Source organism: Psychrobacter sp. FDAARGOS_221 (assembly GCF_002313155.2).
GTDB lineage: Bacteria > Pseudomonadota > Gammaproteobacteria > Pseudomonadales > Moraxellaceae > Psychrobacter.
Map to the genome: position 1 here is coordinate 2,249,188 of NZ_NWFK02000001.1, position 230,686 is coordinate 2,479,873.

The window sequence follows — 230,686 nt, forward strand, 5'->3', positions numbered from 1 at the left end:
AAATCATCTCTGGCGGTACTGAAAACCATCTAATGCTTATTAGCTTAGTTAAGCAAGAAATGACGGGTAAAGAAGCGGACAAATGGTTAGGCGACGCGGGCATCACTGTCAACAAAAACGCTGTACCAAACGATCCTAAATCTCCATTTGTGACTTCTGGTATCCGTATCGGTACACCTGCTATCACTACTCGCGGCTTCAACGAAGCACAATCTGCTGAATTAGCGGGCTGGATCTGTGATGTATTAGACAGCCGTGGCGATGAAAAAGTGATTGCTGACACGCGCGCTAAAGTTGAGAAAATCTGTGCAGAATTGCCAGTATATGAGAGCAATCAGTAAGTCTATTTCAGATTACTGAATTTGTAATATCAAAAACCGCTTAGCCCTTTGGCTAGGCGGTTTTTTTGTGGTCGATAATACATTAAAGGCTAGTCTTTCTTTAATACAGACATGTCTTCCAAAATACCGTTAAACCTATCAAATAACCAAGGCTCGGCGTCTTTAATCGCTTGGTCGTAAATCTTTGGTCCTATCAGATCTACCATAAAATCGAGCAAGAATTGAGCCGGTAGATTGCCTATATCTATATCAAGCTCAACGCTCATATATGTCCGCAATTCATTGAGTAGAACCTCTTCTTCATCACTATTTAGTTGCAAAAGTTTCTTATGTTTCATAATTGACTCAGTCTGCAGTTACAGTGGATTTATTTTTATTTATTTATTTATTGGTCATTGGGTCATTCGGATTAGCTATTTTGAGGTAACTAAACGCCTGATGGGGTATGGTACTATTTATATACTATAAATAACGTTATAAATAGCAAATGATATAAAAAATAAAGGACTAAACATGACCCTCCGCATTCATGCCTTACTACACAATCACATCAATATCTTAGCCTCTGTTGAACATTGGATTCAGCGTAATCACCATCAATTCACCACGACCCAGTTTGCAGAAGCGTTGACAGCGGATAATCATTTGCCAAATATCGACAGCTTCGATTGGCTGATTGTGATGGGCGGACCGATGGGCGTTTATGATGGTGACAAATTTGCTTGGCTTAGCACCGAAAAGCAGTTTATCACTGAGGCCATTAACGCTGGCAAGACAGTGATAGGTATGTGTTTGGGTGCGCAGCTACTTGCTGAATGCTTGGGTGCTAAAGTGGGTAAAATTGATATTAAGGAAATTGGTTGGACACAGCTGACACTGACTAATGAAGGCGCTAACCATTCGCTACTCAAAAGCGTGCCGAAGCAGTTTACTACCTTTCATTGGCATGGCGATGGCTTTGAAATACCTGAGGGTGCTACGTCGCTCGCGACCTCCGAGCATTGGCCAAACCAAGGCTTTATTTATCAAACCGATAAACACAAACAATTAGGCAATTGGCTGATGGGTTGGCAGTGTCATTTTGAAGTGACGCCAGATAGCTTGCAGACCATGATTGAAAAAGGGAAAGGTATCTCAGAGCAGGACATCAAGCAGTATCCGCAAAGCGTGCAATCTCCGGCTCATATTTTAGAAAATACCGCTCAATTTGCCGCTAATAATAATGCCTATTTTGATACGATATTAGATAACTTAGAATCAAGCAGTAAGGATGTAAAATGAAAGTTAGCCATGATTTCAGCGGTGCCTTGAGAACGTTTACCTATTTTATAGCAAGTGGCACTCATTACATGCTTGAAGATATTGAGTATCTGGACTTGTTTGGCAATGAGCCTAGTGCCATAGAAATGGTTTTTGCCATATTTGCTAATGTAATAGAGATGGATGAAGATGGGAATGTTTTAAATTTCACTTATGCACAAAAAAGAGCAACAGACTATCTGAAATCTTATTGTTCAGATTATGTTGTCGAACCACCCTTTGAAGAATGGGAAACATCGTTATACGGGCCTCCTAAGCAAGATGCGTAAATAGGCTTAACCCATATTATATGATTGAGTGATTCCAGCTTCTAAAAATTAGAATGACGATAATTAAAATTAAAAGTTAAAGGACATCCGAATGACTACGCAAGCTCTTCCACATCGCAAAGACGTACCTGTACGTTTAACCTGGGATATGACAGCGCTGTATGCCACGCCAGAAGACTTCTACGCAGATCTAGATAAAGCCGGCAAGCTTGCCGATGAGCTGACCTCAGAGTCGATGCTGAACCTGACCGATGGCGATAGCATCATACGACTACTGCAAACCTATGAAGCTTATTTGACTACTTTATCCAAAGCAGGCACTTATGCTGGCGCGCAAAGTGCAGTCGATATGAGTGACAGCGAGCTACAAATCAGAGCCAGAGATTTTGATTCAAGAGTGGCCAAGTTTAATAGCCAAACCACGATTGTCGAGCAAACGTTAAAGCAAGCTGATGAAGCGCTGATTAAGCAAGCGATGGTCGACAATGACAAGTATCGTGCGTTTTTATCCGATTTATTAGAGCAAAAGCCGTATACCTTAAGTTTAGAGTTAGAAACCGCACTAATGTCGTTATCGCCAGTACTAGACTTGCCGTATCAAAACTATGAGCAGTGCAAGCTGGCTGATATGAGTTTTCCAGACTTTGAAGCCAATGGTCAGACTTGTCCGTTAAGCTTTTCAGCGTTTGAAAATGAGTACGAAACCGCTGTCGATACCGAGTTTCGCCGCAATGCATTTAAGGCATTTTCAAAGCGGTTACGTGAGTCACAGCACACCATTGCCAGTAACTATCTAACCCAAGTTAAAAAAGAGAAAATCATGGCCGATATGCGTGGCTATGACTCGGTGTTTGATTATCTATTGTACGATCAAAAAGTATCGCGCGCCATGTATGACGAGCATATCGATACCATAATGCAGCATCTGGCACCGCCGATGCGCCGCTATGCCAAGTTATTGCAGCAAGTCAATGGTATCGACAAGATGACCTTTGCGGATTTAAAGGTACCTCTCGATGCTAATTTTGTGACCCAAGTCAGCATTGAGGAAGCTAAGCAATATTGCGTGGATGCCTTGGCGCTATTGGGTACAGATTACACCGATATGGTGAAGCGTTCGTTTGAAGAGTGTTGGTACGACTTTGCACAGAATAAAGGTAAGAGCACCGGCGGGTTTTGTGCGTCACCTTATGGCGAGCACTCTTATGTGTTGATGTCGTGGACTCAAAATCTAGGCGATGTGTTTACCTTGATTCACGAAATCGGTCATGCCGGACATTTTTATAATGCCGGTCAGCATCAAAACTACTTAAGCTATGAGCCGTCACTGTACTTTATTGAAGCACCGTCTACTTGTAATGAGCTGCTATTAGGTCATCATTTATTACAGCAAAATACCGACGACAAAGCATTTCAGCGTTATGTGGTGTCCTCACTATTATCGAATACTTATTATCATAACTTTGTGACCCATTATCTTGAGGCGCATTTTCAGCGTGAAGTGTATCGCGCAGTGGATGCCGGCAAGAACTTGAGTACCGAAGATTTGCATCAGCTGATGCAGTCGACATTGCAGCAGTTCTGGGGTGAGGAAGTAGAGATTGATGAGGATGCGGCGCTCACTTGGATGCGTCAGCCACACTATTACCTCGGTTTATACTCTTACACTTATAGCGCCGGCCTAAGTATCGCCACTCAGCTGTTTAAAAAGCTGCGCAAAGGCGAGGATGTCATCGAGGATTGGTTAGAAGTATTGCGTGCAGGCGGGACTAAAACACCGGCTGAATTGGCTCAAATGATCGGCGTGGATATCACAGATAACGCCACGTTAATTGACAGTATCGGCTTTATTGAAGAGCTGATTGATCAGGCTGTTGAGTTAACCAAGCAGCTACAATCTGGAGAATAATCAGTTACTGATGCCAAGGCAGTTTACGCCAAAGCAATTTACACTAGAACAAACTGTACCGAAGCAATCGATGCCAAAGCAACTAGCGCTAAAAAAAGCAACTGGCGCAAAAATAATAAACGGACGTGTCATCTTAAACCAGATTAAGGCTTTAAATTTATGCTTGTTATCAAATCGTTGTGTCGTTATTTGACCGCCACCTTATTTGCTTTGGTGTCGACCTCTGCGTTGGCGTTTAATATCAACTATCCGTCTATTGTTAATGTCGCTTCTGGCTATGGATTTTTGGTCGGTCAAGAAATCTCAGTGCAGCTGATAGCCAATCGTTATCCGGATTTGGCCAAAGAAGCTTATCTGGCACAAGCGAGGTTTAACCTTAAGTTTCCAGATTTAAAGCAAAATCAAATAGCAATAATTCAGTCATCAGGGGTTCCTGAGGTCGATCAGCTATTAGAACAAACCAAAGCAGAGTTGCAAGCGCACTTGTCACGTCAATCTACATCTAGATTAGAGGCTTTACGCTTTATTGATACTGTTAATCAAAGAGCCAAAGGTGAGATTGAGTCGCCATTTTTGGAAAGTTTTTTAATGATTCAATATGATGATAAGCCGTATCAGGAAATTACTGATGGCTTTTACAATCAATTTTCATCATCAGCCTTATCTCAAGCCAAAGCAGTCAACTTAACTATAAAAATTCCAAAGTCTTGGCAGCAACAAGAGGCGTCAAGCCCGGATATTATCAAGAAATGGATCAGTCAAGATGGCACCGGCTTGGACACTATTATGCTGACGGTAAAAGAATTGCCAGAGCCTAAAGTGGATGCTAAGACTGTCGAAGCCTTATATAACAACGATGAAGTCAACGAGCTGCTGCCTGACGAAATGATACTCATTGATAAGGGCTCACCCATCACATTAGATGAGCTGCCGGGATATTGGATTCATATGGGCGCTGAGATGCAGTACCCGGAATTTACCAGCTATGTCGAGCAGACCATGTATGTGATATTTTATGATAATAAGATGATAGGGATACAGTGTGCTACAGCAAATACGCCCGACAATAAATCACAGGTAGAGCTAAGAGCTAGGTCAATACAGCCATTGTGTGCGACTGTTGCTAATACCTTGGTGATATCAGAGTTAACGTCCTAACTAGGCCGTTTCAATTCATATCATTTAAGAAAGGGTATTATTAAAAAAGAATGTGGTTAAAAAGGGTAAATGATTAAAAAAGGCATGCCAGTAATAATACTGACATGCCTTTTGCTATTAGACTTTAAGATAATTACATCGAAAATCTTTATCTGTCGTTAAACCGTTTAGTGAGTAACCAAAGACCAGTCTTCAACAATTTCAGTGCCTGCTTGTGTAAACAAGTTATGTAGCGGACAGTATTTTCGTACTTCCTGTTGCATCTCGGCTAGCTGCTGCTCAGTCATATCAGCATCTAATGTTACCGATAGATTAATGGTCTTAAACGGATTACCGGTTTCGGCGACGAACATTACGCCACGCATATCTAGACCTAAGTCAGCCTTGGTATCAACGGCATTGACGGTAACGCCTTGGCGCTTAGCGACCAGGCTAATCATGATAGAAACACACCCTGATAGCGCGGCAACAGCTGCTTCAACCGGAGAGGCACCTTGGTTGGTACCGCCCAAATCGGCTGGCTCGTCTAACACCATGCTTAGGTCACGCATGTCCAGATCAACACGCATTTTACCTTCAGACTTACTGTTTACTTCAAATTGAGCAAGCTTTGTATTCATGTCTCTTATCCTTTTGATAACGCAATAATTAAAAGCCAATTAAAAGCCAATTAAAAGCCAATTAGAATCTAGTTAAAAGCGTTTGACTACATAAACGGTAACTTGGTGAAGATCTGCAATACCGTGGCGTTGACGATATCGACGAAGAAAGCACCAACCATAGGCACAATTAAGAACGCCTTTGGTGACGGCTGATAGCGATCGGTAACCGCCTGCATATTGGCAATCGCTGTCGGTGTGGCACCCATACCGAAGCCGCAGTGACCGGCTGCTAATACCGATGCATCATAGTCTTTACCCATAATTTTAAAGGTGATGAAGTACGCAAAACCAATCATTAATAGGGTTTGTACCAATAAGATGATTAATACTGGTCCAGCCAAGTCTGTTAATTGCCACAGTTTCAATGACAGCAGCGCCATGGCTAAGAACAAGCTCAGTGAAGCGTTACCAATAACGTCGATGGCACGGTCAAACATGTCAAAATCAAACACCATGGTCAATACGTTACGGATAATCACACCGCCAGCCAATGCCCAGACGAATGTCGGTAGCTCAAACCAAGTGTCTTTACCCACTAACGTCATGAAGTCTGCAAATGCTAAAGCTGCAGCAAACAGGGCAAATGACTCAATAGCAGAAGAAGCAGTAATCAGGCGAATATTATCTGGCTTCTCAAAGATTTCTTTATTACCAAAAGCCTCTTCTTCTTTGTGCTTAGTACTATACAGTGACTGTTTACCAGCTAGCTTTTCAACATCACTCGGATTTGGATCAACCGGACTCGGTTTGACGCCAAGATTTTGGATAAGGCGACGGGCAACAGGACCGCCAATAACACCACCGGCAACCAAGCCATAAGTAGCGACCGCAATACCTAATGTTGTGGCACCAACCACGCCGTACTGCTCCTCAAGGGTGATACCCCATGCACCTGCTGTACCATGACCGCCAGTTAGTGCAATAGAGCCAGTGACCAGACCTAATAATGGGTCTAAGCCAAGTGCGCTTGCCAATGCAACGCCTGCGATATCTTGTACGATAATAAAGCTAGACACAACGACGGTGAAAACCAATAAAGGCGTGCCACCAGCCTTGAGTCGGCCAAAGTCAGCACTCAAACCAATGGAGGCGAAGAACATCAACATACAGGCAGTCTGCAAGTCTTGATGGAAGTTGAAGCTATAACCCCATATTAAATTTAGTGCGTAAACGATAATCGCCGCAACCAAACCACCAGCAACTGGTTCAGGGATATTAAAGTCTTCTAAAAATTTAATTTTCTTAACTAAGAAGCGACCCATTAATAGGACCAGTGTCGCCAAGATGAGGGTGTAATACCCATTTAATGTAACTTCCATAAGCGCCTCCTTGTATCAGCACAAGACTGATAGCACATGATGATTACTATAAGGTTATCGATACAAGAATAGTGTGTGTCATCTTGTATTTTTAAGGTATCAAACTTAACTATTCTACAGGATATTGGAGAGTATCAGAAATAGGATAAGGGTAACTTAAAGTAACCTTAAATGACGATGAAAAATAAGTAATCGGCATAAAAGATGCTGCTAATAATAGTCTGTCAAAACAAAAGCTCCAGAAGAGGACTCTCCTGGAGCTTAGATAATGGCTTAACTAAACGCTTAGATAAAACAGGGCTGTTTTAAATAGATTGACGCTGGTTAAACAAAGCCATTCGCTTGTGAGCCAACACATTAGCTGCGCACTTCACCATGACCGTAAACAATCCATTTTTGTGAAGTCAGACCATTTAAGCCAACTGGGCCACGGGCATGAATTTTGTCAGTAGAGATACCGATTTCTGCACCAAGACCATACTCAAATCCATCGGCAAAACGGCTTGAAGCGTTAATCATCACGCTGGCAGAGTCAACTTCACGAATAAAGCGCTGTGACTTGCTGTAGTTGTCCGTGATAATCACATCAGTGTGCTGACTGCTGTGAGTATTGATGTGTTCGATAGCAGCATCTAGTCCATCGATGATTTTTACCGCTAAGATAGGCGCTAAATACTCAGTATCCCAATCAGCATCGGTTGCGTCATCTAAATGGCCGGCAAGTTTGGCATTGTCTTTTAAAATTGCTTTTGATTCAGCGTCTATACGCAGCTGCATCGCATCATCGGCATCAATAATGGCTTCGGCAATTTTTGGTAACAGCTCATTGGCAACCGCTTTGTCGACCAACAGGGTCTCCATGGTGTTACAAGTACCATAGCGGTGGGTTTTAGCGTTAACGCTGACATTAATCGCAATCTCAGGATCAGCATCGCTGTCGATATAGGTATGACAGTTACCGTCTAAGTGCTTGATAACCGGTACTTTGGCATCATTGCTGATGCGCTCAATCAAGCCTTTACCGCCTCGAGGTACAATCACGTCCACATACTCAGTCATGGTGATAAGCTCACCAACGGCGGCACGGTCAGTGGTTTGTAATATTTGCACCCCATATTCAGGTAGGCCGGCTTGCTTTAAGCCCTCCAAGATGCATTTGGCAATGGCTTGGTTTGACTCAAACGCTTCTGAACCGCCACGTAAGATAATAGCGTTACCCGACTTTAATGCCAGTGATGCCGCCTCTAAAGTCACATTAGGACGAGACTCATAAATCATGCCGACCACACCCAGTGGCACACGCATTTTACCCAGCTGAATACCTGATGGACGGAAGGTCATATCTGTTACTTCACCGATTGGATCGGGCAGGGCAGCCACATCTTTTAGACCTTGCAGCATGGCATCGAAACGATCATAGGTCAGCTCTAAACGGTCAAGTAAGGCAGCATCTAAATCATTTGCATGACCTTTATCCATATCGGTTTTATTGGCCGCTAAAATGTCTGCTTTGGCAGCAGAAAGTTTGTCATGAATGGCCAGTAGCGCATTATTTTTATCATCGGTATTGGCAGCAGCTAGGGCTCTTGAGGCGGCGCGCGCTTGTTTACCCACTTGCTGCATGTACGCTTTAATATCTGAGATATCCTGTGTCACTTTGTTCTCCTGTTCATTTTAATTAATGTGGTACTGATTTTAATTAATGTCGTGCAATTAGTATCAATGTGGTGCTATGAATCATTGCTATGATTAATAAAGTTAAAATAGCTGTAAACGACTGATCAATCATTATCGTGTCGTATATATGGGTCAAATTTATGTTGTCTTTAACATAAAGTAGATGATGCCAATAGTAAAGTCGAATAACTGCTTACTAACAAAATAGCTGATTGTTTTATCACAGTGTTTTATCAAAATAGGGACGATTTCTGCTACAAACACCCAAAACTGACTACAGAGAAGGAACGAGTCACTACAGGACCATGACGTATGTCACAGTTACTCACAAACTGCTACCAAACCTCGATATTTAATCTTTAATTGAGCTATTAAGGTGATAACTAAGTTTAACGAGGCTTTAAGTTTAAGTTCTCGGTCTATAAAGCGGTATAACGATTAAGTCAGCACTTATCATTTATTTATCGCTTATAACTAATCTTATAACCAATAAAGCCTATTTATTAAAACCATTTATGAAAACCAATCTAAGAGGTTTGATTATGCGTAAACGTAATTCGTCAGTGTTAACTCAAGTTCTATTAGCGACAGTCTTGGGTATCGGTGTGACAGCCTGTAGCAGCCCTGAACAGCAGGATGCAGAAGTTGGTGAAGAGCCAGCAGTATCTGCTGATGCTCAAGATGATATGCAAGCGGATGCCATTGGAAATGATACTCAGCAGGCGCCTGAAGTCGACGACGATATCGAGATGAGCGATGATGATCAAGTCGAAGATGACGATATCGATGATGACATGGATGACGACGCTGATGTTGACGATGACGTGGAAGCAGATGAGTCAGAGAGTATTGATGCTGATGAGCCAGTAGAGGCACTTGATGATGACGAAATCGCCGATAGCACCGGTGAAGAAGAGCACTTATCGACCTACTAAGTCATTAACTTATATTAAGTTATTCAAATAAAGGTCGATAATTCACATAAAGCGCACTAAACATTTGCTTATAGGGCGCATTTTAAGCGACAATATAGTCTTATACGAATAGCCTTATACGACCTTATGCTAGCGGACAGCTCATTTAATATCTGTCCAATAACTGCCTAGCTAGAGCGAAACGGTCATTATGATGGCCATTATTTCGCTCTTTTTTCGCTTATTTGGGTCTGCTATTTTAGATTCATTTTCATTATTTGGAACCGTGTCCACGCTTATGTCAAACGCTACTTCAGATCGACCTATTGCCCTTGATTTGCAAAATATTCACAAAAGCTACGGCTCGCTTGAGGTATTAAAAGGGGTGTCACTCACTGCCTATGATGGTGATGTGATCTCAATTTTGGGGTCGTCAGGCTCGGGTAAGTCGACATTACTTCGCTGCATTAACTTGCTTGAAAAGCCAAACCAAGGCACGATCACCCTTGGTGATGAAACCCTTGATTTGGTGCCTACTAAATCGGGTGAGCTGGATGCAAAAAGCCGCTCTCAGCTTGAGAGTCTAAGAGCGCGCGTTGGTTTTGTATTCCAAAACTTTAACTTATGGCCACACAAGACCATTTTAGAGAATATTATTGAAGGTCCTACCCAAGTATTAAAGATCAGCAAAGATCAGGCCATCAGCGAAGCCGAAGCGCTGCTTAACAAAGTGGGCTTGTTAGACAAAAAATCAGCTTATCCAGCCAACCTTTCAGGCGGTCAGAGACAGCGTGTGGCTATTGCTCGTGCACTGGCGATGAATCCACGCGTGTTGTTATTTGATGAGCCAACTTCAGCACTTGACCCTGAGTTGGTGAATGAAGTGCTTGCCGTTATGCGAGATTTGGCTGCTGAAGGTCGCACCATGTTAATTGTGACGCACGAAATGCGTTTTGCCCGTGATGTATCATCGCAAGTGGTATTCTTGCATAAAGGGCGTATTGAGGAATCCGGTACACCACAGCAAGTATTTGATAATCCTACCTCAGTTCGAGTCCGTGAGTTTATGGCGTCGCATCGTGCGGATGCTAATCAATTACCTTAATTGTTATCATTGTTAATCTAAACAATCAGTTACACCCGATAAAACAAAGATAATACCCTCATGACGGGGACGCAAGTGGCGATAATCAAGTGCCACTCAGCGTCCCCTTTGTGTTGTTGCTAATTAATAATGCACGAAAACATTTGTTTTTAACTAAACCGTCATGTATTATTTTTGTTTATAAAGATTACTAAAACCTTATTTTACATAAGACGTTATATTCAGCCAGCTGTTGGCATTGGAGAAAAAAGCATGACATTTATCAAATTAAACAAGCAATTGTCTGGCAAGGTACTGCCTGCATTAGCATTAGCCGGTGTAGTAGGTTTGGCAGGCTGTGTAAAAGATGACGCAGAAACCAGTACTGATGCAGCTGCAACGTCTGCAGCGGGTGAAACCATTCGTGTCGCCACTGAAGGCGCATACCCTCCTTTCAACTATACTAACAGTGATGGTAGCTTGGGCGGCTTTGATGTTGACGTCATCAATGCAGTTTGTGAAGAAATGCAGGCCAACTGTGAAGTGGTTTCTCAAGATTGGGACGGTATTATCCCAGGTCTATTGGCTAACAAATATGATGCAGTAATCGCCGGTATGTCAATCACGCCTGAGCGTGCAGAAACGGTTGACTTCACTGAGCCGTATTTTTCAAACACTATGGTGTGGTTGGCTAAAAAAGACGGTACCTTTAGCCCAGATGATATTACTAACAAAAACTTAGGTAGCCAGCGTTCAACCACTTTGAGTGAATATCTGCTAAATACCTATGCGGACAAAGATGGTAACGAGGTGAAGTTATATGACACCTACGAAAATGCCTATCTTGAACTAAAATCTGGCCGTGTTGATGCCGTATTGGCAGAAAAAGTGTCTGCTGCTGACTGGCTTCCTGAAAACCCAGATTATGTTGTTATCGGTGAAGAAATTGATAATGATGACAACCTAGGTATTGCACTGCGCAAAAATGATCCGTTCAAAGCTGAGTTCAATGCAGCCATCACGACGTTACGTGATAACGGTACGTTAGCTGAGATTGAAGCCAAAAACTTTGGTGACGGCAAATAAGCATCGCTATTGAAGTGAGGTAGGGGTTAATGAGGCAACTTAAATGGTTGCTAATAATCGCTACCGAACCTTGCACAATATTTAATTTCATAGAAAGTTGGAAAAGTAATGAAACAGACAATGAAAGCAAAAAGTAAATGGACGCTGCTATCAGTAGCACTATCTGGACTAATGTTAACCGCTTGTGGTGGTAATGCTGATAGTGCTGCGGACGCTGAAGCAGGCGCAGCCAATGCTGATAGCAGTGCTGAAACCATTCGTATTGCGACTGAGTCAAGCTATAAACCACTAAGCTATACCGATGCTGCAGGCAATATGATTGGCTTTGAGATTGATCTAATCAATGCGCTGTGCGATCAAATGCAAGCCACTTGTGAAGTCAGCTCACAAGAGTGGGATGGTCTAATTCCAGGTCTACAAGCTAAAAAGTTTGATGCTATTTTTGCAGGTATGTCAATCACGCCTGAGCGTCTTGAAAAGGTTGATTTTAGTGATCCATACCTAGAAAACGGCTTGGTATTGGTTGCCAAAAAAGGCGAAGACATCAGTGTTGATGACGACTTCTCAGCCATTCCAGTGGGTGTACAGCGTGCGACTATCGCTGCTCAATATGTCGAAGAAAGTCATCCTGAAGCCGAAGTGAGCTTATATGACACTCAAGAAAACGCTTATTTAGATCTAAGCTCTGGCCGTATTCGTGCATTATTCTCAGATAAAGTAACTGCTGCCAGCTGGTTAAGCAGTGATGAAGGTCAAGCTTTTGAGCAAAAAGGCGATGAGTTTAAGACCGATGACAAAATGGGTATTGCCGTACGTAAAGGCGATGCTTTGGTCGAGAAATTCAATACAGCCCTTGCTGAGATTAGAGAAAACGGTAAGTATAATGAAATTGCTGCGCCTTACTTTGGCACCAGCAGCACAGCCGCTGCACAAGCAGCAGCTAACTAATTGATTTACTTGCTAGCTAGCTAGGTAGTCAATTACCTAAGTAGTGAATTAGTTAAATAATAGCCGCTTACTCAGTACTCATCTTATTCAGTACTCACTCAGTGCAGACCGACGTATCGGTTATCGAAAGATGAGTGCAGGGTCAGTGGTCGGCGAGTCAGCCAAATAAAAGGTGAAGCGCTCTAAATATAAAATAGCGTCACCTTTTACAACATTTTTATGAAGGATACAGGGATGAAATTAGTAACAGCAGGTAGCGAACAGCAGGCTCAGAACACTAAGAGCCGTGGCTTTAAGACAGCTGCATTATTGTCGACACTGGCACTATCAGTGGCGTTAACTGCATGCGGTGGTCAGTCAGAGGCTGAAAAAGCAGAAGGCGCAGAAGGTAATGCCAACTCAGAGGCTCAGACGCTAACCATTGCTACCGAAGGTGCGTATGCGCCATTTAACTATACCGACTCTGACGGCAACTTAGGCGGATTCGATGTCGATATTAGTAATGCACTGTGCGAACAAATGCAAGCGACTTGTGAAATAGTATCACAAGACTGGGAAGGCATTATCCCTGGTCTAAAAGCGAAAAAGTATGATGCCATCGTTGCTGCAATGTCAGTGACGCCAGAGCGTGCACAGCAAGTAGATTTTACTGATCCATACTTCACCAACTCTTTGGTATTTATTGCAACTAAAGACAGTGATTTTGATCCGACTCAGGAACAGATGATCAATGGTCGCAAAATTGCAGCACAGCGTTCAACTATCTCATCGCAGTGGCTAGAGACCACTTATCCGCAAGCAGACATTCAGATGTATGATACGTTAAATAATGCGTTCTTGGATTTGGAGTCTGGACGTGTGGAAGCGATGATCTCTGATAAGCTTCCAGCCATTGATTGGCTAAGTAGTAATAAGGATGAATTTACTATTAAGGGCGATGATATCGAGATCGATGATAACTTTGCCATTGCCGTGCGTAAAGAAGATCCATTGAAGCAGCAGTTAAATGAGGCATTGACTGCAATTAAAGCCGATGGCACTTATGACGCTATTAAAGAAAAGCATTTCCCAGCACCATAGGCTGAGCTTGATTTAATACGGTTATTTAAAAACTCAATGCAGCGGCTCATTCATATCGTTTAATACAGCTACTAAGTATTGTTCAACTATCGATTAAGCGCCATCTAATCTAGTTAGGTGGCGCTTTTGCAATATAGGTATTAAATAGCCAACTCATTGCGATATGTGACTAAACACTGCTTATATTAGGTTATATTAGATGCAGTACTAAGTGCATCCCTCACTTTCAAAATGAGGACATGCCCTAGTATAATGTGCTAAAATTTGTTGTTTGCATATTCTCTTTTTCTTCCTCTTAATCATTAGGTAGCTTCTAACGTGTTTGATTTGCAAGGTTTTGGACATCTCTTACTTAGTGGCTCGTTGATTACCATCAAGCTTGCCGTATCAAGTCTTTTGATAGGGTTGGTATTGGGTTTGCTGGGTGCAACTGCAAAGCTTTCTAAGTTTTGGGTGTTGCGAAAATTAGCGACCGTTTATACCTCAACCATGCGTGGTATTCCAGAGCTGCTATTGGTGCTATTTTTGTACTATGGCGGCTCGATGCTGATCATGGGTATATTGCAGCAATTTGGTTACAACGAATATGTTGAGGTGAGTCCCTTCTTAGCAGGTATCTTGGCATTATCTATTGCGTTTGGTGCCTATGCTACCGAAGTTTTCCGGATGGCGATTCAAGAGATACCTAAAGGACAATGGGAAGCAGCTGAAGCCATTGGTATGAAGCCAATGCAGGTGTATTTTCGCATCATTGTGCCGCAAGTCTGGCGCTTGGCGTTACCTGGATTAGGTAATTTATTTCTGGTGCTATTAAAAGATACTGCTTTGGTATCTGTGGTCGGTCTGAAAGATATCATGTACCATGCTGCTCGTGGTGCACAAGCAACGCAGCAGGCGTTTACTTTTTATATGGCAGCGGCCTTTATTTATTTGGGGCTCACTGTAATAGTAACCGCTATTATGATGTGGCTTGAGTGGCGAGCAAATCCTGCGCAGCGCTATGCGAAAAAAATTGCGAAGCAAAAGGTTTCGCAGCCATTAAATGCAGCTGAAGGGTAGGGGATAGTTATGGATTGGAATTGGCAGGTTATTTTTCAATATCTTCCGGACCTATTAGGCGGAGTGGCGTTAACCGTTCAGTTGGTAGGCATTTCAGGTGTTTTGGGTTTATTCTTTGGCCTGATACTGGCATTACTGCGGTTATCGAATAATAAATTGGTGCAAGTGCTGCCGTTTTTATATATCTTCTTTTTCCGTGGTACGCCGTTATTAGTACAGATGTTCTTGATCTATTATGGCTTATCACAGTTTGATTTCGTTAAAGACTCTGCATTGTGGGAGCCGGTATTAAAGCAGCCATTTTGGTGTGCAATTATCGCATTCACCCTGAATACCAGTGCTTATACTGCTGAGATTATTCGTGGTGCTATTCAGTCTATCCCGCCAGGTGAGCTAGAAGCAGCAGATGCGATTGGTATGTCACGTTGGCAGAAGCTAACCCGTATTACTTTACCTAGAGCGTTTGGCATTATGTTGCCCGCTTACAGTAACGAAGTTATCTTTATGTTAAAAGGCAGTTCGCTAGCGATGACCATTGCCTTAATGGACATCACAGGTATTGCTAAGACCATTAGTGCCCGTACTTATACCATCTTTGAGCTTTATTTTGCGGCGGGTGTTATTTACCTAGTACTATCTTGGGTGGTGTTAATCGCCTTCCGTTTGATCGAAAAGCGCATGAATCGTCACAGCAGCTATGTGCCGCCAGATGTGGGCACCCAAACCGTTCCTTAGCGTAAATTACAATAGCAGTCTATCAAATCAAAACAGCCAGTATATTACTATACTGGCTGTTTTTTTATGCTTATTATTTTTATACAAAATGAGAAAGCCGATTAAAAAACTGATTCACTAGAAAGCTCAATTAACTTTAAACGCCATATTAAAATCACGCAAATAGCAATCCAAAGCAAACAACCAATCATAACTGGTCCATAAATGACGATTATTACGCTAATTTATAACACTGTCATTAAAACGTAAGCGAAATGTCACAAAACTTAAGTAGGCTATGTCGGTATTCAATCAAATGCTGTACCCCCTCTTTTGTTCAAATTTTTCTTACATTGTTTATTTAAAGGTATTAAAGCTATGCGTGATCAAGCATCAGATGATGAAAAAGTAATGGATGTGGCCAATAAATTATTAAGCACCTCGACCAATCGCCGCCGTGTACTAAGCTTTTTAGCAGGGGTACCGATGTTGCCATTGGCAGGGTGTGTGACATCTGGTTCAGTGAATGACGCAGGTTTATATGGTGCATCTCGTCATACCAACGCAAAGTTAGCGCCTCTGACTAAAGCAGTTACAGAGGTGAATTTTATCGGTATGCAAGCGCCGTCACTGGCCAATCCTGAGCAAATGGCAACCATGTTTGTCGATTCAAAAATGCAGGCCAAATTTAGCGATGGCAGTGAGCAAGTATTTGATTTGAGCTATACCCCTTTTTTTATAACGGGCGATATGGTACCAGACGGTAAAGGTGGGACAACACGTGCAGGACAACTTTATAATATCGATAATCAGCCCTTATACGATGCCTCCGCTGGTCAGCCCGTTCCTTTTTATTCTAACTGCCCAGATGGCTCTTCTTTGATACGTGTTAAAGGCGCCAATGTACCCGGTGTGAAAGGCAATCCAGTATTTGCAGTAGTACAGTTTGAGTATGCCAGTATGGACCGTTCTGGCAAAGATACTTGGGGTCGATTACCATCACCGATTGCCGTATTAACCTTGGATCAAAACCCAGACACCGGTGAGTTAAAGCTGGTTAAATATCACAATATTGATACCTCACCTGTGCATGGTTTATGGATTACTTGTGGTGCGTCATTATCTCCCTGGGGTACGCATCTGTCTTCAGAAGAATATGAACCCGATGCTCATAATTTAGCCAAAGAAGATGATGGTAAGTTTTTAGACTTTAGTAAAGCGTTGTATGGTAACCAAAACAAAGCCAATCCTTATCACTATGGTCATATGCCAGAAGTTTTTGTGAATCCAGATGGCACAGGTTTTGTTAAAAAGCACTATAACCTAGGCCGTATCTCGCATGAATTGATTCAGATGATGCCAGATGAACGCACTGCCTTAATGGGTGATGATGCGACTAACGGCGGCTTATTTATGTTCGTGGCAGACAAGCCTCGTGACCTGTCTTCAGGCAACTTATATGTGGCCAAAGTACAGCAAACCTCAGCCAAAGGCGTCGGCACTGGCGAATTTAAAACACAGTGGATTCATCTAGGTCATGCTACCAGCGCTGAGGTTGAAGCGATGGCCAATACCTTCAAGCCAGAAGATATCATGAGCGTGAAGTATGAAGACCCGAAAGATGCCAGCTACACAAAAGTATATTATGGCGGTAAGCCAAACTGGATTAAATTAAATCCTAATAACCGTATGGCTGAAAAAGCCGCTGCGTTCTTAGAAACTCACCGTTATGCGGCACTAAAAGGTGGCTCAATGGCCTTTAGTAAAATGGAAGGCACCACGGTTAATGTCAAAGATAAGATTGCTTACTCTGCTATGGCCAGAATTGAGAAATCAATGGTCGACCCAGTTAAATATGGTGATTATGGCGTACAAGTTGCACAGAACAAATCAGGTGCGGTCTATGCACATCGCTTAAGTGGCGGTCAAAAAACAATCAATACCAATCAAGCGATTGATTCACAATGGGTGCCAGTTAGCATGTCAGTACCGCCTAACTTAGCCGGTGAAGACATCGCTGCAGATAATTTAGGTAATAAGTCGCACCCAGATAAAGTCTCTTGCCCAGATAACATCAAGTTTTCTGAAAAAATGCGCACCTTATTTATCGGTGAGGACTCAGGCACTCATGTGAACAACTTCTTGTGGGCCTATAACGTGGATACACATCAGCTAACCCGTATCTTATCAACGCCAGCGGGTGCTGAGTCGACAGGATTGCATGCGGTCGATGAAATCAATGGTTTTACTTATATTATGAGTAACTTCCAGCATCCTGGTGAAGGCGTAGAAAAGAACAGTAAGATTAACGCTCAAATTATGCCACTGGTTAAGCGCAACTATAAAGATAACTATGGTGCAGCCGTTGGTTATTTAGGCTTAAAAATGGACAGCTAAGACAGTAAATTAGCAGTAATAACAAGTTGCTTCACAAAAAACCTCAAGTTAACACTTGAGGTTTTTACTTTGTGGCTGTGACAGGCTAATATGGAAGCAATATTTTTATTACTGCATTGAATTTTATTTATGTCAATTTTTATGCCTTCTTTTGCAAAATCTATTATTTCTTCGGCAACTGCGCCGTTAAAAAAGTCTTATTCAAGTAAAGAGGCCGCAACATCAAGCGTAAAAAAATCAAAGCCTTCAGACACACCCTTTACCATCCCGCCAAGTGAGTCGATTAGCACAGCAGATCACTTGCGTTACCGCTATTATGAGAAGTGTGACCTGATTACACCGGCCAGCCCTATATATTTAACCAATCTTTATGAAAAATTGGATGATTTGGAAAACTTTGATTTGGATGACAATGATTTGATGTCAGACCTGGTAGGTTGTGAGTCAATGTTTGAGAAGCGACCGCTGTCACTGAGTAATTTCTTTGAAGGCTTAGCTCAGCTCACCACTACTGGCGCGGTGGAGATAACTGAGATTGTAGAGTCGATCCATTCTGAAATTATACTAAGACCGCTCGGACGCTTTAATGAAGATCACTTGCGTCGATGGCAACAAGGACTTATACGTAAGGCATATAACGTGGTGCGTCAGGGCATGAATCATGTCGGTAATAGCATCACCCAAAATGGGGTAAGGCTGTATCGCAAAAGCTTAAAAAAACAAGATCGAAGAATACTGCCTGACAAGCTGAAGATGTTAGCCAATGTCTTGAACGGCATGCTTGGCAATCACTTGGTCACTCGTAATAACCCTTTGGCTGTTCCGATGATGCTCTATGACAGATATGGGCAGCCTTTTGGTACTGAGGTGTGTGGCCGAGTGGTCATTCTGTGTCATGGTCTGTGCTTAAGTTATTTAAGCTGGTATCCGACAGAAAGTGACAGTTTGGGTGAGAAAGTTGCCTTATCGCAGCCGAAAAGTACGGTACTTTATTTAGATTACAATACTGGTAGACGCATCTCTGAGAATGGGCATTGCTTAGATCAACTGCTACATGAGCTGGTCGAAAACAATCCAGATATCACCCAAATTGATCTAGTAGGATATAGCATGGGTGGCTTGGTATCGCGCAGTGCGTTGTTTTATGGTGAGCTGCATGACAGCAGTTGGGTCGACCGTGTCGGCAACTTGATTACGGTTGGCACTCCGCATCAAGGCGCGGGTCTGGAGCGAATTAGCCATCATATTCTAGATATTATTGGTAACGTGCCATTTGCCGGTTCATTGTCAAAAATGGGTAATATTCGTAGTGCCGGCATTATTGATTTACGTCACGGCAGTATCCGTGATGCTGATTGGAAGCATTTGCTGAGTCGAGATGTGTTACCAGAGGAGTTTCGACATCCTGCCAGACTACCGACTCATATTCATACTTTTTTAATTGCAGGATCTATTGCAGAAGGCGTTTATGACTCCAAGGCAAGTAATTGGGTAGGCGATGGTTTGGTTACCATTGAGTCTGCGTTAGGAGAGAGCGAAGGTGAGCACGACTTATTGGTCCCAGATGGGCATAAAGCAGTGTTTTACGGCATTAATCATTTGAACTTGCAAGATGATAGCCGAGTGCATGAGCAAGTGGTATTTTGGTTAAATGATAATGGTAAAACAGACTTTGCCTTAAACAGTCGTATTCAATCTTTTCCAGACAATGATATGGAAGTGATTGTATAGTTAGGCTGAGCGGATTTATTTAAAGAGAGAAAGACACTTGAGAGTAATGCAGTTATGACAATAACCGGTATTGTCATAACTGAAATCAGACATTATTCGTCATGATAAACTGTCATTTAACATGACAAATTGTCGGTGTTGCGGACAAAAGTATGGCGATAGATTAGCTGAATATTTGCTCTACATCTTGTTTGCTAAACTTATAGACTGAGCCGCAAAAACCACAATCCATCTCAAATGTCCCTTGCTGCTCTTCGATAATCTCAAGCGCTTCTGCCTCACCGATTTGAGCAATGGCTGCTTCACATTTTTCACGTGAACAGGTGCAGCCGAACTCTAAAGCAACTGGCTCAGGGACGACCACTTGTTCTTCATTATATAAGCGATAAATAATTTCGCTGGCGTCTAAAGTTGTTAATTCATCAAACTTAATGGTGCGGGTTAACAGGCTTAAACGGGTCCACAAGTCATCATCAATACCTGCTGATTCGTTTTGCTCAACTTCATATATCTCTTCAGCGGTACGCGGTAGCATTTGTACTAAGATACCGCCGGCTTGTAAGCCATCACACGCTAAGTTAATTAAGGTTGGAATCTGCGCCGACTGCAGTTGGTAATGCGCCAAGCACTCTGCCAACGTGTCATAGCTGCGCTCAACGATACCTTGATAAGCTTCGCCGCCTTTAGGCTGAATGTTAATAAACATCACGCCTTTACCAGGAGCACCGAGTTCTGCAAAGGCTTCATCTGCTGTTTTTTTGTTGGCCCAAGCCTGTTGCTGCTCAGTGGTTTCATGCTTCCAGCTTGCTAGTGCGCGGATAATACCGGCTTGGTCACATTCAGCCATCGCCCAGTTGATCAAGCTGTTTTCGTCAGAAGATTGCAGCTGAATAGACAAGGTACCGTCTATCTTTAAGGTACCGATCAATAAGCTGGCGGCGGTTAACATTTCGCCCAGTAAGCGTTTGATGGATTCAGGGTAATCTTTTTGCGCCGTAATGGTCGCGTAGCTGTGCTGTAAGCGTACGACATCGCCGCGAACTGGAGAGTCTTCGATAAAAAAGCGTTGGCGTAAGTCGTGGGTTGCTGTGGTCATGTAATATCCTGATTAGTCGTATGGATTTGATTGATGAGTTTTGGTTGGTTGCTGTCATCATTTGTTTATCAATGGCTATTATATTGGGGATAAGCTGCTATTTATCAATATCGACAGCACAGAGTTTATGCAAATAAAATTTGGGTGAAATCAGCTTGTCTTGTACGATAAGATGTTGATTTTAAAGGTTAATTTCTAATGTGTACTCATTGGTTTTTTACTAATGTTTGACACAGATAAAGCAGACGTTTTACACTGAATTAAGTTAACAGGTGTTTTCTAAGCGTTCAAATGAGGTTAAATGTATCATTATAAGGTATACTGGTTATCACTATATTATACTTAAAAATCACTATTACGCTTAACAGCAATTTATACAAATAATATTTAGTATCAGTAACATAAATGGATTTAGAACACTTTGTGGTGTAGATGGGCAATGGATAGCGCTTATCTTAGTCAGAAAGTTGTGTGTTAATTATCAATTGCAATTAAAACGAAAGGATTCGTTATGGTCAATGCTACCTCTCAATCAAAATCTGCTTCAGCAGAAGATATCAGTCAGGTGCCTAGTGTGAGTATGGGCGCCCAATCTGCAAATGCCCCGCTTAAACTCAGTCATGATTATGGTCCGCAAACAGCGCTGATAGAATCTACTATCGGTGATTTCTTTGATTCAGTGGTTGAAAAATATCCTGATAGAGAAGCGTTAGTCGTCTGTCATCAAAATATCCGCTGGACCTACCGTGAGCTACAACAAAAAGTGAATCAACTTGCCAGCGCCATGATTGAAATGGGGTTAGAGATTGGTGATCGTGTCGGTATCTGGTCGCACAACAATGCTGAATGGCTGCTGATGCAATTGGCTACTGCGAAAGTCGGTGTGATTCTAGTTAATATCAACCCTGCATATCGAAGCTTTGAGCTGCAATATGCCTTAAACAAATTAGGCTGTACAGCGCTGGTATTAATGCGTCACTTCAAGACCAGTGACTATGCCAATATCATCCGAGAGCTGTGCCCTGAGATTTATCACAAGCCTTACTATCAGCTAGATTTAGTCGAGATTCCAACGGTTGAACGTATCATCTGGATTGATGAGCCTGATACTGATGAAGAGTTTGGCTTTATGCAAAAGTTCTCAGAGTGGATGCAAGATGGTGATGCCAATGATCCACGCGTAGCAGAACGTCAAGCCAAGCTCAAAAACACCGATGCCATTAACGTGCAGTTTACCAGTGGTACAACCGGTACGCCTAAAGGCGCGACACTGACGCACCGCAATATCTTAAATAACGGTTACTTTATTGGTGAAGCGATGGACTTAAGCGAGGAAGATCGCTTATGTATTCCTGTACCGCTATATCACTGCTTTGGTATGGTGCTCGGCAATCTAGCCATTCTGACTCATGGCGGTTGTATCGTTTATCCTAATGACGGGTTTGAGCCACTAAGCGTGTTAGAAGCAGTACAAAACGAAAAATGTACCGCATTGCATGGTGTACCGACCATGTTTATTGCAGAGCTTGATCATCCAGATTTTGATAAATACGATTTATCAACCTTACGCACCGGCATTATGGCAGGCTCAAGCTGTCCGATTGAGGTCATGCGCCGCGTTATCGATGAGATGCACATGAGCGAGGTCACCATTGCTTATGGTATGACAGAGACCAGCCCAGTATCGTGCCAGACCAACAAACACACGCCGCTTGAAAAGCAGGTGTCTACGGTTGGCTTAGTACAGCCTAATATTGAGGTGAAGATTGTTGATACCGAAACTGGCGAGATAGTGCCGATTGGTGAAACCGGTGAGCTATTGACCAAAGGCTATTCAGTCATGAAAGGCTATTGGGGTAGTCGCTTTAAGACCCGAGAAGCCATTCAAGATGGTTGGATGCACACCGGTGACTTAGCGACTATGGATGAAGAAGGTTACGTTAAGATTGTCGGTCGTAGTAAAGATATGGTCATCCGTGGCGGTGAAAATATTTATCCGGTTGAGATTGAAAACTACTTATATCGCCATCCAAAAATTCGCGATGTGCAAATTGTCGGTGTTCCAGACAAAAAGTATGGTGAAGTATTGGCCGCCTTTATTATTCCTCGCAAAAATGCAGAGCTGACAGAAGACGAGGTCAAGCAGTTCTGTAAGGATAATATCGCCCATTACAAGGTACCGACATACTATCGTTTCGTGGAAGAGTATCCAATGACGGTAACCGGTAAAGTACAAAAATATAAAATCACCGAAATGATGGTAGCAGAGCTGGGGTTATAGCCCAGCTCGAGGTCACGATTACCAGCTTGTCGCAAGCTAGTTAGTGAAAACCAGTTGCCGTTAATTAAACATAGATTATTAAAAAAAGTTTATTAAAAACAGTTGTTTAAAGCCAAATTATTACAGAAAGGGATGTCATGAGCGCCATTATAAATAGTAAGTTGAGTCCAAACTCCAAAGAGTTTATCGATAATGCAGCGGCTATGCAGGCCGTAGTGGATGACCTACAGCAAAAGCTGAAAAAGATAGCTCAAGGCGGACCAGAACGCTCTCGTGCTAAGCATTTAGCCCGAGGTAAGTTGCTACCTAGAGAGCGTGTCGAACGTCTTTTGGATCCGGGCACTGCATTCTTAGAAGTGGCGCCGATGGCTGCTTATGATATGTATGATGCGGATATTCCTGCGGCTGGCGTGATTGCAGGTATTGGCCGTATTAATGGCATTGAGTGCATGATTGTCTGTAATGATGCGACTGTAAAAGGTGGTACTTATTATCCAATGACCGTCAAAAAGCATCTGCGTGCACAAGAAATCGCGCAAGAGAACAACCTACCTTGTGTGTATCTGGTTGACTCAGGCGGCGCCAACTTACCGAACCAAGATGAGGTATTCCCAGACAAAGAGCACTTTGGACGTATCTTCTTTAACCAAGCCAACATGAGTGCGGCAGGGATTCCGCAAATTGCAGTGGTCATGGGTAGCTGTACCGCAGGCGGCGCGTATGTTCCGGCGATGAGTGATGAGTCTATCATCGTCAAAGACCAAGGCACTATCTTCTTAGGTGGTCCGCCACTGGTCAAAGCAGCAACCGGTGAGGTGGTGAGTGCGGAAGACTTAGGAGGTGGTGATGTGCATACCCGTCTGTCTGGTGTAGTCGATTATCTGGCACAAAACGATTTGCATGCCTTATCGCTGGCACGTGATATTGTCGGCAACCTAAACTGTCCGCCAAAACAAATCCCCAATCAAATCGAACCACGTGAGCCAAAATACGATGCCAAAGAGCTGTATGGTGTGATTCCAACCGATACCCGTAAGCCTTTTGATATTCGTGAAATCATTGCGCGTATTGTCGACGCCAGTGAATTTGATGAATTTAAAGCCCGTTTTGCGATTACTTTAGTCTGTGGTTTTGCTTATATTGAAGGTATGAAAGTGGGTATTATTGCCAACAACGGTATCTTATTTAGTGAGTCGGCTCAAAAAGGTACTCACTTTATTGAGCTGTGCTGTAAGCGCAATATTCCATTGGTGTTTTTGCAAAATATCACCGGCTTTATGGTTGGCCGCAAGTATGAGAACGAAGGTATCGCCCGTCATGGTGCGAAGATGGTGATGGCCGTTGCCAATGCCAAAGTGCCTAAGTTCACAGTTATTGTCGGCGGTTCATTCGGTGCCGGTAACTATGGTATGTGTGGCCGAGCGTATAGCCCAAGGTTCTTGTGGATGTGGCCGAATGCGCGCATCTCAGTGATGGGTGGTGAGCAAGCAGCATCGGTATTGGCCACAGTTAAACGTGACAATATTGAGCGCAAAGGTGAGACATGGAGCGCTGAGGAAGAAGAAGCGTTCAAAGCCCCTTATAAAGAGATGTACGAAAAACAAGGCCATCCTTATTATGCTAGCGCCCGCTTGTGGGATGACGGCGTCATTGATCCTGCTGATACACGCAAAGTATTGGCTTTAGGATTAAGTGCCGCTTATAACGCTGAAATTGAAGAGACTAAGTTTGGTGTGTTTAGAATGTAGGCTTGAGCTTTCATAGACCTTAGCGGTTTATGCCTTAAAGTATTAGTTTACAGGCAAACTCAATCACTTTCATGGATGAAAGAACAAGAAAATAACGGGAATCTTATGACAACCAGCTTACCCTCTCAATTAGCGCCCTTAGCAGAGCTTGATACCTTAAAGGTTAGCATCGAAGATTATATCGCTACCGTCACACTCGCGCGCCCAGACAAGCGCAACGCCTTTAATGATGACGTCATTGAAGAGTTAAACCAAGCCTTTACTCAGTTAGGCAATAGTGAAGATGTACGCGCCATTGTATTAGCAGCGGAAGGCAAGGCGTTTTGTGCCGGTGCTGATTTAAACTGGATGCGAGCAATGGCAGATTACAGCCGCGAAGAGAACCTTGCAGATGCCGATAAATTGGCGCAAATGCTCAAGGTTATTTATAGCTGTCCGAAGCCAACAGTTGCAGCGATTCAAGGTGATGTGTACGCAGGCGGGATCGGCCTTGTCTCTGCGTGTGATATCGCAATAGCAGTTGACTCAGCTAATTTTTGCTTGAGCGAAGTACGTTTGGGCTTGGTGCCGGCGACTATTAGCCCTTATGTGATTCGAGCAATGGGCGCTCGTACTGCTCACCGTTATTTCTTAACCGCAGAAGTATTCGATGCCGTCGAGGCACAGCGTATTGGACTGGTTCATGAGACTGTCGCTGCTGATAAACTGGATGAAACAGTTGCAGTAATTACTAAGAAACTGCGTAACAACAGCCCAAATGCAGTGAAAGAATGTAAACATCTGCTGCAATATGTCGCAGGTGAAACCATTGGTGAGTGGCTGATTGCACAAACCGTCGAAGGCATTGCAGATATTCGTGCCTCTGATGAGGGTAAAGAAGGGGTGCAGTCCTTCTTGCAAAAACGTAAGCCGAATTGGTTAGGCTAACTCTATGCTCACAGGCTATTTCTAAGGTTTTATGATGAAAGGACAGTGTTTGTGTGGTGATACACATTTTTCAATACAGGTGCTAACCACACCTTTTAAAATTTACCAATGTCACTGTTCGCTGTGTAAGAAGCAGTCTGGCTCAAGCTCGAATTCAGCAACTATTATTGAAGAGAGTCAGTTTAAGTGGATAAAAAAAGACAGTATTAAAATCTGGCAAAAACCAACTGGATTTAGCGCACACTTTTGTGGCAACTGCGGTTGCCCTGTACCCAATGCCTTTGCGGATAAGTATTACTGGATACCTGTGGGGCTGTTAGATATTGATGATAATCTTACCAAGGTAGAGGTGGTAGCGAATTTTTGCTTACGCTCAAAGTCTAGTGGGCATCATATAGATTCTACTGCCAATAACTTTGTTGAATTACCTAAGTTTGATCAAATATTGGCTTTTTTATCCTAATGGTTTAGGCCTTTTTATGAGTCACTTTTATGACCACATATTAACAAACCAGTTTTTAAATAGAATAAAAAATATCTGGCTCAATATCAGCTTTTAAGCTCTTAAATCTCAAAGATTACGAATAACAAGATAAGGACCGTCATGTTTACAAAAATTTTAATCGCCAACCGTGGAGAGATTGCATGCCGAGTAGCGGCAACTGCCAAGCGCATGGGCGTTCGCACCGTTGCCGTCTATTCAGATGCTGATCGTCATGCCAAGCATGTTAGCGTGTGCGACGAAGCCGTTTATCTAGGCGGTTCAGCGCCAAAAGACAGCTACTTAAAAGGCGACTTACTGATTCAAATTGCCAAAGAGACAGGGGCTGAGGCCATTCATCCGGGTTATGGTTTTTTGAGTGAGAACGCCTCGTTTGCCAAAGCATGTGAGGATGCAGGCATAGCGTTTATTGGCCCATCTGCGTCAGCGATTACGGCAATGGGCCTTAAGTCTGAATCAAAACAGCTGATGGAAACCGCTGGTGTACCACTGATTCCAGGTTATCATGGCGACAACCAAGATCCAGAGTTTTTGCATAAAGAAGCCGATAGAATTGGTTATCCGTTATTAATCAAAGCCAGCTCAGGTGGCGGCGGAAAAGGCATGCGGTTGGTTGAGCGCAGTGAAGACTTTATCAGCTTGCTCGATTCTTGTCGCCGTGAAGCCATTACCAGCTTTGGTAATGACGCGGTGTTATTGGAAAAATACGCACTAAACCCACGTCATATTGAGATTCAAGTCTTTGGCGACAGTCATGGTAATTATGTGCATTTGTTTGAGCGTGATTGCTCAGTACAGCGCCGTCACCAAAAAGTATTAGAAGAAGCACCTGCGCCAGGTGTTGATGAGGCCATGCGTCAGGCGATGGGTACGGCAGCGATTAATGCCGCTCGTGCAGTCGATTATGTCGGTGCAGGTACGGTTGAGTTTATTGTCGAGCAGCGTCCGAGTGCAGATGGCAAAGTTGAGATGGGCTTTTATTTCATGGAGATGAATACCCGTCTGCAAGTTGAGCATCCAGTGACCGAAGCCATTACCGGTATGGATTTGGTTGAGTGGCAATTAATTGTGGCGGCAGGCGGTGAGATTCCCGTTAAACAACAAGAGTTAGCCATTAATGGTCATGCGATTGAAGCACGTATTTGTGCCGAAAACCCGGACAATGATTTCCTGCCAGCGACAGGCACTTTGCTGACGTATCGTAAGCCTGAGCACAGCACGTTTAGTGTTGGCTCAGTACGTGTGGATGATGGGGTAGAAGAGGGCGATGTAATTAGCCCATTCTATGATTCGATGATTGCCAAGCTGATTGTGCATGCCCCAACGCGTGAGCAGGCACTTGCTAAGCTTGACCAAGCATTGGCGCTGACTCGTATCGTGGGTCTGCCAAATAACGTGGCGTTTTTACGTCATATCCTAGCCACAGAATCATTTAGTCAAGCCAAGCTAGATACGGCACTCATTGAGCGTGAAAAACAAGCCTTGTTTAATCAGCAGCCGCTATCATTAGAAATGTTAGTAACAACGGCTGTGGTCAATAAACTGACCCAAGAGCAAGACGCACTGATGACGAATGGTCATCACTCAAACAGCGCTCAGCAAAATGACCCGTTCGCAAGTCTTGGCGGCTGGCGAGGCTATAGTGACTATCAGCGTCAATTTAGTTTAGTGCTTGAGTCAAAAAATAAAGAAACGGAAAAACAGTATGTTGCGGTGATTAGCGACGTTACTGCTAATAACAAACGCTTAGAGACAGCAAACAGCAGCAGCTTTGACTTAACCATTCGTGAACTTGAAGCGGACGATGATGTACTGACGCCTCAGCCTTTAGATGCCAATGACTCTGAGATAAATGCTGGTGCGGTATATAGCGGTCGAGTTGAGTACAAAGCGACAGACAGCAACAGCTATGTACTGTGGCTAGATGGTCAGCGTCTAACGGCTCAAAGCTGGGTAGAGGGCGATGATGTGCACGTCTTTACGCATACTGGTAGCGGCGTGATTACCCTGATTGATGCGATGGCGCATGTTGAAGGCGATACCCAAGCGGCAGGTAGTTTGAAGTCACCAATGCCAGGTCAAGTCGTGGCGTTTAGAGTGGCGGAGGGTGATAGCGTGAAGCAAGGTCAGCCTCTGGCAGTGATTGAAGCGATGAAAATTGAGCATACGATTAATGCACCAGCTGATGGTGTGGTCGCTGAGCTACTATTTGCACCGGGCGATTTAGTGGCAGATGGTGATGAGCTGTTACGCCTAGATACGGAGTAGCTAAATATAATCAGCCGACTCATATACTTTGCATAAACGCCATAGCCATAACCTTTATAACAAAAGAGTACGCCAATGAATTTTCCAGAAAGTGTTCAAATTATTGAAGTTAGCCCCAGAGATGGGCTCCAAAATGAAAAGCAAACAGTGCCAACTGAGGTTAAATTTGAGCTAATACAAGGTTTGATTGATGCCGGTATTAACAAGCTTGAAGCAACCAGTTTTGTATCGCCAAAGTGGGTGCCGCAAATGGGTGACAACAGCGAGCTGATGCAGCTGATTAATCAGTCACGCAACTCTGACGTTTGCTATTCAGTATTAACCCCCAACATGCGTGGCTTTGAAAATGCGCTGAGTTTTTCACCAGACGAAGTGGTCATCTTTGGTTCAGCCAGTGAGACCTTTAGTCAAAAAAATATCAACTGTAGTATTGATGAGAGTATTGAGCGTTTTGCGCCAGTAGCTGCCGCAGCGAAAGAGGCAGGTATCAAAGTGCGCGGTGTCATCTCTTGTACAGTCGGCTGCCCTTATGAAGGTGAGATTGCACCCAGCCAAGTTGCTTATGTGACCAAGCGTTTGGTTGAGATAGGGGCTGAGCATATTGGTGTTGCCGATACTATTGGGGTAGGCACGCCGATTAAAGTACAAAATGCACTGAAAGCAGCGATGGATTATATTGATATAAAAGATATCTCAGGTCATTTCCATGATACTTATGGGCAAGCACTGGCCAATATTTTGACTTCATTGAGTATGGGTGTCGCCCAGTATGATACCTCTGTTGCAGGCTTAGGCGGTTGCCCTTATGCTAAAGGAGCTACCGGTAATGTTGCGACTGAAGACGTGATTTATATGCTTCATGGCATGGGTATCAAAACCGGTGTCGATTTAGACAAACTGATTCATGTCGGTCAAAAAATCAGTGATTTTTTAGGCAGAGCCAATGGCTCAAGAACGGCAAAAGCCTTATTGGCTAAGCAGTCGTCATAGCAGTAAAACCATATATTTAAAACAGTTCATTGCAGAACACACATTTTATTAACAACAAACATAAAAAGGATATTTATGAGCTTACCAGGGTTAGACTTTCAGTTAGGTGAAGACATTCAGGCGCTTCGTGATACGGTTAGAGCATTTGCGGAAAAAGAAATTATCCCACGCGCGGCCGAGATTGATAGCAGTGATGAGTTTCCAATGGACTTATGGCAAAAGATGGGCGACCTAGGTCTACATGGCATTACCGTGCCAGAAGAGTACGGCGGTGTGGACATGGGTTATGTGGCACATATGATTGCGATGGAAGAGATTAGCCGCGCCTCAGCCTCAGTAGCTTTAAGCTATGGCGCGCACTCGAACCTGTGTGTGAATCAGATTAAACGTAATGGCAGTGAAGCGCAAAAGCATAAATTCTTGCCGAAGCTAATCAGTGGTGAGTTCGTCGGTGCATTGGCTATGAGTGAGCCAGGTGCAGGCTCTGATGTGACCAGTATGAAGCTGCGTGCTGAAGCAAAAGATGGTGGCTACGTGCTAAATGGCAGCAAGATGTGGATCACCAACGGTCCAGATGCAGATGTCATGGTCGTTTATGCCAAGACCAATCCTGAGCTTGGTGCAAAAGGCATTACTGCGTTCTTGGTTGAGAAAGGTATGGAAGGTTTTGGCACGGCGCAGAAGCTAGATAAGCTTGGCATGCGCGGTAGTCATACTGGTGAGATGACCTTTAATAATGTGTTTGTGCCAGAAGAAAATATTATGGGCGGCCTCAATAATGGGGTTAAAGTATTGATGAGTGGTCTCGATTTTGAGCGCGCAGTATTGGCAGCAGGTCCGGTTGGTATCATGCAAGCAGTAATGGACAATGTGATTCCATACATCCATGATCGCAAGCAGTTCGGTCAACCGATTGGTGAGTTTCAGCTGATTCAAGGTAAAGTGGCTGATATGTATACCATTTTGCAGGCAGGTCGCAGTTTCTTATATACCGTCGGTAAAAACTTAGACATGCTAGATGCGCGTGGTGAAGGGCATAGCCGTCAAGTACGTAAAGACTGCGCCAGTGTCATCTTATGGTGTGCCGAAAAAGCAACGTGGATGGCAGGAGAGGGCATTCAAATCTTTGGCGGTAACGGTTACACCAATGAGTATCCACTAGGTCGATTCTGGCGTGACGCTAAGCTGTATGAGATTGGCGCCGGTACCAGCGAGATCCGCCGTATGCTGATTGGTCGTGAGCTATTTAACGAAACTAAATAGGTTATGACAGCTATTGATAACTCATAGTGGCAATTAATGAACTAATGAATAAAAGAACGTCTCACTCTTATGATTGGGGCGTTTTTTCGTTCAATTAATAGTAAGATAGATGTCAATAAGAGAAAGCTAGCAATATAAATAAGAATGTAAAAAGGACGCATAATGACGATGACCCCATATGAATGCCAAGCCTGCGGATGGACGTATCCGCCCCAATCTGATTCACAGCCTGACTCGCAAGCTAATTCGCAAATTGAAACCCAAATCGTGCCTTTTGAGGATTTACCAAGTGACTTTAGTTGTCCGCTATGTGGCGTAGATAAAACAGGGTTTGCTCCAGTTGAAAGCTCGCAAGTACATCATAACTCCAATCAGCAAACACGTACCGATGATGTGGTCATCATTGGTGCAGGTTTAGCGGGCTGGGCAGTAGCGGATGCACTGCGAGCCAAAGACGAGACAGTAGGCATCACCTTAATTACTGCAGACAGTGGCGATCGCTATCACAAGCCGATGTTGTCTGCGGCATTTAGTCAGAATAAAACCGCCAGTGACTTAATCAGAGCTACCGGAGAAGAGGCCAGTGAAAAAGCCAATATCAGCCTATTATCACAGACCAAAGTACAGGCCATTGATGGTGAAAATAAAATAGTAAAAACCGATAAAGGGGAAGTGGCTTACGGTAATCTTGTGCTTGCAATGGGCGCAACTCCAGCTATTCCGCCGTGCTTTAAACAGTTACCTGAGCAAGATATTTGGCATATCAACGACATTGATAGCTTTCATAATATTCAGCAAGCGCTTTCTAAAAGTGATGCGCAAGAAAATGCCAAACATATTGCCGTTATCGGTGCAGGTATGGTCGGTACTGAGATTGCTGAGGATTTGACCAAAGCAGGGCACAAGGTGACCTTGCTGGACATGAATGATGCGCCGTTAGCGATGATGTTGCCATCACTTGCAACCGATAAGATTAAAGACGCACTAGATTCGCAAGGTATTAAGTTTCTAGGTCGCAGTCGAGTCGATGCGGTAGAGCAGAACTCAGAGGGCGGTTATACACTAACCGTGGCTCATTGTGATAATACTGATAAGCAAGAAATTAGCGTCGATCATGTATTAATCAGTACCGGCCTAAAGGTTGACCCAACGCTTCCAACTACAGCAGGTATTAATACGGATGCCGCTTTAGGCATTGCTGTCGATGAAAGTAGCCTGCAAACCCAAGTGGCACATATTTATGCCATAGGTGATTGTATGTCTATCGGTGAGATGGCTTGCCGCTATGTGGCGCCACTTCGTGCTCAAGCGGCGAGTATAGCCGATCATATCTTAGGTCAAAATAATCCTGATTATGAGCATCAAGCCTATCAACACAAACCGCCAATGATACGCCTGAAAAACAAATCTATTTCGGTGAGTGCCACAGGTACGCCTAGAGCAGATGAGTCGCACGGTAAGTGGCGAGTAAAAGATGAGTCTGAAACTGAAACGCTACGCACATTAGAGCTAGAGCAGGTGAGTGAGGCGGGTGAGGTAGTCGCAACTGCCACGCTTAAAATGCCCGTTTAGTGCAGCGTTAAAATATACTTGAGGTCTTAACTATGGATGATGCGAAGACGAGGCAAAACCTATATAGAATCGCAGTACAATGTTTTAGAAACCCTGCTGATCAAGATTATATTCATGCCAGACTGGCTTATCAAAATAACTTAATACAGCAGTTTCTATGGTCTTCTTTACATTGCCTTGAGAAATATACAAAATGCATATTAGTTGCTAATGGGATATCAGCTAAAGACTTTGGTCATGTGATAAACCCTGCAATAGATTTGTTTGAAGAAAAAGAAAGTTTAAGTCTTAATTTATCAGTTGATGTTAGAAAGTTTAACGAAGATTTAGAGCTAGCTAGATATAGATATATAACTGTAAGCAATATATCAAAAGGCAGTGACATCTTACTTTTGGATAAAGCTGTCCATGAAATTAGATGGTATTGCCAGCAATTTAGTTCTAATAAAGAAGATAGAAAGCCACAGATCTTAGAGCTAGCTGATAAAAATGGTGAGGCTGAAATAAAGAATATTGAGAGGATAAGTTTAAACGGTGGTGTTTTAGAAAGCATCTTAAATGATAAGAAACATCCAGCACGTAAGGCTTTAATATACCAAAATGCATTTTTTTCAACGAGAAAAAGATCTACGGTTTCAATAAACAAAAGTATTACAGCTTATAATTCGGTATTCTTTGAAAATCCTGACTTGTTCCAGCTAGCTGAGGGGTATATTCGTATAGAGAAAGAGGTTAAACGGGCTTATAAGGATAAATTTGGTTTACCAAACTAATTTATAATAGTCCAAACAAAAAAACCCAGCAATGAGCTGGGTTTTTTTATTGACCAATGAACTGGCCCAATACTGCTTTAGTACAATACTATTTAGTTTGGAACCAGCTGTCTGCTTGACTGCGTGCAGCAGCAACATCAGAGCTTGATAGGTTTAATGCCAATTGACCAATTTTACCACGTGCTTTGTTACGCACTTGCTCGTTTAGCATGCCATCACGTGCTGATAGGTCATACCATTTGTAGGCGTCAACCAGCTTACGTTGCTTCTCGTCAATTAGAGCTAGTGTATAGCTGGCACGGTTATCACCACGCTTAGCAGCACGTTCTAACCAGTAACGTGCTTGTTGTTCGTTCACAGCAACACCTTCACCGCGGGCATACATGATGCCTAGGTTTAGCTGAGCAGGGGTTACGTTTTGGTTCGCAGCGCGGGTATACCACTCGATTGCTTTTAATGAGTTCTTAGCAACACCGATACCTTTTTGGTAGCGTTTTGCTAGATAAAACTGAGCATGGTCGTTGCCTTGGCTAGCTTGAGCAGTTAGGTTACTGATGCTCATTTGCTCAAAGCGAGAAGAGTCTAACGGAACGTTTGCGACTAATTCAGCTTGCGCGATGCCTGCTGTGCAAAAGAAAGCGGTGAATAACGTGGCTTTTAGTAGTTTCATAACGGGTATATCCAAAAAATTGAAGGTATTTAAATCCAATAACATCTAATTATAGTGCGTAATTTTAGTGCGCATCACTAAGGTGTTAAGCATCTATAATTAGGGTGTAAATCTCTATAAATACAAGTAGTAACGAAGCCTAAAACAAGCCAAATTAACGAGTGGCTTCAACGCTAAAATGGTATAGCTAATAAACAAATTTAATAATTAATTCTTAATAGGGTTTGCACTAGCGGTAACAGACCGCCTACAAGATTTACATAGCTTAACACCCCATATGACGAAATTCAAACAGTCTGACCCATAAATAGGAACAGAAGATTGCCTTTATCAGTCAAAACCGTTAGCCATTTGTAACAAAGTAAGACGGGTAAGTGTTGGGTAACAAATGGCTAACCCTAGCGACACTTTGCTCAGATCTGTCGTCATCAAAGTCAATATCAGATTGACGGGTTATTTACTCTGATTTAACTAACTCATTCAGTTTAATTGAGCAGTCAGTTTAATTCATCCAGCTGGTTTATTTAATTAAGCGTTTGCTTTAGTCACTCGGTAAATAGCAACATCAGCCAATAAGTTGGGTGCTTTTTTAACCACTTTACTGATTAACTGAGAGCGTTTGCTAGAGCCAAAGCCTGGGCCAAACCCTGAATCTGTTACCGCATAACGGTTGATGATTTCAATACCGTTATCAGCGCATAGTTTCTCAAAGTCTTTAAAGGTACACAGATGAATGTTTGGCGTGTTGTACCATTGATAAGGCAGCGCTTCAGAGACAGGCATCAGTCCCTTTAATCCTAAGTGTAATCGGTTTTGCCAATGGGCGAAGTTTGGGAAGGTAATCACTGCCTCTCTAGCAACACGCAGCATATCTAGCAAAAGCGTATCCGGTGATTTGACCGCCTGCAGGGCACGTGCCATCACCACGGTATCAAAGCTATCATCTGCAAATCGAGCTAGACCGTCATTTAAGTCCTGCTCAACAATATTCAGGCCTTTGGCGATCGCCTCATTAATCTTATCTTCATCAAGCTCAAGGCCATAGCCAGTCACGCCAAGGGTTTGCTGCATGTGCTCAAGTAAAGAGCCATCACCACAACCTAAATCGAGCACACGAGAATGCGGTTTGATCCAGCGTTTGGCAAGTTCATGATCTATTCTCATGCTAAGCGCTCCTTAGTATTATTGGCTTTCAGTTGCTGTTTGTTGTCTAAAAACGGGGCGTTTAAGAACCCTTTTACCGCGCCCATATAGCGTGGGATATCAAATAAGAACGAGTCATGACCGTGAGGGGCATCGACATTGACATAGCTAACCGGCTTGTCATTGGCCATCAAAGCATCAACAATCTCTTCTGAGCGCGCCGGAGCAAAGCGCCAATCTGTGGTAAACGACACAATCAGATACTGGCACTGGGTGTGTTTAAGGGTTTGTTTTAATGCGTCTAAGTCTGACAAACTGTCGTCATCGACATAACCACGAGTCGGGTCAAAGTAATCGAGTGCTTTGGTCATCAATAAGTAAGTATTGGCATCAAAGTTTTTACTGAAGCGCTCACCTTGATAACGCAGATAGCTTTCGACCTGAAACTCAACATCATAGCCATACATAAAGCGACCCGACTTTAAGTCACGGCCGAATTTAGACTTCATCGCTTCTTCAGTGAGGTAAGTGATATGCCCAACCATACGCGCCAGAATCAAACCACGGCGAGGGTAAGTACCTGCTTCTAGATAGCGACCTTTATTAAAGTCAGGATCAGATAAGATGGATTGACGAGCGACCTCGTTAAAGGCAATATTTTGCGCCGATAGTTTCGGTGTACTGGCAATAATCACACAACGTTTTAAGCGGTCCGGATAATCGACCGACCACTGTAGTGCTTGCATGCCGCCCATAGAGCCACCAACGATGGCGTGCCAGACATCAATACCCAAGCGATCAGACAGCATGGCCTGGGTTTTCACCCAGTCTTTAATGGTAATCAGCGGAAAGTCGGGGCCGTAAGGTTTGCCAGGTTCACCTTCACTGCTACTATCAGGGATAGGTGTGGTCGGTCCTGTTGAGCCGTGACAGCTGCCAATATTGTTGAGACAAACCACAAAATAACGATTGGTATCAATCGCTTTATTAGGGCCAATCATATTGTCCCACCAGCCTGGCTTTTTATCATCCTCACTGTGCCAGCCTGCGGCATGATGACTACCAGATAAGGCATGGCAAATTAAAACCGCATTGGATTTGTCTGCGTTGAGTGTGCCATAAGTTTCATACACCAAATCAAACTCAGGCAGTACCCGGTTGCATTCTAATGTTAATGGGGTATCAAAATGCATCGTCTGCGGGGTAACAATGCCCACAGAGTTGGCGAATTTTGGATCTGTCGTGGTCGCTTGGATACTCAAAATTACCTCAATAATGATATTAAATTAGAAAAATGATGACAGGCTAGATGTTGGTTGGTACTGATGGTTGTAATAAGTGTCACTGCTTTTGGCAGACAGCTTTCAGTATTGTAGGCTTATGCACGGTTAACTACAACTTGCTTGTTGTTGCATGACGCCACTAACTGCTACACTGAGCAATTACACTGACTTTGACCTATTGATGTCTGTGCTCACAAACAGTGCAGTCAGGTTCGATATTGTTTTTGATATCATTTTCAAAATCATTGAAATCAATAACAGCGGTCAAAAATCATATAATATATTGATTATAAACCTTATTATCAGATGATTAAACTGATAAAGCCAACGCTATTTTTTAGGATAACTCTTTTGCTATGAAACCAAATCATCCCCCTCGTATTGCTGTTTTGTTGGTTAATTTGGGGACACCAGATGAGCCGACAGCGCCTGCGGTTCGCCGTTATTTAAAGCAGTTTTTATCCGACCCCAGAGTGATAGAGATTCCACAGTTTTTGTGGGCCATTATCCTTAATCTTTTTGTGCTACCCAGTCGACCGAAGCGTGTGGCAGAAGCCTATGCCAGTGTTTGGGAAGGTGATTCTCCGATTCGTAGAATTTTAAAAGAGCAAGTGGCTCTATTACAGCAGCGTTTTGATAGTGAGGACACGCCTTTTGACATATCGGTACATCCTGCCATGACCTATGGCAACCCAGGTATTCCGGATGTGATGGATAAGCTGCGCAGTGAGGGGGTCGAGCACTTTGTTATCCTGCCATTATTCCCTCAGTATTCAGCAACCTCTGGCGGTGCGGTTTATGACGCGGTCACTAAGTGGTCGCTACAGCAGCGTAACCTGCCAAATTTAACCATTGTTAAAGACTACTTTGCGCATCCACTTTATATTAAGGCATTGGCTGATTCAATTAGACGCTTTCAATCAGAGCATGGCAAGCCAGATAAGCTGATGTTTAGCTTCCATGGTATTCCACAGCCTTATGCTGATAAAGGCGATCCTTATCCTAAGCGCTGTAAATGTACTGCTGCGCAAGTGGCTCAGGAGTTGGGTCTTAACGATGACGAATGGATAATTAGCTTCCAGTCGCGCTTTGGTAAGCAAGAGTGGGTTAAGCCTTACACCGATGTGACGTTAGAGGAGTGGGGTAAGTCAGGTGTGCGCTCGGTACAGGTAGTGAGCCCTGCATTCTCGGCAGACTGTCTAGAGACGTTAGAAGAGCTGGCGATGGAAAACCGAGACAACTTCTTAAATGCTGGCGGCCAAGAGTATCACTATATCCCAGCCCTCAATACCGATGAGGGGCACATTGATATGATGGAAGCGTTGGCTAAGCCTTTGGTTGCAGGTTGGGCAGGTACACTAGATGGTTGGGTTTAATCTGGTATTACGAACTGTACTACTAAACTGCACTTCTTAAAAGTTAAACAGATAGCGTTATTAATCTTTAAGCCAATAAAAAGCACCGCCAAATTCATTGGCGGTGCTTTTCATATACAGTCTATTATTTAATCTAGCGGGCTAGCTTGGTTGTCTAACTCTAACATCTAAAATCTGACATTTAGCATTTAGCATTTAGCATCAAATTATTCGTCATCGAAGCTTTGATTGACTGCATCTTCATCAGCGATATCGCCGATGCTAGGATAGTCTTTATCATCAAGCGCTTCGTCTACCAATATCTCATCGATACGTGATTCGTCTATATTTTGACGCTGCATAGGGGTCAAGCCCTGTTGCAGACTTTCAGCTTCTTCTTGTTCAAGCATTGAGTCAAGATCAATGGCATTATCTAATGGGTCTTTCATTGTCTACTCCTTGAGACTGAACTTGAGAAAGGGTTAGCTGTCTTCTTAATCGCTAGCTGGCTAGTATTGTTCGCTATTATCGCTAACTTATAGATTTTGCTCACGTGGCAGCTCAGCTTCCTGAGGGGCATTGGCCATATCGCGGTCCAGTGAGTAGAAGTTAGCGTTGTTGTCTTTGCTTTCTGAAGCTAATGCAAACTTATCACGTAGCTCATCAATCAAGGCTTCTTCTTCGATTTGCTCTTTAACGAACCATTGTAGGAAGTTAAATGTTGGCCAATCACGCTCATCTAGCGCTTTATCAACTAACGCATAAATCTTTTTCGAGTTATCCAGCTCATGCTGCCACACATCTTCAATACACGACTTTAAGTCGGTTGGATTGTCTTGTGGTGCAGGGATGGCGCCAATTTTAGCTTCGCCGCCACGAGTTTGGATATATTCTAAGAATTTAAACATGTGCTGACGCTCTTCTTCAGAATGCTTATAGAAGAATTCTGCAATACCAGCATAGTTGTTTGAATCTGCCCAAATACCAAGCGCTAAATAGGCTTGTGCCTGCGCTGCTTCATTGTTCATTTGTTCGTTTAGTGCAGATTCCATACTGTCTGAAAGACGCTTGTCACTCATAATATTATCCTCAATTTATTTAATGATCGTTGTTAACGGTTGATTAAAATGAATGTGGTTAATTTTTTTTATTATAAAAGTACGGGGTTTGAAGCTATCAAAAACAATACTTTTGGTCAGTTAATCAGTTAACTAAATTACTAACTAAATAATTACTGGCTAATTAATAACAACTGAATAATTAAATTATAAACACGGATTTAAAGTTTATCGGTAAGGCTTCAGTTATGTGTTGTGCAGGTTATGTTAGAGACGTTAAGAGTTGTAACTTATATGCGTTTGCTACGACCAATAAAAAAGCCGGCACAGTGCCGACTTATATTGAATATTTTTTTAAATAGCTTGTTGAACGGATGCTAGGCACCGACCATTTTATTAACCCAGCGTACCATAGAAGCACTTGGCGAAATTTGTGCCAGTGCATTAAATACTTTCGCAGGGATACCTACTGAATAGTGAGTTTTGGTCAGCTTTTTATTAGGCGCAACTGATAGTTTGTAAAGCAATTTGCCCACATCGTCAGCGGTTAGGTTTAAGCCCAAGCGATCAATACTGGTCACGCTCACACCTTTAGTCATATCGGTTTGTACCCAAAGTGGCATCACATCGACCACTTTAATGCCTTTTGGTTCAAATTCGATATTCAATGCTTCTGTTAAGCCGCGAACAAAGAATTTACTGGCAGAGTAGGGTGCAATTTCAGGTTGACCATAAATGGCAGAGGCAGATGAGAGGTTGATGATCTTCTCATAACTTTGACCTGTCATTTGGCTACCGACTTTATGACAGCCGGTCAGTACGCCTTTACAGTTGATATCGACCAACTTTAATTGCGCATCTAGGTTGGTATCAGGCAAATCACCGGTCACCAAGATACCCGCGTTGTTGATTAAGACATCAATACTACCAAATTTTTCATTCATTAATTCAATAGCGGCGTCCCAGTCTTCAGGGAGAGTGACGTCCAAATTGCCGTGGGCTATTGAGTTTGATTTAATGGCCTTTTTAAAGGCTTTATCGTTTAGAGCAGTTTCAAGTTGTTCCACATCGATATCGAATAGGCCAACATTATGACCTTTGGCGGCCAGTTTTTTTGCGGTAGTTAAGCCAATGCCACGAGAGGCACCGGTAATTAGAATTGAAAGAGGGGTCATTAAGCGCGTCCTTGTCTTTGTTAATTAAAAAAGTATTGTGAGTGGTCAGCCATTCTGAATGTGAGGCTGTTTATTAATCTAAAGCATATTTATTAATCCAAAATACTGCTTATTCATATAAATGAAAGTTACATAGACTGTATAGCTATAATGCATAACCGGTGTGGTTTTAGCAAAAAAAACAATGTACTCACGGGTTTATGTCAAACTTTTGTTCTGTTTAATTTGTTTTTTGACCATCAACTTTATTTTTAATAACCAATTGCAGCGCTATTTTAGTCAAATAGCTGTGTTGTTCAGAAGAGATTTTTCAGAGGCAGGTTTGGTTAGAATTGTTTACAGAAGCTCTTTAAAGAGCAGGGGCTATTTAAAGAGATAGTTGGAGAATTATTGAGATTAGAAGTTTTTAAAACAAGCTGTTTGCGATGCTATTGGTCACTGAAATAACGACCAATAGCTAGAAACTAACAAGACTTAGGCGACTTGTATTCTAACTCGTCCTCAGAGACTTCAGATTGAGCGTCACTATATGAGCTAGAGTGTACAGCAGGGTTTTTGACATGGTCAGGGCTCAGATTGTATTCAAATTCAGACAATTTAAAGCGCCATAAATACAAGAAGTCAATCAGATAAATAGTGGCTTCAGAAATTTCTTCTACCATTACGCCGGCATCATGACTAAAGCCAATGCCGTTTTCGCCCAAATACTGGGTAAACACTAAGCTAGTGACACTCACGTACAACGCCTTTGGTGTGATTTTTAAGAAACCCCACAGGTAGCGCCATGAGAGCACTAAGAATGCCAATGCAATGAGCGCAATCGAGATTAAAAACACATCTTCCCACCAGTAATAAGAGCGGCCTAGAATCAGATAAGTCTCAGTGATGAATAATTTTGGAATAAAGCTTAACTCTCGGCGAATGGCTGAGATAAAGATCAAAATCGAGGCGACCCAAAACAGCCAGCCTATTTTAAGCTGACTATTGAACGCATATTTTGCAGACGGGATTAAGCATAATAGTAAAGCCAAGGCTTCAAGGATTTCTATGAGGCTATCTTCAGTAATGATAGTGGTCTCCTGAATTTATTACAGCAAGATGCAACGTATAGTTCAATTAATACGTGTTGTATCAATAGAATATGGGATAAAATAGAGGTTGTTTTAAGCGCTATAAAAGTAAGATAAGCAGTAACAGCACAGTAGCCACTGAGCTTATCTTTATAGAAGGAATCATTCAATAAAAGTATTGGGTGAAGACAAGCTTAATATTTAGACTGTATTGTTTATAATTTTTTTATTATACCGTTAAAGCAGGCCATATTACCAGAGCCGTCATAGACTAATGCGTTCATATTACTCATTATCGGTTAGTTAACATTTAGATGTTAGGCTTCGACAGGCTTTAAAAAAGGTGTCTTTAAACTTGGCCATATAAATATGCTAATATGAATCTACTAAGCAAGGATGTCTTAGTCAAACAATAAGTTAAGCAATAAGCCAAACAACATTTTCAATAAATACATACGCTTAACACCTCAATTAATACACAGTCGTATCTATTTCAGAACATTTCAGCATTTATCTCAAATACAAGGAGCGTAATATGAGCGCTAATCTACAGCCTGAACAACATTATCAAATCAGCAAGGCGGTTGCCTATAATCGCCTGTCAGATCCTAAGCGCAAAATGTGGTTACTCAGTCCATTGGCACCCATTATTGGGTGGGCGATGTATCTGGGAGTGAAAGATCAGCAAGGCCCAGACTTAAAAAATACATTAGTAGCTTGGTCGGGCAGTTTGTTCACTTATGGCTTTATTCCAGCGCTGGATGTGCTCATTGGTAAGGATGACGATAACTTAACTGAATCTGCGTTTAAAGCGCTTGAAAATGACGCCTATTATCAAAAGATTGTACATGCCTTTATCCCGCTAAATTATACCGCACTCTTCATTGCCGCTCATCAGTTCACACACCGTAAAATGCCTTGGTATAACAAGCTGGGTGTGGCCATTACTGCCGGTATCGGTAGTGGCATTGCAATTAATGCTGCGCATGAGCTGGGTCACAAACAAGACTCGCTAAACCGTACTTTGGCAAGATTTAGTTTGGCGCCATCGGCCTATGGTCACTTTGCTATTGAGCATAACTTTGGCCATCATCGCTGGGTTGCTACCCCACAAGATCCGGCTACCAGCCGTTACAACGAAAGTTTTTGGCAGTTTTTACCGCGTACGGTCATCGGTGGATTGCGTTCAGCCATTAACATTGAGCGCAAACGCTTGGAGCGTCGTAATAAAGGCTTTTGGCACAAAAACAATGAGCTGCTTCAAGGCTGGGCCATCACCGCTGCCTTATATGCCGCGCTGTATATGCTCAATGGCAAAAAGGTGATTCCGTTTATCGCCATTCAAGCCCTGTATGGTTTTAGTTTATTAGAGTCAGTCAATTACTTAGAGCATTATGGTCTATTGCGCCAAAAAGATGCCAATGGTCGCTATGAGCCGACCCGCCCTGAGCATAGCTGGAACAGTAATAACACAGTGACCAACTTATTCTTATATCAATTGCAGCGTCATTCAGACCATCATGCTCATCCAAGCCGTCCATATCAGGTGTTGCGCCACTTTGATGAGTCGCCACAGCTGCCCAGTGGCTATGCCAGTATGATTGTGCCGGCTTATATTCCGCCATTATGGTTTGCGATGATGAATAAGCGGGTAGTGGCGCATTATAAGGGTGATATGAGTCGCATTAATATGCATGACAAACCACTAAGTCCAAGTATGCAGCGTGCGACCGAATATGTACAAAAAGGCTTAGATTGGCTTGGTAAATTTAAAAAATAGCACGCAGGCTATCAGTTCGTGACTGCCATTTCGTGATTTCCGTCTTGTGATTGTCGCTTCAAGACTGCCACTTCGGGATGGCCGCTTTGTGGTTGCAGCCAAGTGTGACTAAAGGACAAGTAAGGTTCATGTGGTTAAAGGATAAGAGTACTATGGATTCACAAACAACAGCTCGCTCCAAAACAGTCATGACCAACAAACACAAAGCGACATCTATCTATGACTATGGCCGCACGGCACGTCTCGATGAGAATCAAGACCTGCAAGTGCTACAGCGTATGCGCCGGTTTTTATTACCCAGCGACTATACCATTAAGCCTGAGCGATTAGATCAAATAGCCAATGGCTACGAGATTACTGATGCTGTGGTTGACGCGATTATCAAAAAACACGGTAGATTTGCCGATGCGCTGCAGCAATCTATCGTTGATAAAGCTGGGTTTGAGGCATCAGATCGAGCGCATCTGCTCGATGATCCGGACTTTCAACAGTTGCGTGAGCAGTTTGCCACGCACCCTGATTGGTTTGACGCTAAGCTTGCTGAAAAAGGGGCGATTGCCTATCGGCGCTATCCGCTGACCTTAGTCTGGCTGCTGCGCAACGTGGCATTAATGGCCGGCTACAGTATTCCTGCCTTATCATTACCACTGATTAAAACCGGCGCATTGGTACACGATGCGCTGCCACGTCTATACCGTACTTATGGTTATATGATGGCGGTGTCTGAACATCCAAAAATCACCGGTGATGACACCGTGTTAGCGATTGGCGGAGAAGCGTGGCGGCAAACCATAAGAGTGCGTCAACTGCACAGCATGATTCGAAAAGGCTTGGTCAAAGAGGGCTTTGATACCCAGTATTGGGCGCAGCCGATTAACCAGTCGGATATGATAGCGACTCATTTACAGTTTTCACTGCTCATCTCTCAAGGTCTAAAGTGGCTTGGCGCGCGCATTAGCGAGGAAGAAGCCAGAGGCATTATGCATCTGTGGCGGTTAGCAACCTGGTGGATGGGGGTAGACTTAGCGCGTATTCCTAACACTGAACAGGAGTCATGGGGATGGTTTTATCATTATCTATCGGTACAAAAGTTAGACTTTGAGGTCGGTAGGCCGCTTGCCAAAGCGCTGCATGATTTGCCGTCACAGATTATGGGTGAGACCAATTGGCGTGGTCATGCAGTTGAGCTGGTCAATGCCAGCGTCACTCGGACCTTTGTCGGCGATGATGTGGGAGATGGGTTGAAATTGCCCAAGCTGCCATTGCGGCAGGGGGTGCTACTTACTGCGCCTATATTATTTGGCATAGATACCGCGCGTCAGTTGCATCCTAAGCTTGAGAAACGGATTGAGCGATTTAGACGTACTCGCCAAGACAATATGAACTGGTGGCTTAAGAAAAATGATCCTTATTATGCCAATAAAAAAACGCTGTAAATCTGCCCTAATATTTATCGTTGTTGCCACAACTCATTTGCTTCAATCAGTGACAATTCAGGATAACGTTTGCGCAGCGCTTTAATCGCTTTCACTTTATCTAACTCTGCCAAGTGATTTCGTAAATAGAGCAAGCGCTCATCTTCAGAACCATCGCCTGAAGAGCGAGCGCTTAACTGTTTGATTCTTGCCTCTAGATGCTCAATTTTTTTACTTTTCACATATAAAGAAAACAGTAAAAAGATAATGAATAGCAAATAGATGATCTGTTCCAAAGACATGCCAAGCCTCATCAATCCATTTCAGTCCGTCGATTTTATCTCTACTAACTTAAAACTTGTTTTAATATCAACAGCTTTAACCGTTGTTTCGCTATCAATAGCGTCTATAAAGGCGTTTTAAAAGTCATAACTGACGCCCAAGGTGGTTCGGTAGCTCACACGGTCATCGACCATAGGGCTATCATATTGCTCATCCGGCAAATAGCTCACGGCTTGACCTAAGAATAATGACCAGTCTTGGTTTATCTTATAATTGGCACTGACATTAATGTAAGGATTGATGCTTGAGCCAGGCTTATAGTTGCGAACCCCTGTTTGCGCCGACTCTTTCTCAGATACGCCATAATAATATTCGTTGTAATTGTCATTGACCCATTCAACGCCAATACTCGGCATGACCATAACTTTGCCTAACGGTAAGCGGGTGCCGACTGATAACTTGGCGGTAGTTCCTTTACTGTTACTGAGTACATCGGTGGCAAGCTGAGCACTAACGAGGGCGTAGGATACACGGCGCTGATAACCAACCCCAGCCATGCCAGACACTTTGCGTTTGTCTAATCCACGTAAAGCCCCATTGGCATCGTCAGGATCAAACTTGTTTCCGCCCGGTTGGATAAAGGCAGTGACTTTGCTGGTGTCATCATCATATAAGTAGCCGCCCAACTGGATGCCTTTAAGATACACTTGGCCATTATCATAATAGATGCTGGGCAGTACGCGAACTTTATTGTCAGCGTCGTATGCATTATTCACATACATCGCGCTAACCCCAACACTAAGTTGGCTGTTATCTTCAGCATTGCTGGCATTAGGTTGATCTTGAGCAACGGCCTGACTACTAAGCAGTATCATTGTCAACAGTGAAACAGGAGTCAACATAGAGACAGGGCTAATCAGTGCTGGTTTGTGCTGATTTATTGAGTGTAATACGTGTGTTGTTAGAGACGTAAGTTTTTGATTTGATAGGTAGTTCATGCTAGTCCTTAAGCAGGTTATTATCTCTATAATAGCAGTTATCAACCAATGTCGGGTAATAATATCGAATTTTGTTATTGGTGAAATTGGTTAGGAAAAATAGGCTAAATGAAAAAGGACTGGCGCCAAAAGCAACCAGTCCCATTTGTCTATCGAGTGTTAAACAGGGTTTATAGCACTGGCTTAATGCGCCTCATCCCAGTTATTACCAACGCCGGTTTCAACTAATAATGGCACCGCAAAGTCAACCTCCCAGCCCAGCTCTTTCGCCGTGTCACTTAGTACGTTTTGCATTGCCGTTTTAATCAGGGCTGCAATCTCATCTACTTTATCGGCATCGACTTCAAACACCAATTCATCATGCACTTGCAGCAGCATTTTGGCATTGTCTTTTGGCAATACTTTGTCGACGGCAACCATTGCCAGCTTAATCAAGTCCGCGGCACTGCCTTGTAGTGGGGCGTTAATCGCTGCACGCTCTGCACCACGGCGAACCATTTGATTGCTGTGCTCAATATCTGGAGTATAGAGCTTACGACCTAAGATGGTTTCGATATAGCCATGTTGTAGCGCGCTATTGCGGGTATCTTCCATATATTGCTGTACGCCAGGATAACGCTCAAAGTATTGTTTAATATAGCTTTGTGCTTCGTTGCGCGTCATTTCTAACTGTTTGGCCAGACCAAAGGCGCCCATACCGTATAACAGACCAAAGTTAATGGCTTTGGCGTTACGACGTTCAGTCGGGGTCACGTCTGCGACAGGTTTGCCCAGTACTTCAGCGGCTGTGGCACTGTGAATATCCAGACCTTCATTAAACGCACGGGTTAAGTTTTCATCGCCAGAGAAATGTGCCATCAAGCGCAGTTCCACTTGCGAGTAGTCGGCTGCCAAAATCACACGCCCTTCTGGTGCAATAAAGGCCTGGCGAATTAAGCGACCTGTCTTAGTACGAATCGGAATGTTTTGTAAGTTAGGATCGGTTGAAGACAAACGCCCTGTACTGGTCAGTGCTTGATGATAGCTGGTATGCACGCGGTCAGTGTCTTTGTCAGCCACTGCATCAAGCGCATCAGTATAGGTGTTCTTAAGTTTGGCTAAGCTGCGATACTCAAGCGCAATCTCTGCAAGTGGGTGATCTATTTTTGACAAAATAGCTTCACCGGTTGAATACTGGCCAGACTTGGTCTTTTTACCGCCAACCACGCCTAACTTTTCAAATAACATCTCGCCCAACTGCTTGGGTGAACCTAAGTTAAATTCTTCGCCAGCTTCATAGTAGGCTTGCTTTTCAAGCTCACCAATTTCTTCATCGAAGCGCTGAGACAGCTCATTTAAGAAAGAGCGTTTGATTAAAATACCGGTCGCTTCCATCTCACCTAAGATTTGCGATACAGGGATTTCTAACTCATGCAGTAGACGCAGGTTGATGCTGTCGTCTTTGAGCTGACCTTGGAATAGCTCAAACAATTGATAGGTGATGTCGGCATCTTCACACGCATAGTCACTGGCAATATCGATTGCCACTTGATCAAAGGTCACTTGCTTAGCACCCTTACCAGCCACGTCTTCATAAGTAATGGTTTGGGTGTGTAGATAATGGCGGGCCAAGTCGTCCATGCTATGACGGGTTGCGGCAGCGTTTAAAACATAGCTGGCAAGCATGGTGTCCATAGCCCAGTTTTTTGGACTGATATTTAAATTAATGTCATAACGACGCAGTACATGCGCATCATATTTTAAGTTTTGACCAATCTTGCCGATGTCTTGATTTTCTAAAATTGGTTTTAGCTTTGCCAGTACTGTTTGCTGATCTAACTGTTTGGCTGTCAGCGGATCCTCTTCTAATTTATGATTGAGCGGGATGTAATAGGCTTCATGGGCCTGCAATGCAAAAGACAAACCCACGATATCGGCTTCACGCCAGTTGATGCTGGTAGTTTCGGTATCAACTGCGAAGTAGGGCGCAGCTTCTAGTCTTGCCAATAAGCTATCAAATGCTGGCTCATCTAATATGGTATGCCAGGCTTTTTCGTGATCCTTGCTGTCTTTGACTTGCTCGATAATGGCAGCTTGAGTCTGGCTTTGTAGGGTTTTGGCAATCTGCGCTTGTGATTCGGCACTGGCTTTGCTGTCATCGACACTACGGCTTTGCGCGTTGGCAGGATGGTTAGGATGTTCAAGCGATGCCAATTCATTTTTGAATTCAAGTTCGCTGTATAAATCACGCAGCTCATCAATGAACGCTGTGCTGTCAGTATTAATACGTAGGTCTTCCCAGTCCTGTCCGATAGACAAGTTGGTAACGATGGTTGCCAGTTGTTTGTTCATCGGTACATCATCAGCGTGCTCGACTAGGTTTTTTCCAGCGCGGCCTTTGATGTTTTCTGCATTGGCTAAAATTTCGTCCAATGAGCCATATTCGTTGAGCAGCTTTTCAGCGGTCTTTTTACCGATACCAGGCACGCCTTTAATACCGTCTGAGGCATCTCCCATGAGAGTTAAATAGTCAATCATTTGGGCGGGCTTGATACCAAAGCGTTCTTTCACGCCTTGCACGTCAGTGACTTTGCCAGTGAAGCTGTCTTCTAATATCACACAGTCGTTGACCAGCTGCGCCATGTCTTTATCACCGGTTGAAATCACCACATGATGACCTTCTGCAACCGCGCGTTGGGTCAGTGTACCGATAATGTCATCCGCTTCAGCGCCTTCAATGCGAAGTAACGGGATACCAAGTGCGCGTACCAAGCGATGGATATAAGGAATCTGTTCGGCCAGTTCAGGGTCCATTTTTGGACGATTGGCCTTGTATTCTTCAGACATGGTGTGACGAAATGTCGGTGACTTGGTGTCAAAGCAAACCGCCATATGAGTAGGGTTATAACGACGCATCACTTTAAGCAGGGCATTGAGCGTACCGCGAATGGCATTGGTAGTTAGCCCTTGAGTATTCATCATGGTTTTTGGCAACGCATGATAAGTACGGAACAGATAATAGGAGCCGTCGACTAAAATAAATGGCGGCTGTTCTTTATTAATATGACTGATGTCCATGCTGGCGACATTGGGCATGTCATCAAATGTAGGCAGCTCATTTGGATCGAGTGCATCGTGAGAGGTGTCGGTAATATTATTGGTGTTATCAGTCATAATAATCCTAAAAAGCAGTCAAATTTAAATAGTGTTTAGCAAGATATAAATCAATTCAAAATCAAATATAGTCAGCGAACTACTAAACAGTTACAGTGTTAACCTCGCTAAGTCTACAGTTGTAGTACTTGCGCTCGGTTGCCTTGTAACCATTTTAGATTTCTTTGACTATAAGATGAAAAGTCAGCAGCAAGTGGTTGGTTTGTATTTTTATTAATGCGGTTATTATAACCAAAAAATAGACCGGCCATGGGTCGATTGTCAAAAGGGTTTGCTGGTTCCTTAAAACCGGTGCCATAAAAAACGCTCAATCCGTTAATACGAATTGAGCGTTTTACAACAAACAGGCTCGCGTTAAGCGTCACCCTGTTTTGTTGGCAATTTTATATGCTGCTTTATTAAGCTACGAATTTTATAAGTATATAAGTATAAGCAAAAGTACTTATTTTACTTCAGAGCCAACTTCAACATCGATGTTGCCTTTCACAGCTTTTGAGTATGGGCAAACTTTGTGTGCTTCTTCGACCAAGGCTTGAATCTCATCCGCTGATAGGTCAGTATTCTCAACAATCACATGGATTCTAACGCCTAGGTTATAATCATGCATGCCGCCGGCTAATAGCTCAACTTCAACTTCGGTGGTTGAGTCAAATTTAGCGTCTTTTTGTTTTTTTACCACGCCTAATGCGCTGTCAAAGCAAGCACCATAGCCCATAGCAAATAGCTGCTCTGGGTTATTACCATCCGCATCTTCGTCTGTGCTTGGTGGTACCATGTTAATAACTAGGTCGCTGTCATTAACTGTTGCCGAACCCATTCTTCCGTTTTTTACAGTAGCCACTGTTGAATAAATAGTTTTCATAGTGCATTCCTTATTATTTGAATTTATTTGAATTTGTGAGTTTTATAATCTGCTGGATAAATAACGGTTTGGTTAAATATCTTATTAACTAACAGCATTAACTGATAATCATTATAGTAGCAACCACATCACAACTTTACGTGTATGAGTCGTAAGTGTTTACAGCAGCTTTGTGTGTTTTTGATGGTTTATGTGACATGACTTAATAATGACACAGTCTTATAAGGCACTCTGATATGACTATGTTGAGTCAAGTAACAGTCATTGTACGAATGACTTTGGATAAGCGGCTATGGTTGACGATAAGTGGCTATGATTGGACCAATGACTGGATCTGAACACGCAGATTTTTCGCACAGAGAAGCGAAATCAGATACAATAGCGGCATTATTTTCATTGGTTGTGATGGCTCATTATTGAACCTGCTACTATTAAATAGGGCTATTGGTTTAATGCCCCATCGATAGCAACCCTTTTTTAAAATTGAAAATCATCTTTATCAAATATCCTATTTATTGAATCATCATCCTTATTAAATGACACCACAGTTGAACCTAAATTATGAGCGTAGATCCTAAAACCTTAGCCAAAGAAGTCGCCAAACGACGCACATTCGCCATTATCTCTCACCCGGATGCGGGTAAAACCACCATGACCGAAAAGCTGTTGCTTTGGGGTCAGGCCATTCAGGTAGTTGGTGAAGTGAAGAGTCGTAAAACCGATCGCCATGCCACCTCAGATTGGATGAGTATGGAGCAAGAGCGTGGTATCTCGATTACCACCTCAGTGATGCAGTTTCCTTATAAAGATCATATCGTTAACCTACTAGATACTCCAGGTCACGCCGATTTCTCTGAGGATACTTACCGCACATTAACCGCTGTAGATAGCGCGCTAATGATGGTCGATGGCGCGAAAGGTGTTGAGGAACGTACCATTAAATTAATGGAAGTGTGTCGTATGCGTGACACACCGATTATCTCTTTCGTTAACAAGCTAGACCGTCAGATTCGTGACCCACTTGAGCTGTTAGATGAAATTGAAAACGTGCTTAAAATCAAATGTGTGCCCGTGACTTGGCCGATTGGTATGGGGCAAGATTTCGTAGGTGTTTATCACTTAACCGAAGACAAAACCTATTTATATAGCAAAGGTCATGGCGGTGAAATAACTGAGATAGAAACCCGTGACGGCTACGATTATCCAGACATTCGTGAACGTCTAGGACCATTAGCATTCTCTGCCTTTGAAGAATCGCTAGAACTGGTACAGATGGCGCTCGAAGACTTCGATGTCGATATGTTCCTAAAAGGGGAAATGACACCAGTATTATTCGGTACAGCGTTGGGTAACTTTGGGGTAAATATGGTGCTGGATACCTTAATTGAGCATGCGCCACCACCAAAAAATCACCCGACCCAAGAGCGTGAAGTGGCAGCAGACGAGACAGCCTTTAGTGGGTTTGTGTTTAAGATTCAGGCCAATATGGACCCACGTCACCGTGACCGCATTGCGTTCTTGCGTGTGTGCTCAGGCAAGTATGAAAAAGGCATGAAGATGAAGCATGTCAGCTTGGGCAAAGAGGTGCGTATCTCTGATGCATTGACCTTCTTAGCAGGTGACCGTGAGGCGTTAGAGGAAGCGTATCCAGGCGATATTATTGGTCTGCATAACCACGGGACTATTAGTATTGGTGACAGTTTTACCGAAGGTGAAGACTTAAACTTCACTGGTATTCCTCACTTTGCGCCAGAGCTATTCCGCCGCGTGGTGTTAAAAGATCCGCTAAAATCTAAAGCATTGCAAAAAGGTTTGCAGCAGCTGTCTGAAGAGGGCGCAACTCAGGTGTTTATGCCTCAGATTAATAACGATTTAATTTTGGGCGCCGTGGGTGTGTTGCAGTTCGAAGTGGTTGCGCACAGACTAAAAGAAGAATACAAAGTGCAGTGTACTTTTGAGCCGGTGTCTATTGCCACAGTACGCTGGATTCATTGTGATGATGAGGCAGTATTGGCCAAGTTTAAGAAAAAAGCGCATGACCAGCTGTCTATCGATGGCGGTGGTTATTTAACCTATCTAGCACCAAGCCGCGTTAACTTGCAACTGATGCAGGATCGTTATCCTGAAGTTGAGTTTAGTAGTACCCGTGAGCACTAAAGCTTTGAATATCAAGTAAAAGCTATGGACTGACACTTTTGTAATTTATCATTAAGACGCCCTTATCAAAGGGCGTTTTTTTGTAAGTGCTGTTAAACTGCTAAAACACAGTTTAAACATACGTTGTGTTGCAAATAGGGTAGAATTTATTATTATCAACAAAGCGAATAACCTAAATAAGTACACTATAAATAAGTTGTTTTAATCATCAATAAAATCAGAATGGAGATCTCGCATGACAACATCGGCTAATAAGTCTTGGACATTAACTGCAATTAGCGACTCACTAGGCGATCTTGAAGCCAAATTCGACGATCAACTGAGTGTCGGACGCAGATATGATAATGACGTGGTTATCAGCAGCAACCAAGTTGCTCTACAACATGCAAAACTAAGCGTAGAAAATGACCAGCTAATGGTCACCGACTTAGGTACAGTACACGGCACTTTTATTAATAATAAGAAAGTGACACCTAATGAGCCGCATCCTGTCAATTCAGACGATGTGCTTAGCTTTGGTACCTTAAGAGTATTGGTACACCTAGATAATGATGCGCAAGCCACAGAAGAGCTTGTAGCAGCGTCTGAGCAAGCTGACGTTGAAGACACTAATGGTCGTCAAGCAACTGATACTGCTGAAACATCATCACCAGCTGCTCCACTGGCTTCTATCGCAACGGTTGCAGCGGCAGCAGCGGCGGATGCTAAGCCATGGCAGTTTACCGCCATTTCAGATAGCCTGGGCGATATTAGTTTCGGTACCGCTGATCAGTTAACAGTGGGTCGTGCTGATGATAATGATGTGGTTATTGATAGCGATCAGGTTGCTGATCACCATGCTAAGTTAAGCGTCGAAGGTAATCAGCTGTATGTGACAGACTTAGGTAGCAGCACAGGTACTTCTGTACACAGTGTAAAAGCACCTGCTAATGAGCCCGTACTGGTTAATTCTGATGATGTTATTAGCTTTGGTAGCCTAAGAGTATTGGCTGCGCAGCATGAAGGTAGCACCCAACAAGTAGCGGCTCAATTAGTACCAGCGGCCACAGAAACAGCCACAACCGAAGATACCGATGTTGCAAACAGCACAACTGGTACTAGTAAATGGCAATTGTCTGCCCTGACTGACGTCTTGGGTGATTTGACCATACCAGTGACGCAGACGCTGTCTGTTGGCCGTGGCACCGATAATGATGTGGTGCTGGGCAGCAAGGAAGTATCACGCAATCACGCTAAGCTAGACGTGCTTGACGATGGTAGCTTGACTGTGACTGACTTAGGCTCATCGAATGGTACATTTGTTAACGAAAAGCAATTAGCAGCCAATCAAGCAGAATCGTTATCTGTAGAAGATGTGGTTCAGTTTGCAAGCTTTGAGTTTACCGTGTTACCAGCAGCTGACAGCGCAGCAGATGCGCCTGTGGTTGCGTCTGAAGCAGATGAGGGTAGTACGACTACTACAGAAACTATCGCTCCTAACGTAGCGGATGAAGCGTCAGCAGAGCAGGAAGTGGTTGAGCAGCAAGCAGTAGACACTCAGCCAGTTGCTAGTGATGTTGATGCGCAGCCAAAACATGATACAGCAGAAACAAAAACTGAAACTGTTGAGCAAATCAGTGAAGAAAGATTAGAAGAGGCGCTTGAGGCTGAGCTTGAAGAACCTATTCCAGTCGGTGATCCAAATCAAAGCAGCGTACCACCTGCCACTGAACAGCCAGTAGTGGACAATACAGCACAACAGATTGCTGATACGCAGTCATCTGAACAACAGCAACCTGAGCATAAAGAAGCTTTGGTTGAAGATGCAGATCCTGAAGTCGAAAAAGCAAGAGAAGCGGCAACGGGTCAATTATCAGGTATCGAAAATTCGCATCCGAAAGCGGAAAATCCAATATCTGAGCCAAAACCGCATCCTGTTGCTCATGCTAATAGCCAAACGCCTGCAAATAATACTAATCCAAAAGGAAATAGCATGGCGCTTTGGATTGTGTTGATTTTAGTGGGCTTAGCGGTTGCTTTATGGTTATATAACAGCAATTAACAGGCCGGTTTTTTGTGGTAAAAAACAAAAAAATGAAAATAATTTAAAAAAAAGTGCAATTAGGGGTTGTGTTTTAGAAAATATTTGCTAGAATACTCACCACTTTGAAGGAACAAGCCGACTTAGCTCAGTTGGTAGAGCAACTGACTTGTAATCAGTAGGTCGCCAGTTCGATTCCGGCAGTCGGCACCATTCTTCAGAGTACTTTGCTTCTAGCAATTTTAGTAAGACTATTTCACTATTCATAGTTTTACACCTTAGGTGGGGTTGGGGAGCGGTCAAACCCAACAGACTGTAAATCTGTCGCGAAAGCTTCGAAGGTTCGAATCCTTCCCCCACCACCATTTTCTAGCAGTATTTTCAAAAACATGTTCAAGTGTTAATCTACCAAGATCAGCGATGCTATCAACCCTAATTGCCTATTAGCTAAAAAGAATGCTATCAGGCACTTTTAGGTCATTATGCATAAGATGTTTTTTATAAGCATATTGGTAGTGTAAGCAAGCATTGATTTGCGGGTGTGGTTTAATGGTAGAACCTCAGCCTTCCAAGCTGATGGCGCGGGTTCGATTCCCGCCACCCGCTCCAACTTATCAACACAATAGCTTGGCAAAAGATCGCAAAAACTTAGTCGCACCATATAAATAGTTCATTATGCTCATATAGCTCAGCGGTAGAGCACTCCCTTGGTAAGGGAGAGGTCTCGAGTTCAATTCTCGATATGAGCTCCACTATTTAAGTTGCATTAAGTTCGGTCTATATACGGTAGTTGAGTTAAGTAACGTTAAACGAACAAAATTGGTTTTAGCAATTAACTAAAAGCCATTTGCTTTTATTGAACATCTTTTTATATTTTATAAGTTTGGTTTAATTGAGCTGGTCTGACTGAGTTAATTAATAGGTGATTATTTTTAAATCAAAATATCTACAAGGGCTGACAATGACCTTGAACCAAATGACAGCAGTAATGAGATAATTATTTGATAGGCAGCACTTCGTGTTGCCTTTTAGTGTTGTCATAAACTAAATCCTATTATGCTCAGTAGTTAGACATTTAGCACAACCGATCATTATAAATAATAAAGTAATAACAATTGAGAAGACAGCAGTAGCTAGACAATCAGCTTGCCGCTTCTAATAAGCAAACACAGTTTGTGATAACCTGGTAATACTATTTGTTTTAGTAAACCCATAATAAAGAGGATAGACACATGGCAAAGGCCAAGTTCGAACGAAGCAAGCCGCACGTAAACGTCGGTACAATTGGTCACGTTGACCACGGTAAAACTACTTTAACGGCAGCTATCGCAACAGTAGCAGCTAAAACTTCTGGCGGCGAAGCCAAAGACTATGCTGCAATTGACTCAGCACCAGAAGAAAAAGCACGTGGTATTACAATTAACACCTCACACATCGAGTATGACACTGAAGCACGTCACTACGCACACGTAGACTGCCCAGGTCACGCTGACTATGTTAAAAACATGATTACTGGTGCAGCACAGATGGACGGCGCTATCCTAGTAGTATCAGCTACTGATGGCCCAATGCCACAAACTCGTGAGCACATCCTACTATCACGTCAGGTTGGTGTACCATACATCATCGTATTCATGAACAAATGTGACATGGTAGATGACGAAGAGCTACTAGAACTAGTAGAAATGGAAGTACGTGAATTACTATCAGACTACGACTTCCCAGGTGATGACACGCCAATCATCAAAGGTTCAGCTCTAGAAGCCCTAAACGGCAATGACGGCAAATACGGTGAGCCAGCAGTAGTAGAACTACTACAAACTCTAGACACTTACATCCCAGAGCCAGAGCGTGACGTAGATAAGCCATTCCTAATGCCTATCGAAGACGTATTCTCAATCTCTGGTCGTGGTACCGTTGTAACTGGTCGTGTTGAATCAGGTATCATCAAAGTTGGTGACGAGATCGAAATCGTTGGTATCAAAGACACAGTGAAAACCACTTGTACTGGTATCGAGATGTTCCGTAAGTTACTAGACGAAGGTCGTGCTGGTGAGAACTGTGGTGTACTACTACGTGGTACTAAGCGTGAAGACGTACAACGTGGCCAAGTACTAGCTAAGCCAGGTTCAATCACGCCACACACTAACTTCGACGCAGAAGTATACGTACTATCAAAAGAAGAAGGTGGTCGTCACACTCCATTCCTAAATGGTTACCGTCCACAGTTCTACTTCCGTACTACTGACGTAACGGGTGCTATCTCATTACAAGAAGGTACTGAAATGGTAATGCCAGGCGATAACGTTGAGATGAGCGTAGAGCTAATCCACCCAATCGCTATGGACAAAGGTTTACGTTTCGCGATTCGCGAAGGTGGCCGTACTGTAGGTGCTGGTGTTGTTGCTAACGTTAAAGACTAATATTTATTAGTTGTTAGCTACGCATTAAGCGAAAAAGACCGTCTCATTGAGGCGGTCTTTTTTTATGTGCTAAATCGTATTGATAAAGAGTATATTGATAAAAAGACAGTATGAGTAGTTAGCTTATACTTAATATGTCGTTATAAATATAAAGAAGTTATTTTCCCTTAAGCGCAGTTTATTGAGTTATTTAAAATTGAGTCATTAGATCTGCTAGGTGACTTAGCATGACATTTAATTAGCATGTGATTTAAATAATTCATTAAAAAAAGCAACTATTGCATTAAAAAAGTGATGCTTAAGGTTTGAAAATAAAGCGTCAATTGATTACAATAGCGGCGATTATTAGCAATTAACACAATATCAACTTTGTGAGAGCAACAAGGCTTGCATTCCACAAAAAAGATTGTATAATAGTCAACCTTAACTATAGGCGATTGGCTCAATTGGTAGAGCATCGGTTTCCAAAACCGAGGGTTGGGGGTTCGAGTCCCTCATCGCCTGCCATATATTTAACTGTCTTAGCTGCACTAGCAAGCACTCTTCTTTTACCATACAGATAGGCGGTTATTAACTCTATCGTCTAATTCGTAAGGCAATTCAATTATGAGCAACCAACAGGATAACCTAGATAACAAGTTATCTGACGCGAAGCAGAGCGCTCATAAAACGCCAGGTAATAGTGTTACTAGTAGTAATAAAAGCGCAGTAGAAGTTGCAAAAACCCGCTCTCCAAAAGATATGGCGCTGTGGGCTATTGCATTTGCCGCTTTGATTGGCGCAACCTTAGTGAACTATAAATTACCAGGTATTTGGCAGCCAGCCAACGACATCTGGGTTCGCATTGGGATTATCGCCTCATTAGTGGTTCTATCTATTATTTGTTTGGCACTGACCAATCAAGGGCGTAGCTTTAAGGTATTACTTAAAGATGCCAGTATTGAATTACGTCGTGTAACTTGGCCAAGTAAGAATGAAACCATTCAGTACACCTGGCAGTCGTTATTAGTGATTGGTATCGTCGCTGTCATTGTTTGGTTATTAGATAACTTCTTTAATTGGTTGGTCGGTTTATTCATCGGCTAATAACAGATAACAAAAATTGTAAGGGCTGGGCTTTATATATCATTATATTAAGCATCACAGCCTGTTTTTTTAATTAGTAGTCGTTTGATTGACGTCATGGAGAAACATATGCGCTGGTATATCGTGCAAGCATTTTCAGGATATGAAAAGCAAGTCCAACGCTATTTGACGGATCGTATCAATCGCAGTGATTTTGCTGATAAATTCGGTGAGGTTTTGGTACCAACCGAAGAAGTCGTTGAAATGAAAGACGGCAAAAAGCGTAAAAGTGAGCGTAAATTCTTTCCGGGTTATGTATTGATTGAAATGGAAATGAATGATGATACGTGGCACATTGTGAATGATTGCCCACGTATTACTGGTTTTATTGGTGGTACACCAGAAAACCCAGCGCCGATTACAAAAGTTGAAGCGGATCGTATTTTAAATCGTCTGAAACAAACTGAAGAAGCGCCACGTCCTAAAACACTGTTTGAACCAGGTGAAGAAGTTCTGGTTATTGATGGACCGTTTACAGACTTTAAAGGTTTGGTTGAAAAGGTCGATTACGAAAAGTCTAAATTACAGTTAACAGTAAACGTATTTAACAGACCAACTCAGGTCGAATTAGAGTTTAGTAAGGTTGAAAAACTAAGCTAAGCATTTTAACCCCCGGGGAGCGGAGTGCTCTGCTTATTAACTTGCTTTCGTTAAATTAGTAAGTATGAGTAGCAAGCGTTATCACCCGTAAAGGAGAAAATCTCATGGCTAAGAAGATTGATGGTTACATCAAACTGCAAGTGCCTGCTGGCAAAGCAAACCCTTCACCACCAATTGGTCCTGCATTAGGTCAAAAAGGTGTGAACATCATGGCATTCTGTAAAGAGTTCAACGCTGCAACTGCTAGCATGGAACCAGGTCTGCCAATTCCTACTGAAATCACAGTGTACGCTGATAAATCATTTACATTTATCATGAAGTCACCACCTGCTGCCTTCTTGTTGCGTAAAGCAGCTGGTATCGCAAAAGGTTCTGGTGTACCAAACACGACTAAAGTAGGTAAAGTTACTCGTGCCCAGCTTGAAGAAATCGTTCAGACTAAACAAGCTGATTTAACTGCTGCTGATTTGGATGCTGCTGTACGTACCATTGCTGGTACTGCGCGTTCAATGGGCATCGATGTGGAGGGTGTGTAAATGAGTAAACTTACTAAACGTCAAAAATTGATCGCTGAGCGTGTAGAAAACGAAAAATTATACACTCTTGAAGAAGCGGTACAAATTTTAAACGAATTACCACCTCTTAAATTTAAAGAGTCTGTTGATATCTCTATTAACCTAGGTGTTGATCCACGTAAATCGGACCAAGTGGTTCGTGGTGCGACTAACCTACCTGCAGGTACTGGTAAAACTAAACGCGTTGCAGTATTCGCTCAGGGCGCTGCTGCTGAAGCCGCTAAAGAAGCTGGTGCTGACGTTGTTGGTATGGAAGACCTTGCAGAACAAGTTAAAGCTGGTAACTTAGACTTTGATGTTGTTATTGCTGCTCCAGACGCAATGCGCGTTGTTGGTCAACTAGGTACTATCCTAGGTCCACGTGGTTTAATGCCTAACCCTAAAGTGGGTACGGTTACACCAAACGTTGCAGAAGCTGTTGCTAACACTAAAGCGGGTCAAGCAACTTACCGTGTAGATAAAGCAGGTATTATCCACACTACAATCGGTCAAGTTGGTTTCACTGCAGAGCAAATCGCACAAAACGTTAACGCCCTAATCGGTGATATCAAACGTGCTAAGCCAGCAACATCGAAAGGTATTTATATTAAGAAAATTACTTTATCAAGCACTATGGGCCCTGGCATCACATTAGATCCAGTTCCATACCGTACTGCTAAGTAATTTACTGTATACGTTATAAGAAATAACTTGATAAGAATTTAAAATTAGGTCAGCTTAGCCAAAGCTATGCTGTCTAAGACCGTAGGTAGGTATTTTGAGCATTTGCTCTTGCATACTGTTAATTGATGTTAGTGTTGTATTCAGTGAATCATTGCTGATACCAGCCTAACATTGGCCTACGCAGACGGTGACCAAAAAAGTTTGATCATGGGAATTAAATAGAGTTTGTCCGTTTAATTTCTTATTCATTCTGATAAAGGTGCCGTATTCAGCGTTATTGAAACAACCGGTTGATTGCAATTTATTGTATTTAGCAGATTGTTTTAATAATAGAAACGTCAATTCAGCATTGTTTATTCAATGTTGATGAGATCAAGGAGTCAACTCATGGCATTAACGCTAGAACAGAAACAAAAAGTTGTGGCTGAAGTGTCTGAAGTTGCTGCAAATGCTTATTCAGCAGTTGCTGCTGATTATCACGGTCTTGAAGTAGCTCAGTTAACTGCGCTACGCGAACAAGCTCGTGAGAAAGGTGTTGTACTTAAAGTTGTTAAAAACACGCTTGCTAAGCGTGCTTTTGAAGGTACTAGCTTTGAGTGCATGTCAGATAAGATGGTTGGCCCATTGTTATTGGCTTTTTCTACTGAAGATTTAGGTTCTGCAGCTCGTGTAATCCACGAATTCGCTAAAGAGCATAAAGCTTTAGAAACTAAGCTTGTATCAGTTGGTGGCGAGTTGTTTGGTCCTGAGGAACTTGAGCGCGTATCTAAGCTTCCAACACGCGACGAAGCACTATCTATCTTGATGGCAACAATGAAAGCACCAGTAACCAAGCTAGCTCAGACTTTAAACGAAGTTCCAAGCAAGTTTGTACGTACTGTTGCAGCAGTAAAAGACGCAAAAGAAGCTGCTTAATCACTATTAGCTGTTTTCGGTTAATACAGTATGATCATCGCCTAGCGGCATAATATTTAACTGTATTGACCTTAATAATTAACTTTAAATTTATCAGAATATGGAGAAATCCCATGGCACTATCTAGAGAAGATGTGTTAAACGCAATCGCTGAAATGTCAGTAATGGACATCGTTGAACTAATCAGCGAAATGGAAGAAAAATTCGGCGTAACAGCTGCTGCTGCTGTTGCTGCTGCACCTGCTGCTGCTGCTGAAGGTGGCGCTGCTGCTGCTGAAAAAGACGAGTTCGACGTTATTCTTGCTAGCTTCGGCGACAAGAAAGTTGGCGTAATTAAAGCAGTTCGTGAAGCTACTGGCCTAGGTCTAAAAGAAGCTAAAGAACTAGTTGAAGGCGCTCCAGCTCCAATCAAAGAAGGCGCTAACAAAGCTGAAGCTGAAGAGCTTAAAGAGAAGCTTGAAGCTGCAGGCGCAACTGTAGAACTTAAATAATAGGTCTTTTTGACTGATATTAAGTTTGCCAGATAATTATTGAGTTGATCTGATTATTTGCTCAAACATTAATTAAGACGCTCATTGATTATAATGTGCAAAAGCCAACAATGTGATAAACGTTGTTGGCTTTTTTTATTTGACATGACTTATAAGTTTATGCTTTACTAAAAGCAGTGTGATAGAGGTTTCTGTTTTTAGCCCGAACAAAGCGTTTGCTATTTTAATAACAGTATTGTATAATCTCGCACTTGACCTTTTGTATTAGCCTAAATGGTTGGCAAGCGTCACGTTAATAACTTATCACTATCGGCTTAACGAACGTTTAGCGATTAATACAGACCAAGGGGCAGACAATTTGCATGTTTAAAACATCGTTAGCTTCTATCCTATTTATTTGACCTAGGTACGTTCGTGCTTGGGGTTTTTTTGCATCTGTCATTTGGCAACTTTTTTAACCTTTTAACCTAATTCAACCACTGTTTAATTAACTATATTTATATTAATTATTTAATCACCATTAGCTATAAACGTTTGTAATGGGTTTGGCAGCGTCGACACTCAAAAACTAAGTAATAACCAAAGCGCTCAGTGTTTAACGACATTAAGATTAAGTCTTTTACTAAGTTTTCATCTTCGACGTTCTGATAGGTATGTATAACAGGCATTTATCAAAGGTCACGCTCACTGTTTCAATCTGATGATTTTCGTTTAAAACTGAGTTTGTTGTGATTGATGGCCGCTTATGTGCTGGCTATTGCTAACAAACTGCTTTATTTCAAACGAATCATTTTTATTTTACTGTCTACTGTAAGGACTCTCGATGGCATATTCCTATACTGAAAAAAAACGTATTCGCAAAAGTTTTGCCGAGTTGCCACATGTCATGGATATCCCATATCTGTTGGCAATTCAAGTGGATTCCTATGAGCAATTTTTGCAGGAAAATAAAAAGCCTAAAGCGCGTGAGAATACTGGCCTTCAAGCTGCATTTTCATCTATTTTCCCTATCGAAAGTAACTCTAATAACGCCGAGCTACAATTTGTTGAATATTACTTAGGTGCGCCAGAGTTCGATGAGCGTGAGTGTATTTCTCGTGGCTCAACTTACGCAGCACCATTGCGCGTAAAAATCCGTCTGGTTATCAAAGATAAAGATAGCAAAGACAAAAATAGCAAAGCGGCTATTAAAGACATTCGCGAACAGAATGTATATATGGGTGAAATCCCATTAATGACTGACAACGGTACCTTTATTATTAACGGTACTGAGCGTGTCATCGTATCTCAGCTGCACCGTTCACCAGGTGTGTTCTTTGACCACGATAAAGGTAAGTCACACTCAAGTGGTAAAGTCCTTTATAACGCCCGTATTATCCCTTACCGTGGTTCATGGTTAGACTTCGAGTTTGATGCTAAAGATTTAGTATTTGCTCGTATTGACCGTCGCCGTAAGCTACTAGGTACGATTATTCTTCGTGCACTAGGTATGGATACTCAAGAAATCCTAGATACTTTCTTTGAAAAAGTGTCTGTCTATAAAGGTGAAGAGCAATTCGAAATTGACTTAGTTGCTGATCGTTTACGTGGCGAGATGGCTCAGTTCGATATCGTATCACCAGACGGTGAAGTGTTGGTTGAGCAAGGCAAGCGTATTAATGCGCGTCGTATTCGTCAAATCGAACAGTCTGGCATGAAAAAGCTGGCTGTGCCTGATGAATACTTATATGAGCGTATCCTAGCTGAAGACATCGTTGTTAATGACGAAGTTATCGCTAAAGCCAACACCCTTATTGACCATGAACTATTGGTTAAGCTAAGCGCGTTTGAAGCCAGTGATTCTATCAAAGAATTCAAGATTTTATTCACTAACGATATCGATCATGGTACTTACATCGCTGATACCCTACGTGCAGACAGCACTGGTAGCCGCGAAGAAGCACTAATTGAGATCTATAAAGTGATGCGTCCAGGTGAGCCGCCAACGATTGATACTGCTGAAAAATTATTTGAAAGCATGTTCTTCAATGCCGATCGTTACGACCTATCAAACGTTGGTCGTATGAAATTCAACCGTCGTCTAGGTCGTCCTTTTGAAAACACCGATGATCCAGATATCAAACGTGAGCAAAGCGTTCTAACCAAAGAAGACATCATTGATGTGCTTAAAGAGCTTATCAATATCCGTAATGGTATTGGCGAAGTAGACGATATTGACCACTTAGGTAACCGTCGTATTCGTTCTGTAGGCGAAATGGCAGAGAACCAATTCCGCGTGGGTCTAGTACGTGTTGAGCGTGCAGTTAAAGAGCGTTTAAGCTCTGCTGAGTCTGATAACTTGTCACCTCAAGATTTAATTAACTCTAAGCCTGTAGCGGCTGCGGTTAAAGAATTCTTTGGTTCAAGCCAGTTGTCTCAGTTCATGGACCAAAACAACCCGCTATCAGAGATTACGCACAAACGTCGTATCTCAGCATTAGGCCCAGGTGGTCTAACGCGTGAGCGTGCAGGCTTCGAAGTACGTGACGTTCACAACACTCACTATGGTCGTGTATGTCCGATTGAGACACCTGAAGGTCCAAACATTGGTCTAATTAACTCATTAGCCACTTTCGCTAAGACCAACGAATTTGGTTTCTTAGAAACCCCATATCGTAAAGTTGTTGACGGTAAAGTAACCGACGACATCGAATACTTATCTGCCATTGAAGAAGTAGGCACCGTTATCGCTCAGGCTGACTCTGAGTTAGATGAAAACGGCGTACTAGCTGAAGAAATGGTAATGGTACGTAGTGGTGGTGAATCAGTACGTATGCCAAGCGATAAAGTAACGCATATGGACGTATCGCCAAGCCAGGTTGTATCAGTTGCTGCTAGTTTGATTCCATTCCTAGAGCATGATGATGCTAACCGTGCCTTGATGGGTTCGAACATGCAACGTCAGGCGGTTCCGACACTACGTGCTGATAAGCCGCTAGTAGGTACAGGTATGGAACGTCACGTAGCCCGTGACTCAGGTGTGTGTGTTATCGCACGTCGTGGTGGTGTGATCGAAGACGTTGATGCGTCACGTATCGTTGTTCGTGTAAATGAAGATGAGATGCAAGCCGGTGAAGCGGGTATTGATATTTATAACCTAATTAAATACACCCGTTCTAACCAGAACACTTGTATTAACCAGCGCATCATTGTTAACCAAGGCGACGAAATCGCTGGCGGTGACATCCTAGCTGACGGTCCATCAACTGATTTAGGTGAGTTGGCATTGGGTCAGAACATGCGTGTGGCATTCATGCCATGGAACGGTTACAACTTCGAAGACTCGATCTTGTTATCTGAGCGTGTGGTTAAAGAAGACCGTTTCACCACAATCCACATTCAAGAATTAACTTGTGTGGCGCGTGACACGAAACTAGGTACTGAAGAAATCACTGCTGATATTCCAAACGTTGGTGAAGCAGCTCTATCTGCTCTTGATGAGTCAGGTATTGTTTATATCGGTGCTGAAGTAGACGCTGGTGATATTCTAGTTGGTAAAGTAACGCCTAAAGGTGAAACGCAGCTAACGCCAGAAGAAAAACTACTGAGAGCCATCTTTGGTGAGAAAGCAGCAGACGTTAAAGATACTTCTTTACGTGTGCCAACTTCTACTAAAGGTACGGTTATCGACGTTCAAGTCTTTACCCGTGATGGCGTAGAAAAAGACGCTCGTGCTAAAGCAATCGAGAAGTCACAGTTAGACAACTATCGTAAAGACTTAAAAGAAGAGTTACGTATCTTTGAAGAAGCGGCACGTAGTCGTATCAGTCACATCCTTGATGGTCATGCCATCAGTGGCGGTGCTGGCCTTAAGTCAGGTACGGTACTAAGCGAGTCTGAACTACTAGAAATGTCATTAGAAACATTATTAGACATTCAGCCAGTAGAAGAAGAAATCGCTGAGCGTATGACGCAAATCCAAGAGTTCTTGGTTGATAAGCAAAAAGACATCGACACTAAGTTCGCTGAGAAAAAACGTAAGCTAACTGCTGGTGATGATCTACAGCATGGCGTACAAAAAATCGTTAAAGTATATCTAGCAGTGAAACGTCGTATCCAGCCCGGTGATAAGATGGCGGGTCGTCACGGTAACAAAGGTGTTGTGTCACGCATCATGCCTGTAGAAGATATGCCATACGATGAGAACGGTAACCCAGTTGATATCGTATTGAACCCACTAGGTGTACCATCGCGTATGAACATCGGTCAGGTTCTTGAGACTCACTTAGGTATGGCTGCTAAAGGTCTTGGTGACAAGATTAACGGCATGTTAAAAGCACAAGCTGCTGTTGCTGAGCTACGTGAATTCTTAGATAAGATTTACAATAAAGTAGGCGGTGAGCAAGTTGATTTAGACAGCTTGACTGATGATGATATCATGGCATTGGCTCAAAACTTACGCAATGGTGTGCCTATGGGTACCGCTGTATTTGACGGTGCACGCGAAGTTCAAATTGATGAATTGCTAGAGCTTGCTGGATACTCAAGTTCAGGTCAGCAGACCTTATATGATGGTCGTACAGGTGTTAAGTTTGACCGTCCTGTGACTGTCGGTTACATGTACATGCTGAAACTGAACCACTTGGTTGATGACAAAATGCACGCACGTTCAACGGGTTCATATTCATTAGTAACGCAGCAGCCGCTAGGTGGTAAAGCACAGTTCGGTGGTCAGCGCTTCGGTGAGATGGAAGTGTGGGCACTAGAAGCCTATGGTGCGACTTACACCTTGCAAGAAATGCTAACAGTGAAGTCAGATGATGTTGAAGGTCGTACACGTATGTATAAGAACATTGTTGATGGTGAGCAGTATATGGATCCAGGTATGCCTGAGTCATTTAACGTATTGACTAAAGAGATTAAGTCTCTGGGTATTAATATTGAGCTAAAAGAAAGTAATTAGTCTTATCCTTTAACTCAGCCTAATTCATTGCCTTCAACGGTAGATTAGGGTCATTATTGATAGCGTATTTTTATTACTAAGTATTAGATTTATTAAGTATTGAATAGCAGCAATCGTGATGACTCTACTGCCGTGAACACATATAACGGAGAAGCAACTTGAAAGATTTACTCGATATTATGAAAAGCCCTGCCGACAACGGCAAACGTGAGTTTGATAGCATTCAAATTTCATTGGCTGCTCCTGAGACTATTAAGTCATGGTCACATGGTGAAGTAAAAAAACCAGAGACCATTAACTATCGTACCTTTAAACCTGAACGTGATGGTCTATTCTGTGCCAAAATCTTTGGTCCAGTAAAAGACTTTGAATGTTTATGTGGTAAATATAAGCGCCGCAAATTCCAAGGCGTGATTTGTGAAAAATGTGGTGTAGAAGTTACTACTGCTAAAGTTCGTCGTGACCGTATGGGCCACATCGACCTTGCTAGCCCAGTGGCACACATTTGGTTCTTAAAATCATTACCAAGCCGCATCGGTTTATTACTTGATATGACACTACGTGATATCGAGCGCGTATTGTATTTTGAAAGCTATGTGGTAACCGATCCAGGTATGACTTCATTAGAGAAGTATCAACTTCTTGACGATGAAGACTACTACAAAGCACTAGAAGAATTTGGTGATGAATTCATCGCTAAAATGGGTGCTGAAGCCGTTCAGGATCTTCTAAAAGACATCGATATCGATTTAGAAATTGATGAGCTACGTGAAGAGATTCCTAACACAGGCTCAGAGACTAAGCTTAAGAAAATGTCTAAGCGTCTTAAGTTGTTAGAAGCATTCCGTGATTCTAATAATAAGCCTGAGTGGATGGTAATGACCATCTTACCAGTATTACCACCAGATTTACGTCCACTGGTTCCGCTAGAAGGTGGCCGTTTTGCAACGTCTGATCTAAACGACTTATATCGTCGTGTAATCAACCGTAACAACCGTTTGAAGCGTTTATTAGAGCTTAACGCACCTGACATTATCGTACGTAACGAAAAACGTATGCTACAAGAGTCAGTGGATGCGTTACTAGATAACGGTCGTCGTGGTCGTGCTATTACTGGCAGCAACAAGCGTCCATTAAAATCGCTTGCTGACATGATTAAAGGTAAGCAAGGTCGTTTCCGTCAGAACTTACTAGGTAAGCGTGTTGACTATTCTGGTCGTTCGGTAATCGTTGTGGGCCCAACCCTACGTCTACATCAGTGTGGTCTGCCTAAGAAAATGGCACTTGAGTTATTCAAGCCATTTACTTACTCAAAATTATTATCACACGGTATGGCGACAACCATTAAGCAAGCTAAGAAAATGGTTGAGCGTGAAGAGCCACAAGTTTGGGATATGCTGGCCATGGTTATCCGTGAGCATCCAGTACTTCTAAACCGTGCACCAACACTGCACAGATTGGGTCTACAAGCGTTCGAGCCTGTACTAATTGAAGGTAAAGCCATCCAGCTTCACCCACTAGTTTGTACCGCGTTTAACGCTGACTTCGACGGTGACCAAATGGCAGTACACGTGCCATTGACCTTAGAAGCTCAGCTTGAAGCTCGTACCTTAATGATGTCGACCAACAACATCTTGTCACCAGCCAACGGTGATCCGATTATTGTACCGTCACAAGACGTTGTATTGGGTCTGTACTACATCAGCCGCTCGTCAATTAACGCCAAAGGCGAAGGCATGATCTTCGCAACCGTTAACGAAGCGTTGCGTGCGATTGGTTCAAACGACTTACACGTGAATGCAAAAATTAAAGTACGTGTGACTGAGACCACCATTGCTGAAGATGATACAGAAACTAAGAAAACAGAATTAAAAGACACCGTTGCCGGTCGTTTATTAATCTGGAACATCATGCCAAAAGGTATGAAGTTTGAAGAGTGTAACGTAGAGATGACTAAGAAAAACATCTCTAAGCTAATGAACTCTTGTTACCGTACTCGTGGTGTGAAAGAAAGTGTTATCTTCGCTGACCAATTGATGTACCTAGGTTTTGCTCAAGCAACGCTATCTGGTGTGTCTATCGGTATTGAAGACATGGTCATTCCACCAATCAAGAAAGACTTACTAGAAGCGGCTGACGCTGAAGTTCGTGAAATCGAGCAACAGTTCGAACAAGGTTTTGTAACCGCTGGTGAGCGCTATAACAAAGTTGTCGATATTTGGTCACGTACCAACGATAAAGTTGCGAAAGCGATGATGGACAACTTAGCGACTGATATCGTGATTAACGCACAAGGTGAAGAAGAAGAGCAAAAATCATTTAACTCTATCTTCATTATGTCAGACTCTGGTGCTCGTGGTAGTGCGGCCCAGATTCGTCAGTTAGCTGGTATGCGTGGTCTGATGGCTAAGCCGGATGGTTCAATTATTGAAACACCGATTAAAGCGAACTTCCGTGAAGGTCTATCAGTACTTCAGTACTTTATCTCGACTCACGGTGCACGTAAAGGTCTTGCCGATACCGCACTTAAGACAGCGAACTCGGGTTACTTAACGCGTCGTTTGGTTGACGTGGCGCAAGATTTGGTTATCACAGAAAATGATTGTGGTACCGACAAAGGTGTTCGCATGACACCACACATTCAAGGTGGTGAGATCATTGAGAAACTAGGTGACCGCGTATTAGGTCGTGTGGTTGCTCGTGATGTGATTAGCCGTGAAGATGAAGTGTTATTACCTGCTGGTACATTGATCGATGAGCATGGTGTTCAAGTTATCGATAACAACGGTATCGATGAAGTTTGGGTACGCTCAGTGATTACTTGTGATGTACCACATGGTGTTTGTGCCCAGTGTTACGGCCGTGACTTGGCCCGTGGTCACAAAGTGAACATCGGTGAGTCTGTGGGTGTTATGGCCGCTCAATCAATTGGTGAGCCAGGTACTCAGTTAACGATGCGTACATTCCACGTTGGTGGTGCCGCAAGTTCTACGTCAGTAGACAACAGCATTTCAGCACGTAACACAGGTTTCATCCGCTTCCATAACATGAAGACGGTTGAGCACGTGGATGGTCACTTAGTTATCGTGTCACGTTCTGCTGAAATCGGTATTGCTGATGATGTAGGTCGTGAGCGTGAGCGCTATAAAGTACCTTACGGTTCTAGCGTACTTGTGAAAGACGGTGATGAAGTGTCAAGTGGTCAGGCCATTGCAAAATGGGATCCGCACACTCACCCAATTATCACAGAATTCGCTGGTAAAGCCCGCTTTAGCGATATTATCGATGGCTCAACAGCCACTGTTAAGATCGATGAAGCAACGGGTATGAGCTCGTTTGAAATCTTAGGTGCTAAAGACAGACCAAGTAACGCCAAAGACTTACGTCCAGCTATTATTCTAGACACCACTGAAGGTAAAGAAGTGGTTTACTTCTTACCTGCTGAAACTATTATCCGTGTGTCAGATGGTGCAGATGTAACCGCAGGTTCGGTACTAGGCCGTGTACCACAAGCAACGTCAGGTACCAAAGATATTACCGGTGGTCTGCCACGTGTTGCTGACTTGTTCGAAGCACGTCGTCCGAAAGATCACGCTATCATGGCAGAAATGTCAGGTGTGGTTAGCTTCGGTACCTCGACCAAAGGTAAGAACCGCTTCATTATTACCAATGAAGATGGCGAAGTACATGAAGAGTTGATTCCAAAATGGCGTCAAATCAACGTGTTCGAAAACGAAACCGTTGCCCGTGGTGAGGTTATCGCTGATGGTCCATTGAATCCGCATGACATCCTACGTCTACAAGGCGAAACAGCACTTGCTAACTACATCGTTGACGAAGTACAAGACGTTTACCGCTTACAGGGCGTTAAGATCAACGATAAGCACATTGAAGTGATTATCCGTCAGATGTTACGCAAAGTAGAAATCACTGATCCAGGTGATTCAAACTACTTCAAAGGCGACCAAGCAGAATACGCTGATGTGAAAGCATTGAATGAAAAACTACTTGCTGAAGACAAGTTCCCAGTACAGTTTGAGCGTCAGCTGCTAGGTATTACTAAAGCCAGCTTGGCAACAGAAAGCTTCATCTCAGCGGCGTCGTTCCAGGAAACAACGCGTGTTCTAACTGCTGCTGCCGTAACTGGTAAAGTGGATGAGCTACGTGGCCTGAAAGAAAACGTTGTTGTTGGTCGCTTGATCCCAGCAGGTACAGGTCTTGCTTACCATGCGGCACGTAAGAAAGCCAAAGAAGGTAAGCCTGCATATGACGTAGAAAGCGCGTTAGATGCTGCATTTGATCTTGAAGCCAGCAGTTCTGCGCAAGACTTCAGAAGCTTTGACGAAGCCTTTGCTCAAGAGCTAAGCCAAGACAAACCTGCTCAATAAGTGAGCTGAGTCAAAATTTAATATAAAGTTGTTATTAATAAAGAAGCCAGCCTTGATGCTGGCTTTTTTATATCTGTAACTAAAACGGTGATAAGTTTAACTTACCTGTATGATTAGTTGGCTAGAATTAAAAGGTTAATTACAATACACTGGGTAAGTGCTATACGCTTTTTATAGTGATCCCTTAAATTTATGAATCCCTTATATTGACCAAATATAACCTAACTCAGTTTATAATGGGCGCCTAGGGAGGCATAACTGTAACCCCAAAGTTTGACCTTAACGGGTTGTTTAACCTTAGCGAGTTATTTGACATTAGGTTAGTATTTTGTGAAGGAGAAGGTTGTGAAGAAGGCGGTAACCAAAAAAACTATAATAAATAATAAAACCATAGCGAAAGCCGCGACCCTGCTCGCATTCAGCACGCTCACTGTCAGCGCAGCCAATGCTAAGCAAGTGACCCCTGATTGCAAAAGCTTAAATATCATGTTGATGTCACTGCAAAATAGCATGGCGGTTAATGCCAACTGGAAAGCCAGTGCCGACTCTGAAACAGCCAAGGCGGGTAAGACCGTGAGTATGGGCGATTTAATCAAAAACTCTGATCCTGACTTTTCGATTACCTGTCCTAACTTTAGTGCCAACTATGATGGTAAGACGCTAAAGATGAAAGCTGCTAGCTATGAGGATATCATTGATCATTTGTACAAACAGCTCAACCGTGGTGTTGACCTGTACAACTACCGTTGGTACACCGATCCGAAATCAAAAAGTGAGTTTAAGGTTAACAAGTACAGCTTTGATTTAGAAAACTTTACCTTAACCGATGGCTATATCAAGCTGGCTGAAAATAAGAAGCTGGGTGCGAACCAGTCTTTTTTACCAGAGTCAGCGGCAATCAGTTATAAAATCAATGGCGGTGAGTTAAAGCCTCTATTGCAAAAGAAGAAAATATTGGCCTATCATGATGCGTTTAAAAATGCCAAAAGCATTGATATTTACCATAAAAACTCTGATTTAGGTAACAAGGGGTTTGGTGTCGAGCGTATCTTTATTGATAAGGAAAATGGCGTACTAGAAATCTATAAGCAATACGACTTTCCGAAGCAGTAATTAGACTCTAAGCAAGATAACGGTTAAATAACAACACAATAAAATAGAGGTTTCAGCATGGCAGAAAAGGGCAGAGTGGCTCGTTATCAAGCAGACCGTACCAATCAAAAGTTTTATTTTTGTCGATTGGCCTGCAAGCAAGCGGGAGAAACCTCAGACAAGCAGCTGTATCAAGGCTATTGTGAATCAGCGATTTTTCATTTACAGGGCGCGTTATGGGCGTTGTTACAAGAGTTGGCTCATTTCTATAACTTAGACACGACGCAGCCGACGATTGAGTATATTGAAGCTGAATTGGCCAAAAAGACCTTAGTCTCACCAGAGCTGCAACGTATTAAGCAGTCATTAGACACAGGCGTGTTGGCGCATATTCAAAAAGCGTACCAACGCTGTCAGTATGCACCAGCTCCAGATAATAAAGCGCTTGTCACTAGCCAACAACAGGATTTGATTGTGAATGTGGTTACCCTGTCTAATCAATGGCTTCCTGATGAGCAAAGCATCCGTGAGTGGCGTCGTGAGTTTATGAGTTTGGTTGATGAGATGCGTGGTGGTATGGTTGAGTATTAATTCAGCTGCAAACAATCCGCTGCTGATTCGAGCATATATTTTGATAGCGTAATTCATAATAAACCAACTAAAAAACACTACCGACCTGCATTAAAAAAGCACTACCGACTATAAACATCGGCAGTGCTTTTTAACATTTACAGCAAATGGGTTTAGGCTTTGTTTTTGCCTTCACGGCGCTGTTTTAATTCAGCCTTTGGAATCCAAGCCCAGGTCATCTCAACCGTAATCGGTGCGCGCTCACTATCAGACTGACGGTCTTCGATGACACATGGGATTACCATCTCACCCTTAGGAGTGTCTAGAATATACTGACGCTGCTCATCGGTTAATGTTGCGATAGCGGCTATCTGTCCTTTCTTGATTGGGCGATAGAAGTTTATCTCATAAGATTTAACCAATAAGATTCTATCTGAAGGCAGGTTAACGCCCAAAATAAAGCCAGTGGCCGTCTCTGCTAATAAGGTAACCGCAACCGCGTGTACAGAGCCAATATGGTTTTGTACTGACTTTTTGTTATCTAAGCTGACAACCAGTTTGTTGGGAGTGACTTGCTCATAGACAAGACCGGTGGTACCCACGTAAGGCACGATTTTGCTAAAGGTTTTGGTCAATACAAAAGACTGTGCTGATTCAGGCAGTAGCTGCACGGCAGACAATATCTTGGTGAAAGGGTTGCTGACGTTGAGTGATTTACCTTGTTGCCCGTCCGTTTGTTGGGCTGATGGCTGTTGGCCAGTGATGCGTCCTAACGGTAGGTTAAACTGTTCAGCCAAAGTGTTCACTTGTTGACGTAGATTATTTAAGCGGCTCATGATGCATCCTTTCAGTATATAGATGAGGTATCAGTTACAATATAGTCAGCGAACTACTAAACGGTTACGGTGTTAACCTTGCTAAGCCTACATTTGTCGTACTTGCGCTCGGTTGCCTTGTAACCATTTTAGACTTCTTTGACTATATAAAATAGTGCTGGGATTAAGGTTTAGATAAATCCAAGTAATTTTACCTATTATAGCAAAGCCTTTGGTCAGCTGAGATGATGCTGAGTTCATCAAAATAGCTTGCCGATAGGGCGGTTATACTGATAGCAAGTTTGTGATTAGATAAGTACACTATCAGCCATCGAATAAATTTAGTCAGCAAAATGAGACAGTCAACACTGTGAATAACCCGAATAGACACCATACTCAAGCAAACGATACTGATGTTAGTGCTCCTAGTCTGAGAGCTTCTAATATGAAAAAGTCGCAGCCTAACAATCAGGCGCTATTGCCAACACAACCGACTAATATTATTTTTACAGGGGTTGCCGGTACCGGTAAAACGCACCGACTGTTACAGCTACAACAGCTCTATGATGAGCCGATTAATAGCTCATGGGATAACTGGCGTGTGCAGCAAATGAGCCATTATGGCTGGTGTGAAGTGGTGTGTGCCGTATTGCTGTTAGAAGACAGAATGATGACGGTGCCTGAGATGATGCGTCATCCTTTAATCAAAGATAAAGCCATTGCCAATAAGCGTAATGATAATATCAATCAGACACTGTGGGTGCAGCTCAGTAAGCATACGCATCCGGACTCTGTCACCGTTAATAGTACCCAGCGCTCAGCCAATTACTATTTTGATAAGACAGAATCAAGCCATTGGTTTATGTTAGATGAAGTAAAGCCCATGCTTCAACAGCAGTTAGATGAGCTGTTGTCTCTGTATGATAAACGTGCTGAATCTGAACACATTCGGCAGCACACCATCAGTCGCAGCTGCTTGGTTAGCTTTCATCAATCTTATGGCTATGATGAATTTGTGGAGGGGATTCGTCCACACATTCATCCACAAACTGGGCAAATGCAATACGGAATTCAACCAGGTGCTTTTTTGACCCTGTGTGCTCAGGCGGCGAGTGATCCTGAGCATCGTTATGCCATGCTGATTGATGAGATTAATCGTGCCAATACGGCGCAAGTATTCGGCGAGCTGATGAGTGTTATTGAACCCACTAAGCGTGCAGGCGGGTCGACACCGATGAGTGTGCGCTTGGCTTATTCGGGCCGACAGTTTATGGTGCCGAGCAATGTGGATATTTATGCCACTATGAATACGCAAGATCACTCACTGGCTGCGCTAGATATGGCGTTTAGACGCCGCTTTGAGTTTGTTACTTGTTACCCTGACAGTAGCGTGTTATCGGAAGTAATTGATTCTGACGGCAATGCGGTTGATATCGCACGATTGATGCAGGCCATTAATCAGCGTTTAAACAGTCTGTTAGGTCCTGAAGCTCAGTTGGGTCAGTCCTACTTTATGCATATTAGCGATATTCGTGAGTTGGCAGCACGATTGTCGGGTCAAATTATTCCACAAATCATTGAATATATTAATAGTAGAGCATTATCGACTCAGATTGGTGATCTATTAATGCAAGTATTGTATGGCAATTATCCTAATAGCAGTCATGGCGAAGGTAGTTCGGTAATTGAGCATTGTCTGTTAAAGATTGAGATGCCAATGACAGCGCAAATACAGATGGAAGAGGGTAGCTCGTTGGCTATGTCGGAAACTCAACTATTGCATCCAGAGTTTGCAGCTGTTGCTCAGTCAGGAACAGTGCTTTCCGCATTGGCGTTCACTGAGTCTAATCAAGCAGAATCCAAGACCACTAATCGATATTTAACGGCGAAGCCATACCAGCAGTTGTATCAGTACTGATTAAGTTTATCCAGTAGCTAACAAAGAGTTTGTTCGCTTATTTGCGTTACTAGCAGTCATCAACCAGGGAGTTAAAACCAGTGACAAAAGCGATGGCTAATCCAATGACACAGCCAGCGACTAACACGCAGGTGATGACTTGTTTTGAGCATCAATGGTTGACGCGCGCTGATTTTTTTTACCCTCAAGACTTCGATTATCTGATTGAGCAAGAGCTGGCTTGTTTTGAGATTAAAGTAAAGCAAGCACAACTGTGTTTGGTGGTGTCTCACTATTTGGCAAAAGTGGTGTTACCCAGCGGACAAGTGTTAGAGATACTGCCCAAAGTCAGTCATTTGGATATGACAGTTAAGCACAATCAAGCTAATGACATTGAATCGGCCCGAGCATGGGTAGCGACCATGTTGGCTGATGTCGGTATCGATGCAATATCCAAGCCACTGTCTGCCACTAGCCTAGAGTCGACGATGCCTGACTCTAGGACTCACGTCCATTCAGCCAGTGCAAACGCGTCAAGTAACCCGTCATTAAAACAAAATATAATAGCAGCCAGTGTAAACACACCTTGGTATGAGGGTGTATTGGCACTTGCGCAACAGAAGATAGCGCAAGCGGCACAGCTATTGCCAAACCGTTATCAGACTCAAGTAAAAAACCATCCACAAGCGCAAGGCAAGTTAAACTTAAGTGCTCAATTAAAAAATAACTGGCATCGGCCACATTATCTCTATAGCGAGCAGTCAGTATTTGTTATCGATAGTCGTTTACTGGGCTTGCTGGTTACAGGGTGGTCGCAATTACAGCGGTTACTGCCAGGCAAGCTATATATGACGCCTGACAGCTTACAGGGTAACAAGCCATTGTCGATGGCGCAGTGCAGGCAGGCTTATCAGCAGTTTCAACAACAGTCCATACATAGCGGATGGTCATCACAGTTAACCCCTAGGCAAGTTGCCGGCCTAACAGAGGGGCTCAATTGGTGTTGGTGGTTGTTAACCCAAGGCGCAACCCAAGATGGACTAAAGGCTAATCCACAGCAGAACCCGGACTTTAGCTCAACCGGACTTAACGCCTCAGCCACATCTACTCAAGGGTTTGATAGGCAGCTATCATCGACTGCGACACTTAAAGCTCCTGCGCCCGCAGTGATGATTAATATGAACCATGCCTTCGAGCGCTGGGTTACTGGGAAGCTGCTAGGGTGGGTAGAGCAGAACTTACCTGATAGTCGGCTGTTGATACAACCCAGTCTAGACTGGCTAGTTAATAGCAATGTTACCCAAACACAAGTGGTGCAAAAATTAACCCCTGATGTGTGTATTAGCGATGCACAAGGGAAGATCACTCATGTTATTGATATCAAGTACAAGGCTATCACCAGTGCCCAGCAGATCAGTAGTCGTGATTGGCAGCAACTGTTTGTTTATCAACAGTATTTATCTTGCCAAAATGGGTGGTTAATTTATCCTAAAACAGAAAATTTTGCTCAAAGGCTTGACGTGAGACAAAATATAGACGACAATAGCCGCCATCATCAGCATGATGAGTTAACTTTAGACGCTGAGAGGCAACAGATGAGTGCAATAGCATTCGACTTAAGCCAAGCAGCTTTATTGTTATGATATTAAGTTAGCGTGATGTTAATTTGATTCATTCGATGCTGATTTGATAGCTTTATAATAGGTTTTACACTTTTTGAAAATTAATTGAAAAAAAGTGTTGACAATATCAAAGATAAATCCTATTATATGCACCTCGATAGCGATGACGCAGAAACAAAGTTTGATGCAAGTTAATTGGATTGAATAAGTTCTGAAAAATCAAAATCGTATGAAAAGGAAATATCGGAGTGTGGCGCAGTTTGGTAGCGCATCTGGTTTGGGACCAGAGGGTCGTAGGTTCGAATCCTATCACTCCGACCATTTTTTATTAGAGCCTTACAGGCTTTTTTTTATGCTTTAAATATGAGCGCCTGTAGCTCAGTTGGATAGAGCATCTGCCTTCTAAGCAGGTGGTCGCAGGTTCGAATCCTGCCAGGCGCACCACTTTCGCCTGTCACTCAGTAATGCCAAAGACATTCATGTCGATATGGCGGCTGTAGCTCAGTTGGTAGAGCCCCGGGTTGTGATCTCGGTTGTCGTGGGTTCAAGTCCCATCAGTCGCCCCACATTTTTTATCTCATATCTTTTCTATCTAATACCCCTATATATCTGTTTGCACTGGCTATAATTATTTATAAGCTGGTTTTTTTGTGTCTAAAATTTGGTTTAGTCCGCTAATCTACTGTTTAAACAAGCCAACGTCATGCACTAACGTCACACCCCAGTCAGACTTGATTGAACGGGCAAACAATGATGCCTGCTAGACCCAATAATGCTATGATAAGCGGATACATTTATATATACCGTTTGAGTGAACATTATGGCAAAACCTGTAATTACCGTCACCGCTAAAAAAGTTAGCGCCAGCACATCAGCAACCGCGGATGAGCCAGTGAAGACGCAGGCAACACAAGCAGCTGAAGAGCCGGACGTTTTGTCAGAACCTGCGCCAGAGCCAACCACTAAGGCAGAGCTTATCGATTTGTATCGAACCGAGCCTTTGCCATTGAATAACTCTGTGCACAGTAAAGAGCTTGAAAAGGTAGCGGCACAGCGCGTGGCCATGTATCAACGTCAGCTAAGACGTACAGAGCTTTTTTATACTGCCGAGCCAGCACTGCGCCCGACTTACTTGGTGCAAGAGTTAAAATCACAGTTTATTGAACACCAACGCTTTGAGATGGTGCGCGCGCTTGATCAGCGTAGCCTAATTGATTTAGATAAAAATGAGATGATGTGGCAACAGCTGCATATCGTCGATGATTTAATTGCTGATATTTTGCATTATATGCCAGCGCAGCAGCCAGTGGGTTGGCAGTTAACCTCAGTCAATAAGAACCACCTAAAGCTACCAACCGTTGGGCGTTTGCGTGATCAAGAGCGTATCGCCGATCAAGGCAGCTTAACCAGTTATGTACTGGGTCACTTTGGGGTGATGAGTTATACCTATGACCGGGCGTATTTTATTGGTCATGTGGTTGGCTATTTGTTTTGCTGTTATTTCTTGGCGCATTTATCAATCGCTTATGGTGTCACGCCTTTGCCTGAAAAAACCGTTGCTAATTATAAATATGCCTCGCTTGAGACCGCAAAAATGGTGCGCTTGCTGCAAGGGTTAGATGTGCATTGCAAACGCCGAGTTTATCAGTTAGCCATATTGTGCGCGCGTTTGAGCTGCTACCGATTAGACAAACATGTTGAGAAGCTGCTGATTGCAGAGGTCAATGAGTTTGATAAAAAGCAGCAAATCGCTCATTTAGATGCATTGTTAAACAGTGGTATTATGCCTGAAATGCCCGATATGCCAGATATTACAGACTTTATAAATCGATCTGATCAAGATGATGCTTCTTAAGGCCTGTTATAACTACAAACAGATTTAAATACTAGCAGTCCTCAATATAAAGTTATCTAGACATCAAGACAAGACATCCTAGTTATGATGGCTTTTTTTCATATAGTTCTTTATAAAACTGGGTTCAACACAGTTCATACAATTGTATATTGTGTGGTAAGTTTGATGTCTTATAGTTGTTGTTTATTAAGCATACTGTGAATCAAGTTATTCAAACTTGATCCTGATATCCTCGCTCCAGATCCACTTATTTTGTGATGCCAATCCCATGAAAAATGAAACACCTGTACACGATCCGCTCAATACTTCTGATATTAGCTCAGTAGAACCAAATGCAGTCGAGCTAGATACAAAAGAGCATACAAAAAAATTAAGTACAAAGGCGGGAGCGGATCAGCGTGCTGCACCTTATTCAACGACTCAGCAAATTTCTAAGCTCAAGTCTATAGCGAAAGCAGTGACGGGTGCCGGCTTTGCACTGTCTTTGAGCGTAGCAGGGGTTGGCGTCACTGGCATCGGACTGACAGGTGGGGTAGTAGCACCGCAGCAAGCACAAGCAGCCAGCTTAGGTGATTTGTTTGGCGGTAGTGAGTCTGCCTCAGCGCATAAGAAGTTTTTAAAAGTTGAGGATGCGTTTTCGATTAAGCCAGTTCAAAATGGCAAAAATATTGTTGTTCATCTAAATATTACCCCTAAGCATTATTTGTATAAAGATAAGCTGTCTTTGAAATTGCCCGATGGGGTCACTGCATCAGAGTTTAAGTTCTCACATGCCTCAGAGCCAATCGACGACCCAACCTTTGGTAAAGTAGATGTCTTTAGACAGCCTAAAGTGACGGCTACCGCTGTCCTTACTAACGCTAGTGGTAAGCCGATTAACCAAGATATAACGGTGAATTGGCAAGGTTGTGCTGATGCAGGCTTATGTTATCCGCCACAAAAAGAGATTCTAGCAGTCAGTCTGCCTGCAGCAGAGCAAAGCGCAGCCAAAACCAGTACCGCTTCAAGCGACACTGCCAAAAACACGTCTGTGAACAGCGCATCAAAGTCAGCAAATGGTCAGACGCAAGCCAAAGCCGATAACGCTCAATCTACAAAAACGGCCCCTACTAAGACGTCAGCTGGCAGTACTACAACAGCAGCTGGCTCTGAAGCCAATACCAATCAAACAGCCGGCGCCGATTCAGATAATAATAGTCAAGCGGAAGGTGATCAAGCAGACACTGACTTGATATCAACAGCCGACACTGATGTAGATGATAATACTGATATCGATGCAGCAGACATCAATGGCGATAGTAACGGCAATGCTGAGGGCGCTACTGATGGTGATGCTGCTCAATTCAACGAGCTAGGTTTTAGTGGTAATGAAAGTATCCAAAGCAGTGCCCAAAGTAGCGCAGCAGCTGCAAATGACAGCTCAATATTTAACAGTGCTGGCATCATTAACGAGGACCCTTTTGGTCTAGCAGAGCATCCTTGGTTGGCGTTGTTATTGCTATTTTTAGCTGGTCTTGGGTTGGCCTTTACGCCTTGCGTACTACCTATGTTGCCTATTGTCAGTAACATTGTCGCTCGTCAGCACACGCCAACCGCTAAAAGAGGTCTAATGCTCAGTGGCAGCTATGCACTGGGTGTTGCAGTGGCTTATGGTATCTTAGGCGCTGTCATTGCTGTGTTCGGTCAGCAGTTAGGGATTATTGGTTGGTTACAGAATCCGGTTATCTTGATCGGATTTGCCGCTGTGTTTGTGCTGCTTGCGCTGTATATGCTAGATGTTATCCGTATTCCTGTTCCTAATAGCCTACGTCAAAAGACCCACGCATTAAGTGAAACTGGTAATAAATACTTGGGCAGCACTTTTGGTAGCTTTGTTGCAGGCTTATTGTCTGCACTGGTCGTATCTCCTTGTGTGTCAGCACCGTTATTTGGTGCGTTATTGGCAGTGTCTACCATAGGCAATCCATTGTTGGGCTTTGCTGCATTATTCATGCTCGGCTTTGGACTGTCAGCACCGTTAATGCTATTGGGCATTGGTCAAAGCAACCTGATGCCTAAAGCAGGCGAGTGGATGGTGTGGGTGAAGCAAGGCTTTGCGTTACTGCTATTTGCCGTAGCACTGTTATTAATTGAACGTGTGTTACTAAGTCCAGTGATGTTAATGCTATGGTCAGTGTGGTTTATGGTCATTGCGGTTTGGGCTTGGCATTGGAAAGGCCGTGGTCAGCTATTTACCAAACCTATGGCCATTGTATTAGCTATTTGGTCAGGACTGACATTGTTAGGTGCAGCAGCAGGTAGTCAAGATTCATGGCAACCACTGCGTATCTTGACTCAGCAGCAATCTGTGCCAGCGCTTAATAACATGCCAGGGTCAGCATCTGGTACAGCAGCCATTGCAAACGCTCAAGGTTTATCTGCACTACCCGGCGGTAATATTGCGAGCAGTCAGAGTGCCGAAGGCGCATCGGATTTACATCTGGTCACTCTAGACGATCTCATCCCTGTTATTGAGAACAACGATAAAGTGTTGATCGATTTGACCGCTGAGTGGTGTATAGAATGTCGTATCATGGACAAAACATTATTTACTAATCGTCCGGCCGCTTTACAACAATGGCAAATGGTTCGCCTTGATGTGACCGAGACCAATGAAGATTCTGCACGCATATTGTCCGAGCTTCGTTTGTTTGGCCCGCCTGCTTTGCTTTATTTCGTTGATGGTAAATTGGTTGAGCAACAGGTCGGTGAGATTAAGCGTGATGAGTTTGAAAAAACACTGGCACGGCTTTAATACTTAGAAAATATTAATAGTATTATTTATAATATATTTTATGCTGTTGGTGTTATAAGGACTGCTTTTTTAATACTGCTTGATAATTACATTTCTTTACATTATAGTATCTGCTTAGTTTCAGGGTAGGTGCTTCTTGTGAAAAATAATAATAGTCAGCAGGTTGTATTTGCGTCTCGTTCATCGCTTTGGCAGCAACAGCTGAAGTCAAAAGCGATATCAAAAACTGCTAAGGCCGCTTTAGCCACTCCAGTTATATTAGCGGGCCTTTTACTGGTTACTGGTTGTGAAAAGCAGCCGCCTGAAATGGTTGGCGGTACGGAGCTTAGTAACTCAGTGATCAGTCCTATCGAGGTTGATCCCAGTAAGTTAAATACACCTTCTGAACACAGTGAAGACATAGGGACGGTGACCGTTCCCTTATCCTGTCGTAATAGCTTGATTATTGAGTCGTATAAAGCGCAGACATCTGGCGTACAAGTTAAAGGTTGTGGCCAGGTTAAGGTGTTGTTAGACGATGATAATGAGGGTAGTCGCCATCAGCGTTTCATTGTAGAGTTGGAAGGAGTAGAGCCAAGCCATACTGTACTGATTGCCCATAATATTGACTTGGCGCCGCGTATCAATGCTCTGCAGAAAGGGGATGATGTGGTGTTTTATGGTCAGTATGAATATAATTCACGCGGCGGTGTTGTGCATTGGACACATCATGACCCTGCTGCTAGACATCAAGACGGCTGGATAGAGCATAAAGGTCAACGCTTTGAATAGTGTGTATTGATGGCTAAAGTCATACAGTATTAATCTAATTGCTTTACTGTTACGTTCATAATTATTACGTTCATCTTTTAGCCTTAAGTTCACCTTGTAAGTTCTTCTGACTATTAAGAATTTATCTTAATTGTTTCAATTTCGTTAATTCTTTTTTCATAATTGTGTTTGGTTCGCTATTTTTTAATAGTATAATGACATTTTTACAATACATATCAGGAATAGGCATGACAACATTTCAGCCTCTCACGCGATGCGTTCAGACATTAGCATCTAAGCCTAATGTTTTGACAGCTTCACTCTTTGCCGCATGTGTTGCCCCCTTATTAGGTATGGGCAGCGCACAGGCAGCGACCACTTCTAACACGGCAGCAGACAGACAATTTTTAGCTGCTGATGGATTTTATAGATGTTCTCAGTTAAAACTAGATGCGGCTCGATTGGCTTGTTTTGACAAAGTTTTGGCCGGTGAAGAGCTGACACTTGGACGTGAAAAAACACCACTTGATTTAGCTGGTAGTGTTAGAGCAACCCTAAGCGATCGTCGTCCAACTGCTGTTTTTGCTGAGAATGAGAATGACGAAGATCCTGAAGAGTATAAAACGGGTGCAGTTACTGCTGCTGGTGACGAGCGTTTAAGCAAAGCCGGTATTACCGTTGATGACTTTGCGCCTTATACCCCATTAAGCTTAGCCTATGACTTGGATAAAAATAGTGAAAACGGTACCTGGACAGTGAGACCGCATAATGCGATTTATCTGTTGCCAGCATTTGCACACTTCAATCCAAACCGTAATCCAAGTACGCCGACTCAGCCTGTACCTGATGCAGTTGATTATGAAGACCAGTACGATCCGCTTGAGTTAAAAGCGCAAATTTCTTTGAAGACCAAAATTGCAGAAGACGTCTTTGATACCAATGCTGACGTTTGGTTTGGTTATACTCAGCAAATGCATTGGCAGGTTTATAACAAAGAATACTCACGTCCGTTTAGAGCGACTGACTACATGCCGGAAGTGTTTATCACTCAACCGGTTAAAGCCGACTTGCCATTTAATGGTCGCTTACGCATGCTAGGCGCGGGTGCGATTCACCATTCAAATGGTCAATCGGATCCTTTATCACGCTCATGGAACCGCATCTACTTGATGGGCGGTGCTGAGTGGGGTAAGTTCAGTATCGTGCCTAAGGTGTGGTACCACGTAAAGCAGAGCGACAACTCACGTCGTAGTGATAACCCAGATATTACTGACTATTATGGTCATGGTGAAGTTCAAGCTTTATATGACTTCGGTAAGGGTGAGAGCCTAGCGGCGACCGGTCGTTATAACTTAGCGACCAATAAAGGCGCGATTCAAGTAGATTATACCCATCCAATTACCCGTGATTTACATGCCTTTATTCAGCTTTTCCACGGTTATGGTGAGTCTATTATCGATTATAACGAAGACACCACAGCGGTTGGTGTAGGTCTGTCTTTAAATGATTGGAAAGGTCTGTAGGTTGGCTTGACCATCAATGGGTTGACCAAAAAACGTCATACCATACCGGCCATGTATCAGTTAGGCATGTGGCGAGTGCAGTACTTACAAAAAGTGTGCTGTGTTTGCCGTATCTATCCCGTGGCGACGATTTCATTTGCAAAAAAGGGTGCTCAATTAGAGCACCCTTTTTTTTCGTACTTGGTTTGTCATGCCTGTCATCAAGACTTAGACTGGCTGCCTGCCACGTATGAACTGTCTTTATCACTGCTAAAGCCTGAGCAACAAGCACAGAGCGTGTCAGTGTTTGATGCATTGACCATTCAATCGGCAGCACCTCATGTCAATTATTTGCGCACTGCCATTATTAATTTTAAATATAAAGAGCAGCTGAGTGCTTTGCCTATTTTGGTTCATGCCTTACGTCAGCTGCCGCGTCCTCAAGGCTGTCATGGCGGCAATAGTGTGATTTTAGCCACACCCACTACCGAGCACCGACTCGCAGTACGAGGCTTTGAACCAGTGGCAGTATTGGCCCATTATCTATCACAACATTGGCAGATTCCATTATGGCATGGCGTGGTTCGAATCGATGACGCAGGCAGTCAACAAGGGCTCGATCGACACCAGCGTCAATCCAATATGTCGCAAGCCTTTCAGGTGATTGAAAAACCGCCTTGTCGAAACCTGCTACTTTTTGATGATGTAGTGACCACCGGAGCTACCTTGTCAGCCCTAGCATTAACCCTATTAAATCAATATCCGAAGACTAAAATACTGGCTTATAGCCTATCGCATGGGCATTAGACAATCGTAAGCTCAGGGTTATCTGATTTGAAATTTATTTTTGGACTTAAAGCAGTAGTGCATTATCTATTTAACAAATATTAAAATACTGTTGTTATTTATTAAATTATCTAGTTTAATAGATGATGAGTTTAGGCTTGCTGAGTTAGATGTTTTTTAGATTGTAAAAATTGGACTATCAAAATTTAGGTCATCAAAACTATCTGAAAGTCATCTAATTAAAAAGCCATCTACTTAAAAAGCCATTTGCTTAATAAAATGATGTTAGGACTGCTTTTAGGCGTATCAGCTCAAGGAAGAGTTCGTGGAAGAAATACATGGTATGCCTTAATAGCAAATTTGTTCAAACCAAAGCTGTGCAAGGCTACGGCTTAATAGAGCTATTAATGGTGATGGTTGTCGTTGGTATTCTGGTATCGATTGCTTATAGCAGTTACCAGAAATATAGCGTCAATGCCAGACGGGTACAAATGATGGTGGTATTGCAAAATCTAGCCGTGGACATCCATGCGCAGAAATTAACGCAAGCCACTTATTCAAATATTAGCTTGGCGTCTGTATTCAAAGCCGATACTTGGACAGAGAGTAGCGGTGTTCTTCCTCTTAATAACTCAAGCCATGCGCCTGCTTATAAATATCCTAAACTCGGTCCTGCTTTATACCATTTATCGCTGACACCGTTAACCGCTGATTTGCAGCAGATTGGGTCAGCGCATTGGCAACTGATCGCCACGCCAAATCCACAAGCTATGTTGCGAGATGACGGCGTGTTAAGTATTAATTTTAAAGGACTAAAGTGTCATCGTTCTCAATGCGCTTTTGATGATCGTTGGCAGGATTGATGGCCACATGGATGATAATACCCTTGCCTGAGCGTATACCCAAGCCAAAATCAAAACCACAAGCCAATAGTAGAACCCTTGTTGTCAGTAGCTCGCAGCAGGGGTTTGGTCTTATTGAGGTGCTGGTCGCTTTGCTGCTATTGTCAGCTGCGGCATTGGGTTATATCGCATTACAAGCGCAGTCGCTCAGTGCAACCGATGATGCAGTTATGCGGATGCAGGCACTACTTATTTTGACCGAAGCGACCGAAAGAATCCGTGTCAATCAAGACTTGCTTGATATCAGTCTTTATCAACAATTATTGGCATCAAACACAACCCCCAGCCATATTAATTGTTTGCTGACCAATGGCTGTGAGCCGTCTCAAACCGCCAGTAATGATGTGGCCATATTACGCCAGCAGACCTTGGCACAAGGGATGCGGCTGGCGATGGTCACCTGCCCAGGTACCCAAAACCATGCTAAGACCCATTGTTTGGTCGTGGCTTGGAATAGCACCTTAGCAGGATACGCAAGCGCCTCAACTGAGATTACAACCACCGATAATCAGGCAGTGACCGGTTGCTTTGATGATAGTGGCAGTTACTTATTTCAGGCAGATTGTGTCTATAGAGAAGTCTATTGATGCAGCCATTAAAGCGCATCAGCCAACACATGCCACATAATCAACAAGGGTTAACCTTAATTGAGCTAATGCTGTCATTGAGTATTGGGCTGATTGTCAGCGCTTCAGCCTTTGAATTATTCACACACAGTATCCGAAGTCGCCAAATTCAGATGTCGGTGGCTGAAGTACAAGATGCCGCTTTATTTAGCCTTGCCAGTGTCAATCAACAAATTGCACATGCCAATTTGGGCGCTGCAACACCCATGCAGCAGCAAACAGCATGGACCGGTGTGGTATTTACCGGCTCTATTAAAAGTGGATTAAATAATGAATCGGGACAGCCACTGCTGTCTGGTAACTTACGAGGGATTCAAGGTGTAGATGCTCAGCTTTTGACTCGTAGCAGTGTAGGACCGAGTAATGTGACTGACGCTAAGCTTAGTGATCAGCTGACCATTCAATATCAAGCGCCATTTGATGGCTTTGACTGTGAAGGAGATGCGTTAAAGCAGGGTGATATGGTCATTGAACGCTTTTTTACCCGTACTGATCGTCAGAGAGCTGCAAATGAGACCAAAGATTTGGCCATTGTATTGGCTTGTGATGCCGGACGTTATCAGTTGCCCGATGGTTTAGATGCAGATGCACTAACCAGCAATCAGATTTCTTTAGTTGGGTTTGGCGATAATGGGGTGATTGTGATGAACCGAGTCGATTATTTGAATGTTAAGCTGGGTGTGATGCTGGCCAATGGTCTGGCGTATATGCCAATTGACACTTATTTGACTACCGCAGCTTCGAGTAATGCAAGCTTAAGCTATGTGTACCAAGCGCCTATTGTCGCCATTCAGATTGGGGTTGTCAGTCGTGGTAATAGTGCATTAGTGGCCAGTGATAGCAGTCAAAGTCGCTTTGTGATTAATGGTAGCGAGCGCATTATAAAGCAGCAAACACCCAGCTATATACGTCGCAGCTTGAACAGTGTGGTGTACCTTAGAAACAACCAGCTTAGAAGCAGTCAGCTTAAGAGCAGTCAGGTTGTGAACAGTCAGCTTAGTAAGAGTCAGGGTACTCGATGAGTCAGCTTCGGCGAATTCAAAGGCAACCCGTACAGCTGCAACCAACACAGCAGCAAGGAATGGCACTGGTTATTGTATTGTTTATGGTGCTATTACTGTCTGCTGCCAGTGTGATAGCGCTTCGAGACTCACAGACCTCTTTGGATTTGACCACAGCCGCTCAGGTCAATCAACTGTTATTTCATGCCTCAGATGTGCCTTTGGTTCGTATTGAGCAGGTGATACAGTCGCCAGTTTTGTTGTCACAGTGGCTGAGTGATATAGGTCCCATTGGTTATTTGTTACGCTCTGGCGAGCAGTTTGCAACTGCTGAATATGTGCTGTGCTATCAGCCAACCCAACGGGATACGCTTTATGCCGGAGCCAATCAGCATAAAATTATCAGTCAATCTGGATTAACCCAAAATAAAGAAGGCTATTGCCGTATTAATAATAGCCAGAGCAATTACTTTACCAGTGCGCGGCAAGTGGTTGCCACCCAAGTCTCATTAGTCCGACCAGATTCCTTAAGTCCAAGTGTAATTGATGCAACGCAAGATACAACTACAGCATTAGTTAGCCAGCCGGTACGGATACGGACGTATGTGGTGTCAGTGATGCCAATCTTAAGTGATGCCAGTTTAAGTGAAGTAGAGGCGTGCTTAGCATTGTCTATGGTTGATCGTAAACTGCAGCATAGCTTAGCAAGTAATGCATCAGATATAGCATCTTTAAGCCAAGTTGCTTGTCTACAGCAGACCCAGACGCCTTATAACTTGCAGGTACAAGATTATTTGTATCACCCGCAGACAGCTAAGCTCATTCCATTAGAGTGGTTTGATTATGGCAATCATCTAGATACTTCAGGTGGCAGTCTGTGATAACGTCAAATACCTGTGACCTTAGCCAGATCTGGTTTTTTAAAGGTATATATACAAAAAGCTTAGTTTGAGGCACATATTCAGCTTAAGAGAGTCGTTATGACCAAAGCACAGCCCCTAACTCAGGCACAGTTGACGCAGTCAGCAAACCCATCTATACGTGGATTTGGTTTGATTGAGCTGATGATAGTTGTGCTGATAATGGCGCTGATAGCAGCAATTGCGCTGCCGAGTTATCAGCAGATTGAACGCGATAAATGGCAAACTCTAGCACAGCAGCAAGCATTACTGGTGGCAAATCAATTAAGTCGGTGGCAGTCAAAGCGTCTGAGTTATGCTGGCTTTGATGTGACCAAAGCAATGAGTAATGAGCAGGGAAAACTTTTACAACAGCAACCAGGGCTGCTTTACTTACCGATTGGCAGTGATGCCAGTAATTACTATTATTTATTGACCTTAAAAGGGGCGAGGGGCGCATTTGCTTTGAGTCAGCCTCAAACCAGTGGTAATGGTTGGCGTATGTCGCTCACGCCCAATCCACAGCAGCGAATAATGGCTGCGGCAGATACCTATTATCTAGACAGTGTGGGTCAGCGCTGCCGATTTGATAACCAAATGAGCACTATTAAAACTCAGCAAGGTACTGGGCAGATTGAGCAGCAGGCTAATGATCAGGATAGTAGTATCCAACTTGATATCAGTCAGCTGATAACCTGCACAGCCGAGCACAGTTGGTAGCACTCAATACGATTTGTACCCAAATACTTGCAGTGATAACCGTTCGACATAACTATTCTACATCCCTTATCTACATACCTTAAACCTAAATAACTATAAGGAAGTGCGATGAACAAAGGAAGTGCGATGAACACGCAACAAGGATTTACCCTAATTGAGCTAATGATAGTGGTTGCCATTGTCGGTATATTGGCGTTGGTTGCTATGCCGATGTATCAAAACTATGTGCGTCAAGCGGCTGACAGTGCCTGTTTGGCTGAGGCGCGTGGTTACGCTGGCGTGCAACTGATTACAGCGGCGCAAGGAGATAAAATGCCCGCTGTGAATTGGTCCGCTTGTTCACAAACGCCAGTGGGTGTGGTGCCAGCAGGATTGGCTCAAGGTCAAGCGTTAGAAGCCAATGCTTATTTGCCAACTGCAGATAGCCTAGTGGTAGCGCCAAGCTTTACCACTCAATCAGTAAAGCCGGGTAACTTTAAAGTGCAGTGCGTAGAGTCTGGCAGTTGCTATTTGTTAGATACTGAAGGGGCATTGCAAACTTGGATTAAGCCAGCGGCATTATAGAGAGTCTAGAGTAAAACTATTTTATAACTAAAAACAATAAGAGGCGGTTCAGTCGTTAAACTGAACCGCCTCTTACTTAATGGCGAGATATTTAGTGGCCCGTTTTTTATTTTAAACCGATATTTAAAACGGGCTGATATCTAACGCTCTAAATACTGGATCTTGCCTTCGACACCATCCCACTTTTCAGCATCAGGCATTGGACCATCCATTTCTGTAATGTTTGGCCACTCTTCGGCTAACTCAGCGTTCAGCTCAATAAACTCTTCCTGGCCCTTAGGCACTTCATCTTCAGAGAAAATAGCATTGGCTGGACACTCAGGCTCACAAAGAGCACAGTCAATACATTCATCAGGATGAATAACCAAGAAGTTAGGCCCTTCATAAAAGCAGTCCACAGGGCAGACTTCAACACAATCGGTGTATTTGCAGCGGATGCAATTATCAGTGACAACAAATGTCATAGCGAGCTACCTTAATCAAGATAAGTAAGTTGGGAGTAAAGTAAGGGATAAGATTTATTTTAGGGAGATATTTTACCCTGTTAATCATATTTTCACAAATTCGCATCAGTCAATTTTTATACGCTGTTTTAATTGATAAATTAAATCCAGTGCTTGCTTGGGCGTTAACTCATCAGGCTGTAGTTTATTAAGCTGATCAATAATGCGTTGTGCTGCCTGAGCCTTAGCATCTAAAGGCATTGATGCTGCTGACTCTGGTTGTTGGGTCACACTAGGTTCGTCGGCGTACAGGGGTAATTGATAATCCTGTTGCGGTTCTTGTGCCGCAGCTTTCTCAGTTATTGGTTGGCTATCGTCAGCATTAGCATAAGCTTTATCGAATTTAGCATTATTAGCGTTAGAGGTGAGTTGCAAATTGTCGGGCTGATCAATCACCCATTGAGTCAGCTGCTTTTGACGCTGTAAATAATGCTCGGCATTGATCAGTACTTCTTCGGGAATACCTGCCATTTTGGCAACATGAAGTCCAAAGCTTGAGCTGGCAGCGCCTTCTTTAATTTTGTGTAATAGCAGAAGTTGACCATCCACTTGGCTAGCAGCAACATGCACGTTTCTAATAGCAAGTGGCTGTTGATTTAGCGTATCTTCTTTTCCCGAATTTTCCGTATCACTATCTGCTAAAGAGTTTGATATGTGCTGCTCACTGAGTTTAGTAAGCTCAAAATAATGGGTAGCAAATAACGTCAAACTACCAAGATGACAGAGCTGGCGTGCACAAGCGTGGGCAATGGCTAATCCGTCGGTCGTTGAGGTGCCACGTCCTACCTCATCCATCAATACCAAAGAGCGATTGCTGGCGAGGTTTAAGATTTGGGCGGTTTCGATCATCTCGACCATAAAGGTTGATTTACCGCCGGCTAAGTCGTCGGCAGAGCCAATGCGTGTAAAGATACGGTCAATGTCGCCAATGATGGCTTCTGATGCCGGTACAAAGCTGCCACAGCAAGCAAGCAGTACAATTAACGCAGTTTGGCGCATATAGGTCGACTTACCGCCCATGTTGGGGCCGGTAATCAGTAGCAGGCGCTCTGGATTTTGGGCGGTGCCCAACTGGCAGTCGTTGGCAACAAAATGAGAAGCAGTACTGACTGCACTTGCTGAGCTTTGAACATTCGCAGTTGGCTGGCTCATGGCCTCGACCACTAAGTGGCGACCGTCTTTGATATCAAGATAGCTGGCGGTGGCGTCAAGTTGTGGACGTACCCAATTGTTTTCTTTTGCCAACAATGCCCAGTTTAGTAACACATCGATTTGAGCAATGGACGCGCTTAACTGTTGTAAGTAATGAAGCTGCTCACTTAGCTGTACCAGTAGCGCTTGGTATAGGGCTTTTTCACGAGCTAGGGCATTGGTTTGTGCTTCAAGATATTCGACTTCTAAGTTCTTCAGTGGCTCTGTGATAAAGCGCTCGCTATTCTTTAAGGTCTGGCGGCGAATAAACACATCAGGTGCGGTGCTGGCTTGTCCTTTTGGCAACTCAAAATAAAACCCACTGACCTTGTTAAAACCAACTTTAAGGCTGGGTAAACCATAGTCACGGCGGGCTTCTTCTGCCATCGCATCTAGTGTGTCTTGAATGTTGTCATGCAAGTGAACTAAGCGATCGAACTCGGCATCATAACCGGTGGCAATCATACCGCCATCACGAATATGTGCCGGTGGCTCAGCAACAATGGCCTGATCTAACAATGCTGCAATAGACTGCAGCGCCTGCTGTTGCTGCGGCAGACACGTCAGTAGCTGCGCCAATAAAGTTGGCGATCTTGTAGCGACACTATCTGAGCTATTAGGTGTTTCTATGTTTTCTAAAGACTTGCTATCTAATGATTCGCTATCTAATGGCTCGTCCTCATGGGACTCCAGTTGCAATGGTTCAAGCCCCAACTGTTCCAGTGCAGTTGCTAATTGTTGGCTACTATGAATGCTGTCTGCCAAGCGTCTTAAGTCACGTGGTTTAGCACTGTGCAGCCCAATACGGCTACTGATACGTTCTATATCAGCGATGCTTTGCAAGGCTTGAGTTAGTGGCGTTAAGTTAGCAGCAGAGGGCTGCTGCATAAACCATTCAACTGCATCCAAACGTGAGCTGAGTGTGGCCAATGCTGCTGATAGGCGCAGTGGTCGCTTTAGTTGATTGCTCAATAGACGCTTCCCCATAGCAGTCTGGCATTGGTTAACCACGCTTAGCAAGCTGGTACCAGTGGGACTGACTGGCGCAAACAGCTCAAGATTGCGGCTGCTGATATCATCAATAATCAGATAATCTGCGTCACGCTCAACGATGAGTTCAGTCAGTTGAGGCGTGTGTCTCTGCTGGGTTTGCTGAGCATAATGAATCAGCGCTGCAGTGGTAGTTTGCGCCACTGTACTGTCAGCAATACCAAGCCCTTCAAGGGTTTGCACATTAAACTGACGACAAATGGTTGCAACCGCATGAGTTGGATGAAAGTCACTGGCCGCGACACTGATGACAGGGCAGTACAGCGTATCTTGCAGCCAATGTCGCCACTCATCTGAGGTGTTTTCAGAGATAATAACTTCACTTGGCGCAAAGCGTGTCAGAACAGTGCTGATGCGTTGCTTTAACCACTGCTGATAAGTACTATTGGCATCACTAGAGGCTAGTGATTGATGATCTAATAAATCATCGATATCGATGGTTTGGGTACGAATGGTGCCGGCGTTGATGTCCATTTGGCTGACACCGACTTGCCATTTGCGCGCTTGAGCAGCAGTTGCCGTTTGTATATTTTTGCTAACGTTAAAGTCAATGGCAACCACGCTTGGGGTATGGTCTGGTGCAATCAGGGCATCATCGGTCAAAGTACCAGCGGTGAGGGTTTTTACCACTTCACGGCGCATAATACCTTTGCTAGCTGAGGCACTGGGCTTATCTGATGCACTGTCTTTTGATGTCGAATCGCTATCAGCGTCTGCTTCGATTTGCTCACAAATCACCACCGTTTCACCGGCTGCAATAAGGCGTGCCATATAGCTTTCTGCGGCATGAAACGGCACACCTGCCATGGCAATATTATTGCCTGCTTTATCGTTACCGCGGCGGGTTAGGGTGATATCCAAAATTTTGGCGGCCCGATAAGCATCTTCAAAAAATAGCTCGTAAAAGTCGCCCATACGGTATAGTAGTAGCGCGTGAGGGTATTGCGACTTTAGCGTCAGATACTGTACCATCATTGGCGTGTGGTCATTGAGGTCATACACATTGCCAGCAATGGTTATTAGGGTAGAATCATTTTTCAAAATTTGGCTGTTAGACATATTTTAAGGACTAATAAGTGTTAGATGAATATGAGAATGATGCAATCGATGTGGTGTGTTTTTAGTCAGATGTATTGTGTCAGGTCTATTGTATTGTCAATTATGCGCTCATTTTAACATGGCCAGTGAACATGAGCAGCTGTAAACAGGGCATCGTAGCAAATGTTGGTCTTAATAGGGGTTGTTATCTGTTATTTTTAATAAATAGTAAAAAAATTATGCTAGAGAATGTTTTGCCCTTGTATCTATCAATACTGTTACCATATATAATAAATAAAATTTTTTTTGGTCTGCACCTGAATATGCACGACTAAGTCGATAGGTAGGTCTACAAAGTTATGTTGTCAAAAATAATCGGAAGCGTCATTGGAACCAAAAACGATCGTGAGCTAAAGCGAATGCGTCAGATTGTCGCAAAAGTGAATGCTCAAGAAGAGGCGGTATCTGCCTTATCAGATGAACAGCTTCGGGATAAGACGGCAGAATTCAAAAGTCGCTTTGATGAAGGCGCAAGCCTTGACTCTTTATTACCTGAAGCCTTTGCGGTATGTCGTGAAGCCTCAAAGCGTGTGCTTGGCATGCGTCACTATGATGTGCAGATTATCGGTGGTATTACCTTACATGAAGGTAAAATTGCTGAGATGCGCACCGGTGAGGGTAAAACCCTGATGGCAACCCTAGCCATTTATCTAAACGCCATCAGTGGCAAAGGGGTACACGTTGTTACCGTTAACGATTATCTTGCTGCCCGTGATGCCGAGTTAAACCGTCCATTATTCGACTTCTTAGGTCTAACCGTTGGCGTCATTTACTCTCAGCAGCCGCCGCATGAAAAAGTGGAAGCCTATCAAGCCGATATCACTTATGGTACCAACAACGAGTACGGCTTTGATTATCTGCGCGATAACATGGTGTTTAGCTTAGCAGAAAAGAAACAGCGTGCCCTAAACTTTTGTATCATCGATGAAATTGACTCTATCTTAATCGATGAGGCGCGAACGCCGTTGATTATCTCAGGTCAGGCCGATGATTCTTCTGCAACCTATGCGCTGATTAACAACATTATTCCTCGTCTAACACGCTCAACCGATGAAGAAGCCAACAAAGAAAATGAAGACGGTGACTTCTGGATTGACGAAAAAAACCGCTCTATCGAAATTAGCGAAAAAGGCTATGAGAAGATTGAGTCATTCTTAATTGAAGTCGGTGAATTGGGCGAGAATGAAAGCTTATATAGCCCAACCCGTTTGCCCTTATTGGCACACGTGCAAGCAGCCATTCGTGCGCATCATATCTTCGTTAAAAACGTACACTATATCGTCGATAATGGCGAAGTTATCATTGTTGATGAAAACACCGGTCGTACTATGCCAGGTCGCCGCTGGTCAGATGGTCTACATCAGGCAGTAGAAGCCAAAGAGGGTGTTGAGATTCAAGCAGAAAACCAAACGCTTGCTACCACTACTTTCCAGAACTACTTCCGTCTTTATGAAAAGCTGTCGGGTATGACAGGTACGGCGGATACAGAAGCGGCAGAATTTAAATCAACTTATGACATTGATGTAGTGGTTATTCCTACCCACAAGCCGATTGCGCGTATTGATTTAGATGACCAAATCTTCTTAACCAAGCTGGGTAAATACAAAGGTATTATCCGCGAAATTCAAGAGATTCAAGCCAAAGGTGCACCTGTGTTGGTTGGTACCGCGACCATTGAAGCCAGTGAAGAGCTGTCTTATTTATTAGATCAAGCCGGTATCAAGCACAATGTATTGAACGCCAAGCAGCACGAGCGCGAAGCAGAAATCATTGCGCAGGCAGGTAGTCCAAAAGCGGTCACCATCGCCACTAACATGGCGGGTCGTGGTACCGATATTATCTTGGGCGGTAACTGGCAGGCGCAGATTGTTGATCCTGAAAACGTTAGCCCAGAAGAGATGGAACGCCTCAGACAAGCGTGGCAAAAGCGTCACGATGAGGTATTAGCTGCCGGTGGTCTACATATTATTGGTTCTGAGCGTCACGAATCTCGCCGTATTGATAACCAGTTGCGTGGTCGTGCGGGCCGTCAAGGTGACCCTGGTCAATCACGTTTCTTCTTATCACTAGAAGACGACTTAATGCGTATCTTCGCTGGTGATCGTGTGGTCAATATGATGCGCGCGATGGGCCTGAAAGAAGATGAGGCCATTGAGCACAAAATGGTATCTCGCTCTATTGAGAATGCGCAGGGTAAGGTTGAAAGCCGTGACTTTGATGCCCGTAAGAGCTTATTAAAATATGATGATGTCGCTAACGAACAGCGTAAAGTGATTTATGCACAGCGCGATGACTTGTTGGCAGAAGCCGATCTTAAAGAAGCCATCGAAGAGATGCACCGTGATGTGTATGATGCGCTAATCAGTCAGTTCGTACCGCCAGGATCGATTGATGATCAGTGGAATATTGACGGCTTAGAAGATGAGCTTGAAAGCGAATTTAAATACTACATGCCAATTAACGATTGGCTAGACGAAGACCGTCGCCTTGATGAAGATGGTCTGCGTGAGAAGATTATTAACACTGCCATTGAGCGCTATCGTCATCGCCGTGAGCAGATGACACCAGAGAATGCGGCTCAGCTTGAGCGTCATTTCATGCTACAAAGCTTAGACCGTCACTGGAAAGAGCATTTAACTCAAATGGATCAGCTGCGCAAAGGTATTCACTTACGTGGCTATGCTCAGAAGAACCCAGAGCAAGAGTATAAGCGTGAGTCGTTTGACTTGTTCCAGATGATGCTAGGTGCCATTAAGTCTGATACGGTACAAGATTTATCTCGTGTACATATCCCGACTAAAGAAGAGTTAGAGGCGATGGAAGCTGAACGTCAAGCACAGGCTGAGCGTCAGCGCATGATGTTTGAACATGATGAGCTAGACAGCTTGACCGGTGAGCGTCACAGTGACCCTGAAGTGGCTGCTTTAAATCAGCCGCAAGTCAATATGCAGATCAATGCGCAAAATGCCAATGCCGCTGCAGGTCAGGGTGCAGACGAGGGTGACAACCCTTATGCCGAACTGAATATTAGCCGTAACGCCCCATGTCCTTGTGGATCTGGATTGCGTTATAAGCAGTGTCATGGCAAAATTTCTTAGTCTGTGTTAATTAATAGGTCTTGTATATTTTTGATAGAAGACTGATAGCACATGAGCACGTACAACCGTGGTTATGTGCGACCCTTGCGTGATAATACGTAAAAATAAAGGATACTTATTATGATCCAAACCAAATCATTAAAGCTTATGCTGTGGGGCACTTTGTTTTCCGCTGTGATTGGTCTGAGTGCCTGTCAAAAAGAAACATCGGAAGAGACTGAGCCAACAGAAGAGGCTGAAGTAATGATGTCAGCTGAACCAGCTGAAGATAACGCGCCTGTTATTGTGGCAGACGACTTAGATGAAGTTGATGCACAGTCAGAAATGGCTGAAGAAGCCAGATCAGAGTCAGATACAGCCTCAGATATCGGTTTAGAGCAGTCTTCTGCGACGCCACCACCTGCGGCGCCGACTGAGCAGCCACGACCACAGTCTGATGCAGCAGAGCCTGCCGCGCAGCCAGAAGCTGAGTCACAACAGTAATCGTATTATTGTCTGCTGCTTTATTTTTATTACCTTGTCGTAGATCTCAAGCGATAACAGAAAATCGCTAGGCAAGGTTTTGACTGTATGTAGCATGACCAAAATGCACGACACCAAGATTTAAAGTGATTAAAAAAAAGCCCCGCAACCAAGTTGTGGGGCTTTTTTTATGCTTAGCGCATTTATGTATATCAGTATGTTAATTATTTATCCGTTAAATCATTATTGGCTAGGTTATTAACTGTGACATCACCTTGTTCTGCCACATCCAGCTCTTCGTGTTGTAGCTCAACATCAAAGCTTTCTTTATGCGTATGCACTGACTTTTCAATCGCAATATCTTGCACCGCATAGGTTTCTTTTTTAATCATAGCCACTTCACGAGACAACATAACCTCAATTGGGCCTTCATCTAAAGCTATTTGTTCGCCATTGACTGTAATTGAGGTTGTATTATTTAATACTGGTTCGATATGACGCACAATATCCGACTCATCGACATCCTGGCTTAACAGCTGTTTTGAGTCAGTATCATGGTATTGGGTCTCAATAACCAACACCTCTTCGGTGAGCTCTATTGGCACAGTGACCGTTTTAGTGCGGCGCTGCTTGCTGAGTTTGATTTGGCCAATGTTAAGACGTTCTTTATCGACTACCGCTCGTTCTTCTAATAGCTCTAGAGTATTTACCTCACCACTGTGTTGGCCAGTGTGTTGACCGGTTAGATTTGAGCGTGATTTTTGAATATCTGACTGCCGAAGGTTGGCATCATTGCTAACCAGCTTATTAGCTGTGCTGTCGCTATTAATATTTGAAGTGCTACTGCTAGTGCTTGAAGTACTGCTGATATTTGAGGTATGAGTTGAGCTGCTAGAGCCTAAGTTGGTGTCTACATAAGGCGAGGTTTCAACATGGTATCTAATGGTGCTGTTAGGCTGTCTGCTTAAGTTATTTGTGTTGGTATTATTGTCGTTATTGGCCATGGGAATGCCTCCAATATGATGTGTTATTAACGATATTATGCTCAATATTTATGATATTGTGATTTCATCCTATCGTATTAGCGGATGTCTCACTGTATGCTTTACTTATAAATCAAGTTAATAAAGGCTTAATGGTTCAAGTAGCTATATCAATCATCTGTATCAATGTTCCATATCAATCATTCATACCAGTGTAGTTATTTAACAACAGCATATAAAAGTAAAGCGCATAAAAAAGCCAGAGTAAATACCCTGGCTCTTTGCTAATTAAATTAGCGAATTACAATTTAGTTATTAACTGTTCGACTTACTTGCCGCGTGCAGCACGTACGTCATCAGCAGTAATGTCATCACGGTTTACGATATTACCTTCGCGGTCAACAACGTTGCCATCATGGTCAACATCAAGCTCTTCACGCTGGATAGTTTCATGGATGGTTTGAGTGTGATGTTCAGTGGTTTTACCAACGTTGATCTCTTCAGTAACGTAAGTTTCTTTACCAACGCGAGCACGTTCTGCTTCTAGCTCTACTTGAATTGAGTCAGCACCTGCGTCATCACCAATTTTACGATCAGTACGACGGTTAACATCAGTACGCTCAATGTGTGCATGCTCTTCTTCAAGATCCACATCTACTTTACGATCTTCAGTTACCACGTGCTTACCAACGCTTACTAGGCCAGCAACGATACGATCTTTATTTACTGTTAGACGTTCTTCTAGTAGCTCTAGCATATTTGGTGCGTTGTAGTAATCTTCTTTTAGCTCAACACGCTCTTGCTCTGGTACAGTGTCAGCAACGAATGCAGCACGGTCTTTCTTAGTTTGCTCTTCATAGCTGTAGTTATAATCATGATCATACTCTTCCATTGCTTCAACTTGTGCTTTGGTTAAGCTGTCGAAGAACACATCATCACCAACGATACGGGCAAGACCTGCTGGTACTAATACTTCTTTTGATGAAAACCAACCGCCAGCGTCAACGATTAAATAACGAATACGTGCAGTGGCTTCTTCTACTAAAGCGCCTTCTACATTACCGATTTTTTCTTCACCGGCGCCATAAGCATTTTTGCCAGTTGGATCAAAGTAATCATCACCAATTAGATCACGATGGTTTGATTGGATGTCTTTTAAACGAATTAGCTGACTCATTATAATGTTCCTTTTATTAGTGAATGTATTTGTAACTGTTTAACGAACTTTTTATCGGAAATTCTAATATTCAATCGATCATCAAGTTGAATAATCTATTTTCAAAAACCCATCCTCAAATTTAATAACCCTCAAACTTAATAACAAATTGATTGTTATATTTAATATTTATAAATTCTTATTTTAAATTTCAGAAGAACTTTTAAATATCTAAAGTTAAAAATGAGGTTTTTGTTCCTTGCCTCGATGACTTGGTAACTAGACTAACAACTGGATTTGGTCTTTTATATAGTAAGCAGGTATCACTCTATTAAGGCGCGTAAAATCATGTAATAGGGTGTAATTGAGCTAACATACCCCGTTATCAGCTTTACATTTCTTCACTATGATTAAGGCTTTTATTTATTGTATGGCACAAAAAAAAGGAGCCTCTCAATGAGAGACTCCCTTGTGACACTATGATGTCAGTTCGATGAAAGCTTAAATAAACTTAAGCCAGTTCAATGGCAACTGCAACCGCTTCACCGCCGCCGATACATAGTGAGGCAACGCCTTTTTTGCCGCCAGTACGTTTTAGTGAGTTGATTAAAGTCACTAAGATACGAGCGCCAGAACAGCCAACAGGGTGACCTAGTGCACAAGCACCGCCTTCGATGTTTACTTTTTCATGTGGGATGTTTAGCTCGTCCATAGCAGCCATAGTCACCATAGCGAAAGCTTCGTTAATTTCCCATAGATCGACATCGTCTACTGACCAACCGGCTTTATCCAATACTTTTTCGATTGAACCAATTGGTGCAATAGTGAACTCAGAAGGATGACGTGAGTGAGTCGCCGTTGAGATGATGCGTGCTTCAATATTGAAGCCTTTGTCTTTAGCTGTTTGCTCAGAAGTCACAACTACAGCTGCCGCACCATCAGAGATAGAGCTGGCGTTGGCCGCAGTAATGGTACCGTCTTTAGCGAAAGCAGGACGAAGCGTTGGGATACGCTCAGCATTGGCTTTTGGCGGCTGACCATCGGTATCAACAACCACTTCACCTTTACGGGTCTTAACGGTTACTGGTGTGATTTCGTCTTTGAAATGACCTTCTTTAATCGCAGTTAATGCACGGTTTAAAGACTCAATAGCAAAGTCGTCCATCTGCTCACGAGTATAGCCTTTTTCATCCGCCATTTCTTGGGCGAACTGACCCATTAGCTTGCCAGTATCGGCATCTTCAAGACCGTCTAGGAACATGTGGTCTTTCACTTCTTTGTGACCCATGCGGAAGCCTTGACGTGCTTGTGGCAAGATGTAAGGTGCATTGGTCATCGATTCCATACCACCTGCAACAATAATATCAGCGCTGCCAGCTTTAATTGCGTCATGGGCTTGCATCACTGCTTTAAGGCCTGAGCCACAAAGCTTGTTGATGGTCACTGCGCCAGTGCTGTCTGGGATACCTGCGTTACGCATGGCTTGACGGGCAGGGCCTTGGCCGATACCAGCAGTCAGAATACAACCCATGATAACTTCATCAATCTCTTCTGGTTTAACGCCAGCACGCTCTACAGCTGCTTTGATAGCCGTTGCACCTAGAGTTGGTGAGGTTACACCTGCTAGATCACCTTGAAAGCCGCCCATAGGGGTACGAGCGCCACTTACAATAACAATTGAATCTGATGACATAATTTTTATCCTTATCGTTGACAGGGTATTTAGGTTTAATGTATCGCAGTATGCCTTGGGTAAGGGTAACTGCGATTGTTGTGCTTAGAGCCAGTTATAAATCCTTTAATCTAGCTCATTAAGACGAATACGCACCACATCTGTCGTAATAGCATCCAAAGCCTCAATCTTATTAATGGCGACATTCATCTGACTTTCAATAACTGGCAAGGTCAAAATGATAATTGGCACTTGCCCTTTTTGATGCGCAGGCTTTTGTAAGATGGCATCAATATTGATACCAGCATCACTTAGGATGCGGGTCACATCAGCTAACACACCTGGGGTATCAGTGGCTTGCAGGCGCAAATAGTAACCAGTCACCATTTGATCGGCTGGCAAGATAGGCGTGTCAGATAACTGATTTGGTATAAAGGCCAGGTGCGGGACATGATGGCCATCTTCGACTGTCAATACACGTACTAAGTCCATCACGTCTGCCATAACGGCTGAGGCAGTCGCACCAGCACCGGCGCCATCGCCATAATATAGGGTCTGACCCAGAGGATGTGAGTTGACCAGTACCGCATTTCTAACGCCGTTTACATTGGCCAGTAGCTTGTCTTCTGGGATAAGGGTTGGATGGACACGCAGCTCAATGCCAGTTGCTTTTTTGTCCACGCCATTATCTGTAGCGTCAGACTGATCGTCATAACGACGCACCGCAAAGCCCAAATGCTTAATACGATAGCCCAGCTCTTCGGCATAGGTCACATCTTGCAAGGTGATATTGGTAATGCCTTCACAGTAGACTTTGTCAAACTGAAGCGGAATACCAAAAGCAATAGATGCCAGCAGTGTTAATTTATGCGCTGCATCAATGCCTTCCACATCAAAGGTAGGATCCGCTTCTGCATAGCCTAGAGCTTGCGCTTCGGCCAATACATCATCAAAGTCGCGGCCTTTATCACGCATCTCAGACATAATAAAGTTGCCAGTACCGTTAATAATACCGGTGAGCCAATCGACTTTGTTGGCGGCAAGCGCTTCGCGCATCACTTTAATAATAGGGATGCCACCAGCGACCGCGGCTTCATAGGCGACATGGACTTGATGCTCATCGGCTAAGGCAAAGATTTCATTGCCATGCTCAGCAAGTAAGGCTTTGTTGGCGGTGACCACATGTTTGCCATTTTTGATGGCATGGGTAATCACGTCCTTGGCAACGGTCAATCCACCAATCACTTCAACCACAATATCTACATCATCACTTTCGGCAATGGCCATCAAATCACTGCTTTGTTTGATCGCAGGATCAATATCATCACGCTGACGGCGGGTGCCGACTTGGGTGATGACAATATTGTGGCCGCTGCGTCTTTTTAATTCTAATAAGTTATCTTTTAAAAGGTCTAAGACACCTGTGCCCACAGTGCCTAGTCCTAATATAGCCAGTCTAATAGATTTACTCACGGTATCCTCAGTTATGTTATTAAGCTTTATATCGGGTATGAAAGCTATCCAGTATTAAATATAAAGTATTAAAATAGTTAGAAATTCTGATTTAAACAAATCATAGACAGAGCAAACAGCAACCGGTCAAATATTGAACGCCCCCGGTTTTTACATCGTATTTATATTAGCAGTCATTGCAAGATGAATAAAGTATTAACTGACTCGATTAAGCTAACCTATAAAGCCTGATATCAACCCATTTGGGCGGACATCAGGCCAGTTCTTGTCTGTCTCTATATGACTTATGTTTTACTGCTGGTTGGCAATGGCTGCTTTTGCCAATTCCTTGGCAGGTAAATAGCCCCCAATTTGATAGCCAGATTCGGTAAAGATAGCAGGTGTACCAGACACACCCAAGCGTCTACCCAGCTCAATGTGTGATTGCACAGGGCTGTCACAGGTTGGTGCAGACAGTGCTTGACCAGACTTAGCTTTGTCCATCGCGGCAATACGATCTTCGCTACACCAAATGCTGTTCATTTTTGGAATACTGGCTTCGCTACGTGGCCAAGCCAAATAACGTACTTCGATGCCTTGCGCATTAATGTCAGCCATCTCTGAATGCAGCTTGGTGCAATAAGGGCAGTCAGCATCGGTAAAGGCATAGACCACGGCTTTGGTGTCACCTTTGGCAGGATAAATAATCAGCTCGTCTTTATCGACGGCAGCCAACTCCTCTTTGGCAATATCAGCGACCAAGTCAGAGCGTATATCTACCGGTTGTGCTTGACCAATCTCAATAATTTGACCCTGAACAACGTAGCGGCCTTGCTTGTCACTAAAAAAGTCAGGCATGCCATCAGCAGTTACCCAGTACATACCTTCCATTTTGGTTGGAATAGCAGATAAGATTTTTTGCTCGTAACCTGAGGCTTTGAAGTTGGCTTCTAGTGCAGCAACCACTTCAGGATCAGATTGCCCATCTGTGCTAACTGCAGCGGCTTTAGTTGAGCTGGTCGACGCACTGGTGTTGGATTCAGTATTGGGGCTGTTACAGCCAATCAAAACGCTGCTGATAGAAAAGGTTATTAAAAAAGTTTTTAACATTTTGTGTTTGGTGTAACCAGTCATTGTGTGTCCTTTAAGATAAGCTTTCAAAGTATAGATAAGATGATAAGTAAATTAAGATAGTTAACTTCCCAATCTATTAACTAGATATTCAGTTTATACTTGAGATAGTACCTTTTATAGTTATTTAGTTTATTATTGCCAAGTGTAGCATATTCTTTTTCCAGTAGTATTAAGGTCTGAGAAATTCTGATAACACGGTTATATTATTAAGAGTGGCTGATCTAGGGTGAAAAATACAGACTTTAATTGGAACATAAAAAAACAGCTACCAAGAAGGTAGCTGTTAATCAGAGATCATAAGCTAAATATTTTTCTATAGGGATTACAGGAAATTCCAAGTTGTTATAAGTATTTCTATTGTCATCATTATAGCGTACAGTTTGCTGTGTACTGATTACCATCTTCCCATTGAATAGAAAATACAGCATAGTCTGCTTTTGTGTGCCAGCCTATAGTTGCATTTGGATTCAATTCATCTACATATAGTGCACCAGAACCTGAAACTTGACGATATAAGGTCAAGGGTTGGTTGTCTAGTTCTACATCAGGAAAGCTTGCTTTCATACGTACTACAGAGCTATTAGCATAATCAACAACAACATTACCGCTATTATCACAAGTATAATTAATCGGTGTCATAACTTGAGTGCTATGAGGCGATCTTTTCTCATAAGTGTTAGGAATGCTGTCAGCATCATATACTCTACTACTGCCAATACCACCCGATGTACATGAAGTTATTAGTGCGATAGTAGGTAACAGGATTAAAAATTTTGTTGAGAACTTCATTATTTCTGCCTCTTAGAGTCGTAAGTTATGAATAGATTGAAAATTTATACTGCTAACTTGTTATTGGGGCTATCCTAATAACAATTCTAAAATAAGATATTTCAAATATTTTTGAAAGTCTTTGATAATTATATACACAAAAAACATACTGGATATTCAATAAATTTTTTCGTTAAGATTTATATTAGTAGTTATTGAAGTCAATATAAAACCTATATTAGCTGTCCTAGAAACTGATTCCAACTCTGTTTAACCCATTTTTAATGCACTTAAATTCGACTTTGGGACACTGTGATTAAAACGTCACTCAGATTTCTTTAAATAAAAAAGTGAGTGCTTTTTTACAGACAGTTAAAATTACTCAAATGCTGTTTAACCTAACTCGAGAAGCTTTCTATTATATTAATATGATTTTATGATTAACGAAAGTTTCAAAGTGATTAATACGATATTGAGCGGTTTTAGTATATAGAAGTAATAACCACCTTGGAGTCTTATTGATAGCATTCAAACTTGCTGCAATTCTCACTGTAGAACTTTCAATAAGTGATTCAATTAGCTTATTTTGTTTATACTAATTGACTTTTCTCATTATGTTATCCTGAATATTTTCATTTATCTAGGGCGACTTCAAACATCACAAACCTCTAGTCCAGCATAAAGCTTATTTGGTTGCACGTGGCGGCAGGCCGGTATGCTGGGTCTGGAAGTTGCCTTTTTTGACCTGCTTGCCTTGTGAACGCTTGTTGGTTGCCGATTTGCCAGCCGATGCAGATTTGTTTCTACGCTTCGCTGAATCTGAGCCAACACGGCTGTTCTTTTTACGCGCCGATTGATAGGTATCCTGACTGTCTCTACCTTCAAGACGCGCATTAAATGGCGGAATCAAACAGTGACGCGCGGTACCAATTAAGTCTTCACGACCTAAGCGTTTAAGCGCAGCACGTAGCATGGCCCAGTTTTTAGGATCATGATAGCGTAAGAAAGCTTTATGCAATTTACGCTGCTTGCCTGATTTGACAATCTCAACATCACCACCTTCACGCGTCACCTTGTGCAGCGGGTCTTTATGGGTGTGATACATGGTCGTTGCTGTCGCCATTGGGCTTGGGTAGAAAGCCTGTACTTGGTCGGTTCTAAAGTCATTACGCTTTAGCCACAGCGCCAGATTCATCATGTCTTCATCAGTGGTGCCTGGATGCGCGGCGATAAAGTAAGGAATCAAATACTGCTCTTTGCCAGCTTCTTGACTGTACTGCTCAAACATTTGTTTGAACTTGTCATACGAGCCCATGCCGGGTTTCATCATTTTTGATAGCACGTTGGTTTCAGAGTGCTCAGGCGCAATTTTCAGATAGCCACCCACGTGATGGGTGACCAACTCTTTGACATATTCTGGATCTTTTACTGCCAAGTCGTAACGTAGACCGGAGGCAATTAAGATCTTCTTAATGCCTTTGATATCACGTGCTTTACGATACAGTTTGGTCAAATTACTGTGATCGGTAATGAGGTTTTCACAGATATCTGGATAGACGCAAGAGGGCTTACGGCAATGCTTTTCAATCTTCTCATCTTTACAGCTGAGGCGATACATATTAGCGGTCGGACCACCCAAATCTGAAATCACACCGGTAAAGTTTGGCGCGGTATCACGAATGGCTTCCACTTCGCGCAAGATAGACTCTTCTGAGCGGTTTTGAATGATACGGCCTTCATGCTCAGTGATAGAGCAGAAGGTACAGCCGCCAAAACAGCCGCGCATGATATTGACCGAAAACTTGATCATATCAAATGCTGGAATACGCGCATCGCCATAGCTTGGATGCGGCACACGGGCATAAGGCAGGTCAAACACATAATCCATTTCTTCCGTTGATAACGGAATCGGTGGCGGGTTTAACCACACATCAATATCAGTGCGAGAGTTACCGCCACCTGTGCCGTGCCGTTGTACTAAAGCACGCGCATTACCTGGGTTGGTTTCCAAGTGCAAAATACGGTTGGCATGCGCATACAGTACCGGATCTGATTTAACTTGTTCATAATCAGGTAAGCGAATGACGGTTTTTTCACGTGGTGGCAGCTTTAGTTTGTGCTTACGTGCTGATTTGCGCGCTTCAGTTTTTTCATTTTCTTTGGCATCAGCTTGTTGTGAGTCTGTGTCTTCAAGACCGACCATCTTCACCACTTGCACATCGTCGTTGACTTGGTCGGCGTTGATGACTTTGTTGTCCACTTTTTCAGCGACAAAGCCTTTATATTGACGCTCCATGGCTGATAAGCTTTCGGTTACTTTGCTCTCAGTGTTGCCTTTTTCTTTTTCAATGGAGCAGCTGTCTAAGTCTTCGGTCATCACGTAGGGGTTGATAATCGGGTCAACACGTCCAACAGTGTCCACATCGTTACTGGCCACTTCAACCATATCCGCTTTCCAGTGACGACGTGATGGCGTTAATAAGTAAGCCGTCCCACGCAAATCACTCATCTGCTCAAAGGTATACCCCTTTGACAAGCCATGCACCAAGTCCACAATGGCGCGCTCAGCATTACCATAGGTCAGCACATCGGCACGACTGTCGAGCAAAATACTGCGGCGCACTTTATCTGACCAATAATCATAATGGGCGATACGGCGCAGACTGCCTTCGATGCCACCTAGAATAATCGGCACATCGGGATACGCTTCACGGCAACGCTGACTGTACACAATCGCCGCACGATCGGGACGCTTGTCAGGCGCATTATTTGGCGAGTAGGCATCATCACTGCGAATACGGCGATCAGCGGTATAGCGGTTAATCATGCTGTCCATATTACCGGCGGTCACGCCATAGGCGTATACTGGCTTGCCCAGTTCCATGAACGCATCTTTACTGGTCCAATCCGGCTGAGCAATGATACCAACACGGAAGCCTTGAGCTTCTAATAGGCGACCAATAATCGCCATACCAAAGCTTGGATGGTCGACATAGGCGTCGCCTGAGACAATAATCACATCACAAGCATCCCAGCCCAGCTCGTCCATTTCGGCACGGCTCATCGGCAAGAAAGGGGCAGGATCGTAGCAACTTGCCCAGTGCTTATCGTAGTCGTATAAAGGAGTCACGCCTTGTTTAAAGGCAGTGCGGGCGATGGTTTCAGCAGACATGGAAATAACCTAGGTAATAATTGAAATAAACAAAAGAGAGTAATAGAAGTCGAACAGACAAAGAGAAAAGAGAGGTGATATAAAATATCGCTCATTTTACCATGAATCACCCTCAAGTTGGGCGTTATCTGTAACTGTTGATTGCGGAGCTGATCCCGCTTTTCGCTTGTATCTGCTTTGCTCATGGCGTGCGGACTATCGTGGCTAAGTGCATTGCTGTTACCTCGACACTGCCCCTAGCCACAGTCCGCATCGCCATGACCGACGTCAGGATACCACTTCAATCGAGGCTAAACCGCATCTTCAATTCACATTCAATACACAAATCCCGCTAACCGTTATTTGAATCTCCTAATCCCTCTTTGAATCCCCTTTTGAAAAAGGGGGACTTTGGATGGTACAAGATTTTAGCTACGCGGGTTGGCTGTGGCTTTATATGACGTTACTCCCTTCCTTTTTAAAAGGAAGGGCTGGGGATGGATTTGCTAATAGCTATTAACGCGTTTCAGGGAATGGATTAACTAACTTCAATAGTCTCAATTTTTGAGCCAATCACTTAACACCCGATAGCCACAAACCAAAGTCAGTGCAAACAAGGTTGCACCAATGGCACTGACGATGATATTGCCATAGGCATGCCAACTTAAACCATAATAAGCACGTACGCCGAAGATACACAGCGAAATCAGAGCCATGCTTAGCCAAAAGCGCATGCTGGGCGGGTGATAGCGAATCGGATGTACCGGCAGTCGCAAAAAATAAACCGCTATTACCCCTGCGCCAATCACAGTGCTGGCGTGCTGCAATACCTTGTAGATGCCAATGGCGCTGTCATTAACGGGCAGATAAAACAAAGCTCTGTCCAGTGCTAATTGCTGCGTAAAAAAGGCATGTCGATGGGTAAATGCATCCCACAATAAGTGCGAATAAGCGCCGATGATGATCGACAAGCCTACCATTAGCCAATGCCGTTTAAAATACGGCCACCAATCAAACTGTCTCAGTGTAACCAGACGCGCTTGCACCCAATAAGGGCTATTGTCAATCAGCGGACCTTTAATCAGCAGCTGAAATAGTAAACACAGTATTAATCCCAACGGCAAACAAAACCACAAGACGCCCAAAACAGTGTGCCCATACACACTTTGGATTTTCATGGTCAGAAAGTATTCAAAATCTGGGGTTAAGCTACCAACAATTAGTCCCGTCAGTGACAGTGGATAACCAAATAGTTTGGTTTTACGCAACGGCAGTACAATGGCTGGGTGTGAAAAGGTGAAAGGCATAAGATAATAGGTGTGCTGTCAGTTATAGAGTCTTGATATAGGGATAGGAGAGCATCATAGCAATACAAAGTGCTGATGAGTGTGGAAGTAATGTGCAGTTTTGATGGAACTAATAAATAGCAAAGATTGGTCAGCCAATACCACCACCATGACTAAAACTGGATTAAAGTTGCTTTTTTGCCCAGTTTCGACATAAAGTAATGGGTCAGAAAAAAAAGATAGGATTAGCCGTTGAACTTCAGCCATTAAATATTGGCCATTGAATATCAGCTATTGAATTAAAGGCGCTTCATCTCCAATACGTTGACAATGATTGGCAGCGTCAAAACTTTCACCAGGTGACCAAGAGTAATAAAAGATATGTTTAATAAGGCAGTTACATTTTTCTTAACCTTACTGATATCCAGCTCAGTTTATGCGTCATGGCAGTTTGAAAGCGTGAGCCTCAATTACTTTTGGTTGGTGATTGTGCCATTTTTCTTTGTTCACCTGATTACCACTGTGGTGTTATATTTCAAAGGTGAGTATCGATCAGAAAAGGTAGCCTACACTCACTTTTTTATTGCGTTGCTGTTCCCGTTTCTGGGCATCGTGTTTTTATTGTATGAGTTGTTTTTGGACTTTGAAGGCAATCGACCACTGCTCGGTGATTATATCTTTGGATTGGTCGTCTATGGCTTTTTGGAGTTAATCGCTGCGCTGCCGTATGTCATTCACCGTACCCATTCAGACTAGTAGCAGCTTTCAGGCTAGAGTCGTTAAGCTAAAGCCGTTAAGAGAGGTTATGCGGTAGGTTGTGTTGGATATATAGACCATCAGCCCACAGAACGTCGGTGATGGTCTAGCAGTTATTTATTACCTGTTAAACGCTTATATTTAGATAATAAGTCCGCATCAGACTCCACATGATTGGGGTCGTTTGGAATACAGTCGATAGGACAGATTTCGACACATTGTGGTTTATCAAAATGACCAACACACTCGGTGCAAAGGTCAGGATTAATCTCATAGATTTCCTCACCCTCATAAATAGCATCATTCGGGCAAACCGGCTCACACACGTCACAGTTGATACATTCGTCAGTAATCATTAATGCCATTTTACTACTCCCAATTATTGGCGCGCTTGTTGTCAAACGCCTGTTGTACGCAAACGGGCACAAACTTATGCACTTCACCGTTCAGCTTAGCCACTTCACGAATCATGGTAGACGAGATGAAAGAATACTGCGGAGCTGGGGTTAAGAATACCGCTTCAAAGTTGTCATCGAGCTCACGGTTCATGTTGGCTAGCTGAAACTCATATTCAAAGTCAGATGTGGCACGTAAACCACGCAGCACAGCAGTGGCATTTTGCTCGCGCATAAACTCAACCAATAAGCCTTCAAAACCGACCACAGTCACTTGTGGTAAGTCAGCAAAGACGGTCTCAACCAGCTCAACGCGCTCTTCAAAGCTAAACATAGGCTTTTTGTGATGACCGACGGCCACAGCAATGACCACTTCATCAAACAGCTTAACGGCACGCAACACCAAGTCACGATGGCCATTAGTGATAGGGTCAAAGGTACCTGGATAAACAACTTTTGTATGTAGTGTAGAAGATTGTGTCATGATGGTTGGCTTAATATGGATAAGATAAGGAATCAATAGAGCGCCTATCGTATCAAATTTTTGCCCATCAAGTAAGATTATTCGTGTCAGTGAATTGAGGTATTGGCAGCAGGTTATAAAAGGCTAGGGCTGATTCAGGGTATTTGTTATACTAGTTGTTCGACCTGATTGAGCTTAAGTAATGTGATTGAGTATGGATTGTACTTAATCCTACTGCACTTGGCTCAATTCAGGGACACGCACGACAAGCGAACAATGACCCAAGATATCACTATTGATTGTGGCGATAGCTATTCAAAATAAGAAGGCTATTAACACAATATAGTAGGTAAGATAAAACTAGGGTCAGTTGGATTGCTTGCTAATTAAGAGACAATATTATGGCGAAAAAAGCAAAAAAACCGTCTAATCAGATTGCGGTTAACAAAAAAGCACGGCACGAATATTTTATTGAAGAAACATACGAAGCGGGTCTAGAGCTACAGGGCTGGGAAGTAAAAGCCATTCGCGCTGGCAAGATGAGTATCGTCGAGGCTTATGTGGTGTTTCGCAATAATGAGGCCTTTTTATTCGGCGCTCATATTCAACCGTTGATTTCAAGCTCAACACATATTGACCCGGACAGCATTCGTACCCGTAAGCTGCTGCTGCATCGCAAAGAGATTGATACCTTATTTGGTGCGGTCAACCAAAAAGGCTATGCCTGTGTGCCTCTTGAGGTGTATTGGAAAAACTCTTTGGTAAAATGCAAAATCGGCTTAGCCAAAGGTAAAAAGCTACACGATAAGCGCAAAACCATCAAAGACAGAGATTGGGAGCGTGATCAGCAGCGTGGCTTTAAGCAGCATCTATAATTTAGTGATGCGCTTAAGGCGTTGTGCTTAGCCTAAATGCTATTTAAAGTGATAAGAATTTAGCATAAATTAAGCGTAAAAAAGGCAGAACTTAGGTTCTGCCTTTTTTTATGTGTGCCTATTATTAATTAACGCCAATTAACGCATAGTCACGAACTCTTCAGAGCCAGTTGGGTGAATGGCAACCGTGTTGTCAAAGTCTGCTTTGGTTGCGCCCATCTTAATCGCAACTGAGAAGCCTTGGATCATCTCATCAACACCAAAACCGATGCCATGTAAGCCAAGGATTTGTTCTTCTTCGCCCAAGCAAACCAGCTTCATTCTGCATTTTTGACGGTGCTGAGTGACCGCACTATACATAGGCGTAAAGGTTGAGGTGTAGCATTTGATGTTATCCGCACCGTACTCATCAATGGCTTCTTGTTCAGATAGGCCAATGGTACCAATCGGCGGATGGGTGAAGATAACGGTTGGCACTAAGTTATAGTCCAAATGCTCATTAGGCTTATTATTAAATAAACGCTCTGATAAACGGCGGCCAGCAGCGATTGCAACCGGAGTTAAGTCGATGCTGTTTTCGATGATGTCACCGACAGCATAGATACCGTCAACATTAGTGTTTTGGAACTTATCTACTTTGATTTTGCCGTTGTCTGTGGTCTCAACACCGGTCACTTCTAAGTTGATATTATCAGTTTGGGGTGCGCGACCTACGGCCCAGATTAAGCAGTCAACTTCTTTGGTGCTGCCATCATCTAACTGTAGAGTTAGGCTGTCATCAGGGTTTTTATCGACCTGTTGAATGCGGGTATTGGCATGTAAGTTAATGCCTTCTTGCTCAAACACTTCAAGCAATACTTCAACAATGCTGTCATCAAACTGACGCAGTGGGCGATGACGGCGAACATATAAGTCCACTTCTGCACCAAGACCACGTAACACGCCTGCAATTTCTACTGCCACATATCCGGCACCAGCGATGGCCACGCGTTTTGGTAAATGATCTAAAGCAAAGAAGCCATCTGAATCAATACCATACTCAGCGCCTTTCACGTCTGGCAGCGTAGGTCGACCGCCGGTTGCAATTAAGATATGGTCAGCGGTGATGTGCTCGCCATTGACTTCAACTGTATTTTTGTCGACAAACTTGGCAAAGCCATTGATCACTTCAACATTGTTTTTGCCCAGATTGGTCTCATAGGCACGGTGAATATTGCTGATGTATTTTTCGCGGGTTTCTACCAATTTTTTGAAATCAAAGCCTTTGATATCGATGTCAAAACCATAATCGGGTGCGTACTTGTGCATGGCTTCGGCAACTTGTGCGCCGTACCACATCACTTTTTTTGGAACACAGCCTAAGTTGACGCAGGTGCCGCCTAAGTGATTGGCTTCAATAATGGCACATTTTTTGCCATACATGGCTGCGCGATTGATAGAGGCGATACCACCACTACCGCCACCGATTGCGATATAGTCATAATGTTTTGTCATAAATATTTACTGCCTTTTTTATATTGAAATGAATAGTAAGAAAATAAAACCAAAAATAAATTTAAAAATAGAAGTCAAAGACCAAAAGATCTTATGGTTTATTAGGCGTGACTAGTTATGCTGCTAGACACTTATTATTTGTACGCGACTTGTTTGTACATTACCTGTCTGTACACGACATTTATTGTACTAGAGGTTTGAGGTTTATTGTAAAGGATAAGCGGGCAACTGTTTATAGCGATTTGTTTACTATTAACTTAATATTAACCAAAACCATACCGATTGCAGCACCTGTGCTAAACAATCGGGCGGCGACGGTAAAATAACAAACCAGGAATGGATAGGCCCAATACCAGCCCTGAGGTGACAAATAGCGCCTCGAATAAATAGGTCATCATCTGGCTAAATAACGCATCAGAGAAACCAAAATAACCAATTTGCACCATGCTAACCATGGCCTTATAGGCGGGAATACCTGGCATCATACAGATCACACTGGGTGAGATTAACGCTTTTGGCGGTAAGGTATATTTTTTGGAAAAATAAACTCCGATAAAGCTGGCGACCATCGCCCCGCAAAAACTGGCAATGACCAAGTGCACCTCTTGTTGTACCAAAAAGCTTTTTAAACCAAAGCCAAATGCAGTCATTAATAAGCAAGGTAAAATGTAGCGCTGAGGCACAGTGAACATCAGTGTCCAGCCTAGCGTAATGATGCTGGATAACAGCATGGTTTGAAGTAGCCACATATCCCACATATTAAAACCCCCAGTGCTGAATTCGTAACAAGACCAGCGCAATCACAATGCCCACGCAAGCAGATAAAGTTAACATATAGGTGAATACCGCGCGGCCGATACCAATATTGATATAGCCTTTTAATATATCGGATAAAGAGTTAATCAGCGGAAAGCTGGGCACCAACAGCAACACACTGGAGGCCACCGCAATATCTGCATTATTACCAATATCAAAGTAGTAGCTCGTAGCGCCAATCAATGAGGCGATAAAGGCAGTGACAATCACTGTAATAAACGGATTAAAGTGATGCTTGGATAAAAAGATTCGGCTCAACATGGCCACTGCACCAGCGACAAAGGTCACAGCTGCGATAGACAGGCTGCCGCCATTAAGATAAGCAAAGGTAGCACAGGATAAGCCAACAAAGATGCCAACCAGCCAAGCCGGATAGACGGTTTTATCCAAGCTATCAAACGCACAGCTGATGTCTTCGATCAGTGCTTGCCGGCTGCTAAGTTCGGCAGCAACGCTAGTAGGCTCAGAGGCAGACACATCCTCAGTTTTGCTAACGATTTGTTGGATTTGTACCAACAGATTGACATTAATGCTTTGGTTGATGGTATCACGCGTGGTAGTGATGCAGCGCTCATTGACAATAGTGGTTAAGGTCAGCGCATTAAAGCCCAAAGCACATTCGACGCTATTAACGCCCAACGCATTCCCTAAGCGTTTTGATAAGTCGACCACTACCGCAGACTCAGCGCCATACTGCATCAATAATAATCCGCAGCGCACACAAAGACGGGTAATGCGTTGCTGTTGGGCGTAATTAATATAACTCATGGGCGCTCACACCATTGATTGTTTGCTTTGACATGGTTTTAGTTTTAACAGCTTTTAGGCTTAAATAACAGGGCTTTAATAAATAGCGATACAGCGCTAACTAGGCTGCTTAAAAAAGCCATCTTCTGTGATGAAGATGGCTTATTTTATACGTTGTTGATGATTAATTGGTGACTATTAATAGGTTAGGTGACAGTTATTATCTGTCTGGTATTATCTGTCTTGCTGTCGACCCCACCAAGACACCGCAGAAACCAGTACCGCACCCAATATCATTAGGCCTAAAGTCACCGCCCATTGAGCGCCGCCTGGATAGTGCCAAGGTGCGACGTTATGAATGGCCTCACTGTTTAATGTGCCTAGTGCATCTACTTTCCAAGGCCAAACCTTTACCAACGAGCCGGCGATAAAGCCAGTCAATAGCGCCAGTGTGCCTTGGTAATAACGTGATAACAGCCACTTAAGCGCATGGGTAAATAATAATAAGCCTGTGCCCATACCGGCCGCTAAGGTAATGATAACGCTTAAGTTAAAGTCATGCACTGCTTCTAAAACGCTATCATAAACACCCAATAACAATAGAATAAACGATCCTGAGATACCAGGTAATATCATGGCACAAATGGCAATCGCACCAGAAAAGAAGATATAAGGCAGGCTTGGCTCAGTGATCATTAATGGCAGACTACTGATACCCACTGCGGCGATGATACCGACAATAAATAGCACAGCACGTGACAGATTCCAGCGCTTAATCTCAGCCAATAATATCAACACAGTGGCGACTACCAGACCGAAGAAAAACGACCAAATCAGTAACGGTTGGTTGTCTAATAAATGCTTAATTATCCCCGCCAAAGTGGCGAAACTGGTGACAATACCCAACAGTAATGCCAGTAAGAATGTCGCATCAACATAGCGCCAAACCGCAACCAATCCTTTAATACCGCCTTGCTGACGATAGACAGACCATAAGTTGGGTCCAATACTGCCTAAAGCATTAATCAAGCGCTCATATACCCCAGCAATCAGAGCAATCGTACCGCCGGAGACACCGGGCACAATGTCTGCAGCGCCCATTGCCATGCCTTTCACATAGATGGCACCCAGCTGTTTGGGGCTATCTGTGCGACTGGGAACTTGCGGGGCTGATGACTGGGTCTGATCAGGACGAGTAGGTTTTTGGGGTTGTGGTGCCGACATCGACATTCCTTTCAAGATAAATAATCAGGGGCTAAAAAAAGTTGTATTCATAAACAGCGTAACGCTTAATGTAATGCTATAAGCCAGCATTTTAACAGGGGCTTATCGATATCGGCAATCATCGTATGTGTTTTACGCACAAAATTCATTAATATCATTGCTCAGATTTGGTTGCATGTAAGGTTAGCGCTTCACGCTGTGAGAAAAACTCAGGGTTTTGCAGGTCTTTTGAAGCCGCTTGTTTATAGGCTTTTGATTTAAATAGCATACTGGAAGTTAATATCTTTGGCGTAGAGGGATGATAGCGATTAGAGACTTCAACCTTATTGTAATCAGGCGCGACAGGGCGACTAAATGGGTAATCTTGATGGGTATGAATGGCGAAGAAATAATCGTCTCCATCGAGCATATAAATATAATAGTTGGGCTTAACATCGGGTGCGTATTGCGGGTCATAACGTTCTTCAATAGAGTGTCCAAGCCCTGCCTCTAAGTCATTAATGAACTGCTTCATGGTGGCGTATTTCGCGCCCGGCAATTGATAGGTATATTGCTGTTGTTGAGGGGTGGCGATAAATACGGTCAGATTTTTTTGATTGGTATCTTGCAGTGGGTAATGGCCTGTTTTTTTGTGATAGGCTTCAATTAAGTCAACCCAGTATTTGAGTTGTTGCAGTCGCACAATATCGGCATCTGCTTGAAAGCCTTTGTATGCTGCTAGCATCTCGGGTGAGTAGATGTCAGAGAGAGCCGGTCGGTCTTGGTGTTGACTGGCTGTGAGTGAGTGGTTTGTTGAGTTGGCAACACTGGGCGTATGGATGCCGATGATTCCGGCTATTAACAGTGCGAAGGGCTTTGTTACAAATTTCAATCGTTGGCGATTTATTGAGCTGCTCATGGTTGAGTCCTTTCTGATGGTTAGCAGTTAGCTTGGTTAAGTATTAACTTTTGGGGTGTCCTTATTTATTTGGCTTTTGCTCTTTGTGTTGTTTAATTACTTATAAGCTGCTGTTGATTATAAATTACTTATAATCGCTTTGATGCGCTAGTGGCATCTAAATGTTGAAAACAAAGATGGCGCGCTATTAAAGCTATTTTAACCCATCTGGACAATAAAAAAGGCTATCCTATCAAGAATAGCCTTTCTAAAAATAATTAAACGCACTATTGGCAAGCCATCAGCAAAATAAATAACCATTAGCGCATAAATCGCTTGAGCACGCTTAGTATTTAATCACGAACTCTTCAGTAGGATTACGCACTTTCGCCATTGGTGCAATCCAGTCGCGCTCTGGGTCAGCCACGCCGACATAGATTAAAGCGATGCTCTTAAGCCCTTGTTTGTCTAGCTCTAATACCTCATCAACTAGGTCGGTGCTAAAGCCTTCGGCAGGGCAGCTATCCACTCGTAACTCAGCCGCTTGCGCCAAAGCAAAGCCCATCGCAATGTAGGCTTGACGAGCGATATGCTCAAAGTTTTGTTGCGTGGTTTGATTATCGAAAATCTCTTTTAGCTTATCCGTATAGCTGCTAAAGCGACCTTGTGGCAGACCACGCTTTTCGGTGGTCATGTCATACACTTCATCTACTTTTTGGTCGCTATAATCTTTCCAGCCAGCGAAGATGAGTACATGCGAGCACTCTCTCATGCAATCTGGGTTTAATGCGCCTTCAACTAATTTATCTTTGATGTCTTGGCTTTCAACGACTAGCAATCTAAAAGGCTGTAGCCCTGATGAGGTCGGTGCCAGTCTTGCTGCTTCAATGATTTTATCGATGTTTTCTTGGCTGACTTTTTTGGTTGGGTCAAATGCTTTTACCGCATGACGCCAGTTAAAATCTTCTAGTAATGACATGGTTGCCCTTATTTTTTGATTGAGTTCTATATTGTTTATGCAGATTATGCAAAAGCGTGTGGACTTCACACAGTGCATTAATGAGGATGACGCTTTGTTTTGCAATATAAGGGCTTTGATAATTAACGAACGATTACAAACTCATTGCAGGAGCAGTATGATGTTGGGCTTTATAATCGTTTAAGCGCTCGCGTGGCATCCGCAAACGCTACTTTTGCATCTTCAATTTCACCAGCTACATTGATAAATACATGGGGCATCGTTTCGTAGATATTTAACTCCGTATCGACACCAGCTTCTTTTAGTTTGCCTGCGTATTCAATGCCTTCATCACGAAGCGGATCAAAACCTGCGACCATAACAACGGCTGACGCAACACCTTTTACATCACCAAATAAAGGAGATGCCATAGGGTCAGTTCTATCCGTCTTGTCCCCTAAATAATGATCCGTGTACCAACGCATTTTTGCGCGCTCTAAGAAAAACCCAGAAGCAAACAGCTCATAAGACTGACGTTCCTGACTCATATCAACCCAAGGTACCCACAATAATTGTAGCTTAGGCGAATAATCATCTTCTTTGGTTTGTTGAGCAACCACAGCAGCTAAGTTGGCGCCAGCACTATCACCACCGACGGCAAGACGCGACGCATCGACACCGAACTTTTTAGCATGGCTTGCAATATAGCGATAAGCGGTTAATCCATCATTCACCGGTGTGGGGAAGGGGTATTCAGGCGCCAGACGGTAATCGACTGAAATGACTGTGCACTCGCTGTCCTGAGCTAGGTGCTGACAGACCTGATCGTGCGATGCGAGCGAGCCACCAACATAGCCACCACCATGATAAAACACTAGGGCTGGCTGATTGTTATGTGGTGCATTGCGATGACGGTAACGACGCAGACGGATAGAATCACCGCCTGATACGTCAAGTTTAAACTCGTCTGTGATGATGTCATCTATTGCAGGCTGCGCTAGCCAAGAGCCTTGCTCATCGAACTCTGCCCGAGTCTCTGCCACACTGGCCAAATAATTGGGCGGCGGACTAAATAACTTGAGTAGCATCTGTAGTGATACATCGAAGGTTTGCCCATCAATCTTAATTGGCTGACCTGCAATCTTTTGTTTAATGGGTGTGGGAAGGCGAATAATGCGTTTAACAATATTCTTTTGCACTTTAAAGGCAAGCTTTTGTAAGGCTGGGTTTTGTAAAGCTTTCACAATAGATATCCTTATCTTGAATGTTTAGTGGTAGATTGTTTTAATTAAATCATACATTTGTGATTGATAATAGTGAGAAGAAAGCTTGCCAAACATTTAAACCATCGCAACTTGGGAGACAACTATACTTGGAGGACAACTATGCCAATCGGAATTTTAACCCTAACTTTTTCACTGCCCGGTTGTGGTTCGCTGAAAGAAAAGCGGATGCGGATGGGCGGATTGCATGAACGCTTTGGGCGCAATCCTGCCGTTGCTGTTTGTGAAAGCGGGGAGCGCAATCGCCATGATGCGAGTGAATGGACGTTTGTGGTGGTTGGGTTAAATAAGCGTGAGATTGAATCAGAAATGAGCCAGATTGAAGACAAGATTCAGCGTGTGGTTGAAGCGCGGATTATGGACGTAAGGTGGGAGTTTATCTAGGGGGTAAAATTTATTGTGGATTTGTTGGGTCTCGTACCTCGACGCCAACCTACACCAATTTTTAGAGAAAAATGTCATATTTGTAGGTTGGTGTGGAACTTATGACACCCAACTATGTTACGTAATAAATGCAAAACTCTAACTACCCCAATCGATTGGAAGTAAGCCTTGAGTGACAAATCTATGGAAAGATGAGTATTGCCAGTCTCTAACAGCATCAACATGACCATGCTTAACAGGGTTCATGTGAATATAGTTAATACGAGCAATATAGTCAGCTTCATCACGAATGCAGTGTTCCCAAAACCGACGTTGCCAAATACCACGTTCTTTTTTAGTATGTCGACTTTTTGAAATGGGCTCTGTTTTAGCGATGCGGTATGAAAAATAATATTTTATAAGTTTTATGCGTTTAGAGAAGTCTGAATCATTATTTGGTAGAGTGCATAACAGATGTAAATGATCAGGCAATATAACGATGGCATCAATATGAAAAGGGTGCTTTTGCTTGACTGTTTTGAAGGCTTCTCGAAGTATGGCGACCTCTTTAATTAATAAGTCGCTCGACCTATCAGCAAGGTTGATTGTAAAAAAGTAGCTTGCCCCTTCTTTATAATACCGTCTATATTGCATGATATTCTATAAATAAGGGTTGGGGGTTGATACTACGTGGTTTTATTAGGTGTCGCAAGTACCGAGTAACCTACGAACTCTTCTTCAAAAACTCAGCCACTATCTTGAAGCACTTGTATATAAGGCTATGCATAGCAGTCTGTATTTCTGCTACAAGCAATCAGCATCATAGGCAAGACTATTAATATGTAGAGTCCAAGCCCTAAACCCTCACCAAGCATACGAATAGGAGATTCTTTGATATTTTCTGGGACTGAATATTCTGTAATAGTAATGGGATAGCTGTGATAAGTTTGTATTGCATTTTTCGCAACGTTTGTCGCTGCATAGACATCACCTTTCAATTCTATTGCAAAACGCTCGCTGCCATCTGGTAAACAGACACTCTGGGCACATTTCCTTAGATTCAAATATTGTTGTTGCTGCGCAGGTGTTAGCTGGTTAGGATTGGGGACAGTGATTGAGAGTTTGGTCACTGCCTGACTTGGATCAGAGTTATGAAAGATCTCAGAATCGGTTATATCTACTTGATAAACCTCTCTTAAGGATGAAGATAATAAGGTGATGACATCATGTAGTTGCGGATTTTTATCAGGTGGGAATATGTAATGGTAAGTATCGCCTAATACCAATAAAGTATCTTTCTTTTCAGTTATCATAAACGCACGAATCGTATCCTGCACGGTTCTTTTTTTCCCCTGATAACGCATCTGACTCAGACTCGTAGGTCTCGTTGATTGACAGCCCGTTATCATCAATGAAGAGGCTACTGTAAAGGTCAAAAACTTACGTCTGTTCATAGTTCCTATCCTGAAACTGCGAGTCAATCTCCAGTTTACTATTAATGATTAGGCTTTACTCAGTGGTTATATTCATCAATATATTCTATAAAAAAAATTAAAAGATAGGCAAGGTTTTTGACACATTAAACAGCTGTAAAGTCAGGGTTTATCCAAAGATGGTTGGTTTATACTCTGGTCAGATTGAAGACAAGATTCAGCGTGTGGTTGAGGCGCGGATTATGGATGTAAGACGCGAGTTTATTTAAGGCGATAGCCCTCTCTTGAGAGTAAGAAGGGTGCGAACAAACCTACTTTAATAGATTTTCAAGTTGCTTGTGATACTTGATGTTGGAATTATACTTTGCAGATTCCATCCATTTTTTTCTATTACTTGCTATTGATTCTGGTGAAATATCTTCGTATCCAGATTCTATGCCACAACAAGGACAAATTTCAAACAGTGGGTACTTCCCATCGTCACCCCAAGGTGTAAAATCCTCATTGGTGTAACCACATACTCTACAGCTATTTATTTGTTGATATTGCATTAAGTCGCCTTGATTCAGTCACATTTTTTACAATATTCGTTCGGAGGACCAATGCTTGATACCTCTCTATGACAAAACTGAGTTGATGACAAAGTCATTAAAAGATTCCGATAATTATGCCTAATACAACACACCCCATATAAAAGTACCACCTAAATGTTCGATTATTGAATTTATGCTTTAGTTTAATCAAAAAAGAAGACTGGACATTCTGACTTTGAGTTAAGTTAGAATGTTGTTTTTCCAAATCTTTAATTGTAAACAATACTTCAGCAGTAGGCTGTGAATAATAAAGCTTATAGTAATCTACTTTAGCACCGACCACTAACAGATCTGACCCTTTATATTTAGATAAATCGTATTGAAACACTGTATCTTCATAACTGTCTTGAATGTACGCCTTTGCTAAAGTGTCATCTATCTCAATAATAACGCCATCACTTCTGTCAGGGCCCATGTGCATCTCGATAATCAGATAATCAATTAAAAAAGGGCGGAATTTGCAAGCGCCACAGCCTACGAATCCTTCTTCAAAAACTCAACCAAAGCCGGCACATTCTCCCTCGCACTGCGCCCAGCACCGATAATAGTCGCTGAAGCAGGGCTGACCCAATCGCCATAGCCGAATAACCATAAGCGAGGCTCTTTTAGCGACTGCCCCTGTTCGGTTAGAACTTTGCCATCCTCTTCAATCACGTCCAAAGGCGCCAAATGTTCAAGCTCAGGGTTAAAGCCGGTACACCAAATAATCGCATCAACTGATTCCTCTGATCCATCTGGCCAAACCACACCTTGTTCAGTCAAACGCTCAAACATAGGCTGAGTAATAAGCAGGCCTTTATCTCGTGCTGCTTTAACTGGTGGCATCATCACGATATCGCCTTTGGGCGCTTGCTTATCGTTATCTTCATTTTGAGTATCGGCATTGCCATCGTTTTTGACACGTTTCGTAGCCCTTTCAAATAAGACGCGACCATCAACATCATCGGGCAAAAATTGTGGCGGCGTGCGTGTCACCCAGCTGGCATCGGTCACTAGCACCAATTCTGCGAAGATTTGCGCGCCAGAGTTGCCGGCACCAACCACCAAGACACGTTTGCCTTTATACGCATCTGGACCAGCATAATGAGCGGAGTGAGTCTGTTCGCCTTCGAATGTCTGTCGTCCTTCAATCTCTGGAATATAAGGATTACTCCAAATACCGGTTGCGCTAACGACTGCTCGAGCAAGCCACGTAAACTTGCCATCGCTAACACGTAAGCAATTGTTTTCCTCATCTCGCTCTACGCTTTGAACGTCATAGGGGCGGTTGAGCTATGCTGAAAAAACCGTAGACAAAAACTTGGTAAACTAAGGAAGACAAATAGGAGTTTACCATGACAAAGAAAGCTAAAAGATACAGTGAAGAATTTAAAGCAGAAGCAGTTAAAGCAATAGAGAATAATGGTGGCAATGTTAGTGCTACAGCTAGGCGGTTAGGGCTGCCAATGCAGACACTGGCTAACTGGCAACGAAAAGCCAATCAAGGCATGCTCAAGGGTACTAAGCAATACGATCCAGAGCTTGTTTCAGCCCTTGAAGAAATGAAGCGTTTAAAGCGTGAACTAAAAATAGCACAAGAAGAACGAGAGATACTAAAAAAGGCCACGGCGTACTTTGCGAAACACGGTCAGTAAGGTACGCCTTTATTGACCATCACAAATATGAATTTAGCATTACCAGCATGTGTAAAACCCTTGATATTAAACCATCAAGCTACTATGACTGGACCAAGCGTAATATCAGTGCTCAGCAAATACATCGTAACCGCTGTGAGCTGCTTGTAAAAGCTGCGCATAGTGAGACTAAAGAGCGATATGGTTATCAGCGTCTGCATGCACATTTAAGTGAGCATGGACATGAGATTAGCAAGTACATGGTGCGTAGTATCAAGGAAGAACATGACATCAAATGTAGACGTCATAAACGCTTTAAAGTGACAACGGACTCAGACCATAACAAGCGAGTCTATCCTAATTTTCTTAAACAACAGTTTGGCGTTAACCGTCCTAATTGTGCTTGGGTCAGTGATATAACCTATATTTGGACAGATGAGGGCTGGCTTTATTTAGCAGGCGTCAAAGACTTATATACCAAAGAATTGGTTGGCTACGCTATCGATAAACGCATGAAAGCAGATTTAGTCTGTAGAGCCTTAAATAAAGCAATCAAGGATAAACGACCTAGCCAAGGGCTTATTGTACATTCAGATAGAGGCAGCCAGTATTGCAGCGAAGATTATCGCAAAATGATCAGTAAATACGGTTTTAAAGGATCTATGAGTGCGAAAGGTAACTGTTATGACAATGCGCCAATAGAGAGCTTCTGGGGCGTTTTAAAGAATGAGCTGATATATCATCATAATTACAAAACTCGATTTGAAGCAATCAACAGTATCATAAAATATATCGAGTTAGATTACAATCAAGTCAGGATTCAGCAGAGTTTAGGTATGAGATCGCCAAGACAAGTTTGGATGGATTTCTATCGTCAAGCTGCCTGATCAAAATCTCCCAAGTTTAGGTGTACGGATTTGACGGCAGGGGTCAGATTACTCCCGTTTTAACAATTGATTTATTAGTTAAAACTTTATTAGGATTATATACTGAACAAATAGTACAGTTACTAGTTCTTAAATTAATTCTATGGATTCTTTGTTTTTCGAACTTAATATAGAAGTTACCTTTGACAACTTCTAAAGGTAATATTTTTTCTTTTCTAGCTAAGTTTAATAATAAGCCATCATAAAAATCTAGCTTTTTACCAATAGTTTTTAGTTTTTGTGTATACTTTTCAACTAAATATGTAAAAACCTCTATTCCATCCTCAACTGTCAAATCTAAGAACTCTTCTTCTTTTACTTGAATCTCAGACTGTATTATAGCGTAACTCTCATACTCGTAAGTTTTAGATTTGTTATTCCAAGCATGACATTTAGCCCAATTAAAGGCTAAGTTCTTGGTATCACTATTTAATCCTTTGACAAAAAAATAAACACCATCCCCTAACCATTCGCCATCTCCTAGAGACGGTTTAAAATTAGAATTTAAAATCAACTCTGCAGAAGCGGAGTTAGTACCATGATGTCCTATTAATAAAACCATAGAATTAGAAAATACCATTGAGTTTAATTTAACAAGACTGTTATATAACTAGTCTATGGTACATTATATCTTAATAAGATACGATGTACTATGACAGTGAAAAGTTCATTAATTTAATTTTTGATAGAGTGTTAGACTTCACGCAAGTTTTCCCACAAAGAAGGCCATCCCAAACAGGACGGCCTTTTTCTTATTCAAAAAATCAAAAGCAATTTAAGATACTTTCTATACTGATATATTCATACTCAGCCCATGTGTTCAGGTGTGTTTTTCGTATGCAATATATGCTCTATCTGTCCACCGAATACCTTAATTTTTTGTTTTTTGGAATTTTTCTGAAAAAGTGAGTAATGCTTTTTCAATAACTTCATCCATAGCGTAATAGCGGTACTCAGCTAGCCTACCGATAAAGGTAACATTAGACTCCTTTTTTGATTCATCCGTATATAAATCTCTAAGCAACAGGTTTCTTTCATCAAGCACTGGGTAGTAAGGATCGTTTTCACCTTGAATGTAGGCCATTGGATATTCTTCATGTATTGAGGTTCCAAAGTGCTCTTGTCCGGTCATTTTCTTATACTCAGTAATGCGAGTGTAGTCGTAATTATTAGGATAGTTTATAACTGCAGAAGACTGAAAAGATTCTTTTTTGAAGAACTTGCGAACAAACTTTAAAGATCTATACTCCAATTTTCCATGTTTAAAGTTGTAGAAGTAGTCAATAGGTCCTGTATAAATTAAATGGTCAAAATGAATAGAATCAAGTATATCTTTATAGTCAGCATTTAGCAGAACATGTATATTTTTACTCTTCAGCATCTTTTTAAACATCTGAGTATAACCGTTCTTAGGAAGTCCTTGGTATTTAGCAGTCTGGTATCTGTTTTCACGGTCTATCCGAACAGGAACTCTTTTAACAGTATCAGGGTGCAACTCTCTTGGATGCTTTCCCCATTGCTTTATGGTGTAGTTTTTAAAAAAGGTCTCATACAGATATTCGCCAACTTGATTAATAATAGCCTCTTCGGCATTTTTAGGGTTATCTGTAAACTTGTTGCTATCTAACCACTCTGCAAACTCATCAGAGCTTAAGTTTTTATTATGCAAGGAGTTGTAAGTGTCAAGGTTTATTGGAAAAGGGACCTCCATTCCATTTATGGAAGCTTTCACTTTGTGTTCATAGTTATGCCATTCGGTAAAATTCTCTAAATACTCCCAAACGTATTTTTCATTAGTTCGGAAAAAATGCGGTCCGTATGTATGTATTAAAACTCCATCGTTGTCATATTGGTCATGAAGATTTCCTCCAATATGATTTCTTTTTTCAACAACTAAAACTTTTTGATTGTTAATATTTGCAATTCTTTCAGCTAATACTAATCCTGCTGGACCCGCACCAACGATACAAAAGTCATATCTCATAATGTCATATTACTCTATAGAGTTATCTTCTTTAAAAATGGAATGTGTTCTGAATGTTACGCGTTATAATAGATTTTAACTGCAGGAAAAAGCTATCCTATTTATAAGCTCATAGCTTCTATCATGGCTTTATTCACAGAGTTTACGTTAAACTTTTTTCTGCTAATTTGCGAGATTTTTTACTCATCTTTAAGATAAGTATTTGGTTTGATATAAAACGTTCCATTGCAACAGCTAATTCTTGTTCAGATTTAACAGATGTATTACCTAAACCAGTAATTAGAGCAAATCTATTTGGTACACATGCTAGTTTAGCAGCTAAAGATCCGTATATAACAGGTTTAATTGTATAGCTCAAAACATGACTAAGTTTAATATTTTTGATATTGAAGTATAGAGCAATGAAAGCTTCAGCATCTTTTGATGGGTTAGTTGCTGTATGTTGCATAGGAATATTCTGAATAATATAACCTGATTTTTCATTTCTTTGAGTTCTTAAAGATGGTTAGAGAATTCAGGAGCTGCTATGTGTATCTCAAAGCCTTTATTGTGTATTGCTTGAATTAAAACTGCACGGTATTTCATGGTTGAATCAGGAGATATAGCAATTATTAGAAATATCACAGTATCCTTGTCAGTAATGTTGTAAAAACGACTATTACTAAAAACAACTTTTTATATTTAGGAGGAGTCAATATATAAAACTATATAACTTAAGTGATATATATATGCCTATATCAATGAACATTGTCTTTATTCGTGCTAATCAACAATTACTTTCGACATTTTAAAACTAACAAATAACAAAAAAGTAAAGAATGCATTGATCAATAGCAAGGGGTATGGTGAGTAGAGGACTGCTATTGAGAGAAAAAAGCAAATAGCAGAGAATGAGTAAATGATTAAAATAGTTTTCTTCACGCTAAATCCTATTTTCCTCAGTCTTAGGGCTAAATGATCGGGGCTTCCCATCATTGGATTAAGCCCTTTCTTTATCCTAATAATAACGACAAACAAAAGATCGAAAAGCATGACAGATACGGGGAGCAGGTAAGAGATATTTTCATGTACCGTTGTAGCTTGTTGGAAAAGGACAAGAACAAGAACAGCTATCAGTCCACCTAATAAAGTGCTACCTGCATCTCCCATAAATATGGAGGCAGGGTTGAAGTTAAATATGAGAAAAGATAACAAACTGATTAGAGTGCAAATGCTGATTAAAATATAAAAAACATATTCACTATTAAGAAATATTAAACAGTTTAAAATAGCAAAAAAAGAAACCCCTGCGGCAAGCCCATCCATAATATCTAAGAGATTTATGGCATTTATGCAAGCTACACAGAAGATAATGGATATCGCAAAATCTAATATAAAAAAACCTGAAATATTAAGTGGCGAGATAAATAGCAGTAGTAAGCTCACCAGAAATGTTTGAATTAAGAGTCTACTAAGGGCTTTGAGGTTAAAACGATCATCTAATATACCTAATAAAAAGATGCCGGATAGAAAAACCATAACAGCTATATTTTGATTATCTAAGTTGTATTGGAAGGTCAGTGCGACCCCTATAACTGTAGATATGACAATACCTAGACCACCTGTAGATGGTATCGGCTTCACATGACTTTTCAGCTTCTCATCGGGATAATCCATTAAACACAAAAAATGACCTGCTTTTTTTGCGAGAAATATTGAAAAAATTCCTATAAGAAAAAGTATTAAAATAATTTTTATAAAAACCTCTTCTATCGACTTTGATAGTGATACACTAAAAACTAATGGGGTTTTCTATGAAAGTAGATCAACTATTTCTTGATGATTAACGACCCAATACTTTTAAGTTTTGATACTTCATCCTAGCTTAAGACCACTATTATTATATAAGCAATGTTTGATATAGGCGATAAAGAAAAAACACTTTGATACTCTGTGCTATTATTTTGTATTATACCTAAGTACTATGTACAGCAAAGAAGTCACGCATTTAGTTTGCATAATTTGACATTACATTCAATGACTTTTATTTAAAGTATTTTAAGCTGTTATACGACGCAAAAAAGGCCATCCCAAACAGGACGGCCTTTTTCTCATTTAAATCATATTGAAAATTTACGACGCTTTATCAAGCATTGGCTTTAAGAACTGACCCGTAAACGACTCTTTGGTATTCGCTACATCTTCTGGCGTACCTTCAGCGATAATCATGCCACCATTTTTACCACCTTCAGGACCCAAGTCCACAATCCAGTCCGCGGTCTTAATCACATCCAAGTTATGCTCAATCACCACAATAGTGTTGCCCTTATCACGTAAGGTATGCAGGATATTAAGTAGCTTATAAATATCGTGGAAATGCAGACCAGTGGTCGGCTCATCCAAGATATATAGCGTCTGACCGGTATCACGCTTGGCTAGCTCACGTGCCAGCTTCACACGCTGAGCTTCACCACCCGATAACGTCGGTGCAGACTGACCTAGGCGAATGTAGCTTAAGCCCACATCCATCAACGCTTGCAGGCGACGATGAATCGGCGGAATGGCAGAGAAGAACTCAGTGGCATCCTCAACCGTCATGTCGAGTACATCGGCAATGCTCTTGCCTTTGTAGTGAATCTCAAGCGTCTCACGGTTGTAGCGCTTACCATGACAGCTGTCACAAGGCACGTACATGTCTGGTAAGAAGTGCATCTCAACCTTGATCAGACCATCGCCCTGACAGGTCTCACAGCGACCGCCTTTAACGTTAAAGCTGAAGCGACCGGCTTTATAACCACGCGCTTTGGCTTCCTCGGTTTGTGAGAACAAGTCACGAATCGGGGTAAACACGCCAGTATAAGTGGCTGGGTTCGAGCGTGGGGTACGGCCAATTGGGCTTTGGTCGATATCAACCATTTTGTCTAAGTACTCAAGACCGGTAATGCTGTCATACTTATCGGCGATAAGGGTTGACGCATTATTGAGCTGAGTCGCTGCCAATGGCATTAAGGTGCGGTTAATCAAGGTTGACTTACCCGAGCCTGACACCCCAGTAATACAAGTAAAGGTGCCAATCGGCAGGGTCAAATCGACATTCTTTAAGTTGTTGCCGGTAGCGCCTTTTAGCTCAATTTGCATTGGCACAATCTTTTTGGCCTTGGGCTTTTTGTTCTTAGCCGCTTTGGCTGCCGCCGCTGCCTTGGCTTTACCCATTGGCATGATGCGTTCTCTTTCCGGCGGGTTATTTAAGTCAATGGTTTTGGCCTTATGACGGGTCTTTGGAATGGCGATTTCTCTTTTGCCAGACAGATATTGGCCAGTCAATGACTCTTCAACCTTCATAATGTCTTTCATCGTGCCTTGCGCAATCACATGACCGCCATGCACACCAGCGCCAACACCGATATCAATCACGTGATCGGCTTGGCGAATCGCATCTTCATCGTGCTCAACTACTAACACCGTATTACCCAAGTCACGTAGGCGAGTTAGGGTCTGAAGTAGACGGTCATTATCACGCTGATGCAGACCAATTGACGGCTCATCTAATACGTACATCACGCCCATTAAGCCGGCACCAATTTGGCTGGCTAGACGAATACGCTGCGCCTCACCACCTGATAGGGTTTCGGCAGAGCGCGCTAGGTTTAGATAATCGAGACCGACGCTAACTAGGAAGTTTAAGCGCTCATTAATCTCTTTAAAGATCTTGTCACTGATTTCACCTTTGGCGCCGCCCATGTGTAGATGCGCATAATATTCAGCCGCATCACCAATCGACATCTGCACAATATCAGCAATGCCTTTGCCATCAACACGCACGTTACGTGCAATCTCGTTTAGACGCGCGCCATCACAGACGTTACAGGTGGTATCGGCTAAGTACTTGGCCAACTCATCACGCACATAGTTGCTTTGCGTCTTGGCATAGCGGCGCTCAAGATAAGGCAAGATACCTTCAAATGGGGTAGTCTTTTTGGTTTTACGACCGCGCTCATCGGTAAAGTTAAATAAGATTTTCTCTTTACCCGAACCATTTAAAATAATGTCTTTGTGGGTTTTGCTTAAATCCTGCCAAGGCGCATCCATATCGATATCGAAGTGATTGGCAACCGTGGTTAGCAGGCCAAAGTAATAAGCATGACGCTTATCCCAGCCGTTAATCGCGCCTTGATTGAGCGACTTTTCAGGATTGGTAATCAGCTTCTCAGCAGAGAAGTATTGACGTTTGCCCAGGCCGTCACAAGCCGGACAGGCACCGTAAGGGTTGTTAAAACTAAACAGACGCGGCTCAAGCTCAGACACTGCACGATCACAGATTGGGCATGAGTGCTTGGCTGACAGTATTTGATCATCGCTGTCTTTGTTAGACGCATCCGGATTTGGATTACCATCCATATAATGCAAAATAGCCAAGTCACTGCCTAAGCGTAGGGCAGTTTCCAAACTTTCGGCAACGCGGTTACCTAAGTCATCACGTACTTTGAAACGGTCAACCACCACTTCAATGGTGTGTTTTTTGTTCTTCTCAAGCGCTGGCAATTCGTCCATATCATAGACATTACCATCGACACGCACGCGCACAAAACCTTGGCCAACCAGCTGCTCTAGCAGCACCACATGCTCACCTTTGCGATCACGAATCACAGGCGCCAAAATCATCAGTTTAGTGCCTTCTGGCAACGCCATGATTTCATCAACCATTTCAGTGATGGTCTGTGCCACCATCGGCTCGTTATGTACCGGACAAAATGGGGTACCAACGCGCGCATACAGCAGGCGTAGATAGTCATAAATCTCGGTAATGGTACCCACTGTCGAGCGCGGGTTGTGGTTGGTCGATTTTTGTTCAATGGCAATCGCAGGGGATAAGCCTTCGATGCTATCGACTTCGGGCTTATCCATTTGTGATAAAAACTGACGCGCGTACGCCGATAAGCTTTCGACATAACGACGCTGCCCTTCGGCGTATAGGGTGTCAAACGCTAGTGATGACTTACCTGACCCTGACAGTCCGGTAATCACCACAAACTTGTCACGGGGAATGTCGATGTCGATGTTTTTTAAATTATGCGTGCGTGCGCCGCGGATTTTAATGTGCTCGTGTGCCATATATAGTACAAAACCTATGTGATCGGATTCAAAAATTAATTAGAATTATTGTGTTAGATAGTCTATTAATGGGTCTTATTGGCGCATAGTTCAAGGGTTAGGTCTGGGTCAATAATGGCTTCACCAGTCACCTTTAACCAATCGATTGTTGGTGCTTGCCACTGTTATAGCCACTATTAAAACTGTTAAAGCCGCTATTAAATAAGTCATGCTGGCCTAAGTGGTTGTGTTAGTTATTGAATAAATTGATACCCAAGCGGCAATGTTCGCCCATAGAGACGATGAATCTATTATAATGAGCACCGTGTTTGATCGGCAGCATCATTATTTTGATTGGTATCGGTACAACCCTGTCAAAAGTATAGCCTCAAATGACTGTAAAAATGTGACAGTATTAGACTCACTCAACCCAATCTCATCTTGAAATATGCAACAGTGGGAGCAATATGAACAGTATTGAAAAACGCGCCATAGCAGGAATTGGTGGTATTTTTGCTTTACGCATGATCGGACTTTTTATGATTGTGCCCGTGTTTTCGGTATATGGCACCAACTATACGCATGCCACGCCATTGCTCATTGGCTTGGCGGTCGGTATTTATGGGTTGGGTCAGGCACTATTTCAGATACCGATGAGTTTGGCGGCGGACAAATTGCCACGTAAGCCAATGATTTTTTTGGGCTTACTCTTATTTGCAATTGGTGGTGTGGTAGCTGCGACTGCAGACAGTATTTATCAGGTCATTATTGGTCGTGCGCTGGCCGGTAGTGGTGCGGTATCAGCAGTGTTGATGGCACTGCTTGCGGATGTGACTCGTGAGCAGGTGCGTACCAAAGCCATGGCAACCATGGGCTTGACTATTGCAACCTCGATTATGTTATCGTTCGCTCTAGGGCCAATGATAGTTGCTTCGGTTGGTATGTCGGGTTTGTTTTGGCTTACTTCTGTTTTTGCGGCGCTGGCGATGTTGCTGTTACTGGTCGTGCCAACTCCGATGCGGGTATTGAAGCACAACCTTGATAATAAGTCGATTGGTGCACAGTTAAAGGATGTGTTGGCCATTGGTGATCTCAACCGTTTGCATGTGGGTATTTTTGCGCTGCACTTGACCATGACTGCTATTTTTGTGATTGTGCCACATCAGCTGGCAGACGTGTTAGGGCTTGCCGTACGCCAACAAGGCTTGGTGTATTTGCCGTTATTGTTTATCGGTTTTGCTATTGCGATTCCATTTATTATTATTGCTGAAAAAAAGCGCAAAATGCGGCAGGTATTTTTGTCAGCAGTGGCATTAATGGCTGTTGCCTTATTTAGCTTGGCGGTGGGTAGTCAATACAGTGTCGGCTTGATTGTTGGGCTAGGGTTGTATTTTATTGGCTTTAACTTATTAGAGGCGACCATTCCGTCTTGGATTTCCAAAAAAGCACCAGTAGCCAATAAAGCGACAGCGATGGGGATTAACTCATCCAGTCAGTTTTTGGGTGCATTTTTTGGTGGCGCGCTAGGTGGGCTGTTGCTATCACAAGGCACGTTTACGGCTTGGGCCATTTTGGGTGCGATCATCGCCGCGGCTTTATTGCTTATTGTGCCTATTTCACAACCGCCTTATTTGACCAGTACCACATTGGCGATTCCAAAAGGCGCGGATGTGTCTCAGTGGTCGCAGCAAATGATGCAAATTGGCGGGGTTGATGATGTGGTAGTGATGGCAAAAGATGGTGTCGCTTATTTAAAGCTTGATAAACAAAAGCTTAGTGACGATTCACGACAACGACTGTCGCAAATGACAGATACGGTGCTAGATATTTAATAAAAAATTCTGTAGAGTGGCTGAATATGTCATTTAGTCAGATAGTGTTAATAATAATTCATATACTTATAACAAGGAAAAATTATGAGCGGTGTTAATAAAGTAATTATTGTTGGTCGATTAGGTAATGACCCAGAATATAAGCAATTTTCTAACGGCGGTGCAGTAACTAATATATCGGTTGCGACCTCTGAAAAATGGCGTGATGCTCAAGGCCAACCGCAAGAGAAAACCGAGTGGCATCGCATCACGTTATTTAACCGTGGTAATTATAAATTAGCGGATATTGCCAACAATTACCTACGTAAAGGCAGTCAGGTTTACATTGAAGGCAAGCTAGAGACACGTAAGTGGCAAGACCAGAATGGTCAGGACCGCTATACCACTGAAATCCGTGCAGACCAAATGCAGATGCTAGACAGCGCTAATAAACAGCAACCAGGTAATGGATTTGGTAATGGTCAAGGTCAGCAGCCAGGCGGCTTCCAAGGCCAAGGCGGTGCAGCAACGGGTCAAACTGGTTTCCAAGGTAATAATCCTGTTGGCCAAGGTGGTTTCCAACAAAATCAAGGCGGTGCAGCAGGGGGTAATCAAGCGCCTGCTAACACACCAGGCCAGAATACTTTTGCGCCAAATCCAGCGCAACAGCCTCAGCAGGGTGGGTTTAATAATCAAACCACGATGCCAGCGGCCGGTGGTATGACCGATACACCAAAAGATGATGACATTCCGTTCTAAATCTTATAAATAAAATAAAGTTCATAACAAGAACCCCTGTAGATTTACAGGGGTTCTTTTTTTTCGCGTCAATTTGACGGATAAGGAGGGTGTTACTCAATAACTGACGGTTACAATTTTTTAAAGGAATCGTCTACAGTGAAATAAACATTAGTGCTACTGTCGTTAATAATCCATATATTAATAACCCATACACCATTATCAATAACTGCTTACAAATAATGAGTGACCTAACTTGGACTTAAAGAGTGGTTGAAACAACCATAAAACACAATAATAATGAGGAGAGTGCCATGAGTAAGATTGCAAGCTCAGATGCCATGATGAAGGTATTATACGACTGGGGCGTAAAGCGAATATATGGTCTACCTGGCGGCTCATTTGATTCAACCATGAATGCCATTCATAACTGGCAAGACAAAATACAATATATCGGTGTGCGTCACGAAGAAGTGGGCGGCCTGGCAGCAGTAGCGGAAGCAAAACTAACTGGCAAAATTGCGGTGATGTTCGGCTCGGCAGGACCAGGTGCAGCACATTTATTAAACCCGTTGCATGACGCCAAGCTCGATAACATTCCAGTATTGGCTCTGGTCGGTCAGGTACCCAGCGACAAGATGAATACCGACTTTTTCCAAGAACTGCCAGAAAACCCAATGTTTTCAAGCGCCTCTGTTTATAACCGTACCGTGATGACGCCAGAGCAGCTGCCACAAGTGGTGGATACCGCCATTCGCAAAGCATTTGCCAAAAAAGGGCCAGCAGTGGTGGTGATTCCTAAAGACTTTGGTTGGGCGCAGATTGAAGATAACTATGTGTCTTCTGCCCAAAAATATAGCACCCCACAATGGCAGATGCCAGCCAAGAAAGAGGACGTAGAAGCCACGCTTGATCTACTTGAAAAGGCGCAGCGACCTATTATTTACTTCGGGCGTGGGGCGCAAGGCGCAGCCGATCAGCTGCGTGAATTGGCTACCATACTGAAGCTGCCAATGGTGTCCAGTTATTTAGCAAAAGGCATATTAGAAGGTGATGAAGAGTTTTATATGTTATCAACCGGACGCGTGGCGACCAAGCCAGGTGTTGATGTGGCACGTGCCGCAGACTTCGTTATCTTTGCTGGGACCAACTTTGAATTCCCGATGTTCTCAGAAGAGGCGACCTTCGTCGATGTTAATTTACAGCCTTCAGTGATAGGTGCCAGACATCAGACCAAGCTCGGTATTTTGGCAGATGTGCCGACTTTTTTAGATCAACTGATTAAAGCAGCTAAAGCCCGTTATGGCAATGACGGTGCTCAATTTAATGACAAAGCGATCAATCATGATGCTTGGTATGATGCGGCAGTAGAAGATAAGCAGCAGTGGGACGCTTGGTTACAAAAACGTGCCGAACGTACCGATAATCCGGTTGGCTTTGAACGGGTGTATCAAGTTATTAATCAGTTGGCGGCCGATGACGCTATCTTTGGTGTGGATGTGGGTAACGTTAATATTGCGGTTGCCCGATTATTAAGCTTGGGCGGTGAACGCCGGCAGGTCACCTCGCCACTGTATGCCACTATGGGCTTTGGCATGCCAGCCTCAATTGCGGCAGCGCTTGAATACCCTGAGCGTGAAGTATGGAGCTTATCAGGTGATGGCGGAATAGCCATGGTGATTCCTGATTTGGTTACCCAAGCTGAGCATCAATTGCCGGTGATGAATGTGGTATTTACTAATAAATCACTGGGCTATATCGAAGCTGAGCAGGATGATACCCATCAGCCACATTCTGGAGTGAAGCTGCAAGATGTAGACTTTGCCAAAGTGGCAGAAGGGTTTCAGGTTGCCGGGCTGACGGTACATAAAGCGGAGCAGCTCGAGTCCACGTTAAAGCAGGCTAAGCAAGTGATCGAGTCAGGTAAACCGGTGTTGGTTGATATCAAGATTACCAATGAGCGTATGCTGCCAGTAGAGCAGTTCCCGCATCGCCGTTCGGGTGAGCCTGATGTGATTGCTGATTTTGATAAGTTTGTGGCTCACTTTGAAGCCGAAGCGCTTGAACCGTTTGGTGAGATTTTAGATCGTCATGGGGTCGAGAGTTTTTAAGCTAATTTGTTAATCAATAAGGCTTTACGCTCATAACGTTGTTAAGTCTGTAACGTAAAGCTGAATAAGATGAAGTCGATAAAAGCTCGAAGATTAAAAACACTGAAGAGAAAAATATGCGCTATTCAAAACTGATAAAACTTGGCACTGTGGCAGCAGCATTGTTGCTGATACCTCGGCGTAGCAGTCGCCGTGCTGATCAGCCGCCGCAGTCGCGCAATCCAAATAAGTCAACAAAGACAGCGGTTGATGCTGATAAGGTTGATAATACGGCCAGTAACATGGATGAGAATTAAAATAGCGCTGACAGCTAAAGCAGTGTTTATTACCAAATTAAAAGCTATTGTTTAAAGCGACTGTTTAAAGTAGCTTTTTAAACTAACAGCCCTCAATACTATCGAGGGCTGTTTTTAACGCACATAACTTTTGGATAAACAGATTTAACTGCTGTTGAATCAAATTTTTTAGACAGACGGTTTGAGTTAAATTAAACCCATAGACGCCAAGTCTTCATTAATCTGATCAACCACTTGCTGGACGTCTTGCTGCGTTAATAACGGATGCATACAGCAGAATCTTAATACGGTTTTGTTATGCAACATAGTGGTGTAGTAAATGGCATTGTTTCTTTGAGTCGACATCTCAGACAGCTTTTTATTAATCTGATTTAGCTGTTGCTCGCTGTGTTTGCCATCATTAAAACGTATATTGACGATGCTTAACTGAGCAGGTGACACAATCTCAAAGTAGGGCTGCTGGCGAAATAAGTCCTCAAAGTGCTGCGCATTTTCAAAACCTTTGTCGATGGCCTTACGCATCTCTTTTAAGCCAACACGCTGTAAGGTATACCACAGGCGCATCCCTCGGGCCGGCGCGGTCAGCTCGATACCCATATCCCAGAAGTTAATGTTGGAATCATCCGATTGAATGTCGGTTAAGTATTCAGGGTTTTCGCTAAAGGTACGCGACATGGCTTGGCGGTCTTTACAGATGACGACAGCGCAACCGTAGGTTTGAAACAGCCATTTGTGACCATCCCAACTGATGGAGTCACTGCGCTCAATGCCATCGAGCAGATGACGGTGCGAGGATAAAATAGTGCTGGCTCCATAAGCACCATCAATGTGTAGCCACATATCGTGTGCCTCACTGATGTCAGCCAATTTATGTAACGGATCGATTGAACCGGTATTGGTTGTGCCACAAGAACCAACAATTAAAAAAGGAATAAAGCCATCGGCTTTGTCTTGTTCGATTTGCTTTTCTAAATCGTCGGTCATCATTTGAAACGCATCATTGGTCTTTACTTTGCGAATATTGGCTCTAGGAATACCCATGATGCGAATGCCTTTGGCCACTGATGAGTGGGTTTGATCCGAGACATAAACTGTGCCTTTGAGCAGCTCATCTTCCTTTAATTTTTCATCGCGCGCCACAATAGAAGCAGTAAGGTTAGCCATTGAACCGCCAGAGACAAACAGTCCGCCCAGCTCTTTGACAGGGTAGCCAATTTGCTCACCCATCCAGTTCATCAGCTTCTTCTCAGCAACCGCCATGCCTTCGCTTAAGGTGTGACTGCCGCCATAAGGCGAGTAAAATGAGTTGATGGCTTCACCAACCACAGATATCGGCGATAGGGCTAATGGAATAAATGAGAAAAATCTGGGATGACTTTGCTTGGTACGATGTTGATAAACCAAATTATTGAGCTCATGCATCACCGCATCGGCAGATCTGGGCTCTTCTTGAAAAGGAATATCTAACAGCGTTTGTTTTTTATCCTCAGGGAGCGGGTTGACGATACTAGAGTGCGCGGTATGAATTTGGTCTTCTACCATCAGCGGCATGAATTTGGTTAAAGTCGCTTTGGCTTCTTCCCAGTTAAATAGGGTAGTGTCGTTAAGATTAGTAGCAGAATTATTAGATGGGCTGTTAGAAGAATTATTAGATATATTATTAGAAGAATTGTCTGAGGTCATAATTATTGCCTTACCTTAAATGAATACGGTCACTAAGCGAAACGCTTAAAAACGAATATCTTAAATAAAAAAGGCCATCAATAAGTTGGCCCGTTTTATAGAATAATGTTTAGAAATCAGTTTAAGGCACTATTATAACTCAGCTATCACTCAGAGACTTTTGCGCTTTCAGTGAGGTGTTGTTATTTTATAGTGACTGGTTTATCTATTGAACTGCTACTATCCATTGAGAGATAAAGTAAGCAGTTTTTAGCAGAATATTTTCAATAAACTTTAACTCACTATCAAATTTAGGCACATATATCATTCACGCTCAAAACTTTTAAATATTAAGGGTGTAATCCATTATTATGTCAAACCGCCAAGATAATAAAGACGCTCAGCACAATAGGTACAATCAAGGTATAGACGCTGTAACTCGTTATCCGTTAATAGACACGCATACTCACTTTGATGATTTTGTGTTTGATGACGATCGACTACAGCAAGCGCAGACTGCGCATCAATCAGGCGTGCAGAACCTATTATTAATTGGCTATTTGGCCAAATACTTTGATCGCTTAATACAAACCCAGCAGCAGATGCACGAGTGGCAGCAGCAAGCAATAGCGGTGCCGCAAGCTCATTTAACCTCAGGGCTACATCCTGCCTATATTGCAGACCATAGTGAACAAGATTTAACAGATTTGGCAGACTTTATTAAGTCGCATCATCATATTGCAATCGGTGAGATTGGTTTGGATACCTTTACCGATGAGCTAAAGACGGCAGAGTCTGTGGAAAAGCAAAAGCGCTTTTTTAAAGCACAACTCGACTTAGCAGTAGAGCATCAGCTGCCGGTACTGCTGCATATCCGTAAAGCGCATGCTGAGTGTTTGGCGCTATTAAAACAGCATGAGTACGATGCGCATAAATTGGGCGGTATTGCGCACAGCTTTAGTGGTGGCGAGCAAGAAGCCAAGGCGTTTGTGAAGCTTGGTTTTAAGCTTGGGGTCACCGGTCAGGTCACCAATCCTAATGCCAAAAAGCTGCGCCGGGGCATTACTGAGGCGGTAAATGAGTATGGCATTGAATGCTTGGTATTAGAGACAGACTGTCCGGATATGACGCCGATATGCTGTCAGCATGGCGATAAGCCAACCCGTAATGTGCCTGCTAACTTGCCTGCGGTATTGGATAGCCTCAGTGAGCTACTTGAGGTAGACAAGTCGAAGCTGGCCAAGCAGTTGTGGCAAAACAGCTGTGATGCATTGCGAGTAGACTGGGCCTATCCTGAATAGCTGTTTTTATTGTAATAAGCAAAACAGAATAAATTAGCGTATTTTGTAGAGCGGCTATTGGGTAAAATAGCGGCCTAACTTATTATTAACTTATTTTTTTATTTATTGATTTAGTCAGTGATCACCTGACACTATAGGACAGAACGCCTTATGACCAATCCAATTTCTGATCAGCCACAAGATAACAACCAATACGACCGCCGCTTTCAAGGCACGCGTACCCTGTATGGTCAAGACAGCTTCGCAAATTTTGAAAAAGCGCACGTGATTGTCATCGGTGTTGGTGGCGTTGGTACTTGGGTGGTTGAAGGCTTAGCACGTACCGGTGTGGGTAAGCTGACGTTAATTGATATGGATGTATTGGTCGCGTCAAACGTCAATCGTCAGTTGCCTGCGCTAGACAGTACCTTTGGGCGCAGTAAGATTGAATCAATGGCAGAGCGCGCTGCGCAGATTAATCCAAAGCTTGAGCTTGAGTTGGTCGATGACTTTTTAACCACAGAAAACGTCGCTGAATTGCTGCCAAGCCGTCAGCAGGCTAAGCAGATGCTGGCAGAGGGTAAGCGTGTGGTTGTGCTCGATTGTACCGATGATATGTCGGCCAAGCTTGCCATCGCATTGCATTGCCGATTTAATAAGTTAAAGCTGATTTGCGCCGGCGGTGCTGGTGGTAAAACCGATCCGCTACAAATTACCGTCAGTGATCTAAAAGACACTTACCAAGACCCATTATTAGCACGTATGCGCACCAAGCTGCGTAATGAGCATGGGATTAATAAAGAAATGAAAGAAAAGTTTGGTATTAAATGCGTCTATTCGACCCAGCCGCCGATTGTGAATAAGTCGGCAGACGGCAGCTGTGCTGTAGGCGGTCTGCACTGCGGCGGCTATGGCTCTGCGGTAGCTATTACCTCTGTGGTAGGAATGGTGATGGTCAGCGAAACCTTAGCGCTGCTTAGCAAGTAACCAAATAAAAAAGTATTGTGGATAGCGTGGGTGCCAGCTTGGATGTCGCCACGCAAAACCCACGAATAATATCGTATCTTTAAAACCGCATGATTCGTAGGTTGCTGTCGAGATACGAGACCTAACTTTCTCCAACTATTATCCAGTAATAGAATATCTTCTTTATCCTGTAAGGGCTGACGCTTTTTTAAGGTGTTAACGGCTTTTGCAATGCCTTGCGCTGAGGCGACAGTCTCGCTAATAAGGTACTGGGTAGGGCACAAAAGCGGCCCATCATCATATCAGCCAATGCCTGGGCGCACAAAGGCGCGAATGCATAGCCCTTAGATCCCATCCCACTTAGCGTCCAAATCAAGCCGTCCTCATCGACTGGCCCAACCAAAGGATGATAGTCTGGGGTTTGCGCACGAATACCGACTCGTGCCTGCCAACCCTCAAGCGCACTGTCAGCCAATACCTCTGTAAGCTCTGGAATGGCAGTGATCAGCTTGTCATGATTGACTTGGTGTTCAGACTCACGAATGTCCGTCTCTGTCTGATTGCGCACAAAGCTAGCACCTAACAAAAAGGTAGGTGTATCAGGATGCACTGGGTTAATAAGCTCATCACCAGCGGTTGGCGTAAAGCGGGCGCAATAACCGCCATATTTCAACGGCAGTTTGGGTAAACGCTCTAGCTGCTCGGCACTCGGTTCAAACCAAGATAGCTGGCCACGAATTTTACGGAATTCAAAAATACGCTCATCTAGCGCTTTACTGGCAAAGGCAGCAGCAATAATCACCGCATCTGCCGTTATTGGTGCTTGCCCCTGACAACTGAGATGTACTTGTTGTGTCTCTGTTTGATCAGGGTTGGCTGCAACTGGCGTTATCTGTTCAATATTTGCTTGCACAAAATTAATATTCGGATGACTTAATACTTTATCAGCCAGCGCACGCGGGTTGACCAGTCCCGCTTGTGGTAAATACAGATTATGTTGCAAGTCTTGATGGGATAAGCCGCTGACCTGCTGAGCATCTTCATGGCTTAAGGTAGTGGCCATTTGCTGTGGATAGTCAGCAATTTGCTCGACACTGACATTGGCTTTGGTTAATAAATCCAACGTTGCTGTGGCACTAAGGATAGGATCGGTCGTCTGGTTGCCTAACTGTTGGTTGTCTAGCTGTCGATATAAGCGCTGACTGTATAAGTAGCTGATGCTGTGCAAGTGCTCAGCCACATGTGCTAGCGGTGTCATTTTTGGTGCTAGCAGCGCGCGTGGGTTGCCAGAAGCGCCTGAGAGTGTGGCATCTTTATCGATTAAGGTAACCTGCAATCCGCACTGCGCCAAGCTCCATGCTGCCATTAGTCCAGAAATACCTGCACCAATTACGGCGACCTGCTGATAGTCCTTTTGGTTAATATTAGCTTGATTGTTTAGATGGTCGTTGAGCGAGCTGTCTGTTTCTGCTTGTTGGCTTATTTCTGCTTGGTCTATTTGTGCTTGCTGCGTTATTTTTTTACCAGTTTCTGTTTGCTGGCTTTCTGATTCTGATGCAGACGGCTGTTGTGGCTCAGACTGAGTAACGATGGCGGTAACCATTTCTCGTTTACGTCCAAAGCCTTTGACTTTATTAACGCTAAACCCTGCTGCAGCCAACCCTCTTCTCACCACACCAGCACTGCTAAAGGTCGCCGCTGTGGTCCCAATGGTTGATAAGCGTGCGATTTGGGCAAAGATTTGCTGCGCCCACAACGACTCATTGCAAGCTGGGGCAAAGCCATCGAGATACCAAGCGTCGATATAAGGGGTAAGCGCATAAGGGGTAATCGCTGACGGGTGCTGACATGGCCCTGGTTCTGATCCAAGCTGCTGTAAGCTGTCAGCGGCATCACCAAGCCATAAGTCTAAGGTCACATCTGTTGCTAAGTGCAAGCGATGACAGCCCGCCACTAAGGTTGGATACAGTGCCAATAGTTGCTCGATATAAGGCGCTAGGCTAGCATCTTCTTGTTGCCAACTGGCCAGACTTCGACTCAGATCTTCATGGGTCAGCGGAAACTTTTCGGTACTAATTAAATGTAGGTGTGGGGTTGGTGCGGTAGTGTGTTCTAGTTGTTGAGCAAACTGCTGCTGCGTTTGACGCCACAGTTGCCATGTCACCAACACATTTAGCCCTGTGCCAAAGCCCAATTCGGCAATGGTAAAGTGTGATTTTTTATGATTCGCTGTGAGCAGTGGTTGATTTTGGTTTTGCTCATCATGCTTATTTTGTTTATCAGAGCTGTCAAAGTTTTCAGGAACATTAGAGTGTTGTAGCGCCTGTTGAAACAGCTGCTCAAAGCGAGCTGGCAGGTTATTTTGCTCAACGAACACATAACGTGACTCTGCCAGACCATCGACCAAAGAGTAATACACATCACCGAACACATCAGACACAGGCACCAAGTGACCTTGCTCATCGGCACGCCACGATAGCTTTGCAGGGGTTACTGACGACACTTCGTGATTTGCCTGCTGCGTCTCTTTGCTCATCTTTTACTCTCCAGCTAACCATCTGACAATGACTCTACCAGTAACGCGTCGTTAGTGACTAGGGATAAACGTCTCGCTTAACAACGCTTATCAATGCTTACCAACGCTGCTTACCAACGCTGCTTACCAGCGCTCACGACGACCGAAGATAAAGCCGCCCAATACCAAGCCCAGAATAAAGGATACCCCAACACTGAGCGCACCATACATAAACAATAGCCCACTGCGCTCATTAATCAATACGTTGACTCGGGTTTCTAGATCGTTGACATCCCGTTGCAGCTGCGCATTTCGGCTAAGCAGCTCTTGATTGGCATCAGACAACTCATTATCACTGGGCTGCATGCCACTGGCCAGACTATTGGGGTTGTCTAGCGCATTGGGGGCGTCAGAATCTGCTTCTGGATTGGCAGCATCTGCAGTGTTGTTTTGGCTAAATGGGCTGTCTGCTTGCGGTGCTACTTGCGGGTCTGCCGGTTGTTCTTGTTGAGTAGCGTCAGTAACCGCAGCGGCAGTGATGGGTGTCAATGTCGCTGTGCAGGCCAATAGCAAAAGGGTAGCCAAAGGTTTAGCGGCAGCAAAGCGGTGAGCAGGTGCCGGTGCGCTATGAGTAGAGTGAGCAGTGCAGGGCAGACGTGTTGCAGGCATGATAAATTATTCCAGAATTAGAAAATTGACGTGGTTTTAAGGCAGGACTTGAACAAAGGGGCGAATATCGACATGGCTGTAGACACCGGCTTTTAAATAAGGCTCTTCATTGGCCCAGTCTTGCGCTGCTTGTAGGCTATCAAACTCTGCCACAATCAAGCTGCCTGACATGGCCTCAGCGCCGTGTTCAATCGGGGTTGGGCCAGCAAGAATAATACGGCCTTCTGCTGCCAGTTGTTTTAAACGGGCCACATGCTCAGGGCGGGTTTGTTGTCTAAGCTCAGTTGAGTTAGCAACATCATGTCCGACAATCATAAAAGCAGGCATCGAATACTCCAAAAGTGAGATAGTGATGAATGAGATAAAGGATAAGTAAGTGGTTAAGCTTTTATTATATTAGTAGAAGGGCTTTGGGTTTGTCTTAACGCTTACCCGAATTTTCATCGGTAATTTCAGGGTTAACGTGATTCTTTAATACCACAAACTGACCGATTAGGAAAATCAGCATAAACGGAATCCAGCCCCAGGTTTTAAAATTCACCCAAGTCTCTTCGCTGGTGTGGAACGCAAAGTAGTATTGTAGCGTTGCCATAAAGATAAAATAACCGGTCCAAGCGTAGGTCAGCTTGTTCCAACCAGATGGGGTCAGTTTAAAGACGTTTTTCATGCCCATCTCTAACAAAGGTTTGCCAATAAATACGCTGACCAATAATGCAATGGCAAACACCCCATTAATCACCGTTGATTTCCATTTTAAATAAATATCATCATGGAATAACAAGGTTAAGCCACAGAACAAGACGGTTAATACCAAAGTGATGGCTTGTTGTTTGGTTAATTTACCTTTTTGGGTCACCAGATGCACAGCAGCAACCGCCACAGTGGCAATCAAAATGGCACCAGCACCGGCTAAGATGCCTTGAGTTTTGGCCACGATAAAAAAGGCGATTAACGGAACTAAATCTAGCAATGCTTTCATAGAACTCACAATAAATAGGCTAAAGGGGTTGCGGAGGGCTTGTGGCGATAGTTTACACGCCCAAGCCGTTAAAAAAAAGCCAAGGCCGCTGTTTTAATAGAATTGACAATAGGTGTTGCTATTATTTTCACATCAACGATGATTAAGCGTTACAATAGCGTATAGAGTCGAATCAATAGAACACAACAATACAGAATATAAAACATGGTTGATAGTAAAACACAACAGTTAGTCAAAAACAGCCACGCCAACTCCCTAAGCGATGGCAACCAAACCGCCTCGCAGCCACAACAAATTTCTCAGCGCGCAACAGCCTATCAGCGCATTGATTTGCACAGTCACAGTACTTGCTCTGATGGCAGCAACAGCCCAACTCAGTTATTACACAAGGCGCATGAGGCCAATATCGATATTTTTGCATTAACCGATCACGATACCTTATCGGGTATTGCTGAGGCCAAAGCAGAAGCCGAGCGCTTAGGTATCACTCTAATTAATGGGGTAGAGATCAGTTGCCAGCATACGCTCACTGGCGGTTACGGTAAAAATAAAGCCAAAGACAAAATCATTCATGTATTGGGTCTCGGTTTTAGTGACTTTGAGCAAATGAATGCAACCTTGACTCACATTCAGACCAGTCGCGGTAACCGTGGGCGTATGATTGTCGAGAAAATGGCTGAGCTGACTGATTTTGAGTTTGATGAACTGTGGACGGCGGTATTGGCCAAAGCCGATGGTAATGCTGATGCGGTCGGACGTGCGCATATTGCCAAAGTACTGTTAGAAAAAGAAATTGTGCCAACCATGCAAAAGGCATTCGATAAGTATCTGGCTGATAACAAGGCCGCTTATGTGCCGATTGAAACCTTAACTATGCAAGAGACGATTGATCTGATTCATCGTTGTGGCGGCAAGGCGGTATTGGCGCATCCAACCCGCTACAACTTATCAGCGACACGTGTTCGCAAACTGATTGCTGAATTTGCTGAGCTGGGCGGTGATGGCTGTGAATTACCGAGCACCGATGAGCCAATTAGTAAGCGCCGCATGGTCGATCGCAGCATTGCCGAACATGGGTTACAGGTCTCGACTGGTAGTGACTTTCACGGCACCAGCATGCCATGGCGTAAGCTTGGTGATGTGCCACGCTTAGCCGAGGGGCAACAGTTGGTCATCGCTGATATGCTTGAAATGCTCAGCGCGTAATCTGCATGGTTAGCTATTCGGTTGCTGTTTAACTGTCCAATTGCGCCACTAAATTTGCCAACACGCTGGTCGCAAAGCTGCCAGTTGATAAGGTGAAATCTAACACAAGGGTGTTGTCAATCTCATCCCATGACCAGTTCAATTCGCTAACCGGTAGGCGTAGAGCTCGGCGCATGGTTTTGATTTGTTTGTTTTCTAAACCCTGTGCCAGACGCTGTAAAATAGGGTCGTCACTGACAATTCGTTGCTCTAACGCTTGAGCCTCTGCACTGACTTTATCATTATTAATACCCCATAATGGCCCGGTTGGATGAATGTCACCGCTGGCGAGCCTGTCGTGTATTTCCTGATCAATCTGCTCAACCGTAAACACCGAACCTGAGCCATCCAAATTAAACACATCACCTGCAAGCGCTGTATTCCAGCTGCCATCGGTTACCCGCTGCGCCACGACTTGGTTAAAAATAGCGCTGCGAGCAGAGGACAGCAGTAAAGATTGCAAATCACGGCTTTTTTTCGGATGCGGCTTGCGGCCATGAATGGTGCCTTGCTCAAACCATTCCAAAGCAGTGGCAATATTGTTGCCATCATGTCCAAAACGCTGCTCACCAAAATAATTGGGCACGCCTTGAGTTTTTATTGTCTCTAAAATACTATCAACCGCTTGCTGGTCTGCAAATACCAAGTCCTGTAAGCGAATCAAAAAGCGGTTGGCTTTATGCGCCCCTTTATGCAGCTTTTTGCTGTGCCAAACTTGCTCTAATACTTCCAGCGCTTCTAACGAACTATTATCATTAGTATTGTGAGCAGTAGCACGGTTTTGATGAATAAATTCGGCAAAACCAAACTCTGGTAACTCACCTTTGGGAATACGTAAGCTAAACCATTGCGTGGTCACTGCCTGACGGTCTTTGAGTCCAGAGTAGCCGACATCACGGCTGGGTATTTTCGCCCATTTAGCCAATTGCTGTGCCACAAACAAGGTATTCATTCCGGTCTTTTTAATCAGCAACCACAGATGCTCACCCTCACCACTTAAATCGATGTCTAATACCTCATCGACCTGAAAGTCACTGGGTGTTTGCTTAAACGAGGCACTGGCAATCGGTGCCGGATAAGGTTGAGGTAAATCGCCAGTATCAGTCAGCTTGCTAATTTGAGCTTGAGTAATATCAGGAGACCGATTGCTATCAATAGGCTGTGCGTTTTGGTTTGTTGGTTCAGGGTTAGTCATAAAAAACTCGGATGATAAAAATAAAAATTGGTCGATAAACAATAATCGATTTGATAGTGCCAGTTTAAACTAAAATTGAGTTAAATTAGGTAAGCGTATTTACGTTAATGCTATTTTTATTTGATAACGGTCAATGCTTTAATAAGGAGTTAACTAAATGACGCAACTTATATTACGCGATTTATCTTTAAGCGTTTAAGCTTTTAACTGATTATTATGGAGCTGCTATGTCTCGTTCAGATTTGTTTTTACGTCAAGCCACTGCCGAGGATGCTGAAGCCATCGTTGAGCTGTTAAATTTAACCTTTCGTAGTGATGTCGGCTGGACCAATGAGTCGAGCTTGGTCGGCGGTATTCGCACCACAGTGGCGGAAATCAAATCCATTTTGGCAGATCCAAATAATTACTTCTTTGTCTATCCAGAGCTTAAAGCAGAAAATGAAGAAACCGGTAAGATATTAGCGAGTATTTCTGTCACTTTTAAACGTGAGTCTAACAGTGCCTATATCGGCTTATTTGCGGTAGACCCAAGCCTGCAAGGTCAAGGTATTGGTCATCGGGTTTTAGAAGCCGCAGAGACTTTCGCGACCCGTCATTTAGGTACTGACAGCGATAAGGTACGCCTAACCATGAGTATCTTGTCACAGCGCCCTGATTTGCAAGCCTATTATGAGCGCCGAGGCTATCAGCTGAGTGGCAACAGCCAACCTTTCCCAGTCGATAGCAATAATGGCGAGCCTAAGGTGGCAGATTTACGCTTATTAGAGATGGTGAAGCTGGCCGAATAAAGTGTGTTAGCGGCTAAAACATATCCGGCTCATTAAAGTGATTGGTGGTCACAAACATCAGCATAAACAGTAAGACCATAGCAAACAGCAGCACTAACAGCGTTAATAACAGATAGTTTGAGGTAAACACATCTGAGCCGGTAATGAGCAGAATAAATGCCAATAACGCAGAGCCTAAGCTAAATATAGTCAATATATGTTTGCCAATCTTAATCAGCCATCTTAGCGGATAAACGTAGGAGCCAAGGGTCATCAGCAATACAGGTAGCATGGGCGCAAGCCAAACCAGCGGCGAAATATCACCAGGTTTGGGTACCAGATAATCAAGACTGTCAGTGAGTTCAAGCGTCCAAGGTAGGATGGTGGTAAACAGTATCAGGCAAAAGGCACTCACCCAAAGGATGTGCTTTAAATGAGCCGGACGCATAAAGCTGGTCAGCGCTAATAGTGCGCTACAGCCAGCAAGATGGGCGCCGTAATAATAATTAAATACTGTTGCGGACATATAATCAGCAACCACGGGATAACCGGCCGATAAACCCCATAACAGCAGACTGATAGCCGCCCAGCCAAACCGAATGCGTTGACTGACGATATTATGTTCTGGATGTATCAGATAACCCACATACAGCTGCCAGTATAAATAGGTCAGGCTCAGCACAGTCACCACGCCGATATAATCATATAATGCCGAGTGGTAGGGGAATATTAATGCCAAATTTGCAATGACTGCGCCAACCCCAATGCTAATAAGCACAAAGTCTGTCCAATGAATCATCCCAAAGGGAGTCAGGCGCTGCTTTAATATCAGTAGCTGTGGATAATTTAGTTGTTTGTTGTCTATGGCATCACCGGCAGCTTCGGACAGCAGCTCTGTTTGTAACCCATTAAGCTGAGCATTTAATTCAGGCGCTGATATCGGGAACCAGAGCCGCTTAAAAAACTGCCAACGGTCGGGTGCTTTTCCATAAGGCAGGCCAAAATCCCAATATTGATATACCACAGGGTATGCTTTGGCCATGTATTTTTGAAACTGTAGCTTGTTAATGAAGTGAGTGCTGGCGGAGTAGCCTTCCTCGATCTGCTGCAGTAAATACCAAGGGTAATCCGGCTGCTGCCAAACATCAAAATATTGTTGCCAGTTAAAATGAGATTTGGCCAACGCATAAGCAGTGGGATAGGCTTTAATGTGGTCATCAAAGAATATAATCAGCGCTTTTTCGTAATCTTCTAATGCATCGAGTGGAAAGTCTTTAAGTTGCTCAAATTGCTCGGTTAAGCAATGGGTAAGCTGGCTATCGGTATCAGCATAACTGTCCTTTCCTTCCTCGTTCACACGATCAACACAGTTTGCCCACTGCTGGTGCCACTCGATGAGTTGCTGCTGCGCTTGGCGTAACACATTGATATTTTGGTTACTGTGCTGTGTCGACTCAAGTTGCTCAGTTGGCTGGAAATAATAATGATTATCCTCAATGACTAGGGTTAATTTATCAATAACAGTCGAGTCAATCGCTTCGTTTTCATGGTCTAAATTATTTAAAACGGCATCATCAATAACATTGTCAACATCATCATCAGTAACTTCTTGATTAGAAGTCGCTGAGCTTACAGGATGTGCTAGGTCAGACCTAGATTTGCCATAGTTAATATCATTGTCAGCGCCATCAGCTTCATCGTCATAATCAAAGTCGTTCTGGTCTGTTGCCCAAAACAAACGCTCATCCAATGCTTGCTCATAAGCCTCGCGCACTGCACGAAAGCCGGCTGGATTTTTATCCGGTTTGTTCTGCTTTAATTTCAGCGCATAGGCCTTTTTAATTGCTTTGTCATCCGCTGTCGGCGCAATGCCTAGGATATCCCAGCAGCTTTTGTTCATGGTTGAATGCTCGATGTGTGCGTATTAATCATATAAGGCCTGTATGGGTTATTGATTTTGAGCAAAGTTAAAATAAGCAATGGCTTTAAAGGTCATCAGCATAATCATAATAATGGCTGCCGCCAACAGTAACGCTGAAAACACAATACCATGATCTAATAGGGGCACAACCAAGTTAGTCATCAAAATATAAAACATAAATAACGGCACCAGCAGCAAGTAATTGCTTAAGGTATGACTAATGGTAGCCAATAAGTCTGACTTTCTTGACAAAGTGCTGAGCGCCACAGGTAGCGTTAATAGCAGCCAAAAGATGGGACTGATACTGATAGCGTCTGCAGCATTAACCGTGGTGATGCTGCCTGTCATTTTAAGATGAAAGGTTGCCACAATGAATAATAATAAGATGGCAATCAAGTTAATCAGCTGCTTGGATACAGGCTGTGCATTTTTTAAATTTAGCAACAGAATGAATATAAAGCCGCTGCTATGTAAGGCTAAGTAGTGGTCTGACGCATCAGAGCTAATGACATGATTGGCATACAATAAGCCATATACCAACAAGCTGACCACAGTCAGTATCCGCAAAAAGGGTATCAATAAAGGGTTGCTTTGAACAATATCAGGCTCAGTGTTGTGATTTTGATTGAAATCATGTGCAGCGCTGAGGGTAATAAGGCTCAGCTGCGTTTGCCAATACAAATAACACAGGCTGATAATAATCCAGCTACTGATGCCATCGATTAGGGCATTTTGATAGTCAAACACCCAGCCTAACAATTGAAACAGCATCCAACATAGTAGGCCGATAAGGATAAAGTCAATCAGCTGTATCGCTGTAAAAAATCCCAGTCGTCGCTCAAGATTGAGCAGCTGCGGATGATGGCGCCAATCTTTTGCGTCAGTATAAGGAGTGTTTTGTTGCCCGTTAGCTGGGTTAGTATCTGGGTCAGTGTCTAGATTAGAGTGCACATAGCTGTCTAACTCTTGGATTAATCCTTCAAGCTGTTGCTTTACATCGTAAGCGGTATGCGGCCATAAAAACCAGATAAAAAACTGCCAGCGACTGGGCACACTATGCTCAGGCAGCTCAAAATCCCAATAGCGATATACCATGGGGTATTTGCTGGCGATATACTGCTGAAAGCTGACCGGACTTTGCAGATACAATGGGATATTGAGACGTTGATCAAGCCAGTTAAGGATGGACCAAGGATACTGATAGTTGTCCCAACTATCGAGATGTTGCTGCCAGTTAAAGTGCTGCTTTGCCAGTTTATAGGCTTGCGGATATTCGCTTTGCTGCTGATCAAAAAATACAATCAGTGCCTCTTCAAAGTCATCGACCGTATCAATGGCACTAAGCGCTAATTGGGAGAATTGATGTTGTAAGCACTGGGTTAGCTTTTGATCAGCGAGTTGATTGAACTGTCTACTGGAAGAGATTTGATACTCTGAGCTGTCATCGTCGATAATGCTGTTTTCAGTTTCAGTTTCAGTTTCAGTTTCAGTTTCAGTTTCAGTTTCAGTTTCAGTTTCAGTTTCAGTTTCAGTTTCAGTTTCAGTTTCAGTTTCAGTTTCAACATTAACACAGTCTAACCACTCATTTTGCCAAGCAGACAATTGCGACGCCTCACTGTCAACTGGGTTGTCCAGTATTTGCTTATTTAATGTCTGGCTGTCTAGACGAATCTCAATAACTTCTGGGCCAGACCCTGATTCTGCAGTTAATGATTCTGAATTTAATAATGAGTCTAATTGTTCTGCTGTGAGCCGATTGTCATTGTTTTGAGTATCGTTATTTTGAGTATCGCTGTTTTGAGTGGTGCTGTCTTGATTATCATTATATTGAGCGAAATCGTTTTCTTTAGTGTCAGTTCCAGCTCCAATATCAGTTTTGTTTTCAGCATCGATGTCAGTATCAGCCCAGTCGTCACTATCATCTTCTAGTGCCAGCCAATAACGCGCTTCGAGTGCCTGCTCATAAGCCTCGCGCACCGCACGAAAGCCGGCAGGATCTTTATCTGGCTTGTTCTGCTTTAGTTTAAGCGCATACGCCTTTTTAATCGCTTTTTCATCGGCGGTGGGCGCTATGCCTAGGATATCCCAGCAGTTTTCAGTCATGTTTGCTACTCAAGCAGGTCAGAGGTCAGGGCTATCAAATCTAATTAGAGCAATTAAAACCACTCATCTTTTTCAAATTGGTCCAAGCTATTTTGCAGTTCGCTATTGGCTTGACGTATTTTGATCGCATCTTGGCCATCAAGTACAGATTCATACCAACCAATCAGGCGCGCCAATTGCTCACGCTCAAAGCCAAGACGCTGGGTATATAGTCGTTCCGCTCGAGCCAGTAAATTGCGGTTTTCGGCTTGATCACGCGGATGAATCTTTAATTGGCTAAGCTTTTGTCTTGAGCGCTGCATTTCAGCCTCATCAATGTGCTTAGCGCCATTTTGAATCACTAAGTTATATTGCTTATCACTGCCTTCAACATCGATATCAACTTCAAGCAGCCCATTGACGTCATACGAAAAGCGCACATCGATGGGTAGCTGCTTGGCTTTACCACGATATTGTGCCGGCAGCTTAATGCTCATCTCACCAATTTTAATATTATCTTGGGTTAGACGGGCTTCGCCTTGATAAATATTAAACTGCACTTCAGTTTGTCGATCATCGACCGGATAAAAGGTGTGCACCTTGCTGGCAGGAATTACCGTATTGCGCTCAATAATGGGCGCAAATACCCCATGCTGATATTGGTGATTACCAAGCTCGATACTGGTATCAACGCCCAAGGAGTAGGGTGACACATCGGTCAAAATCACATCATCCAGCGCGGCATCTTCTGCAACCAAACCGGCCTGAATAGCGGCACCAATGGCAATGGTCTCATCGGGATTTAGGCCGACTGAGGGGAAGCGGCCCAGTAAGCGGGTCATCAATTGACGAAATAACGGCATACGCGTGGCGCCGCCAACCAATACCACATCATCGAGTTCTTTGATACGCAGCTTGGCATCACGAACGGCACGCTCAATCGGCTGACGAAAGCGTTGTAGCAACGGTTCGGCCAGCGCTTCATAATCACTGGCAGTGACTTGCCACTCATAAGCGGTATCATCAATAGTTAAGCGCAGTGTGGTGCTGTTGTTGCTGCTCAGCTCACGTTTGCCATTTTCAGCAACCGCATACAGCAAGGGCAAGTGTGGTCGCCAAAAGTCAGCATTGAGCTTAGGATCAATGCTTTGTTGATGAGCGATAAAGCCATCGATCAGTATTTGAGTGAAGTCTTCGCCGCCAAGGGTGTTGTCACCGGCGCTAGCACGCACTTCCATAATGCCCGAAAACAGCTCTAGTAAGGTGACATCAAAGGTGCCGCCGCCTAAATCTAGTACCAAAAACTTACGATCATCGCCGCTTTCATGTAAGCCATAAGCCATGGCCGCAGCGGTCGGCTCATTTAGTAGGCGGCGCACATTAAGACCGGCCAATTGAGCGGCATTTTTGGTCGCTTGGCGTTGATGGTCATTAAAATAAGCAGGTACCGTAATCACCGCATCAGTGACCGGGCAATTTAAATAGGCTTCGGCATCGGCTTTGAGTGTGCTTAATAATAAACAGGACAGCTCTTCTGGGCTAAATTTATGTTGCCCCTGACCTGGCGCTAAGTTTAGGCGATATACCTTTTGGCTGCCCATAAAGCGTTTGAATACACTGGCGGTTTGATGCGGGTGACTAATTAAACGTTCTTTAGCCGCTTGACCGACTAAGATAGAGCCATCGCTATCGACACTGACCACAGACGGGGTAAGAGGACGACCCAAGGCATTTGGAATAAGGGTGGCGCTATCATCTTGCCAGACAGCAACTAAACTGTTGGTGGTGCCTAGATCGATACCGATGATGGGGGAGGATGTGCTGCTCACTAAAAAGTCCCTATTTTTGTTGTCGCTACTTTGTTGGTTATCGCTAAGCCAATATTATAGTCAAATTTAAATCATAACCGCAGCTTAAAATCGCTCATCGAGGGTCTGCAAATTGTATTTAATCGCCTCAAAGCAGATATTGGGCTTAAAGCCACGGTATTGCAAAAAGCGCAGCTGCCGAGCTTTGATTTTTTGATCGGTTGGAATCTCATCGCCATATTTTTTGACCCGCGCTTCAACCGCCAAACGCAGCCAGTCCACGCCCTCAACCAGATCGTTATCCGAGACCACATCGACAAAGGCCTTATTGTCATCCATCGCCATATCTATCAGCTCATCGATGTTGGTGGGCATGTCGACTTTGCGTTTATAAAAGTCATTTTTGATACGCACTCGGCCATAACGCTTACGGATACCCTCACGGATTAACATGATGGCGGTTCGATAGTCGCTTTGATAGCCTTTTTCACGGAACTCTTCCAACAGTGCATCAATCCTTTCAGGATCTTGGTCTTTAGCAATCAGCTTGTCTTTGAGTTCTTGCGCTGAGTGTTCCCGGCGCGATAGATAATAAAAGGCGAGCCAACGCAGCCGGCTTTCGGCTTTAATCGCTTCTTTTTCAGCTTCTCGTTGCTCAGGTGTTTTTAGGTAGGCCTTTAACGCTTGTGGCAGATTATCGATTGAGTTATCAACTGAGCTATCCGTTGAATTATTATCTACTGAGCTTGATGCTGTGGTTGGCTGCGACTCTGATTCTGATGAGATTGTTGAGTCGAGCTCAGCGTTTTGTTCAGCTTCCGCTTCTGCTTTGACTTGTGCCAATAAGCTTTTGATGCTGTTGGGATCGACTTCTTTGACCGGCTCTGTCAGTTCTATCTTTGGTTGATAGGGTGAGGCAGGGTGAAACTGTTTTTTCCTTTTCGATTTGCGGCGTTTGCCATTTGCTGTAGAGGAGATTGCTGTGCCAAGCGTGAAGTCCTCTGCGCTGTTTGAGTCCGTATTATCTAAGTTATCTAAATTATCTAAGCTATCTAGATTATCAGTGGTTGTATTGAGTGAGGTATAAGGGTCATCGCTTAAATGGGACGCAGCACGACGCCGAGCAGCTGATGAGTGTGCCCAGTTTTTTTTATTAGTAGAGTATTGCTGTTGCTCGGATTGCCCAGTTTGTTGACTAGATTTGACAGCTTTTTTATTTGGTTTTTTGTTTGCTCTGTTATCTGGCCTTTTGTTTGCCCAGGGGTTGCGATTGTTATTATCGGTATTATTAGACTTGTTCGATGTCTGTTGCTGCTTGTTGGGCTTATTTTGCTTAGTGGGTTTGTCCGAGTTTTCAGCAAGTATTTGCGCGAGTGTTTTTATCTCCATGGTATTTTATATCAAACCTCAACGGCTTAAATCAAAAAGGATGAGCACCTGTGACTCACAAAGTACCCATCCTATCTTAACTAACGATCATTATAGTCAGTAGTCACTAATAGCTCAGTGCGGTTATTAACCAAGTGCAGCTAATAACAAGCACCTCGCTGATTAGGCTTCAGGCGTTGGCTCTACCGGTTCAACCGCAGCTGCTGCTTCTTGTTCTTCTTTTGAGCCTGGCTCTGGTGCAATCGCCAGCTTTTCAGCGCGAATCTTAGCTTCGATTTCTTCGGCGATGGCTGGATTGTCTTTCAAGAATAATACCGAGTTTGCTTTACCTTGACCAATTTTCTCATCGCCATAGCTATACCAAGCGCCGGCTTTACCGACTACGCCGATATCAACACCTAAGTCGATGACTTCTGCTAAGTGGTTGGTACCTTCGCCGTAAGTAATCTCGAACTCTGCTTGACGGAACGGAGGTGCCATTTTGTTTTTGATAACTTTCACACGGGTTTGGTTACCAATGATTTCATCACCGCTTTTCACCGCGCCAATACGGCGGATATCTAGACGGACAGAAGCGTAGAATTTCAGTGCGTTACCGCCAGTGGTGGTCTCAGGTGAGCCAAACATAACACCAATCTTCATACGAATCTGGTTAATGAAGATAACCATACAGTTTGAGCGCTTGGCGTTACCAGTAATTTTACGCAGTGCCTGACTCATTAGACGGGCTTGCAGACCCATGTGGCTGTCACCCATTTCGCCTTCAATTTCAGCGCGTGGAGTAAGGGCTGCTACCGAGTCAATAACGATCATGTCTAGCGCGCCTGAGCGTACCAACATATCGGTAATCTCTAGTGCTTGCTCGCCATTATCAGGCTGTGATACCAATAGATCATCGGTGTTCACGCCAAGTTTACGTGCATAAATGGGGTCTAATGCGTGTTCGGCATCGATAAAGGCACAGGTACCGCCTTGTTTTTGACATTCGGCAATCGCTTGCAGGGTCAATGTGGTTTTACCCGAACTTTCAGGGCCGTAAATCTCAACGATACGACCTTTTGGCAGACCGCCAATACCTAAAGCAATGTCTAGGCCCAGAGAGCCAGTAGACACCACGTCCACGTCTAGAGTGGCTGAGTTATCGCCTAAGTGCATGATGGTGTTTTTACCAAACTGCTTTTCGATTTGACCCAGTGCGGCTTTTAGCGCTTTGGCTTTGTTGTCATCCATAAGAGTGTCCTAATTGGTTGGTTTCTTTAATAAGAGGTTTGATTAATTATTAATTATTTAATGGGTATTATGTGTTAAGTTTTTATTGATTATGGCTAACAAAAATAACACATATATTGGGTAAAAGAGAGGGGTGTTTGCGTTTATTTAATAATTCTCAGTATTGAGGTTTTAATTATCAATTTAGTGTCTATTGAGTCGTTATATTATCTATTTAATTGTTATGTGACCTGCTTTTTTAAATGGCTTTGTTTTTGAATAAAGTTTTATACGCTGCGGTGACTGTATTTTCGTTTATAGGATATGTTTATTTAGTGGAGTAATTATACCAAATATAGCCATATTGGATAGGGTAAGTATGATGATACTCGACAACGGATGTCGTGTGACTTTTAATGACTTAAAAAAGCTTGTTTAGCAGACAATCAAAAAAGCCAGTCGCAAATAGCAACTGGCTTTTTCTCAATCTAATACCGTATCAATGTCTCAGTCTAATAGTGATTGAGATACGTCTAATGCTTGAGATTAATAGCTTTTGATCACGCCACAAGCGATACGGTCACCGGCGTTACCGGCAGGCTGGCTGATGTAGTCATCTGTACCAGCATGGACAACAAAGGCGCGGTTGTAGACACTGTTTTCAGCATTGGTGTCAACTGAGATACCTTTTTTAAGGAAGTTCATGGTACCGACACCATTGGCGTTGATTTTCACGTTTGGTAGGTCGCCAGCATGGCTGTTAGCACTTTTTGGATCGCCATGATTGGTGCCATAAGGGTTGAAGTGTCCGCCAGCTGCTTTACCCATGTCTAAGCAGCTGCCTTTTTCATGGATATGTACCGCTACGGTTGAGCCTGGCGCAAAGCCTTTTAACTCACCAAATACTTGAACACCGCGCTCATCCGCACGTAAATACATATCGCCCACATGCTGAGCACTACCATCTACCGTATAAAGTTGTGACTTTAACGTTGGTTGTCTGTCATCAGCAACGTCCATATCAGGGGTTGCGGTGGTTTGACAGGCGCTTAGTGCGATAGCAGAAGCCAGTAGGGTAGATGTGGTTAATAACTTTTTCATATCATTCTCCGAGAATGTTGAGTGCTTGGTTTGTTAGTACTTAGTTTATTTAAGTCTATGCAATTTTTGATGTTTGTTAAATTATTTTCTTAATTTAAATGTGATTAACAGATTAAGTATATTTAGTAAATATTGTTATATCAATAATAGAAAGTTTAAGGCTGTGTTGGTTTATCGTATATTACGCCCTTTATTTGTTAGTAAAACCCATTTAAGCGTTCTGTTTAAATGGTTATCTACTCAAGCAACTTACTGACTAAAGCTTCTTATAATTACTAAATTTTCTTATAGCCACTAAATAAATGATAACGAATACACCCTCTTATGATTAATAAATAAATACTTACTAATAAATGACAGCCAATAAAAAACCGCCCAAGTGAATCTTAGGCGGTATTGATACAGCGTAATTTGTATTCAATATCAGCTATTGCATAAGCTATTAATCAGCCAGTCAATAGCAGATAAATTTCGCATGTTAGCTGCGTAATGGTTTGGTTGATTTGGTTGTATCAACCGCCACTTTACTTGGCTTTAAAGGCTTCGGCATTTTTACCAACGCCTCTTTTAACACCTCATCAATGGTCGAGACCGGTTGAATGGTCAAGCCTTCTTTCACATTATCAGGGATATCAACCAAGTCACGCTCGTTAGACTCAGGAATCAACACATGCTTGATGCCGCCACGATGCGCCGCAAGTAGTTTTTCTTTTAGACCGCCAATGCGCAGTACTTTACCGCGTAAGGTAACCTCACCTGTCATCGCAATATCAGGGCGAATCGCAATACCAGTCAAGGCAGACACCAGGGCAGTGGTCAACGCAATACCCGCTGATGGACCATCTTTTGGTGTCGCACCCTCTGGCATGTGAACGTGCACATCTTTTGACTTGAAGGTGTCATAGTCAACGCCTAGCAGCTCACCACGGGCACGTACCACACTCATCGCCGCACGAATCGACTCTTTCATCACGTCGCCCAATGAGCCGGTGTAAACCAACTCGCCTTTACCCAGCATGGTGATGGCTTCGATGGTGAGCAGCTCACCGCCAACGCTGGTCCAAGCAAGGCCAGTGACTCGGCCAATCTCAGGCTCTTCTTCAGCAAGACCATAGTCATACTGATGTACGCCCAGATAGTCGCTGATGTTTTTGTCATCGACAACCACAGTTTCGATCTTGGTCTTTTTCGATGGCTTCACACCATACTTTTCAATCGACTCGCGCACCACTTTACGGCAAATCTTGTTCACTTCGCGCTCAAGGTTACGCACACCGGCTTCACGCGTATAACGCTGAACGATACTGTGTAGTGCTTCTGGAACGATTTCAATTTCGTCATTTTTCAGACCATTTTGCTTAATCGCTTTTGGCACTAAGTATTTTTCAGCAATGTTGATTTTTTCATCTTCGGTATAACCGGGCAGACGAATCACTTCCATACGATCTAGCAGTGCTGGCGGAATATCCATACTGTTGGCGGTACAGATAAACATCACTTGCGACAAGTCTAAGTCAAGATCTAGGTAGTGATCATTGAACTTATCGTTTTGTGATGGATCAAGCACTTCTAGCAAGGCTGAGGCTGGATCACCACGGAAGTCTTGCGCCATTTTGTCGATTTCATCGAGTAAGAACAGCGGGTTTTTGACTTCAACTTTGGCCAATGACTGTACGATTTTACCCGGCATCGCACCGATATAAGTACGGCGGTGACCACGAATTTCGGCTTCATCACGTACGCCGCCAAGTGCCATACGCACGAACTTACGGCCGGTGGCACGAGCGATAGACTCACCCAGTGAGGTTTTACCCACACCTGGCGGACCGACCAAGCACAGAATAGGACCACGTAGCTTTTTCACCCGTGACTGCACCGCTAAATACTCTAAGATGCGGTCTTTAACATCGGTCAAGCCATAGTGGTCGGCATCTAGTACTTCTTGGGCTTTATCCAGCTTAATAGACACTTTGCTAGATTTCTTCCAAGGCGTATCTAAGATCCACTCAACATAGTTGCGTACCACAGACGATTCACTTGATGCTGGCGGCATGGTTTTTAATTTCTTAAATTCCTGCTCTGCTTTTTTGCGTACATCGTCTGGCAAGTCCGCTTCTTTTAAGCGGTTCTCAAGCTCTTCGATGTCATCTTCAGCATCAAAGCCGCTGTCACTGATTTCTGAAAGCTCATTTTTAATGGCTTTCATTTTTTCATTTAAGAAGTACTCGCGCTGATTGCTTTCCATCTGACGGCGCACAGCTTCTTGAATGTCTTGCTCGATAGACTGCTCAGCACTTTGCTTGGCTAAGTATTCAGTCAGCAAGTTAATGTGGGCATTGATGTCATCTTGCTCAAGCAGCTGCTGCTTGTTCTCAAGATCTATCGAGACACGGGTGGCAATAAAGTACACCAACTCTAATAAGTCATCGATGCGATCGGTAACCCGAATCAGTTCACGGCTATTGCGCAAGCGCGCTTCAGCGTAACCGGCAAATAAGCTGCGCAGTGCATTTAAAGTGTTTTGCTGCTGCTCATCACTCATAGTTAAGGTGATATCGCTACGGTCAAAGATACCGGTTAGATAATCGCCTTGATCCTGAACAGACTTTAACTGGACACGATACAAGCCTTCGATCAGAACTTTAATGCAGTTTTGATCGCTGTCATGGGGCATGGTGCTCACGATACGACACACGGTACCGTATTCATATAGATTGTCTTGCTGGATATCTTCAGTCAGCGAGTCTTTTTGAGCAACGACCAACACCAAGTCATTATAAGACTCTTGGGCGATCTCTACGGCTTCAACCGATGGCTGACGTCCAACAAATAGGGCAATTTGCATGTGTGGATACACCACAACATCACGCAAGGCCAATAATGGCAACTGAGTCACCTCATCTTGCGTATTAGGTGCCACATCCGTTGGCTCAAAATCTGTGGTTATGTCAGCATCAGCAGCGTCATCGATGTTGCTAGGTGCTTGCTCATCGACTTGATCGTTTTCGATGTTGTCATCGAACGCTTGCTCAATGTTGCTGTCATAATCTTTATCGGATTTACTCATATTTTTTCCTTTTCGTGTGACACAACTCTTCTGTTCATTTTATGGCAATGAAGGAAGTTGTTTATGTTATGTCTATCTAAATGGTGGTGGTTGCGACTAATTGCAAGTTTAAATATGGTTGTTCCTTGTCTATCAAGCACTTAACGCCCAAAAATCAGGTAGAATAGTTGCCTTGTGATGCGATTGTTTCACTGTAATCGTCAATTGTTAAATATGTTATTAAACGGTAGGATAGATGGGTTTTATAAATAACCAACCTATTGAAGTATAGCCAGTTAATAAGCCGTAAATATCCTGTTTTAGCGCAATCTTCGGTATTCACTGGTGGCTACCCTGTCTGTAGAAGGAACAAAATATGGTAAATGCAGTATTGTTGGCGGTGATTGTGATGTTAGGTCTGTCACTGGCCAGAGTGCATGTGGTACTCAGTTTGTTAATTGGTGCCATGGTCGGTGGCTTAGTGGGAGGTCTGGGTGTTGATGCCACTTTGGTTGCTTTCCAAGACGGTATCAAAAATGGGGCACAAATTGCCTTATCTTATGCGTTACTTGGTGCATTTGCGGTGGCCATTGCGCATTCAGGATTGCCACAGTCGTTATCTAATGGCGTTATTAATCGTATTAATAACAATCAAGGCGGCACTCAGTCTATCAAATGGGGTCTGTTCTTTGGTTTGGTACTGATGAGTGTGTTTAGCCAAAACCTAATCCCGATTCACATTGCTTTTATTCCATTGATTATCCCGCCATTACTGGGCGTATTTAATCGACTGCAAGTGGACAGACGCTTGCTGGCGTGTTTGATGACCTTTGGTTTGGTCACCACCTATATGTTCATCCCTTATGGCTTTGGTGAGATTTATTTAAAGCAAATCATGCTTAAGAACGTCGCTGAAGCGGGCATGAATGTCGAAAATGTCTCGGTGATGCAAGCGATGGCCATTCCAGCCACGGGAATGTTGGTGGGTTTGTTAACCGCTATCTTCTTTAGTTATCGTAAGTCACGCCATTACAATTTGGCAGCGCCACAAGCGCAAGCCACATCGGTTGCTGGGTCTAAGGCTGGCGCAAATGTGCATGCGACTCAAGGCGGCCAAGATACCTTAACCTCTATGGCAGCCAATGCCACAGCGCCTAGCAAAGGTAAGACCTTAATTGCGCTATTGGCGATTGTCACCGCCTTTGTGGTACAGCTTTATACCGAATCATTGCTACTGGGCTCATTATTTGGCTTCGGTATCTTTATGGCGACTGGGGTAGTGAAGTGGAACGAAGCGGACAGCGTGTTTAATGAAGGCATTAAGCTGATGGCGATGATTGGCTTCATTATGATTACTGCTCAAGGCTTTGCGGAAGTGATGAAAGCGACTGATCAGATTGCGCCACTGATTGAAGGCGCGACCAACTTGTTCGCCGGTAATAAAGGGGTCGCTGCAATAGTGATGTTGGCGATAGGTCTGATTGTGACTATGGGCATTGGCTCATCGTTCTCGACCATTCCGATTATTGCTGCCATTTATGTGCCTTTGTGTATGGCGATGGGCTTTTCACCACTGGCAACGGTGGCCATTATTGGTACGGCAGGGGCGCTTGGGGATGCGGGTTCTCCAGCTTCTGACTCAACGCTGGGCCCAACCTCTGGTCTGAATGTCGACGGTCAACACGACCATATTAAAGACAGTGTGATTCCGACCTTTTTACACTTTAACTTACCTTTATTGGCGTTTGGTTGGATTGCAGCGATGGTGCTGTAACCCATTATTTTAGTTGTAACGTTTAAATAAAAAGCGAGTGTCGATGGTTCGATGCTCGCTTTTTTTGTGGGTTTATTTGTATGTTGGTGCTATTATTAATTATAACTTCAATAACCCAATTTATCATCAAATTAGTTCATCTTAATTATTATGAATCTATCACGCCTTAAATTAAAACTGTCTATTATCCTATTCTCTTTGGCTTTATCCACAGCGAGTTTGGCCGCTTCTTTTACAGAGACGCAAAGGTTAGCCCAGCAGGGCGATCCAGTAGCGCAACTCAATTTAGGCATTATGTATGATAATGGCGACGGTGTGCGTCAAGACTATGGCAAAGCAGTAGAGTGGTATCAAAAGGCCGCCAATCAAGGTAATGCAAATGCACAATACAATTTAGGCGTTATGTATGTTAATGGCGACGGTGTGCGTCAAGACTATCAAAAAGCCAGAGAGTGGACTCAAAAAGCAGCCGTACAAGGGTATCCAAAGGCACAGTACAATTTAGGTGTTATGTATGAGTATGGTGAAGGCGTGCGTCAAGACTATCAAAAAGCCAGAGAGTGGTATCAAAAGGCAGCCAATCAAGGTGTTGCAGAGGCACAATATAATTTAGGCACTATGTATGAGAATGGCAATGGCATGCGTCAGAACTATGCCAAAGCAGTAGAGTGGTATCAAAAGGCAGCTAGTCAAGGACTTGCAGAGGCACAATACAATTTAGGCATTATGTATGATAATGGCGAAGGTGTTCGTCAAGACTATGCCAAAGCAGTAGAGTGGTATCAAAAAGCGGCCAATCAAGGGGATGCAGAAGCGCAATATAATCTAGGTGTTAGATATTATAATGGCGAAGGGATATCTCAAGATTATCAAAAGGCGAGAGAGTGGTTCCAAAAGGCCGCAAATCAAGGTGATGGAAAGGCACAATTCAATTTAGGTGCCTTATACTACTATGGTCAAGGCGTACGTCAGGATAAGGCTAAAGCCAAAAGCTATTTTGGCCAAGCATGTGACAATGGTGACCAAGAGGGTTGCGAACAATATCGTATCTTAAATGAAGCCGGTTATTAACCAGCCATTTTAATCTTAAAGTTTAGAATAAAAAAGCGAGTTTCGATGGTTCGATGCTCGCTTTTTTTGTGGATTAAGACTGTTATGATTTAAGACTCAGTTTGGTTGTCAAAGTGTTGAGCAAGTTGCGAACAACAGGTTAATAACAGATAGCCAAAGGATACCAGTAACCATAAAATTAAGTGTGCCAGTGGCGGTGGTGCATGCAGTAGCCTAGGACCAAAGAAGCCCAACAATACGAAGGTGATAACCAGCATCACTAAATACTTATAACGGCTCAGCATAAAGCGGTCAGCGACGGCAAGCAAAGTGATTTGCAGTAGCATGATCGCATTCATCTTCATAACCAGATTAATAGGATAATAGTCTGTGTCAGGTTGATCCATGAAATGTATCGCATAATGATCAGGAATATAGCCTGCCATGATGATTTGATAGACAGCGATTGCCCACAAAATCACAAACGTAACCTTAAACGGATGGGCTTTGATATAAGCAATGATCTTATTTAGATAAGCTGATTGAGCCAAAGTTGATTCCTTTGTTGTCGATAATGGATTGTTCCCAATCAAAAAAGTAGTTATGGCAAGCGATGATGACAAGGCAGTAGCGTTAAAACCGCAACAGTTAAGATGCCGCTAATTGTATAAATAGCGACAAACTTGCCAAATACAGGTTAATAACAGATAGGCGCAAGCTAATACGGTCCACATCATCATCCATACCAAGGCAGGCGGGGCATGCATAATCATCATCCCAAAGAAAAACATCAGGGGCAGGGTAACGATCAGCATCAGGCCAAACTTCCAGCGACTGCGCATATAAAAATCGATCGCAGCGAGTACAGCAAGATGCAACAGCATTATGACATTTAAAGTGACCACTAAGCCAGTCGCGTAAGGCTGTGGCTCAGGGCTATCCATATAACGCAAGGCAAAAGGGTTGGGGCGATAGCCTGCCATGATAATCTGATACACAAACAGCGCCCACAAAATCACAAACACAACTTTAAATGGATGCGCCTTGATATAAGCGATAACAGAAGCTAAATACGGCGTTGTATTTTTCATAGAGTCCTTTGAGGTGGTGTGCTTTAGGTTAGGATTAAACTGCACCAGTGATGCGTATCGTATGTGCTGCTTATGCGTTCATTAGTCTTCAAACTTATCAATCTCACCGGTTAGATAGCCCAAAAAATCATCGCCATTGCTCATTAATGCTTTGAGCTTATCGGGATTCACCAGTCTTGCCAATTCCTCTTCCGTAAATAGCTGTTCTTCAGGCGATAATTGACGTTGCTGTGCCACTCGGCTGCTATTCTCTAGGCTTTGTAGGTGTTTGTCTACATTGTCTGCAACGCTCTTAGTGCTTGAGCTTTCAGGTTTCACGCTCGCAGCGTTGTCTTTATCCTGCTTATTCTTTTTTAAATTATTATTTAAATCATTATTTAAATGCTTGGTATCTAAATGTTTGCTCATATTTTGGCCTTATGAAAACCAGCGTATTTTTTCTGGGGTAATCAGTGCATTTAAAGGCACATCCCAAGGCTGGGTGTCTAACTGCTCAACCACTTGAAACTCATGGCACCAACCAACGCGTAGTGGATGACGGCGGTGATTCTTTGAACTGCTGTATTGATACGACTTGGCCAGCGTGGTGTCATAAAAGCCGCCGCCCATCCCCATACGATTGCCGTGTTCGTCAGCGGCGACCAACGGACACATAATCAGATCAAGCTCATCAGCGAATAACAGATGCCGGCTTTTGGACTCTTTCATTCCAAAGCTGTGGCGAACGCTGGCAATATCAGACAGCTGACTGTTATAAACCGGCGTAAAGCGGATGTGTCTGTTGTCTTTGCCCAACGTATTAATCACAGGTATATAAGCCTGATAGCCCATGCGCTGACACCACTTAAGCAGAGGCTGAGTCGGCAGCTCACCAAAGTCATCGATATAGATGCCGACTTTGGCACCTTTAGGCAGGCGAGGGGTTAGCTTAGATAAAAAGCGAAACGCCATTGAACCGGCGTGACGGCGCTGCTGAGCGGTTAAGGCGCGGCGTTGACGATTGATATCTCGGCGAGAAGGATTGGTTGTTTTCATGTTGTCACTTATATCTTACTGGCGTATTTAACGGTTATATTGTCTATCAGCTCTGGTTTTATAGTGTCGATATTATGGTTGATGCTGTTTTTATACGGGCTGGCATGTGCAGATAGCGATCTTATAGCAGCCACAGCAGATACAGCAATGTGCTTGAATTATGGATTCAACTAGGCGTATTATTAACGCCGTCTTATAGGTGTCATGGCTTATTGAAACTATCTTTTATAGCTCCTCTAAATGCGTTTGACTGTCAGTCATGCTATCATAATTGCGCTATAATCAAAGCAATCGTAAACCAAGTCAGGTCACAACTACCATAACAAATTGTTTTAGCTTTTATATAATAAATAGGAGACAGTATGACAACTCGTACCGAAAAAGACACCATGGGTAATGTAGAAGTACCTAGTGAAGCGTACTGGGGTGCACAAACTCAGCGCAGCCGCGAAAACTTTAAAATTGGTGGTGAGACTCTGCCACGTCCAATGATTGAAGCCATGGCATTGGTAAAAAAAGCAGCCGCCATCACTAACGCAAGCCTTGGCCGTATCGAAGAGAGCCAACGTGACCTTATCATCCAAGCCGCTGACGAAGTCATCAACGGCGGTCTAACTGATCAGTTCCCATTAGTGGTATGGCAGACCGGTTCTGGTACTCAGTCAAACATGAACATGAACGAAGTACTGGCCAACCGTGCAAACGAAATTGCCGGTTCTGAGCGTGGTACTTATTCTCCAATCCATCCAAACGACCATGTTAACCATGCACAGTCAACCAACGACAGCTTCCCAACCGCTATCCGTGTTGCTGCTGCGCGTCAAATCAACAGCCTGTTAATCCCAGCGGTTAAAGCGCTACGTGACACGTTAGACAAAAAAGCCAAAGAATTCGACAGCATCGTAAAAATTGGCCGTACGCATTTACAAGACGCAACACCACTGACCCTAGGTCAAGAATTCAGCGGCTATGTTAGCCAGCTAGACCATGCACTAGTTCGTATCGACAATGCCCTACAAGGTCTGTATGAATTACCACTAGGTGGTACGGCAGTTGGTACCGGTCTAAACTCACACCCAGACTATGCGGTAAAAGCTGCTGAGCAACTATCAGAGCTAACCGGCCTACCATTTGTCACTGCACCAAACAAATTCGAAGCGCTAGCCGCTCGTGACGCAGAAGTATTTGCATCAGGCGCGCTAAAAACACTAGCAGCCAGCTTAAACAAAATCGCTAACGACGTACGCTGGTTAGCATCTGGCCCACGTTGTGGTCTTGGTGAATTAACTATCCCTGAAAATGAGCCAGGCTCATCAATCATGCCAGGTAAAGTGAACCCAACTCAGTCTGAAGCGATGACAATGGCCGTTGCTCAAGTAATGGGTAACGACGCAACTATCAGCTTCGCTGGTGCATCAGGTAACTTTGAGCTAAACGTTTATAAGCCAGTAATCGCTTATAACTTACTGCAATCAATCAAACTAATGGGCGATGCGTGCAACAGCTTTAACGAAAACTGTGCAGTAGGTATCGAGCCAGTTAAAGATAAGATTGATGACTTCTTACACAACTCACTAATGCTAGTGACTGCGTTAAACCGTCATGTGGGTTATGAAAACGCAGCGAAAATCGCTAAGACTGCTTATAAAGAAGACAAAACATTGAAGCAAGTTGCGGTTGAGCTTGAACTAATGACTGAAGCGCAGTTTGATGAGTGGGTGAGACCAGAAGAGATGGTTCATCCTAAATAATTGCACCATAAAAATCTGATTAGCATCTTTAGTCAATTTCAGCCTACAAGTCGTAGTACTTTAAATTGACTGCCTCGCTACTCAAATTTTTAGCATTTGGTTGATTAACTAAAAATGCTAACAGCCATTCAAAAAAAGACCCTGTCACATTTGGTAGGGTCTTTTTTTTATAACTTTTATTTAGTTTTTGGAAGTATTCTATTAGGCCTTAGTTTTGAATGAATGATTACGCTCATTATAAGAACCAATTGTACACATGGTGAAATATTTTTTACGTAATATTAACAGGATATTCAATAATCATAACAGCGCCGTTAAAGTAAATCACTTATCATAGTAAACATCAAAGCAGACATTTGTTTGAAAATTTTGATAATTAACTCCTTTAAGTCTAGAAGTTAGATCAATAATCTCTTAAGTGTCACTTACGATAAAAATCACTTTAATGACTATTAATCCAAAAATTATAAGAGGATATTTATGAAAAAGTTAACAACTGTATTATCAAGTGCTGCTTTGTTGGCGGCTGCGTTAGGCTCTGTACCAGCAATGGCTTATACTAATAAAGTTATGGACCCAGCTAAAAGCCATGACACAGCAGTTAAAGTTAGAAAAGTAAATTATACTTGCGGTGGCAACGAAAAACTAAGCGTAACGTATGGTTTTAACAACCAGTCTTTACCAACTTATGCGCAAGCTAATTTAAATGGTAAAGACAGATTTTTACCAATTAACTTAGGCCGCTCAGACAGCGTTGATACTGTCTTTGGTGATGAAGAAAACTTTAGTATCATGACCGATGCGATGCGTTTAGGTAACTATCACAAGCTAAGCATCAACGTACAAAATGCGAATAGTGAAATTGTTTATAAAGGCTGTAACGTCAGATCAGTTCAAAAGTTAAAAGGCTAATTGACTAATTTAGCAATGAGCTCTTCGCTTAAATAAAAAGACCTTGTCGTTGTGGCAAGGTCTTTTTATTTCTTACAATGTTATTTCTTAGAGCATCGACTCACCACGATAACACTCAGTACAATCAATAAGGCCATGATGATTGACAGCGCTTTGGTGCTGGACAGCCAATGAGTAGCTTCTTTATCGACACTGTTCTGCTCATCGGTGTCAGGTGACTGTCTATCGGGCTGCTGTGCCAGTGCTTGCATCAAATGCTGATGAATTTTTTGCCCCGCTTTACCGTCAGCGTCTAAGTTATTATCAGTCTGATACTGCTGAATCACTTTGCGCGTGCCATCGCCGATAATACCGTCAACCGCAACAACCTCGTAACATAAGTCATTTAACGCCTGTTGCACTTCTCGCGACTGCTTACGACTTAAGCCTGGATCATCCGTCGGCCAGGGTTGCACAAAGTTAACCTGATCGTTTTTTTGTTCAATCAGTTGCGATAAATGTGCAATGGCCAGCGCATATTTTTCCGAAGCGTTATAGGCATAAAAAGCGTCAAAGTTGCGACCAACCAAAAATGCAGGACCCTCAGCACCGGCCGGTAATAACAGTCCTGCTTCAGATAACTCATCGGGTAGCGGACTGCCATCAGCCAAGGTAATACCTAAGCTGCGCCAATGTGACATCGACTTCTTGTCTTTGCGATCACTGGTCGCTTCCAAATCTGCTGGCAAGCGTACTTCATAGCCCCAAGGCTGATTGGATTGATAGCCTCTGTTTTTCAGAAAGTTAGCGGTAGAGGCGAGGGCATCAGCTTGGCTGTTGACCAAGTCTTTGCGGCCATCACCATCAAAGTCTTGCGCCAACTCCAAAAAGGTAGACGGCATAAACTGGGTTTGCCCAAAAGCGCCTGCCCAAGAGCCTTTTAGGTCAGCGGCTTTAATATCACCATTTTGCAAAATCTTTAAAGCGCTGGCATATTCACCGCGGAAGTAGCTTTGACGGCGATCAAAACAAGACAAAGTTGCCAGTGAATTAATGACCTCTTTTTTACCCAGTTTAGTACCAAAGTCAGATTCTACGCCCCATACGCCAAGCACATCATGACGATTCACCCCGTATTTATCCTCAATGCCTTGTAAGATATCAGCATAGCGCTCGCTGGCTGCGATACCATCATTGACCCGTTCAAGATCGACCAAGCTTGCCAAGTAGTCCCACGGCTGTTTGGTAAATTCAGGCTGATAATTGAGTGACTCAATAACGCTGGGATCTGCTTGACTGGGACGATATTGATCAAAAGTAGATTGCAAACCAGCAAACGCATCGCTTTGCGCCAGCTCATCTAGACAGCGCTGAAATTGCTGATTGTCTAAGCCCTTTGAGCTGTTAGAGCTATGTTGTTGAGTCGCTACAGCGGTTTCAGAGGCGGTATCTGATTGGGCAATGGCTTGATTAACCTGAGCCATAGACAGCAGGCATAGGGCAAGGGGTAGATAAGATGAGGATTTACGAATAAATGACAGACGAATAAATGACATAACAGGCTGCTTAAAATAAGGTAGCTAAAAGGTTCGGCACAAAAAAAGACACATGGCATAATATCATGTGTCTTTTATAACGCCAGTCAAACTGACTCATTCAATTTAAGCAGCGCTCTGTCTGTTTTGTTTGAATGCTAATTATTTGATCTCTAGCTTTTTGCTTAATGAACCAGTTTGCTTTGGTAATACCAGTTGTAGAACACCGTTTTCATAAGCGGCTTCTGCCTTATCGACATCAACTTTTTCAGGTAATTGGAAGCTACGTGATACTGAGCCAAAATAGCGCTCACTGCGCAAGACCTTGTTGCCGTCTTTTTGCTCATCACGCTGCTGAATTTCAGCATTGATAGAGACCACATCGCCTGAAATAGATAAGTCGATATCTTCTTTGGCAACGCCGGGTACTTCTGCGTTGACGTAGTAAGTGTTGTCTTTTTCACTGACGTCAATTTTGATTTGCCCCGCAGTTGGCAATGCATCACCATGCAGTGGACGCATAAAGAAGCCAGGAGTCATATCATCAAATAAGCTATCAAAGATTGAATTTCTAGTGACTAATTTATTCATATTACTATCCTCATATTTGGTTATTCTGTTGTTATGAAGGGACAGTTTATGTCTGTCTTACCTTATATATAAGGATTGAATATATTATTTCAAGTTATGATTAATAAAAATTATAGGAGTGAGTCAGTCTTAATTGTTGGCAGTTAATAGAATAAATTAGCGCGCAATATAAGGATTACCAATACCAAGCTTCTCTAAAATCGCAATCTCAAAGCCTTCCATTTCATCCTGCTCAGCCTGTCCGAGCTCATGATCAAAGCCCAATAAATGCAAGATGCCATGCACCAATAAATGTGTGGCATGTTCTGCAATTGGTTTGTTTTGCTCAGCGGCTTGTTGCTCGACAACCTCATGACAAATGATCAGTTCACCCAGTGGTATGCTTGGCATTTCGGTCAAGATAAAGGCAGGTAAGTCGCTGGAGTAGGATAAAATATTGGTCGCATAATCTTTGTCACGGGCTTCTAAGTTAAGCGCTCGACCTTCTGTACTATCTGTGAGATAAACGCTTAACTCTTTTGGTTTTTGCGACCACTCATCTTTGGCCAGCTCTTCAAAATAAGGAAAATCAACCGGTTGTGAGCTCATATAGTCCAGAGTAGTGGTTAGTACTTGCTGGATATGCTCCAGTGAATAATACTGATCTAGCGTGCTGTCAGTGATGGCGTCTGAGGCACTGATATCAATGGTGGGAAGCAGTGAATTGCTCATAATATAAAGGTTTCCGATCTGTATTTATAATGGTAATAAAATTGTTGAACTAAAATATACGTCCTAGAACATAGGTCCTAAAACACAACAAGCCGAAGAGACTCCGACTTGTTAATTACAAATGCTTGCTTAGCAAACTGGCTACGCGGAAAGCTGATCAGCGATTAAGACTTGCTATCCGCTTCAGCCTGTTTGCGCTCTTGTTCAGCACGGCGGGCCTGCTTACGCGCTTCTTTTAACGCTTCTTGTTCTTCGTCCCATTCGCCGTAGGCTTCAACAATCTTTTGTACCAACTGATGGCGTACCACGTCTTTTGAGTCAAACTTAGTGATGTGGATTTCTTCAATTTTGCCTAAGATTTGTAACGCTTGCGCCAGACCAGATTTGTGACCGCGTGGTAAGTCAACCTGAGTCACGTCACCAGTAATAACCGCGCGTGAGCCAAAGCCTAGACGAGTTAAGAACATTTTCATCTGCTCAGGGGTAGTATTTTGCGCCTCATCGAGAATCACAAATGAGTTATTCAGCGTACGACCACGCATATAGGCCAGCGGTGCAATTTCAATGATTTGCTTTTCAATCAGTTTGCCGACTTTTTCAAAGCCCAACATCTCATAAAGCGCGTCATACAGTGGGCGCAAATATGGGTCAATCTTTTGAGTCAAGTCACCGGGTAAGAAGCCCAATTTTTCACCTGCTTCAACCGCAGGACGCACCAATAAGATACGTTCAATTTCGTTGCGCTCTAGCATATCAACGGCGCAAGCCACGGCCAGATATGTCTTACCGGTACCGGCAGGGCCAACACCAAATGACACATCTGAGGTCAAGATTCGCTTCACATAACGCTGCTGATTGCCGCCGCGAGGAATGATTTTGCCCTTGCGTGTCTTAAGCGCAATGCTGTCGTAATTGGCTTCAGCATCGTAAGCTTCTTCTGTGTCGTCATCCTCTGCTTCAGGCTTGGCTACAGACTTGGGTGAGGCGAAGCTATCGGCATCGCGTGACATACTGGCTTGGATGATTAAATGCAGTTCTTCTGGGCGAAGATCATCGGTGGTCTGTGCCTCATTGGCCAGCTTATTTAAGATAAAGTCGCCACGCTCAACCGCGGTGAGGTCGCCGGATAAGATAAACTTATGTTGGCGTTGATTGATATGAATACCGAGGCGCTCTTGGATATATTTTAAATGGTTGTTGAACTCACCCACTAAGGTTCTTAGCTGTGGTGTGGTCAAAAAATCTAAGTTAATTTTGCGTGTGACGGTGTCAGTCAAGTGAGCATCCTTTTATTTTTATGTCTATTTTAAAGTTTGTCTGTTATAAGTTGCTTGTTGCTCTTTATTATGGCTGTTCACTATTAAAATTCAAGTCATTAGCCGACTTTGATTGCAGCCTTTTTGTAATATAGTCTGTGAGTGATGATACGGATGTGGTGTAAATAGTATTTAGCTGTCTTTAACAGATGATGGTCAGTGGTTAATCACTATTGGTTGGCTTCATTATCAGTGTAAGCTATTAGTGTCAAACTTATATAAAAAACAATCAGCGCTATTCTGACTGTGCTGCATAAGTTACCTACGGTGTATTAAAGTCTTTAATCAGGTAAGATATAGTCTATGAGTGGCAATATTTTGCATTGCGTCATCTATCTAGCAATAACAGCAGCACAATAAATAAAAATCCATCACAAAAAGTGAATGGCAAACCAAGCCACAGCTTAACTAACAACAACTGAAAAATAGCGATGTGATGCTGCACATTAGCGGCTATTACCATATACCATAATTTAATTAAATAAATATACTAATCCATTAGATTTATCCGAATATCACTAACACTTAAATATAATTAATTATCGAACGTAACAATCAATATAAGGGGCAAACAATGATAAGAGGCAAAAGCAGAACAGCACCCAAAGCCAGTCGTGGCATTCAAGCAGCGACAGCAGCCAGTCATTCACAAAATGATCAACCACTACAGGCCGCTCAAATCTCTGAGCCAACAAACGTAGCAAGCCATACCATTACATCTGAAGAGCAAACCACGCACAAACAAGCCATCACTGAACAAACTGTACTCATTGTTGGCGGCGGACATGTGGGCTTATCTTTTGCGCTATTGTTGGCCAACCAAGGCATTGCCAGCACCTTACTTGAGAAAAATACTTATCCCAAAATTAGTCCCAAAGACGATGCACAGCGCACCCATTATTTAGACAGCCGTAACACTGCCTTATCACGACGTACGGTACAAATTTATCAAGAAATTGGTCTCTGGGATGAGCTGCAAAGCCATGCTTGCCGTATCGATGCGGTACAAATCAGTGAGCAAGGTAGCTTTGGTGCGGCTCAGCTTAAAAAAGAAGAAGAAAAAGTCGAATCCTTTGGTCAAGTGATGGAAAACGCTTGGCTTGGTCGTAAGCTGTTATTAGCGGTGCAGCAAAACCCATTAATTACCTTGATTGATGGTGCCAGTGTCACCGAAGTGACTCAATCTGACAGCAGTGCCAGTATTATCTATGACATCGATGCCGCCAAACAGCAGACGTTAAGCGCTGATGTGGTGGTCGCCTGTGATGGTCGTGATTCGACAGTACGCAATCTGCTAAATATCGGTACCAAAGACTACGATTATGGACAATCTGCCATTGTGGGTGTGGTGCAAACCGATAAGCCGCATGAGCATGTGGCCATTGAGCGCTTTAGTCCGGCAGGCCCACTGGCAGTATTGCCATTAACCGATGCAGATGGTGATGGTAACAACCCAATACAGGCAGGCTATCGTCGCTCTGTGGTGTGGGTGTGCAAAAGCGGGGAAGAGCAGCAATATCTGGACGATGATGCGTTATTCTTGGCAACCTTGCAGCAAGCCTTTGGTCAGCGTGCTGGGCGCTTTGTCAAAGCCGGTCGACGTGGCGCTTATCCATTAACGCGAGTATTGGCCAAGCAGCAAGTAGATGGTCGCGTGGTGATTATGGGTAATGCAGCACACACCTTGCATCCTGTCGCTGGTCAAGGCTTTAACCTGTGTATGCGTGATGCTCACGTGTTGGCCAAAATGTTAGCTAATCAGGTGCTCAGAGGCGAGGATATTGGTGATGCACAAATGCTGAAAAAATATGAGCAGGCGCGTCAGACCGACCAAAAACGAGTGATTCGCTTCTGCGATGCTGTAGTGCATGGTTTCACTCATCCGAACCCTGCAGTGAAGCTGGCACGTAATGTAGCATTGCTTGCCTTTGATAAACTGCCACATGTGAAGCCTTTGGTCGCCACTTATGCGATGGGATTAAAGTCTTAGTATCAGTTTAAGCATAATTAGCGTAATCATCAGCAGTGCACGAAGCATTTAACCTGAGTGATCGCTTTGGCCCAGATTTTATTAGATAATTTAGTTGAGTAAATGGCTTATTTATTCAGTAGATTCTTTAACGTTTTGGGCTTAAGTCTGATTTAACCTTTTTTAATTTTCCAAGTTTTGGATGGCTTTTATGGCAACAGTAACCGCAACAAATACCCTAATAATAGGTGGTGGCATCGTCGGCGCCACATTGGCACTAAAGCTGGCGCAGCAGCAACAGCAAGTGACCTTGATCGATGCGCGACCTAAGCTGAGTGAGGCACAGTGGCAAGATAAACTGGCGCAGCGTGATGCCCGGGTGTTTGCATTAAGTATCGCCAGTATTGAGCTGCTAAAACAGGTAGGCGCTTGGCAGCTAATTAGCCAGTCTGGGCGCAAAGCCGATTACACCCAAATGCAGGTGTGGCAGCAAGACGGTAAAGGCGAGTTAAAGTTCGGTGATGAAGAGTTGCCGCAGCTACTGGGCAGTATGGTTGAGCCATTTGTCATTGAGCATGCGTTATATCAGCGCATGCAACATGAATCAGTGGCGCCATATTTGACGGTGATTAGTGGTCATAAAGTCACTGAGCTTGATTGGTTTGGCGCTCAGCAAGGCTATCAAGTGCGTCTCGATAGTGGGGATACCTATCGTGCCAAGCTGCTTATTGGCGCCGATGGGCGTGGCTCAATGGTGCGTCAGCAAGCCAGTATTCAGTTGGACACATTAGATTATAAACAGATTGCTATTTGCTGCGCTATTAACACCGAGCAGCCGCATCAAGCAACTGCGCGACAGCTGATGTTACCGACGGGTACTTTGGCCTTATTGCCACTGGCAGATATTACTGACGATGACAAAGCGCATCCGCAGCACTGGCAATCCGTGGTGTGGAGCTTACCGAGCAATCGAGCGCTTGAGCTACTAGACTTGGTCAAAGAGGGTGATGTTGAGACCTTGCGTTATGAGTTGGCAGCAGCCAGTCAGTATGCACTCGGCGATATCAAACAGATAGAATCTATTGCCAGCTTCCCGCTAACCGCGCAGCAGGCTAAGCACTATGTCAAAGATAACTTGGTCTTGATTGGTGATGCGGCACATGGCGTGCATCCGCTGGCAGGTCAAGGTTTAAACTTAGGCATGCTTGATGTCTCAGCGCTAGTTGAAGTGCTGATGACAGATTATCAGCGCAGTGGTGGCAGAAGTTGGGGTGAGCTTGCGACCTTGCGTCAATATGAGCGCAATCGTCGTCCTCACAATAGTGTGATGATGCACAGTTTTTCGATTATGAATGGATTGTTCGCAGGGGACTTTGCGGCACTTCGTCCTGTGCAGCAAATTCGCAGTGAAGGCATGTATCGTGTGGGTAAGATTAAACCATTAATGCGATTCTTTACCCAGAAGGCGAGTGGGCTGTAAATGAAATCTTCATCATTAATTTCAGTCGCTATTTTAAATATTAGTCTGTTAAGTCTGGTTGGCTGTCAGACTGTGCCAATAGATACAGATACAGATAGTCCAAAAGAGATAGTGACTACTTCTACTGATTCAAGTCAGTTAGACAGTGATGGAGATGGCGTGCCTGATATCAATGATGAGTGTCCGAACACACCGTTTAATATGGTCGTTGACCCAAATGGTTGCCCAGCGTCTTTATTGCCAAAAGAGGGCTCGGTTCGTTCAGAGTTTAGAGCTTTTTATGATACTAATAGCAGCGAAATTAAAAGTAAATATATAGAAGAGTTAGACCGCTGGGCTAAGAAGATGGATGAATATCCTGACGCTTATATGTTAATCGAAGCTCATATTTCTGAGCCAGAAGCAAACCTTGAAGAGAATGCATCGCATCAGACACTAGCTTTAGCTCGAGTAGAAGGTATTAAAAACTACCTCATTCAAAAGCATAATATTGATCCCAATCGTATTAGAATTTATACCTACAGTGCAGAAAGGCCTATTGCTCCAAATGATGATGCCGAAGGGGTTAAGCTGAATCAACGTGTGTATGCTGTGATTGATAATGGTGATTACTTTATACATGATATTTTGAAGATTGAAGATTGAAGATTGAAGATTGAAGATTGAAGATAATTAACAGCCTTCTAGCACTAAAGCGGGCAAAGCCATATAGCGAGCAAAATCATATAGAAAGGAACCTTTATATGCAGCATATCTTAGTCGATTATGAAAGCATCCAGCCGACCAGTATTAAGCTATTAGATTCGAAAGACTGTCATGTTTGGCTGTTTTTAGGGGTGCAGCAGCAAAAGAATCTGCCCCTGGCCTTGGTTGAATCGCTGTTAGAGTTCCAATCGAAAAATATTCATATTATTAAAATGCCTTATTCTGGCAAAAACGCACTCGACTTGTACTTGGCTTATCATTTAGGTCATATCTTAGCGCTTGATCCAAAAGCCAATATTCAGGTGCTGGCGCGTGATGGCGGTTACGATAAGCTGATTGATCACTTAAATCAAAGTGAGGTGCTCTCTAATGTCATTCGTGTGGCAGAGACAGTCAAACAACTGACTTATAACCACGAACCCAAGTCCAAAAATAAGCACAGTACAGCAGAAAAGCAAGAGGCGCCAGTTGATTTAGCAAAAGACAGCAAGCCAATCAAAAGCCAGCAGCCAGATCCTAGTCGTCCAAAAGATAAGGACAAAAGCAATAAAGCTAATAAAAAAGCAAAGCGTAAAGATCAAGACAAAGCACAAAAGAAACGCTTAAAGAAGCAGTATAAAAAATCTTATAAACGCGCGGTTGCCTTACTTGAAAAGCAAACTGCAAACTCAAGACCTAAAAATAAACAGAGTCTGACTAACTTTTTACAAAGTAAACTGCCAGAATGCCAGCCAGATATGATCGCAAAGATAATCAAAAAACTGGCTAAAAAGCAGCTGATTCGCATAGAGAAGGGTAATAGCGTCCATTATAGTCTATAGTAGGGTTACAGGTATTACCCCAATCACGATATTAAGCGCTGTTCAACCGGCCTAAGGCAATCCATGCACATCCCCAAATACTGGGCACAACATACACAGCGCTTTGAGCAGTCCAACCAATCTGCTCATACCAGACCGATGAGCATCACACGCTATGGCTGGTCAGCGAATAGCAAAAGTGACGCAATCACTCATGCCAAACAGCGCGTTGTTCAAGCGCATACTCAAAAGCTAGAACAGAGCCCATCTACTCGGTTAGTCGCTTGGCAAGTTTGGTTATGTGTAATAGCCGCCATGCTATTGGTAGTTATCATTGCTTTGTTTTCACTGTCTTGGCTATGGCTTATTTTATTTTTAGGCGTCGCAAAAGCGGTATTGTGGTGGCAAGATAGAGACAATGCTTATTAATGAGGGGCTGTGATAAAGTCTAGTGACAGGGACTGATAGCCAGTCTATAGAAACCAGCTGCTGCAACAAGTCTACCCAAACGATGCAAACACCACCATCAACACTGGGGCGACAATATTAATAATAAAGCCAAAGCTAATCGCTAATGGCACAATGCCAAGCCCGCCAGATTGTTGAATGATAGGCAACGTAAAGTCCAAACTGGTTGCACCGCCTAGACCGACAGCAGCGGAAGGCGTCTTACGCATAAATAGCGGAATAAATAACAGCGCAAAGAACTCACGAACCAGATCGTTAAATAAGGCGACACTGCCCCAGACAGCCCCATACGCATCAGTCATTACAATCGCTGATAGTGAGTACCAGCCAAAGCCAGAAGCCAGCGCTAGACTTTGAGTTAACGATACTTCAGAGAATAACAGTGAAAAAACCACGCCACCTAGTAGAACCGATAAGGTAAAAATCATACTGGTTTGCATACCACGCTTGCTCAGCAGTACTTCTTTTAGGGTAATTCCTGACCCTTTTAAGCCAATACCGACTAATAAAATAAGCACCATCAGCAGCCAAGTCATCGAATTACTTGGTGGCATATAGCTTTCTGGTAAAAATACGCCAATTACATATCCTATGACCACACAGCATACCTGTACCAGACTGCCTCGAATACTAACCTTTGGCGCAGCATGGCTGTTATTGCCCAAAGGTTGCCAAGGTTTAAGACGGTCAAATATCATCAGCGCAACCAAACCAAAACCAATGGTCAGAACCGACAAAACGCTGACATAGAGCATGATATCGCCAATTTGGCTGCCCAGTCCTTCAACTTGTGCCAGCTCAATACCAATTAAAGTCAGAATAATATAGACCAAATAGCTGAGCCCCTTATCAGCGTAGTGCACCAGCTTGGTATTCAATGGCAAGGCAAAACCAATGAAGAGGGGAGCAAGTACTAAAACTAGAGTGACAAAGTTTTGCATGTTTTCAGGTATGGACATAGCAGCGGCACGCAGGCAAAAGGTTTCTGTGTAAGCGGCAAGAAGTCGGAAAGAGGCTGTATTGGTTTAGAAAGTGATATCTGCTAGTCGCTAACGATAGGTAGGCATTCGTTATTAAGGAGTAAGCTAAGCAGTAAAGTTAATACAGTTCCAGCAGTAAATCCGTACTCACAAGGCAGTGACGTCAGTGGTTGATGATATAGTCAGCGAACGACTAAAGGGTTACGGTGTTAACCATTTTAGATCTGTTTAACTATAAATAAAAACCGAACTGCCGATTCTATCACAGCTGACAAAAAAAAGAGAAAACCAAGTTGGTTTTCTCTTTTTCCATCACTTAAACCGTTCACAAAATGGCTTACTAGACTGCCAGCAAGTTGGCCTCAAGTTCGACGTCCGCATGAGGCTGGTCTAAAGCCTGTAATAAGCTATGCAGACCATAGTCGATTGATTGTGATATAGGCGCTACCACACTGATGGCAGCGGTATCAGCGGTATCAGGATAATCATTACGACAGTGTCCGCCACGGCTTTCGACACGGGTGATTGCTGATTGCAACAGCAAGGTAGCTAGGGTGAGTAGTCGCTGCCAACGTAAGCCATTCAATATGGTCGACTTATCATGACCTAGTGTTGGGGTGTTAGGTCTATAATCAGACTCAATCGGATGCTGACTTTGAGACTGCCAGCTCAGTACTTGTTGTAAGGCTTGTTTAAGTTGGCACTCGCTGCGTCTGATGCCCATTTGATTGGTCATTAGCTTTTTCAGCTCACTCATTTTCTGATTAAGCTCAGCATCTGTTAGTTCAACTAGCTTTTTAGTAGCAGGCATTTTAACAGGAGCCACAGTCGTGCTAAACATATCTGATTTGCTATTAATTGTACCTAGTAGTGGCTCAAGCGACACCTGAAACTGTGCTTGATTGCTATCTAAGTTAACCGACACTTGAGGATTAGCTTGAGCATCTTGTGAATCAATAAGGCAGTCTTGTTTCAACCCTGCCAACTTTAATCCTGCCAGCTTTAATCCTGCAAAGTAGTCAGGCAGCTGCTTTGCAATGGCACGGCCGACAACCACACACTCCAGCAAAGAGTTGCTAGCAAGACGGTTTGCGCCATGCAGTCCTGTATTGGCCACCTCGCCAGCGGCATAGAGACCTTTCACATCGGTTTGACCCTGTGCGCTAGCCATGATGCCACCACAAGTATAATGCGCAGTGGGTGCTACCGGTATCGGATCAGTGGTGATATCAATACCAAGCGTCAGACAGTGCGCATAAATGTCTGGGAAATGCTCACGAATAAACAAGGCTGGCTTATGCGAGATATCCAGATGCACATAACCTAAGCCATTATTGACAATTTCATTGGCGATGGCACGCGCAACGATGTCACGAGGAGCTAATTCTTCTCGGCTATCATAAGCGGGCATAAAGCGCTGTTTGCTGATAGGGCAGTATAAGTAGCCGCCCTCACCACGTACTGCTTCTGAGATTAAAAAGTTACTGTTAATGCCGTTTTCATCTTGATGCACCAGGCCAGTAGGGTGAAATTGGATAAACTCAAGATTGGCCAGTCGGCATCCTGCTTCCCATGCCATCATCATCCCATCACCCACGCAGACATTAGGCGCTGTGGCACGATCAAACAGTTGACCGAGACCGCCACTGGCTAATACCACGGCATGACTGTTAAATTGAATCAATTCATTGGTTTGGGTATTGACCGCAATAGCGCCGACACAGCGGCCATCGTCTGTAATCAGAGATAACGCATCATGATAAGCTCGTACCTGGATATGTGATGCAGCAAGTGCCTGCGCATGTAAGGTTTGCATCACATGCTTACCAGTTGCATCATCGGCATGTGCCACACGGCGGCGACCATGGCCACCTTCTTTGGTCAGGTGCAAGTCTGCTAAAGCGGCATTTTTTGTTAAGCCAGTATCAATATTCTCGCCATGCGCATTGGTGGTAAAAGGCACTTCATGCTTGAGTAACCAATCAATGGCATTGGCACCCTGAGACAATATTTGGGTCGTCGCCTCGACATCACACAGACCGTCACCCGCTATTAGCGTATCGTTGACATGCTCAGCAACCGTATCGTCACGATCGATCACTGCAGCAATACCGCCTTGTGCATAATGGCTTGAGCAGGCTTGCAAGTCTTGTTTCGCCAGTATGGTAATACTTAGATGCTGAGGTAAAGATAAGGCAGTACTCAAACCTGCCAAACCGGCACCAATAATCAACACATCACATTGAGCATGAGTTAGCTCATCGTTTGCATCATAGTCACTTGAATCATAAATCGGTGAACGCGTTTGGCGTGTTGGCATAAAGGGTGCCTCTTATGGGTTGATGAGGTCTGTTATCAATAGACTTTGTTTATAAACGACAGATTGTGTCTGTTGTTGTCACTTTAAAAATGCCACTTCATTAGAAAATGGCAAATTGAAGAGGATACAAAGGCGCAAGCAGAGGTTTTCGCAGTCTCTGCAATCAAGTACAGTCAATAAGAAAATTACTCGCTTGCACCATTATTCGCTGTGCTACTTTTAGAGTGAATGACTTATCGAACAGGATTAAGCTGGACCGACGTTTTTGAATAATTCACGGTCTTCAATGATGTCACCACTGGTTGCCACACGACGTTTTTGTTCAGCAGCAAAGTCGAGCATGCGCTGTAGTGGTTTTAACGCAGCGGCGGCCAGTTCTGGCTCAAGTTTGATTTCGCCAGTACCTTTTTCTAAACACTGCTCAATACCTTTAAGACCGTTCATCGCCATCCAAGGGCAAAAAGCACAGCTTTTACAAGTGGCGCTTTCACCAGCGGTTGGTGCGGCTAAGAATAGTTTGTCAGGTGACTGCTTTTGCATTTCATGCAAGATGCCAAGGTCGGTACCAACAATAAAGGTCTTAGCATCCATCTCTTTGGTTGCGTTCAACAGTTTACTTGTCGAGCCGACTACATCAGCAAGTTGTACCACACTGTCTGGAGACTCGGGGTGAACCAATACAACCGCTTCAGGATGCTCGGCTTTAAGTTGCTCTAGCTCTTTGGCTTTAAATTCGTTGTGCACAATGCACGAGCCTTGCCATAGCAGCATATCAGCGCCAGTTTCTTTTTGGATGTATTTACCTAAATGACGGTCTGGACCCCAGATGATTTTTTCACCTTGCTCATGCAAGTGAGTCACAATCTCAAGACCGACAGAAGAGGTCACAACCCAATCAGCACGGGCTTTAACCTCAGCACTGGTATTGGCATAGACCACAACCGTACGATCTGGATGTTGGTCACAAAACGCACTAAACTCATCGATAGGGCAGCCCAAATCAAGCGAACATTCGGCTTCTAAATCTGCCATTAATACCGTTTTTTCCATGCTTAAGATTTTGGCTGATTCTCCCATAAAGCGAACACCAGCAACCACTAAGGTATCGGCCTCATGTTCTTTACCAAAGCGCGCCATTTCTAGTGAATCACCCACGCAGCCGCCGGTTGCTAGCGCTAAGTCTTGGATATAGGGATCGACATAATAATGGGCAACCAATACGGCATTGTGTTCTTTAAGCAGACGCTTAATATTTTCTTCAACCTGTTTGCGCTCACTACGTGATAGCTCGGCTGGAATCTTGGCTCTGGCATAATCAATATCGATGCTATTAATGCCAGATTGTTGGTTGCTTTGTGCCAGTGTTGGCGCATCGTAGGCAAAAAGTTCTACTTTCTCAGCGGGCTGTGTTGAGGTGGCTTGTGAGGTTGTCATAGAAAATCCCTTGTCTTAGTTATAGGCGATAGATGTTGAGGAGAGATGTTTAGACCGTTATTAAGTCGGCGTTAATGGGCAGCGTTTAATAAACAATCTAGACTCTGCGCTATCAATAAAATCCATCTTCAAAATAAGTGAGTGTGTTAATTATGCTCATTTTGAGCATAATTACAAGAATTTTTTAGTATTATCTTGTTGGAAAGGGGTGTAGCTGAAGTGTAATTGACTGCATTTATAGCTATACTAAGGCTTTCATTGATAGGTTTGATTGATTGATATGAGTTTGTCTTTTTCTCACGCACACGCTCAAGGTAGCGGTACCACAGAGGTTGTGGCAGTATTAATTGCCATTACCAATAACAGCGCTCGGGTATTGACCGTCGAGGGTGGCAAGCTATTACCTAATGGGCCATTGATGCCTTTGCATCGCTCGCTGCAAGCTGGTGTTCGACAATGGGTCGAGGAGCAGACGCAGCAGCCATTGGGCTATATTGAACAGTTATACACCTTCGTTGATACCAACCGACGTAATAAAGACGGGCATGCGCTGGTCTATGTCAGCTATATGGGACTGGTGCAAGAGTCTGATATAGATGTAGACGCGCAAGCCACACCAGATACCGCGACATTGGACACGGCGACACTAAACACAGAGACCAAGGACAAACAATCACTGGCATCAACTGAAAAAGCAGCCAGTACCTCACGCCGAGCGTTGTGGCGAGACTGGTATGATTACTTTCCTTGGGAGAATCATGTCGATCCAGAAGGCAGTGAGTATGTACAGCTCATTACCACGCAATTAAAGCAGTGGGCCAATGCTGCAAAAGATGATGAGCTGCGTAAAAAGCGATTACAACGCATTTATTTGTGCTGGGGTGGTGACTGGGAAGAGGATGACTCTGAGCTAGATCGAGTCATTGCAGCAAACAGCATCAGCGCCAAAGAAATGTTTACCCAGTGGGTCGCTGAGCATGCGTTACTGCGTTATGAGATGTTATATGAAGCTGGCTTGTTGCCTGAGTCGCCTTATTATAATGCGGCTAAGTTACCTGGCGACTGGCAAAAGGTCACCGGTGAGCCAATGTATTATGATCACAGACGTGTGATAGCCACTGCCATATCAAGGCTGCGCGCTAAGATTGAATATCGTCCGCTGATTTTCGGGTTAATGCCGCCTGAGTTTACGTTACTGCAGCTACAGCAAAGTATTGAAGCTTTATCCGGTGTGAAACTACATAAGCAAAACTTTAGACGGGTGTTGGAGAGTCAAAACTTGCTGGAACAAACGGGCAATAGCAGTCAAACCGGTCGAGGCCGTCCTGCCAAGCTATACCGATTCCGCTTTGATATCGAATTACAAAGCCTGCTGATGGACAGTAAACTGCCCAAACGAAACAACCGTTAGCGTTGATTTTATTGGTTCTAATTTTGCAAAATCTTTCAAATACAGTAGGGTGTAAATTGCAAGGCGTACTGTCAAATACGGTCTGATCAACAGCAAATGGTGCATATTATTTATTGCTAATGTGTGTTTTGTCGGTTATATTTATGCTCATTATGAGTATTAATGATTAGATGGCTTTACGCTATAAAGACAACCAACAATACCAAAGACAGCTATTGGTAACCAAAGGAAGGTTATTGGCGTTTATGATCAGACAATCAGCTTGCTTATCCCTCTCATTAAGCGATTTAAGGACAAACTATGTCGATATCTGCAGTTTCTAACACCACTCAAGCAGCGTCTCAAGGTCAATCATCACAACAGCAAGCGCATAGAGAGCCGCCATTAAACGATGTTTTATTGCTGCCGCTGATCGATGCGGCGCTGGTAGAGGATTTGGGCAGACGTGGCGATGTGACGTCCCAAGCCACTATACCTGCCGATAAGCAAGCGACTTTGACATTGACTGTGCGCGAAGATGGCATCGTTTGTGGATTAGATTTGGCTCGTTTGGCATTTGCGCAAGTCGACAGTAATATTGAATTCACGCCACATACCTATGATGGCGCTCAAGTGACCAAAGGCAAGGTGCTGGCTACCATTAGTGGTAATGCGCGCAATTTATTAACAGCAGAACGTACCGCGTTAAACTTTATGACTCACTTAAGTGGTATCGCCACAGCGACCAAAAAGGTAGTCGATTTGGTTGCCGATTATCCGGCTCAGATTACCTGTACTCGTAAGACCATACCTGGCCTACGTACGGTACAAAAATATGCAGTACGTTGCGGCGGCGGGCGCAATCATCGCCTTGGCTTAGACGATGCTATTTTGATTAAAGACAATCATATCGCCATTGCTGGGAATATCCCCAATGCGTTAGCGCAAGCCAAACAGTTGGCAGGTCATTTAATTCCTATCGAGATTGAAGTCGATACGTTAGAGCAGTTGCAGCAAGCGATTGATGCTGGAGCTGAGTTGGTGCTACTTGATAATATGAGCCCAGACACACTGCGTGAAGCGGTGGCCTTATGCAAAAACCATCCAAGCGGCCGTGTCAAAACTGAAGCATCAGGCGGCATTACGCCAGATAGCGTCGTCGCTGTTGCTGAGACTGGCGTTGATTTTATTGCTATGGGTTATTTGACGCACAGCACTAAGGCGCTAGATATCGGTATGGACTTTTCTGCTTAAGATTCGCTTAAAAGCGCCATAAACCAAGCATTATACATAAATTCTACACGTCACCCCTTGCGCTATCTACCGATAGCGCTTACCTTATGGGGGTGCTGTTATAAAGCTGTGCCTCTTTTATAACCGCTATCGCTGCACTCAAATGATGATTGCGTCATGCAATAGGACGGGCATGTGATTGTGAAAAATTGCTTAAATGCATCTATTTCATTGAATTTAATCACTGCTGTCACGTAAAATTGGGATGTGTCATTTGAGTGTGTTAAAATCGCCCCCCGTTTGCAAACTGAGGCGCCCGTTATGGACACCGAAATTGTCAAAATCATCCTAGCGTTTGTGGTGTTGATTAACCCCTTTAGTGCCCTGACGCTTTTTTTAGATTCCACTCGTGGTTATAGCATGATTGATAGGCGCCGATTTGCGCGTATCAGTAGCATGACTGTGTTTATAACCATTACCTTCTTTACGCTTGCTGGCGAGCTATTGTTAAGGGCGCTCGGTATCTCTATCGGCTCGTTCCAAGTGGCAGGTGGTATTTTGGTGTTATTGATTGCCATCAATATGATGAATGGTGAAGGTAATCCGGTAAAACCTGACCAAGAAAATGTCGAGTTTGATGACAGTATTGAAACCATGGGTAGCTCAGCGGCTGCCGTTGTGCCGCTTGCCATTCCGATGATGGTCGGTCCGGGTGGTATCTCTACGGTAATCATTTACTCAGCACAAGTAAGCGACTGGTATCAAAAGTTGGCAATTATCATTGCCGGTTTGTTGATTGCTGTATTCTGTTATTTGGCATTAATGGCAGCGGGCCGCTTAAGCCGTATTCTAGGCGATACCGGTCTCAATATTATTAGCCGTATCATGGGTATGCTATTGGCAGCTGTGTCTATCGAGATTTTAGTCAGTGGTCTGCGTACCATCTTCCCGCAATTGGTGTAGCTTTGTTGATGAATCAAGCTGTCGGAATCGAGCGTGTTATTTAACACGCTCTCTGCTTTCTACTAGCACACCGTCTTTTAACGCACTCACTGTTAATACGCTGACTAATAAAAAACTATCCAAGTAATAAGTGCCATGCTAAATACAGCATGAGCACGCCTACCAGCGCATCTAATATATTCCACGCTTTCGGGTTTGCAAATAAAGGCCCAAGTAAGCGTGCCCCATATCCCAAACCAAAGAAAAATATAAACGATGCGCTGACTGCACCAGTAGCAAATAGCAGCTTACTGCTTGCGCCTGTAGACACCATTCCTACCAATACCAAGGTATCTAGATAGACATGTGGGTTCAACCAAGTAAAACCAAAGCACAGTAGCAATGACTTTTTTAAGCTGCTAGGTACTTGCGACTCAGCATTTAACGCATGAGACTTGGTGAAACTGGCGTAAAAACTTTGTAGCGCATAAACCACTAAAAATAGCGCACCTGCGCCTTTTGCAATGGTGACAATACTGGGGTATTTTGCGGTTACTGCACCGAAGCCAGCCACACCTGCCGAGATTAAAATAGCATCTGATACGGCACAAAATAAGCAGATGGCAAATACGTGTTGTTTTTTGAGGCCTTGCTTTAGGACAAACGCATTTTGGGAGCCAATGGCCAAAATAAGCGAAATCCCCAGTCCAAAGCCTGATACATAATCCATCTGGTTATCTCATATAAAGTTATTAAAATATTAACGTTAATCACGCGTTGTGTTATGTTTATAGCCAAGCTGCTGTGACAAGATTGCTATGCACAGTCGTTAACAGTATACAGGCTTCTAGCCGTATATAAGCTGTTCGATAGACCCAAATATCAAAAAAGGATTGATCCGTTATGACCGCAACCACTGCCATGTTTTTCATGTTTATCCTATATGGTGTGCTGCCAGCGACTGGCATTTATTTGGGTTACCGAGGCATCAAAAAACTGACGCAGCCAAAGATGTTGGAATATAAGGCGATGCCGCAGTTAGGCTATATTCCTGAAAAAAGCCTGCCAGTAGAGATTAAGCAGAAGCTAGATGTTATTAACGATAAAGGCGAAAAGCTTAAACTGCTCTATGGTGACAGTAATAATGATGGCGTGATTGATGATAAAGATGCGGTCAATGAAAGCTACATCATGATCCAAAATCTAATGGACAAGCATATTCCTGAAGCCGTGGCTGACTATCGCCGTCTGCATGATCTAAACAGTGATACGGTAGACAATACGACTATCAAAAATTCAAATGTCACCGGTCGTCAGGCGCTGCTCGAAGTCCTTAATACAGTAGACGCTCAGTTTGATGAGCTATTAGATGCTGCGTATCATCAAGATGGACAAAAGCTGCTAGCGACTAAGCGTTATTTGCAGCAGAGATTTGACCAGTAAGCTGCTATTTAAGGTTTAACCAATAAGCTATTTGCTAATAGGCGGTAAGTTTTAATGTCAATAATAGTCACAGTCGGAGTCGGGGTTGCTGCCACAATGGCAGTGGGCTACATCGGCCGCAAAGGTTGGCTGGCATTTCATCGGGCAGTGGGCATTACGCCTGGCAAGATGACTTATGTTGAGCTGACGCAATTACCGCCACCGCCAATGCTACAGCTGTCGTTAGCCAACAGTCAGCTTCAGGGTCTGCCCATCGTTATTATGGAGCAGTTACAGCGCATTGATAGCAAGGCAGATATTTTGCAGCAGTGGCGATCAGAGCGTATAGAAGCGGGGCAGACACCTGAGATTAGCGAGGATGAGTTTGTGGTCAGTAAACTATTACAAACCCGTTTGCCAGAGCTACTCGATAGTTATCAGCAATTGCTGCGTCATGAACGTCGATTGCAGCAAGTAGCAACTGGCCCCGGTCCATTGCAGGGAAAATCTTCGAATGCTAAGTCGTCGCAAACTCAGTTATCGCAACAGGACTTATCGCAGCAGCAAGCTCAGGCACTTCAACTGGTGATGGAGCTGTTATTGAACATCGAAGATAGGCTAGATGGGCTATTACAGGGCTGCCAAAATGACGCATTGCAGCAGCTTCAAGTGATGCAGCGTTATATGCAGCAGCGGCAAGATTAATACGGGTTATATATATGAGCGTATAAGCTTGAGTGTTTATTAAATTTTTTATAGTAAAACCAAAACAGGCTGAGGGTATCCCTCAGCCTGTTTTTTATTTAACCACGTATTGTGACTGGTGTTAAAGCAAACGCTTAGCGTCTGCCGCCACGAGAGCCACTGTCTTTGCCGCTAGAGCGACCTTTAGAAGCAGGTCCGCCAGAGCGAGGTCCTGATTTAGGACCAGTGCTTGGACCTGACTTTTGGTTATTGCGGACATGACGCGCTTTCATTGGCTTTTTCTGGAAGCGTTCTTTTTTCTCTTTGGCTTTACCATGAACGCCCATCTCTTCACGGGCACGCAATCCAACCAGCTCAATCAAGCGGTGAATGTCTTTACGATCCAGCTCAATAAAGCGGCCAGTACGTAGTTCTTTAGGTAGATCTACTGAGCCATAGCGAGTACGCAATAAGCGGCTGACTTTTAGGCCTTGTGATTCAATCAGACGACGAACTTCACGGTTACGACCTTCTTTTAACTTGACGTGATACCATTTGTTAACACCTTCACCGCCGCCTTGCTTGATGTCTTCAAACTTAGCAAGACCATCTTCAAGCATGACGCCATCGGTTAGGTTACGCATCATCTCTGGTGTTAATTCACCTAAGATACGTACTGCATATTCACGCTCAATCTCATTAGACGGATGCATCAAGCGATGCGCCAACTCGCCGTCGTTTGTGAACAATAACAGGCCAGTAGAGTTAATATCTAGACGGCCAACCATTACCCAACGGTCATGAGTTAGCTTAGGTAAGCGCTCAAATACTGTGGTGCGACCTTCAGGGTCATTGGCAGAACAAATCTCGCCTTCAGGCTTATAATAAGCCAATACACGACGGCGTTTTTCACGCTCAGATTTGTATTTAATCAGACGTCCATCGACACGAATCTCATCACCTTGTTCAACACGGTCGCCAATGGTAGCAGGCTTTTGGTTGATTGAAACACGGCCTGATTTAATGACTTCTTCCATCTGACGGCGTGAGCCCAGGCCCATACGTGCTAAGGCTTTTTGCAGCTTTTCGGTACCGGCAGTACTGGTTTTAGTGGTCTGCGCTGGGAACTGATAGTCGCCGTTATGGTCAGTGGTTAGTTGGTCGTTTTCTGGGGTAGGATCGTTTTGATTTGAATGAGGCATGGTATGCATCCTTGAATCGGTGAGTGGCAACATTTCACAATGTTGGTAATTCTATGACTTAGAAATAACGAGAGCTATTATACGCTATTTTTAGGGTTTAATCGCTATGGATTCGTAACTTGCCTGAAATTGAGTGAGGGACATACATAAGTTATGTCTTTCAATGTTAAAAGCAATCCTGCTGTTTGTTCTTCACTTACTGATTTTTAATATTCTAAAAGCGCCCTGAATGACTAGCGCAAAAACGATGCTACCGACAATCAAATCAGGAATATTTGAGTTTAGCCAGTACACTAAGCTACCCGCAATGATGACACCTAAATTAATAATGACATCATTTGAAGTGAAAATCATGCTGGCTTTCATGTGTGCTTCTTCTTTGCTTTTAGATTTTTGTAATAGAAAAAGACAAAGCGCGTTGGCAGTAAGCGCAAGAGCAGAGATGATAATCATGGTTGAAAAGTCGGGCAATGACTCGTTACCAAAGAAGCGTCTGAGTACTTCTATAAATCCAATAATCGCTAATACTATTTGAAAATATCCCGCAAGTTTGGCGATGCGCTTTTTCTTAACAACGGTGCCGCCAACCGCCAATAAGCTGATGGCATATACGAAGCTGTCGGCCAACATATCCAAGCTATCAGCGATCAATCCCATCGAATGTGAGATTAATCCAGTAGTCAGCTCAATAATGAAGAAGACAAAGTTGATTGCCAGCACTATCCAAAGTAGCTTTCTTTGTTCTCTCTCTTTTTCAGGACTGGATTGGCGGTTTAGAAGGTCGGATGACGCGACTTGTTTGGTGCTAACAATTGTTGAGCCCAGATTGAGCGATGCAATAGACGAATCGATGGAGTCTGCTGCGCCATGATGCAACACGGTTAATTGACGATTAGGGATGTCAAAGTCAAGATTCACAATGTTTGAATCGCCATCTAAAGTCATGCGAATTAAATTCTCTTCAGAAGGGCAATCCATCTTTTTAATGTCAAAAATTGTTTGATTCATCTGATTTCTCAAATTTTAGAATACTATCGTCACTCGCTCTAATCTTGCTCTAAATTCAAATCAGGCAGTGGCGGTAATTCGTCTAAGCTGGTCAGCCCAAATGAATCCAAAAATTGATCCGTGGTGTGTAGCAGCGCAGGGCGACCCAGTGTTTCTCGGTGACCTTTTTCAATAATCCAACCTTTATCAAACAGCTGTCTTAAAATGTTACTCGACACCGTCACCCCACGTACTTGCTCAATATCGCTACGAGTCACCGGTTGCTTATAAGCAATCACGCTTAACGTTTCTAGCAGGGCTTGGCTTAAATGCTCTAGACGTTGTGGGAATACTTGTTGAATCAGCGCGCTATATTCACTACGAATTTGCAACCGATAGCCACTGGCCGAGCCGTTTAACGCTAATACACCGGTGCTAAGACGCTGTTGTAGTACCATCAAAGCAGTCTCTAGTTCTTGCTTAGACAAGGACAGGTACTTGCGCAATTGACTGTCGGTTAACGGTGTTTCTGAGGCGTGTAGCAACACCTCAATGCGTCGACTTAACTGATCAAAGCGGTTAAAGTTCTTTACCTCACTAGGCAGGCTGGCCGTGTCAGCTGTGAGTGATTCATCTTGGATTGCTTCAGTCTGGGAGTCGAGTGTATTGGGTATAGTAGGCATAGGTGATTTATCATTATTCAATGAATTTTTAAATGACGTATTGGATAAGCAATAGTCAGCGAAATACTAAACAGTTACGGTGTTAACCTCGCTAAGCCTACATTTGTAGTACTTGCGCTCGGTTGCTTGGTAACCATATTAGATTTCTTTGACTATATGTGATAAAAAAGGATGACAATAATGAGAAGCTAAAATGAGAAGCTAAGCGACCCAGCGTAATGTTAAATTTGACAAGGTATAACTGGGATTGGCCTCAGGCGTATTCTCAGATTCAGTCTGCATCGCTTGTTTTAAATCATCCTCTTTCAAATCAGTTTCTTTTATATCAATAATGTGCCGCTTCATCAGCTCAAGCACTGCCACAAAGCTGACGACCACGCCAAGTCGGCCTTGACGCTTATCGAGTAGCTCAATAAAGGTGCCTTCGCCACGCTCACTGAGCTGACGGCTGATACTGGCAATACGATCGGATAACGGCACTGGGTCGACTTTAATATTGTGCATCTGATAGTCAGGCTTTAACTGCATTTTGAGCAAACTTTCGACCAACATTTCAGCAGGATAATTCGGCAGCTGAGCAGCCATCACCTCTGGATCAGGCATACTGGCCATGGCTAAAAACACATCACGCTCTAGTCGGATTAAAGTATCCAAGCGTCGAGCAGCCTCTTTAATCTGCGCATAATCTTCCAGTCGTGCAATCAGCTCAGCCTTAGGATCACGCTCATCTTCGACCAGCTCAGGGGCGGGCAGTAACAGTTCGGTTTTGATCGCAATTAAGGTCGAGGCCATTAATAGATAGTCACCGGCCAGCTCAAAGTGATCGGCATCAAGCTCATCGATATAGGCTAAATACTGCTCAGTAATTGGCAAGATGGCGGTATCTGTGATGTCAAAGTTGTTCTTTTTGACCAGATATAACAAAAAATCCAGCGGCCCTTCAAATTGCTCTAGCCAAATAGCAAATGCCTGAGGCGGAATGTATAAATCCTCAGGCAAGGCTTGTACCGGCGTGGTATAAATCCGAACGTTTAAAGGGTGTTCAGTTTGATTTGTCATTTGCGCCATCGAGTTTGTGGATAAAAGAGACAGGGATAGAGTCGGTGAGCCAGACGCCATTATCGGCTTGATAAAATTGATGACCCGCATCGAGCATGGCTTGGGTATCTACCGCAAAAACAACCCACTTGCCATGACGTTGACCTACAGCACGCGCGGTCTCAATATCGCCGCTTAGGTGAACATGATGACGCTGCATTTTTTCGATAGCGCCGGCTGCAAATATACTCTTAACAAAGCGACTGGCAGTACCATGATACAAGGTCACTGGAACTTGCTCGGCGGGTTTTGCCACATAACCCAAATCAATATCAATCGAATGGCCTTGATTGGCGCGAATCATGGATTTATCACTATTAAAAACAAAACGCTGTTTACTGTTATTTTCAACCAGTAAATTAAGTGTTTCAAAGTTAATCGTCTTGCCATACTGATTCAGCTTACCAAGTAAGTCATCGACGTTTGCCCAACCATTGTCATCTAAGCTTAAACCGATTGCTTGTGGCTTATGGCGTAAAACCAAGCTAAGAAATCGACTTAGCTTGGTTTGCTGTTGCTCATTCATCATAAGCGGCTTTTATTAATAGGCACGCTATTTTAGTTTGGCCAATGGTTTAATACCAATCGCGCGGCGTGCTTTGTCTAGCTGTTTGCGGCTATGACGACGTGCTTTTTCTGCACCCATCAGTAGAATTTCTTCTAGCTCTTTTGGATTGGCCATTAGCTCAAAATAACGCTCACGGAATGGGGCAATCTCACCATTAATTTTTTCAAATAAAATTTGTTTGGCATCACCCCACGCAATACCGGCTTCAAACTGAGCACGCAAATCGGCAATTTCCTCTGGTGTGGCAAAGGCTTGATAAATCTCAAAAATCACTGAGTCATCTGGATCTTTTGGCTCTTCAGGCGCTTGTGAGTTGGTGACAATTTGCATAATGGCTTTGCGCATTTGCTTTTCAGGATCCACTTGCGGATTGAATTCGCCAAATAGAGGAATGGTGTTGCCGTAACTTTTACTCATTTTGCGGCCATCTAGACCGGTTAACAACGCCACATTATCATCGACCACTGCTGATGGTAGGGTAAACAGTGATTTGTACTTGTGATTAAAGGTACCGGCAATATCACGTGCCATCTCAATATGCTGGATTTGATCACGTCCAACAGGCACATGAGTGGCATTAAACATTAAGATATCCGCTGCCATTAATACTGGATAACCAAACAAGCCCATGCTGATACCATGATCTGGATCGACATCTGCTTTTTCAGCATTAGCATCAACAGCTGCTTTATAAGCATGCGCGCGGTTCATCAAACCTTTAGGGCAAGAGCAGTTCAAAATCCATGCCAATTCCTGAATCTCAGGCACATCTGATTGACGATAAAACACCACTTTTTCGGGGTCTAAGCCACACGCCAGCCATGTGGCAGCAATGGCTTTGGTTGATTCATGCACTTGCTTAGGATCTGAGCATTTGATGATGCTGTGGTAGTCGGCTAAAAAGAAGAAAGACTGATCTGCATCACTGCCATTGATTGAAGATTGAATGGCAGGACGGATGGCACCAACATAGTTACCTAAATGCGGAATACCCGTAGTGGTGACCCCAGTTAGGACGCGTTTGGGCTGGTTGTCTTCTGCTTGAGCTGGCGTATTATTGGTCGTGTCTTGTTGTGTCATAACGGCATCTTCTTTTTAGCAAGTTGTTAATCAAATTATTAATCAGAGTATTAATAAGGTTAGGGTTAATGCATTGCTGTATTTTAGAGATATGCAGTATAACAAATTATTGCTATTTTGCTTAGGTTTATAGTGGCGAGCAGGGACTGATAGCGTTATTGGGGTGACAAATTTGGATAATATGACTGACCGGTGTCAAAACAAGTGGGCTTCTGGGTTTATAAATATTTGCTAAATTTTTAACAATACTACATAATTTGTAAGGTTACATCTCAAGGATGAATCAAAATCAGGGCTGTCAGCATGCTTTGTCGATGACTGATAGGCCCTCTTCTATTGACACTCTTTTCTCACCTATTCTCTTTCTTATCCTTGACTCAGCCTCTGCGTTTATTTGGAATCACAACACAAAACAACACACTGTAAGGACACACGTGTATGAGCATGTTCGACTATAAAGATTATACCAGCGAAGAAGCCGCGCAACTGGTGCAAGACACCAGCCGCTTATCTGCTTACACCAATGCTGCCTCATTTTTTGGCATCATTCCTGGGGCAGACGCTCTAAATGGGTTAGGTCAATTAACAGGAGAGTTATTTGATAGCCCAACCAATATAGGCGTCCCTAATGGATGGCAGGAGTTAACACCGAGTGATATTGGCGTCAGCGATGATACACTCGATTCCGAAGGCTATTTCAAGATTGAAAGCCTTTATACCGGAGATATGACTGGAGGTCCGCAAGCCAAAATATTTGGTCAATACAATGAGGCCGGCGAGCTGGTGCGCATTAACTTGAATATTGCTGGTACCAATAACCTTATCGATGTGATTGATTATTTTGATTTTAATAGCCGCGAAGGCGCTGAACTATTAAATCCTATTTTAGACGTGGTCAAAGCATTTGCCGTTGAAAATGGCTTAGAAGGTAGCAATGTGGTCATCAGTGGCTATAGCGCAGGCGCGGCTGTTACCAACGTTATTGCCGCTGAGCGTCAAGACTTAGCAGAGGGCTTTTTTGCTGACTCTGATTATATTGCTTTTGCAGTACCCACTATTTATGAAGAGCCAGGCGTGGTAATCAATGTCGGTTATGAAAATGATGTGATTCATCGTATTACAGGCGATGAGTCTGATATCGGTGCCGCAATTTTAGCGATGGACTTTGGCTTTGTGAATCCGGATAAAGACTTTAATAGCTCAACCGACAATATTGTTTTGTACGATGATGTCTATGCTTCACCGATATGGGATTTAAGTATATTTTCCTTTTTAAATATTCCTTTAGGCTGGTATGCCCACATTCACGGTGTGTCTTCAGATGCGATAGATCGTATCGTTGATTCTAGCTTCTACGAACATACGACGATGGATAGTACGGTTGTGGTATCTGGTTTAACCGGCTTTAAACGTGCAACGACCTGGGTAGAAGATGACGCTTCGCCGACCTCAAGTCATTATGGCAGTGCTGCCTTTTTAATTGGCACTCAATATGATGACCTTATTGCAGGTGGTAGCAACTTTGACTATATCGACGCTGGTTTAGGCGATGACACCATTAAGGCGGGTGTTGGTGTTGATCATGTCGATGGCAATGCAGGTCATGATGAAATACGTATTGCCGGCAAAAGTGATGCCTGGAACGTGTTCAAAATGGCAGGCGATACTTTGTTCTTTGTTGATAAAGATGCAGACAGTATTAATCTGGTCGAAGTCGATAATGTGGAATCAGTCAGCTTCGATAAAGAGCTACTTAGCCATTTAAACAATTATGATATTGGTGATAATGGATTGGTCGATACGCGTCCCATTATGAAGTGGTTTGATAACAAGGATAAAAGCTATTCAGATCATGTCGAAGGTAGCGAAGGCAATGACCAATTAACTGGCAACGTGGTATTCAGTCGTGATGGCAATGACAAGATAATAGGCACAGACGCAGACGATGTATTACATGGCGGTGAAGGTAATGATGTTATTCTAAGCGTGGCCGGCAATAATAAGCTGTATGGTGCCGAGGGCAATGATGTTTTAGTTAGCGGCGCTGGCGATGACTGGTTGGTAGGCGGCATTGGTCACGATGTGTTTGTTATCGGCAATGATCCCTGCTCAGACACTATTGCCGACTTTAACAATGATATTGGCTATCAGGATATCATTCAGTTCTCAGCCGATTTATTTAGCAGCGTTACTGATTTAGTGCAGCAAACCGTTCAGTATGGCACTGACGTGGTCATTGGGTTAACAGAAGCCAATCAAGTAACTGTATTAAATTCTACAGTGGATGACGTATTGGCAGCATCATTTATTATTTAGAATGCAATATCTAGTTTAGTCTTTGTGAGCATAAAAAAAGACAATACTTGAGAGCAAGTGTTGTCTTTTTTTATGCTGGCCGTGCTATAGTTTAACCTTAGTATAACCTTTCTTCAGTAAGAATACATGGAGTTGGTATTTCATCTCATAAGATAAGGATGTATGTACATGGGAATGTTCGATTATAAGAATTACAGCTCAGATAGTTCAAGACAGTTAGTGAAAGAGACGTTCTCAGTATCGGCCTATACTCGAGCGGTCGGTGATGAGGAAGCTCAGGCAGAGATTAACTTGGGTAAGGTACATGAGCTATCGCCCAGTGATTTAGGTGTCGGTGATGACAAGCTAGATAGTTTAGGATTTTTTAAAATTGAAAGCTTTTATACCGGTGACTTAGAAGGTGGCCCGCAAGCCAAAATATTTGGTCAATACGACGATGCAGGTAAGTTGGCACGTATTCACCTTAATATTGCAGGCACCAATAATATTATTGATGTGCTTGATTACTTAAATTTAAATAGTCGTGAAGGTTCAGAGCTGCTTGAGCCTATCTTGCAGTTGGTGAAAGAGTTTGCAGTTGCCAATGGGCTTGAAGGCAGTGATGTGGTGATCAGTGGTTATAGCTTAGGTGCTGCCGTGGCCAATGTGATTGCAGCCGAGCGTCAGGTGTTAGTAGATGGCTTTTTTGCTGACGCTGATTATGTGGCTTTTGCAGTACCTACGGTCTATGAAGAGCCGGGTGTGGTGCTTAATATTGGCTATGAAAATGATGTGGTGCATCGTATCACTGGCGATGAGCCAAATTTTCTATCAGCTGTGAACGCGTTAGATCCATTTTTTGTTAATCCAGACAAGAATTTCGACAGTTCAACCGATAACTTGGTGTTGTTTAATGATAACTATGCTTCCCCTGGTTGGGACTTAAATGTATTTTCTTTTTTAAACATTGTTTCTGCCTGGAATGCGCATACTGGTGGTATGGACTCAGATGCCATTACCCGTATCAGTAACTCAACGTTTTATGAGCATACTCAAAGAGATAGCACAGTAATAGTTTCTGATTTGAGTGCCTTTCAGCGTTATTTTACCTGGATTGAGGACGACAGATCGTCAAGCTCCAGTCATTATGGTAGTGTTGCTTTTTTAATAGGCTCTCAATATGATGATCTAATCTCTGGTGGCAGCAACTTTGACTATATCGATGCTGGATTAGGTGATGACATAATTAGAGCCGGTGTTGGTGTTGATCATGTCGATGGTAACAAGGGTCATGACCAATTACGAGTGACTGGTTGCAGCCATGAGTGGGATATATTTAAAATGGCAGATGACACCCTGTTTTTTGTCGACAAAGACGCAAACAGTATTGATCTGGTTGAAGCGGATAATGTCGAGTCAGTTAGTTTTAACAGCGAGCTACTGAGCTACTTAAACAACTATGATATTGGTGATAATGGACTGGTCGATACGCGTCCCATTATGAAGTGGTTTGATAACAAGGATAAAAGCTATTCAGATCATGTCGAAGGTAGCGAAGGCAACGATCAGTTAACCGGTAATGTGGTATTCGGTCGTGATGGCAATGATAAGATAATGGGCACAGAGGCTGACGATGTGCTACATGGCGGTGAAGGTGACGATGTTATCCTGAGCCTAGTTGGCAATAACAAATTATATGGCGCTGAGGGTGATGATGTCTTAATTAGTGGCGCTGGCGATGATTGGTTAGTAGGCGGCATAGGTCACGATCTTTTTGTTATTGGTAAAGGTTTGATATCAAGTGCCATGAGTTCAGAAAGCTTTGGTTCAGATATCATCGCTGACTTTAATAATGATGTCGGCTATCAAGATATCATTCAGTTCTCAGCAGATTTGTTTGACAGTGTTAGCGACTTAGTTCAGCAAACCGTACAGTACGGCACTGACGTGGTGATGAGTTTGACAGAGGTGAGTCATTTAACTGTATTAAACTCCACAGTGGATGAGGTGTTGGCTGCGACGTATATTGTATAGTCAGTAAAAGACTGACTTAGCTCTCTTAACTTTCAATTAAAATAAAAAGACAGTGCTTATTAAGCGCTGTCTTTTTTTATATTAACTGTTGTTAGTCAGTTGCTCATCAAGTTTAACTCTTTGTAAGCACAAAAAGGTTAGTCATAATAATCAGTACGACCTTTTTCGCTATTTTTAAAGCGGCGATGGAACCACATCCACTGCGTCGGATCAATACGAATTAAGCCTTCTATCAGATCATTCACCCGTTTGGCATCAGCAACTTCATCTTTACTTGGATAATTTTCTAGTGCCGGGGTGATGGTTAGATGGTAATGAGGACGTCTGCCACGCTCTAACTTATCAGGACTTTGTCGATAAGTATGCAGTGCCATTAATGCAGGCGGGTTGGACTTATCTCCCATGCGTGCAATGCGTCTGGGTGCGGTTAATGTCGCGGCTGGCACGCCAAAGAATGGCGCCATGACCCCGTGTTTTAAACCATAATCTTGATCGGGGGAATACCAGACAATTTTGCCCTGCTTTAAACGACTAATCAGCTTACGCATATTACGGTATTCGATTTGCTCATCAAATATATTGCGGCGACCGTTATAGATAAACCATTCAAGCAGCTTATTATTTTGCGGTCGATAGACACAGTCTACCGGTGCAAACTGAGTAAATAAGCGGCCTCCTAGGTCAAGCATAGTATAGTGACCGCCAAGCAGCAGCACCGCTTTGCCTGCTTGCTGAGCAGCAATTACGTGCTGGATACCTGATATTGAAATAGTACGGGTAAATACGTCAGGACGGAACCAAGCACACAAGGTTTCAAAAATACCAATACCTTGGTTAATAAACACTTGCTTCGCCATGCGCACCCGTTCTTCTTCCATTTTTTCAGGAAAAGCGAGCTTAAGATTGACCAAGGTGGTCTTGCGACGGCTGCCGAGTAAGTGATAAAACGCCTTGCCTAACTGTCGACCCAGCCAAAACTGAAAGCGCAGTGGGGTATAGATGATCGGGTAGGCGATACCGGCAGCCAACCAAATCGGCCAGTACTTTGGTGCCAGAAACTCACGCTCAAAGGGCTTCTTATCAGCGACATGAGTTTGCTTGTGGTTTTCACTGATCGTAGGCATACCTGGCGGGATAGGCTGCGGTTTTGGACGCTGTTGTCCCGACACATTCAGCACTTCCTCTGGGCTCATTGGCTCAGAAGTACGTGATTTGGCTTGTTCAGAACCTTGAGGCGAGTAATGCTGAACAGCAGACTGTGCCTGTTGCCTACTAGGGGTAGGTTGTGCTGGCGTATCGTTATTTTTATCGGTTGTACTCATAATTCATCATTACATAACAGTAGGTAAGTGTCAGTGACTAGCCTTCTAGCTCATCCCAGCGTTCCAGCTTGATCATCAGCTCTTCATCAATCTCTGCCAATCGCTCACTGGCTTCGGTAGCAGCTTGCAAGTCAGTGGTAAACCATGAACCATCGGCCAGCTTCTCTTGTAAGACAGCTTGCTCTTCTTCAAGCTTAGCAATTTGCTTCGGCAAGGCATCTAACTCACGTTGTTCGTTATAGCTCAGTTTACGTTTAGCAGGCGCCGGCTGTTCAGGTTTGGCTGCTGCTGATGGCGTATTGGCTGGTTGAGCTTGAGACGCTTCGGCTGATTTCTTTAGGCTCCCAGTTTTGTTATCTTCAGGGCGGTTGCTGCTTGAGATGACTCCAGAGGCCTTTTTATTTAACTGCTCTTCACGCTGTTTTTGCGCTAAGTAGTCTTGGTAGCCGCCGACATATTCTTTAACAATACCGTTGCCTTGTTCATTTTTGTCAAACACCCAAGTAGAGGTAACCACATTGTCCATAAAGGCACGGTCATGGCTAATCAGTAAGATGGTGCCGTTGAAGCTGGCAACCGATTCTTCTAACAGCTCAAGCGTCGCCATATCCAAGTCGTTGGTTGGCTCATCGAGCACCAGGATATTGGCAGGTTTGAGCAGCTGTTTGGCCAGTAGTACACGGTTACGTTCACCCCCAGATAGGGCCTTAACCGGTGTACGAGCACGTTCTGGTGCAAATAAGAAGTCCTGTAAGTAGCTCATGATATGGGTCTTTTTACCGGCGACTTCGATAAAGTCTGAGCCCTCAGAGACGTTCTGAGCCACACTGGCTTCTAAGTCTAGCTGGTCACGTAATTGGTCAAAAAAGGCGATTTGCAAATTGGTGCCCAGTGTCACGCTACCAGTTTTGATAACGTCTTGATCAGATTCACCTAAGATGGCTTTGATTAAGGTTGTTTTGCCTGCGCCGTTGGGACCAATGATACCGATTTTGTCGCCACGGATAATAGTCGTGCTAAAGTCATCGACCAAAACGTTGCCATCATATTCAAGATGTAAGTTTTTGACTTTGCACACCAGCTTGCCGCTTTTGTCGCCACTGGTCATGGTAATGTTGACATTACCGACTTGTTCGCGACGTTTACGACGTTCTTCACGCAGTTGTTTTAGTTCACGCACACGGCCCTCATTACGGGTACGACGTGCTTTAATGCCTTGGCGAATCCATACTTCTTCTTGTGCCAGTTTTTTATCAAAGTTGGCGTTATTTTTCTCTTCTGCTTGTAACTGTTGTTCTTTTAATTCTTGATAACGAGCATAGCCGCCAACCCCTTGACTGACGTCATAGCTAGATAATTTACCTCTATCAAGCTCAATAATACGGGTCGCAAGCTTATCAACAAATGCTCTATCGTGGGTTACGAACAGTAGGGTAAGCCCTTGCCAGTCTTTCAAAAACTGCTCAAGCCACTCAATACTGGCCACATCCAAGTGGTTAGTTGGTTCGTCGAGTAATAAGATATCTGGCTTGGTCACCAATGAACGGGCCAATAGCACACGACGTTTTCGGCCGCCCGATAATGAGGACAAGTCATCTTCTGGATCAATACCCATCAAGGTAATCAGCTGTCTTGCTTCACGTTCTAAGTCCCAACCGTGCTTGGCATCGATGTCATGTTGCAAGTTTGACATGGCTTCACAGGCATCCATATCGCCTTCGGCACAGGCATTGGCTTTTTCGTTATAAGCAATCAATAGCTCGGCAGTTTTTTTATCGCCACCCATCACGATGTCCAAAATACGGCCGCTACTTTCTGGCACGTCTTGCTCAAGCATCGCCACTTTGACGCTACTATTAATGACAATTTCACCACTATCTGGCGTGATTCTGCCATCAATTAATTTGAAAAGGGTTGATTTACCTTCTCCGTTGCGACCAATCAGACAAACGCGTTCACCTGCTTCAATGCTAAGATCAATACCGTCCAAAATAGGCGCAATGCCAAATGCAAGGTGAATGTTTTTTAAATTAATAAGTGCCATATATGTTCTTTTACCGTTATTGTATAAGTTGTTTTTTTTGAAGTTGGATACTTTGAAACTGTTTAGCTGTTTGTTTTGTTTAAGTGCTGCCTTTTTAATGACTGCCTTTTTAAGTACTGTCGTTTTCAGTTATTTAAGGGGATGCAGGTTCAGTTATGCAGCTATGCATATTATTCACAGTATATCATGCGCAACGCGCTTCATAAGCGGTTATAATTGGGAATAGCTTAGATTGTGATAGATCGAGATGCTATTCAGTGGCTTTAGACCACTGTATCTGATTGGCTGTCTGTTGATGATGATTGGCTTTTATTTATCAAATCGTTAGTGCCCAGTCATTCATTGCTAAACGGTTATGGTTGCTTTATAGCAGTCAGCCATAAGTCAGCGCTTATGTTTAACACAGCGTCAGTTTAAGACAACGCTAAGCAAAAACACGCTTTGCCAATTAGCCCAATTAATTCAACACAAACGGATAGCAATATGAATAGTAAGCAAGACCTTGCTCAACAAATAGCTGATTTACAAGCCAATGTCGCCTATTTAGAGCTAACAGTAGACAGCCTGGATGCGGTAGTTGCTAAACAAGACAAGCAGCTTCAAGACATGCATAGACAGCTGCAACTGATGTATAGCCAAATAAATGGACAGGGTGATGCGGAAATCGCCCCTTTTGATGCAGCAGCAGAGGTGCCTCCGCATTATTAGAATACTGAATGGGGAGTGCTGCTAAAAAATTTAGATAGTGATGACAGAGTAGCAATTAATCTGTAAGCAATTGTTTTGATTAGATATATTTTTTAATTTATCTATATCAGATTCACACTGAATAAATCTGGGGTTAATGATTTAAACATACATTAAAAATAAATAAAAAATATAATTATATCAAAATGTTGCAATTTATTACTGAGTTGGCTAGTATTATCACAAATTTAGTCGCTTATATGATGTTAAGTATGCTTATTGCTAACTTATGTATAACTGCTCACTAAATTGATTCTAATCGCTATTCCCTATTAATTATCCCTTATCTACCTTTAATTACGAGCGTTTGTGCTCGTAATGCATCAATCATAATCCTATAAATGGAAGTTTGGAGAAACAAATGCGCTCATCCTTTAAGATAAAACCCCTTATCTCTGCTGTTGCTGCTCTATCAGTATGTAGCCTTGCCTCTGCTGCTGGCCTTGATCGTTCTGGTCAAGATGTCACTGCTTTTTTACAAGACGGTACTTACGCAGAAGCGGTGTACACTTATATTGATGCCGATGTAACTGGTCACGGCTTGAATGCTGACGGTAGTAAAGGCAAAAAAATCAAAGATATCGCAGAAGATTATGACTTCTTCCGTTATGGTGTAAAAACTGATATCAACGACACCTTTAGTATTGGTGTGCTATATGACGAGCCTTGGGGCGCGGCGGCTGACTATCATGGTGACAACTCTTTTGTTGGTGCGCCTACTAATGTTGCAAATGGTATTATTGCATCGCAGTTAGGTAGCCAAGGCATTACTGATGTTGATGGTTTTAAAGGTTTCGTTAATGGTGTTGGTCAGAAAGTTGAAGCTGGTCGTGCTGAATTAAATCAAGCAAAACAAGCGCTAGCTCAGAATCCTGCTTTAGCACCTATTTTAGAGCCAAAAATTGCTGAAGGCGAAGCTAGATTACAAGCAGGTGAAGCTCAATATCAAAGACTAAAAGGTTTAGAAGGTACACTTGATACTGCTCTTGCTAATACCGACCCAACTAAAGTTGAAGTGCGTACTCAAAGCATAACCGGCCTACTGGGCATGAAGTTTGGTCAGAACAAAGAATTCCAGATTTATGGTGGTCCAGTTGCTCAGCGTCTAAAAGCAGGTGTAATGCTTCGTGGTGATGCCTATGATCGCGCAACAGGTTATAACTTAGAAGTTAACCCAGACATGGATTATGGCTGGATTGCTGGTGTTCAGTACAGTAAGCCAGAAATTGCGTTAAAGGCAGCATTAACGTATCGGTCTGAAATCGATCATAGTATTGATGCTATTGAGTTTATGCCCCTGGTTGCTTTAACAGGACAAAATCCAAGTCAAACCAATAAGATGGAAGTTACGACGCCTGAATCAGTTAACTTTGACTTCCAAACCGGTATTAATCCAACGACGTTAGCCACTGCAAAAGTACGCTGGGTACCTTGGAGTGACTTTTCAATCACACCGCCATTATATAATGAAGCAACCAAGCGTGCTTATCCAGACAAGCCAAATGGTCTAGATTTAGTATCTTATGATGATGATCAGTGGCTTGTTGAATTAGGTCTAGCAAAGCGTTTATCTCCTAAGCTAGCTGTATCTGGTACAGTCGGTTGGGATAGTGGCGCTGGCGATCCAGTTACCTCATTGGGTCCAATTGAAGGCTATTATAGTGTTGGTCTTGGTGCTAAGTATAACTTCACAGAAAACTGGGCCGTCTCAGCCGGTGGTAAATACCTAATGTTTGGTGATGCTAAAGGTATTATTCCTAATGGTAACTTAGTCAGCAAATTCGATGATAATGATGGCTTTGCTTTAGGTGTTAAACTATCTTATCAAGATAAATAAGCTTATATTTAAGTTTGATATCCATTTGAAAAAGGCAGCTAGTATAGCTGCCTTTTTTATTGTCTGTTGTTTGGTTTAAGACAGTGGCTGTTGTCTGTTAATCGAGAATAGTTTAAGTGAAAATTAAATATAAAGATTAAAGTAGATAGTAGTTGTTAAAGTGTTGTTTGTATTTAATTTACCTAAAAGCAGTTTTAAAAAAAGATTGACTTAATGTAACTAATTTGTAAAGATTGACTTACTGCAATCTAACTGTTTCATTTTATTAATTTAAAATGGAATTCACATAACTTCATGGAGGAAGTCAAATGTCGCTAATTAAGCATCCAATCTCAATCGGTTCAAACACCCAATCATCAAAAAAACTAAATACCTCGCTCAAAGTAGGCGTTACTCTTATTTCGTCTGTTATTCTAGCTTCTTGTGGATTGGATAGCTCTTCTACCGCGTATTACACTCAGCCTACAACTGATATCGGTAGTGATGGTAGTGCTGAAGAAGATAAGGAAGCGGCTGATAAGAAAGCTGCTGACCAAATGGCTGCCGATGAAAAGGCCGCTGCTGACAAGAAAGTTGCTGACCAAATGGCTGCCGATGAAAAAGCTACTGCAGATAAGGAAGCTGCTGACCAATTAGCTGCCGATGAAAAGACCGCTGCAGATAAAGAAACTGCTGACCAATTAGCTGCCGATGAAAAAGCCGCTGCAGATAAGAAAGTTGCTGACCAATTAGCTGCCGATGAAAAAGCCGCTGCAGATAAGGAAGCAGCTGACCAATTAGCTGCCGATGAAAAAGCCGCTGCAGATAAGGAAGCAGCTGACCAATTAGCTGCCGATGAAAAAGCCGCTGCAGATAAGAAAGTTGCTGACCAATTAGCTGCTGATGAAAAAGCCGCTGCAGATAAGGAAGCTGCTGACCAATTAGCTGCCGATGAAAAGGCCGCTGCAGATAAGGAAGCTGCTGACCAATTAGCTGCCGATGAAAAAGCTGCTGCCGAAGAGGCTGCTGAAGAAGCTGCCGCTGATGCTCGATTGGCTGAGTCAAAAGCTGCTGCTGACAAGGCAATGCCTGATACTGAAATCACTGGCTTCCAAAGCAATACACTAAGTAGTAAGAAAGGTGCGGTTACAGATGATGCTATTGGTTACGCTGAAATTCGCAATGATAAATCTGATTATACGGAAACACAGACAGTAGATGGCGCAGTAGTACCTATTGATAATGGTCAAGGTGATAACTTTACCAGTTATGATAAGGTGACCGTACGTGCTGATATGACTAAGCCGGATTCTGTAAAAGAGAAGGTTGAGATCAATATTAGTAGTGATTCAGATTCTGATTATGGTAATGGATTTAAACTTCATACTGAATCTACTAAAGTACAAGGACCGGTTGCGTTAGATCTAAACTATACTTCTGTATATAAAAACTTTGATTCTCAAATGCAGATTGGTCATATTTACGGTAATCCACGTACCGACTTCTTTAATATAGGTGATGCAGCACGCGTATCTACTGTATTCGTGCAAGGTAATGCGACTAATCTTGAAGATATAAAGTATCTGAAAGAGCTGGCTCAATATAATATTGATAATAATATTAATGATGGCATGGTTTCTTATACAGGTGTTGCCACTTATATGGAAAACCTGCATCTTAAAGATGGTGTACGTGGTGGTCCAGTTGTCGATGGTGTTTCTAACTTTAATGTCGACTTTGTGAATAACTCAGTGAAAGGTGAGCTTGCCTTTGAGGGTGATTTAAAATATAACCCAACCGGTAAAATTGGTATCGAAGCAACGATTGATGGCAATACATTTGCTGGTAGCGCCAATAAAATTGACACCGCTGGTGGTTTTTATGGAGAAGAGGCTCAGTTCTTAGGTGGTATTTACCAACAAGCATTAGCGCGTGGCGGTAAAGGAGAGCAACCCGGAGAAGGTACCACTTTCCAAGGTACATTCGGAGCTGAAAAGCAATAAGCCAAAACTTAGTGGTTCGAAAATATAAAAAAGCGTCCCATTGGGGCGCTTTTTTTGTCACTATGATTAATATTTAATATAAATAATAGCCATTAAATTTTAATAAATAAAATTTCTTAAAGTACAGTTCTTAATGACTGATCAAGTTGTGGCTTAAATTAGTTTTTTCCGTAGACATGATGTGTTTTTGTGTATAGGTTTATTGAAAGATAATAACTATAGTTATTGATAATTACTTCATATCAAATTAAAGACTAAGTACTACTGGTAACGTACTAAGCCTTTTAAAATAATTGACTTTATATTTATAATTTGCAAGTATTAATGTACAGTCTTTCGACTGTTACATCTTTTTTGAAAAGTAAAATGGACTTTATTATCTTCAAGGAGGAAGTCGAATGTCAACTATCGGTCATTCAGTCTTAAGCAAATCAGAAAGCCCAAATTCTAAGAAACTAAACACATCACTAAAAGTAGGTGTGGTCCTTATTTCGTCTGTAATTCTAGCCTCTTGTGGACTAGATAGTTCTTCTAGCTCATATTACTCTGCACCGACTACGAACCCAGATGATCCAGAAATAGATCCAGGTACCGGTGATGAAGGCACAGGCGATAATGGTACCGGTGACGAAGGTACAGGCGATAACGGTACCGGTGATGAAGGCACAGGCGATAATGGTACCGGTGATGAAGGCACAGGCGATAACGGTACTGGTGATGAAGGTACAGGCGATAACGGTACTGGTGATGAAGGTACAGGCGATAACGGTACTGGTGACGAAGGCACAGGCGATAACGGCACCGGTGATGAAGGCACAGGCGATAATGGTACTGGTGATGAAGGTACAGGCGATAATGGCACTGGTGACGAAGGCACAGATCCTGAAGGCACAGATCCAGTAGAGCCAAATGAGCCTGAAGCAGCCAAGTCAGGTGTACAGTCTTTAAACGTTAATGTTGCGCCATTAGGTAAAGTTTTCAAAACAACAACCAGCGACTTTGAAGCAGACGAAAACAGTGTTATTGCTCGTGCTGACTTAGCATCAGAATCAGAGCCAGGTGCTGGTGATGGTCTATTAGGTGAAGTTCCAGTCACTATTTCAAGTGATAACGATAGTGAAGTTGCTGGCTCTAATGGATTTAAATCTTATGATGGCGAGGCTGTTGTAGGTGCATTAGGTCAAGAGTTGCCGCTAACTTATAGTTCAGTTTATAAAGACTACGATGATGTTATGCGCACTGGTCATATTGACGGCAAAGCAGTATATAGTGGTATGGAGTTGCCAGTTGATGGTGTCGCTGTCGTAGGTAATGCCACTAAAGCTGAGAATGTACCTACTGAAGGTACTGCCAAATATACCGGTGATGCTACTCATCGTAAGCTAGGTATTGGTAATGATATTGAGTTTGGTACCTCTGAATTCACGGCCGACTTTGTTGGTAAGAAAGTTGAAAGTGATCTAAGCTTTGAAAAAGCTGGTAATATTTCATTAACAGCCGATATCGATGGTAATAAATTCTCTGGCACTGCTGACGCTAACAATGGTTATGCAACTGAAGGTGGTTTCTACGGCGGTGATGCTGACTATCTAGGAGGTGTATACGAAGGTAATGAAGCTCAAGGTACTTACGGTGCAGCGAAAGACGTGGCAGAAACACCTGAAGAGCCAAGTGAACCTGAGACTCCAATAGCACCTGTTAACCCAGACGTAGCACCTGATGCTGAAATGACCGGTTTCCAATCAACGGCATTAAGTAGTACTAAGCGCACACTGCCATTTGGTGCAGGTGAATTAGAGAATGCGATTGGTTATGTTGCTATCCGTAATGACAAATCAAACTGGTCAGGCAACCAAGATGACTTAGTTGATAAGGACGGAACATTAGTTCCTGTAGATACAGAAAATGGCGATAACTTTACTGCATTTAACAAGTTATCACTACGTGCTGATATGGTGAAGCCTGACACAGTACAAAAGCAAATAGATATTGCTTTAGATACACCTAAAAAAGTAGTAGTTGAAGCTGGTAAAGGCGGCTTAAATCCAGACTTTGTTTATAAGTCTGTGTATGAAAGCTTTGATACGCAAATGCAAGTTGGTCATGTGTATGGACATATCAACTCAGGATTTGTTGGTGATCTATCACGCGTTGCTAACGTGTACGTACAAGGTCACTTAACGGCTCAAGAAGACATCGACTACTTAAAAGAAGTTAACGATGGTAAAGCAACCTATGCAGGTAGTGCCACATACATCGAAAACATTCACTTAGGCGATGGTAATAACGATGCATTTGCACCAGTTAATGGGTCATCAAACTTTGATGTTGACTTTGTGAATAACTCAGTGAAAGGTGAGCTTGCCTTTGACGGTGACTTCAAATATATGCCAGAAGGCAACAAGATTGGTATTGAAGCAACTATCGATGGTAATACTTTTGCAGGTAACGTGAATGGTATTGATACTGCCGGTGGCTTCTATGGTGAAGATGCTCAGTTCTTAGGCGGTATTTACCAAGACGCTTCAGTTGAAGGCGGTAAAGGTGATGTCGCAGGTACTGGAACCAAGTTTCAAGGTACATTCGGAGCTGAGAAACAATAAGCCAAAACTAGAAGTAATTTTTATAAAAAAAGCGTCCCAATGGGGCGCTTTTTTTTAGCTGAAAAGATAATTTAACTTATATTTAAATTTTTATGGTTCATTCATGGTACTAAAAAAATTGTAAATAATTATGACCTGTTGAGTTCAGTTGTATATAAAAATTAAGTTATTGAACCTATTCAATTATAGGTAATAACTATATGGTTTTGATAGTTTCCGTCTATCATTTACAGTATGGGTTTAAATAATGTTAATGTTAGTTTCAATGTTTCTATGACCTTACTAACTATTTAAAAGGATTGACTTTATATAAAGAATTTGCAAGTATTAATGCACAGTATTTCAACTGTTTCATTTATAGTAAAGCTGAATGGATTTTTTATCTTCATGGAGGAAGTCGGATGTCACCTATTGGTCATTTAATCTTAGCGGATGCTACATCAAAGAAACTTAACACCCCCCTTAAAGCCAGCGTCGTGCTGATATCCTCTGTCATACTTGCTTCATGCGGGTCTGATGGCAGTTCATCTTATTATTCAAGCCCAACCCCTATTGTTGACGATGAAAAATCAGAAACAGGTAACGGCAATGAAGGTAATCAAGATACCGGTGACACCGATTCGTCGACTGATAATCAGGATGAATCTACAGATAATCAGGATGATACTAAAGGTGATACAACCGACCCTGAAGCCACCGATCCTAGCGATGAATCAACAGATGATGAAAAAGATGATGCGAGCGAAAGTGACGCACTAGAAAAAGCACAGGCTGAAGCTGAGAAAAGCAGACAAGAAGCCCAACAACTTAAAGAAGAGTTGGAAAAAGTAAAAGCCGAAGCAGAGCAAGCGAAGGCTGAAGCAGAACAAGCCAAAAAAGAATTAGAAGAGGCACTTAACTCAGGCAGCGGTAACTCAGAAGCACTTCAAGCAGCCGCTGAAGAAAAAGCCAAGCAAGCTGAAAAAGCATTGCAGGACTTACAAGCAGCAGAAGCCGCAGCTCAAGAGGCCATTGCAGCAGCAGAAGCTAAGGAAAAACAGGCTCAAGATGTCATCAATGCAGCCGCTGAGGCGCAAGATGCAGCTGAGATTAAGAATGCGCCTGAATCAGCGAAGAGCGGTGTACAGACACTAAATGTTGACGTTGCGCCACTAAGCAAAGTATTTAAAACAACTACACGTGACTTTAGCGCCGATGACAACAGCGTTGTTGCACGTGCTGACCTAGCATCACAAGATCCGACTACTCCTGATAAGCCTGGGTTATTAGGTGAACTAACCATCACCACATCAGGTGAAGGCGATACCGATGTTGCTGGTACAAATGGCTTTAAAGCACATGATGACAATGCAATTGTTGGTGCATTAGGTCAAGAGCTACCACTAAGCTACACCTCAACTTATAAAGACTTTGGCGATGACATGCGCATTGGCCACATTGATGGTAAAGCCGTCTTTAGTGGTATTGAGTTGCCAGTAAATGGTGCCGCTGTGATTGGTAACGCCACTCAAGCCCAGAATATGCCAACAGAAGGTACGGTTGGTTATACCGGTGATGCGACCCATCGCAAGCTGGGTCTTGGTAATGCCATTGAATTTGGTTCATCGGTATTTACTGCAGACTTTGTTAATAAAAACCTAGAAGGTAAATTAAGCTTTGACAAAGCAGGTGATATCGCGCTTAAAGCTGGCATTGATGGCAACCAATTCTCAGGTGCAGCAGCAGATAATGACGGTTATGCAACTGAAGGTGGTTTCTACGGCGGTGACGCACAATACCTAGGCGGTGTTTACGAAGGTAACGGAGCACAAGGTACTTATGGTGCTAAATCTGATGCACAAACTGCAGCAGAACAAGCAGCCGTAGACGCTCAAGCTAAAGCAGATGCAGCACAAGCAGCCATTGCAGAGCAACAAGCTAAAGCAGACGCAGCCAAAGCGGCCGCAGAGAAAGCTCAGGCTGATGCCCAGAAAGCTCAAGCGGCGTTAGAAAAAGCACAAGAGAACCTAGCCAACGCTGGTGAAGGCGGAGACGGCGGTTTAGCTAACGCCCTAGCACGTGCAGAAGCCGCAGAAGCTGCACAAGCCGCAGCTGAAGAGCTAGCAGCCAAAGCTCAAGCAGCACAAAAAGCCGCTGAACAAGCCAAAGCTGCTGCAGAAAGTGCACAAGCAGCCGCTGAACAAGCAGCCGACAAAGCAGTGGGTGAAGCTAAAGCTGAAGCGGACAAGTTAGTTGCTGCAGCCAAAGCAGAAGCAGAAGCTGCCAACGAAGCTGCTCAGACAGCCAAAGCCGAAGCAGATGCAGCCAATGCTGCCGCTGACAAAGCGAAGACAGATGCAGAGGCTTTAGTTGCTGAAGCGAACAAACAGAAAGAACAAGCAGAAGCAGATGCGCTACAAGCGCAGAAAGAGGCAGACGCTGCTAATAAGCTAGCTGCAGCAGAGAAAGCCAAAGCAGAAGCTGCTCAAAAAGAAGCAGAGACGGCTAAATCAGAATTAGCAGACGCACAAAAAGCTTTAGAAGAAGCAGAACAAGCCTTGGCTGATGCCTTAGCAAGTGGCGGCGGTAACACAGAAGCGCTACAAGCAGAAGTAGATCGTAGACAAGCAGCGCTTGATGCAGCCAATGAGGAAGCGGCAGCAGCCCAACAAGCCGCAGCAGACGCTATTGCAGCGGCACAGAAGCAAGTTGAAGATGCTCAAGCAGCACTACAAGCAGCGACTGATGCAGCGGCAGCAGCTGAGATTAAGAATGCGCCTGAATCAGCGAAGAGCGGTGTACAGACACTAAATGTTGACGTTGCGCCACTAAGCAAAGTATTTAAAACAACTACACGTGACTTTAGCGCCGATGACAACAGCGTTGTTGCACGTGCTGACCTAGCATCACAAGATCCGACTACTCCTGATAAGCCTGGGTTATTAGGTGAACTAACCATCACCACATCAGGTGAAGGCGATACCGATGTTGCTGGTACAAATGGCTTTAAAGCACATGATGACAATGCAATTGTTGGTGCATTAGGTCAAGAGCTACCACTAAGCTACACCTCAACTTATAAAGACTTTGGCGATGACATGCGCATTGGCCACATTGATGGTAAAGCCGTCTTTAGTGGTATTGAGTTGCCAGTAAATGGTGCCGCTGTGATTGGTAACGCCACTCAAGCCCAGAATATGCCAACAGAAGGTACGGTTGGTTATACCGGTGATGCGACCCATCGCAAGCTGGGTCTTGGTAATGCCATTGAATTTGGTTCATCGGTATTTACTGCAGACTTTGTTAATAAAAACCTAGAAGGTAAATTAAGCTTTGACAAAGCAGGTGATATCGCGCTTAAAGCTGGCATTGATGGCAACCAATTCTCAGGTGCAGCAGCAGATAATGACGGTTATGCAACTGAAGGTGGTTTCTACGGCGGTGACGCACAATACCTAGGCGGTGTTTACGAAGGTAACGGAGCACAAGGTACTTATGGTGCTAAATCTGATGCACAAACTGCAGCAGAACAAGCAGCCGTAGACGCTCAAGCTAAAGCAGATGCAGCGCAAGCAGCGATTGCAGAGCAACAAGCTAAAGCAGACGCAGCCAAAGCGGCCGCAGAGAAAGCTCAGGCTGATGCCCAGAAAGCTCAAGCGGCGTTAGAAAAAGCACAAGAGAACCTAGCCAACGCTGGTGAAGGCGGAGACGGCGGTTTAGCTAACGCCCTAGCACGTGCAGAAGCCGCAGAAGCTGCACAAGCCGCAGCTGAAGAGCTAGCAGCCAAAGCTCAAGCAGCACAAAAAGCCGCTGAACAAGCCAAAGCTGCTGCAGAAAGTGCACAAGCAGCCGCTGAACAAGCAGCCGACAAAGCAGTGGGTGAAGCTAAAGCTGAAGCGGACAAGTTAGTTGCTGCAGCCAAAGCAGAAGCAGAAGCTGCCAACGAAGCTGCTCAGACAGCCAAAGCCGAAGCAGATGCAGCCAATGCTGCCGCTGACAAAGCGAAGACAGATGCAGAGGCTTTAGTTGCTGAAGCGAACAAACAGAAAGAACAAGCAGAAGCAGATGCGCTACAAGCGCAGAAAGAGGCAGACGCTGCTAATAAGCTAGCTGCAGCAGAGAAAGCCAAAGCAGAAGCTGCTCAAAAAGAAGCAGAGACGGCTAAATCAGAATTAGCAGACGCACAAAAAGCTTTAGAAGAAGCAGAACAAGCCTTGGCTGATGCCTTAGCAAGTGGCGGCGGTAACACAGAAGCGCTACAAGCAGAAGTAGATCGTAGACAAGCAGCGCTTGATGCAGCCAATGAGGAAGCGGCAGCAGCCCAACAAGCCGCAGCAGACGCTATTGCAGCGGCACAGAAGCAAGTTGAAGATGCTCAAGCAGCACTACAAGCAGCGACTGATGCAGCGGCAGCAGCTGAGATTAAGAATGCGCCTGAATCAGCGAAGAGCGGTGTACAGACACTAAATGTTGACGTTGCGCCACTAAGCAAAGTATTTAAAACAACTACACGTGACTTTAGCGCCGATGACAACAGCGTTGTTGCACGTGCTGACCTAGCATCACAAGATCCGACTACTCCTGATAAGCCTGGGTTATTAGGTGAACTAACCATCACCACATCAGGTGAAGGCGATACCGATGTTGCTGGTACAAATGGCTTTAAAGCACATGATGACAATGCAATTGTTGGTGCATTAGGTCAAGAGCTACCACTAAGCTACACCTCAACTTATAAAGACTTTGGCGATGACATGCGCATTGGCCACATTGATGGTAAAGCCGTCTTTAGTGGTATTGAGTTGCCAGTAAATGGTGCCGCTGTGATTGGTAACGCCACTCAAGCCCAGAATATGCCAACAGAAGGTACGGTTGGTTATACCGGTGATGCGACCCATCGCAAGCTGGGTCTTGGTAATGCCATTGAATTTGGTTCATCGGTATTTACTGCAGACTTTGTTAATAAAAACCTAGAAGGTAAATTAAGCTTTGACAAAGCAGGTGATATCGCGCTTAAAGCTGGCATTGATGGCAACCAATTCTCAGGTGCAGCAGCAGATAATGCAGGTTATGCAACCGAAGGTGGTTTCTATGGCGGTGACGCACAATACCTAGGCGGTGTTTACGAAGGTAACGGAGCACAAGGTACTTATGGTGCTAAATCTGATGCACAGACTGCAGCAGAACAAGCAGCCGTAGATGCTCAAGCCAAAGCAGAAGCAGCACAAGCAGCCATTGCAGAGCAGCAAGCTAAAGCAGACGCAGCCAAAGCGGCCGCAGAGAAAGCTCAGGCTGATGCCCAGAAAGCTCAAGCGGCGTTAGAAAAAGCACAAGAGAACCTAGCCAACGCTGGTGATGGTGAAAGTGCATTAGAGTCTGCGTTAGAGCGTGCGCGCTTAGCAGAAGAAGCACAGCAAGCTGCTGAAGAAGTTGCGACTAAGGCACAAGCTGCTGAAGCTGCAGCTAAAGAAGCACAAGCTACAGCCGAAAAAGCACAACAAACTGCTGAACAAGCAGCCCTAGATGCCAAGGCAGCTGCAGATAAAGCCATCGGTGATGCCAAAGCCGAAGCAGACAAGTTAGTTGCTGAAGCCAATACAGCAGCGGATGCGGCTAAAGCGGAAGCAGATCAAGCGAGAGTAGCTGCTGAGAAGGCTAAGGATGATGTAATTAAGGCTAATACTGCTAGAGATGAAGCACTGGCTGCTAAGGCGGAAGCAGAAAAGAGAGCTAAAGAAGCAGAAGATGCTTTAGCGGCTTCAAAAGAGTTACCGCCTGCTCCAGAGAATCCAGAAGTAGCTGCTTCTAGCACTATTACTGGTGTGCAGAGCAACAACTTAGATGGTCATAGAGAAACTAAGCGTGGTGATATTGTAGATAATAATACAAGCAGCTTCGATATTTTAAGTAGTAGAGTTAATGAGCTTGACACACGCTATGCTTCAGAGGCAATTAATCTGACTCTTAGAGATAAAGCATCTGACCAAGCATATAATGGTAATAAGGATGGATTTAAAGTTCATACTGGTAAAGTTATTGTGCCAGGTGTAGGCCAGGTTAACGAGTCTAAGTCACGTGATTTAAACTACACTTCTGTATACAACAATTTCAATGAAGACATGCAAATTGGTCACGTTTACGGGGTAATCGATAGAACATTATATGCTGATGGCAAACTATCAACTGTCTATGCACAAGGTAAGTCAACCAGTGCTGAAGACATGAAATACATGAAAGAGTTATCACAGTACAATATTGATAACAAACTCAATGATGGTAAAGTCAACTATGAAGGTGTCGCCACCTACATGGAAAACGGTAATGTTGAAGGCCCAGTACTGGGTAGCTCTAAGTTTAATGTCGACTTTGTTGATCAGCAAGTAGATGGTTCGTTATCATTTGCTGGTATGTCTGACAAGAAGCTGAAAGCTGAGATTACTGGTAATAAATTTGCAGGTAACTGGAATGGCTTAGATACCCAAGGTGGTTTCTATGGTAATGATGCTGATTTATTAGGCGGCGTTTATAGTGATAGCAAAGGTAAAGGTACTTATGGTGCGGAAAAAGTAGCTCCGCCTGCACCTGTAGATCCTGTAGACCCAACAGAGCCTACTGAACCAACAGGCCCTGTTAACCCAGACGTAGCACCTGATGCTGAAATGACCGGTTTCCAATCAACGGCATTAAGTAGTACTAAGCGCACACTGCCATTTGGTGCAGGTGAATTAGAGAATGCGATTGGTTATGTTGCTATCCGTAATGACAAATCAAACTGGTCAGGCAACCAAGATGACTTAGTTGATAAGGACGGAACATTAGTTCCTGTAGATACAGAAAATGGCGATAACTTTACTGCATTTAACAAGTTATCACTACGTGCTGATATGGTGAAGCCTGACACAGTACAAAAGCAAATAGATATTGCTTTAGATACACCTAAAAAAGTAGTAGTTGAAGCTGGTAAAGGCGGCTTAAATCCAGACTTTGTTTATAAGTCTGTGTATGAAAGCTTTGATACGCAAATGCAAGTTGGTCATGTGTATGGACATATCAACTCAGGATTTGTTGGTGATCTATCACGCGTTGCTAACGTGTACGTACAAGGTCACTTAACGGCTCAAGAAGACATCGACTACTTAAAAGAAGTTAACGATGGTAAAGCAACCTATGCAGGTAGTGCCACATACATCGAAAACATTCACTTAGGCGATGGTAATAACGATGCATTTGCACCAGTTAATGGGTCATCAAACTTTGATGTTGACTTTGTGAATAACTCAGTGAAAGGTGAGCTTGCCTTTGACGGTGACTTCAAATATATGCCAGAAGGCAACAAGATTGGCATTGAAGCAACAATCGATGGTAATACCTTCGCAGGTAACGTGAATGGTATTGATACTGCCGGCGGCTTCTATGGTGAAGATGCTCAGTTCTTAGGCGGTATCTACCAAGACGCTTCAGTTGAAGGCGGTAAAGGTGATGTTGCAGGTACAGGAACCAAGTTCCAAGGTACATTCGGAGCTGAGAAACAGTAGTAATCAGTTCCTCTTATGTTTATTTTAAGGAGTAATGCTATGATTGTTAGCCGTGGTTAGGTTTAATAATCATATTGTCCAAGCAATATAAACTTCCATTTAAAGCAAAGCAGTAAGAAAAAAAGCGCCTTAATGGCGCTTTTTTTCTCGCAAAATTATCAATATTATCTTATAGTTAAGGGTAGAGCCTGTGAAAGTAACTTTTTTAGGTTATGCTAGTACGACTGGCCTGCTTAAGTTTTAATATAACTTGACCATAAGTTACTGAAACAGTAGATTGCATGTTGCAAAACATACTATTTTAATGTTTTCATAGGGCAGAAGATTTTAATCCAATTACGTATTCTATTTATGGAAAGACGTGCTGAGCTATCTTAACGCTTAGCGAACATGTTAGGGATAACTATGACACAATCGCATTTTTTAAAGAATGTTACCGCCACTGCGCTTTTATTAAGCATGGTATATACACCACTGGCTTATGCGGCAGACGACACCAGTAATGATTTTGCTGGTATTGGAGAGGGCGCAACTGACCAAGCATCAGAGCTTGAACGTCTAGAAAGACAAAACGCAGTACTTGATAAAACAGTACCGACTGCCAAAGTCACCACCTCTGAGCTGAAAAGTGCACTGGAACAGCGTCGACCACAGCAGGTAGCACAAAGCTATGACTTAGAAGCGCTAAAAGCGGATCCCGTTGCTTTCACTAAGTACTTAAATGCCGCTTTAGCTGCACAAGATATGGCCACTGTTAAAGCGCTACTCCCTCATTATAAAGGACTACAAGTCAACGACCCGATGTTGATTAATTTTGCCGATGCCTTGGTATATCGCAGTGAGGGTCAGAATAAAAAAGCCATTGCCATCTATAAAGATATGTTGGCTGAAAACCCAGACTTCCATCCAGTACGATTGAACATGGCACAAGCCTTATATGCAGATAAGCAATATGCTGCTGCACAAGACCAGTTGCAAAAGTTAAGAGGTGCAGACATTCCTGAGCCAGTTATGGCACGAGTGACTGGCTTGATAGAGCGTATTGAGCAGCAAGAAGAGTGGCGATTCAATGCATCGGTTAGTTATGTAGAAGACGATAACTTAAATGATGTGCCTGAAAAGCAAATGACCGGCAAGTTGGGTACAACGCCGAAGCCGGAATCAGGCAATGGCTTACAAGTATCTGCCAGTGCTAGCAAACGTATTAATTTACCTAAAAACTACTATGCAGAGCTTGGCGGTAATGCTTTTGTTAAAGGTTATTGGAATGCCAGTGAGTATAACGATTATCTATTAACCGCTTCTGCGGGTGTCGGCTATGATGATGCCAAAAATGACTTCTCTGTAACGCCATTTGTGACCAAGCGTTATTATGGTGAAGACCCATACAGCTGGCGTAAAGGGGTGACTTTAAAAGCATCAAGATGGGTTCAGCCTAAGTTCAAACTAACCGCAACCGGTATCTTCTCTAACGAAACCTTTGATGACAATAACAATAAAAACCGTGAAACCGATGGTCGTTTTTATGGTTTAAATGGCTTATATATTCAAGATGCGAATCAGTACTTTTATGGTGGTATTGGCCATTATGAAAATGATGTGCCAAAAGCCAGCATTATTAGTTATGACCGAAATTCAGTCAATATTGGTTGGGGGCGTGAATGGGGTCAAGGCGTATCAACCTTAGCTACTGTCGGCTATGGGGTTAAAAAATATGACGACCCTGCTGAGGATCTTTCAGAAGGCGCCTTAGTTAACTATTACAGTACCTTTGGTGGCGAGCCGGGTAGCCGACGTGAAGATAAGACCAAGTCGATCGGTTTACAAATCTGGAAGCGTGACTTGACACTTCTGGGTCTAACGCCACGCTTGGTGCTTGATTATGATAAGACCAGCAGTAACTTTGCTTATTATGATGACAGAGATGATAAAACAGCAACGGTTATGTTAACTAAAACCTTCTAATTTTATCTTCATCTTAGTTAACACATAAAAAAACCTCGCTATTTAGCGAGGTTTTTTGTACATAGCGTTATTTATGCTTAATTTAACACACTACATGATGGTGTGGCTTAAAGCATATCTTCCATCTCTTCATATTTGGCTCTGATATGCGCGCTTGGTTCAGCCGTTGCAAGACTACCAATAACGATCGCAATTGAGCTTAAGATAAAGCCTGGGATAATGGCATATAACCAGTCATTTAACGCCGTACCATCTGCGGTTTGAAAGCCGCCATATACCCAAATGATAACGGTTACTGCACCGACAATCATACCCGCTAGGGCACCATTACGGTTCATACGCTTCCACATTAAGCTGATTACAACCAGTGGACCAAAGGCAGCACCGAAGCCAGCCCAAGCGTTAGAAACCAATGATAGTACAGAGCTGTCTGGATCTGAGGCTAAGAAGATAGCAACCACAGCGACCAGTACGACTGAAATACGGCCAACCAATACTTGACGTGCTTCTGGTGCATCTCTATCAAAAAATAGCTTATAAACGTCACGGGTTAACGAGCTTGATACCACCAATAACTGTGAAGAAATGGTACTCATAATGGCCGCTAAAATAGCCGCTAATAAGAAACCAGATACCAGTGGGTGGAATAAGAAGTTAGTGAATACTAAGAAAATAGTCTCAGGGTCATCCAAGGTCATGGCTGTCTTTTGCACATAAGCACGACCAGCGAAACCTGTCATTAATGCACCAATAAGGCTGACAATCATCCAGCTCATACCAATGTTACGCGCTTTTGGCACATCTTTTACTGAGCGAATGGCCATAAAGCGAACAATAATGTGTGGTTGACCGAAGTAACCTAGACCCCAAGCCAACAGTGACAAGATACCAAAGAATGTCATGCCACTAAAAATATTTAGTATTTCAGGATCGATGTTACGGATAGCAGTCGTAGTTGCACCAACGCCGCCCAAATCAGTAAAGGCAACAATAGGTACGATGATCATGGCAAATAACATGATCACACCCTGCACAAAGTCAGTGGTTGATACGGCCAAGAAGCCGCCAAATAAGGTGTAAGCCACAACCACACCAGCAGTGACCCATAAGCCTGTGCTATAAGTCATGCCCAATGCGCTATCGAATAGCTTGCCGCCACCGGCCAAACTGGCTGCGGTATAAACCGTAAAGAATAAGATAATAACGATGGCTGAGATGACTCTAAGCAGATGCGATTTGTCTTCAAATCGGTTAGCAAAGTAATCGGGAAGGGTGATGGCGTTGTCTGCAATTTCGGTATAAACACGCAGTCTCGGTGCCACTAAGATGTAGTTTGCGAAGGCACCCATTGTCAAACCTAGGGCAATCCAAATACTGACCACACCTGAGCTATACATATAGCCGGGTAGACCCAGTAATAACCAACCTGACATGTCTGATGCCCCTGCTGAAAGCGCAGCAACACCTGGACTTAGGTTACGACCACCCAGCATGTAGCCTGCTGAGTCGTTCTCGGCCTTGAAGTAGGCCCAAATACCAATGCCAATCATTAATAAGAAATATAGGCCGAGCGATATAAGCACGCCTGAAGATATTCCATTCATAAAAAACATCCTTAAGTAATTAATTTTTTAAGCACAAAAAAACCATTATGTAGCAAGTATCATAATGGTTTTTTTAACTAAATTAAAAGAGTATCAACAAAAGTTAATAGAATTGATATATAGAACAGTACGATGAACGTTTTGTATAACTTGCTGGTATAGTATTTTGCTCAAATCGCATTGTTAAAAGTCCCATACACAGACAGTTAAAATACTTGATGTTAACGCAAGATTTTAAAAAGTATATTGTTAGAACTTGGGGCTTAAGTTATAAACGTCATTTTAAAAATTAAGCCTCAAACGATGACTTTGCTATTAAGTTACATACTATTAACTTTTGGCAATATGTGGGCATTATAAAGCAAAAATTAATCAATTACGAATGCAATTGTTATGAGTCAATTGCCGCTAGCTAAATAGTGACTATGGCAGTAGCTATGCAATTGACTCATTAGAGGCGGGATGTGTGAAGTAAAGGTAGGCTGTTGATTGAGTTGGTGTTAGTCAATCGGAGCCAACATTTGCATCAAGGCATCGACACTGGCAGAGCGGGTTAGGCTTGGGTTAATGACCACACCAAGATAGCGCTGTAGCTCCAAATCATGAGCCATGTCGATATATTCTAGCTCTTGATTGATAAGGGTCTGCGGCAATACCGACCAACCTAAACCAACAGAGACCAACATACGAATCGACTCAAGTGGGTTAGTGGTCATCGTGGCATAAGGCTTAAGGTTTTGCTTGGCGAACTCTGCCAATGTAATCTGGCTAGTAAAGGTATTGGCCGCCGGTAAAATAGCCGAATAGTGTGCCAACTGCTCTAAGGTGACATTGGTCTTTTTCGCTAGCGGTGATAAGGTGCCAGTCACGAAAAATAGCGGATCAGACCACAGCGTATGGTATGTCAAACGCTTGTCATACACAGGCGGCAAGGTCAAAAAGGCCAAAGACAGCTCGCCATCTAGCACCGCTTTGTGCGCCGCTTCCGAGTCAACAAAGTGAACTTCTAGTTGAACCGATGGGTAAGCTTGAATGAACTGCTTAAGTACAGGCGGCAGATGATGCAGGCCAATATGGTGACTGGTACCGATGACCAATTTGCCTGAAATGGTTTGCTGTGAGTTTTGGATGTTGATCTTAAAATTATCATAATCATCCAACCAGCGCTTGGCATGTGGCAATAACTCGTTGGCTGCTGCAGTCGGTACAATGCCACGGCCTAGGGTGTCGAATAAAGTGACCTTGAACTCGTCTTCAAGATTCTTGATACGCTTACTCACGGCTGGCTGAGTAATAAAAAGTTTTTCAGCTGCCCCTGAGATACTGCCCGTTTGCATTACAGTGATAAACGTTGTTAAATTTGTGGTATTCATGGTTAGCCTAAAACTTCAGTTGCGGTGTAAGTAAATTTTATTATAACTTAAAGTTCTCTTTATAATAAAAATCATCAATTATTATTATATAACTTAGCTGTTATAATCTCAATAGTAATGGATCAGTTTTAGCGACTGATCGAAGTTAACTGCTTATTATATATAATATAGGGGCTATTAATATATAGCCGATGCCCATTGATTGATAGATATTCATCTGATTGATAGATATTGATGAATTTTTGCTATTGTTGTCGTTTATTTTGAGCGTTTAAACGCTTACTTTTCATTATTTATTATATAACGCTTTTTAGAACATTATTTTTTAGACAATTATTTATCAAACAATTTTAGCCAGCAAGGAAGTATTTCATGTCAGCCAACCCAGAAAATACCAACACCAATACCGCAAAAACGCTTTATGACAAATTGTGGGATGCCCATTTGGTCAGTCAGCGTGATGATGGCTCAAGTCTAATTTATATCGACCGTCATTTATTACATGAAGTGACCAGTCCACAGGCGTTTGAAGGTTTGGCATTGGCCAACCGTGAGCCTTGGCGCTTATCAGCCAACATTGCCACGCCTGATCATAACGTACCGACAGTGCGCAAAGAACGCCTTGAAGGGGTGAGTGGTATTGAAGATAAAGTGTCACGCTTACAGGTGAAGACTTTAGATGATAACTGTGCCAAATTTAATATTGCTGAGTTCACTATTAATGATGAACGTCAAGGTATTGTACACGTGGTTGGTCCTGAGCAAGGCTTGGTATTGCCAGGTATGACCGTGGTGTGCGGTGACTCACATACCGCAACACATGGCGCCTTAGGCTGCTTAGCACATGGTATCGGTACATCAGAAGTAGAGCATGTGTTGGCCACTCAGTGCTTGGTACAGAAAAAGTCAAAAAACATGCTTATCCGCGTTGACGGTGAGCTTGGTGAAGGCATCACTGCCAAAGATGTGGTGCTAGCGATTATCGCTAAGATAGGTACTGCAGGCGGTACAGGCTATGCGATTGAGTTTGCCGGTGATGTGTTCAAAAACATGAGCATGGAAGGCCGTATGACCGTCTGTAATATGGCAATTGAAGCCGGTGCGCGTGTGGGTATGGTTGGCGTTGATGACACGACCATTGAGTATGTTAAAGGCCGTCCATTTTCACCAACAGGTGAGCAGTGGGAGCAAGCGGTTGCGTATTGGAATACCTTGCATTCAGACGAAGGCGCACACTTTGATGCTGTAGTTGAGCTGGATGCCAGTGATATTGCGCCACAAGTGTCTTGGGGGACGTCACCTGAGATGGTTGTCGATGTTACCCAGCATGTACCTACGCTAAAACAAGCAAGAGATGAAGTACAAGCAGAAGCCTGGGAACGTGCTTATGAGTATATGGGCTTAACCGAAGGCCAGCCGATTACCGATATCAAATTAGACCGTATCTTTATTGGTTCTTGTACCAACTCACGTATTGAAGATTTGCGCTCTGCAGCGGCAGTGATTAAAGGCCGCAAAGTGGCAGATAATGTGAAAGAAGCGATTGTGGTTGCCGGTTCTGGACAGGTTAAAAAGCAAGCAGAACAAGAAGGTCTAGATAAAGTATTTACCGAAGCAGGCTTTGAGTGGCGTGAGCCGGGATGCTCAATGTGCTTAGCGATGAATGCTGACAAGCTTGAGCCAGGTGAGCATTGTGCTTCAACTTCGAACCGTAACTTCGAGGGTCGTCAAGGTCATGGCGGACGTACGCACTTAGTGAGTCCTGCGATGGCAGCAGCAGCAGCGTTAGCCGGTCACTTCGTCGATGTACGCAGTTTTTAATAGTTAAATGATGATAGCTATTAAGCTTAAGTGTATTTAGCGCTATGACAGTCACTGAGGATGCTATGAAAAAGACAGTTGCATTTGCTTGTTTAGTGGGATTATCACAGTTAGCCGTATCACAAACGGCGCTAGCCAAAGAGTATTGTAATTCTCGGTTTGACTACTGTGTCGATGTGCCCAGTCAATTAAAATGGATGCCTGAATCGACCAATGGTGATGGCAGACATTTTAAACTGGCCAATTCGCCTGCTGAAATTCTGATTTATGGCAGTCATGGGCCCAGTGTACTTGATTATACCGACCAACAATACTTAGCTGCTCAGAAGCGTGACTATCATGCCAATACAGTGGTTACTTACGAGCGCAAGAAGGGCAGTACTTACACAGTCAGTGGTTATGATGAAAATGGTCGCATTTATTACCATGTGATTAAAGTTAAGAATGGCACACAAGCGCAGCTGGCGTTTAATTATCCTAAGAGTGAAAAGCAAAAAATGGATCGCATAGTGGGCCAGATGGCACGCTCATTTAAACTGTACTAGTCGCTTAATCAATAGCTTAATAGCGCACAATCATACTTATATTATTGAACATACTTACATTAAAGAATTACTCTATTTAAAGGAACTATCATGCAAGCTTATAACACTCAAACCGGCATCGTTTGCCCATTGGATCGCTCGAATGTCGATACCGATCAGATTATTGCCAAACAGTTTTTAAAATCAATCAAACGTACTGGTTTTGGCGTCAACCTATTTGATGATTGGCGCTACAAAGATGAAGGCTATCCAGGTCAAGACCCATCGACTCGTGTGATTAACCCTGACTTTGTACTTAACAAGCCACGTTATAAAGGCGCCACAATTTTGCTGGCACGTGATAACTTTGGCTGTGGTTCTAGCCGTGAGCATGCGCCATGGGCATTATCAGAGTATGGATTCCGTACTATTATTGCGCCAAGTTTTGCGGATATTTTTTATAACAACTGCTTTAAAAATGGCATGTTGCCAATCGTCTTAACTGAAGCACAGGTTGATGAGCTATTTGAGCAGTGCTTTGACAATGAAGGCTATGAGCTAACTGCTGACCTTGAGCGTCAAGTTGTTGTCACCCCAGATGGTACAGAGTATCCGTTTGAGGTCGATGAGTTCCGTAAGCACTGCTTGTTAAATGGCTTGGATGATATTGGTCTAACCCTGCAACAAAGCGATGCGATCAAGGATTATGAAGCCAAGATGCAGCAAAAAACACCTTGGATCTTTAATGATGTTCGCGCATAACCGTACAAAAAACGATGTCGGTTAATTAACCCAAAAATTTAAAATAAATCACATAAATTAGGAACAACGCATATGGCAACCGTATTAACCCTAGCAGGTGATGGCATTGGCCCTGAGATTATGACTCAGGCTGTAGACGTGTTAAAAGCTGTTAATGAGAAGTTTGATTTAGGCATCACGCTGGAAGCGGCGGACATTGGCGGTGTCGCCATTGATAACTATGGTGTGCCTCTACCAGATGAGACTTTAGAAAAAGCACGTCAAGCGGATGCGGTATTATTGGGTGCGGTTGGCGGTCCTAAATGGGACGGTATCGAGCGCAGTATCCGTCCTGAGCGTGGCTTATTGAAAATTCGCAGCGAGCTGGGTTTATTCGCTAATCTACGTGTGGCCAAGCTATATCCACAGCTTGCCAATGCTTCAAGTCTTAAGCCAGAAATTATCTCAGGGTTGGATTTGTTGATTGTACGTGAGCTGACAGGCGGTATTTATTTTGGTGAGCCGCGCGGTATTCGCACTTTAGATAATGGTGAGCAGCAAGGTTATAACACCATGGTGTATAAAACCTCAGAGATTGAGCGTATCGGTAAAGTGGCGTTTGATTTAGCGCAAGTACGTGCCAAAGCGAATGGGACACCAGCTAAGATTTGTTCAGTAGATAAAGCCAACGTATTAGAGGTCACTGAGCTGTGGAAGCAGACCATGATTAAGTTGCAGCAGTCTGATTATCCTGATGTGGCCTTAAGCCATATGTATGCGGATAATGCGTGTATGCAGTTGGTACGTGATCCTAAGCAGTTTGATGTGATGGTCACCGGTAATATGTTTGGTGATATCTTATCGGATGAAGCGGCGATGCTAACCGGTTCTATCGGTATGCTGCCATCTGCCAGCTTGGATGAGCATGGCAAAGGTATGTACGAGCCGTGTCACGGTAGTGCACCAGATATCGCTGGTCAAGATAAGGCCAACCCATTAGCAACTATCTTGTCAGTGGCGATGATGCTGCGTTATACCTTTAAGCATGAAGAGTCTGCAGCCGCTATCGAACAGGCAGTGAGTGACGTGCTTGATGATGGTCTACGCACTGGCGATATTATGGACAGCAGTGAATCAGGTCTACGCTTGGTTGGCTGTCAAGAGATTGGTCAGGCAGTATTGGCCAAATTAGGCTAAGCTGATTTAGCTTTAATTAAGCCAACAAAAAGCCGCTCATCTAAATAGAGAGCGGCTTTTTTAATAAGCTGTTTTTAGTGTTTTTGCATATTTAAACACAACTGCTTTTAAATAGCATTATTATTAAATACCAATGTTTTTAACGACTAAGGTATTTAGAGCGTTGATAATCGCACTAACGACAGCTATTGTTAGGCGTTATTAGTTCTTACCACGGTAAGTAATACGACCTTTGGTTAAGTCGTAAGGTGTCATTTCAACCTTTACTTTATCGCCAGTTAAAATGCGGATGTAGTGCTTGCGCATTTTGCCTGAAATATGGGCGATGATTTCGTGGCCATTTTCTAGGCGCACTTTAAAAAGAGTGTTTGGAAGGGTATCAATCACTTCACCTTCAAATTCGATAATATCGTCTTTTTTTGCCATAATTATTTGGGTTTACCCGTTTCAATGTAAGTTAAATTTCAGATTTAGTTAAAATATGAAATAAAATTGTAGGCAGACATTATACTTAACTGCTGATGTTTTAGCAAACAATAGCACTGTGGCGGTTACAGCTACTTACACAAGTGCTAAACAAAGCAAACCTCATTCTAGATAAATGAGCTTTATTTAAGCGCTTGATTACTTTCGAACGTTGCGGGTTAAGCTTATGCTGCGGCTAGTCAGAAATGGTATCAGGCAGATTTAGCCACTGCGGGGTCAACGGCAGCTGCGGGAATAATGATTGATAAGGTTCAGTATAATAGGCATTAATAAAATATAGCCCATCCGGCGCGGCTGTTGGCGGTGCTAAAGTGCGATCTTTGGCCTGTAATAAGCGCAAATAATCATCCGGTTGCAGCTCGCCACGACCAATGGCAAACAAGGTTCCCATCAAGTTGCGCACCATGTGATGCAAAAAGCCATCGGCTTTGATATCAAACACAATAAACTGGCCATGCTCGAATAACTCAGCGTGATGGATATTTCTAACTGGCTGATTAGACTGGCAAGCGGCAGCTCGGAAGCTACTAAAATCATGGGTGCCGACAATATGCGCCGCGGCTTGTTGCATGCGTGCCAAATTAAGCGGCTCGTGAATATGGGTCACCAGATGCTTAAGCATGGCCGGACGCTGTGGCTGATTTAGGGTGATATAACGGTAGCGACGCGCAATGGCTCCAAACCGAGCATGAAAATCAGCCGGCATTGGCTGAATCCAACGCACAGCAATATCATCTGGAAGCAGGCTGTTGGCTCCTCGTAGCCAATTATAGACACCGCGCTTGGCCGTGGTGTTAAAGTGCGCCATCATATTGCCGGCATGTACCCCAGCATCAGTACGGCCCGCGGCAATCACTTCAATCGGCTCATTGGCAATTTTGCTGAGCGCTTCTTCAACCACTTGTTGCACACACAATACTTCTTGTTGTCGCTGCCAGCCTCGATAATTAGCCCCATTGAACTCAATGCCTAGTGCATAGGTTTGGATGTCCGTATTTGGCGTAGATGCTGTTTTTACTGTTACTGTTGCTGTTTCTTTTGTTGAGTCGGGTGTTGAGACAGCTATTGAGTCTGGTGCTGAATCAGTTGCGTTGTTATTGGAGATTGCAGAAGTCATGATAGGGCCAAATATGGGGGTAACTATGGGAATAATTATATTGAAAACGAATGGGGTAGTGCCGCGTTGAGCATGCGCTAAACTTTCTGTACATTATGGCGCCAACGCTGGCGACGACGCGCAGGGGTGTCATAAGCTAAGTGCAGCCACAGCAGACGTGCATAGACTGCCGGTATGGTTAACCGACCCGCTGACAGCACGTGATGTTGATATTGCCAACTGCCAGCCGCATACGCTTCACTAACCCCGCCAAAGGGACACTGAGTGCTACATACCAGCATATGCCCTTGTTTGTGTAGGGCATCCATAGTCGATTCTAGCGCCTCACTGTGAGGAATGTTGCCAGCGCCAAAGCCGATAAGTATTACCCCCATTGGTGGTTGCTCTAACAGTGCCGCCAATTGCATAGCGAGCCAACCGTTATTATTGGGCACACAGTAAATAGTGGCAATATTGACGCTTTGTGCGTTGTGTTTAATGTCACTGAGTTTGGCACGGCTGTCTTCAATCCAGTTTTGGCGTCTTGCTGGTGGCAGTCGTTTGTCATAACTGTTGGCAGGGTAGCCGGCACGATGATGACCGGTAAACGCCATTAAGTCATGGCTATGAATTTTTTGCACCGTTTGCGCCGGCCAAGACTCTTCAGCGATGGCGATATATACCCCAGGTTCGCCATGACTGGCCAACCCAACCGCCTGTGCTAGGTTGCCCCAGGCATCACTGTTTGCATCAACTTGATAAGAATGTAACTGCTCAGCATCGAATAAAGGACGCATACTGGCAGTCAGTACGATACAGACATCAGAGCTAGCAAAGGCCTCTGCCAAAAATGATCCCAAGTAGCTTAAGGTATCTGTACCAGTAATCAGTACAAACTGACGATGTCCTTGAGCATAGCTGTCCAAAATTAGGCTAAAAAAGTGAGTCAAATCAGTAGGGGTAAGTTGACTGCTGTCTTTAACAACAGGATTTGGCAGAACTTGTATGTGCGGCGTCAGCTGTTGTTGCACTTGCTCTAACAACACCGGCAAGAATACATCGGCAGGCAATGCAGATAACGGCTTACCATAGCTGCCAAAAGTACCGCCGGCATAGATCAGCTGTAGCGGTTGATTGACCGCCGGCTCTATTGATTTCTCTGATCTAGCGCGCCCTTTTTTCGTATCATCTAAGTTTGATGGCGTGTCTGATAGTGAGTGTGCTGTCGCTGATTGTGATTGGCTCATAACAATGATCTTTTGGGTTATCTGTGATAAAAGGTGCAGCTGATTTGTTAATTAATTGAAGCGCTGCAATTTTTAGTACGAGTATTAGCGCTATTAATACAAGCGCTGCAATAAGGCACGAGCAACAGACTGTTGTTGCTCACTGGCTTGCTTACCTAAGCTATCGGTCTGCAACACTTCTTGTAATAGACGCTTGGCGCTGTCGTATTCACCGACTTCTAAGTATTGTTGTGCCAAGTCGAGCGTCAATTGCGCACTGTCTAAGTCTTTGACAAATTCAAAGGCCTGCATATCAGTTGCTTCTACATCTGCTTCGCTATGCTGAGGTGAGCTGTCTTTATCAGTGTTGGCTTCAACAGTAGTGCTCGCTGCAGCGATTGGTTTTGAAACACTTGGCGTTGCTGCTTTTGTTTCAGCACCAGTATCTGTAGATGGTTGAGTTTCAGGCTGTAATTGAGCGTGTGGTTTGGTTTTTGCTTCGGGCTTTGATTCGGCTTCTGTCTGAGTGCTGGCTTTCGCTTGTTCTTTTTGGGTAGCAGTGGCTTGACGCTCATCATGACCTTGAATCTTAATGGTCGCTGATTTGCTTGGTGTCTGTTTATTTGGTTCAGACGGCTGCGTAGTTGCCGCTGCTTTATCAACGGTCTTTGCCTGCGCTGTTGTTTGTTGCACGCTGGCTTTATTAACCGTCATTTCAGTTGCCGGCTTAATAACGGTTGTGTTTGATTTAGCGGTAGTGGTTTTTTCAGCAGGCTTGTTATTAACAGGTGAATTGTCGGCTGTATGAGTAGCAACAGTATTAGTAGCGGCAGGGCTTGGTACCGGCACAGTAGCAGGGGTTGACGAGGTTTTGCCCAATATGTCTTCTACTTCTGCTTCATCAAGCAAAGGCGCATCCATCTTGTCTGCAGGTGCTGCCACTTTTTTATTTTCAGCAAGATTAGGCTTATCAGAATCAACAGCCTTGTCAGCAGCAGGTGCAATTGGTTGCTGCTCTTTAGTAGTAGAGCTGGCTGTTTTATTGGTGCTTCTTTGAAGCGGTCTATATATGGCTGTGCTGGCTGGCGTGTTTTTCTCTGCAGCTGAAGTGTTAGGTTTTACTGGATTTTCAGATTCAACAGGTTCTACTGAGCCATCAGCTTTAACAGGCGTTTCTGATTTAGCTGCTGATTTCTTTTCTTGCTCAACAACCGGTTTCGGCTGTTGTTGCGGTTCTGGTTTCGACTCAGGTTTTGATTCGGGCTTAGCTTCAGATTTTGACTCAGTTTTTAATTCAGTTTTAGGCTCTGGTTTTGGCGCTACTGGTTGTTGGGCTTTAGTTTGAGAACTGGATTGAGTATTAGTTTGAGTTTGAGCGTCCTGATTGGCTGAGTCTTTATTATCGCTAAGACTGCTGTCATAAAGCGTTTTACGCTTTGCTGAGGTATTGTCGGCTGGGTCCGGCTGTTGACCTGATTTTAATGCAGGACGTTTTGGTGTTGCTTGACTGCGATAGACGATAAACAGTAAAACAAGAAGCAGGGCAATAAAAACAAGGGCGACAATAATTCTCAAACTCATAACAGGTTCCCCGTCATTAGCACCGCAATTACGCTAGCTCTAACAGACGATGTAATAAAATAATGAAGTGGCAATATTTACTAATTTCTATAACAACACAGTGTAGTATAGAGCTCAAGTATAGCTAATAACAGCAGTACAACAAAACAAAAAAGCAATGTATTTCATAAGTGACTAAAAACAAAACCCAGTAGCCACCCGTAATTATCTCAGCAATGGTATAATTTGACTTAATATTCAGCTGCTATGCTGATTTTATATTGTAACCAGTGATCTGTTCAAACCAGTCGTTCTATAAGCGATAGCCTTTTAATCGATGCCTGCAACCCTATATATCTGTTAATCCTCTATCTTTTGAAGTGAATGGCTTTTATTGTTAATCGCTATTATTACCCTACTGTTTAAAGCAAACTGACTTTAATCGAAACACTTTAACCTAAATATTTTGAGTTAATCTTATGCAATTTACCTTACACAAAACCGCCAGCGGTGAATCACGCGCGCGCCGAGGCACTGTCCAGACAGCCCATGGTGAGATTCGCACTCCAGCCTTTATGCCAGTCGGTACTTATGGCACGGTTAAAGGCATGCTGCCACGTGACATCGAAGCGATTGGCGCTGATATTATCTTGGGCAATACCTTCCATTTGTGGTTACGTCCAGGTACTGAGATTATCGATAAATTTGGCGGCTTGCACCAGTTTATGAAGTGGGATAAGCCTATTTTGACCGACTCAGGCGGCTTCCAGGTATTCAGTCTTGGTGCCATGCGCAAAATTACCGAAGAGGGTGTGGCATTCAAATCACCAATTGATGGTGCTAAAGTGTTCTTATCGCCTGAAAAATCAATGCAAATCCAATACTCATTAAACTCAGACATCGTGATGCAGTTTGACGAGTGTACGCCATATCCGGCGACTTACTCTGAAGCGCAAAAGTCGCTTGAGTTGTCATTACGCTGGGGTCAGCGCTGTGTCGATGAGCACAAAAAGCTGGGCAACCCCAATGCGCTATTTGGCATTGTGCAAGGCAGTATGTATAAAGAGTTGCGCCGTCAGTCGATGCAAGGTCTGCTAGAGATTGGCTTTGATGGCTATGCTATTGGCGGTCTGTCTGTGGGTGAGCCTAAAGATGAAATGATTGGCGTGTTAAATTATATGCCAGAGTTGATGCCTGCGGACAAACCACGCTACTTGATGGGTGTGGGCAAGCCAGAAGATATCCTAGAAGCGGTGCGCCGCGGGGTAGATATGTTCGACTGCGTGATGCCAACCCGTAACGCCCGTAACGGCCATTACTTCGTGACCGGCAATGAAGAAAACCAAGGCGTGGTGCGCATTCGCAACAGTCAATACCGTGATGACACCGGTCCACTTGACCCAGAATGTGATTGCTACTGCTGCCAGAACTTCAGCCGCGCTTATCTGTATCATCTCAACAAATGCAAAGAGATGCTGGGTGCCCAATTAGCCACCATCCACAATCTGCGCTACTATCAACGCTTGATGCAAGGCATCCGTGATGCGATTGATGAAGACAGATTTGATGAGTTTGTGGCAGACTTTTATCACAAGCGTGGTCAGGATGTGCCGGCCTTAGAGCTTGAGTAGCTTGAGTAGCTTAATTAATTAGCCTTATTGTTAAACGTTGACGTACGCAAAAGCGAGGTTGGTATTGCTGCCAATCTCGCTTTTTTATTTGACGACTACTAACCCTGTGAATTATCAGACGTTTATCGGCGATACAGAAATATGGTTGCAGTCGCTGCTAATAGATAGTAATTTAGAATAACTACACAGCTCATGTTGTTTTACTCAAGGCATGCGTTGCTTTCCTGTTTTGCTTTATTTAACTGACTGAAAAATTTGAGGAAATGTTATGACACTGCGTTACCTACCTTTGGCCGCTACAATACTGTTATCAATGACTGCATGTAGTGAGTTAAATACATTAACCAATGATGTGGGCTCAGCGATCAACAAAGTTATGACCCCTCAGAGTCAGCAAGCGCAATCTCAAACCAAAGTTAATAACAATGCAGCGACTAAAAAACCTGATGATGTCACCAAATTGTTTGACTGGATGGAGAATGGTTGTCAAGGATGGGGAACTGGGTCTTCCGGATTATTAAGTTCAATCATAGATCAAGAAAGTAGAAATCGTATTGGAGGCACACCTAAAGTAACGCCTAGATCCAGTTGGGCACAGCCTTATGCCAATATGGTTGAGAATGCGACTGTTGCAACGAAAGTTTTTGATAGTACTGAAGGCTATGCTTACGTCATTACCTTTAACAATGCTACTTATCGAGGTATGCCTTTAAAATCATATGAATTTTGGAATGCACATGAATCTGATTACGTGATTCAAAATCTATATTTCAAAGATGATAGTTTTATGGCTTTAAAGCCTAGATTTAAATCTGCTTATGATGAGATGTATGATGATTACGAGCAAGCGCAATTTAATGCTGCTGAAAAAAGTATCACATGTTATTAGCCATCGCTTAACCCATCAGATTTGAGGCTTTTTTAATCATATTGGTTTGTTGTAGAAGCAGAGTCAAATGACTCTGCCTTTTTTATTTTAGTTATATTTTGGAATTTTTATGTCTTTTCAGCTCAAACAAAGCCCTCAGTTTAAACAAGGCCTTATCTTAAGCCTAACCGTGTTATCACTGTTAGCAGCCCAACAAGCATCAGCCAGTAGTTATCAACAAGTCCATGACGTGGTGTTCAATCAAGCGTTAACCCCTGACATCAGCGATGACCAGCTTGATGCTCAAATACAACAAGAATTGGCGGTTTATCAGGCGGGTAAGATGCCTGCTTATAAAGTCACATCAGCTCAATTTACCAAAAAAGTGCGAGAGCGATTGGCCATTCGTTCTGAGCAAACATTAAGTGATGATGTCGACTATTATGAGCGATTAGAGAAGCTGGTACACAGTAATGGCATCTGTATGGCGGGGACCTGGCAAATTACCGAAGATGTGAAAAATAGTGACGGTCAGCGTTACACGGGTATGTTTGCCAAAGACGCACAGTCGCTGTTTATTGGGCGTCTGTCAGTCGCTTTGTCAGATACCAAACAAGGTGATTATCAAGCATTTGGCATGGCTGGCAAGATATTTGGTACGACCGATGCCGATAAAGAAGTGCGTACAGAGAATTTCTTTGTCGCTGATGTATTGACCGGTGCTCGAAGAGAAAGTGTTTTTGAAGCGCCGATGACCAATAAGCCCAAAGTCGGATTCCGATTTAGCGTACTCAGTTTGGGGTTAAAGATTGGTCCGATATTTACTAAAGCAGATGAAGATGCCGGTATGCGACCGGTGACTAGCATTGCTAAGATGGGTGTCGCTGCTGAGTCAAATGCAGTGTCACCAAAATATATGATGTTGTCTCCGGTACAGCCGGTAAATTATCAACCTAATCCAGGCATAGACTTTCGCCAGGAGTTTGCTTTATCACCGCAAGAGACTGCAAGAGAGGCAACCCGAGACTTTACGATATATGTTTCAGATACAGCGACTAAGGCAGAAGATAATGGTTGGCAACGTATTGGTCTGATTAAAGCTGACGAGACCAAAGTGTCGTATGGGTGTGATAGGCAGTTGCACTTTGCACATCCGAAAGTATAGCTAGCGAACTGCTAAACGGTGACAGCGTTAACCTCGCTAAGCCTACAGTTGTCGTACTTGTACTCGGTTGCCTTGTCACCATTTTAGACTTCACTGGCTATATCTTGAATGTCTAAACATAAAATAAGTTTTCAGATATAAAAAAAAGCAGGGTCAAATGACTCTGCTTTT

180 protein-coding genes, 8 tRNA genes and 1 pseudogene (1 of these 189 cut by a window edge) are annotated in these 230,686 nt (G+C 43.4%); 103 read left to right on the plus strand and 86 right to left on the minus strand.

Features of this window, described 5'->3' with window-relative positions:
• Window positions 1–341, plus strand: the 3' portion of a protein-coding gene (gene glyA, locus A6J60_RS09450) for a serine hydroxymethyltransferase (protein ID WP_096065768.1). The gene continues 916 nt to the left of window position 1, outside the view; 341 of the gene's 1,257 nt are visible here — the last part of the coding sequence; its start codon lies off the left edge, out of view; it ends in the stop codon at window positions 339–341.
• Window positions 342–430: 89 nt separating this feature from the next.
• On the opposite strand, the gene A6J60_RS09455 is transcribed toward glyA, so the two are convergent.
• The gene (locus tag A6J60_RS09455; RefSeq protein ID WP_096065769.1) at window positions 431–679 is read right to left on the minus strand and encodes a DUF2164 family protein; all 249 of its coding nucleotides are present in this window, start codon (window positions 677–679) and stop codon (window positions 431–433) included.
• Window positions 680–854: 175 nt separating this feature from the next.
• On the opposite strand from A6J60_RS09455, the gene A6J60_RS09460 reads away from it, so the two are divergent.
• From A6J60_RS09460 to A6J60_RS09475, 4 genes are all read left to right on the plus strand, one after another.
• On the plus strand, window positions 855–1,622 hold the full coding sequence (locus tag A6J60_RS09460; RefSeq protein WP_096065770.1) for a type 1 glutamine amidotransferase: 768 nt from the start codon (window positions 855–857) through the stop codon (window positions 1,620–1,622).
• Entirely contained in the window at window positions 1,619–1,930 is a 312-nt protein-coding gene (locus tag A6J60_RS09465; protein ID WP_096065771.1) for a hypothetical protein, read from the plus strand. Before A6J60_RS09460 ends, A6J60_RS09465 begins: the two co-directional genes overlap by 4 nt.
• A 91-nt stretch (window positions 1,931–2,021) precedes the next feature.
• Complete coding sequence (gene pepF / locus A6J60_RS09470) at window positions 2,022–3,839, plus strand: oligoendopeptidase F (RefSeq protein WP_096065772.1); 1,818 nt, start codon at window positions 2,022–2,024, stop codon at window positions 3,837–3,839.
• 159 nt (window positions 3,840–3,998) lie between these two features.
• Window positions 3,999–4,997, plus strand: coding sequence for a hypothetical protein (locus tag A6J60_RS09475; RefSeq protein ID WP_096065773.1), 999 nt, complete (start codon window positions 3,999–4,001; stop codon window positions 4,995–4,997).
• A gap of 167 nt (window positions 4,998–5,164) precedes the next feature.
• Here the strand turns inward: A6J60_RS09475 and A6J60_RS09480 are convergent, their stop codons facing one another.
• The 3 genes from A6J60_RS09480 to A6J60_RS09490 all read right to left on the minus strand — a co-directional run bounded on the left by A6J60_RS09480 (window position 5,165) and on the right by A6J60_RS09490 (window position 8,601).
• The gene (locus A6J60_RS09480) at window positions 5,165–5,617 is read right to left on the minus strand and encodes an OsmC family protein (protein ID WP_096065774.1); all 453 of its coding nucleotides are present in this window, start codon (window positions 5,615–5,617) and stop codon (window positions 5,165–5,167) included.
• Window positions 5,618–5,703: 86 nt separating this feature from the next.
• Window positions 5,704–6,978: a sodium/glutamate symporter gene (gene gltS / locus A6J60_RS09485; protein ID WP_096065775.1), complete on the minus strand. Its 1,275-nt coding sequence runs from the start codon at window positions 6,976–6,978 to the stop codon at window positions 5,704–5,706.
• A 357-nt stretch (window positions 6,979–7,335) separates the two neighbouring features.
• Window positions 7,336–8,601: a glutamate-5-semialdehyde dehydrogenase gene (locus A6J60_RS09490; protein WP_413772383.1), complete on the minus strand. Its 1,266-nt coding sequence runs from the start codon at window positions 8,599–8,601 to the stop codon at window positions 7,336–7,338.
• A gap of 596 nt (window positions 8,602–9,197) precedes the next feature.
• Between A6J60_RS09490 and A6J60_RS09495 the strand changes: the two genes are divergently transcribed.
• The 9 genes from A6J60_RS09495 to A6J60_RS09535 all read left to right on the plus strand — a co-directional run bounded on the left by A6J60_RS09495 (window position 9,198) and on the right by A6J60_RS09535 (window position 19,668).
• The gene (locus tag A6J60_RS09495) at window positions 9,198–9,590 is read left to right on the plus strand and encodes a hypothetical protein (RefSeq protein WP_096065777.1); all 393 of its coding nucleotides are present in this window, start codon (window positions 9,198–9,200) and stop codon (window positions 9,588–9,590) included.
• 277 nt (window positions 9,591–9,867) lie between these two features.
• Entirely contained in the window at window positions 9,868–10,674 is an 807-nt protein-coding gene (locus A6J60_RS09500) for an ABC transporter ATP-binding protein (protein WP_096066546.1), read from the plus strand.
• Between the two features lie 252 nt (window positions 10,675–10,926).
• Window positions 10,927–11,739: a transporter substrate-binding domain-containing protein gene (locus A6J60_RS09505; protein ID WP_096065778.1), complete on the plus strand. Its 813-nt coding sequence runs from the start codon at window positions 10,927–10,929 to the stop codon at window positions 11,737–11,739.
• A gap of 108 nt (window positions 11,740–11,847) precedes the next feature.
• Entirely contained in the window at window positions 11,848–12,687 is an 840-nt protein-coding gene (locus A6J60_RS09510; RefSeq protein ID WP_227526110.1) for an ABC transporter substrate-binding protein, read from the plus strand.
• Window positions 12,688–12,921: 234 nt separating this feature from the next.
• On the plus strand, window positions 12,922–13,767 hold the full coding sequence (locus A6J60_RS09515) for an ABC transporter substrate-binding protein (protein WP_096065780.1): 846 nt from the start codon (window positions 12,922–12,924) through the stop codon (window positions 13,765–13,767).
• Window positions 13,768–14,085: 318 nt separating this feature from the next.
• On the plus strand, window positions 14,086–14,826 hold the full coding sequence (locus A6J60_RS09520) for an ABC transporter permease (protein WP_096065781.1): 741 nt from the start codon (window positions 14,086–14,088) through the stop codon (window positions 14,824–14,826).
• Between the two features lie 9 nt (window positions 14,827–14,835).
• Window positions 14,836–15,561 carry an ABC transporter permease gene (locus A6J60_RS09525; RefSeq protein ID WP_096065782.1) on the plus strand — a complete coding sequence of 242 codons (726 nt, stop codon included), beginning with the start codon at window positions 14,836–14,838 and terminating at the stop codon, window positions 15,559–15,561.
• A gap of 390 nt (window positions 15,562–15,951) precedes the next feature.
• A complete protein-coding gene (locus A6J60_RS09530) occupies window positions 15,952–17,937 on the plus strand; it encodes an alkaline phosphatase PhoX (protein WP_193778100.1) in 1,986 nt (661 codons plus the stop codon).
• Between the two features lie 129 nt (window positions 17,938–18,066).
• Window positions 18,067–19,668, plus strand: coding sequence for a GPI inositol-deacylase (locus A6J60_RS09535; protein ID WP_227526111.1), 1,602 nt, complete (start codon window positions 18,067–18,069; stop codon window positions 19,666–19,668).
• Window positions 19,669–19,831: 163 nt separating this feature from the next.
• Here the strand turns inward: A6J60_RS09535 and A6J60_RS09540 are convergent, their stop codons facing one another.
• A complete protein-coding gene (locus tag A6J60_RS09540) occupies window positions 19,832–20,764 on the minus strand; it encodes an Hsp33 family molecular chaperone HslO (protein WP_096065783.1) in 933 nt (310 codons plus the stop codon).
• Between the two features lie 511 nt (window positions 20,765–21,275).
• On the opposite strand from A6J60_RS09540, the gene A6J60_RS09545 reads away from it, so the two are divergent.
• The 9 genes from A6J60_RS09545 to A6J60_RS09585 all read left to right on the plus strand — a co-directional run bounded on the left by A6J60_RS09545 (window position 21,276) and on the right by A6J60_RS09585 (window position 33,088).
• Window positions 21,276–23,045, plus strand: coding sequence for an AMP-binding protein (locus tag A6J60_RS09545; protein WP_096065784.1), 1,770 nt, complete (start codon window positions 21,276–21,278; stop codon window positions 23,043–23,045).
• Window positions 23,046–23,182: 137 nt separating this feature from the next.
• The gene (locus A6J60_RS09550) at window positions 23,183–24,793 is read left to right on the plus strand and encodes a carboxyl transferase domain-containing protein (protein WP_096065785.1); all 1,611 of its coding nucleotides are present in this window, start codon (window positions 23,183–23,185) and stop codon (window positions 24,791–24,793) included.
• A 105-nt stretch (window positions 24,794–24,898) separates the two neighbouring features.
• Window positions 24,899–25,720 (plus strand): enoyl-CoA hydratase/isomerase family protein, encoded by an 822-nt coding sequence (locus A6J60_RS09555; RefSeq protein ID WP_096065786.1) that lies wholly within the window; start codon window positions 24,899–24,901, stop codon window positions 25,718–25,720.
• A 49-nt stretch (window positions 25,721–25,769) separates the two neighbouring features.
• Complete coding sequence (locus A6J60_RS09560; RefSeq protein ID WP_227526112.1) at window positions 25,770–26,183, plus strand: GFA family protein; 414 nt, start codon at window positions 25,770–25,772, stop codon at window positions 26,181–26,183.
• Window positions 26,184–26,324: 141 nt separating this feature from the next.
• Window positions 26,325–28,490, plus strand: coding sequence for an acetyl/propionyl/methylcrotonyl-CoA carboxylase subunit alpha (locus A6J60_RS09565; protein ID WP_096065788.1), 2,166 nt, complete (start codon window positions 26,325–26,327; stop codon window positions 28,488–28,490).
• Between the two features lie 75 nt (window positions 28,491–28,565).
• Window positions 28,566–29,480: a hydroxymethylglutaryl-CoA lyase gene (locus A6J60_RS09570; RefSeq protein WP_096065789.1), complete on the plus strand. Its 915-nt coding sequence runs from the start codon at window positions 28,566–28,568 to the stop codon at window positions 29,478–29,480.
• A gap of 75 nt (window positions 29,481–29,555) precedes the next feature.
• Window positions 29,556–30,743 (plus strand): isovaleryl-CoA dehydrogenase, encoded by a 1,188-nt coding sequence (locus A6J60_RS09575; RefSeq protein WP_096065790.1) that lies wholly within the window; start codon window positions 29,556–29,558, stop codon window positions 30,741–30,743.
• 162 nt (window positions 30,744–30,905) lie between these two features.
• On the plus strand, window positions 30,906–32,315 hold the full coding sequence (locus A6J60_RS09580; RefSeq protein ID WP_096065791.1) for an FAD-dependent oxidoreductase: 1,410 nt from the start codon (window positions 30,906–30,908) through the stop codon (window positions 32,313–32,315).
• A gap of 32 nt (window positions 32,316–32,347) precedes the next feature.
• A complete protein-coding gene (locus A6J60_RS09585) occupies window positions 32,348–33,088 on the plus strand; it encodes a hypothetical protein (RefSeq protein ID WP_096065792.1) in 741 nt (246 codons plus the stop codon).
• Window positions 33,089–33,176: 88 nt separating this feature from the next.
• Here A6J60_RS09585 and A6J60_RS09590 read toward each other — a convergent pair whose 3' ends face one another.
• The 3 genes from A6J60_RS09590 to metX form a co-directional block, all read right to left on the minus strand.
• Window positions 33,177–33,758, minus strand: a complete 582-nt coding sequence (locus A6J60_RS09590; RefSeq protein ID WP_096065793.1) for a tetratricopeptide repeat protein — start codon at window positions 33,756–33,758, stop codon at window positions 33,177–33,179.
• 528 nt (window positions 33,759–34,286) lie between these two features.
• Complete coding sequence (gene metW / locus A6J60_RS09595; protein ID WP_096065794.1) at window positions 34,287–34,922, minus strand: methionine biosynthesis protein MetW; 636 nt, start codon at window positions 34,920–34,922, stop codon at window positions 34,287–34,289.
• A complete protein-coding gene (metX, locus tag A6J60_RS09600) occupies window positions 34,919–36,157 on the minus strand; it encodes a homoserine O-succinyltransferase MetX (RefSeq protein ID WP_264755597.1) in 1,239 nt (412 codons plus the stop codon). Before metX ends, metW begins: the two co-directional genes overlap by 4 nt.
• Window positions 36,158–36,540: 383 nt before the next feature.
• Between metX and hemH the strand changes: the two genes are divergently transcribed.
• Window positions 36,541–37,560: a ferrochelatase gene (gene hemH / locus A6J60_RS09605; RefSeq protein ID WP_096065797.1), complete on the plus strand. Its 1,020-nt coding sequence runs from the start codon at window positions 36,541–36,543 to the stop codon at window positions 37,558–37,560.
• Between the two features lie 206 nt (window positions 37,561–37,766).
• Here hemH and A6J60_RS09610 read toward each other — a convergent pair whose 3' ends face one another.
• From A6J60_RS09610 to A6J60_RS09625, 4 genes are all read right to left on the minus strand, one after another.
• Window positions 37,767–37,988 carry a hypothetical protein gene (locus tag A6J60_RS09610; RefSeq protein ID WP_096065798.1) on the minus strand — a complete coding sequence of 74 codons (222 nt, stop codon included), beginning with the start codon at window positions 37,986–37,988 and terminating at the stop codon, window positions 37,767–37,769.
• An 87-nt stretch (window positions 37,989–38,075) separates the two neighbouring features.
• Complete coding sequence (locus tag A6J60_RS09615; protein ID WP_096065799.1) at window positions 38,076–38,618, minus strand: ferritin; 543 nt, start codon at window positions 38,616–38,618, stop codon at window positions 38,076–38,078.
• A 356-nt stretch (window positions 38,619–38,974) separates the two neighbouring features.
• On the minus strand, window positions 38,975–39,772 hold the full coding sequence (locus A6J60_RS09620) for an SDR family NAD(P)-dependent oxidoreductase (protein ID WP_096065800.1): 798 nt from the start codon (window positions 39,770–39,772) through the stop codon (window positions 38,975–38,977).
• A gap of 464 nt (window positions 39,773–40,236) precedes the next feature.
• Window positions 40,237–40,713 carry a hypothetical protein gene (locus A6J60_RS09625; RefSeq protein ID WP_127891444.1) on the minus strand — a complete coding sequence of 159 codons (477 nt, stop codon included), beginning with the start codon at window positions 40,711–40,713 and terminating at the stop codon, window positions 40,237–40,239.
• Window positions 40,714–41,377: 664 nt separating this feature from the next.
• On the opposite strand from A6J60_RS09625, the gene A6J60_RS09630 reads away from it, so the two are divergent.
• Window positions 41,378–42,622, plus strand: coding sequence for an alkane 1-monooxygenase (locus A6J60_RS09630; RefSeq protein WP_096065802.1), 1,245 nt, complete (start codon window positions 41,378–41,380; stop codon window positions 42,620–42,622).
• Window positions 42,623–42,774: 152 nt separating this feature from the next.
• On the plus strand, window positions 42,775–44,058 hold the full coding sequence (locus tag A6J60_RS09635; RefSeq protein WP_264755579.1) for an oxygenase MpaB family protein: 1,284 nt from the start codon (window positions 42,775–42,777) through the stop codon (window positions 44,056–44,058).
• 14 nt (window positions 44,059–44,072) lie between these two features.
• On the opposite strand, the gene A6J60_RS09640 is transcribed toward A6J60_RS09635, so the two are convergent.
• The 4 genes from A6J60_RS09640 to A6J60_RS09655 form a co-directional block, all read right to left on the minus strand.
• Window positions 44,073–44,339 (minus strand): hypothetical protein, encoded by a 267-nt coding sequence (locus A6J60_RS09640; protein WP_096065804.1) that lies wholly within the window; start codon window positions 44,337–44,339, stop codon window positions 44,073–44,075.
• Between the two features lie 117 nt (window positions 44,340–44,456).
• Window positions 44,457–45,221 carry a MipA/OmpV family protein gene (locus A6J60_RS09645; protein WP_193778049.1) on the minus strand — a complete coding sequence of 255 codons (765 nt, stop codon included), beginning with the start codon at window positions 45,219–45,221 and terminating at the stop codon, window positions 44,457–44,459.
• A 279-nt stretch (window positions 45,222–45,500) separates the two neighbouring features.
• Window positions 45,501–48,470: a DNA polymerase I gene (gene polA, locus A6J60_RS09650; protein WP_096065806.1), complete on the minus strand. Its 2,970-nt coding sequence runs from the start codon at window positions 48,468–48,470 to the stop codon at window positions 45,501–45,503.
• A gap of 442 nt (window positions 48,471–48,912) precedes the next feature.
• Window positions 48,913–49,332, minus strand: a complete 420-nt coding sequence (locus A6J60_RS09655; RefSeq protein WP_096065807.1) for an Ohr family peroxiredoxin — start codon at window positions 49,330–49,332, stop codon at window positions 48,913–48,915.
• Between the two features lie 561 nt (window positions 49,333–49,893).
• Between A6J60_RS09655 and A6J60_RS09660 the strand changes: the two genes are divergently transcribed.
• The 14 genes from A6J60_RS09660 (at window position 49,894) to rplL (ending at window position 60,301) form a co-directional block, all read left to right on the plus strand.
• Window positions 49,894–51,489, plus strand: a complete 1,596-nt coding sequence (locus A6J60_RS09660; protein ID WP_096065808.1) for a peptide chain release factor 3 — start codon at window positions 49,894–49,896, stop codon at window positions 51,487–51,489.
• Between the two features lie 235 nt (window positions 51,490–51,724).
• Window positions 51,725–53,530: an FHA domain-containing protein gene (locus tag A6J60_RS09665; protein WP_096065809.1), complete on the plus strand. Its 1,806-nt coding sequence runs from the start codon at window positions 51,725–51,727 to the stop codon at window positions 53,528–53,530.
• A 116-nt stretch (window positions 53,531–53,646) separates the two neighbouring features.
• Window positions 53,647–53,722: transfer RNA gene (locus A6J60_RS09670), tRNA-Thr, on the plus strand.
• A gap of 68 nt (window positions 53,723–53,790) precedes the next feature.
• Window positions 53,791–53,874 (plus strand) — tRNA-Tyr (locus A6J60_RS09675).
• 170 nt (window positions 53,875–54,044) lie between these two features.
• Window positions 54,045–54,118: transfer RNA gene (locus A6J60_RS09680), tRNA-Gly, on the plus strand.
• Between the two features lie 68 nt (window positions 54,119–54,186).
• A tRNA-Thr gene (locus A6J60_RS09685) sits at window positions 54,187–54,261 on the plus strand.
• Window positions 54,262–54,741: 480 nt separating this feature from the next.
• Window positions 54,742–55,932: an elongation factor Tu gene (gene tuf, locus A6J60_RS09690; protein WP_096065810.1), complete on the plus strand. Its 1,191-nt coding sequence runs from the start codon at window positions 54,742–54,744 to the stop codon at window positions 55,930–55,932.
• Window positions 55,933–56,363: 431 nt separating this feature from the next.
• Window positions 56,364–56,439, plus strand: a tRNA-Trp gene (locus A6J60_RS09695).
• Window positions 56,440–56,538: 99 nt separating this feature from the next.
• Window positions 56,539–57,018, plus strand: coding sequence for a preprotein translocase subunit SecE (gene secE, locus A6J60_RS09700; protein WP_096065811.1), 480 nt, complete (start codon window positions 56,539–56,541; stop codon window positions 57,016–57,018).
• A gap of 108 nt (window positions 57,019–57,126) precedes the next feature.
• Window positions 57,127–57,657: a transcription termination/antitermination protein NusG gene (gene nusG, locus A6J60_RS09705; RefSeq protein ID WP_096065812.1), complete on the plus strand. Its 531-nt coding sequence runs from the start codon at window positions 57,127–57,129 to the stop codon at window positions 57,655–57,657.
• Window positions 57,658–57,761: 104 nt separating this feature from the next.
• A complete protein-coding gene (gene rplK / locus A6J60_RS09710) occupies window positions 57,762–58,193 on the plus strand; it encodes a 50S ribosomal protein L11 (RefSeq protein ID WP_096065813.1) in 432 nt (143 codons plus the stop codon).
• Entirely contained in the window at window positions 58,194–58,895 is a 702-nt protein-coding gene (gene rplA / locus A6J60_RS09715; RefSeq protein ID WP_096065814.1) for a 50S ribosomal protein L1, read from the plus strand. It begins immediately after the preceding gene.
• Between the two features lie 387 nt (window positions 58,896–59,282).
• Window positions 59,283–59,810 (plus strand): 50S ribosomal protein L10, encoded by a 528-nt coding sequence (rplJ, locus tag A6J60_RS09720; protein ID WP_096065815.1) that lies wholly within the window; start codon window positions 59,283–59,285, stop codon window positions 59,808–59,810.
• A 113-nt stretch (window positions 59,811–59,923) separates the two neighbouring features.
• Complete coding sequence (gene rplL / locus A6J60_RS09725) at window positions 59,924–60,301, plus strand: 50S ribosomal protein L7/L12 (RefSeq protein WP_096065816.1); 378 nt, start codon at window positions 59,924–59,926, stop codon at window positions 60,299–60,301.
• 524 nt (window positions 60,302–60,825) lie between these two features.
• Here the strand turns inward: rplL and A6J60_RS13390 are convergent.
• Entirely contained in the window at window positions 60,826–60,969 is a 144-nt protein-coding gene (locus tag A6J60_RS13390; RefSeq protein WP_193778050.1) for a hypothetical protein, read from the minus strand.
• A 155-nt stretch (window positions 60,970–61,124) separates the two neighbouring features.
• On the opposite strand from A6J60_RS13390, the gene rpoB reads away from it, so the two are divergent.
• The 4 genes from rpoB (at window position 61,125) to A6J60_RS09745 (ending at window position 71,314) form a co-directional block, all read left to right on the plus strand.
• Window positions 61,125–65,243 carry a DNA-directed RNA polymerase subunit beta gene (rpoB, locus tag A6J60_RS09730; protein WP_096065817.1) on the plus strand — a complete coding sequence of 1,373 codons (4,119 nt, stop codon included), beginning with the start codon at window positions 61,125–61,127 and terminating at the stop codon, window positions 65,241–65,243.
• Window positions 65,244–65,401: 158 nt separating this feature from the next.
• On the plus strand, window positions 65,402–69,631 hold the full coding sequence (rpoC, locus tag A6J60_RS09735) for a DNA-directed RNA polymerase subunit beta' (protein ID WP_096065818.1): 4,230 nt from the start codon (window positions 65,402–65,404) through the stop codon (window positions 69,629–69,631).
• 345 nt (window positions 69,632–69,976) lie between these two features.
• Complete coding sequence (locus A6J60_RS09740) at window positions 69,977–70,744, plus strand: hypothetical protein (protein WP_227526113.1); 768 nt, start codon at window positions 69,977–69,979, stop codon at window positions 70,742–70,744.
• Between the two features lie 57 nt (window positions 70,745–70,801).
• Window positions 70,802–71,314, plus strand: a complete 513-nt coding sequence (locus A6J60_RS09745) for a DUF6586 family protein (protein WP_096065819.1) — start codon at window positions 70,802–70,804, stop codon at window positions 71,312–71,314.
• Between the two features lie 152 nt (window positions 71,315–71,466).
• Here the strand turns inward: A6J60_RS09745 and A6J60_RS09750 are convergent, their stop codons facing one another.
• Complete coding sequence (locus A6J60_RS09750) at window positions 71,467–72,129, minus strand: DUF4442 domain-containing protein (protein ID WP_096065820.1); 663 nt, start codon at window positions 72,127–72,129, stop codon at window positions 71,467–71,469.
• Between the two features lie 424 nt (window positions 72,130–72,553).
• Here A6J60_RS09750 and A6J60_RS09755 point away from each other — a divergent pair, with 424 nt between their 5' ends.
• The 16 genes from A6J60_RS09755 to A6J60_RS13680 all read left to right on the plus strand — a co-directional run bounded on the left by A6J60_RS09755 (window position 72,554) and on the right by A6J60_RS13680 (window position 88,026).
• Window positions 72,554–74,026, plus strand: coding sequence for an McrB family protein (locus tag A6J60_RS09755; RefSeq protein ID WP_096065821.1), 1,473 nt, complete (start codon window positions 72,554–72,556; stop codon window positions 74,024–74,026).
• An 80-nt stretch (window positions 74,027–74,106) separates the two neighbouring features.
• Window positions 74,107–75,648, plus strand: a complete 1,542-nt coding sequence (locus tag A6J60_RS09760) for a 5-methylcytosine restriction system specificity protein McrC (protein WP_096065822.1) — start codon at window positions 74,107–74,109, stop codon at window positions 75,646–75,648.
• A 223-nt stretch (window positions 75,649–75,871) separates the two neighbouring features.
• Window positions 75,872–75,948, plus strand: a tRNA-Pro gene (locus A6J60_RS09765).
• A gap of 46 nt (window positions 75,949–75,994) precedes the next feature.
• A tRNA-Arg gene (locus tag A6J60_RS09770) sits at window positions 75,995–76,071 on the plus strand.
• 46 nt (window positions 76,072–76,117) lie between these two features.
• Window positions 76,118–76,193, plus strand: a tRNA-His gene (locus A6J60_RS09775).
• Window positions 76,194–76,447: 254 nt separating this feature from the next.
• Window positions 76,448–77,482, plus strand: a complete 1,035-nt coding sequence (locus A6J60_RS09780; protein WP_096065823.1) for a hypothetical protein — start codon at window positions 76,448–76,450, stop codon at window positions 77,480–77,482.
• Window positions 77,483–77,750: 268 nt separating this feature from the next.
• Window positions 77,751–80,276: a protein-disulfide reductase DsbD domain-containing protein gene (locus tag A6J60_RS09785; protein ID WP_096065824.1), complete on the plus strand. Its 2,526-nt coding sequence runs from the start codon at window positions 77,751–77,753 to the stop codon at window positions 80,274–80,276.
• A 138-nt stretch (window positions 80,277–80,414) separates the two neighbouring features.
• Window positions 80,415–81,047, plus strand: coding sequence for a DUF3465 domain-containing protein (locus A6J60_RS09790; protein ID WP_227526114.1), 633 nt, complete (start codon window positions 80,415–80,417; stop codon window positions 81,045–81,047).
• A gap of 287 nt (window positions 81,048–81,334) precedes the next feature.
• Complete coding sequence (locus A6J60_RS09795) at window positions 81,335–82,549, plus strand: phospholipase A (RefSeq protein ID WP_227526115.1); 1,215 nt, start codon at window positions 81,335–81,337, stop codon at window positions 82,547–82,549.
• A gap of 6 nt (window positions 82,550–82,555) precedes the next feature.
• Window positions 82,556–83,335 carry a ComF family protein gene (locus tag A6J60_RS09800; protein ID WP_227526116.1) on the plus strand — a complete coding sequence of 260 codons (780 nt, stop codon included), beginning with the start codon at window positions 82,556–82,558 and terminating at the stop codon, window positions 83,333–83,335.
• A gap of 317 nt (window positions 83,336–83,652) precedes the next feature.
• Window positions 83,653–84,177, plus strand: a complete 525-nt coding sequence (locus tag A6J60_RS09805) for a type IV pilin protein (protein WP_096065826.1) — start codon at window positions 83,653–83,655, stop codon at window positions 84,175–84,177.
• An 11-nt stretch (window positions 84,178–84,188) separates the two neighbouring features.
• Window positions 84,189–84,803 (plus strand): type IV pilus modification protein PilV, encoded by a 615-nt coding sequence (gene pilV / locus A6J60_RS09810; protein ID WP_193778051.1) that lies wholly within the window; start codon window positions 84,189–84,191, stop codon window positions 84,801–84,803.
• Window positions 84,803–85,864: a PilW family protein gene (locus tag A6J60_RS09815; RefSeq protein WP_096065828.1), complete on the plus strand. Its 1,062-nt coding sequence runs from the start codon at window positions 84,803–84,805 to the stop codon at window positions 85,862–85,864. Before pilV ends, A6J60_RS09815 begins: the two co-directional genes overlap by 1 nt.
• Window positions 85,861–86,724, plus strand: a complete 864-nt coding sequence (locus A6J60_RS09820) for a hypothetical protein (RefSeq protein WP_127891445.1) — start codon at window positions 85,861–85,863, stop codon at window positions 86,722–86,724. Before A6J60_RS09815 ends, A6J60_RS09820 begins: the two co-directional genes overlap by 4 nt.
• Before the next feature lie 99 nt (window positions 86,725–86,823).
• The gene (locus A6J60_RS13650; protein WP_096065830.1) at window positions 86,824–87,462 is read left to right on the plus strand and encodes a type IV pilin protein; all 639 of its coding nucleotides are present in this window, start codon (window positions 86,824–86,826) and stop codon (window positions 87,460–87,462) included.
• A 108-nt stretch (window positions 87,463–87,570) separates the two neighbouring features.
• Window positions 87,571–88,026 carry a pilin gene (locus tag A6J60_RS13680; protein WP_413772365.1) on the plus strand — a complete coding sequence of 152 codons (456 nt, stop codon included), beginning with the start codon at window positions 87,571–87,573 and terminating at the stop codon, window positions 88,024–88,026.
• Window positions 88,027–88,166: 140 nt separating this feature from the next.
• On the opposite strand, the gene fdxA is transcribed toward A6J60_RS13680, so the two are convergent.
• Together fdxA and mutS are read right to left on the minus strand one after the other, a co-directional pair.
• Window positions 88,167–88,490, minus strand: coding sequence for a ferredoxin FdxA (gene fdxA / locus A6J60_RS09835; protein WP_096065832.1), 324 nt, complete (start codon window positions 88,488–88,490; stop codon window positions 88,167–88,169).
• 105 nt (window positions 88,491–88,595) lie between these two features.
• A complete protein-coding gene (mutS, locus tag A6J60_RS09840; protein ID WP_413772384.1) occupies window positions 88,596–91,745 on the minus strand; it encodes a DNA mismatch repair protein MutS in 3,150 nt (1,049 codons plus the stop codon).
• 422 nt (window positions 91,746–92,167) lie between these two features.
• Here mutS and secA point away from each other — a divergent pair, with 422 nt between their 5' ends.
• Together secA and A6J60_RS09850 are read left to right on the plus strand one after the other, a co-directional pair.
• Entirely contained in the window at window positions 92,168–94,966 is a 2,799-nt protein-coding gene (secA, locus tag A6J60_RS09845; RefSeq protein ID WP_096065834.1) for a preprotein translocase subunit SecA, read from the plus strand.
• Window positions 94,967–95,086: 120 nt separating this feature from the next.
• Window positions 95,087–95,449, plus strand: a complete 363-nt coding sequence (locus A6J60_RS09850; RefSeq protein WP_096065835.1) for a hypothetical protein — start codon at window positions 95,087–95,089, stop codon at window positions 95,447–95,449.
• Between the two features lie 203 nt (window positions 95,450–95,652).
• On the opposite strand, the gene A6J60_RS09855 is transcribed toward A6J60_RS09850, so the two are convergent.
• The 8 genes from A6J60_RS09855 to A6J60_RS09890 all read right to left on the minus strand — a co-directional run bounded on the left by A6J60_RS09855 (window position 95,653) and on the right by A6J60_RS09890 (window position 107,051).
• Window positions 95,653–96,432 carry a YsnF/AvaK domain-containing protein gene (locus tag A6J60_RS09855; RefSeq protein ID WP_096065836.1) on the minus strand — a complete coding sequence of 260 codons (780 nt, stop codon included), beginning with the start codon at window positions 96,430–96,432 and terminating at the stop codon, window positions 95,653–95,655.
• Between the two features lie 307 nt (window positions 96,433–96,739).
• Window positions 96,740–97,588, minus strand: coding sequence for a DUF2382 domain-containing protein (locus tag A6J60_RS09860; RefSeq protein WP_096065837.1), 849 nt, complete (start codon window positions 97,586–97,588; stop codon window positions 96,740–96,742).
• Between the two features lie 490 nt (window positions 97,589–98,078).
• Entirely contained in the window at window positions 98,079–99,260 is a 1,182-nt protein-coding gene (locus tag A6J60_RS09865; protein WP_096065838.1) for a thiolase family protein, read from the minus strand.
• A 105-nt stretch (window positions 99,261–99,365) separates the two neighbouring features.
• On the minus strand, window positions 99,366–100,712 hold the full coding sequence (locus tag A6J60_RS09870; protein ID WP_096065839.1) for a homoserine dehydrogenase: 1,347 nt from the start codon (window positions 100,710–100,712) through the stop codon (window positions 99,366–99,368).
• 291 nt (window positions 100,713–101,003) lie between these two features.
• Window positions 101,004–101,801 (minus strand): DsbC family protein, encoded by a 798-nt coding sequence (locus A6J60_RS09875; RefSeq protein ID WP_193778104.1) that lies wholly within the window; start codon window positions 101,799–101,801, stop codon window positions 101,004–101,006.
• Between the two features lie 390 nt (window positions 101,802–102,191).
• Window positions 102,192–102,614, minus strand: coding sequence for an MliC family protein (locus A6J60_RS09880; RefSeq protein WP_096065841.1), 423 nt, complete (start codon window positions 102,612–102,614; stop codon window positions 102,192–102,194).
• Window positions 102,615–103,278: 664 nt separating this feature from the next.
• Complete coding sequence (locus A6J60_RS09885) at window positions 103,279–105,765, minus strand: YgiQ family radical SAM protein (RefSeq protein ID WP_096065842.1); 2,487 nt, start codon at window positions 105,763–105,765, stop codon at window positions 103,279–103,281.
• A gap of 536 nt (window positions 105,766–106,301) precedes the next feature.
• Window positions 106,302–107,051, minus strand: coding sequence for a DUF4184 family protein (locus A6J60_RS09890; protein WP_096065843.1), 750 nt, complete (start codon window positions 107,049–107,051; stop codon window positions 106,302–106,304).
• 360 nt (window positions 107,052–107,411) lie between these two features.
• Between A6J60_RS09890 and A6J60_RS09900 the strand changes: the two genes are divergently transcribed.
• Window positions 107,412–107,786 (plus strand): hypothetical protein, encoded by a 375-nt coding sequence (locus A6J60_RS09900; protein WP_096065845.1) that lies wholly within the window; start codon window positions 107,412–107,414, stop codon window positions 107,784–107,786.
• A 113-nt stretch (window positions 107,787–107,899) separates the two neighbouring features.
• Here the strand turns inward: A6J60_RS09900 and A6J60_RS09905 are convergent, their stop codons facing one another.
• A complete protein-coding gene (locus tag A6J60_RS09905; RefSeq protein ID WP_096065846.1) occupies window positions 107,900–108,151 on the minus strand; it encodes a YfhL family 4Fe-4S dicluster ferredoxin in 252 nt (83 codons plus the stop codon).
• A gap of 4 nt (window positions 108,152–108,155) precedes the next feature.
• The gene (gene coaD, locus A6J60_RS09910; RefSeq protein ID WP_096066552.1) at window positions 108,156–108,665 is read right to left on the minus strand and encodes a pantetheine-phosphate adenylyltransferase; all 510 of its coding nucleotides are present in this window, start codon (window positions 108,663–108,665) and stop codon (window positions 108,156–108,158) included.
• Window positions 108,666–109,045: 380 nt separating this feature from the next.
• Here coaD and smpB point away from each other — a divergent pair, with 380 nt between their 5' ends.
• On the plus strand, window positions 109,046–109,519 hold the full coding sequence (smpB, locus tag A6J60_RS09915; RefSeq protein WP_096065847.1) for an SsrA-binding protein SmpB: 474 nt from the start codon (window positions 109,046–109,048) through the stop codon (window positions 109,517–109,519).
• Between the two features lie 138 nt (window positions 109,520–109,657).
• Here the strand turns inward: smpB and gorA are convergent, their stop codons facing one another.
• From gorA to A6J60_RS09950, 7 genes are all read right to left on the minus strand, one after another.
• Window positions 109,658–111,013 carry a glutathione-disulfide reductase gene (gorA, locus tag A6J60_RS09920; protein WP_096065848.1) on the minus strand — a complete coding sequence of 452 codons (1,356 nt, stop codon included), beginning with the start codon at window positions 111,011–111,013 and terminating at the stop codon, window positions 109,658–109,660.
• A 296-nt stretch (window positions 111,014–111,309) separates the two neighbouring features.
• Window positions 111,310–111,762 (minus strand): threonine/serine exporter family protein, encoded by a 453-nt coding sequence (locus tag A6J60_RS09925; protein WP_096066553.1) that lies wholly within the window; start codon window positions 111,760–111,762, stop codon window positions 111,310–111,312.
• A 10-nt stretch (window positions 111,763–111,772) separates the two neighbouring features.
• The gene (locus tag A6J60_RS09930; protein WP_096065849.1) at window positions 111,773–112,597 is read right to left on the minus strand and encodes a threonine/serine ThrE exporter family protein; all 825 of its coding nucleotides are present in this window, start codon (window positions 112,595–112,597) and stop codon (window positions 111,773–111,775) included.
• Between the two features lie 213 nt (window positions 112,598–112,810).
• Window positions 112,811–113,800 (minus strand): DUF368 domain-containing protein, encoded by a 990-nt coding sequence (locus A6J60_RS09935; RefSeq protein ID WP_096065850.1) that lies wholly within the window; start codon window positions 113,798–113,800, stop codon window positions 112,811–112,813.
• 154 nt (window positions 113,801–113,954) lie between these two features.
• Window positions 113,955–114,698, minus strand: coding sequence for a hypothetical protein (locus A6J60_RS09940; RefSeq protein ID WP_096065851.1), 744 nt, complete (start codon window positions 114,696–114,698; stop codon window positions 113,955–113,957).
• A 325-nt stretch (window positions 114,699–115,023) separates the two neighbouring features.
• On the minus strand, window positions 115,024–115,656 hold the full coding sequence (locus tag A6J60_RS09945; protein WP_096065852.1) for an NAD(P)H-dependent oxidoreductase: 633 nt from the start codon (window positions 115,654–115,656) through the stop codon (window positions 115,024–115,026).
• A gap of 170 nt (window positions 115,657–115,826) precedes the next feature.
• Complete coding sequence (locus A6J60_RS09950; RefSeq protein ID WP_096065853.1) at window positions 115,827–116,879, minus strand: alpha/beta hydrolase; 1,053 nt, start codon at window positions 116,877–116,879, stop codon at window positions 115,827–115,829.
• Between the two features lie 141 nt (window positions 116,880–117,020).
• On the opposite strand from A6J60_RS09950, the gene A6J60_RS09955 reads away from it, so the two are divergent.
• Window positions 117,021–117,302, plus strand: a complete 282-nt coding sequence (locus A6J60_RS09955) for a DUF503 domain-containing protein (protein ID WP_096065854.1) — start codon at window positions 117,021–117,023, stop codon at window positions 117,300–117,302.
• Window positions 117,303–117,440: 138 nt separating this feature from the next.
• Here the strand turns inward: A6J60_RS09955 and A6J60_RS09960 are convergent, their stop codons facing one another.
• The 5 genes and pseudogenes from A6J60_RS09960 to A6J60_RS09985 all read right to left on the minus strand — a co-directional run.
• Window positions 117,441–117,935, minus strand: coding sequence for an REP-associated tyrosine transposase (locus tag A6J60_RS09960; RefSeq protein ID WP_096065855.1), 495 nt, complete (start codon window positions 117,933–117,935; stop codon window positions 117,441–117,443).
• A 125-nt stretch (window positions 117,936–118,060) separates the two neighbouring features.
• On the minus strand, window positions 118,061–118,735 hold the full coding sequence (locus tag A6J60_RS09965) for a hypothetical protein (RefSeq protein WP_096065856.1): 675 nt from the start codon (window positions 118,733–118,735) through the stop codon (window positions 118,061–118,063).
• Between the two features lie 290 nt (window positions 118,736–119,025).
• Window positions 119,026–119,265, minus strand: coding sequence for a hypothetical protein (locus A6J60_RS09975; RefSeq protein ID WP_096065857.1), 240 nt, complete (start codon window positions 119,263–119,265; stop codon window positions 119,026–119,028).
• Window positions 119,266–119,362: 97 nt separating this feature from the next.
• Entirely contained in the window at window positions 119,363–119,722 is a 360-nt protein-coding gene (locus A6J60_RS09980; protein ID WP_096065858.1) for a hypothetical protein, read from the minus strand.
• A gap of 59 nt (window positions 119,723–119,781) precedes the next feature.
• A pseudogene (locus A6J60_RS09985) lies at window positions 119,782–120,555 on the minus strand (NAD(P)-binding domain-containing protein); the annotation flags it as partial.
• 86 nt (window positions 120,556–120,641) lie between these two features.
• Here A6J60_RS09985 and A6J60_RS09990 point away from each other — a divergent pair.
• Window positions 120,642–121,807 (plus strand): IS3 family transposase gene (locus tag A6J60_RS09990; RefSeq protein ID WP_096064200.1). Its coding sequence is split into 2 segments (ribosomal slippage): window positions 120,642–120,900 and window positions 120,900–121,807, totalling 1,167 coding nucleotides; the frame shifts between segments, so codons are not numbered across the junction.
• A 43-nt stretch (window positions 121,808–121,850) separates the two neighbouring features.
• On the opposite strand, the gene A6J60_RS09995 is transcribed toward A6J60_RS09990, so the two are convergent.
• From A6J60_RS09995 to uvrA, 5 genes are all read right to left on the minus strand, one after another.
• On the minus strand, window positions 121,851–122,408 hold the full coding sequence (locus A6J60_RS09995) for a hypothetical protein (RefSeq protein WP_096065859.1): 558 nt from the start codon (window positions 122,406–122,408) through the stop codon (window positions 121,851–121,853).
• 309 nt (window positions 122,409–122,717) lie between these two features.
• Entirely contained in the window at window positions 122,718–123,830 is a 1,113-nt protein-coding gene (gene glf, locus A6J60_RS10000; RefSeq protein ID WP_096065860.1) for a UDP-galactopyranose mutase, read from the minus strand.
• A 142-nt stretch (window positions 123,831–123,972) separates the two neighbouring features.
• A complete protein-coding gene (locus tag A6J60_RS10005) occupies window positions 123,973–124,278 on the minus strand; it encodes a hypothetical protein (RefSeq protein WP_096065861.1) in 306 nt (101 codons plus the stop codon).
• Window positions 124,279–124,592: 314 nt separating this feature from the next.
• Window positions 124,593–125,486 carry an MraY family glycosyltransferase gene (locus A6J60_RS10010; RefSeq protein ID WP_096065862.1) on the minus strand — a complete coding sequence of 298 codons (894 nt, stop codon included), beginning with the start codon at window positions 125,484–125,486 and terminating at the stop codon, window positions 124,593–124,595.
• Between the two features lie 456 nt (window positions 125,487–125,942).
• Window positions 125,943–128,921, minus strand: coding sequence for an excinuclease ABC subunit UvrA (gene uvrA, locus A6J60_RS10015; protein ID WP_096065863.1), 2,979 nt, complete (start codon window positions 128,919–128,921; stop codon window positions 125,943–125,945).
• 446 nt (window positions 128,922–129,367) lie between these two features.
• Between uvrA and A6J60_RS10020 the strand changes: the two genes are divergently transcribed.
• The 4 genes from A6J60_RS10020 (at window position 129,368) to A6J60_RS10035 (ending at window position 133,856) form a co-directional block, all read left to right on the plus strand.
• Window positions 129,368–130,732: an MFS transporter gene (locus A6J60_RS10020; protein WP_096065864.1), complete on the plus strand. Its 1,365-nt coding sequence runs from the start codon at window positions 129,368–129,370 to the stop codon at window positions 130,730–130,732.
• A gap of 84 nt (window positions 130,733–130,816) precedes the next feature.
• Window positions 130,817–131,470: a single-stranded DNA-binding protein gene (locus tag A6J60_RS10025; protein ID WP_096065865.1), complete on the plus strand. Its 654-nt coding sequence runs from the start codon at window positions 130,817–130,819 to the stop codon at window positions 131,468–131,470.
• A gap of 293 nt (window positions 131,471–131,763) precedes the next feature.
• Window positions 131,764–133,560 carry a pyruvate oxidase gene (gene spxB, locus A6J60_RS10030; RefSeq protein ID WP_096065866.1) on the plus strand — a complete coding sequence of 599 codons (1,797 nt, stop codon included), beginning with the start codon at window positions 131,764–131,766 and terminating at the stop codon, window positions 133,558–133,560.
• Between the two features lie 116 nt (window positions 133,561–133,676).
• A complete protein-coding gene (locus tag A6J60_RS10035; protein ID WP_096065867.1) occupies window positions 133,677–133,856 on the plus strand; it encodes a hypothetical protein in 180 nt (59 codons plus the stop codon).
• 186 nt (window positions 133,857–134,042) lie between these two features.
• On the opposite strand, the gene A6J60_RS10040 is transcribed toward A6J60_RS10035, so the two are convergent.
• Window positions 134,043–135,539, minus strand: coding sequence for a pyridoxal phosphate-dependent decarboxylase family protein (locus A6J60_RS10040; protein WP_096065868.1), 1,497 nt, complete (start codon window positions 135,537–135,539; stop codon window positions 134,043–134,045).
• Window positions 135,540–135,889: 350 nt separating this feature from the next.
• Between A6J60_RS10040 and A6J60_RS10045 the strand changes: the two genes are divergently transcribed.
• Together A6J60_RS10045 and A6J60_RS10050 are read left to right on the plus strand one after the other, a co-directional pair.
• On the plus strand, window positions 135,890–136,819 hold the full coding sequence (locus A6J60_RS10045; protein ID WP_096065869.1) for a TatD family hydrolase: 930 nt from the start codon (window positions 135,890–135,892) through the stop codon (window positions 136,817–136,819).
• Window positions 136,820–136,969: 150 nt separating this feature from the next.
• Window positions 136,970–137,785 (plus strand): ThiF family adenylyltransferase, encoded by an 816-nt coding sequence (locus A6J60_RS10050; protein WP_096065870.1) that lies wholly within the window; start codon window positions 136,970–136,972, stop codon window positions 137,783–137,785.
• 187 nt (window positions 137,786–137,972) lie between these two features.
• Here the strand turns inward: A6J60_RS10050 and mnmC are convergent, their stop codons facing one another.
• From mnmC to ispZ, 4 genes are all read right to left on the minus strand, one after another.
• Window positions 137,973–140,300, minus strand: coding sequence for an FAD-dependent 5-carboxymethylaminomethyl-2-thiouridine(34) oxidoreductase MnmC (gene mnmC / locus A6J60_RS10055; RefSeq protein WP_096065871.1), 2,328 nt, complete (start codon window positions 140,298–140,300; stop codon window positions 137,973–137,975).
• 123 nt (window positions 140,301–140,423) lie between these two features.
• Window positions 140,424–140,948: a hypothetical protein gene (locus A6J60_RS10060; RefSeq protein WP_096065872.1), complete on the minus strand. Its 525-nt coding sequence runs from the start codon at window positions 140,946–140,948 to the stop codon at window positions 140,424–140,426.
• A 36-nt stretch (window positions 140,949–140,984) separates the two neighbouring features.
• Entirely contained in the window at window positions 140,985–141,275 is a 291-nt protein-coding gene (locus A6J60_RS10065) for a YciI family protein (RefSeq protein WP_096065873.1), read from the minus strand.
• A gap of 94 nt (window positions 141,276–141,369) precedes the next feature.
• Window positions 141,370–141,927 carry a septation protein IspZ gene (ispZ, locus tag A6J60_RS10070; RefSeq protein ID WP_096065874.1) on the minus strand — a complete coding sequence of 186 codons (558 nt, stop codon included), beginning with the start codon at window positions 141,925–141,927 and terminating at the stop codon, window positions 141,370–141,372.
• Window positions 141,928–142,131: 204 nt separating this feature from the next.
• Between ispZ and A6J60_RS10075 the strand changes: the two genes are divergently transcribed.
• Complete coding sequence (locus tag A6J60_RS10075; protein ID WP_227526118.1) at window positions 142,132–143,133, plus strand: PHP domain-containing protein; 1,002 nt, start codon at window positions 142,132–142,134, stop codon at window positions 143,131–143,133.
• Window positions 143,134–143,161: 28 nt separating this feature from the next.
• Here A6J60_RS10075 and truD read toward each other — a convergent pair whose 3' ends face one another.
• On the minus strand, window positions 143,162–144,367 hold the full coding sequence (gene truD / locus A6J60_RS10080; RefSeq protein WP_096065875.1) for a tRNA pseudouridine(13) synthase TruD: 1,206 nt from the start codon (window positions 144,365–144,367) through the stop codon (window positions 143,162–143,164).
• Between the two features lie 227 nt (window positions 144,368–144,594).
• Between truD and A6J60_RS10085 the strand changes: the two genes are divergently transcribed.
• Window positions 144,595–145,155 carry a GNAT family N-acetyltransferase gene (locus A6J60_RS10085; protein WP_096065876.1) on the plus strand — a complete coding sequence of 187 codons (561 nt, stop codon included), beginning with the start codon at window positions 144,595–144,597 and terminating at the stop codon, window positions 145,153–145,155.
• A 13-nt stretch (window positions 145,156–145,168) separates the two neighbouring features.
• Here A6J60_RS10085 and A6J60_RS10090 read toward each other — a convergent pair whose 3' ends face one another.
• From A6J60_RS10090 to lon, 7 genes are all read right to left on the minus strand, one after another.
• A complete protein-coding gene (locus A6J60_RS10090; RefSeq protein ID WP_096065877.1) occupies window positions 145,169–147,034 on the minus strand; it encodes a DnaJ domain-containing protein in 1,866 nt (621 codons plus the stop codon).
• Between the two features lie 48 nt (window positions 147,035–147,082).
• On the minus strand, window positions 147,083–149,158 hold the full coding sequence (locus tag A6J60_RS10095) for a J domain-containing protein (RefSeq protein ID WP_096065878.1): 2,076 nt from the start codon (window positions 149,156–149,158) through the stop codon (window positions 147,083–147,085).
• 53 nt (window positions 149,159–149,211) lie between these two features.
• On the minus strand, window positions 149,212–150,966 hold the full coding sequence (locus A6J60_RS10100) for an Hsp70 family protein (protein WP_096065879.1): 1,755 nt from the start codon (window positions 150,964–150,966) through the stop codon (window positions 149,212–149,214).
• An 84-nt stretch (window positions 150,967–151,050) separates the two neighbouring features.
• Complete coding sequence (locus A6J60_RS10105) at window positions 151,051–152,334, minus strand: regulatory protein RecX (protein WP_096065880.1); 1,284 nt, start codon at window positions 152,332–152,334, stop codon at window positions 151,051–151,053.
• A gap of 162 nt (window positions 152,335–152,496) precedes the next feature.
• Window positions 152,497–153,564, minus strand: coding sequence for a recombinase RecA (recA, locus tag A6J60_RS10110; RefSeq protein ID WP_096065881.1), 1,068 nt, complete (start codon window positions 153,562–153,564; stop codon window positions 152,497–152,499).
• A 525-nt stretch (window positions 153,565–154,089) separates the two neighbouring features.
• Window positions 154,090–154,644: a superoxide dismutase family protein gene (locus tag A6J60_RS10115; RefSeq protein WP_096065882.1), complete on the minus strand. Its 555-nt coding sequence runs from the start codon at window positions 154,642–154,644 to the stop codon at window positions 154,090–154,092.
• A gap of 478 nt (window positions 154,645–155,122) precedes the next feature.
• Entirely contained in the window at window positions 155,123–157,711 is a 2,589-nt protein-coding gene (gene lon / locus A6J60_RS10120) for an endopeptidase La (protein WP_096065883.1), read from the minus strand.
• A 355-nt stretch (window positions 157,712–158,066) separates the two neighbouring features.
• On the opposite strand from lon, the gene A6J60_RS10125 reads away from it, so the two are divergent.
• Window positions 158,067–159,464 (plus strand): Na+/H+ antiporter family protein, encoded by a 1,398-nt coding sequence (locus tag A6J60_RS10125; protein WP_096065884.1) that lies wholly within the window; start codon window positions 158,067–158,069, stop codon window positions 159,462–159,464.
• A 150-nt stretch (window positions 159,465–159,614) separates the two neighbouring features.
• A complete protein-coding gene (locus A6J60_RS10130) occupies window positions 159,615–160,535 on the plus strand; it encodes an SEL1-like repeat protein (protein WP_096065885.1) in 921 nt (306 codons plus the stop codon).
• A gap of 89 nt (window positions 160,536–160,624) precedes the next feature.
• On the opposite strand, the gene A6J60_RS10135 is transcribed toward A6J60_RS10130, so the two are convergent.
• From A6J60_RS10135 to A6J60_RS10150, 4 genes are all read right to left on the minus strand, one after another.
• Window positions 160,625–161,065: a hypothetical protein gene (locus tag A6J60_RS10135; RefSeq protein ID WP_096065886.1), complete on the minus strand. Its 441-nt coding sequence runs from the start codon at window positions 161,063–161,065 to the stop codon at window positions 160,625–160,627.
• 108 nt (window positions 161,066–161,173) lie between these two features.
• Window positions 161,174–161,605 carry a hypothetical protein gene (locus tag A6J60_RS10140; protein WP_096065887.1) on the minus strand — a complete coding sequence of 144 codons (432 nt, stop codon included), beginning with the start codon at window positions 161,603–161,605 and terminating at the stop codon, window positions 161,174–161,176.
• Between the two features lie 81 nt (window positions 161,606–161,686).
• A complete protein-coding gene (locus A6J60_RS10145; RefSeq protein WP_096065888.1) occupies window positions 161,687–162,013 on the minus strand; it encodes a hypothetical protein in 327 nt (108 codons plus the stop codon).
• A gap of 9 nt (window positions 162,014–162,022) precedes the next feature.
• Window positions 162,023–162,640, minus strand: coding sequence for a 5-formyltetrahydrofolate cyclo-ligase (locus A6J60_RS10150; protein WP_096065889.1), 618 nt, complete (start codon window positions 162,638–162,640; stop codon window positions 162,023–162,025).
• Window positions 162,641–163,002: 362 nt separating this feature from the next.
• On the opposite strand from A6J60_RS10150, the gene fumC reads away from it, so the two are divergent.
• Together fumC and A6J60_RS10160 are read left to right on the plus strand one after the other, a co-directional pair.
• On the plus strand, window positions 163,003–164,391 hold the full coding sequence (fumC, locus tag A6J60_RS10155; RefSeq protein WP_096065890.1) for a class II fumarate hydratase: 1,389 nt from the start codon (window positions 163,003–163,005) through the stop codon (window positions 164,389–164,391).
• Window positions 164,392–164,871: 480 nt separating this feature from the next.
• Window positions 164,872–165,303 carry an adhesin gene (locus A6J60_RS10160; RefSeq protein WP_096065891.1) on the plus strand — a complete coding sequence of 144 codons (432 nt, stop codon included), beginning with the start codon at window positions 164,872–164,874 and terminating at the stop codon, window positions 165,301–165,303.
• 80 nt (window positions 165,304–165,383) lie between these two features.
• On the opposite strand, the gene A6J60_RS10165 is transcribed toward A6J60_RS10160, so the two are convergent.
• The 4 genes from A6J60_RS10165 to A6J60_RS10180 all read right to left on the minus strand — a co-directional run bounded on the left by A6J60_RS10165 (window position 165,384) and on the right by A6J60_RS10180 (window position 169,396).
• Window positions 165,384–166,766 (minus strand): lytic murein transglycosylase, encoded by a 1,383-nt coding sequence (locus A6J60_RS10165; RefSeq protein WP_193778106.1) that lies wholly within the window; start codon window positions 166,764–166,766, stop codon window positions 165,384–165,386.
• A gap of 213 nt (window positions 166,767–166,979) precedes the next feature.
• The gene (locus A6J60_RS10170) at window positions 166,980–167,408 is read right to left on the minus strand and encodes an Hsp20/alpha crystallin family protein (RefSeq protein ID WP_096065893.1); all 429 of its coding nucleotides are present in this window, start codon (window positions 167,406–167,408) and stop codon (window positions 166,980–166,982) included.
• Window positions 167,409–167,564: 156 nt separating this feature from the next.
• On the minus strand, window positions 167,565–168,119 hold the full coding sequence (gene ybeY / locus A6J60_RS10175) for an rRNA maturation RNase YbeY (protein ID WP_096065894.1): 555 nt from the start codon (window positions 168,117–168,119) through the stop codon (window positions 167,565–167,567).
• Between the two features lie 164 nt (window positions 168,120–168,283).
• On the minus strand, window positions 168,284–169,396 hold the full coding sequence (locus A6J60_RS10180) for a PhoH family protein (protein WP_096065895.1): 1,113 nt from the start codon (window positions 169,394–169,396) through the stop codon (window positions 168,284–168,286).
• A gap of 613 nt (window positions 169,397–170,009) precedes the next feature.
• Between A6J60_RS10180 and A6J60_RS10185 the strand changes: the two genes are divergently transcribed.
• From A6J60_RS10185 to A6J60_RS10205, 5 genes are all read left to right on the plus strand, one after another.
• Window positions 170,010–171,425: a UbiH/UbiF/VisC/COQ6 family ubiquinone biosynthesis hydroxylase gene (locus tag A6J60_RS10185; protein ID WP_227526119.1), complete on the plus strand. Its 1,416-nt coding sequence runs from the start codon at window positions 170,010–170,012 to the stop codon at window positions 171,423–171,425.
• 190 nt (window positions 171,426–171,615) lie between these two features.
• Window positions 171,616–172,884, plus strand: coding sequence for an FAD-dependent oxidoreductase (locus A6J60_RS10190; protein WP_096065896.1), 1,269 nt, complete (start codon window positions 171,616–171,618; stop codon window positions 172,882–172,884).
• Entirely contained in the window at window positions 172,885–173,529 is a 645-nt protein-coding gene (locus A6J60_RS10195) for an OmpA family protein (protein WP_096065897.1), read from the plus strand.
• 98 nt (window positions 173,530–173,627) lie between these two features.
• Window positions 173,628–174,410 carry a PIN domain-containing protein gene (locus A6J60_RS10200; protein ID WP_096065898.1) on the plus strand — a complete coding sequence of 261 codons (783 nt, stop codon included), beginning with the start codon at window positions 173,628–173,630 and terminating at the stop codon, window positions 174,408–174,410.
• A gap of 63 nt (window positions 174,411–174,473) precedes the next feature.
• Entirely contained in the window at window positions 174,474–174,818 is a 345-nt protein-coding gene (locus A6J60_RS10205) for a hypothetical protein (protein ID WP_096065899.1), read from the plus strand.
• A 71-nt stretch (window positions 174,819–174,889) separates the two neighbouring features.
• Here the strand turns inward: A6J60_RS10205 and A6J60_RS10210 are convergent, their stop codons facing one another.
• The 3 genes from A6J60_RS10210 to nadA form a co-directional block, all read right to left on the minus strand.
• The gene (locus A6J60_RS10210; protein ID WP_096065900.1) at window positions 174,890–175,798 is read right to left on the minus strand and encodes a lysine exporter LysO family protein; all 909 of its coding nucleotides are present in this window, start codon (window positions 175,796–175,798) and stop codon (window positions 174,890–174,892) included.
• A gap of 379 nt (window positions 175,799–176,177) precedes the next feature.
• Window positions 176,178–178,157 carry an L-aspartate oxidase gene (gene nadB / locus A6J60_RS10215; protein ID WP_096065901.1) on the minus strand — a complete coding sequence of 660 codons (1,980 nt, stop codon included), beginning with the start codon at window positions 178,155–178,157 and terminating at the stop codon, window positions 176,178–176,180.
• 246 nt (window positions 178,158–178,403) lie between these two features.
• A complete protein-coding gene (gene nadA, locus A6J60_RS10220) occupies window positions 178,404–179,591 on the minus strand; it encodes a quinolinate synthase NadA (RefSeq protein ID WP_193778052.1) in 1,188 nt (395 codons plus the stop codon).
• 280 nt (window positions 179,592–179,871) lie between these two features.
• Here nadA and A6J60_RS10225 point away from each other — a divergent pair, with 280 nt between their 5' ends.
• From A6J60_RS10225 to A6J60_RS10235, 3 genes are all read left to right on the plus strand, one after another.
• Window positions 179,872–181,002: an NUDIX hydrolase gene (locus tag A6J60_RS10225; protein ID WP_096065902.1), complete on the plus strand. Its 1,131-nt coding sequence runs from the start codon at window positions 179,872–179,874 to the stop codon at window positions 181,000–181,002.
• A gap of 300 nt (window positions 181,003–181,302) precedes the next feature.
• Entirely contained in the window at window positions 181,303–182,235 is a 933-nt protein-coding gene (nadC, locus tag A6J60_RS10230; RefSeq protein ID WP_096065903.1) for a carboxylating nicotinate-nucleotide diphosphorylase, read from the plus strand.
• Window positions 182,236–182,535: 300 nt separating this feature from the next.
• Window positions 182,536–183,177, plus strand: coding sequence for a MarC family protein (locus A6J60_RS10235; RefSeq protein WP_096065904.1), 642 nt, complete (start codon window positions 182,536–182,538; stop codon window positions 183,175–183,177).
• Between the two features lie 115 nt (window positions 183,178–183,292).
• On the opposite strand, the gene A6J60_RS10240 is transcribed toward A6J60_RS10235, so the two are convergent.
• On the minus strand, window positions 183,293–183,886 hold the full coding sequence (locus A6J60_RS10240; RefSeq protein WP_096065905.1) for a LysE/ArgO family amino acid transporter: 594 nt from the start codon (window positions 183,884–183,886) through the stop codon (window positions 183,293–183,295).
• Window positions 183,887–184,059: 173 nt separating this feature from the next.
• Between A6J60_RS10240 and A6J60_RS10245 the strand changes: the two genes are divergently transcribed.
• A complete protein-coding gene (locus A6J60_RS10245; protein WP_096065906.1) occupies window positions 184,060–184,599 on the plus strand; it encodes a hypothetical protein in 540 nt (179 codons plus the stop codon).
• A 54-nt stretch (window positions 184,600–184,653) separates the two neighbouring features.
• Window positions 184,654–185,283: a hypothetical protein gene (locus tag A6J60_RS10250; RefSeq protein WP_096065907.1), complete on the plus strand. Its 630-nt coding sequence runs from the start codon at window positions 184,654–184,656 to the stop codon at window positions 185,281–185,283.
• 134 nt (window positions 185,284–185,417) lie between these two features.
• Here the strand turns inward: A6J60_RS10250 and rluB are convergent, their stop codons facing one another.
• From rluB to trpS, 6 genes are all read right to left on the minus strand, one after another.
• On the minus strand, window positions 185,418–186,323 hold the full coding sequence (gene rluB / locus A6J60_RS10255; protein ID WP_413772385.1) for a 23S rRNA pseudouridine(2605) synthase RluB: 906 nt from the start codon (window positions 186,321–186,323) through the stop codon (window positions 185,418–185,420).
• 333 nt (window positions 186,324–186,656) lie between these two features.
• Window positions 186,657–187,472, minus strand: coding sequence for a cation transporter (locus A6J60_RS10260; RefSeq protein ID WP_096065909.1), 816 nt, complete (start codon window positions 187,470–187,472; stop codon window positions 186,657–186,659).
• A gap of 38 nt (window positions 187,473–187,510) precedes the next feature.
• Entirely contained in the window at window positions 187,511–188,134 is a 624-nt protein-coding gene (scpB, locus tag A6J60_RS10265; protein ID WP_096065910.1) for an SMC-Scp complex subunit ScpB, read from the minus strand.
• A 201-nt stretch (window positions 188,135–188,335) separates the two neighbouring features.
• Window positions 188,336–189,193: a segregation and condensation protein A gene (locus tag A6J60_RS10270; RefSeq protein ID WP_193778053.1), complete on the minus strand. Its 858-nt coding sequence runs from the start codon at window positions 189,191–189,193 to the stop codon at window positions 188,336–188,338.
• Entirely contained in the window at window positions 189,177–189,761 is a 585-nt protein-coding gene (locus A6J60_RS10275) for an RNA 2'-phosphotransferase (RefSeq protein WP_096065912.1), read from the minus strand. The genes A6J60_RS10270 and A6J60_RS10275 overlap by 17 nt, the downstream gene beginning before the upstream one ends.
• A 24-nt stretch (window positions 189,762–189,785) precedes the next feature.
• Window positions 189,786–190,880: a tryptophan--tRNA ligase gene (gene trpS, locus A6J60_RS10280; protein WP_096065913.1), complete on the minus strand. Its 1,095-nt coding sequence runs from the start codon at window positions 190,878–190,880 to the stop codon at window positions 189,786–189,788.
• 438 nt (window positions 190,881–191,318) lie between these two features.
• Here trpS and A6J60_RS10285 point away from each other — a divergent pair, with 438 nt between their 5' ends.
• Both A6J60_RS10285 and A6J60_RS10290 read left to right on the plus strand, forming a co-directional pair.
• Entirely contained in the window at window positions 191,319–193,196 is a 1,878-nt protein-coding gene (locus tag A6J60_RS10285; RefSeq protein WP_096065914.1) for a PE-PPE domain-containing protein, read from the plus strand.
• Between the two features lie 168 nt (window positions 193,197–193,364).
• Window positions 193,365–195,209, plus strand: a complete 1,845-nt coding sequence (locus tag A6J60_RS10290; RefSeq protein ID WP_096065915.1) for a triacylglycerol lipase — start codon at window positions 193,365–193,367, stop codon at window positions 195,207–195,209.
• A 137-nt stretch (window positions 195,210–195,346) separates the two neighbouring features.
• Here the strand turns inward: A6J60_RS10290 and A6J60_RS10295 are convergent, their stop codons facing one another.
• Window positions 195,347–196,333, minus strand: a complete 987-nt coding sequence (locus tag A6J60_RS10295) for a lipid A biosynthesis acyltransferase (RefSeq protein ID WP_227526192.1) — start codon at window positions 196,331–196,333, stop codon at window positions 195,347–195,349.
• Window positions 196,334–196,568: 235 nt separating this feature from the next.
• Window positions 196,569–198,575 (minus strand): ATP-binding cassette domain-containing protein, encoded by a 2,007-nt coding sequence (locus tag A6J60_RS10300; protein ID WP_096065916.1) that lies wholly within the window; start codon window positions 198,573–198,575, stop codon window positions 196,569–196,571.
• A 483-nt stretch (window positions 198,576–199,058) separates the two neighbouring features.
• Between A6J60_RS10300 and A6J60_RS10305 the strand changes: the two genes are divergently transcribed.
• The 6 genes from A6J60_RS10305 (at window position 199,059) to A6J60_RS10330 (ending at window position 215,223) form a co-directional block, all read left to right on the plus strand.
• On the plus strand, window positions 199,059–199,283 hold the full coding sequence (locus A6J60_RS10305) for a SlyX family protein (protein WP_096065917.1): 225 nt from the start codon (window positions 199,059–199,061) through the stop codon (window positions 199,281–199,283).
• 400 nt (window positions 199,284–199,683) lie between these two features.
• Window positions 199,684–201,159, plus strand: coding sequence for an OmpP1/FadL family transporter (locus tag A6J60_RS10310; RefSeq protein WP_096065918.1), 1,476 nt, complete (start codon window positions 199,684–199,686; stop codon window positions 201,157–201,159).
• Between the two features lie 308 nt (window positions 201,160–201,467).
• Window positions 201,468–203,141 (plus strand): transferrin-binding protein-like solute binding protein, encoded by a 1,674-nt coding sequence (locus A6J60_RS10315; RefSeq protein ID WP_096065919.1) that lies wholly within the window; start codon window positions 201,468–201,470, stop codon window positions 203,139–203,141.
• Window positions 203,142–203,539: 398 nt separating this feature from the next.
• A complete protein-coding gene (locus tag A6J60_RS10320) occupies window positions 203,540–205,744 on the plus strand; it encodes a transferrin-binding protein-like solute binding protein (protein WP_096065920.1) in 2,205 nt (734 codons plus the stop codon).
• A gap of 401 nt (window positions 205,745–206,145) precedes the next feature.
• Window positions 206,146–213,258: a transferrin-binding protein-like solute binding protein gene (locus A6J60_RS10325; RefSeq protein WP_096065921.1), complete on the plus strand. Its 7,113-nt coding sequence runs from the start codon at window positions 206,146–206,148 to the stop codon at window positions 213,256–213,258.
• A 405-nt stretch (window positions 213,259–213,663) separates the two neighbouring features.
• Window positions 213,664–215,223, plus strand: coding sequence for a surface lipoprotein assembly modifier (locus A6J60_RS10330; protein WP_096065922.1), 1,560 nt, complete (start codon window positions 213,664–213,666; stop codon window positions 215,221–215,223).
• 107 nt (window positions 215,224–215,330) lie between these two features.
• Here the strand turns inward: A6J60_RS10330 and putP are convergent, their stop codons facing one another.
• Window positions 215,331–216,827, minus strand: coding sequence for a sodium/proline symporter PutP (gene putP / locus A6J60_RS10335; protein WP_096065923.1), 1,497 nt, complete (start codon window positions 216,825–216,827; stop codon window positions 215,331–215,333).
• Window positions 216,828–217,327: 500 nt separating this feature from the next.
• A complete protein-coding gene (locus A6J60_RS10340; protein ID WP_096065924.1) occupies window positions 217,328–218,200 on the minus strand; it encodes a LysR family transcriptional regulator in 873 nt (290 codons plus the stop codon).
• 372 nt (window positions 218,201–218,572) lie between these two features.
• Between A6J60_RS10340 and leuC the strand changes: the two genes are divergently transcribed.
• The 4 genes from leuC to leuB all read left to right on the plus strand — a co-directional run bounded on the left by leuC (window position 218,573) and on the right by leuB (window position 222,483).
• Window positions 218,573–220,021: a 3-isopropylmalate dehydratase large subunit gene (gene leuC / locus A6J60_RS10345; protein WP_096065925.1), complete on the plus strand. Its 1,449-nt coding sequence runs from the start codon at window positions 218,573–218,575 to the stop codon at window positions 220,019–220,021.
• Between the two features lie 65 nt (window positions 220,022–220,086).
• On the plus strand, window positions 220,087–220,566 hold the full coding sequence (locus tag A6J60_RS10350) for a hypothetical protein (RefSeq protein ID WP_096065926.1): 480 nt from the start codon (window positions 220,087–220,089) through the stop codon (window positions 220,564–220,566).
• 90 nt (window positions 220,567–220,656) lie between these two features.
• Entirely contained in the window at window positions 220,657–221,307 is a 651-nt protein-coding gene (gene leuD, locus A6J60_RS10355; protein ID WP_096065927.1) for a 3-isopropylmalate dehydratase small subunit, read from the plus strand.
• A gap of 72 nt (window positions 221,308–221,379) precedes the next feature.
• The gene (leuB, locus tag A6J60_RS10360; protein ID WP_096065928.1) at window positions 221,380–222,483 is read left to right on the plus strand and encodes a 3-isopropylmalate dehydrogenase; all 1,104 of its coding nucleotides are present in this window, start codon (window positions 221,380–221,382) and stop codon (window positions 222,481–222,483) included.
• A 201-nt stretch (window positions 222,484–222,684) separates the two neighbouring features.
• Here the strand turns inward: leuB and infA are convergent, their stop codons facing one another.
• The 4 genes from infA to A6J60_RS10380 form a co-directional block, all read right to left on the minus strand.
• The gene (gene infA, locus A6J60_RS10365; protein WP_019671605.1) at window positions 222,685–222,909 is read right to left on the minus strand and encodes a translation initiation factor IF-1; all 225 of its coding nucleotides are present in this window, start codon (window positions 222,907–222,909) and stop codon (window positions 222,685–222,687) included.
• Window positions 222,910–223,144: 235 nt separating this feature from the next.
• Complete coding sequence (truA, locus tag A6J60_RS10370) at window positions 223,145–224,086, minus strand: tRNA pseudouridine(38-40) synthase TruA (protein WP_096065929.1); 942 nt, start codon at window positions 224,084–224,086, stop codon at window positions 223,145–223,147.
• Window positions 224,087–224,163: 77 nt separating this feature from the next.
• The gene (locus tag A6J60_RS10375) at window positions 224,164–225,312 is read right to left on the minus strand and encodes an asparaginase (protein WP_096065930.1); all 1,149 of its coding nucleotides are present in this window, start codon (window positions 225,310–225,312) and stop codon (window positions 224,164–224,166) included.
• Window positions 225,313–225,405: 93 nt separating this feature from the next.
• Window positions 225,406–226,872 carry a FimV/HubP family polar landmark protein gene (locus A6J60_RS10380; protein WP_096065931.1) on the minus strand — a complete coding sequence of 489 codons (1,467 nt, stop codon included), beginning with the start codon at window positions 226,870–226,872 and terminating at the stop codon, window positions 225,406–225,408.
• A gap of 458 nt (window positions 226,873–227,330) precedes the next feature.
• Between A6J60_RS10380 and tgt the strand changes: the two genes are divergently transcribed.
• The 3 genes from tgt (at window position 227,331) to A6J60_RS10395 (ending at window position 230,515) form a co-directional block, all read left to right on the plus strand.
• Window positions 227,331–228,482, plus strand: coding sequence for a tRNA guanosine(34) transglycosylase Tgt (tgt, locus tag A6J60_RS10385; RefSeq protein ID WP_096065932.1), 1,152 nt, complete (start codon window positions 227,331–227,333; stop codon window positions 228,480–228,482).
• Between the two features lie 268 nt (window positions 228,483–228,750).
• Window positions 228,751–229,371 carry a hypothetical protein gene (locus tag A6J60_RS10390; protein ID WP_096065933.1) on the plus strand — a complete coding sequence of 207 codons (621 nt, stop codon included), beginning with the start codon at window positions 228,751–228,753 and terminating at the stop codon, window positions 229,369–229,371.
• Between the two features lie 109 nt (window positions 229,372–229,480).
• Window positions 229,481–230,515, plus strand: coding sequence for a hypothetical protein (locus A6J60_RS10395; protein WP_096065934.1), 1,035 nt, complete (start codon window positions 229,481–229,483; stop codon window positions 230,513–230,515).
• The last annotated feature ends 171 nt before the right edge of the window (window positions 230,516–230,686 follow it).

What these genes read in the sequence shown, in the direction of transcription:
- A6J60_RS09980 (WP_096065858.1), bottom strand. Translation starts at nt 119,722, where the DNA reads ATGGGCCCTGACAGAAGTGATGGCGTTATTATTGAGATAGATGACACT.
- leuD (WP_096065927.1), top strand. Translation starts at nt 220,657, where the DNA reads ATGCAAGCTTATAACACTCAAACCGGCATCGTTTGCCCATTGGATCGC.
- A6J60_RS10200 (WP_096065898.1), top strand. Translation starts at nt 173,628, where the DNA reads ATGCAGCATATCTTAGTCGATTATGAAAGCATCCAGCCGACCAGTATT.
- A6J60_RS09755 (WP_096065821.1), top strand. Translation starts at nt 72,554, where the DNA reads ATGAAAAAGTCGCAGCCTAACAATCAGGCGCTATTGCCAACACAACCG.
- nadB (WP_096065901.1), bottom strand. Translation starts at nt 178,157, where the DNA reads ATGCCAACACGCCAAACGCGTTCACCGATTTATGATTCAAGTGACTAT.
- A6J60_RS09745 (WP_096065819.1), top strand. Translation starts at nt 70,802, where the DNA reads ATGGCAGAAAAGGGCAGAGTGGCTCGTTATCAAGCAGACCGTACCAAT.
- A6J60_RS09665 (WP_096065809.1), top strand. Translation starts at nt 51,725, where the DNA reads ATGACAACATCGGCTAATAAGTCTTGGACATTAACTGCAATTAGCGAC.
- A6J60_RS09515 (WP_096065780.1), top strand. Translation starts at nt 12,922, where the DNA reads ATGAAATTAGTAACAGCAGGTAGCGAACAGCAGGCTCAGAACACTAAG.
- ispZ (WP_096065874.1), bottom strand. Translation starts at nt 141,927, where the DNA reads ATGAAAGCATTGCTAGATTTAGTTCCGTTAATCGCCTTTTTTATCGTG.
- truD (WP_096065875.1), bottom strand. Translation starts at nt 144,367, where the DNA reads ATGACTAACCCTGAACCAACAAACCAAAACGCACAGCCTATTGATAGC.
- A6J60_RS09875 (WP_193778104.1), bottom strand. Translation starts at nt 101,801, where the DNA reads ATGTTAAAAACTTTTTTAATAACCTTTTCTATCAGCAGCGTTTTGATT.
- A6J60_RS10310 (WP_096065918.1), top strand. Translation starts at nt 199,684, where the DNA reads ATGCGCTCATCCTTTAAGATAAAACCCCTTATCTCTGCTGTTGCTGCT.
- A6J60_RS09535 (WP_227526111.1), top strand. Translation starts at nt 18,067, where the DNA reads ATGTCAATTTTTATGCCTTCTTTTGCAAAATCTATTATTTCTTCGGCA.
- A6J60_RS09820 (WP_127891445.1), top strand. Translation starts at nt 85,861, where the DNA reads ATGAGTCAGCTTCGGCGAATTCAAAGGCAACCCGTACAGCTGCAACCA.
- A6J60_RS10390 (WP_096065933.1), top strand. Translation starts at nt 228,751, where the DNA reads ATGACACTGCGTTACCTACCTTTGGCCGCTACAATACTGTTATCAATG.
- A6J60_RS10150 (WP_096065889.1), bottom strand. Translation starts at nt 162,640, where the DNA reads ATGAAAACAACCAATCCTTCTCGCCGAGATATCAATCGTCAACGCCGC.
- A6J60_RS09580 (WP_096065791.1), top strand. Translation starts at nt 30,906, where the DNA reads ATGACGATGACCCCATATGAATGCCAAGCCTGCGGATGGACGTATCCG.
- A6J60_RS10210 (WP_096065900.1), bottom strand. Translation starts at nt 175,798, where the DNA reads ATGCAAAACTTTGTCACTCTAGTTTTAGTACTTGCTCCCCTCTTCATT.
- mnmC (WP_096065871.1), bottom strand. Translation starts at nt 140,300, where the DNA reads ATGAGCAAAGAGACGCAGCAGGCAAATCACGAAGTGTCGTCAGTAACC.
- A6J60_RS09865 (WP_096065838.1), bottom strand. Translation starts at nt 99,260, where the DNA reads ATGTCATCAGATTCAATTGTTATTGTAAGTGGCGCTCGTACCCCTATG.
- A6J60_RS10005 (WP_096065861.1), bottom strand. Translation starts at nt 124,278, where the DNA reads ATGCAACATACAGCAACTAACCCATCAAAAGATGCTGAAGCTTTCATT.
- A6J60_RS09585 (WP_096065792.1), top strand. Translation starts at nt 32,348, where the DNA reads ATGGATGATGCGAAGACGAGGCAAAACCTATATAGAATCGCAGTACAA.
- gorA (WP_096065848.1), bottom strand. Translation starts at nt 111,013, where the DNA reads ATGACAAAACATTATGACTATATCGCAATCGGTGGCGGTAGTGGTGGT.
- A6J60_RS10130 (WP_096065885.1), top strand. Translation starts at nt 159,615, where the DNA reads ATGAATCTATCACGCCTTAAATTAAAACTGTCTATTATCCTATTCTCT.
- A6J60_RS09630 (WP_096065802.1), top strand. Translation starts at nt 41,378, where the DNA reads ATGAGCGCTAATCTACAGCCTGAACAACATTATCAAATCAGCAAGGCG.
- A6J60_RS10075 (WP_227526118.1), top strand. Translation starts at nt 142,132, where the DNA reads ATGGTTGATAGTAAAACACAACAGTTAGTCAAAAACAGCCACGCCAAC.
- A6J60_RS09785 (WP_096065824.1), top strand. Translation starts at nt 77,751, where the DNA reads ATGAAAAATGAAACACCTGTACACGATCCGCTCAATACTTCTGATATT.
- A6J60_RS09960 (WP_096065855.1), bottom strand. Translation starts at nt 117,935, where the DNA reads ATGCAATATAGACGGTATTATAAAGAAGGGGCAAGCTACTTTTTTACA.
- A6J60_RS10060 (WP_096065872.1), bottom strand. Translation starts at nt 140,948, where the DNA reads ATGCCTGCAACACGTCTGCCCTGCACTGCTCACTCTACTCATAGCGCA.
- A6J60_RS09975 (WP_096065857.1), bottom strand. Translation starts at nt 119,265, where the DNA reads ATGCAATATCAACAAATAAATAGCTGTAGAGTATGTGGTTACACCAAT.
- A6J60_RS10250 (WP_096065907.1), top strand. Translation starts at nt 184,654, where the DNA reads ATGTCAATAATAGTCACAGTCGGAGTCGGGGTTGCTGCCACAATGGCA.
- A6J60_RS10195 (WP_096065897.1), top strand. Translation starts at nt 172,885, where the DNA reads ATGAAATCTTCATCATTAATTTCAGTCGCTATTTTAAATATTAGTCTG.
- A6J60_RS09635 (WP_264755579.1), top strand. Translation starts at nt 42,775, where the DNA reads ATGGATTCACAAACAACAGCTCGCTCCAAAACAGTCATGACCAACAAA.
- A6J60_RS09850 (WP_096065835.1), top strand. Translation starts at nt 95,087, where the DNA reads ATGATCCAAACCAAATCATTAAAGCTTATGCTGTGGGGCACTTTGTTT.
- uvrA (WP_096065863.1), bottom strand. Translation starts at nt 128,921, where the DNA reads ATGGCACACGAGCACATTAAAATCCGCGGCGCACGCACGCATAATTTA.
- A6J60_RS10330 (WP_096065922.1), top strand. Translation starts at nt 213,664, where the DNA reads ATGACACAATCGCATTTTTTAAAGAATGTTACCGCCACTGCGCTTTTA.
- A6J60_RS10340 (WP_096065924.1), bottom strand. Translation starts at nt 218,200, where the DNA reads ATGAATACCACAAATTTAACAACGTTTATCACTGTAATGCAAACGGGC.
- leuC (WP_096065925.1), top strand. Translation starts at nt 218,573, where the DNA reads ATGTCAGCCAACCCAGAAAATACCAACACCAATACCGCAAAAACGCTT.
- A6J60_RS09555 (WP_096065786.1), top strand. Translation starts at nt 24,899, where the DNA reads ATGACAACCAGCTTACCCTCTCAATTAGCGCCCTTAGCAGAGCTTGAT.
- smpB (WP_096065847.1), top strand. Translation starts at nt 109,046, where the DNA reads ATGGCGAAAAAAGCAAAAAAACCGTCTAATCAGATTGCGGTTAACAAA.
- glf (WP_096065860.1), bottom strand. Translation starts at nt 123,830, where the DNA reads ATGAGATATGACTTTTGTATCGTTGGTGCGGGTCCAGCAGGATTAGTA.
- A6J60_RS09660 (WP_096065808.1), top strand. Translation starts at nt 49,894, where the DNA reads ATGAGCGTAGATCCTAAAACCTTAGCCAAAGAAGTCGCCAAACGACGC.
- A6J60_RS09900 (WP_096065845.1), top strand. Translation starts at nt 107,412, where the DNA reads ATGTTTAATAAGGCAGTTACATTTTTCTTAACCTTACTGATATCCAGC.
- A6J60_RS09965 (WP_096065856.1), bottom strand. Translation starts at nt 118,735, where the DNA reads ATGAACAGACGTAAGTTTTTGACCTTTACAGTAGCCTCTTCATTGATG.
- infA (WP_019671605.1), bottom strand. Translation starts at nt 222,909, where the DNA reads ATGGCAAAAAAAGACGATATTATCGAATTTGAAGGTGAAGTGATTGAT.
- A6J60_RS10025 (WP_096065865.1), top strand. Translation starts at nt 130,817, where the DNA reads ATGAGCGGTGTTAATAAAGTAATTATTGTTGGTCGATTAGGTAATGAC.
- A6J60_RS10040 (WP_096065868.1), bottom strand. Translation starts at nt 135,539, where the DNA reads ATGACCTCAGACAATTCTTCTAATAATATATCTAATAATTCTTCTAAC.
- A6J60_RS10035 (WP_096065867.1), top strand. Translation starts at nt 133,677, where the DNA reads ATGCGCTATTCAAAACTGATAAAACTTGGCACTGTGGCAGCAGCATTG.
- A6J60_RS10050 (WP_096065870.1), top strand. Translation starts at nt 136,970, where the DNA reads ATGACCAATCCAATTTCTGATCAGCCACAAGATAACAACCAATACGAC.
- rplA (WP_096065814.1), top strand. Translation starts at nt 58,194, where the DNA reads ATGAGTAAACTTACTAAACGTCAAAAATTGATCGCTGAGCGTGTAGAA.
- A6J60_RS10205 (WP_096065899.1), top strand. Translation starts at nt 174,474, where the DNA reads ATGCACATCCCCAAATACTGGGCACAACATACACAGCGCTTTGAGCAG.
- A6J60_RS09620 (WP_096065800.1), bottom strand. Translation starts at nt 39,772, where the DNA reads ATGACCCCTCTTTCAATTCTAATTACCGGTGCCTCTCGTGGCATTGGC.
- A6J60_RS09480 (WP_096065774.1), bottom strand. Translation starts at nt 5,617, where the DNA reads ATGAATACAAAGCTTGCTCAATTTGAAGTAAACAGTAAGTCTGAAGGT.
- A6J60_RS10285 (WP_096065914.1), top strand. Translation starts at nt 191,319, where the DNA reads ATGAGCATGTTCGACTATAAAGATTATACCAGCGAAGAAGCCGCGCAA.
- A6J60_RS09995 (WP_096065859.1), bottom strand. Translation starts at nt 122,408, where the DNA reads ATGGTTTTATTAATAGGACATCATGGTACTAACTCCGCTTCTGCAGAG.
- A6J60_RS09930 (WP_096065849.1), bottom strand. Translation starts at nt 112,597, where the DNA reads ATGAGTTATATTAATTACGCCCAACAGCAACGCATTACCCGTCTTTGT.
- fumC (WP_096065890.1), top strand. Translation starts at nt 163,003, where the DNA reads ATGACAACTCGTACCGAAAAAGACACCATGGGTAATGTAGAAGTACCT.
- A6J60_RS09925 (WP_096066553.1), bottom strand. Translation starts at nt 111,762, where the DNA reads ATGTGGCTACTTCAAACCATGCTGTTATCCAGCATCATTACGCTAGGC.
- nadC (WP_096065903.1), top strand. Translation starts at nt 181,303, where the DNA reads ATGTCGATATCTGCAGTTTCTAACACCACTCAAGCAGCGTCTCAAGGT.
- A6J60_RS09885 (WP_096065842.1), bottom strand. Translation starts at nt 105,765, where the DNA reads ATGTCTGCTGAAACCATCGCCCGCACTGCCTTTAAACAAGGCGTGACT.
- A6J60_RS10350 (WP_096065926.1), top strand. Translation starts at nt 220,087, where the DNA reads ATGAAAAAGACAGTTGCATTTGCTTGTTTAGTGGGATTATCACAGTTA.
- A6J60_RS10245 (WP_096065906.1), top strand. Translation starts at nt 184,060, where the DNA reads ATGACCGCAACCACTGCCATGTTTTTCATGTTTATCCTATATGGTGTG.
- pilV (WP_193778051.1), top strand. Translation starts at nt 84,189, where the DNA reads ATGATAATACCCTTGCCTGAGCGTATACCCAAGCCAAAATCAAAACCA.
- A6J60_RS09645 (WP_193778049.1), bottom strand. Translation starts at nt 45,221, where the DNA reads ATGTTGACTCCTGTTTCACTGTTGACAATGATACTGCTTAGTAGTCAG.
- nusG (WP_096065812.1), top strand. Translation starts at nt 57,127, where the DNA reads ATGCGCTGGTATATCGTGCAAGCATTTTCAGGATATGAAAAGCAAGTC.
- A6J60_RS10090 (WP_096065877.1), bottom strand. Translation starts at nt 147,034, where the DNA reads ATGAACAAAAGCTGCTGGGATATCCTAGGCATTGCGCCGACAGCGGAT.
- A6J60_RS10395 (WP_096065934.1), top strand. Translation starts at nt 229,481, where the DNA reads ATGTCTTTTCAGCTCAAACAAAGCCCTCAGTTTAAACAAGGCCTTATC.
- A6J60_RS09655 (WP_096065807.1), bottom strand. Translation starts at nt 49,332, where the DNA reads ATGAAAACTATTTATTCAACAGTGGCTACTGTAAAAAACGGAAGAATG.
- A6J60_RS09860 (WP_096065837.1), bottom strand. Translation starts at nt 97,588, where the DNA reads ATGAGTCAGCTAATTCGTTTAAAAGACATCCAATCAAACCATCGTGAT.
- A6J60_RS10010 (WP_096065862.1), bottom strand. Translation starts at nt 125,486, where the DNA reads ATGGATTATCCCGATGAGAAGCTGAAAAGTCATGTGAAGCCGATACCA.
- A6J60_RS10315 (WP_096065919.1), top strand. Translation starts at nt 201,468, where the DNA reads ATGTCGCTAATTAAGCATCCAATCTCAATCGGTTCAAACACCCAATCA.
- A6J60_RS09490 (WP_413772383.1), bottom strand. Translation starts at nt 8,601, where the DNA reads ATGCAGCAAGTGGGTAAACAAGCGCGCGCCGCCTCAAGAGCCCTAGCT.
- A6J60_RS10235 (WP_096065904.1), top strand. Translation starts at nt 182,536, where the DNA reads ATGGACACCGAAATTGTCAAAATCATCCTAGCGTTTGTGGTGTTGATT.
- A6J60_RS13680 (WP_413772365.1), top strand. Translation starts at nt 87,571, where the DNA reads ATGAACAAAGGAAGTGCGATGAACACGCAACAAGGATTTACCCTAATT.
- A6J60_RS10160 (WP_096065891.1), top strand. Translation starts at nt 164,872, where the DNA reads ATGAAAAAGTTAACAACTGTATTATCAAGTGCTGCTTTGTTGGCGGCT.
- A6J60_RS09545 (WP_096065784.1), top strand. Translation starts at nt 21,276, where the DNA reads ATGGTCAATGCTACCTCTCAATCAAAATCTGCTTCAGCAGAAGATATC.
- rplJ (WP_096065815.1), top strand. Translation starts at nt 59,283, where the DNA reads ATGGCATTAACGCTAGAACAGAAACAAAAAGTTGTGGCTGAAGTGTCT.
- A6J60_RS10275 (WP_096065912.1), bottom strand. Translation starts at nt 189,761, where the DNA reads ATGATGAATGAGCAACAGCAAACCAAGCTAAGTCGATTTCTTAGCTTG.
- fdxA (WP_096065832.1), bottom strand. Translation starts at nt 88,490, where the DNA reads ATGACATTTGTTGTCACTGATAATTGCATCCGCTGCAAATACACCGAT.
- mutS (WP_413772384.1), bottom strand. Translation starts at nt 91,745, where the DNA reads ATGATGGTACAGTATCTGACGCTAAAGTCGCAATACCCTCACGCGCTA.
- rpoB (WP_096065817.1), top strand. Translation starts at nt 61,125, where the DNA reads ATGGCATATTCCTATACTGAAAAAAAACGTATTCGCAAAAGTTTTGCC.
- A6J60_RS09880 (WP_096065841.1), bottom strand. Translation starts at nt 102,614, where the DNA reads ATGAAGTTCTCAACAAAATTTTTAATCCTGTTACCTACTATCGCACTA.
- hemH (WP_096065797.1), top strand. Translation starts at nt 36,541, where the DNA reads ATGAAACCAAATCATCCCCCTCGTATTGCTGTTTTGTTGGTTAATTTG.
- tgt (WP_096065932.1), top strand. Translation starts at nt 227,331, where the DNA reads ATGCAATTTACCTTACACAAAACCGCCAGCGGTGAATCACGCGCGCGC.
- coaD (WP_096066552.1), bottom strand. Translation starts at nt 108,665, where the DNA reads ATGACACAATCTTCTACACTACATACAAAAGTTGTTTATCCAGGTACC.
- A6J60_RS09890 (WP_096065843.1), bottom strand. Translation starts at nt 107,051, where the DNA reads ATGCCTTTCACCTTTTCACACCCAGCCATTGTACTGCCGTTGCGTAAA.
- tuf (WP_096065810.1), top strand. Translation starts at nt 54,742, where the DNA reads ATGGCAAAGGCCAAGTTCGAACGAAGCAAGCCGCACGTAAACGTCGGT.
- A6J60_RS09495 (WP_096065777.1), top strand. Translation starts at nt 9,198, where the DNA reads ATGCGTAAACGTAATTCGTCAGTGTTAACTCAAGTTCTATTAGCGACA.
- A6J60_RS09945 (WP_096065852.1), bottom strand. Translation starts at nt 115,656, where the DNA reads ATGTCATTACTAGAAGATTTTAACTGGCGTCATGCGGTAAAAGCATTT.
- A6J60_RS10320 (WP_096065920.1), top strand. Translation starts at nt 203,540, where the DNA reads ATGTCAACTATCGGTCATTCAGTCTTAAGCAAATCAGAAAGCCCAAAT.
- A6J60_RS10270 (WP_193778053.1), bottom strand. Translation starts at nt 189,193, where the DNA reads ATGACAAATCAAACTGAACACCCTTTAAACGTTCGGATTTATACCACG.
- A6J60_RS09940 (WP_096065851.1), bottom strand. Translation starts at nt 114,698, where the DNA reads ATGAGCAGCTCAATAAATCGCCAACGATTGAAATTTGTAACAAAGCCC.
- A6J60_RS09615 (WP_096065799.1), bottom strand. Translation starts at nt 38,618, where the DNA reads ATGAGTGACAAGCGTCTTTCAGACAGTATGGAATCTGCACTAAACGAA.
- A6J60_RS09510 (WP_227526110.1), top strand. Translation starts at nt 11,848, where the DNA reads ATGAAACAGACAATGAAAGCAAAAAGTAAATGGACGCTGCTATCAGTA.
- A6J60_RS10020 (WP_096065864.1), top strand. Translation starts at nt 129,368, where the DNA reads ATGAACAGTATTGAAAAACGCGCCATAGCAGGAATTGGTGGTATTTTT.
- A6J60_RS09550 (WP_096065785.1), top strand. Translation starts at nt 23,183, where the DNA reads ATGAGCGCCATTATAAATAGTAAGTTGAGTCCAAACTCCAAAGAGTTT.
- A6J60_RS09575 (WP_096065790.1), top strand. Translation starts at nt 29,556, where the DNA reads ATGAGCTTACCAGGGTTAGACTTTCAGTTAGGTGAAGACATTCAGGCG.
- A6J60_RS13650 (WP_096065830.1), top strand. Translation starts at nt 86,824, where the DNA reads ATGACCAAAGCACAGCCCCTAACTCAGGCACAGTTGACGCAGTCAGCA.
- A6J60_RS13390 (WP_193778050.1), bottom strand. Translation starts at nt 60,969, where the DNA reads ATGCCTGTTATACATACCTATCAGAACGTCGAAGATGAAAACTTAGTA.
- recA (WP_096065881.1), bottom strand. Translation starts at nt 153,564, where the DNA reads ATGGATGACAACAAAGCCAAAGCGCTAAAAGCCGCACTGGGTCAAATC.
- A6J60_RS09500 (WP_096066546.1), top strand. Translation starts at nt 9,868, where the DNA reads ATGTCAAACGCTACTTCAGATCGACCTATTGCCCTTGATTTGCAAAAT.
- A6J60_RS09855 (WP_096065836.1), bottom strand. Translation starts at nt 96,432, where the DNA reads ATGGCCAATAACGACAATAATACCAACACAAATAACTTAAGCAGACAG.
- A6J60_RS09780 (WP_096065823.1), top strand. Translation starts at nt 76,448, where the DNA reads ATGGCAAAACCTGTAATTACCGTCACCGCTAAAAAAGTTAGCGCCAGC.
- ybeY (WP_096065894.1), bottom strand. Translation starts at nt 168,119, where the DNA reads ATGAGCAATTCACTGCTTCCCACCATTGATATCAGTGCCTCAGACGCC.
- A6J60_RS09955 (WP_096065854.1), top strand. Translation starts at nt 117,021, where the DNA reads ATGCCAATCGGAATTTTAACCCTAACTTTTTCACTGCCCGGTTGTGGT.
- A6J60_RS09640 (WP_096065804.1), bottom strand. Translation starts at nt 44,339, where the DNA reads ATGTCTTTGGAACAGATCATCTATTTGCTATTCATTATCTTTTTACTG.
- A6J60_RS09565 (WP_096065788.1), top strand. Translation starts at nt 26,325, where the DNA reads ATGTTTACAAAAATTTTAATCGCCAACCGTGGAGAGATTGCATGCCGA.
- A6J60_RS10290 (WP_096065915.1), top strand. Translation starts at nt 193,365, where the DNA reads ATGGGAATGTTCGATTATAAGAATTACAGCTCAGATAGTTCAAGACAG.
- A6J60_RS10105 (WP_096065880.1), bottom strand. Translation starts at nt 152,334, where the DNA reads ATGGAGATAAAAACACTCGCGCAAATACTTGCTGAAAACTCGGACAAA.
- scpB (WP_096065910.1), bottom strand. Translation starts at nt 188,134, where the DNA reads ATGCCTACTATACCCAATACACTCGACTCCCAGACTGAAGCAATCCAA.
- A6J60_RS10095 (WP_096065878.1), bottom strand. Translation starts at nt 149,158, where the DNA reads ATGACTGAAAACTGCTGGGATATCCTAGGCATAGCGCCCACCGCCGAT.
- A6J60_RS09570 (WP_096065789.1), top strand. Translation starts at nt 28,566, where the DNA reads ATGAATTTTCCAGAAAGTGTTCAAATTATTGAAGTTAGCCCCAGAGAT.
- leuB (WP_096065928.1), top strand. Translation starts at nt 221,380, where the DNA reads ATGGCAACCGTATTAACCCTAGCAGGTGATGGCATTGGCCCTGAGATT.
- A6J60_RS10300 (WP_096065916.1), bottom strand. Translation starts at nt 198,575, where the DNA reads ATGGCACTTATTAATTTAAAAAACATTCACCTTGCATTTGGCATTGCG.
- A6J60_RS10240 (WP_096065905.1), bottom strand. Translation starts at nt 183,886, where the DNA reads ATGGATTATGTATCAGGCTTTGGACTGGGGATTTCGCTTATTTTGGCC.
- polA (WP_096065806.1), bottom strand. Translation starts at nt 48,470, where the DNA reads ATGACTGATAACACCAATAATATTACCGACACCTCTCACGATGCACTC.
- A6J60_RS09905 (WP_096065846.1), bottom strand. Translation starts at nt 108,151, where the DNA reads ATGGCATTAATGATTACTGACGAATGTATCAACTGTGACGTGTGTGAG.
- rluB (WP_413772385.1), bottom strand. Translation starts at nt 186,323, where the DNA reads ATGGGCCTGGGCTCACGCCGTCAGATGGAAGAAGTCATTAAATCAGGC.
- A6J60_RS09610 (WP_096065798.1), bottom strand. Translation starts at nt 37,988, where the DNA reads ATGAAAGACCCATTAGATAATGCCATTGATCTTGACTCAATGCTTGAA.
- A6J60_RS09935 (WP_096065850.1), bottom strand. Translation starts at nt 113,800, where the DNA reads ATGTCGGCACCACAACCCCAAAAACCTACTCGTCCTGATCAGACCCAG.
- A6J60_RS09465 (WP_096065771.1), top strand. Translation starts at nt 1,619, where the DNA reads ATGAAAGTTAGCCATGATTTCAGCGGTGCCTTGAGAACGTTTACCTAT.
- A6J60_RS09750 (WP_096065820.1), bottom strand. Translation starts at nt 72,129, where the DNA reads ATGAGCCGCTTAAATAATCTACGTCAACAAGTGAACACTTTGGCTGAA.
- rplK (WP_096065813.1), top strand. Translation starts at nt 57,762, where the DNA reads ATGGCTAAGAAGATTGATGGTTACATCAAACTGCAAGTGCCTGCTGGC.
- A6J60_RS10145 (WP_096065888.1), bottom strand. Translation starts at nt 162,013, where the DNA reads ATGAGCAAACATTTAGATACCAAGCATTTAAATAATGATTTAAATAAT.
- A6J60_RS10170 (WP_096065893.1), bottom strand. Translation starts at nt 167,408, where the DNA reads ATGAATAAATTAGTCACTAGAAATTCAATCTTTGATAGCTTATTTGAT.
- A6J60_RS10225 (WP_096065902.1), top strand. Translation starts at nt 179,872, where the DNA reads ATGAGTTTGTCTTTTTCTCACGCACACGCTCAAGGTAGCGGTACCACA.
- A6J60_RS10190 (WP_096065896.1), top strand. Translation starts at nt 171,616, where the DNA reads ATGGCAACAGTAACCGCAACAAATACCCTAATAATAGGTGGTGGCATC.
- A6J60_RS09815 (WP_096065828.1), top strand. Translation starts at nt 84,803, where the DNA reads ATGCAGCCATTAAAGCGCATCAGCCAACACATGCCACATAATCAACAA.
- A6J60_RS09455 (WP_096065769.1), bottom strand. Translation starts at nt 679, where the DNA reads ATGAAACATAAGAAACTTTTGCAACTAAATAGTGATGAAGAAGAGGTT.
- A6J60_RS10125 (WP_096065884.1), top strand. Translation starts at nt 158,067, where the DNA reads ATGGTAAATGCAGTATTGTTGGCGGTGATTGTGATGTTAGGTCTGTCA.
- A6J60_RS10065 (WP_096065873.1), bottom strand. Translation starts at nt 141,275, where the DNA reads ATGCCTGCTTTTATGATTGTCGGACATGATGTTGCTAACTCAACTGAG.
- gltS (WP_096065775.1), bottom strand. Translation starts at nt 6,978, where the DNA reads ATGGAAGTTACATTAAATGGGTATTACACCCTCATCTTGGCGACACTG.
- A6J60_RS10325 (WP_096065921.1), top strand. Translation starts at nt 206,146, where the DNA reads ATGTCACCTATTGGTCATTTAATCTTAGCGGATGCTACATCAAAGAAA.
- A6J60_RS10295 (WP_227526192.1), bottom strand. Translation starts at nt 196,333, where the DNA reads ATGCCTACGATCAGTGAAAACCACAAGCAAACTCATGTCGCTGATAAG.
- A6J60_RS10305 (WP_096065917.1), top strand. Translation starts at nt 199,059, where the DNA reads ATGAATAGTAAGCAAGACCTTGCTCAACAAATAGCTGATTTACAAGCC.
- lon (WP_096065883.1), bottom strand. Translation starts at nt 157,711, where the DNA reads ATGAGTAAATCCGATAAAGATTATGACAGCAACATTGAGCAAGCGTTC.
- A6J60_RS10260 (WP_096065909.1), bottom strand. Translation starts at nt 187,472, where the DNA reads ATGAATCAAACAATTTTTGACATTAAAAAGATGGATTGCCCTTCTGAA.
- pepF (WP_096065772.1), top strand. Translation starts at nt 2,022, where the DNA reads ATGACTACGCAAGCTCTTCCACATCGCAAAGACGTACCTGTACGTTTA.
- A6J60_RS09460 (WP_096065770.1), top strand. Translation starts at nt 855, where the DNA reads ATGACCCTCCGCATTCATGCCTTACTACACAATCACATCAATATCTTA.
- secA (WP_096065834.1), top strand. Translation starts at nt 92,168, where the DNA reads ATGTTGTCAAAAATAATCGGAAGCGTCATTGGAACCAAAAACGATCGT.
- A6J60_RS10045 (WP_096065869.1), top strand. Translation starts at nt 135,890, where the DNA reads ATGTCAAACCGCCAAGATAATAAAGACGCTCAGCACAATAGGTACAAT.
- A6J60_RS10380 (WP_096065931.1), bottom strand. Translation starts at nt 226,872, where the DNA reads ATGAGTTTGAGAATTATTGTCGCCCTTGTTTTTATTGCCCTGCTTCTT.
- A6J60_RS10185 (WP_227526119.1), top strand. Translation starts at nt 170,010, where the DNA reads ATGATAAGAGGCAAAAGCAGAACAGCACCCAAAGCCAGTCGTGGCATT.
- A6J60_RS09525 (WP_096065782.1), top strand. Translation starts at nt 14,836, where the DNA reads ATGGATTGGAATTGGCAGGTTATTTTTCAATATCTTCCGGACCTATTA.
- A6J60_RS10085 (WP_096065876.1), top strand. Translation starts at nt 144,595, where the DNA reads ATGTCTCGTTCAGATTTGTTTTTACGTCAAGCCACTGCCGAGGATGCT.
- A6J60_RS09505 (WP_096065778.1), top strand. Translation starts at nt 10,927, where the DNA reads ATGACATTTATCAAATTAAACAAGCAATTGTCTGGCAAGGTACTGCCT.
- trpS (WP_096065913.1), bottom strand. Translation starts at nt 190,880, where the DNA reads ATGACACAACAAGACACGACCAATAATACGCCAGCTCAAGCAGAAGAC.
- A6J60_RS09475 (WP_096065773.1), top strand. Translation starts at nt 3,999, where the DNA reads ATGCTTGTTATCAAATCGTTGTGTCGTTATTTGACCGCCACCTTATTT.
- metW (WP_096065794.1), bottom strand. Translation starts at nt 34,922, where the DNA reads ATGAGAATAGATCATGAACTTGCCAAACGCTGGATCAAACCGCATTCT.
- secE (WP_096065811.1), top strand. Translation starts at nt 56,539, where the DNA reads ATGAGCAACCAACAGGATAACCTAGATAACAAGTTATCTGACGCGAAG.
- A6J60_RS09590 (WP_096065793.1), bottom strand. Translation starts at nt 33,758, where the DNA reads ATGAAACTACTAAAAGCCACGTTATTCACCGCTTTCTTTTGCACAGCA.
- A6J60_RS09805 (WP_096065826.1), top strand. Translation starts at nt 83,653, where the DNA reads ATGGTATGCCTTAATAGCAAATTTGTTCAAACCAAAGCTGTGCAAGGC.
- nadA (WP_193778052.1), bottom strand. Translation starts at nt 179,591, where the DNA reads ATGACAACCTCACAAGCCACCTCAACACAGCCCGCTGAGAAAGTAGAA.
- A6J60_RS09530 (WP_193778100.1), top strand. Translation starts at nt 15,952, where the DNA reads ATGGATGTGGCCAATAAATTATTAAGCACCTCGACCAATCGCCGCCGT.
- A6J60_RS10375 (WP_096065930.1), bottom strand. Translation starts at nt 225,312, where the DNA reads ATGAGCCAATCACAATCAGCGACAGCACACTCACTATCAGACACGCCA.
- spxB (WP_096065866.1), top strand. Translation starts at nt 131,764, where the DNA reads ATGAGTAAGATTGCAAGCTCAGATGCCATGATGAAGGTATTATACGAC.
- A6J60_RS09540 (WP_096065783.1), bottom strand. Translation starts at nt 20,764, where the DNA reads ATGACCACAGCAACCCACGACTTACGCCAACGCTTTTTTATCGAAGAC.
- A6J60_RS10115 (WP_096065882.1), bottom strand. Translation starts at nt 154,644, where the DNA reads ATGAAAAAGTTATTAACCACATCTACCCTACTGGCTTCTGCTATCGCA.
- truA (WP_096065929.1), bottom strand. Translation starts at nt 224,086, where the DNA reads ATGACTTCTGCAATCTCCAATAACAACGCAACTGATTCAGCACCAGAC.
- putP (WP_096065923.1), bottom strand. Translation starts at nt 216,827, where the DNA reads ATGAATGGAATATCTTCAGGCGTGCTTATATCGCTCGGCCTATATTTC.
- A6J60_RS10165 (WP_193778106.1), bottom strand. Translation starts at nt 166,766, where the DNA reads ATGGCTCAGGTTAATCAAGCCATTGCCCAATCAGATACCGCCTCTGAA.
- rplL (WP_096065816.1), top strand. Translation starts at nt 59,924, where the DNA reads ATGGCACTATCTAGAGAAGATGTGTTAAACGCAATCGCTGAAATGTCA.
- A6J60_RS10140 (WP_096065887.1), bottom strand. Translation starts at nt 161,605, where the DNA reads ATGAAAAATACAACGCCGTATTTAGCTTCTGTTATCGCTTATATCAAG.